The 225,843-nt window shown below is 43.0% G+C and carries 196 protein-coding genes (1 of these 196 running past the window's edge); 124 read left to right on the top strand and 72 right to left on the bottom strand.

The window, feature by feature from the left end:
- Positions 1–514: the end of an AI-2E family transporter gene (locus J4N23_RS07065; protein WP_207426318.1), read on the top strand. It extends 641 nt beyond the left edge of the window; the window shows 514 of its 1,155 coding nt (coding positions 642–1,155); its start codon lies off the left edge, out of view; the stop codon is at positions 512–514.
- Between the two features lie 71 nt (positions 515–585).
- Here J4N23_RS07065 and J4N23_RS07070 read toward each other — a convergent pair whose 3' ends face one another.
- Complete coding sequence (locus J4N23_RS07070; protein WP_207426319.1) at positions 586–969, bottom strand: RNA-binding protein; 384 nt, start codon at positions 967–969, stop codon at positions 586–588.
- Positions 970–1,118: 149 nt separating this feature from the next.
- Between J4N23_RS07070 and J4N23_RS07075 the strand changes: the two genes are divergently transcribed.
- The 3 genes from J4N23_RS07075 to J4N23_RS07085 all read left to right on the top strand — a co-directional run bounded on the left by J4N23_RS07075 (position 1,119) and on the right by J4N23_RS07085 (position 2,648).
- Positions 1,119–1,712: a chemotaxis protein CheB gene (locus J4N23_RS07075; protein ID WP_207426320.1), complete on the top strand. Its 594-nt coding sequence runs from the start codon at positions 1,119–1,121 to the stop codon at positions 1,710–1,712.
- Between the two features lie 96 nt (positions 1,713–1,808).
- Entirely contained in the window at positions 1,809–2,021 is a 213-nt protein-coding gene (locus tag J4N23_RS07080) for a hypothetical protein (RefSeq protein ID WP_207426321.1), read from the top strand.
- A gap of 21 nt (positions 2,022–2,042) precedes the next feature.
- Complete coding sequence (locus J4N23_RS07085) at positions 2,043–2,648, top strand: hypothetical protein (protein ID WP_207426322.1); 606 nt, start codon at positions 2,043–2,045, stop codon at positions 2,646–2,648.
- 1 nt (position 2,649) lies between these two features.
- On the opposite strand, the gene J4N23_RS07090 is transcribed toward J4N23_RS07085, so the two are convergent.
- The gene (locus tag J4N23_RS07090) at positions 2,650–3,288 is read right to left on the bottom strand and encodes a GDSL-type esterase/lipase family protein (protein WP_207426323.1); all 639 of its coding nucleotides are present in this window, start codon (positions 3,286–3,288) and stop codon (positions 2,650–2,652) included.
- A gap of 109 nt (positions 3,289–3,397) precedes the next feature.
- On the opposite strand from J4N23_RS07090, the gene J4N23_RS07095 reads away from it, so the two are divergent.
- Entirely contained in the window at positions 3,398–4,324 is a 927-nt protein-coding gene (locus tag J4N23_RS07095; RefSeq protein ID WP_207426324.1) for a hypothetical protein, read from the top strand.
- A gap of 2 nt (positions 4,325–4,326) precedes the next feature.
- Here J4N23_RS07095 and J4N23_RS07100 read toward each other — a convergent pair whose 3' ends face one another.
- The gene (locus J4N23_RS07100; RefSeq protein ID WP_207426325.1) at positions 4,327–4,551 is read right to left on the bottom strand and encodes a hypothetical protein; all 225 of its coding nucleotides are present in this window, start codon (positions 4,549–4,551) and stop codon (positions 4,327–4,329) included.
- Positions 4,552–4,758: 207 nt separating this feature from the next.
- On the opposite strand from J4N23_RS07100, the gene J4N23_RS07105 reads away from it, so the two are divergent.
- Positions 4,759–5,760 carry an SDR family oxidoreductase gene (locus J4N23_RS07105; protein WP_207426326.1) on the top strand — a complete coding sequence of 334 codons (1,002 nt, stop codon included), beginning with the start codon at positions 4,759–4,761 and terminating at the stop codon, positions 5,758–5,760.
- Between the two features lie 120 nt (positions 5,761–5,880).
- Complete coding sequence (locus J4N23_RS07110; RefSeq protein WP_207426327.1) at positions 5,881–6,477, top strand: LEA type 2 family protein; 597 nt, start codon at positions 5,881–5,883, stop codon at positions 6,475–6,477.
- 60 nt (positions 6,478–6,537) lie between these two features.
- On the opposite strand, the gene J4N23_RS07115 is transcribed toward J4N23_RS07110, so the two are convergent.
- Positions 6,538–6,732, bottom strand: coding sequence for a DUF5320 domain-containing protein (locus J4N23_RS07115; RefSeq protein WP_207426328.1), 195 nt, complete (start codon positions 6,730–6,732; stop codon positions 6,538–6,540).
- Positions 6,733–6,833: 101 nt separating this feature from the next.
- On the bottom strand, positions 6,834–8,063 hold the full coding sequence (locus J4N23_RS07120; RefSeq protein WP_207426329.1) for a sensor histidine kinase KdpD: 1,230 nt from the start codon (positions 8,061–8,063) through the stop codon (positions 6,834–6,836).
- A 315-nt stretch (positions 8,064–8,378) separates the two neighbouring features.
- On the opposite strand from J4N23_RS07120, the gene J4N23_RS07125 reads away from it, so the two are divergent.
- Positions 8,379–8,765, top strand: a complete 387-nt coding sequence (locus J4N23_RS07125) for a response regulator (RefSeq protein WP_207426330.1) — start codon at positions 8,379–8,381, stop codon at positions 8,763–8,765.
- Here the strand turns inward: J4N23_RS07125 and J4N23_RS07130 are convergent.
- The 3 genes from J4N23_RS07130 to J4N23_RS07140 all read right to left on the bottom strand — a co-directional run bounded on the left by J4N23_RS07130 (position 8,728) and on the right by J4N23_RS07140 (position 10,801).
- Positions 8,728–9,750 (bottom strand): alpha/beta fold hydrolase, encoded by a 1,023-nt coding sequence (locus J4N23_RS07130; RefSeq protein WP_207426331.1) that lies wholly within the window; start codon positions 9,748–9,750, stop codon positions 8,728–8,730. The two genes, J4N23_RS07125 and J4N23_RS07130, sit on opposite strands and share 38 nt — an antisense overlap.
- Before the next feature lie 103 nt (positions 9,751–9,853).
- Positions 9,854–10,594: a YgaP-like transmembrane domain gene (locus tag J4N23_RS07135; RefSeq protein WP_207426332.1), complete on the bottom strand. Its 741-nt coding sequence runs from the start codon at positions 10,592–10,594 to the stop codon at positions 9,854–9,856.
- Between the two features lie 27 nt (positions 10,595–10,621).
- Complete coding sequence (locus tag J4N23_RS07140) at positions 10,622–10,801, bottom strand: hypothetical protein (RefSeq protein WP_207426333.1); 180 nt, start codon at positions 10,799–10,801, stop codon at positions 10,622–10,624.
- A gap of 122 nt (positions 10,802–10,923) precedes the next feature.
- On the opposite strand from J4N23_RS07140, the gene J4N23_RS07145 reads away from it, so the two are divergent.
- Positions 10,924–11,175, top strand: coding sequence for a hypothetical protein (locus J4N23_RS07145; protein WP_207426334.1), 252 nt, complete (start codon positions 10,924–10,926; stop codon positions 11,173–11,175).
- A 58-nt stretch (positions 11,176–11,233) separates the two neighbouring features.
- Here J4N23_RS07145 and J4N23_RS07150 read toward each other — a convergent pair whose 3' ends face one another.
- Positions 11,234–11,494 (bottom strand): hypothetical protein, encoded by a 261-nt coding sequence (locus J4N23_RS07150; protein WP_207426335.1) that lies wholly within the window; start codon positions 11,492–11,494, stop codon positions 11,234–11,236.
- Positions 11,495–11,543: 49 nt separating this feature from the next.
- Between J4N23_RS07150 and J4N23_RS07155 the strand changes: the two genes are divergently transcribed.
- A complete protein-coding gene (locus J4N23_RS07155) occupies positions 11,544–11,813 on the top strand; it encodes a hypothetical protein (RefSeq protein ID WP_207426336.1) in 270 nt (89 codons plus the stop codon).
- Between the two features lie 31 nt (positions 11,814–11,844).
- Here J4N23_RS07155 and J4N23_RS07160 read toward each other — a convergent pair whose 3' ends face one another.
- Positions 11,845–12,480, bottom strand: a complete 636-nt coding sequence (locus J4N23_RS07160) for an HAD family hydrolase (RefSeq protein ID WP_207426337.1) — start codon at positions 12,478–12,480, stop codon at positions 11,845–11,847.
- A gap of 88 nt (positions 12,481–12,568) precedes the next feature.
- Here J4N23_RS07160 and J4N23_RS07165 point away from each other — a divergent pair, with 88 nt between their 5' ends.
- Positions 12,569–13,255, top strand: a complete 687-nt coding sequence (locus tag J4N23_RS07165; protein ID WP_207426338.1) for an NAD-dependent deacylase — start codon at positions 12,569–12,571, stop codon at positions 13,253–13,255.
- Positions 13,256–13,310: 55 nt separating this feature from the next.
- Here J4N23_RS07165 and J4N23_RS07170 read toward each other — a convergent pair whose 3' ends face one another.
- Positions 13,311–13,844 carry a DUF6580 family putative transport protein gene (locus J4N23_RS07170; protein WP_207426339.1) on the bottom strand — a complete coding sequence of 178 codons (534 nt, stop codon included), beginning with the start codon at positions 13,842–13,844 and terminating at the stop codon, positions 13,311–13,313.
- A 459-nt stretch (positions 13,845–14,303) separates the two neighbouring features.
- On the opposite strand from J4N23_RS07170, the gene J4N23_RS07175 reads away from it, so the two are divergent.
- The 8 genes from J4N23_RS07175 (at position 14,304) to J4N23_RS07210 (ending at position 20,129) form a co-directional block, all read left to right on the top strand.
- Positions 14,304–14,618 (top strand): RNA-binding protein, encoded by a 315-nt coding sequence (locus J4N23_RS07175; RefSeq protein ID WP_207426340.1) that lies wholly within the window; start codon positions 14,304–14,306, stop codon positions 14,616–14,618.
- A gap of 196 nt (positions 14,619–14,814) precedes the next feature.
- Positions 14,815–16,740 (top strand): threonine--tRNA ligase, encoded by a 1,926-nt coding sequence (gene thrS / locus J4N23_RS07180; RefSeq protein WP_207426341.1) that lies wholly within the window; start codon positions 14,815–14,817, stop codon positions 16,738–16,740.
- 13 nt (positions 16,741–16,753) lie between these two features.
- Complete coding sequence (gene infC, locus J4N23_RS07185; RefSeq protein ID WP_207426342.1) at positions 16,754–17,323, top strand: translation initiation factor IF-3; 570 nt, start codon at positions 16,754–16,756, stop codon at positions 17,321–17,323.
- A gap of 80 nt (positions 17,324–17,403) precedes the next feature.
- Complete coding sequence (rpmI, locus tag J4N23_RS07190) at positions 17,404–17,604, top strand: 50S ribosomal protein L35 (RefSeq protein WP_207426343.1); 201 nt, start codon at positions 17,404–17,406, stop codon at positions 17,602–17,604.
- A 96-nt stretch (positions 17,605–17,700) separates the two neighbouring features.
- The gene (gene rplT, locus J4N23_RS07195; RefSeq protein WP_207426344.1) at positions 17,701–18,045 is read left to right on the top strand and encodes a 50S ribosomal protein L20; all 345 of its coding nucleotides are present in this window, start codon (positions 17,701–17,703) and stop codon (positions 18,043–18,045) included.
- Between the two features lie 79 nt (positions 18,046–18,124).
- Positions 18,125–19,045 carry a DUF72 domain-containing protein gene (locus J4N23_RS07200; RefSeq protein WP_207426345.1) on the top strand — a complete coding sequence of 307 codons (921 nt, stop codon included), beginning with the start codon at positions 18,125–18,127 and terminating at the stop codon, positions 19,043–19,045.
- Positions 19,046–19,131: 86 nt separating this feature from the next.
- On the top strand, positions 19,132–19,767 hold the full coding sequence (locus J4N23_RS07205) for a peroxiredoxin (RefSeq protein ID WP_207426346.1): 636 nt from the start codon (positions 19,132–19,134) through the stop codon (positions 19,765–19,767).
- Positions 19,768–19,931: 164 nt separating this feature from the next.
- Entirely contained in the window at positions 19,932–20,129 is a 198-nt protein-coding gene (locus J4N23_RS07210) for a cold-shock protein (protein WP_207426347.1), read from the top strand.
- 53 nt (positions 20,130–20,182) lie between these two features.
- Here the strand turns inward: J4N23_RS07210 and J4N23_RS07215 are convergent, their stop codons facing one another.
- Genes J4N23_RS07215 through J4N23_RS07230 form a run of 4 tightly spaced genes read right to left on the bottom strand, consistent with a single transcriptional unit; the run spans position 20,183 to position 23,933 of the window.
- On the bottom strand, positions 20,183–21,364 hold the full coding sequence (locus J4N23_RS07215) for a hypothetical protein (RefSeq protein WP_207426348.1): 1,182 nt from the start codon (positions 21,362–21,364) through the stop codon (positions 20,183–20,185).
- A 10-nt stretch (positions 21,365–21,374) separates the two neighbouring features.
- A complete protein-coding gene (locus tag J4N23_RS07220; protein ID WP_207426349.1) occupies positions 21,375–22,637 on the bottom strand; it encodes an aspartate kinase in 1,263 nt (420 codons plus the stop codon).
- 46 nt (positions 22,638–22,683) lie between these two features.
- Positions 22,684–23,172, bottom strand: coding sequence for a GNAT family N-acetyltransferase (locus J4N23_RS07225; RefSeq protein ID WP_207426350.1), 489 nt, complete (start codon positions 23,170–23,172; stop codon positions 22,684–22,686).
- Positions 23,173–23,222: 50 nt separating this feature from the next.
- Positions 23,223–23,933: a YggS family pyridoxal phosphate-dependent enzyme gene (locus J4N23_RS07230; RefSeq protein ID WP_207426351.1), complete on the bottom strand. Its 711-nt coding sequence runs from the start codon at positions 23,931–23,933 to the stop codon at positions 23,223–23,225.
- Between the two features lie 40 nt (positions 23,934–23,973).
- On the opposite strand from J4N23_RS07230, the gene J4N23_RS07235 reads away from it, so the two are divergent.
- From J4N23_RS07235 to J4N23_RS07255, 5 genes are all read left to right on the top strand, one after another.
- Positions 23,974–24,522, top strand: a complete 549-nt coding sequence (locus J4N23_RS07235; RefSeq protein ID WP_207426352.1) for a DUF4296 domain-containing protein — start codon at positions 23,974–23,976, stop codon at positions 24,520–24,522.
- Positions 24,494–26,860, top strand: a complete 2,367-nt coding sequence (locus J4N23_RS07240; protein ID WP_207426353.1) for an endonuclease MutS2 — start codon at positions 24,494–24,496, stop codon at positions 26,858–26,860. The genes J4N23_RS07235 and J4N23_RS07240 overlap by 29 nt, the downstream gene beginning before the upstream one ends.
- A 198-nt stretch (positions 26,861–27,058) precedes the next feature.
- Positions 27,059–27,634, top strand: coding sequence for a hypothetical protein (locus tag J4N23_RS07245; protein WP_207426354.1), 576 nt, complete (start codon positions 27,059–27,061; stop codon positions 27,632–27,634).
- 76 nt (positions 27,635–27,710) lie between these two features.
- Entirely contained in the window at positions 27,711–29,609 is a 1,899-nt protein-coding gene (locus J4N23_RS07250) for an AAA domain-containing protein (RefSeq protein WP_207426355.1), read from the top strand.
- Positions 29,610–29,639: 30 nt separating this feature from the next.
- Positions 29,640–30,287, top strand: a complete 648-nt coding sequence (locus J4N23_RS07255) for a cyclodeaminase/cyclohydrolase family protein (protein ID WP_207426356.1) — start codon at positions 29,640–29,642, stop codon at positions 30,285–30,287.
- Positions 30,288–30,825: 538 nt separating this feature from the next.
- Here the strand turns inward: J4N23_RS07255 and J4N23_RS07260 are convergent.
- On the bottom strand, positions 30,826–31,368 hold the full coding sequence (locus J4N23_RS07260; protein ID WP_207426357.1) for a glucosaminidase domain-containing protein: 543 nt from the start codon (positions 31,366–31,368) through the stop codon (positions 30,826–30,828).
- Between the two features lie 251 nt (positions 31,369–31,619).
- Here J4N23_RS07260 and J4N23_RS07265 point away from each other — a divergent pair, with 251 nt between their 5' ends.
- Positions 31,620–32,018, top strand: a complete 399-nt coding sequence (locus tag J4N23_RS07265) for a hypothetical protein (RefSeq protein WP_207426358.1) — start codon at positions 31,620–31,622, stop codon at positions 32,016–32,018.
- Positions 32,019–32,208: 190 nt separating this feature from the next.
- Here J4N23_RS07265 and J4N23_RS07270 read toward each other — a convergent pair whose 3' ends face one another.
- Positions 32,209–33,741, bottom strand: coding sequence for a trypsin-like peptidase domain-containing protein (locus tag J4N23_RS07270; protein ID WP_242689144.1), 1,533 nt, complete (start codon positions 33,739–33,741; stop codon positions 32,209–32,211).
- A gap of 263 nt (positions 33,742–34,004) precedes the next feature.
- On the opposite strand from J4N23_RS07270, the gene J4N23_RS07275 reads away from it, so the two are divergent.
- Positions 34,005–34,373, top strand: coding sequence for a response regulator (locus J4N23_RS07275; RefSeq protein WP_207426359.1), 369 nt, complete (start codon positions 34,005–34,007; stop codon positions 34,371–34,373).
- A gap of 333 nt (positions 34,374–34,706) precedes the next feature.
- On the opposite strand, the gene J4N23_RS07280 is transcribed toward J4N23_RS07275, so the two are convergent.
- From J4N23_RS07280 to J4N23_RS07290, 3 genes are all read right to left on the bottom strand, one after another.
- Positions 34,707–36,059 (bottom strand): OmpA family protein, encoded by a 1,353-nt coding sequence (locus J4N23_RS07280; RefSeq protein ID WP_242689145.1) that lies wholly within the window; start codon positions 36,057–36,059, stop codon positions 34,707–34,709.
- Between the two features lie 294 nt (positions 36,060–36,353).
- Positions 36,354–36,773, bottom strand: a complete 420-nt coding sequence (locus J4N23_RS07285; protein WP_207426360.1) for a BLUF domain-containing protein — start codon at positions 36,771–36,773, stop codon at positions 36,354–36,356.
- 147 nt (positions 36,774–36,920) lie between these two features.
- A complete protein-coding gene (locus tag J4N23_RS07290) occupies positions 36,921–37,133 on the bottom strand; it encodes a hypothetical protein (protein ID WP_207426361.1) in 213 nt (70 codons plus the stop codon).
- Between the two features lie 440 nt (positions 37,134–37,573).
- On the opposite strand from J4N23_RS07290, the gene J4N23_RS07295 reads away from it, so the two are divergent.
- Entirely contained in the window at positions 37,574–38,761 is a 1,188-nt protein-coding gene (locus J4N23_RS07295) for a PLP-dependent aminotransferase family protein (RefSeq protein ID WP_207426362.1), read from the top strand.
- Here J4N23_RS07295 and J4N23_RS21225 read toward each other — a convergent pair.
- Positions 38,758–38,871 (bottom strand): hypothetical protein, encoded by a 114-nt coding sequence (locus tag J4N23_RS21225; RefSeq protein ID WP_370527242.1) that lies wholly within the window; start codon positions 38,869–38,871, stop codon positions 38,758–38,760. The two genes, J4N23_RS07295 and J4N23_RS21225, sit on opposite strands and share 4 nt — an antisense overlap.
- On the opposite strand from J4N23_RS21225, the gene J4N23_RS07300 reads away from it, so the two are divergent.
- The 3 genes from J4N23_RS07300 to J4N23_RS07310 all read left to right on the top strand — a co-directional run bounded on the left by J4N23_RS07300 (position 38,840) and on the right by J4N23_RS07310 (position 41,820).
- On the top strand, positions 38,840–40,174 hold the full coding sequence (locus J4N23_RS07300) for a cytochrome ubiquinol oxidase subunit I (RefSeq protein WP_207426363.1): 1,335 nt from the start codon (positions 38,840–38,842) through the stop codon (positions 40,172–40,174). The genes J4N23_RS21225 and J4N23_RS07300 overlap by 32 nt on opposite strands.
- Before the next feature lie 4 nt (positions 40,175–40,178).
- Positions 40,179–41,198: a cytochrome d ubiquinol oxidase subunit II gene (locus J4N23_RS07305; RefSeq protein ID WP_207426364.1), complete on the top strand. Its 1,020-nt coding sequence runs from the start codon at positions 40,179–40,181 to the stop codon at positions 41,196–41,198.
- Positions 41,199–41,409: 211 nt separating this feature from the next.
- The gene (locus J4N23_RS07310) at positions 41,410–41,820 is read left to right on the top strand and encodes a hypothetical protein (RefSeq protein WP_207426365.1); all 411 of its coding nucleotides are present in this window, start codon (positions 41,410–41,412) and stop codon (positions 41,818–41,820) included.
- A gap of 1 nt (position 41,821) precedes the next feature.
- Here the strand turns inward: J4N23_RS07310 and J4N23_RS07315 are convergent, their stop codons facing one another.
- Together J4N23_RS07315 and egtB are read right to left on the bottom strand one after the other, a co-directional pair.
- Positions 41,822–42,805, bottom strand: a complete 984-nt coding sequence (locus J4N23_RS07315) for an L-histidine N(alpha)-methyltransferase (protein WP_207426366.1) — start codon at positions 42,803–42,805, stop codon at positions 41,822–41,824.
- Between the two features lie 4 nt (positions 42,806–42,809).
- Complete coding sequence (egtB, locus tag J4N23_RS07320; protein WP_207426367.1) at positions 42,810–43,955, bottom strand: ergothioneine biosynthesis protein EgtB; 1,146 nt, start codon at positions 43,953–43,955, stop codon at positions 42,810–42,812.
- A gap of 141 nt (positions 43,956–44,096) precedes the next feature.
- Here egtB and J4N23_RS07325 point away from each other — a divergent pair, with 141 nt between their 5' ends.
- Both J4N23_RS07325 and J4N23_RS07330 read left to right on the top strand, forming a co-directional pair.
- Positions 44,097–45,236: a cystathionine gamma-synthase gene (locus J4N23_RS07325; protein ID WP_207426368.1), complete on the top strand. Its 1,140-nt coding sequence runs from the start codon at positions 44,097–44,099 to the stop codon at positions 45,234–45,236.
- An 8-nt stretch (positions 45,237–45,244) separates the two neighbouring features.
- Entirely contained in the window at positions 45,245–46,126 is an 882-nt protein-coding gene (locus J4N23_RS07330) for a TIGR02757 family protein (protein WP_207426369.1), read from the top strand.
- 39 nt (positions 46,127–46,165) lie between these two features.
- Here J4N23_RS07330 and mscL read toward each other — a convergent pair whose 3' ends face one another.
- On the bottom strand, positions 46,166–46,591 hold the full coding sequence (gene mscL, locus J4N23_RS07335; RefSeq protein ID WP_207426370.1) for a large-conductance mechanosensitive channel protein MscL: 426 nt from the start codon (positions 46,589–46,591) through the stop codon (positions 46,166–46,168).
- A 37-nt stretch (positions 46,592–46,628) separates the two neighbouring features.
- Positions 46,629–47,651, bottom strand: a complete 1,023-nt coding sequence (gene ruvB / locus J4N23_RS07340) for a Holliday junction branch migration DNA helicase RuvB (protein WP_207426441.1) — start codon at positions 47,649–47,651, stop codon at positions 46,629–46,631.
- 131 nt (positions 47,652–47,782) lie between these two features.
- Here ruvB and J4N23_RS07345 point away from each other — a divergent pair, with 131 nt between their 5' ends.
- The 7 genes from J4N23_RS07345 (at position 47,783) to J4N23_RS07375 (ending at position 54,083) form a co-directional block, all read left to right on the top strand.
- Positions 47,783–48,757, top strand: coding sequence for a cation diffusion facilitator family transporter (locus J4N23_RS07345; RefSeq protein WP_207426371.1), 975 nt, complete (start codon positions 47,783–47,785; stop codon positions 48,755–48,757).
- A gap of 87 nt (positions 48,758–48,844) precedes the next feature.
- On the top strand, positions 48,845–49,297 hold the full coding sequence (locus tag J4N23_RS07350) for an NUDIX domain-containing protein (protein WP_207426372.1): 453 nt from the start codon (positions 48,845–48,847) through the stop codon (positions 49,295–49,297).
- Positions 49,279–50,553: an adenosylmethionine--8-amino-7-oxononanoate transaminase gene (gene bioA / locus J4N23_RS07355; protein WP_207426373.1), complete on the top strand. Its 1,275-nt coding sequence runs from the start codon at positions 49,279–49,281 to the stop codon at positions 50,551–50,553. The genes J4N23_RS07350 and bioA overlap by 19 nt, the downstream gene beginning before the upstream one ends.
- 7 nt (positions 50,554–50,560) lie before the next feature.
- Positions 50,561–51,262, top strand: coding sequence for a lysoplasmalogenase family protein (locus J4N23_RS07360; RefSeq protein WP_207426374.1), 702 nt, complete (start codon positions 50,561–50,563; stop codon positions 51,260–51,262).
- Between the two features lie 6 nt (positions 51,263–51,268).
- On the top strand, positions 51,269–52,237 hold the full coding sequence (locus J4N23_RS07365; protein WP_207426375.1) for an EamA family transporter: 969 nt from the start codon (positions 51,269–51,271) through the stop codon (positions 52,235–52,237).
- 17 nt (positions 52,238–52,254) lie between these two features.
- The gene (locus J4N23_RS07370; RefSeq protein WP_207426376.1) at positions 52,255–53,412 is read left to right on the top strand and encodes an MFS transporter; all 1,158 of its coding nucleotides are present in this window, start codon (positions 52,255–52,257) and stop codon (positions 53,410–53,412) included.
- 95 nt (positions 53,413–53,507) lie between these two features.
- The gene (locus J4N23_RS07375) at positions 53,508–54,083 is read left to right on the top strand and encodes a hypothetical protein (protein ID WP_207426377.1); all 576 of its coding nucleotides are present in this window, start codon (positions 53,508–53,510) and stop codon (positions 54,081–54,083) included.
- Positions 54,084–54,255: 172 nt separating this feature from the next.
- Here J4N23_RS07375 and recR read toward each other — a convergent pair whose 3' ends face one another.
- On the bottom strand, positions 54,256–54,873 hold the full coding sequence (recR, locus tag J4N23_RS07380; protein WP_207426378.1) for a recombination mediator RecR: 618 nt from the start codon (positions 54,871–54,873) through the stop codon (positions 54,256–54,258).
- 75 nt (positions 54,874–54,948) lie between these two features.
- Here recR and J4N23_RS07385 point away from each other — a divergent pair, with 75 nt between their 5' ends.
- From J4N23_RS07385 to J4N23_RS07395, 3 genes are all read left to right on the top strand, one after another.
- Positions 54,949–56,427 carry a sodium:solute symporter gene (locus J4N23_RS07385; protein ID WP_207426379.1) on the top strand — a complete coding sequence of 493 codons (1,479 nt, stop codon included), beginning with the start codon at positions 54,949–54,951 and terminating at the stop codon, positions 56,425–56,427.
- 21 nt (positions 56,428–56,448) lie between these two features.
- Positions 56,449–57,153 (top strand): TIGR00730 family Rossman fold protein, encoded by a 705-nt coding sequence (locus J4N23_RS07390; RefSeq protein ID WP_207426380.1) that lies wholly within the window; start codon positions 56,449–56,451, stop codon positions 57,151–57,153.
- Between the two features lie 327 nt (positions 57,154–57,480).
- A complete protein-coding gene (locus J4N23_RS07395; protein WP_207426381.1) occupies positions 57,481–57,789 on the top strand; it encodes a hypothetical protein in 309 nt (102 codons plus the stop codon).
- Between the two features lie 155 nt (positions 57,790–57,944).
- Here the strand turns inward: J4N23_RS07395 and J4N23_RS07400 are convergent, their stop codons facing one another.
- A complete protein-coding gene (locus J4N23_RS07400; RefSeq protein WP_207426382.1) occupies positions 57,945–59,345 on the bottom strand; it encodes a sensor histidine kinase KdpD in 1,401 nt (466 codons plus the stop codon).
- Between the two features lie 165 nt (positions 59,346–59,510).
- Between J4N23_RS07400 and J4N23_RS07405 the strand changes: the two genes are divergently transcribed.
- Positions 59,511–60,458 carry a D-2-hydroxyacid dehydrogenase gene (locus tag J4N23_RS07405; RefSeq protein ID WP_207426383.1) on the top strand — a complete coding sequence of 316 codons (948 nt, stop codon included), beginning with the start codon at positions 59,511–59,513 and terminating at the stop codon, positions 60,456–60,458.
- Between the two features lie 86 nt (positions 60,459–60,544).
- Here J4N23_RS07405 and J4N23_RS07410 read toward each other — a convergent pair whose 3' ends face one another.
- Positions 60,545–61,696 carry a M28 family metallopeptidase gene (locus J4N23_RS07410; protein ID WP_207426384.1) on the bottom strand — a complete coding sequence of 384 codons (1,152 nt, stop codon included), beginning with the start codon at positions 61,694–61,696 and terminating at the stop codon, positions 60,545–60,547.
- Between the two features lie 93 nt (positions 61,697–61,789).
- Between J4N23_RS07410 and J4N23_RS07415 the strand changes: the two genes are divergently transcribed.
- Positions 61,790–62,590: a GNAT family N-acetyltransferase gene (locus tag J4N23_RS07415; protein WP_207426385.1), complete on the top strand. Its 801-nt coding sequence runs from the start codon at positions 61,790–61,792 to the stop codon at positions 62,588–62,590.
- On the opposite strand, the gene J4N23_RS07420 is transcribed toward J4N23_RS07415, so the two are convergent.
- The 10 genes from J4N23_RS07420 to J4N23_RS07465 all read right to left on the bottom strand — a co-directional run bounded on the left by J4N23_RS07420 (position 62,591) and on the right by J4N23_RS07465 (position 80,836).
- Complete coding sequence (locus J4N23_RS07420) at positions 62,591–63,565, bottom strand: polyprenyl synthetase family protein (RefSeq protein WP_207426386.1); 975 nt, start codon at positions 63,563–63,565, stop codon at positions 62,591–62,593.
- Between the two features lie 154 nt (positions 63,566–63,719).
- Positions 63,720–65,882, bottom strand: coding sequence for a ribonuclease R (gene rnr / locus J4N23_RS07425; protein ID WP_207426387.1), 2,163 nt, complete (start codon positions 65,880–65,882; stop codon positions 63,720–63,722).
- Between the two features lie 100 nt (positions 65,883–65,982).
- Complete coding sequence (locus J4N23_RS07430; protein ID WP_207426388.1) at positions 65,983–66,693, bottom strand: 3'-5' exonuclease; 711 nt, start codon at positions 66,691–66,693, stop codon at positions 65,983–65,985.
- Between the two features lie 17 nt (positions 66,694–66,710).
- Positions 66,711–69,116: a penicillin-binding protein 1C gene (gene pbpC / locus J4N23_RS07435; protein WP_207426389.1), complete on the bottom strand. Its 2,406-nt coding sequence runs from the start codon at positions 69,114–69,116 to the stop codon at positions 66,711–66,713.
- Positions 69,113–74,731 carry an alpha-2-macroglobulin gene (locus J4N23_RS07440; protein ID WP_207426390.1) on the bottom strand — a complete coding sequence of 1,873 codons (5,619 nt, stop codon included), beginning with the start codon at positions 74,729–74,731 and terminating at the stop codon, positions 69,113–69,115. Before J4N23_RS07440 ends, pbpC begins: the two co-directional genes overlap by 4 nt.
- A gap of 57 nt (positions 74,732–74,788) precedes the next feature.
- Positions 74,789–75,193: a hypothetical protein gene (locus J4N23_RS07445; protein ID WP_207426391.1), complete on the bottom strand. Its 405-nt coding sequence runs from the start codon at positions 75,191–75,193 to the stop codon at positions 74,789–74,791.
- 55 nt (positions 75,194–75,248) lie between these two features.
- Positions 75,249–77,597: a type I DNA topoisomerase gene (topA, locus tag J4N23_RS07450; protein WP_207426392.1), complete on the bottom strand. Its 2,349-nt coding sequence runs from the start codon at positions 77,595–77,597 to the stop codon at positions 75,249–75,251.
- A 226-nt stretch (positions 77,598–77,823) separates the two neighbouring features.
- Positions 77,824–78,912: a tRNA 2-thiouridine(34) synthase MnmA gene (mnmA, locus tag J4N23_RS07455; protein ID WP_207426393.1), complete on the bottom strand. Its 1,089-nt coding sequence runs from the start codon at positions 78,910–78,912 to the stop codon at positions 77,824–77,826.
- A gap of 170 nt (positions 78,913–79,082) precedes the next feature.
- Positions 79,083–80,450, bottom strand: a complete 1,368-nt coding sequence (locus J4N23_RS07460; RefSeq protein ID WP_207426394.1) for an NAD-dependent succinate-semialdehyde dehydrogenase — start codon at positions 80,448–80,450, stop codon at positions 79,083–79,085.
- Between the two features lie 11 nt (positions 80,451–80,461).
- Positions 80,462–80,836, bottom strand: a complete 375-nt coding sequence (locus J4N23_RS07465; RefSeq protein WP_207426395.1) for a hypothetical protein — start codon at positions 80,834–80,836, stop codon at positions 80,462–80,464.
- Between the two features lie 125 nt (positions 80,837–80,961).
- Here J4N23_RS07465 and J4N23_RS07470 point away from each other — a divergent pair, with 125 nt between their 5' ends.
- From J4N23_RS07470 to J4N23_RS07495, 6 genes are all read left to right on the top strand, one after another.
- Positions 80,962–82,257 (top strand): MFS transporter, encoded by a 1,296-nt coding sequence (locus J4N23_RS07470; RefSeq protein WP_207426396.1) that lies wholly within the window; start codon positions 80,962–80,964, stop codon positions 82,255–82,257.
- 50 nt (positions 82,258–82,307) lie between these two features.
- Complete coding sequence (locus tag J4N23_RS07475) at positions 82,308–83,036, top strand: (Fe-S)-binding protein (RefSeq protein WP_207426397.1); 729 nt, start codon at positions 82,308–82,310, stop codon at positions 83,034–83,036.
- Between the two features lie 143 nt (positions 83,037–83,179).
- Entirely contained in the window at positions 83,180–85,789 is a 2,610-nt protein-coding gene (gene mutS / locus J4N23_RS07480) for a DNA mismatch repair protein MutS (RefSeq protein WP_207426398.1), read from the top strand.
- Positions 85,790–85,809: 20 nt separating this feature from the next.
- The gene (locus J4N23_RS07485; protein ID WP_242689146.1) at positions 85,810–86,439 is read left to right on the top strand and encodes a C40 family peptidase; all 630 of its coding nucleotides are present in this window, start codon (positions 85,810–85,812) and stop codon (positions 86,437–86,439) included.
- Between the two features lie 51 nt (positions 86,440–86,490).
- Positions 86,491–86,976 carry a TlpA disulfide reductase family protein gene (locus tag J4N23_RS07490; RefSeq protein WP_207426399.1) on the top strand — a complete coding sequence of 162 codons (486 nt, stop codon included), beginning with the start codon at positions 86,491–86,493 and terminating at the stop codon, positions 86,974–86,976.
- Positions 86,977–86,983: 7 nt separating this feature from the next.
- Positions 86,984–87,595 (top strand): thioredoxin family protein, encoded by a 612-nt coding sequence (locus tag J4N23_RS07495; protein WP_207426400.1) that lies wholly within the window; start codon positions 86,984–86,986, stop codon positions 87,593–87,595.
- Positions 87,596–87,776: 181 nt separating this feature from the next.
- On the opposite strand, the gene J4N23_RS20950 is transcribed toward J4N23_RS07495, so the two are convergent.
- Genes J4N23_RS20950 through J4N23_RS07505 form a run of 3 tightly spaced genes read right to left on the bottom strand, consistent with a single transcriptional unit; the run spans position 87,777 to position 91,639 of the window.
- Positions 87,777–88,793: a hypothetical protein gene (locus tag J4N23_RS20950; RefSeq protein ID WP_242689147.1), complete on the bottom strand. Its 1,017-nt coding sequence runs from the start codon at positions 88,791–88,793 to the stop codon at positions 87,777–87,779.
- Positions 88,794–89,678, bottom strand: coding sequence for a DUF3857 domain-containing protein (locus tag J4N23_RS20955; RefSeq protein WP_242689148.1), 885 nt, complete (start codon positions 89,676–89,678; stop codon positions 88,794–88,796).
- Positions 89,675–91,639: a DUF3857 domain-containing protein gene (locus J4N23_RS07505; RefSeq protein WP_207426401.1), complete on the bottom strand. Its 1,965-nt coding sequence runs from the start codon at positions 91,637–91,639 to the stop codon at positions 89,675–89,677. Before J4N23_RS07505 ends, J4N23_RS20955 begins: the two co-directional genes overlap by 4 nt.
- A 104-nt stretch (positions 91,640–91,743) precedes the next feature.
- Between J4N23_RS07505 and J4N23_RS07510 the strand changes: the two genes are divergently transcribed.
- The gene (locus tag J4N23_RS07510; RefSeq protein WP_207426402.1) at positions 91,744–92,775 is read left to right on the top strand and encodes a 3'-5' exonuclease; all 1,032 of its coding nucleotides are present in this window, start codon (positions 91,744–91,746) and stop codon (positions 92,773–92,775) included.
- 1 nt (position 92,776) lies between these two features.
- Here the strand turns inward: J4N23_RS07510 and queG are convergent, their stop codons facing one another.
- Positions 92,777–93,739, bottom strand: coding sequence for a tRNA epoxyqueuosine(34) reductase QueG (gene queG, locus J4N23_RS07515; protein WP_207426403.1), 963 nt, complete (start codon positions 93,737–93,739; stop codon positions 92,777–92,779).
- Between the two features lie 159 nt (positions 93,740–93,898).
- Here queG and J4N23_RS07520 point away from each other — a divergent pair, with 159 nt between their 5' ends.
- Together J4N23_RS07520 and J4N23_RS07525 are read left to right on the top strand one after the other, a co-directional pair.
- Positions 93,899–94,579 (top strand): lipid-binding SYLF domain-containing protein, encoded by a 681-nt coding sequence (locus tag J4N23_RS07520; protein ID WP_207426404.1) that lies wholly within the window; start codon positions 93,899–93,901, stop codon positions 94,577–94,579.
- A 120-nt stretch (positions 94,580–94,699) separates the two neighbouring features.
- Entirely contained in the window at positions 94,700–95,491 is a 792-nt protein-coding gene (locus tag J4N23_RS07525) for a TIGR00266 family protein (RefSeq protein ID WP_207426405.1), read from the top strand.
- 282 nt (positions 95,492–95,773) lie between these two features.
- On the opposite strand, the gene J4N23_RS07530 is transcribed toward J4N23_RS07525, so the two are convergent.
- Genes J4N23_RS07530 through J4N23_RS07540 form a run of 3 tightly spaced genes read right to left on the bottom strand, consistent with a single transcriptional unit; the run spans position 95,774 to position 98,072 of the window.
- Positions 95,774–96,415, bottom strand: coding sequence for a uridine kinase (locus tag J4N23_RS07530; RefSeq protein ID WP_207426406.1), 642 nt, complete (start codon positions 96,413–96,415; stop codon positions 95,774–95,776).
- Positions 96,408–97,271, bottom strand: a complete 864-nt coding sequence (locus J4N23_RS07535; RefSeq protein ID WP_207426407.1) for a LysM peptidoglycan-binding domain-containing protein — start codon at positions 97,269–97,271, stop codon at positions 96,408–96,410. The genes J4N23_RS07530 and J4N23_RS07535 overlap by 8 nt, the downstream gene beginning before the upstream one ends.
- A 30-nt stretch (positions 97,272–97,301) precedes the next feature.
- Positions 97,302–98,072, bottom strand: coding sequence for a DUF4905 domain-containing protein (locus J4N23_RS07540; RefSeq protein ID WP_207426408.1), 771 nt, complete (start codon positions 98,070–98,072; stop codon positions 97,302–97,304).
- Positions 98,073–98,095: 23 nt separating this feature from the next.
- On the opposite strand from J4N23_RS07540, the gene J4N23_RS07545 reads away from it, so the two are divergent.
- From J4N23_RS07545 to J4N23_RS07555, 3 genes are all read left to right on the top strand, one after another.
- Positions 98,096–99,436 (top strand): nodulation protein NfeD, encoded by a 1,341-nt coding sequence (locus J4N23_RS07545; RefSeq protein WP_207426409.1) that lies wholly within the window; start codon positions 98,096–98,098, stop codon positions 99,434–99,436.
- Positions 99,437–99,478: 42 nt separating this feature from the next.
- On the top strand, positions 99,479–99,958 hold the full coding sequence (locus tag J4N23_RS07550) for a Dps family protein (RefSeq protein ID WP_207426410.1): 480 nt from the start codon (positions 99,479–99,481) through the stop codon (positions 99,956–99,958).
- A 143-nt stretch (positions 99,959–100,101) separates the two neighbouring features.
- Complete coding sequence (locus tag J4N23_RS07555; RefSeq protein WP_207426411.1) at positions 100,102–101,838, top strand: histidine kinase N-terminal 7TM domain-containing protein; 1,737 nt, start codon at positions 100,102–100,104, stop codon at positions 101,836–101,838.
- A gap of 3 nt (positions 101,839–101,841) precedes the next feature.
- Here the strand turns inward: J4N23_RS07555 and J4N23_RS07560 are convergent, their stop codons facing one another.
- The gene (locus J4N23_RS07560; protein WP_207426412.1) at positions 101,842–103,299 is read right to left on the bottom strand and encodes a tetratricopeptide repeat protein; all 1,458 of its coding nucleotides are present in this window, start codon (positions 103,297–103,299) and stop codon (positions 101,842–101,844) included.
- A 218-nt stretch (positions 103,300–103,517) separates the two neighbouring features.
- Here J4N23_RS07560 and J4N23_RS07565 point away from each other — a divergent pair, with 218 nt between their 5' ends.
- The 9 genes from J4N23_RS07565 to J4N23_RS07605 all read left to right on the top strand — a co-directional run bounded on the left by J4N23_RS07565 (position 103,518) and on the right by J4N23_RS07605 (position 106,458).
- The gene (locus J4N23_RS07565; RefSeq protein WP_207425006.1) at positions 103,518–103,664 is read left to right on the top strand and encodes a hypothetical protein; all 147 of its coding nucleotides are present in this window, start codon (positions 103,518–103,520) and stop codon (positions 103,662–103,664) included.
- 49 nt (positions 103,665–103,713) lie between these two features.
- Positions 103,714–103,860 carry a hypothetical protein gene (locus J4N23_RS07570; protein WP_207425006.1) on the top strand — a complete coding sequence of 49 codons (147 nt, stop codon included), beginning with the start codon at positions 103,714–103,716 and terminating at the stop codon, positions 103,858–103,860.
- 49 nt (positions 103,861–103,909) lie between these two features.
- Complete coding sequence (locus J4N23_RS07575) at positions 103,910–104,056, top strand: hypothetical protein (protein ID WP_207425006.1); 147 nt, start codon at positions 103,910–103,912, stop codon at positions 104,054–104,056.
- Between the two features lie 49 nt (positions 104,057–104,105).
- Positions 104,106–104,252 carry a hypothetical protein gene (locus tag J4N23_RS07580; protein ID WP_207425006.1) on the top strand — a complete coding sequence of 49 codons (147 nt, stop codon included), beginning with the start codon at positions 104,106–104,108 and terminating at the stop codon, positions 104,250–104,252.
- Between the two features lie 49 nt (positions 104,253–104,301).
- Positions 104,302–104,448, top strand: a complete 147-nt coding sequence (locus J4N23_RS07585) for a hypothetical protein (RefSeq protein WP_207425006.1) — start codon at positions 104,302–104,304, stop codon at positions 104,446–104,448.
- Positions 104,449–104,477: 29 nt separating this feature from the next.
- Positions 104,478–104,624 carry a hypothetical protein gene (locus J4N23_RS07590; protein WP_207426413.1) on the top strand — a complete coding sequence of 49 codons (147 nt, stop codon included), beginning with the start codon at positions 104,478–104,480 and terminating at the stop codon, positions 104,622–104,624.
- A 49-nt stretch (positions 104,625–104,673) separates the two neighbouring features.
- Positions 104,674–104,820, top strand: coding sequence for a hypothetical protein (locus J4N23_RS07595; protein ID WP_207425006.1), 147 nt, complete (start codon positions 104,674–104,676; stop codon positions 104,818–104,820).
- A gap of 47 nt (positions 104,821–104,867) precedes the next feature.
- Positions 104,868–105,014 (top strand): hypothetical protein, encoded by a 147-nt coding sequence (locus J4N23_RS07600; RefSeq protein WP_207425007.1) that lies wholly within the window; start codon positions 104,868–104,870, stop codon positions 105,012–105,014.
- A 73-nt stretch (positions 105,015–105,087) separates the two neighbouring features.
- On the top strand, positions 105,088–106,458 hold the full coding sequence (locus J4N23_RS07605) for a dipeptidase (protein WP_207425008.1): 1,371 nt from the start codon (positions 105,088–105,090) through the stop codon (positions 106,456–106,458).
- A gap of 38 nt (positions 106,459–106,496) precedes the next feature.
- On the opposite strand, the gene J4N23_RS07610 is transcribed toward J4N23_RS07605, so the two are convergent.
- Positions 106,497–107,033, bottom strand: a complete 537-nt coding sequence (locus J4N23_RS07610) for an SOS response-associated peptidase family protein (protein WP_207425009.1) — start codon at positions 107,031–107,033, stop codon at positions 106,497–106,499.
- 145 nt (positions 107,034–107,178) lie between these two features.
- On the opposite strand from J4N23_RS07610, the gene J4N23_RS07615 reads away from it, so the two are divergent.
- Entirely contained in the window at positions 107,179–107,418 is a 240-nt protein-coding gene (locus tag J4N23_RS07615; protein ID WP_207425010.1) for a hypothetical protein, read from the top strand.
- Positions 107,419–107,707: 289 nt separating this feature from the next.
- On the top strand, positions 107,708–108,598 hold the full coding sequence (locus J4N23_RS07620; RefSeq protein WP_207425011.1) for a polysaccharide deacetylase family protein: 891 nt from the start codon (positions 107,708–107,710) through the stop codon (positions 108,596–108,598).
- A gap of 45 nt (positions 108,599–108,643) precedes the next feature.
- Here the strand turns inward: J4N23_RS07620 and J4N23_RS07625 are convergent, their stop codons facing one another.
- A complete protein-coding gene (locus tag J4N23_RS07625) occupies positions 108,644–108,901 on the bottom strand; it encodes a hypothetical protein (RefSeq protein WP_207425012.1) in 258 nt (85 codons plus the stop codon).
- Between the two features lie 237 nt (positions 108,902–109,138).
- On the opposite strand from J4N23_RS07625, the gene mnmE reads away from it, so the two are divergent.
- The 3 genes from mnmE (at position 109,139) to J4N23_RS07640 (ending at position 112,497) form a co-directional block, all read left to right on the top strand.
- Positions 109,139–110,497, top strand: coding sequence for a tRNA uridine-5-carboxymethylaminomethyl(34) synthesis GTPase MnmE (mnmE, locus tag J4N23_RS07630; RefSeq protein ID WP_207425013.1), 1,359 nt, complete (start codon positions 109,139–109,141; stop codon positions 110,495–110,497).
- Positions 110,498–110,794: 297 nt separating this feature from the next.
- A complete protein-coding gene (locus tag J4N23_RS07635) occupies positions 110,795–111,385 on the top strand; it encodes a helix-turn-helix domain-containing protein (RefSeq protein WP_207424950.1) in 591 nt (196 codons plus the stop codon).
- On the top strand, positions 111,382–112,497 hold the full coding sequence (locus tag J4N23_RS07640) for a site-specific integrase (RefSeq protein WP_207424951.1): 1,116 nt from the start codon (positions 111,382–111,384) through the stop codon (positions 112,495–112,497). Before J4N23_RS07635 ends, J4N23_RS07640 begins: the two co-directional genes overlap by 4 nt.
- Positions 112,498–112,755: 258 nt before the next feature.
- Here the strand turns inward: J4N23_RS07640 and J4N23_RS07645 are convergent, their stop codons facing one another.
- The 3 genes from J4N23_RS07645 to J4N23_RS07655 all read right to left on the bottom strand — a co-directional run bounded on the left by J4N23_RS07645 (position 112,756) and on the right by J4N23_RS07655 (position 115,667).
- Entirely contained in the window at positions 112,756–113,874 is a 1,119-nt protein-coding gene (locus tag J4N23_RS07645) for a family 43 glycosylhydrolase (protein ID WP_207424952.1), read from the bottom strand.
- Positions 113,875–113,960: 86 nt separating this feature from the next.
- The gene (locus J4N23_RS07650; protein WP_207424953.1) at positions 113,961–115,115 is read right to left on the bottom strand and encodes a glycoside hydrolase family 105 protein; all 1,155 of its coding nucleotides are present in this window, start codon (positions 115,113–115,115) and stop codon (positions 113,961–113,963) included.
- A gap of 204 nt (positions 115,116–115,319) precedes the next feature.
- On the bottom strand, positions 115,320–115,667 hold the full coding sequence (locus J4N23_RS07655; RefSeq protein WP_207424954.1) for a hypothetical protein: 348 nt from the start codon (positions 115,665–115,667) through the stop codon (positions 115,320–115,322).
- 294 nt (positions 115,668–115,961) lie between these two features.
- On the opposite strand from J4N23_RS07655, the gene J4N23_RS07660 reads away from it, so the two are divergent.
- The 11 genes from J4N23_RS07660 (at position 115,962) to J4N23_RS07710 (ending at position 144,502) form a co-directional block, all read left to right on the top strand.
- A complete protein-coding gene (locus J4N23_RS07660) occupies positions 115,962–120,314 on the top strand; it encodes a hypothetical protein (RefSeq protein WP_207424955.1) in 4,353 nt (1,450 codons plus the stop codon).
- 477 nt (positions 120,315–120,791) lie between these two features.
- The gene (locus tag J4N23_RS07665) at positions 120,792–124,022 is read left to right on the top strand and encodes a TonB-dependent receptor (protein WP_207424956.1); all 3,231 of its coding nucleotides are present in this window, start codon (positions 120,792–120,794) and stop codon (positions 124,020–124,022) included.
- A gap of 20 nt (positions 124,023–124,042) precedes the next feature.
- Complete coding sequence (locus J4N23_RS07670; protein ID WP_207424957.1) at positions 124,043–125,890, top strand: RagB/SusD family nutrient uptake outer membrane protein; 1,848 nt, start codon at positions 124,043–124,045, stop codon at positions 125,888–125,890.
- Between the two features lie 317 nt (positions 125,891–126,207).
- Positions 126,208–128,355, top strand: coding sequence for a hypothetical protein (locus tag J4N23_RS07675; RefSeq protein WP_207424958.1), 2,148 nt, complete (start codon positions 126,208–126,210; stop codon positions 128,353–128,355).
- A gap of 425 nt (positions 128,356–128,780) precedes the next feature.
- Positions 128,781–130,802, top strand: coding sequence for a carbohydrate-binding protein (locus tag J4N23_RS07680; RefSeq protein ID WP_207424959.1), 2,022 nt, complete (start codon positions 128,781–128,783; stop codon positions 130,800–130,802).
- A gap of 168 nt (positions 130,803–130,970) precedes the next feature.
- A complete protein-coding gene (locus J4N23_RS07685; RefSeq protein WP_207424960.1) occupies positions 130,971–135,320 on the top strand; it encodes a two-component regulator propeller domain-containing protein in 4,350 nt (1,449 codons plus the stop codon).
- Positions 135,321–135,529: 209 nt separating this feature from the next.
- Positions 135,530–138,355, top strand: coding sequence for a glycoside hydrolase family 2 TIM barrel-domain containing protein (locus J4N23_RS07690; protein ID WP_207424961.1), 2,826 nt, complete (start codon positions 135,530–135,532; stop codon positions 138,353–138,355).
- Positions 138,356–138,542: 187 nt separating this feature from the next.
- Positions 138,543–141,011 (top strand): glycoside hydrolase N-terminal domain-containing protein, encoded by a 2,469-nt coding sequence (locus tag J4N23_RS07695; RefSeq protein ID WP_207424962.1) that lies wholly within the window; start codon positions 138,543–138,545, stop codon positions 141,009–141,011.
- Between the two features lie 314 nt (positions 141,012–141,325).
- Positions 141,326–142,597 carry an aminotransferase class I/II-fold pyridoxal phosphate-dependent enzyme gene (locus J4N23_RS07700; protein WP_207424963.1) on the top strand — a complete coding sequence of 424 codons (1,272 nt, stop codon included), beginning with the start codon at positions 141,326–141,328 and terminating at the stop codon, positions 142,595–142,597.
- Complete coding sequence (locus J4N23_RS07705; protein ID WP_207424964.1) at positions 142,587–143,234, top strand: TetR/AcrR family transcriptional regulator; 648 nt, start codon at positions 142,587–142,589, stop codon at positions 143,232–143,234. The genes J4N23_RS07700 and J4N23_RS07705 overlap by 11 nt, the downstream gene beginning before the upstream one ends.
- A 425-nt stretch (positions 143,235–143,659) precedes the next feature.
- Positions 143,660–144,502, top strand: a complete 843-nt coding sequence (locus tag J4N23_RS07710) for an RteC domain-containing protein (RefSeq protein WP_207424965.1) — start codon at positions 143,660–143,662, stop codon at positions 144,500–144,502.
- 531 nt (positions 144,503–145,033) lie between these two features.
- Here J4N23_RS07710 and J4N23_RS07715 read toward each other — a convergent pair.
- The gene (locus tag J4N23_RS07715; RefSeq protein ID WP_207424966.1) at positions 145,034–145,717 is read right to left on the bottom strand and encodes a hypothetical protein; all 684 of its coding nucleotides are present in this window, start codon (positions 145,715–145,717) and stop codon (positions 145,034–145,036) included.
- 230 nt (positions 145,718–145,947) lie between these two features.
- On the opposite strand from J4N23_RS07715, the gene J4N23_RS07720 reads away from it, so the two are divergent.
- Positions 145,948–147,210 carry an AAA family ATPase gene (locus J4N23_RS07720; protein WP_207424967.1) on the top strand — a complete coding sequence of 421 codons (1,263 nt, stop codon included), beginning with the start codon at positions 145,948–145,950 and terminating at the stop codon, positions 147,208–147,210.
- Between the two features lie 5 nt (positions 147,211–147,215).
- Complete coding sequence (locus J4N23_RS07725) at positions 147,216–147,971, top strand: HNH endonuclease (protein ID WP_207424968.1); 756 nt, start codon at positions 147,216–147,218, stop codon at positions 147,969–147,971.
- Here the strand turns inward: J4N23_RS07725 and J4N23_RS07730 are convergent.
- A complete protein-coding gene (locus tag J4N23_RS07730) occupies positions 147,968–149,329 on the bottom strand; it encodes a hypothetical protein (RefSeq protein WP_207424969.1) in 1,362 nt (453 codons plus the stop codon). The genes J4N23_RS07725 and J4N23_RS07730 overlap by 4 nt on opposite strands.
- 191 nt (positions 149,330–149,520) lie before the next feature.
- Positions 149,521–151,107 carry a hypothetical protein gene (locus J4N23_RS07735; protein WP_207424970.1) on the bottom strand — a complete coding sequence of 529 codons (1,587 nt, stop codon included), beginning with the start codon at positions 151,105–151,107 and terminating at the stop codon, positions 149,521–149,523.
- 329 nt (positions 151,108–151,436) lie between these two features.
- Here J4N23_RS07735 and J4N23_RS07740 point away from each other — a divergent pair, with 329 nt between their 5' ends.
- The 26 genes from J4N23_RS07740 to J4N23_RS07865 all read left to right on the top strand — a co-directional run bounded on the left by J4N23_RS07740 (position 151,437) and on the right by J4N23_RS07865 (position 173,738).
- Positions 151,437–151,907, top strand: a complete 471-nt coding sequence (locus tag J4N23_RS07740) for a JAB domain-containing protein (RefSeq protein ID WP_207424971.1) — start codon at positions 151,437–151,439, stop codon at positions 151,905–151,907.
- 126 nt (positions 151,908–152,033) lie between these two features.
- The gene (locus J4N23_RS07745; RefSeq protein WP_207424972.1) at positions 152,034–152,660 is read left to right on the top strand and encodes a hypothetical protein; all 627 of its coding nucleotides are present in this window, start codon (positions 152,034–152,036) and stop codon (positions 152,658–152,660) included.
- Positions 152,661–152,664: 4 nt separating this feature from the next.
- Positions 152,665–153,291, top strand: a complete 627-nt coding sequence (locus J4N23_RS07750; RefSeq protein WP_207424973.1) for an Abi-alpha family protein — start codon at positions 152,665–152,667, stop codon at positions 153,289–153,291.
- A gap of 417 nt (positions 153,292–153,708) precedes the next feature.
- Positions 153,709–154,665 (top strand): toprim domain-containing protein, encoded by a 957-nt coding sequence (locus J4N23_RS07755; protein ID WP_207424974.1) that lies wholly within the window; start codon positions 153,709–153,711, stop codon positions 154,663–154,665.
- Positions 154,666–155,234: 569 nt separating this feature from the next.
- Positions 155,235–155,618, top strand: coding sequence for a plasmid mobilization relaxosome protein MobC (mobC, locus tag J4N23_RS07760; protein WP_207424975.1), 384 nt, complete (start codon positions 155,235–155,237; stop codon positions 155,616–155,618).
- Positions 155,615–156,685 carry a relaxase/mobilization nuclease domain-containing protein gene (locus J4N23_RS07765; RefSeq protein ID WP_207424976.1) on the top strand — a complete coding sequence of 357 codons (1,071 nt, stop codon included), beginning with the start codon at positions 155,615–155,617 and terminating at the stop codon, positions 156,683–156,685. The genes mobC and J4N23_RS07765 overlap by 4 nt, the downstream gene beginning before the upstream one ends.
- 12 nt (positions 156,686–156,697) lie before the next feature.
- Complete coding sequence (locus tag J4N23_RS07770; RefSeq protein WP_207424977.1) at positions 156,698–157,327, top strand: ParA family protein; 630 nt, start codon at positions 156,698–156,700, stop codon at positions 157,325–157,327.
- Positions 157,320–157,634, top strand: coding sequence for a hypothetical protein (locus J4N23_RS07775; RefSeq protein WP_207424978.1), 315 nt, complete (start codon positions 157,320–157,322; stop codon positions 157,632–157,634). The genes J4N23_RS07770 and J4N23_RS07775 overlap by 8 nt, the downstream gene beginning before the upstream one ends.
- Positions 157,631–157,957, top strand: coding sequence for a hypothetical protein (locus J4N23_RS07780; protein ID WP_207424979.1), 327 nt, complete (start codon positions 157,631–157,633; stop codon positions 157,955–157,957). The genes J4N23_RS07775 and J4N23_RS07780 overlap by 4 nt, the downstream gene beginning before the upstream one ends.
- Before the next feature lie 38 nt (positions 157,958–157,995).
- Positions 157,996–158,304, top strand: coding sequence for a DUF4134 family protein (locus tag J4N23_RS07785; RefSeq protein WP_207424980.1), 309 nt, complete (start codon positions 157,996–157,998; stop codon positions 158,302–158,304).
- 282 nt (positions 158,305–158,586) lie between these two features.
- Positions 158,587–161,031 carry a TraG family conjugative transposon ATPase gene (locus tag J4N23_RS07790; protein ID WP_207424981.1) on the top strand — a complete coding sequence of 815 codons (2,445 nt, stop codon included), beginning with the start codon at positions 158,587–158,589 and terminating at the stop codon, positions 161,029–161,031.
- Between the two features lie 8 nt (positions 161,032–161,039).
- A complete protein-coding gene (locus tag J4N23_RS07795; protein WP_207424982.1) occupies positions 161,040–161,702 on the top strand; it encodes a hypothetical protein in 663 nt (220 codons plus the stop codon).
- Positions 161,699–162,331 carry a hypothetical protein gene (locus J4N23_RS07800; protein ID WP_207424983.1) on the top strand — a complete coding sequence of 211 codons (633 nt, stop codon included), beginning with the start codon at positions 161,699–161,701 and terminating at the stop codon, positions 162,329–162,331. Before J4N23_RS07795 ends, J4N23_RS07800 begins: the two co-directional genes overlap by 4 nt.
- A 14-nt stretch (positions 162,332–162,345) precedes the next feature.
- Complete coding sequence (locus tag J4N23_RS07805) at positions 162,346–163,008, top strand: hypothetical protein (protein ID WP_207424984.1); 663 nt, start codon at positions 162,346–162,348, stop codon at positions 163,006–163,008.
- Complete coding sequence (locus tag J4N23_RS07810; protein ID WP_207424985.1) at positions 163,005–163,781, top strand: hypothetical protein; 777 nt, start codon at positions 163,005–163,007, stop codon at positions 163,779–163,781. The genes J4N23_RS07805 and J4N23_RS07810 overlap by 4 nt, the downstream gene beginning before the upstream one ends.
- 2 nt (positions 163,782–163,783) lie before the next feature.
- Positions 163,784–164,875: a plasmid transfer protein gene (locus tag J4N23_RS07815; RefSeq protein WP_207424986.1), complete on the top strand. Its 1,092-nt coding sequence runs from the start codon at positions 163,784–163,786 to the stop codon at positions 164,873–164,875.
- Positions 164,876–164,883: 8 nt separating this feature from the next.
- Complete coding sequence (traK, locus tag J4N23_RS07820; RefSeq protein ID WP_207424987.1) at positions 164,884–165,504, top strand: conjugative transposon protein TraK; 621 nt, start codon at positions 164,884–164,886, stop codon at positions 165,502–165,504.
- A gap of 297 nt (positions 165,505–165,801) precedes the next feature.
- The gene (gene traM / locus J4N23_RS07825) at positions 165,802–166,962 is read left to right on the top strand and encodes a conjugative transposon protein TraM (RefSeq protein ID WP_207424988.1); all 1,161 of its coding nucleotides are present in this window, start codon (positions 165,802–165,804) and stop codon (positions 166,960–166,962) included.
- A 13-nt stretch (positions 166,963–166,975) separates the two neighbouring features.
- Complete coding sequence (locus J4N23_RS07830) at positions 166,976–167,794, top strand: DUF4138 domain-containing protein (protein ID WP_207424989.1); 819 nt, start codon at positions 166,976–166,978, stop codon at positions 167,792–167,794.
- A gap of 6 nt (positions 167,795–167,800) precedes the next feature.
- Complete coding sequence (locus J4N23_RS07835; RefSeq protein WP_207424990.1) at positions 167,801–169,771, top strand: type IV secretory system conjugative DNA transfer family protein; 1,971 nt, start codon at positions 167,801–167,803, stop codon at positions 169,769–169,771.
- An 88-nt stretch (positions 169,772–169,859) separates the two neighbouring features.
- On the top strand, positions 169,860–170,252 hold the full coding sequence (locus J4N23_RS07840) for a M23 family metallopeptidase (protein ID WP_207424991.1): 393 nt from the start codon (positions 169,860–169,862) through the stop codon (positions 170,250–170,252).
- A gap of 23 nt (positions 170,253–170,275) precedes the next feature.
- Positions 170,276–171,055 carry a DUF4099 domain-containing protein gene (locus J4N23_RS07845; protein ID WP_207424992.1) on the top strand — a complete coding sequence of 260 codons (780 nt, stop codon included), beginning with the start codon at positions 170,276–170,278 and terminating at the stop codon, positions 171,053–171,055.
- A 56-nt stretch (positions 171,056–171,111) separates the two neighbouring features.
- On the top strand, positions 171,112–171,690 hold the full coding sequence (locus J4N23_RS07850; RefSeq protein ID WP_207424993.1) for a hypothetical protein: 579 nt from the start codon (positions 171,112–171,114) through the stop codon (positions 171,688–171,690).
- On the top strand, positions 171,683–172,534 hold the full coding sequence (locus tag J4N23_RS07855; protein WP_207424994.1) for a hypothetical protein: 852 nt from the start codon (positions 171,683–171,685) through the stop codon (positions 172,532–172,534). Before J4N23_RS07850 ends, J4N23_RS07855 begins: the two co-directional genes overlap by 8 nt.
- Entirely contained in the window at positions 172,531–172,731 is a 201-nt protein-coding gene (locus J4N23_RS07860) for a hypothetical protein (RefSeq protein ID WP_207424995.1), read from the top strand. Before J4N23_RS07855 ends, J4N23_RS07860 begins: the two co-directional genes overlap by 4 nt.
- A 656-nt stretch (positions 172,732–173,387) precedes the next feature.
- Complete coding sequence (locus J4N23_RS07865) at positions 173,388–173,738, top strand: helix-turn-helix domain-containing protein (RefSeq protein WP_207424996.1); 351 nt, start codon at positions 173,388–173,390, stop codon at positions 173,736–173,738.
- A gap of 105 nt (positions 173,739–173,843) precedes the next feature.
- Here J4N23_RS07865 and J4N23_RS07870 read toward each other — a convergent pair whose 3' ends face one another.
- The 3 genes from J4N23_RS07870 to J4N23_RS07880 are packed head-to-tail and all read right to left on the bottom strand — an operon-like array spanning position 173,844 to position 175,594.
- The gene (locus tag J4N23_RS07870) at positions 173,844–174,368 is read right to left on the bottom strand and encodes a DNA-3-methyladenine glycosylase I (protein WP_242689027.1); all 525 of its coding nucleotides are present in this window, start codon (positions 174,366–174,368) and stop codon (positions 173,844–173,846) included.
- Positions 174,272–174,784 carry a hypothetical protein gene (locus J4N23_RS20960; protein WP_242689028.1) on the bottom strand — a complete coding sequence of 171 codons (513 nt, stop codon included), beginning with the start codon at positions 174,782–174,784 and terminating at the stop codon, positions 174,272–174,274. Before J4N23_RS20960 ends, J4N23_RS07870 begins: the two co-directional genes overlap by 97 nt.
- Before the next feature lie 18 nt (positions 174,785–174,802).
- A complete protein-coding gene (locus J4N23_RS07880) occupies positions 174,803–175,594 on the bottom strand; it encodes an SDR family oxidoreductase (protein WP_207424998.1) in 792 nt (263 codons plus the stop codon).
- Between the two features lie 126 nt (positions 175,595–175,720).
- Here J4N23_RS07880 and J4N23_RS07885 point away from each other — a divergent pair, with 126 nt between their 5' ends.
- The 7 genes from J4N23_RS07885 to J4N23_RS07915 all read left to right on the top strand — a co-directional run bounded on the left by J4N23_RS07885 (position 175,721) and on the right by J4N23_RS07915 (position 187,123).
- The gene (locus J4N23_RS07885) at positions 175,721–176,080 is read left to right on the top strand and encodes a helix-turn-helix domain-containing protein (protein ID WP_207424999.1); all 360 of its coding nucleotides are present in this window, start codon (positions 175,721–175,723) and stop codon (positions 176,078–176,080) included.
- Between the two features lie 368 nt (positions 176,081–176,448).
- Entirely contained in the window at positions 176,449–177,312 is an 864-nt protein-coding gene (locus tag J4N23_RS07890; protein ID WP_207425000.1) for a helix-turn-helix domain-containing protein, read from the top strand.
- Between the two features lie 91 nt (positions 177,313–177,403).
- On the top strand, positions 177,404–178,270 hold the full coding sequence (locus tag J4N23_RS07895; RefSeq protein WP_207425001.1) for a nuclear transport factor 2 family protein: 867 nt from the start codon (positions 177,404–177,406) through the stop codon (positions 178,268–178,270).
- 734 nt (positions 178,271–179,004) lie between these two features.
- The gene (locus J4N23_RS07900; RefSeq protein ID WP_207425002.1) at positions 179,005–182,283 is read left to right on the top strand and encodes a DEAD/DEAH box helicase; all 3,279 of its coding nucleotides are present in this window, start codon (positions 179,005–179,007) and stop codon (positions 182,281–182,283) included.
- Between the two features lie 31 nt (positions 182,284–182,314).
- Positions 182,315–183,307, top strand: coding sequence for a ComEC/Rec2 family competence protein (locus J4N23_RS07905; RefSeq protein WP_207425003.1), 993 nt, complete (start codon positions 182,315–182,317; stop codon positions 183,305–183,307).
- Entirely contained in the window at positions 183,291–185,684 is a 2,394-nt protein-coding gene (locus J4N23_RS07910) for a reverse transcriptase domain-containing protein (protein WP_207425004.1), read from the top strand. The genes J4N23_RS07905 and J4N23_RS07910 overlap by 17 nt, the downstream gene beginning before the upstream one ends.
- Positions 185,684–187,123 carry a DNA polymerase gene (locus J4N23_RS07915; protein ID WP_207425005.1) on the top strand — a complete coding sequence of 480 codons (1,440 nt, stop codon included), beginning with the start codon at positions 185,684–185,686 and terminating at the stop codon, positions 187,121–187,123. Before J4N23_RS07910 ends, J4N23_RS07915 begins: the two co-directional genes overlap by 1 nt.
- Before the next feature lie 342 nt (positions 187,124–187,465).
- Here J4N23_RS07915 and J4N23_RS07920 read toward each other — a convergent pair whose 3' ends face one another.
- Entirely contained in the window at positions 187,466–187,834 is a 369-nt protein-coding gene (locus tag J4N23_RS07920) for a hypothetical protein (RefSeq protein ID WP_207425014.1), read from the bottom strand.
- Between the two features lie 216 nt (positions 187,835–188,050).
- Between J4N23_RS07920 and J4N23_RS07925 the strand changes: the two genes are divergently transcribed.
- Positions 188,051–189,166: a hypothetical protein gene (locus J4N23_RS07925; protein ID WP_207425015.1), complete on the top strand. Its 1,116-nt coding sequence runs from the start codon at positions 188,051–188,053 to the stop codon at positions 189,164–189,166.
- A 103-nt stretch (positions 189,167–189,269) separates the two neighbouring features.
- On the opposite strand, the gene J4N23_RS07930 is transcribed toward J4N23_RS07925, so the two are convergent.
- The 5 genes from J4N23_RS07930 to J4N23_RS07950 all read right to left on the bottom strand — a co-directional run bounded on the left by J4N23_RS07930 (position 189,270) and on the right by J4N23_RS07950 (position 197,788).
- The gene (locus J4N23_RS07930; protein ID WP_207425016.1) at positions 189,270–191,072 is read right to left on the bottom strand and encodes a metallophosphoesterase; all 1,803 of its coding nucleotides are present in this window, start codon (positions 191,070–191,072) and stop codon (positions 189,270–189,272) included.
- Between the two features lie 5 nt (positions 191,073–191,077).
- Positions 191,078–192,631, bottom strand: coding sequence for a RagB/SusD family nutrient uptake outer membrane protein (locus J4N23_RS07935; protein WP_207425017.1), 1,554 nt, complete (start codon positions 192,629–192,631; stop codon positions 191,078–191,080).
- 13 nt (positions 192,632–192,644) lie between these two features.
- Positions 192,645–196,010, bottom strand: a complete 3,366-nt coding sequence (locus J4N23_RS07940) for a SusC/RagA family TonB-linked outer membrane protein (protein ID WP_242689029.1) — start codon at positions 196,008–196,010, stop codon at positions 192,645–192,647.
- 126 nt (positions 196,011–196,136) lie between these two features.
- Positions 196,137–197,120 (bottom strand): FecR family protein, encoded by a 984-nt coding sequence (locus tag J4N23_RS07945; RefSeq protein ID WP_207425018.1) that lies wholly within the window; start codon positions 197,118–197,120, stop codon positions 196,137–196,139.
- 98 nt (positions 197,121–197,218) lie between these two features.
- Complete coding sequence (locus J4N23_RS07950; RefSeq protein ID WP_207425019.1) at positions 197,219–197,788, bottom strand: RNA polymerase sigma factor; 570 nt, start codon at positions 197,786–197,788, stop codon at positions 197,219–197,221.
- A 600-nt stretch (positions 197,789–198,388) separates the two neighbouring features.
- On the opposite strand from J4N23_RS07950, the gene J4N23_RS07955 reads away from it, so the two are divergent.
- Genes J4N23_RS07955 through J4N23_RS07965 form a run of 3 tightly spaced genes read left to right on the top strand, consistent with a single transcriptional unit; the run spans position 198,389 to position 200,990 of the window.
- Entirely contained in the window at positions 198,389–199,789 is a 1,401-nt protein-coding gene (locus J4N23_RS07955; RefSeq protein ID WP_207425020.1) for an RtcB family protein, read from the top strand.
- A 2-nt stretch (positions 199,790–199,791) separates the two neighbouring features.
- Entirely contained in the window at positions 199,792–200,445 is a 654-nt protein-coding gene (gene prfH / locus J4N23_RS07960) for a peptide chain release factor H (RefSeq protein WP_207425021.1), read from the top strand.
- Between the two features lie 29 nt (positions 200,446–200,474).
- The gene (locus J4N23_RS07965; protein ID WP_207425022.1) at positions 200,475–200,990 is read left to right on the top strand and encodes a hypothetical protein; all 516 of its coding nucleotides are present in this window, start codon (positions 200,475–200,477) and stop codon (positions 200,988–200,990) included.
- Positions 200,991–201,105: 115 nt separating this feature from the next.
- On the opposite strand, the gene J4N23_RS07970 is transcribed toward J4N23_RS07965, so the two are convergent.
- Positions 201,106–201,789, bottom strand: a complete 684-nt coding sequence (locus J4N23_RS07970; protein WP_207425023.1) for a hypothetical protein — start codon at positions 201,787–201,789, stop codon at positions 201,106–201,108.
- Positions 201,786–210,209 (bottom strand): FG-GAP-like repeat-containing protein, encoded by an 8,424-nt coding sequence (locus tag J4N23_RS07975; protein ID WP_207425024.1) that lies wholly within the window; start codon positions 210,207–210,209, stop codon positions 201,786–201,788. The genes J4N23_RS07970 and J4N23_RS07975 overlap by 4 nt, the downstream gene beginning before the upstream one ends.
- Before the next feature lie 271 nt (positions 210,210–210,480).
- Here J4N23_RS07975 and J4N23_RS07980 point away from each other — a divergent pair, with 271 nt between their 5' ends.
- Complete coding sequence (locus tag J4N23_RS07980) at positions 210,481–211,221, top strand: hypothetical protein (protein WP_207425025.1); 741 nt, start codon at positions 210,481–210,483, stop codon at positions 211,219–211,221.
- Positions 211,222–211,376: 155 nt separating this feature from the next.
- Here J4N23_RS07980 and J4N23_RS07985 read toward each other — a convergent pair whose 3' ends face one another.
- Positions 211,377–212,174, bottom strand: a complete 798-nt coding sequence (locus tag J4N23_RS07985; protein WP_207425026.1) for a hypothetical protein — start codon at positions 212,172–212,174, stop codon at positions 211,377–211,379.
- A gap of 199 nt (positions 212,175–212,373) precedes the next feature.
- On the opposite strand from J4N23_RS07985, the gene J4N23_RS07990 reads away from it, so the two are divergent.
- A complete protein-coding gene (locus J4N23_RS07990) occupies positions 212,374–213,075 on the top strand; it encodes an SIMPL domain-containing protein (RefSeq protein ID WP_207425027.1) in 702 nt (233 codons plus the stop codon).
- Positions 213,076–213,230: 155 nt separating this feature from the next.
- Here the strand turns inward: J4N23_RS07990 and J4N23_RS07995 are convergent, their stop codons facing one another.
- Positions 213,231–214,454, bottom strand: a complete 1,224-nt coding sequence (locus J4N23_RS07995) for a PepSY domain-containing protein (RefSeq protein ID WP_207425028.1) — start codon at positions 214,452–214,454, stop codon at positions 213,231–213,233.
- A 1-nt stretch (position 214,455) separates the two neighbouring features.
- A complete protein-coding gene (locus J4N23_RS08000) occupies positions 214,456–216,879 on the bottom strand; it encodes a TonB-dependent receptor (RefSeq protein WP_207425029.1) in 2,424 nt (807 codons plus the stop codon).
- A 1,441-nt stretch (positions 216,880–218,320) separates the two neighbouring features.
- On the opposite strand from J4N23_RS08000, the gene J4N23_RS08005 reads away from it, so the two are divergent.
- Positions 218,321–218,659 (top strand): hypothetical protein, encoded by a 339-nt coding sequence (locus J4N23_RS08005; protein WP_207425030.1) that lies wholly within the window; start codon positions 218,321–218,323, stop codon positions 218,657–218,659.
- 337 nt (positions 218,660–218,996) lie between these two features.
- On the opposite strand, the gene J4N23_RS08010 is transcribed toward J4N23_RS08005, so the two are convergent.
- The 3 genes from J4N23_RS08010 to J4N23_RS08020 form a co-directional block, all read right to left on the bottom strand.
- Positions 218,997–221,207: a hypothetical protein gene (locus J4N23_RS08010; protein ID WP_207425031.1), complete on the bottom strand. Its 2,211-nt coding sequence runs from the start codon at positions 221,205–221,207 to the stop codon at positions 218,997–218,999.
- On the bottom strand, positions 221,207–223,075 hold the full coding sequence (locus J4N23_RS08015; RefSeq protein ID WP_207425032.1) for a transglutaminase domain-containing protein: 1,869 nt from the start codon (positions 223,073–223,075) through the stop codon (positions 221,207–221,209). The genes J4N23_RS08010 and J4N23_RS08015 overlap by 1 nt, the downstream gene beginning before the upstream one ends.
- Before the next feature lie 209 nt (positions 223,076–223,284).
- On the bottom strand, positions 223,285–223,806 hold the full coding sequence (locus tag J4N23_RS08020; protein ID WP_207425033.1) for a hypothetical protein: 522 nt from the start codon (positions 223,804–223,806) through the stop codon (positions 223,285–223,287).
- Between the two features lie 289 nt (positions 223,807–224,095).
- Here J4N23_RS08020 and J4N23_RS08025 point away from each other — a divergent pair, with 289 nt between their 5' ends.
- The gene (locus J4N23_RS08025; protein ID WP_207425034.1) at positions 224,096–225,025 is read left to right on the top strand and encodes a hypothetical protein; all 930 of its coding nucleotides are present in this window, start codon (positions 224,096–224,098) and stop codon (positions 225,023–225,025) included.
- Between the two features lie 169 nt (positions 225,026–225,194).
- On the opposite strand, the gene J4N23_RS08030 is transcribed toward J4N23_RS08025, so the two are convergent.
- On the bottom strand, positions 225,195–225,461 hold the full coding sequence (locus J4N23_RS08030; protein ID WP_207425035.1) for a hypothetical protein: 267 nt from the start codon (positions 225,459–225,461) through the stop codon (positions 225,195–225,197).
- Positions 225,462–225,843: the final 382 nt, after the last annotated feature.

Genomic DNA, 225,843 nt, shown 5'->3' on the forward strand with positions numbered 1-225,843 from the left:
ACTTGGAACAATTTTACTGATTATTGGTATTAAACACGCCCTCTTGATTGCCGTGATATTTGCCTTCCTTAATCTAATACCCTATATCGGTGCTCTTATTGGGAATTTGATTGGTGTGTTACTAACATTAACTTCAAGCGACCAGCTCTGGCCAATTTTTGCTGTTCTTGGAACCATCGCATTCGTGCAGTTTCTGGATAATAATATTTTGATGCCGAGGATTGTGGGGTCTAAAGTGAAAATAAATGCATTGGGAACAATTGTAGGAGTGTTCGTGGGAGGAAGCCTGGCCGGAATTTCAGGGATGTTTCTATCGCTGCCAATCATCGCAGTATTGAAAATTACTTTCGACCGGTCTAATGTATTGAGGCACTGGGGCGTGCTATTGGGAGATGAAATTCCAAAAGAAAACCCTATAACTCATCCTGAAGTGCGCTCTGATTCAGAAGAGGTCCGAAACAAGCTGGAAAAGGACAACGGCATCGAGCCCACTAAAAAGGGTAAGGACGTATAACGGACGTATTCTGCGGGCAATAAAAAAAGCCAGAGTTTTGCTCTGGCTTTTTTATTAGACTTTGTTTTGGACTACCAACGGTTGCCGTTTCTGAAATCTTCACGATCGCGGCTACCTCCGCTGTTGCGGCTGTAACCGCTTCCGCCTCCGCCTCTATTAAAATTTCCTCCCGATCTATCAGGTCTGCTAAAGGACCTGCCACGGTTATTATCTCTTTTCTCCTCTGCTTTCGACACGGCGATAGCTCGACCGTGCATCTCAGCCCCATTAAGTTCGGAGATGGCTTTCTGCGCCTGCTCGTCATCAGGCATCTCAACAAAACCAAATCCTCTTTTCTTTCCTGTTTCTTTGTCAAGGATAAGTTTAACGGACGCTACAGTACCAAATTCTTCAAAAGTTTCTCTTAGATCGGCTTCCTCAAGCTGATAAGGGAGGCTAGCAACAAAAATGTTCATTGGATGATTAAATAAGGGTGAGAATTATGTTTTAAGTTTAATTATCAGAGGGTATTGTTTAAATAGAATTACAATTTACATAAATTATTGTTTGAGAAAAGTTTTTTGAATTAAAAAATGCAGGGAATGGTTTTTGATCCTTCTGTTGCATGCATGATTCGGAATCTTTTTTTGTAGTGGGGATCGGCGCTTCCGCTGGTGGTTTAGATGCGCTCACCCGGTTTTTTAAACAACTTCCTCCTGTTAGCAATGCCGCATTCGTAGTAGTCCAGCACTTACTTCCCCAACATCCAAGCCTACTATCCAAGATACTTAGTGATAAGACTCAAATGGAAGTGATTCCTATACGGGGACCACTTAAAATTGAAAGAAACAAAGTGTATGTTTTAACTGAAGGTTTGATGCTTACAGTGGAAAATGGTGTGCTGCAGGTAAGGAGGCGGACAAACTCGGAAATAATAAATAGGGCGGTAGATATATTTTTTCACTCCCTTGCTGCTGATGTTAAAGAAAAAGCAATCGGAATAATTTTATCCGGGATGGGTTCAGACGGCTTGCAGGGGTCGAAAGCAATAGAGGAAGCGGGTGGGAAAATCATGGTTCAGGATCCAGACTCAACAAAGTTCAAGAGTATGCCGAGTGAGGTAATAAAGAGGGATAGTCCAAACTTGGTATTGCCTCCTGAAGAATTAGCGCATTCAATCCTTTGGTTTATCGAACAACAGTTTGTAACTAAAACATAGCTTTTGTAGTAGACAGTTTAAACTAATTACCATTTTCTAAATCAAATATTATTAAAAGTTGTAATTACGAGCACACACACACACACATTACTAGCTATGGAAACGATTTTGACAGCCCAGGAGGCAGAACATATATTTGAAAAACTAACTGAAAAAGCGAAAGCACAGATCAAAAACGATATCATACGTTTCGGTGAATATTTTATTGGGCGCAAGGACGATTCATACTTTCGGATTAATCCGATCAACGTGGTGATTTCAGACGGGAAGCCTAAGGTGGTGACGCCCGACTCAATCACTGAGATATAGTTTTACAAGGGTCAATCTGGTATGATCAGGAAGTGGTTTTTTGCAATACCTATTATTATTAGCTCTTGCGGTTTGAAGCAGCAGGCAGACGAGCTTCGGGCTCTCGAGCGCTGTACTTATCAAATCGTATCGACCGACAGCCTGTTCCTGGGAAGTATCAACGTGTCTCAATTGGCGAAGACAAACAGTTTTGAATGGACGTTGTTGCAGGAGCTTGGTCCAGCAGTTATCAATCAGCAACTGCCGCTCAAGGGTATCATCGCCCTGGAGGTGACCAATCCGGGCACAGAGAAAGCTGGCATTAATGAATTCGAATACCAGGTCTGGATAAAAGACCAGCAACTTGCTGCAGGGTTGGTAGATCAGACCGTGTCTGTAGGAGCAGGTGGTGGAAAGGATACTATTAGTATCAGAATTGACGAAAATATCTATCCCATCATTGCAAAACCTGAAAATCAACAGGCGCTCAGCAGCTTTGTAATATCGGATAGCTTAAAAACAGCAGTGATCACATTGAAAATAAAACCGGCTTTACTCGTAGGGAACGAGAAGATAAAGTATCCCGGATTCATGACGGTGGAGAAAGAGTTAACCAATAAGCAGCTAAAAGAGTCACTTCATCAATAACTCATTTTATCGACCGAAATATAACGGAAGCTAGTAAGGCATTTCCCTCACCGTTCGGATGCACCCCATCGTAGGTAAAGCTATTCCGGCCAAGGAATGGTGTGTGAAGATCAATCACCTTGACTTTCGTCTTCCTTGCGGCCTTTTCAATAGTAGGGATTATTTCATTTTTTACCACCCGTTCGCTAATTCCCCACTTATCTTCAAATACTGGAATCGGGTAGCAGGCATATATCTTTGGTTTTCCCGCAATACCTTTAAGTGATTTAAGGAAGGCAACGTAGTCATCACAGAATTCGGACCTGAACTTCCAATTTTGAGGTTTCGAGTCATTTGTTCCAAGTTTTACAATAATGATATCAGGCCTCCAGCTTAGCACTTCCTGGTATCTTGTCTCATTCCAGTAGGGCTGGTCGCCTTTCTTAAGAAGCGTACGGCCACTGAGGCCGAAGTTGCGCACCTCGTACTTATTCCCCAGGTAGTTTTGCAGGATTGCGGGATATTTCTCCTGCTCTGGAAGGCCCACTCCTTCAGTAATACTATTTCCAACACAGGCAACTTTTATCTTGTTCTTCTCTTTAAAGCTAGTAAGGAGAAGGCCCGACAAGCAAAATGATAGTAGTAGGTGTTTTATTTTCATTCAATTACTCAATCCTCAAATATATTAGTTAGCAGGGGATTTGCAGGAAGGGAGTGTGATTTGAAAAACATTCGTTTAAATGGTACTTCAATTTATACTTTCGCTTCTGATGTGTTTAACGTTTCTGAAATTGCCACTAGTTTCTGGCATCTGCCTCATCAGTATTCTTTTTTATGCCTGTGGAAGCAAAAAGGGGAGCGGGAACGAACGCCCCTCGCTGAAAGAAGTAGTAGGTATCAAGTATATTGAAGTCCGCCGGGAATTTGATACTGGCTTCAGCTTCAACGAGTTTGGCTTTCAGCAGGTACCGGAGTGGACAATGAAGTTCTTTTCTGAGGATTCAGTAATGATTTACAGTCCGAAAAGGAAGAGGTACCTGCACTACCTGGTCCATTTTGACCATGATTCTGTATACAACATTGCCAGGGAATGGGTGCGGATGAAGACTATTAGTAAGGATAGTTTAGTATTCCAATTGCTGGAAGTCGAAGGAAAGGAAATCTCAAGGGACCGATCAAATGTCTTGATGAAGTTTTATTCCGAAGAATATCTAGCAAGCCGGGGATTAGACACCGCTATCCTTCGTCGGCCAAATAAGAAAGATTCTGCCTTTGTCCGCTCACGGGCCTTGCGTGCTAGCAGAAACCCTGGTAATTTGGACAGCGCCTTTGCTGCCCGGAGCCCCGTTCATCTAGAAAGTTTAAGTCCTGATATTTCCGTTCAAAAATCTCATGGTGAGGGAGACGAGCTGAATCCCAGCGCTGCGGACGAGTACTTGTATCCCGAGTATAGAATAGAAATAAATGGAGCCTGGAAAAACTTTGACTATAAGTTTACGGTATTGGTAGACCAGAACGGAAAGCTGCACCTCGGCAACTTTCTGGTTTCGGACGAGTTTAGAGCCTCGCGCAAGCGCGTACTCGAAGGGATAATTAAGCTATACCTGGAGAAATATCTACGTATCACCCCGGGTAACACCTTGGGTGTGCCACACACGAGCGAAGTCCTATTTTACGTAAAAGGACGAACGAGTTAATGCTAGAAGTACCGGCGGGATAGACTTTGCGTTCCGTATAGTGTAAATTCTAAGGTATCGATCTCGACAATCGCCGACTCAACCGATTCCCTCATTGTACCTGATAAACTCTCAAGAAGTTCGCTATTACTGCGGACGAGATCTCTGAGTTTTTTCAAATCCATTAGATTATTCGCATTCATGATCAGTAGCGCGAGATCCTGAGCTGTACTTTTCCCTTTTCTCATGCAGAGTGATTAGCAAGAATCCTTCCAAGCCTTGTTTTTTCCTAAAATCGCGAAAATTAAAAACATTTAGGGTTGTTTAATTGTATCGCAAACCTCCTGGTTGTCCTTTATAGCAGAAAGTGTCGTGTTTTAACTACGCTAGTGGAAGGTGAGGTTGTGGAAGATACTTGGACTGAATTTTGCAACTATACGTTTATACTTCTAGCTATGAATAAAGAAACAAGGAATTTGATCGCCGATAAGGCACTATACGAAAAAACAGTAGTAATTACAGGTGCGTCGAGTGGAGCTGGCCGGGCAGCGGCTCTGTCCTTTGCAGAAGAAGGGGCGACTGTGGTGCTCGCAGCCCGACGTGTTGCCGCCTTAGAAGAGGTTGTTGAAGAATGCTTGAAACTCGGTGGAAAGGCCATCGCAATACCCACTGATGTCACAGATACGGAAGCAGTTAAACAGCTGGCTGCAGCTGCTCAGGCAGCAACTGGCTGTATTGATGTTTGGATTAACAACGCAGGCGTGTTGGCTGCCGGCGAGTTTGAACAGACTCCTGTAGAGGTCCATGATCGGGTAATAGAAACGAATTTAATGGGATACCTTCACGGTGCTCACGCGGCCTTGCCTTATTTTAAGGATCAGGGTTTTGGAGTGCTTATCAATAACATTTCGGTGGGTGCTTGGGTGCCAACTCCTTATGCAGTAGGGTACTCTGCAAGTAAGTATGGACTGTTAGGGTTGTCGGAGGCACTAAGAGGAGAGCTTACTAAATGGCCTGCTATTCATGTCTGTGATCTTTTTCCAGCTTTTCTCGATACCCCCGGTATACAGCATGCTGCAAATTATACTGGAAAAGAATTAATGCCGGCCCCTCCGGTGTTCAATCCTCAACGAGTAGCTGAAGCCATGGTAGCCCTGGCTAAAAAACCGCACCGCAGTAAAATTACCGACTTGGCTGCTCCGTTTTTCCGCCTGGGATACACGCTTTTTCCGAAGCTTACCATGAAGTTTGCTTCTAGTATGATGGAAACTTACTTCAACAGGGCGAGAAAAATTTCCTCTACTCCCGGCAATCTATTTATCCCCCTTAAGTTTGGTACTAGTGTTTCCGGAGGATGGAAGTCGCGATTGAAACATCGCTCTGCAAAAAGCGTTTCTCCCACCATTTTTATTGTAGGAGCTATTGCAGGCATATTGGCTTTTTCAAGATGGCGGTAATTAGATCATCACATTATAGAAGAAGAATGTGAGTAAACCTTCGTTTCAATTTCCTGTCATAATAGAACACACATTTAAATCCAAAGAAGGTATTGATCAATTAACCCTTAAAGTTCGATTATGAAAAAGTTTCTTTTGTTATGTATTCCTGCGTTGTTAATGCTGGGCTGTGGAGTAAATCGGCAGTTTAACCTGAAAGCCTTCGAAAAAAGCAGGTACGAAATTACTTCTGCCGACAGTATTTATCTCGCAAATGTGCGAGTATCAGAATTGGTAGGAAAGGAGGATTTTCAACTAATTAAAATGCCTAGAATTGCATTGGCTCTATTGAGAAAGGATGTTCCGCTCCGTGCCCGAGTAAACCTTGCCATTGAGAATCCAACCAGTTCGGCTGCTGCACTCAACGAGTTCGAATATAAAGTATTGTTAAAAAATCGGGAACTGGCTAACGGCTTCGTTAATCAGAAAATTTCCGTTGGTCCTAATAGCAGGACTGTAGTACCTATTCACATCAACTCCAACATTTATCATCTCCTTTCGGATGAGAAGGTGCAGGATGCCATTGCAGACTTTATAGCTGCAGATCCTGAAAAAAGGGAACGTAAAAGCAGTCTTACAATCAAAATAAGACCTACTCTTGGGATTGGTAATAAGAAAATTAAGTACCCTGGTTATATCACCATCGACAAGGAAATCAGCAGTAAAATTTTATTATAAGCGGAAGGTTAAATGGAAAGGCTGTTGAATAATTTACGTTACTTATTCAACAGCCTTTTTTTATTCTTTTGTGAGATCAGGAATTGCATCCAGAATAGTGGTAAGAAAATCAGGACGTGTTTCTAAAATTTCCAGCTGATTTTCCAGATTTTTAACTTCCTCCTCTAGTCGTACTATTTCGTCTTTTTTAGCCTTTATTTTTTGCTTGATAGAGGTTAAAATTAATTGAGATCTGTTTTTTGGTATCCGTGCCATTTATTAATTGTTGAAGAATGGAGGTTAAAACGTCTGCAAATATCTGCATTGGTATCGGTGCCTACAAATTGAATTGACGATTCCGAATAACTAAATGGGCACTATCCTCGAGGTGTTGGCAGACTAATAGTAAATGTAGTGCCTTTTTTCGCGGTGCTGTTAACCATTATCGCCCCATTTTGCAGTTCCGTAAATTCCTTGCAAAGTACTAACCCCAATCCTGCACCTTTTTCGTTTTTTGTGCCCTTAGATGATTTTACTTTTAATGAAAACAGAGATTCCTGCAGGTCAGGGGTAATTCCCACTCCCTGATCACTTACACTTATTTGAACCATGTCGTCGCTCAAGCTCGTCCGAATGGTAATTAGGCTATTAAGAAAACTAAATTTGATGGCATTGTTTATTAGATTTCGAAGAACGAGTTGTATCATATCTTTGTCTGCTAATGCAACGAGCTGCTCCTCAATCTCTAGTCCAATTTTAATTGCTTTGTCTTCAGCCAAAGGCCTTTGCACAACTAGTATTTCTGCCAGCACAGCGGCGATATCAACTGGCGCCAGCACTACCTTTAATCCATCCATCTGCGAGCGGGTCCAATAGAGCAGATTTGCAAGCATCGCGGAAGTATACCGCGTCTTGTTAAGCAGCTCCTTTTCGATCCACTGTTTCTCCTCCTGATTTAGGCTAATTTCCGCAGAAGCTTCTAAGTAGCCCTGAATAGAGCTCAGTGGGGCACTGAAATCATGTGCAAGAATCGAAAAGAGCTTGTTTTTGGTTTCATTCACTGCCTCCAATTCGGCTGTCTTTCTGATGCTGACGCTTCTTTCTTTCAAGTAGCTGTTTCTTATGTAACGAGTCACGAGGAAAATAAGCAAGACAATGACGGTGTAGGAAAATCCCAAGTCCCAGTACTTGTATTGCTCGCTCGGGTAAGTATTTTCAACAAGACCAGGATAGCTGTAATCAAGAATTAAAAGACCGCTCACTACGACAATATTCAATCCGATCCATATCCAATTTTGCGTGGTCGGGGCTATTGCAAGTATCAAGAAAATGGCTAACAAAGAAATAAGCAGGGTAGGACCCTCAATTCCGGAATTCAAGTAGTAATTAACCACCAGAAATACATTGCTCAGCAAAGCATACAGCATTATGCTATAGGAGGTTTTGTTTTTGAACCGAGAAATGTAGTAGAAGATGAAAACCAGCGTAACGACAGCCAGCATCAGGAAGGCCAGGTCGGGAACACCGATGAAAGCAGTGAAAATTGCACTAACCAAAAGAGAAGCAGCAGTGGTGATGCAAACCGTATTGAAGATTCGCGACTCCATGCTAGTCTCTGTAGCGCTTCCTGTTAGGCGATACCAAAATTGGCTTAATTGTTCGAACTCCCTTTTCAATAAATGCTGGTCTAAGACTGATTTTCCGTGGTTTTTGAAACAACTCCTGTTACGGAATTTGAAAAAAAGGGTTTGAATATTTTTTAAGCCGTGTTGGGGGGCTCTCCCGGTTGTTTTTCTTTTATAGGTAAAACTAGTTTGTTTGAATCATTGTTTACTGGGTACGAAGCAGTAATGATTTGGAATAAATTGTTAGATCATCATTAACTGAAAAAATAGAATTGAACTTTTAGAATTGTACTCCAGATGAAACGTGTATTAGTTTGCGATGATGATATAACAGTGTCTGAAATAGTTGCCTTAGTGCTGACTGACGCAGACTGGGAAGTATATACGCTACCTGATTGTAATAATATCATCGAAAAGGTGGAGGCTATCAATCCTTCGGTGATTTTTATGGACAATAAGATTCCTGATGAAGGGGGGATTGTTGCGACGCAAAAAATAAAACAGCATCCGGATTACAAGGAGATTCCTGTCATATATTTCACAGCCAACTCAGATATTGATCAGCTTGCAGAGGAGGCGGGAGCGGATTTGATTTTGCAGAAACCTTTCAATATTAAGCAGCTGGAGGATACGGTACAACAAGCCTTTACGGTCTATCAGGAGAAGCAGTCAGGTCAGGATTAGACAGAGGCTGCAGGAACGAGGCAAGTACCCGGTTTACGCCTGACGGATTTTCTATTAAACTTAAGTGGCCCTGATGCAACAATCGAAGCTCTGCATTTTTTATTTTCGATTGCATGATATAACTGGCAGCGGGTACTGTCAGTCGATCATTAAAAGCACTAATTATTAGTACCGGAACGTTCACGTCTTTTAGCTTTTCACTTAGGTCATACTTAAACATTTCTAGTAGCGACTGTGCCACCACTGCCGGGCTAACGCCCACTGAAAGTTCAGTCATATACTGCAGTTGTGCTGACGTCTGTTTTCCTGTAAAAAAGATATATCGAAAAAAAGCACTCGTAGTGCCATTCAAATAGTTTATAACACAAAGAATCCAAAAAGGGAGTTCCAGATTGCTGGCCAGTCGAAGGAATGGTCTGAGCACGGGAAATTGAATAGGCGAGAGTATAGTTGAAAAAGCGCAGGTTCGAACAGGATTGGTGAAGGTTGTATGATGAATGATCAAGCCTTTTGCATTGATAGCCGCTTTTGCGTCAGCGGCGTACTGAAGTGCCTGCATCCCGCCCATACTATGCCCATAGATATAAGGAGATTGCAGCTCAAGATAGTCTAAGATATATTTTAGATCTTCTCCCAGGGTTTTGATGGATAAATCCCGGGGGCGGGGAGAGCGACCATGTCCCGGAAGATCGATGTAAATAAGTCGAAAGTCTTTTTTAAAACGAGCACGTTGGTAGAACCACTGATAACGATTTGCATTCAATCCATGTATGAAAACAAGAGGCTGTGCGTTCTTTTGCCCTTCAGATTCAACATAAACTATGTTTCCTCCGGGACATTTAAGCCAGGTGAATTCTTCAGGCCTCCATTTTTTAGGCGCCTCAATTGGTCTCTCAGTAGATAAGAGTCGGGAAACCAGATATCGGCCGGCAAGCATAAGTGCTGCACCCGCCAGTAATTTTAAAGCGCCACGATTAGTATACATGGTAGAGGGCATCGCTGTAAGGGAGGTTATAAAAGAGGCAGCAAAGACAAGGTGTTTTTACCCCTGGCCTCACTGCCTTATTTTTATTTTGTGTGCCGATGAGTTATTCTCCGGCAGCTGTGCTCATATAGCGCTGGTATTCTTCTCCTTCAACATAATGTTTGAAATTCATAATGTCTTCTCTCACCATCTTCTCAAACCAGCCATTGAATAGTTGGGCGATACCATGACCGAGACTTCCAGCAGGAGGGAAGTAGTTAAGTTCAATATTCAGTTCGGTTCCTGCCCCGCTAATTGCATCTGTAAATTCTACTTTTCCTGCATTGTCAACCATAGATCCATCCACAGATTGCCAGCCGATATAGCGATTTTCTTCCTCACGGGTGATTTCTGCATTCCAGTTGATTTTGGCAACATTGCCCGGAATGTTAGCAGCCCAGTGAGATACTTTCTCATCAATTTCAGTAACAGAAGCAAGATGCTTCATGAATTTGGGAAGATTTTCCAGGTGTCTCCAAAATCGGTATACTTCTTCTCTGGGCTTATTCACAATGAATCGTTCAGTAATGCGGATTGCCTGAAGATCTGTAGTGTCCTTTCCAATCTTTTCGTAAATCGGGCAGTAACCTGTCGCACCTCGGTACAAAAGCATCCCACCCAGAGCAGCTTCACCTAAACCAATAAAAGGATGCTTAAACATGGTTGTTAAACCCTTGAATAAAATATATGTGCCTGCAGCTGCGGAAATTACCCGTTCCGTAGTGTTTACATTTTCATATCCCGGTGGTTCAATCGCTGTACCCTTTAACCGGTCGTTTACTGTATTTGTTAATTGATCAATCATATGTTTTTCGTTAGATAGATTGCTTTTTTAATTTCCTTCGACGATTATCTCGCTTTCAGGAAGACAAAACTTTTCAGTTAGTTCTTTAATGGTGCGTTTTACGCTTTCCAGCTTACTTGAATGGTTACGTGTAATAAGTTGATGTAGGATCTCGTCTGTATTTTTATCTCTGAATCTAAATGTTGTGTATATACTTTGCTCTGTCATGTTTCTTCTAACAAAAAAAAATTGAAAATGTTGGAAATTTTTCGGGCTATAGTGCAAGTAGTCAGAAATCAAGATTGGCATTTCGATTGTTGGACCAAAACCGTGAAAAACTTAGATGGAAAATGAAACAGTTATTTTTAATATCTCACGATACTCAAACTGCAGTGAAAGCGGGTAAGGCCGTGGCCGGCATCCCGTACATAGAACCTGAACAGGTTGAAGCGTTGAACGCGTTTCTGACATTAAATCATTTGAAAAATATTGTTCCTGTTTGGGATGATGATGATGACTTCGAGGAAATTTTAGACAGTTACACGTTCATCACTACCGAAGATGCAAGGAATAGTATTTACAGTCAGGACAAGTTAGGTTAAAAGATTAACGCTGCTTCCACAAGGTGGTGGAGCAGCGTTACTATAATTTTAGTTGATTCTAGTGCGACAGCCTGCTAATTGCCCTGCCTAGCATATGTGTAATTCCCGGAGTAAGTCCTCCCTCCAGTTGTTCCCATTCATCGTTTCCGGATAACCTCAACCTACTGATGAGCTTCTCTTCATGGTACACATAATATTCATTCGCGTCAGCACCGCTTTCCACTAATAGCTTTTTAGGTCCCTCTTCATTTATTGCAGCCTCAATGTAAAAGGGGCGTCCATTATTTGCCGGTACGTTTAGATCATTTTGTCCTTCCATTTACAGTAAACATTGCGAGATATAATTTGTTCAGCCAAAAAATATAGTTATGGAGCAAGAAAATCAAGGTAAAATAACGATCCAGCAGGGAGCTAAATATGGAGAAGCGATCTCCTGGGGGCCAGTGCTTGGAGAGAAAGAGTTCCTGTATTTCAGCGAAGCAGAGGAAGCCTTTCAAACCATTTCCTGGCAGAAAGCCGAAGAAGTTTGTAGTCAGAAACTCGATGAGTCGCAGGCAGTCCTGGTTAGGCCTTATAGAAAAACGGCTGATGAAGAATGGAACTCTTCCGAAGAAAAGATTCTTTTCATCGGAAGGTAACACCCGATTCTCATCTACCTATTTTTTTAGGTTAAAGTTTCAGATAATAATCCGTAAAGCTTTGGAAATCGTCGAATTTGAGATGATAACTTTGTGCGTTTCCAAAGCCAAAACTGAAGAAAACAAAAGGAACCCCCGCCAATTCGCTTTCTAGCCTGTCGCCTTCTGTGTCTCCGATATAAACTGGATTTGCCAAGTTATATTTCTCGACAAGTAGCCTGATGTTATGACTTTTGGGTTTACTATTAAATCCGTAGGCCATTTCATCCGTAATGTATTGTGAGATACCTGCCCATTTCATAAAAAGCGTAATCATTCCTTTGGGACAATTGCTTACGATGAAGAGTTTATATTTTTCAGATAATTTTATAATTCCCTCCTTCACACCGTCGTATAATGTGCCACCAATCGTCTCTACCTGCTGGGCTCGGTGCCTGTTTATAGTTTCGTAGATGCTGTACTGTTTTTCTCGCGAGTAATCCGGCAATATAGTATTTAGCACCTTCTGCGAATCCATTCCCATCATCGAACTAATTTCTTCGCGGCTTACGGTGCGTTCAACTTTTTCTTCCTGCAGCCCCGCATTCCAGGAACTGACGTAAATATCTAAGGCATCCCATAAGGTGCCATCCATATCAAAAATAAGACTGTCCGGTTTGTTATTCATGTCCTGCAAGTTTAGCTAAAATGATTTTTTTGAAAATGATAAACATCATGCAGACAAAATTATTTTTGTTTTTATAGCAATTCATAAGATGAAACAACACGTAGTAGTGCTTACTGGGGCGGGAATTTCTGCAGAAAGTGGACTGAAAACCTTCCGTGATTCGGACGGTCTATGGGAAGGATATGATGTTTACGAAGTAGCCACACCTGAAGCATGGCAGCGAAATCCTAACTTGGTACAGGAGTTTTATAACATGCGCCGAAAGGCGGTCCTGGAAGCTCAGCCGAATGCCGCACATTATGCGCTGGCAAAGCTCGAATCAAAGTTCGATGTTACTATCGTCACTCAGAATGTCGATAATCTGCACGAGCGGGCAGGCTCCAGCGCTGTTTTACATCTACACGGTGTAATCACAAAGTCTCAATCGAGTAAAGATCCAAGTTTAACTTATGACATCGAGGGATGGGAGCTAAAAATGGGGGAGCAATGCGAGCTGGGGTCACAGCTGCGCCCTCACGTAGTCTGGTTTGGAGAGCCTGTTCCGATGATTGAGAAGGCGGCTCAAATCTGCTCAACGGCAGACATATTCCTTTTAGTAGGTACTTCGTTGAATGTTTACCCCGCCGCTGGTCTTAAAGATTTTGTTCCCAATAACGCCCGGAAGATTGTTGTGGATCCCCAGGCTTCTTCTTTGTCTGTCCGAGATATGCGAATCATTTCTGAAAAGGCAGGTGTTGCAGTCCCTGCTATCGTAGAGGAACTCCTAACGTCGTAACAAAAAAGCCCCTGACGGTGTCGGGGGCTTTTTTGTAGTAGTTATATCTAAAAATTTATTTTTTTACCAAAGCTACCGTAGGATATCTTTTTTCCAAAAGATAAAACCCTCCAAAGAGCAGCACGCCATAAATAACATCGGCAATCAGCATGTTACGTAAAAATGGCAGACCCATAATGTATGATTGTATTATCCCTTGCATATTGTGCGGGTACCAGCTGTAGAAGAATGCGAAATTGGTAATCAGAAAAAATGCGAAAGCACCGGCAACCGAAGCAAGAGCGACATTGGTTACATTAACTCTGTTTCTTATGAATAAACCACAAGCTACCATTGCTACGAACCCTGCATAAACTACAACGTTAAAGCCTTGTCCTATAAAAACATCAGATAGAGCCATCGCGGCTAATGGTATAATAAAAGCCAGACGTTTGTCTGTGAACTGCGATCCTGCAAAAATTGCAAGAGCACCAACTGCCGTGAAATTCCAGATGTTTGGTAATAAAATAGGTAAGGCACGGGTAGCGGCGGCAACAATTATTAAGAGGCTCAAAACTAAAAACCGTGTAGATTGCAATTGTTTCATCATAACCACAAAATTAAAAAAATACTTCTTTAAAAAGACTCTATTTCATATTGATTTAAAATAGCCGGAGCAGGATATTTTAAAGCTATAGGCTCGCTAAAATTTGTGGACTTTTTGTGGGAATAGTTAAGTCACGTGTAAAATGACTAGTTCAACGCAAGGTCTTCCTACGAAAAATCAATAATCCATTTAATGTAATAATAACAGAAAAAACACGCGTTATAGGAAGAAAACGCTTACCTTGCGCGTAAGTCGCGTGATCTTGATCAGAGAGAAGTTGTGGGCGTTTTTTCGGAGTCACGATTGCTACTAATAAAACTAAAATTTCTGTTTTTTTAAGATTATAACGATATGATTTTAACAGGCAGGGAGAGTGGTTTTGGCTCGAACCTTGCAAGATTACGCAGAGGTTACTAACGTTCAATTAAATAGGGTAGCTCCTGAAAAGCTGAATAATAATAAATGAAAATTTTTATCAAAAATCTGCCATTACAGGTGGAAGAAAAAGAGTTAAGAGAAGTCTTCGGTGACTTCGGAGTAGTTAAGTCGCTCAGGATTATAAAAGATAAGGAGACAGGAGCCAGTCGTGGTTTTGGTTTCGTAGAAATGCCTGACGAGGCACAAGCTAAAGAAGCTATTAGAAATATGAATGGTGGCGACTACTACGGAAATAAGATTTTCGTCACTGAAGCCAGAGATGACGATAACGGTGGTGGTGGTGCTAACAGAGGTGGCTTTAAAGGCGGTGCGCCTCGTGGAAATACCAGAAGATTTTAAGTTAAGACACCCTTCATAGTTTAATAGTCTCAATTGAAGGCTATTAAACTATTTTACCTAGCCTGCAATAGTTTCAAATCCATATTTTTCTCAGCTAAACGCAAAATGTGATCCTATAAAATTGCTGGGAAATTATATTTTTGCCCTTCGCCTAAGCTGGGCGATTTTCAAAAAGAACTAAAAATCATAGTTGTAGATGATTAATATAACACTTCCTGATGGCTCTATCCGCCAATATGAGAAGGGAATAACAGCCTTTCAAATTGCACAATCTATTTCCGAAGGATTAGCAAGAAACGTTTTAGCAGCAGAAGTTAATGGTGAATGTTGGGATGCTTCTCGTCCCATAGAGAACGATTCAACGGTGAAGCTTCTGACCTGGAATGATCAAACTGGAAAGTCCACTTTTTGGCACTCTTCAGCACACTTAATGGCGGAGGCTTTGGAGGCCCTTTATCCGGGTACTAAATTTGGTATTGGCCCGGCCATAGAGACTGGTTTTTATTACGATGTTGATTTCGGTGATCGTGATTTTTCTTCCGATGATTTTAAGAAAATAGAAGACAAAATACTTGAGTTAGCCAAGACGAAGTCTGAATTTGTGCGGAAGCCGGTAAGTAAGGCTGATGCAGAACAGTACTTCATCGAAAAAGGTGATGAATACAAACTTGATTTGATTAAGGATCTTCCTGACGGGTCGATCACATTCTATACACAAGGTAGCTTCACAGATCTTTGCCGCGGACCGCACATACCAAATACCGGGTTTATAAAGGCAGTAAAGTTGATGAACGTGGCTGGCGCTTACTGGCGCGGGGACGAATCGCGTAAGCAGTTGACAAGAATCTACGGTGTCACCTTCCCTAAACAGAGCGAGCTTTCCGATTATCTGAAAATGATCGAAGAAGCCAAGAAACGTGACCACCGGAAATTAGGCAAAGAGCTGGAGTTATTCACTTTCTCTGAAAAAGTTGGAATGGGTTTGCCACTATGGCTGCCTAAAGGAACCGCACTTCGGGAGAAGTTAGTGAATTTCTTGCAACGGGCCCAGATGAAAGCCGGGTACGAGCAGGTAATTACTCCTCATATAGGCCACAAAAATCTTTACATTACTTCAGGACACTACGAGAAATATGGAGCAGATTCTTTTCAACCGATAAAGACGCCGCAGGAAGGGGAGGAGTTTTTCCTGAAACCAATGAACTGTCCGCACCATTGTGAAATTTATAAGTCCAAGCCACGGTCTTACAAGGATCTTCCTGTAAGGTTCGCTGAATTTGGGACAGTATATAGGTATGAGCAGAGCGGCGAACTTCATGGTTTGACACGTGTTCGTGGCTTCACTCAGGATGATGCCCATTTATTCTGCCGCCCAGATCAGGTGAAGGAAGAATTCAAGAAGGTTATCGACCTTGTATTATATGTATTCAATGCGCTGGGCTTTGAGGACTATACTGCTCAGGTTTCCCTTCGTGACCCTGAAAATAAGACAAAGTATATAGGTACGGACGAGAACTGGCAGCTTGCTGAATCTGCAATCATTGAAGCGGCTGAAGAAAAAGGTTTGAAAACGGTGGTTGAGCTAGGAGAAGCCGCTTTCTATGGTCCTAAACTTGATTTTATGGTGAAGGATGCTTTAGGAAGAAAATGGCAGCTCGGGACAATCCAGGTTGATTACAATCTTCCCGAACGTTTTGAGCTGGAGTATACAGGCAGCGACAACCAAAAACACCGGCCGGTGATGATCCACAGAGCACCTTTTGGTTCATTGGAAAGATTCGTAGCGGTACTTATTGAGCACTGTGCCGGCAACTTCCCATTATGGCTAACTCCGGAACAGTTCATTATACTTCCGATCTCTGAGAAGTATGAAGAATATGCAAAAAAAGTTTTAGAATCTCTTAATAATTCCGATATTCGCGGGCTGATCGACTTGCGAGATGAGAAAATCGGAAGAAAGATCAGAGACGCGGAAGTGAAGAAAATTCCGTACATGCTTATCATAGGAGAAAAGGAAATGGCTGATGGTACAGTTTCGGTACGAAGACACGGCCACGGCGATGTTGGAAGTATGAGGGCAGAAGAATTTAGAAATCAATTAATTACAGAAATAACCGTTTAAACAAAATTTAAATTTGGCATTAGGAAGACCAGGTTTTAACAGAGGGCCAAGACCTCCGTTTAAGAAAAAAGAGGCAGAGCATAATATCAACGAGTTCATCAAAGCTCCTCAGATCCGTCTTGTTGGAGATAACGTTGAGCAAGGTGTTTATTCTTTGAGCGAGGCCAGAGCTATTGCTGAAGAGCAAGAGCTGGACCTTGTAGAAATATCGCCGAACGCTAATCCTCCGGTTTGTAAAGTAATTGACTATAATAAGTTCATCTACGAGCAAAAGAAAAAGCTTAAGGAGATTAAAGCGAACGCTAAGCAGACGATTATCAAAGAAATTCGTTTCGGACCTAATACAAGCGAGCACGATTTTCAGTTTAAGCTGAAACATGCAGTCAGTTTCCTGGAAGCTGGAGAGAAGGTGAGAGCTTATGTCCACTTCAAAGGGCGGGCAATTGTTTACAAGGAGCAAGGTGAAATTCTTCTCCTGAAGTTTGCGCAAGCTTTGGAAGAATATGGAAAAGTAGAACAGCTTCCGAAATTAGAAGGTAAGCGGATGTTCTTGATCGTGGGTCCGAAAGCAACAAAAAAATAGATTTTTAGATGTGCATATATACTGATGTGTAAATGTGCAACCGAAATATATTAAACATCTTAAATTCAAATAAATAGGTTATGCCAAAAATGAAGACCAATTCCAGTGCTAAAAAGCGTTTTAAGCTTACTGGAACAGGTAAAATCAAAAGGAACAACGCATTCATGAGTCACATCTTAACAAAGATGTCGACTAAACGTAAGCGTAACTTAGGTCAAAGCGGTCTGGTATCGGATGCTGACATGAGCAACGTGAAACGCATGCTTTGCATTGGAAAGTAAGAATCTGTGACAGATTCAGTTAATTAATGTTTAACCCGGCTTCCGGTTGTAAGACTGCTGAAAAACGCAGCGCCGCCTGCCAAAAAAGAAAACAAAATGCCACGTTCGGTTAACGCAGTAGCGTCAAGAAGAAGAAGAAAAAAGATCTTAGGTTTAGCTAAAGGCTATTGGGGATCTCGCAGCAAGGTTTACACCATTGCTAAAAACACAGTTGAAAAAGGTTTACAGTACGCTTATCGCGACCGTAAAACCAAAAAGAGAGAGTTCCGTGCTTTATGGATTCAGCGTATTAACGCAGCTGCACGCCATAACGGTCTATCATACTCTCAATTGATGGGTAAATTAAATAAATCAGGTATCGAATTAAACCGTAAAGTTCTTGCAGATCTTGCGATGAATGAGCCAGAGGCTTTCAAAGCAGTGGTTGAAGCGGTTAAATAGTTATTCAACCTGTTATAAATAAAAAAAGGGAGCCAAAATTGGTTCCCTTTTTTGTTTATTTGCTTTAAAAATTGTTTATATGGACTTTGGGAAAATCGCTTTAGAACAGCTTACAGAAGTTGACTTTTGTCTGCAACCAGACACCGAGTTTACGTTAGACGTACTTCAAGGGCGGACAAAGGTTGCTAATCCAAAGATTTATATTGGTTGCGCGAAGTGGGGGCGAAAAGAGTGGGTAGGCATGATCTATCCTGAAAAGACAAAAGAGGCCAAATTTCTTGACGAATATGTGAAGCACTTCAATTCTATTGAGTTGAATGCTGTGTTTTATAACATGCCCAAGAAAGAACAGATAAGAACCTGGAAAGAGAAAGCAGCAGCAGTTCGCGATGACTTTAAATTCTGTCCCAAGTTCTCCAGAAATATTTCTCACATACGCAGACTAAAAAATGCGGAGGAGGATACGACCCGGTATTTAGAAAGCATTTATGAGTTTGGAACTTATCTAGGGCCGAGCTTCCTGCAACTAGCCGATAATTTCGGACCAAATAACTTTGAAACACTTAGGGCTTATCTGGAGCATCTGCCTAGTGACCTACAGATCTTTGTAGAAGTGCGTCACCCGGAGTGGTTTGGGAATGAGCATGTGAGGAGGGAGTTCTTTTCTATGCTGAAGACAGTGGGCCGAGGCGCAATCATTACTGACGCCAGCGGAAGAAGAGATTGCGTTCATATGCATTTATCAACTCCGGAGGCATTCATTCGATTTGTGGGGAACGGCTTACATCCTACTGATTATAAACGGATTGACGATTGGGCGGAGAGGATTTCTGGCTGGGTAAACAGTGGCTTAGAGTCTGTTTACTTCTTTCTTCATCAACATGATGAGAAGGACACTCCAATTTTAGGGGATTACACAGTGAAGAAGTTTAACGAGGTGTTAGGAATAAACCTTGCGGCTCCATCCTTCATCAAATCCCACAACCAACTTTTTACATAAGCCTTATAAAAGAGATTTCTATTTGAGTAAAAAACCTACTAACTTGGTAGAGTTAATAAATTACTTAACCTTTTAAATTTTACACTATGAGCTTAAGACTAGGCGATGTCGCCCCCAATTTCCAGGCGCAGACCTCACAGGGCGAGATTGATTTCTACGAGTACCTGGGGGATAGCTGGGCTGTTTTATTTTCGCACCCGGCAGATTATACACCGGTTTGTACTACGGAGCTGGGCAGAACTGCAGCATTGAATGACGAGTTTAAAAAGCGGAATGTTAAAGTTCTAGCGTTAAGTGTGGATCCCGTGGATAAGCATTCAGGTTGGATTCAGGATATCAATGAAACGCAAGGTGTAGTGGTAGACTTTCCACTAATTGCTGATGAAGACAAGAAAGTTTCGGAATTATATGGAATGATTCATCCGAATGCTTCCGAAACTGCTACTGTTCGCTCCTTATTTATCATATCACCTGATAAAAAGATTAAGTTGATTATTTCGTATCCTGCGTCAACCGGACGGAACTTCCAGGAGATCCTCCGGGTAATTGACTCTCTACAGTTAACAGCCAACTACAGTGTAGCAACACCTGCAGACTGGAAAGAGGGAGAGGATGTAGTTGTTACGCCGGCAATCAAGACGGAAGACATACCTTCCAAGTTCCCTAAAGGGCACAGAATTGTAAAACCTTATCTTCGTTTTACACCCCAACCGAATAAATAACAACGAAATCCTGAATAATATTTATTTCTTATTCAGGATTTTATTTTGTTATCTTTGGTTTAGTCGCCAGTTCTTAAATCTTACCTGAATTATAAATTCCATTTCTTTTTCAGTCAGCTTTTTTAAATGGTCGATGTAGTACTAATTTATTTATATTAATTTTTATGAAAACTGGAAAGGTTAAATGGTTTAACGCCGAAAAAGGTTATGGTTTTATCATTCAGGAAGATGGTAAAGAGATCTTCGTACATTTTAAAGACATACAAGGTGGCGTAAACGCGCTTCGTGACAATGATAGTGTTTCTTTCGAGGTAGCCGAAGGACGCAAAGGATTACAAGCGGTAAACGTGAAGAAAGCATAAGTGATCCACGATACTTACTAGGAAAGCTCTGCTGTGCAGGGCTTTTTTTGCGTTTATGAGTTAACCCTTTCTGCCTCAATAGCAAGAAGTTGATTTTCTGCACCGGTGCAAAAAATGAGATAAAGATCACCTCCGTCCTGAATTTTGTACTTCTTTTTAATCTCTTCCACCTGTAGGGGGAAATTCCGTGTAATCACGTTTGCCTTTCGAATACCTGAAGCTTTGAATGTTTTTAGTGTATTTACTGACCGGATCTTAAAAACTCTACCTACGAAGTTTTCAACTATTCTCTCCGAAGTATATAGATGGGTGTTTCTGTTTAGCTTGCCGAGGTGAAAGCAGGTTGCAATACTTTTGAAAGCTCCGGCTTTTAGAATCGCTACGTCGGGCTCGTATAGGAATGACAGAGGGTTGTAAAATCTTTCTATCCTGAGGCTTTTCTCTTGAGCTGGTTCGAAAGTATAAAAGAGGCTGTTTGATTCAGTCAAGGCAGCACAAACAATGTTCGGCTCTCCTTCGAAGCCCGCGTCTATCACCCAAAGTAGTTCTTTGCAGTCGTTTTTTACGCTTACTACATGTATTTCTTTTACGCTGCTAAGCTCCTGCAATCCGGAATGAATGTCAAATAGGGGAGAAGTTTTGATAATTACCCGTTTCGCCTTCCCTAGTAACAGCGGCAAGTTCGAAACCACATTAGGCTCTGTATCCTGAAGTAGGAACACTTTTTTAGATTCAACCCGTCGGGATGGGTCGACAAAAATGGTATCAAAATTAACATCGCTCTTGCTAAGGTACTCTAAGCCGTTTGTGTTTAAAAACTCAATATTGGTTTGGTTGAGCACGCTAGCATTATGGGAGGCAATGGTAGACAGTTCTGAGTTGAGCTCACAATGGACCACATCTTTTAATCTTTTTGAGAAGTAGTAGCTGTCTACACCGAGGCCGCCAGTCAGGTCGATTAATCGGTCTCCCAGGGCGAGGGTACTTTTGTATCGTGCAGTAAGTTCAGAAGAGGTCTGTTCGATGGAAATTTTAGGCGGATAGTAGATGCCTTTCCTTGCGAACCAGGTGGGAAGCTTCTTTTCACACTTCTTCCTGCTTTCCAGCTGTTGAGCAAGTTCCCTTGGACTGATGCCAGCGAAAGGGCTCTTTCCCAATAAGATCCGATTAACGTCATCATCTAGATGCACGTTGAGATAATTCTGAACTTCTTCCTGTAAGATTAAAGGATTCAAATGCAGTAAGTTAATCTTTAACTACTATCTGGGCCGTGTGGCGGCTTGTTTGCTCCAATAGTACTGTTTTTCTTGCCGTTAGCTCACCGATTACTGCTTGTTGGAAATGCCTCACAGTATAGAGTTTCAAGTCTTGATTGTATTTGATTCGGAACTGTCCGTCCAAAAGCACTTCGAGTTTCTTAAATCGTTTTTCATCCCAATCGAAGCAGGCCGAAAAACTTATTGCAGACAACTGCATCATGTTAATTTTTACTCGCGCTTTCGCAAAGATGCCATATATGTCACACAGATGATCCTCTGTGATAAATGCCAGATCTTTTGTCGAGATGGAAAGTAGTACCTGGTTGTTTTTGACGATAATTGCCGGCTGAGTGATTACTACTTCACTCTCCTTGATGCACGTGCCGGGAGCGTGCGGATCTAGAAAAGGTTTTACATAAAGGGGGATTTTTCCGTTCTGGAGGGGTTTAATGGTTTTAGGGTGAATTACAGTTGCACCGTAAAAAGTCATCTCCAATGCGTCCCGATAGGAGAGCTCCTCATACTTCACAGTATTTTCAAACAGTTTCGGATCAGCGTTTAGCACTCCAGGTACGTCTTTCCAGATTGTAACTGCGTCAGCTTTGAGGCAGGAAGCAAAAATGGCCGCAGTATAATCAGAACCTTCTCGTCCTAAGGTAGTCGTAAAGTTCTCAGAAGTCCCCCCGATGAAACCTTGAGTGATAACAATGTGACTTGAAAGCTGAGAGGCGAGTTGTGTTTCTATTGCCGTACAGGTTCTTTTCCAGTCTACCCTTCCTTCCCGATAGGTGTTGTCGGTATGAATGTAGCTTCTGGCGTCAATCCATTTAACGGGAACTCCCGAGTGAGCCAGGTAGTTACTTACGATCCTGGTAGAAAGGAGTTCGCCAATAGACACGATCTGGTCGTAGATAAAGTCGAAGTCATCTTGTGGCTCATCTTCCAGCATCCACTCAACCTCTACGAACGTATTCGCTATTTCATCAAAGACAGGATGTGAAGCGTCGCCAAACAGCTCAAGCATTACTCTTTCATGGTAGGCTTTGATTCCTTCAAGAACCGCTTGTACATCGTCCCGCTGCTCAGCATATGCTTTTGTTAGCTCTTCCAGGGCGTTAGTTGTTTTACCCATCGCTGAAACAACGATCAGTAATTGCTTGTCCTTGTAGAGTTGGATGATTTTTGCAAGATTTTTGATCCCCTCAGCATCTTTCACTGATGCCCCACCAAATTTGAATACTTCTGCCATCGGCTTATACTTGGAATTTTGAGTTTTGAATAGTACTTGAAACGACTTAAATTGTTTGGTCGGTGAGAAGATGAGTTAAGTTAGCTATTTGCTCCTTAGTCAGTGACGCGTTCAGCCACTCCGGATCAAAACTTGCGTTATATTTTTTGTAGAAATTAATAGCTGGTTCGTTCCAGTCTAACACCTGCCAGCTCATCCCATTGAAGTCCTTTTCCCTCGCTTCTTGCACAATTCTGTCAAACAGTCTCTTGCCAATGCCGCGGCCTCTGAATTGTTCTGTCACCAGGAAATCCTCCAGATAAAGTCGGCAGCCCTTCCATGTAGAATAGCGGATATAGTACAAGGCAAACCCTTGCACTATCCCATCAATTTCTGCTACGAAAGCTTTCCATACTGCTGATCTTCCAAATCCGGCTTCTTCGAATTCTTCCAGTGTTACAGTTACCTCGTTAGGCGCTTTTTCGTATTCGGCGAGCTCCTGAATCAACTCCAAAAGTCTCTTGCAATCTTTCTTTTCGGCGACACGAATGACCATGTTGACTGTTTTTGAATTAGTAATGATTGTTTAAAAAAAAGGAGTTGCCTTTAATTTTCTTCGGCAGGGTTATTTTGTATTCTCCAGTGCGGAATAACCCTTTTTCCAAAGATACTGCTTCCTACGCGGATCATAGTGCTGCCTTGTTCGATAGCAATTTTATAGTCGCCAGACATTCCCATCGAGATCTCCTTAAACGAGCTTTCATTCCTAAAAAAGCTCTGTTTCAATCCCTCGAAAAAAGTTCTCAGTTCGTAAAACTCTTCTTTTATCTGTTTTGGATTTTCTGTGTTTGAAGCAATACCCATCACGCCAACAATCCTCACGTTTTTCAGGGAATAAATATCTTCAGATCTCAACAAGTCAATTGCCTCATCAAAGCCTAAACCAAATTTAGTTTCTTCATCAGCAATGTATATTTGAAGCAGGCAGTCTATTACCCGGTCATTTTTTTTAGCCTGTTTGTCTATTTCTTTTAATAGTTTCAAACTATCGACGGAATGGATCAGACTAACAAAGGGAGCAATGTATTTAACCTTATTAGTTTGCAAGTGGCCTATCAAGTGCCACTGGATGTCTTTGGGCAATTGCTCATATTTCTCCACCAACTCCTGAACATGGTTTTCGCCGAAAACTTTCTGTCCCGCCTGATATGCTTCCAATATTTCTTCCTTTGTCTTCGTTTTAGATACGGCGATCAAGGTGACATTTAAACGGCTCAATTCCTTCTTTAATTCTGTCAAGTTGGCTGCTATGCTCATTATATGTATTTTTAACGCAAAATCACGGCTAAATTAAGAAATGAGGAGTTCACTGGCATTGTTTTTTCTATTCATTTTTTTTTCAGGATGTACCCGAGATAAGGTTCCTGCAGGAGTGCTTGCTGAAGGAAAGATGATTGAAGTGTTAACTGATGTTCATCTTGCAGATGGTTATACTTCGACCCTTGACAGCTACAACGACTCAACTAAAATTGTTCAGTTATACAAAGCTGTGTACAAAAAGCACGGAATCGATTCGATGCAGTTCAAAAAGAGCCTGGAGTACTATTCGAAGAGTCCCAAGAAGTTGCAGTTGATGTATAAGCAGATAGACGAGCAGCTTGTAAAGCTTCAGAAGAGCGAGGAGAAGCGCGAACAGCAGCGACTGAAGGATGAGCAGAGGAAGGAAAAACTCCGCCTTGAGCTATTGAAAAAGAAAGAGAAGCTGAAAAGAGACTCGTTGAAGAGGGATTCTTTGAAGAAAATAACACTAAAGAGAGATTCTTTAAAGCGGGATTCGGTAAAGAAGGCTGAGTTAAAGAAAGAAGAGAGAAAGAGGAATGATATACCCGCAAAACGCAATAGATAAATTAGGGTTTACAGAAATAAAATCGCTGATCAAGTCGCACTGTCTGAGTGAAATGGGAAGACAGATGGTGGACAGGATTCAGATGATGACAAGCTTTGAACAGATTAACAAGTTTCTTCGCCAAACGAGGGAGTTTAAGGAAATTCTGGAGAACGATGCGCCATTACCTATCAGACATCTGTTTGATATCAAGTCACTCGCGGAGAAGATCCGTGTAGAAGGTGCATTTTTAACCGAGGCCGAATTACATCAGGTGTTGTTATCTCTGCAGACCGTTTTTTCGGTGATAAACTATTTTAACGAGAGGGAAGGGCGATACCCTAACCTCGAAGCTTTATTTGAGCATCTGCCCATCGAAAAGAAAATCATCAAAAGCATTGAGAATGTAATTGATGAAAAAGGGAAAATTCGCTCCAATGCTTCCCCAGAGCTGCAATCTATTATCTACTCGATCTCCAAAGCGGAGTCGGAGGCACGGAAAAAGATTGATCAGATTTTTAAGAACGCACAAAATAACGGCTGGGCCGCCGACGGGAATTTAACTATTCGAGATGGGCGTCTTTGTATCCCGGTGCTGGCCGAGAATAAGCGTAAACTAAAGGGTTTTATTCACGATGAATCCGCCTCCGGCCAGACGGTTTACATAGAGCCTGAAGAGGTCTTTCAACTTAATAACCAGGTTCGCGACCTGGAATTTGATAAGCGAAGAGAGATTATAAGAATTTTAACTGAGGTGAGCAATCAATTAAGACCTTATGCTCCCTTGTTGCTGGCCTATCACGGCTTGTTAACCAAGCTCGACTTTGTAAGGGCAAAGGCGATGTTCGCTTTGGAAACAGAATCGGAAATGCCGGTTCTTGTGAGCACGCCAGAGGTGAACTTGATAAATGCTCGTCATCCATTGCTACTTATTAATTTCAAAAAGGAGGGACATACAGTTGTTCCACTGAATGTGAAAATTGATGAACAGCAAAGGGTTATAGTGGTATCTGGGCCGAACGCTGGTGGTAAGTCTGTGGCTATGAAAACGGTAGGCTTACTGCAAATTATGGTGCAGGCTGGTCTGCTGGTACCCGCGGCTGAAAGTTCTACAATAGGAATCTTTAAGCAGATCTTTGCAGACATCGGAGATGACCAGTCGATCGAGAGCGACTTAAGTACTTACAGCGCCCATCTATCGAAAATGAAATATTTTGTGGAGAATGCGGGCGGGAAAACGATGGTGCTGATAGATGAGTTTGGAACAGGAACAGATCCGCAATTTGGTGGTCCCATTGCTGAAGCTGTACTTGAGGCACTGAACCGAAAAAAAATTAGAGGCGTAATTACTACCCATTATTCTAATCTGAAGGTTTTTGCGAACTCCGCTGAAGGCTTGGAAAATGCTTCGATGATGTTTGACAATCTGGAGATGCGGCCCTTATATATCCTGGAAACAGGAAAGCCGGGAAGCTCTTATGCCTTTGAGATAGCCCAAAAAATAGGTTTACCTCCCCAGGTTTTGAATGCTGCAAAAAATAAGATCGGAGCGCAACAGAAACGTGTAGATACCCTTTTGGTTGATCTGGAGAGAGATAAAAAAGAATTGCTGGAAACCAAGATCGCTGTTGAAAAGCAGCAGCGAAAGGTGAATGCGCTACTGGAAGAGAATACGAAGCTGAAAGACTACCTGGAGGAAAACAAGCGCTCGATTCTGAAAGACGCTAAGAAGGAGGCTCAGAACATCATCCTCAATGCAAATAAGCTGGTTGAGAATACCATTTCGGAGATCAAGCAAAGCAAAGCAGACAAGGAAAAGACGCAGAAGTTGCGGCAAAATCTCCAAACTGAACTACAGAAGCACCAGGTGAAGGAAGCCCCTTCGAAGAAGCCGGAGACGGATACCTCGGAATTAGCAGCAGGCGATTGGGTGAAGTTGGTTGACTCGGAAACGGTTGGGCAGGTAATTGATGTGACGAAGGATAATGTAATTCTCGCTATGGGCGATTTACGTTCTGTCGTGAAGAGGAAGAGGGTACAGAAAATCTCTAATAAACAGGTGCCTAAAGAGATCAGAAGAAGCTACTCGTCCCAAATTACCGATTCGATAGCCAGTTTTAGTCCCGAGATAGACGTCCGCGGGAAGCGGGGTGAGGAGGCACTGTATGAGATTGAACGCTACCTTGACAAGGCAATCATGATGGGTTTTCCCAATCTTAAAATAATCCATGGTAAAGGCGATGGTATTTTGAGGAAGCTTATTCGGGACTATTTGAAGAAGTATTCGCAAGTAAGTCGAATGGAGGATGAGCATCCCGACCGGGGCGGCGACGGTATCACGTACGTCCATCTTGCATAAGCAAAAATAGCTGTCGGCATATTGTTAAGCCGCCAGCTATTCCTACCAGTGTTGCCTTTTCTTTAGCTTAGACTAACTTTTGGCATAACAAGCTCGTATAAGAGGACATTGTTGGGAATAACCAGGGTAAAAGTACCCGAACTCTGTTATCAAAAGGCAGGCTCCCGGCTTGCTATATTTAAAAATATCGACCGCTGTATGATTAGTGAAACTAGTTCCTTTAAAAGTGTAAATGTTTATTTGGCACTCGACCGGAATTCAGTGGAAGAGTATTTTAACCGGAACGATCCCTCGCCCATGTATCGGCGGCAGTTAAGTGTAAAGTTTGAAGATTATATCAAAAAGTGTGTGCTGGAAGCGAAGGAAGACGACCTGGTGATATTTAAGTTGTATAGCAGTAGCGATAAGGAACAACAGTATGCAGAGCCGCTCATGTATGCAATAAAAAGGCATTTTTCGGAGAGAAAAACGGAAGAAATCAGGGCCTTCACTAAATTCAAACGGCACAATGGTGGAATAATAGCCGTTAATCTGCTGGTGGTAGCCTTGTCTAATTTCCTGCTTCCATTGATCATTTCTGAAAAGGTAGCCTACGAAACAGGAGTAAAGCATCTACTCGAGGTTCTATGGTTCGTGATTTTTTACCATCCTTTAGGCGAATTGTTGTTTAATTGGAAGCCCCACGTGCAGAAGATTGAGTTGATGGAAAAGTTAACCAACGTGGAATACCTCATCGTCGAAAAAGAGAAAAAAAGGCAGATCATCTACGATTAAACGAATTTAAGCTTACTTTCTACCAACAAATTTCAGCTAAAACTTTCGTTTTTTAGCTACTCAGAAAGGAACATCATTGGAGGAATATTTCAAAGCGCAGCTGGATTTATTACGGCAGGAGCGCGAGGAAGACTGGAAGAATTATAACAGTGTGATCAAGACTTCCACTGTTTTTGAGCGCCGTGAAAACGGTCTCTGCTGGTATCCGCTTATCATTAAAGGTTCAGAACTTGGTAGGGGCGACTACTTGACGGTTGAATTTGAACGAACTTCGAAAGTAGACGACTTCCATCAGTTCAAAACTGGAAGTCCCGTTGCTCTCTTTTCTAATTCGGAAGCCAACGTCAAGAGACTCGAGGGGACAGTTAGTTACCTGAACGGTAATAGAATTAAAGTCAACTTTAGAACCGACGAACTACCCGATTGGAGTTCGAAGGGGAAGTTAGGATTGGACCTTCTGTTCGACAACGGCAGTTATCAGGAAATGGAGAAAGCCCTTAGGGCTGCAGAAAGTTTAGCTACGCATCACAAAGTGGGCTCTTTAGTTCGAATTTTGATTGGCGAAGACAGTCCCTCTTTTGATGCTATACCCTCCACTCTGCCTTCTTCCCCACTAAACGATTCTCAGATGGACGCTTTCCAGAAGGTGCTTTCGGCAAGGGATATTGCACTTGTTCATGGTCCCCCTGGTACTGGAAAAACGACTACTATTGTCCAGGCGATCAAAGCAATGGTGCAATTTCAGAACGAACGGGTTTTAGTAGTAGCACCAAGTAATGCTGCAGTAGATCTGTTATCTGAAAAGTTGTCGGATGTCGGCTTAAATGTTCTTAGAATCGGTAATCCACTACGTATTTCCGATAAGCTTACTGCTCTTAGTCTGGACGGCAGGATGGCCGTGCATCCTGCAATGAAAGAAGTGAAGAGCTTGAAACGGCAGGCGGCAGAGTATAAAAACATGGCCCACAAGTATAAACGCAATTTTGGAAGGGCTGAGCAGGAACAACGAAAGGCTCTTTTTAATGAAGCCAGGCAAATTCTGAAAGAGGTGGACCGAGTGGAGACGTTTGTTGTGGATGACCTCGTGAGTAAAGCGCAGGTGATAACTAGTACGCTGGTTGGTGCAAATCATTTTGCCGTTCGAGACTTAGAGTATAATACGGTGCTGATAGACGAGGCGGCCCAGGCCTTGGAGCCTGCTACCTGGATCCCGATTTTGAAGGCGAAAAAAGTGGTGCTGGCTGGAGACCACTGCCAGCTACCGCCTACAGTGAAATCAGAAGACGCAGCACGCAACGGATTGTCGATCACCTTATTTGAGAAATTGAGCAGTCTGCATCCCGCAGCGGTTTGTATGTTGGAGCAGCAGTATCGAATGCACTCTTCTATAATGGGTTATTCGTCGCAAGTGTTTTATGGTGGCCGACTTAAGGCCGACCCTTCTGTTGCCGACCATGTTTTATTTGCTGGCGACGATCCACTCGTCTTCCTTGATACAGCAGGATGTGGCTTTGAAGAACGACAGGAGGGTACGAGTACTACTAATCCAGAGGAAGCAGCCCTCCTCGTGAGACACCTGCAAGCACTGGTTTCCATGCAACACGAAGACGGACGTCCTCCTTCTATAGGTATTGTATCCCCCTATAAGCAGCAGGTGCTACTACTTAAGGAATTGATAGAGGATTGTTTTGCCGGGGAGCAGTATGGCGGCAAAATTTCTGTAAACAGTATTGATGGCTTTCAGGGGCAGGAACGCGATGTTATTTATATAAGCATGACGCGGAGTAATACTAGTTCGGCGATTGGCTTTTTGAGTGACTTTCGTCGGATGAATGTAGCAATGACACGGGCGCGAAAAAAACTGGTGGTAGTGGGGGACAGTGCTACTCTTGGTCGACATCCTTTTTATGCCGATTTTATCGGCTATGTCGAGAAATTTGGCGTTTATCAAAGCGCTTGGGAATTTGTCGGATGAGATAAAGGCATCGTCTTTGCAAGGTGACGATTGTTAATATCACTCGCATTGAAAGACACACCAGACATCTGGAGTTTAAGCCTAAAAGAGCTGACTGATATCACTACTAAAAACAGACCTGATATCACCGGTGGCAGCCTTGTTATTACTTCAGCCTGCTTGGCCGTAGCTTTAGTGCGGATGTCGTTGGAGGTTTCGAGAAAAACAACGTCAGAAACTGAGCCACGCAAACATCTTTCTGAAGAAATTGCAATTCTTCGGAAAATACAGAAAAGGCTTAGCAAAACGGCTGAGGAAGACCTTGCCGCGTTCAATGCCTATCGGTACCCGTCAATTTCGAAAAAAAACGGTAATAAACAGGAGATACAAAGACAAGCACTTGTAGATGCGATCAAAATTCCTCTGGCTTCGGTTCTGATCATTGTTGAGGTTTTACTCATTCTTCCCGGCTGTGTAACCTACTGCAAACCGCACATGCTCAGCGATCTTCGAGCTGCGTTTTTCATGCTTGGTGGGGCAGCACAAGGGATCCTAAGTTTGGTAGAAAGTAATGTCGGCCTGCTTCCTGAGGAGCAGCAGGCCGGCTATTCGGAGCAGGTGGCTACCCAAAGTAAGCGGCTCCTCGACGCCCTAACTGAAGCAGGGATTTATTTGAGGCCTTCGGGCTCTAATTTCTAAAGGGGCTTTCATGCAAATGATAGCAGCTGTCGGACTGGTTTTTACTACAAAATCCGAAGTTAAGGGCAGTATAGGCTATCTTAACTGCGATGGGAATAATGTAACTATTGTCAATTCTCTGGTAGAGTGGATTGCCCGGATATTCTTGTGTATAGATTTTAGTTCTGTCGGTGATCTTCTGACTCCTACTAAAAGAAGCGCTAGTTGCAATAATAGGTAGTAACAGCAGAAGATATTTTATTGCTGGTCTTCCCAGGTTTGCTTTAGCTGTAAACGGTGTTCTAAGTTTTAGTTTAGCTAGAAAACAGGCCTTCCTCGTCAAAATCTCCCAATACTCCTTTTTATACGATTGGAGGATGTCCCGGTTCCTACTATTAAAATCGTTTACAGATCAAAAAATGAAACCAGGAGGCAAAGAATGTAAATAATTATGCTAAGTCGTTTCAGGTCAATCATAACTTTTGCGTGTTTATATATATGACGTGAACACCCACCGAAGCGTTACAGCTAATTACAAAATTTACCTCCTGTAATTAAGCTAATACATCAGCGCAATTTTATCCTTGTCAAATGAGATAGCCCTGTCGATTCTAACCAGGTAGTCAGATGTTTCAGAATAGAATTTTTGAATATAGTCCCGGTAATCCTTATGCGTATCTTGAGGTAGCTTAGATATGGCATAACTCTGAAATAGGGCATAGTCGATCACAGAATCTTTCCAGTTTTTGTATTGAGCGTGATTTCTATTAACGCCAATTGCTGTAGTCGGTCTCTTTTTGGCCACTTTCATTCCAAAAAGGTTATGATTCTCCTTAAAAATGGGCGAAGTAAAATTTCCAGTCTCAAGTCGAGCCTGCGCAAGAACAGTTTCGGGATATTTTACCCCTAATTCATTCATAAATTGCAGTAGCGCCTTTTCTGAAAACTCTTCCTCGGTCGTACTAACTACTTCTGTAGCTGTAGCAGTTGGAACAGGAGAAAAGTAGCTGCCAATTCCATAGCTCACAGCAGCCAGAATAACATAATAAAAGTGTTTTTTCTTCGGGAGTTTTGCTTTCAGCATCTTAACATTCTTCATCATACCCTAATTATTAAGCTTCTATTTTTTACTAAAATGTTTTCGATCTATATGATCCGAAAAGGTTTGATTAGCCTTTTTGATACCCAATGTTCAAAAAGGTTTAGTTAGGAATTAATAACGGGACCAAAGTTTAATTATTTTATAAAAAATTATTCCGCCACGATCAGCAGGGATGTTAGGTTTCGGATAAAAAAAAATAGAGCGTGGTGTTTCAACAGAAAGTTAAGATACGTACGGGTAAGAAAAAGGTGATGAAAAACGTCTATTTCTTAATGCTGGTGCTCGGGTCTTTAGTAATCAATTCCTGCGAAAAAGAACTTGAATCAGGATCTGGAGTTACAGGCAAATGGGCACTGGCTGAAGTATGCCAGAACGATCACTGGGGAGCACCTTTCTATTGGGCCGAATCAATTACTAAAGATAGCATAGAGCTTACGTCATTCGGGGATTACTTGCGAAAATCCGGAACAGCAGGGTGGAAGGCGATGGGGAAATTTCGGATAGTAGCAAAGAATAAACTAGAAATAACTTCTGTTGAAGATCCGGATAACAAAATCACCTTGAGTTTTAAGGTGAAAGCCGACCAACTGATTCTCGAAACTGGTAGATATGAAGGCTTAATTGCAGAAAGTTTCGACAGGGTAAAATAAGGCTCATAAAAAAGGGAGTAACCTTTACATTACTCCCTTAAAAAATTACACAATCAAAAACAAAAAACCTCTATATAGAAGTGTGTGTATGTTTCTGATTGCGTTCACTTACGTAGTGAAAAACAAATAGTTAGAATTATTTAAAAAAATATTTAGCTCTCTACTGTAAGTAAAATTTATTTCTTTAAAGTTACGCTCCTAGGGGAAAATTGAAAACAAAACGCATCCCGTCGGGAGTAATTCCCTCAATTCTTGCTACCCCGTTTCTTGAATTAGCCAGGGCTTTATCCAGATCGTCTGTTGAATTTACTGCTACTCCATTCACCCGGGTTATAATAGTGTTTCTAGGAATGCCTGATCTTTCAAAGAAACCGCCCCTTTCAACCCCTGTTATCATTAGTCCTGCATTCAGCCTAAAATACTGTTTTACTGATGCAGGAAGCGGCCCAAAGCTGGCACCTAGTCTTTCATGAAGATTATCGGCCCTTGTTCCTGCCACTGTAGGAGAGGTAGCCTGAGGTCCTTTTAGCGTCGCGTTCGTGTTCACCGTGCGTCCGTTCCGGAGATATGAAAGCTCAATACGATCTCCTGGTCGGTGGCGCGCTACACGTTCCGAAAATTCCGCGGAAGATGTAACTTGATTGCCATTTATACTTTGTATCACATCTCCGGCTTTTAAACCGGCGGCAGCAGCAGCACTTCCGGGCTGAACTCCTGTAATATAGACTCCTCTAATTGCTCCGGGATTAATTCCTTGCTGACGCAGCAACTCGTCTTCTGCTGACGGCGCCGGAAAACTCACCCCAAGATAGCCTCTTCTCACCTCGCCATATGCTTTCAGATCGTTTACTACTTTCCGGGCTAAATTTATCGGGATAGCAAAACCATAACCAGCATAGCTGCCTGTCTGTGAAGCAATAGCTGCGTTGATACCAACAAGCTGTCCGGTTGCATTTACAAGGGCACCTCCACTGTTTCCAGGATTGATAGCAGCATCCGTTTGGATGAAAGACTCAATTGCTGTACTAGCCCCCTCTGCAGCCGCATTTCCGGGTGTAGCCTGGTCAAGAATGCCGATACTACGTCCTTTTGCACTGATGATTCCAGCAGTAACGGTTGAGTTTAGAGATAAAGGATAACCAACTGCGAGCACCCATTCACCAATTTGGACCTGGTCAGAATTTCCAAGCTCGACGATAGGGAGATTAGTACCTTCGATTTTCACTAGTGCAAGGTCCGTGCTGGGGTCACGGCCCACGAGCCTTCCTTTAAAGGATCTCCTGTCCGGTAAATCAACGGTAATTTCAGATGCGTTCTCAACTACGTGATTGTTAGTCACAATATAACCGTCGGAAGAAATGATTACCCCTGAGCCGGACGCTCTCGCAGGAGCGCTGTTACCTCCTCCACCAGGAATTCCGAAAAGTTCTTCGAGTGGACTACGTTGTGACGATGTCCCTGTATAGGTTGTTTTAATGTGTACCACCGCGGGAATTACCCGGGCGGATGCATCCACAAATTCAGGCGCAACCCCGGCTGACGCAACTTTTTCGGCATAGTTGGCGAAACTTACCTTATAGTCATCTTCGGGTAGTAGCTGCTGATTATTCTTCGCATCAAAATATCTGTACCCGCCCACGGCGAGAGCTGCAGAGAATAGAGCAGTCACTAACACCAACCCCGCCATTTTGGTAAAACTGTTGTTTCTGTTATTATTTTCCATAATCACTAGCTAAATGAGTTTATTAGATTGTGTTCTTAAAAAAGAAGACTTAGGTGCTCGAAAAGTTTTTATTAATATGATTTCCCTGTCGGAAGTTGGTGTTCAAAACAAATTATCCTGAAACCAGGAAGGCGTTTACACGTACAACCTCTGCCGTTGCCTCCTGGAAATACAAGTGAAGTTTTTTACTCCCGGTTTACATTTCAGGTTTGGGATACATTAATCCCTGCAGCAGCTGTGCGGTCTACTAAGAAACAACACTTATGAAAAAGATTTTGGTTTGTGATGATGATAAGGACATCCTGGAGATCATTGATTTTCTTTTATCGGAAAACGGATGGGAAGTGGTTACAACAACACACGTGGATAGGATTATTGAACAGGTTGAAGAAGCCAAACCCTGCGTCATCATTATGGATAACTGGATTCCTTCTACCGGGGGAATTATTGCCACCCAAACTATAAAGAGTCATCCGCAACATGGGAATATTCCAGTGATTTACTCGACTGCGAATAATGATATTGAAAGTTTGGCGGCGAGGGCAGGGGCGGATTTGTTTATCTCTAAACCTTTTAACCTGGATAATTTGGAGCAGATTGTCGACAACGCCTATCAGCTGAAGTATGGCTAGTTTCTTTTAAAGGAGTTTATTTTTTAGATTGGTTGAAAAATTAAGCGCAATGAAAGAGCTTGCTAAAGATATTTTGAGGATGGTGGAACGATTCACTCCTTTTGATATAACCTTAAGTATTGCAGTTATGATATTGTTAATGCTTGTAATGCTCGTATTTATTGTCGCCTTTATCGCCTTTTTGTTTAAGTCGAAGAACTCCTGAACATGCTCCAATGCAAAGCGTGCTGGTTTCCTTGCCGGGAGGATTGCCCCATGAAGTTTGTTAGAAACTATACAAAAAAGCCGCTCTGAAATTTTCAGAACGGCTTCATATTATTTGTTTAATCCTTTTTAGTAGAGGGCAAATTCTACTCTTCGATTTCTCTGACGTCCAGGATCTGTTTCGTTGCTTGCGATTGGCTGCAACTCTCCGTATCCCGTAGCTTCGATTCTTGAAGGATTCGCGCCTTTACTTACTAAATAAGCTTTTACTGCTTCAGCCCGGTCTTTCGATAATCCAAAGTTGTAGCGCTCTGATCCTACATTGTCTGTATGACCAGAAAGCTTCAAACTCCAATTGTTTTCTTTTAACAAGGTTGCCAGCTTATCAAGTGTTGGATAGGAACTAGAGCGAATGGTTGCTTTCGCAAAGTCGAACTCCAAATTGTTGTAAGCATCGTTTAATACTTTTTGTGCAAATTCAGGCAATGGACATCCGGCTCCATCAACTCTTACACCAGCTGGTGTAAGAGGACACTTATCGAATTTATTCGCTACACCATCATCGTCTTCATCCCCAAGTTCCCGATTGTATCTTGCGCGGTCTTCGCGTTGCATACTGTCCAGAATTGCAATTCTTCTGCGCAATTCTGAATCGTCATATTTTGAGCTCTGTGGATTGTAAGCGGCCAGTTGATATTTGTTGCGGTTACCAATTGCAAACTCAAGTCCCAAATGACTGTAGGAGAAGCTGTCGTAGGTCTTACCAATATCGTAGCCATCAAGACGGTCGGTTTTCATGAAGTTGATCTTGTAACCTAAATCAACGTTAATTCCTCGAGCTATCCCAAAACGAAGGCCAAGGCCCGTTGGTAAGAAATAAGAATCGAGAATCCGCTCCGTAGTGTTTCCTGAATTAACGTTTGTTGGATCATAAACCATTTTTCCAACCCCGGCTGTTACATAAGGGCGAAATAACCCAAATTCATCCCACATTTTGAAATTTGCAAAACTGTAGTCGACTGCCAGAGCGCCAGACCATTTGATGCGGGTGGAGTAGGAGGTACCGAACTGGATATCGTAGGGAGTCTCATTCCCCATTGCCGGAGATTGAGCTCGGAATCCACGTAGTTTTCCAAACATAAAATCTGCCCGGATTCCCAACGAGGGGATGATTTGTTTCCTGACATAGGCACTATAGCCGAAATCAAGGGTTGGGGTAGTGTAATCGTTGTTGTTGTTGGCCCATAATAGCGTGTGTTGCGACATGACTCCTGCATTAACGCCCACTGTCCAAGTACGGAAGTTGCGCGCTGAGAACCGTTGAGTAGTAGTGTCGGTAAGTGACGTTTGAGCAATAGATTGAGTTGAAAAGGCTAAAAGCGAAAAAATAATTGCTGGCTTAATGAGCCGCCGAGAGGTCTTTTTCTTGCCTTCAAGTAGTTTGAACATATGTGTTTTGTTCGCGGGTAAATGGTCTCTCATAGTGAATCTCCTTAGAAGCTTTGGGTAGAATTAAAATGTAAGTAATTAATAGCGTTTTTTTTGATACAACAACCACGTAATTATCTATTTGTTTTGGATAGGGGTGAAAACGCTTGTTAACTAACCCCGAAAGCGACTTGGGAGAGACGCAGAAGGGTGTTTCTTATACCAGCGAAGAAAAATAAACCTGACGGAAATAGAAAGCCTGTAGGGGAAGGGTTAGGTGCATGAATTCGAATCTGCGCTTGTACCCCATAGTAGGACGGAAGTTTGTCGTGTATAACCCTTTATAGATTATGTATTGTTTTTTATGAAGTCCTTCAGAATTTTCATAGTTGAATGGTCGGAGTTGAGGCACTCTTCTAGATACTCTTTCTGCTCTTCACTTTGAAAGTCATCGGCTGGTTTCCACTCGTCGGTGTTGATAACCTTGACAGCGAGCGGATGGTCCTCAAAGAAACGGGTCTTCAAGGGCTTGTCATATAACTTGATGAAATTGTGATGCGGCCTTTCCATTCCCTTTCTGTAGGCGGCAGTGATGAGATCCCTGTCACCCTCAAGCATCACGAGAATATTGCCCGCGGCAAAAATAAGAATGCCAGTGATTCCTTGCTCCCGAAATTGAGCACGGCTTAGGTCTACAGACTCCTGAAACTCCTCAAAGGGTACAATAGTAGTAGCTGAACTAACATATATGATTGCATGAAGATCCATAACGCGGTCAGTTGAGTTGCTACTTCTACGAACGATTGTTGCAAAAGATACAGTTAAGGAAAAATAACGGGGAAGCTCGGAAATCGAAAGCGGGAACCAGAAATGGCTTCCTATCACTGTAAAACTGGGAAAGGATTGCCAAACTTCCTAAGCCGCAACCCCTTTCTCACGCTGCAAAAAGTCGAGAAATGAATAGTATTCGGCATTGGCGAGTTGCCATAAGTTTTCAGCTTCTGTAAGTGGGGCTTGCCTGCAAAAATCTACCCCTTTTAATGCTTTTTCGATTTTTAACTCTAAGAAAAGGGATTCGATTTTTATTGTTTCTTCTCCCAGCGCCCGAAGGATGGCTATACTGTCCATAAAAGTAGATTTTAAACTATAAATATTTAATTATCAATTATTAAGCAAGGTTGATGCCAGACTCTCTTCATTACGTGATTACATTATATTTCGCGACTTAAAATTTTCCACTACCTCCTTGTTTTTAGATTTCAAATGCTATATTTGAAATTAATGAATAAAAAAGCAGCATATATTATTTCAGTCGCAGTCGCACCTTGGCAGATTGACGGGAAATAGTATATGGAAAAATACAGTAAAAGCCCGTCCAGTCTTGGTCGGGCTTTTTTTATTTAAAGCAATATGAAAACAATGTATCAATTCATTTACGCAGTGGCGATTGTGGCAGTGGTCGCAGGCATTACAGTCTTGACGGAATGATTTGATATTGCTATTCGAATGACAGTCACAAGCCCTCCGTCAAAAACGGGGGGCTTTTTTTTTAACCAAATCATAAAATCATGAAAATTGAACCTTTAAGTTATTACAGTAAGCGCTCTCAAAATGTACCGACTTCGTTTGTGCGTGAAATTTTAAAAGTAGCCTCAGACCCCGAAATTATTTCTTTCGCAGGCGGCCTTCCTAATCCCGCTTATTTTCCTTTAATCGAATTGCAGAAGTGTGTTCAACAAGTATTCGAGAAACAGGGTACGAAAACACTTCAATATGCAGCAACAGAAGGATTTTTACCGCTACGGGAATTTATTGCCGAACGATATAAAGGCCTGTATGGTTTAGAAGTTTCACCATCACAAATATTGCTGACCAACGGTTCGCAGCAAGGCCTGGACCTTGTCGGCAAGTTGTTTATTGATCCTGGAGACCGGGTATTAATGGAACGACCCACCTATCTGGGAGCTTTGCAGTGCTTTTCCATGTTTCAGCCGGTATTTGAGGAAATAACGCTCGAGGAAGAAGGTGTAGATCCCGTGGAATTGAGCAAAATACTTGTACAAACACAGCCAAAACTGTTTTATTGTATTCCTAACTTTCAAAATCCAACAGGCTTGCAGTACAGCCATAAAAGACGGCAGGAGATCGCAAAGGTGTTGTCTGCGACTTCTTCTATTCTAGTAGAGGACGACCCTTATGGCGCTATTAGTTTCAGCGAAGAACTTATCCCACCCATTTATAAATACCTCCCTCAGCAAACCATATTATTGGGTTCGTTCTCGAAAACCGTTTCACCCGGCTTAAGAGTCGGATGGATTCTTGCCTCCGAAGAAATTATCCGCCGGCTCGCAGTAATGAAGCAGGCCTCAGATCTTCATTCTGCCAACTTATCCCAGCATCTTCTTTTCCAATTTCTCAAAACCTACAACTTCGATAATCACGTAGCGAAGATCAGAGCGGCATACAAGGCTCAGAGAGATGTGATGATAGAAAGTATAGCAGCCTTTTTTCCGCCGGACGTTTCTTACACGAAGCCGAAGGGCGGCATGTTTACCTGGGTCTCATTACCGGAGAAAATACAAGCAAGGGCATTGCTGGAACGTGCCTTAAAAGAAAAAATCATTTTTGTTCCTGGAGATAGCTTTTACGTTACTCAGCCAGATCTCCAGACGCTTCGACTGAACTTTTCAAATGTAGATCGGGAGCGAACACGGCAGGCAATGAAGAAATTGGGAAAACTGATTCTAAATTACTAAAATATTTGCCTGTCGCTTTCCGGGTCCCGGCCAGAGCCTATCTTTGATGCAAGTTTTACGCACAAAGCAGCTCTGGCTATGGATAATCTCTTTGCAGCTCGTTCCCAAATGGCTCTTTCCCTCGGGTTTCATATTGTTTTCGCCTGTATTGGAATGGTGATGCCCTTTTTTATGGCGGTTGCGCATTTTTATTGGCTCCGGACAAAAAATATTTTATTCAAAAACATCACGAAGGCCTGGAGTAAGGGTGTAGCTATATTTTTTGCAACAGGTGCGGTGTCAGGTACAGTATTATCCTTTGAATTGGGGCTTCTCTGGCCCGAATTCATGAAACATGCCGGTCCCATTTTCGGGATGCCTTTCTCCCTCGAGGGCACTGCCTTCTTTATCGAGGCTATCGCTCTGGGATTTTTTCTATATGGATGGGGGCGTTTCAACCCCTGGTTTCATTGGGTAACAGGCGTGATTGTAGGAATAAGCGGGCTGGTGTCGGGAATTCTGGTGGTTGCCGCCAATGCCTGGATGAACAGTCCGGCCGGTTTTGATTATATTAACGGGGAATACACGAATATCGATCCGATTGCTGCAATGTTTAACGATGCCTGGTTTTCGCAGGCCTTACACATGTCTATTGCTGCTTTCGTAGCTACTGGCTTTGCAGTGGCTGGGGTGCATGCCCTAATGATGCTAAAAGGAAAAAATATAGAGTTCCATCGGAAGTCTTTCAAGATAGCGGCTATTTTCGGGACGGTTGCAGCGCTGATCCAACCTCTAAGCGGAGATATTTCAGCTAAAGATGTTGCCGAGCGTCAACCGGCCAAGTTAGCAGCCATGGAAGCGCATTTTAAAACAGAAAAAAGCGCTCCTTTAATATTGGGTGGGATTCCTGACGAAGAAAATCAAAAGGTCGACTACGCGATAAAGCTCTCTGGATTTCTGAGTTTTCTTGCTCATGGAGATTTCGACGCGGAAGTGACTGGGCTCGACCGTATTCCTAAAGAAGACCATCCTCCGGTCGCTGTTACCCATTACGCTTTTCAGATAATGGTTGGCCTAGGCATGGTAATGATGTTCATCGCGGTGCTGTATTTATTTTCCCTTTGGAAAAAGAAGAATTTGCTCGACCAGCGGTGGCTCCTCTGGTTGTTTGTAATTGCTACGCCTATGGGTTTTATTGCGGTAGAGGCAGGCTGGACTGTGACCGAAGTGGGAAGGCAGCCGTGGATCATTCACGGAGTCATGAGAACTGCAGATGCAGTGACGCCTATGCCTGGTATTGTCTATTCTTTCTATATTTTCACTGCCGTATATCTCTCATTGTCCCTGGTAGTGATCTTTATGCTATACCGACAGATCCGGATGGTAGATAAACTGTATGACATTCCGGAAGAACAACATCATTTAAAAAGGTAGAAAAATGCTTTACGTTGTAATTGTTTACCTGTGGGCGGCCATCTTATTATACCTGGTAATGGGTGGAGCTGACTTTGGCGCCGGGATTATAGAGTTCTTCACTTCGGAAAGGAATCGGAAACGAACTCGTAAGACCTTGTATCAGGCTATCGGGCCAATTTGGGAAGCTAATCACATGTGGCTTATCATTGCTATTGTAATCCTCTTTGTAGGTTTCCCGGCAATTTATTCCACTATGTCAGTTTATCTGCATATTCCGTTAACTATCATGCTTCTGGGTATTATTGCCCGCGGAACAGCTTTCACCTTCCGGCACTACGACGCGGTGGTGGACGAGATGCAGACGATCTATAATCGCATCTTCATCTGGTCCAGCTTTATTACACCTTTATTTCTGGGGATCATTGCAGCGAGCGCTGTTTCCGGGCATATCAATCCACAAGCAACAGATTTTCTTTCTGCTTACGTATTCAGTTGGCTTAGCTGGTTCTCAGTTTCCGTCGGTTTCTTCACGGTTGCCATCTGCGGTTTCTTAGCGGCAATCTATATCATTGGAGAGACTGAAAATGAACTGGATAAACTCCGTTTCAGACGAAAGGCGCTAATAATGAATATTGCTGCTGTTGTTTTGGGAGCTATTGTTTTTGTAGCCGCTTACTTTGAAGGTATTCCTCTGCTCAACTGGGTGTTTGGAAATGCTGTAGGGGTAATTGCAATCGCGGCGGCTACCATTTCGCTGGTTCTTCTTTGGTACCTTATTGATAAAGGACAAACGCGGCTTCCAAGGGTGTTAGCAGGATTTCAGGTGACCATGATTCTTCTTACCACAACCTATAGGCACTTCCCGAATATAGTTGTTCTGGAGAACGGACAGTATCTCTCATTACTCGAGCATCGGGGACATGACAAGACGATCGAAGCACTGGGCCTGGCATTGTTACTGGGAAGTATTCTGATTCTTCCCGCGCTGTTTTATCTTATCTATAGCTTTCAAAAAAAGGCTGCATCGGGAATTGAACACTAGGGATTCGGAATTTTTGATTTGGAAAACGTCTTTTTACCCCTGTACGCAATGCAGTCCTGCCAACCGCTCTTACTGCGCTCCCAGCCACTTCCTGTTACCCAGCATAAGTCAGGAGGCCGGTATCCGCTCCTGTCAGGTTTATTTTACAACTGCAGTATAAGTAAGACCATACCGACACCTCATTCAATATGATTATTTAAAAAAGAAGAACTTGAAAAAACTACTTTCACAGAAGCAAGCCGCCGTCGCGATGCTGGTTATCTTTTCCCTGGTACTCGTGTTTCACACGCTGGTAATTACTGAAGTCATTCCTTACACTATCGTTTGGGGAGGAAGATTAAACTCAAGAACGGAAATGATTCGCTTTGAGGTAGTATCCATTGCTATAAATCTCTTTATGTTCATGATTGTAGCAATTCATGCCCGACTGCTTCGAATTGCCATCAGTCGAAATATTACACGTTTCTTTCTTTGGGCAATGTTCGTACTCTTTATGCTGAACACAGTCGGAAACCTGCTTTCTGAAAACGAATTCGAAATGCTGGCTTTTACACCGCTTACCATTATTCTCTCGCTGCTTAGTTTGAGATTAGCATTAGATAGAAATGTAGAAGGAATTTAGTTTATTGGACCTGCCATATTACGTCGACAAATTGCTTCTTCGAGTCTTGTAATTCCGCAAGTGGCAGGAATCCGGCTACTTTCGCCAGCTGATTAATTTCCTCTAAAGAATACTTCTGCGAGATCTCCATAAAAATGCATTCGTTTTCTTCAAATCTGAACTCTTCACCTGCAACTGTTACTATTTGATCCGCTAAGCTTATCAGGTAGCTTTTGCAGGCCCCGGTTTCAGGATCATAGCTTTCGTAGTGGTCGAACAGTTCGATGTTGAAATCACCATCAAGTTCATGATTTATCCTTCTCAGCAAGTTGAGGTTGAAGTCTTTGGTGATGCCCTTCCAGTCGTTGTAGGCACGAAAAACAGTCCAGGGATTTTTCTTCAGGTCGAAGCCTACAAGTACCAGATCACCTGCAGATAAGAAGCTCCTTAGCTTCTTTAAAAAAAGTTCTGCCTCATAGGGAAACATATTGCCAATGTTAGCTCCTAGAAGAAGCACCAGCTTTTGGCCCCCGGAAACTTCGGCTGCTTCTGACAACGCTTCAAAGTAATCTCCTATGAATCCTTTCAGCTGGAGTCCCGGCAGTTTCTGCGGCAGCTCTTTTTCCAGGAGGGTGATCACATTTTCTGAAATATCTATTGGTACATAAGTGAAGGTTACAGACTCCTTTAGCAGGCACTTTAAAAGCTCAGCCGATTTCAAGGCGTCGCCAGCGCCGAGTTCAATTACGTTGATAGCGGTCGTTTTCTTTGTTAACCAAGCCACTATATCTGTGCAGCGGGTCCGGATAATCTCCAGTTCAGCGTCCGTGAGATAATATTCAGGAGTTCGCATAATCTCCTGAAAAATTCGGTCCCCATTTGCGTCATAAAAATATTTTGGCTGCAGAAATTTAGGTTTGCTACCTAGTCCTCTCAGCACATCATCTTTAAAACTGTTGAGCTGATTATCTAAGAGATGATTTTTTTCTTGTATCAATGTTTTCATCCGATTATTGAGCTAGTCTGATTCCGGAAAACTGCCATTGCAGATGAGGGGGGAAGAAATTGCGATAGCTAGCGCGGCTATGCCCAGTTGGCGTCGCTTCAGATGCGCCTCTTAGCACCATTTGATTTACCATAAACTTTCCATTGTATTCGCCTATGGCACCTTCCGCTGTTTTAAACTTCGGATATGGCAGGTAGGCACTTTCGGTCCATTCCCAGCGTTTTCCCCAATCGAACTTATTAGCAGCCGCCTCCCACTCAAATTCTGTGGGTAAACGTTTTCCCTTCCACAGCGCGAAGGCATGCGCCTCATAAAAGTTTACATGGCAAACTGGTTTTTCGGGGTTTAGTTTTTTCAGCCCCTGCAGCCCATACTCGTACCAGTCTCCATCTTGTTTATGCCAGTAGAGCGGAGATCTTTTAGATGATTTTGCCCAATCCCAGCCTTCAGAATGCCATAGCCTGAAGTTTTCATAGCCCCCTGCTTCTATAAATTCTAGGTACTCCTGATTACTAACTAGCCGGTTTGAAAGCATATACTCACCAAGAAACACGTGGTGCTTGCCCAATTCATTATCAAAACAAAATCCATCCCCGGAATGCCCAATCTGATACAGGCCCTCGGGCATGTCGATCCAGTCTTGCAGGCTTGCTTCGCTTTCCTCTTCAGGGATGTTTTGGTTGTAAGCGGGAAATAGGGGATTGTGGCCTAGTATATACTTTATATCGGTCATCAGGAGTTCCTGATGCTGCTGTTCGTGGTTTAGGCCTAAAAGGATCACTTCCATCAGCGGTGGACTAAAGTTTTCTCTTTGAAGAAAGAGCACCATGGCCTCATCTACGTAGTTCCTGTATTGGTAGACTTCTTCTACGGTTGGTCTGCTCAAATTTCCCCTGTCAGTCCGAATTACTCGCGCTCCCACGGTTTCGTAGTAGCTATTGAAAACGAAATTATAATCCGGGTTGAATTCTTTGTAATGGGGATGATGTGGCTTGAGGAGAAAGGTCTCGAAGAACCAGGTAGTGTGCCCAAGGTGCCATTTAGGTGGACTAACATCTACAACTGGCTGTACAACATAGTCTTCCGTTTTTAAGGGTCGACAAATTTCCTCAGACCGGCTTCTTATTTCCAGGTAGCGGTTTAAAAACATAATTTAATTAGGTATAAATACTTGAAAACTTAAAATGTTTTGGACTGTCAACAAAAGACATCAATACTGAGATACGAGAGAAACAGTGGCGCAGATGATAAGTGATCAGGATTTATAATTTTGTTGCTAAATAGAAGAGAGATGAAATTTGCTACGAAAGCTATTCATGCCGGTCAGGAACCGGACCCCACAACCGGAGCGGTAATGACACCAATCTACCAAACATCGACTTATTGGCAACGGTCTCCCGGCGAACATAAAGGTTTCGAGTATTCTCGGGGTACCAATCCCACAAGGAAGGCCTTGGAAGCTTGCCTGGCAGCGCTTGAAAACGCGCGATATGGACTAGCTTTCTCCAGCGGAATGGCAGCCACAGACGCCGTGATGAAATTACTTCGGGCAGGAGATGAGGTAATCACTGGAAATGATCTTTACGGTGGCTCTTTCCGGATGTTCAGCAAGGTATTCGCACACTATGGAATCAAGTTTCATTTTATCGATTTGTCGAAACCAGAAAATATTAGTCAGTACATTAACGAGAAAACGAGGCTGATCTGGATCGAAACCCCAACCAATCCGACGATGCAGATTGTGGACATTCGAGGCGTTGCTGCTATCGCGAAAGCAAAAAATATATTATTAACGGTAGACAACACTTTTGCGTCCCCTTACCTTCAAAATCCGATAGATCTTGGAGCAGACATCGTGATGCATTCAGCGACAAAATATCTGGGTGGACACTCGGACGTGGTGATGGGGGCTTTGATGTTGAACGATGAAGAATTGTATAAGCAGCTGTGGTTTATCTATAATGCTTGCGGAGCTACACCAGGCCCGATGGACAGTTTTTTAGTCCTCAGGGGTATCAAGACCTTGCATCTGCGGATGAAAGCACATTGTGAAAATGGCCGCGAGATAGCTGCCTTCCTCAAGGCTCATCCGAAGGTCGGCAAGGTTTACTGGCCAGGATTCGAGGATCACCCGAACTATGAAATAGCAAAGAAGCAGATGCGGGATTTTGGGGGCATGATATCTTTTACTTTAAAGGATGCTGATTTGCGGGGGACTTTTGAGTTAGCGTCGCGGTTTAACGTTTTTACCCTTGCTGAGTCGTTGGGAGGGGTAGAATCACTAATCAACCATCCTGTTACGATGACCCACGCTTCCATTCCGAAGGAAGCCCGAGAGGCAGTCGGGGTAGTAGATAACTTACTGCGGCTAAGCGTAGGGGTAGAAGATATTGAAGATTTACTGGCGGATTTGTCTCAGGCACTAGGCTAGATCGAGAAATGGTTGAGAACTTGAAGGCATTTCTGGATCACAAAGTAGAGCAGTACAATGCACCTGATTTTATTCCCAATGACCCGGTGGTTATCCCACATCAGTTTAAGCTGAAACAGGATATCGAGATCATGGGTTTTTTTGCTGCGGTGCTGGCCTGGGGGCAGCGGAAGACCATTATTAGTAAATGCAAAGAACTGGCTGAGCGGATGGATAATGCTCCCTTCGAATTTGTAAAAAATCACAGGGAGGAAGATCTGAAGGCACTGCTTGGATTTAAGCACCGGACCTTCAATGACACCGACCTGCTTTACTTTATTCACTTCTTCAAGCATCACTTCGATAAATTCGATTCGCTCGAAGATGCTTTTCTTCCTTCCCGGACTGGACCCGAGAGAACACAGATCTACAGAGAAGAGTTTATCGAAGATGTTCCTTTAATTGAGGAGGAAATAAGCCTTAGCTCTTCAGTTTGTTATACGTCAGCTCTTCAAGTAAAAGAGGAGCGAATTGAACAGGTGCTAAACCATTTTCGTGCCTACTTTTTTAGTCTTCCCGACTTCCCCAGGCGTACCATCAAACATGTTAGTTCACCTTCGCAGAAATCTACCTGTAAGCGCCTGAATATGTTTTTAAGATGGATGGTACGGAAGGATAACAAAGGTGTAGACTTCGGAATATGGAACAGGATTAGTCCAGCCCAACTCATATGCCCTTGCGATCTCCATGTGGAGAGAGTGGCGAGAAAGCTAAATTTGATTACGCGTAAACAGGTAGACTGGCAAACTGCTATCGAGCTTACCAGACATCTTCGAACCTTTGATCCTCTAGATCCCGTCAAGTACGACTTTGCCCTGTTCGGGCTGGGTATTGAGGAAAAGTTCTACTAGTGGTGCTGATCATCGTAGCCGGCATTCTTTCCAGCTGCACTACTGCTGACGATTCCTTAATGAGTCTCTAATTTCTGTCAGCAGTATCTGTTCCTTCGTAAGCACGTCAGGGGCAGGGTGGGCAGGCTGCTCTTGTTCTTTCTTTTTCAAGCGGTTCATTAGTTTAACAACGGTAAAAACTGCCAGAGCGACAATTAGAAAGTCGATCAGATTCTGGATAAAGTTTCCATAGTTGAGGGTTACCGCTTCTATCTTTCGCCCGTCCTCAATAGAGGGACCCTTCATGACCCACTTCAAGTCAGAAAAGTCGACGCCCCCGATGATCATACCAAGTGGAGGCATAAACACATCCTCAACTAAGGAGCTAACCACCCGGCCAAAAGCTGCGCCTATTATTAAACCGATAGCGATGTCTACAAGGTTCCCTTTTAAAGCGAACTCTTTAAATTCTTTTACGATTCCCATACTGCATAAAGTTGGAAGCCAGGGAATTTGTTTGCTGCTAGAATAGGGTTTGGGTGCCTCCCGGGCGTAGTTTTCCTAAATGCCGGTATGCAAGGTCTGTCACTTCTCTACCGCGGGAAGTGCGCATTAGAAATCCTTCCTGAATTAAAAAAGGCTCATACACTTCTTCAATTGTTCCCTCGTCTTCACCAACAGCTGTCGCGATGGTTTTCAGTCCAACCGGACCACCTTTGAACTTGTCAATGATGGCAGACAGGATTCGGTTATCCATCTCATCCAGCCCATGTTCGTCGACGTTCAATGCGTTTAAGGCGTATTGAGCAATAGCTGTATCGATACTTCCATTGCCTTTTATCTGGGCAAAATCGCGTGTGCGACGAAGTAGTGCATTTGCAATACGGGGAGTGCCGCGGCTTCGTCTGGCAATCTCATAAGCACCTTCGTCCGAAATCGGCGTTTTTAAGATGGATGCAGACCGTAGGACAATAGTAGTCAGTAATTTAGCGTCGTAATACTGAAGTCGGGCGTTAATTCCAAAACGGGCTCTCAAAGGAGCAGTTAACAGCCCGGATCGGGTAGTTGCACCAACCAGTGTAAAGGGACTTAGGGAGATTTGAACTGAACGGGCATTCGGTCCCGTCTCCAGCATAATATCAATTTTGAAATCTTCCATCGCTGAATAGAGGTACTCCTCCACCAGCGGACTCAGACGATGTATTTCATCAATAAAAAGAATATCTCCCTCTTCCAGGTTGGTGAGCAATCCGGCCAGATCACCCGGTTTATCCAATACTGGTCCCGAAGTGATTTTGATGTTAACGCCCATCTCATTGGCAATAATGTGAGATAAGGTAGTTTTTCCTAAACCTGGAGGGCCATGTAGCAATACATGGTCAAGCGCTTCGCCTCTCAGCTTGGCGGCTTGCACGAATATTCTTAAGTTTTCGAGAATCTTATGCTGCCCCGTAAAATCTTCAAAGGCCTGTGGGCGCAGTACCTTTTCTATCTCACGCTCCGAGGAGGATAACCTTTCAGCACTAGGGTCAAGATGTTCATTCAGCATGCAGCTAAAATAGGGAAAATTATCTATTCACTGATCACTGGCACTGTTGTAGAAATTGTGGCTAATATCTTTCCTAAACATAAATCTTTCAAATATGTACTTTAACTTTGCAAGCCTTTTTAAGCATTTTGAAAGAGCAAAAAAGAATTATTCTATTAGCCCTGTTCGTCAGCATTCTGCTAATGCTGGTCAAATTCGTGGCCTTTTTTATCACCTCATCCAACGCCATCTTAACAGACGCCGCGGAGAGTATTGTAAATGTACTGGCTAGTGCCTTTGCATTTTACAGTATTTATCTCTCTGCCCAGCCGCGAGATCTTAACCATCCCTACGGCCATGGAAAAGTGGAATTCTTCTCCATGTTCGTAGAAGGTATCCTCATTCTTATCGCCGGCATCCTGATTATTTTTAAGTCAGCTTATAACTTGTTTTATCCGGCTCCTGTAGACGATCTGTTCGATGGTACCCTTATCATTGCCGCTACAGGCATAATCAATTTCGGCCTTGGCTATTATCTCATCGACCAATCCAAAAGGTTAAATTCCGTTACGCTTTTCGCGGATGGAAAGCATCTGCAAACGGATGCCTACAGTAGTGCGGGTCTCGTCGCAGGCCTCCTAATCATCTACTTTACCAATAATTACTACCTGGATAGTATTCTTTCAGTAGTGATGGGAATCTATATTATCTACAATGGATATAAGTTGGTACGTCGATCCGTTGGTGGTTTAATGGATGAATCAGACCTGGAAAAGGTGAAGGAGATTGTAGCGATCTTGAATGAGAACCGCCGCCCGAGCTGGATTGATATTCATAACCTCAGAACTCAGAGCTACGGACATGAACTGCACATCGACTGCCATGTTACGCTGCCCTATTATTTTGAGTTAAACAAAGTGCACGACGAAATCTCAGAACTGGACACCCTGATAAATCAAAAAGGCGCAGTCCGAACCGAGTTTTTTATTCATACCGATCCTTGCTTGCCTCAGTGCTGCCACTATTGCCGCATGCCCAAGTGTCCGGTACGGAATGAAGTACAATTAAAGGATATTACCTGGACAGTCGAAAACGTTACACGGAATCACAAACACTATCAATAAATCGGTTAAAAGCTTGTTTCAAGACATTCGTCTTACAAACTTCAAATCCAAATTTTGCACTTTTGCCCCGTAACGACTGCAATTGCAATGTATTTATTCAATGTCAGAGTTTATGGTTTGCTGATCAATGAAAACGATCAGATCCTTATCAGCGACGAGGAGGAGTACGGATTCAGGTTTAGTAAATTCCCTGGCGGTGGATTGGAATATGGAGAAGGCCTGATAGAAGGCTTGAAAAGAGAGTTTGTAGAGGAGTGTGAGGTGGAAGTTGAGGTGCTGGAACATTTCTATACTACTGATTTCTTTTGTAAATCGGCTTTCAACGATAGCCAGATTATCAGTGTTTACTATCTCGTCAAACCCGTCAACGAGCTGAAGCTGAAATTTAAGGATGTGATTTTTGACTTCGACTCAGAAGGTGATATAAGGCAAGCTTTTCGATGGAGGAGGATCGACGAACTTGAAGTGGCAGATGTGACCTTTCCAACAGATCAGCGAGTTGTAGAATTATTGAAAGAGAAATGGCAGAAAAAAGCTTAACAGAGAGAGATAAAGCCATTATTTGGCATCCCTATACACAAATGCAAACGGCGCCTGATCCGATCGCGATAGTTCGGGGTGAGGGAGCCTACTTGATAGATGATAGCGGAAAAAAGTACATTGACGCAGTTTCTTCCTGGTGGGTCAATTTGCACGGACACTCACATCCTTACATTGCCGAGCGGGTTTCGACGCAGCTAAAGACGCTGGAACACGCCATCTTTGCCGGCTTTACCCATCCTCCTGCTGTGGAACTGGCTGAAGGTCTTCTTCAAATTTTACCCAAAGGCCAATCAAAGATTTTTTATTCAGATAACGGATCTACTGCAGTAGAGGTAGCGCTCAAAATGTGTTTCCAATATTGGAGCAACAGGGGGGAAGCGCGTAAAAAAGTGCTGGCTTTCAAGAACTCTTATCACGGAGACACCTTTGGGGCAATGGCAGTTAGTGCAAGAAGCGCCTTCACGGCTCCGTTTGAAAGCTTCCTTTTTGATGTGATCTACATTGATACGCCAGATGAGACTAATCTTGTCCGTTTGAAGGAGGAGATAGCTACTTCCGCTGAGGAGATTTCAGCCTTCATCTACGAGCCCCTTGTGCAGGGCTCTGGTGGGATGTTGATGTATGAGGCAAGCCACCTGGATGAGCTTTTAGCTTTCTGCAAAGAGAACAGAATCTTCGCCATCGCGGATGAGGTGATGACAGGCTTCGGCCGCACGGGAAGGCTGTTTGCTTCTGAATATATGAGCAATCAGCCGGATCTCGTTTGCTTATCGAAAGGTTTAACTGGCGGTACTATGGCGCTCGGGGTTACTTCCTGTACGGTTGAAATTTTCAAGGCGTTTCTCTCGGACGACAAGCTGAAGACGCTATTTCATGGTCATTCGTTTACTGCCAATCCGATAGCATGTGCAGCTGCATTAGCCAGCTTAGATCTCACTTTACGCCCCGAAACTATGCAGTCAATTCAGCGTATTGCTGACCGCCATCGCCACTTCGCTGAGAAGTTAAGGGGGAATAAAAAGTTGAGGTCTATTCGGCAAACGGGTACCATTATCGCTTTTGAGTGGGAAACCAATGCTGATACATCTTATTTCAATATGCTGAGAGATCAGCTTTACGCATATTTTCTTGCCGACGGTATTATTCTGCGGCCCCTGGGTAATATCCTTTACATCTTGCCACCGTACTGTATAAGCGACGAAGATTTAAGTTTTATCTATTCGAAAATCGAACAAGCACTGGAATTATTTTAGGAGGGCGATGATGCTGAAAAGACATCAGGTATTCAATATCTGCTACCTGTTTATTGGTATTGCGAATCTGTATGCCGTTTATACTGATCTCTTTTTTTTGCAGTTGGTGGCTATGCCATTGATTGGAAGCTCCCTGGTGATCTACTTTCTGATTAAAAGCAAGATTCGTGGTAGCTTTAATCTCAAAATTCTCCTGGGCTTACTGCTAGCTATGGGCGGAGACGTTCAGCTCTTATTCTCTAATGGACGGGGGTACTTGTTTATGTCCGCTCTTATCTCCACGCAGTTAGGCTACCTCCTCTACCTCGGGGCTTTTGTGGAAGATCTGCGATTTAAGTCGATGCAGCGTAACCAGTTTGGCGTAGCCTCCGCTTTTATTTTTATATCCTTGGCGGCCAGTTATTTTCTTTTTGCCAAAGAATATCTTGGAGAGTATGAGCAGGCCGCTCTGCTCCACTTATTTGTACTGGCGCTGTTACCAATACTTGCGTCCTTTCGTATTAAAAGAAATTCTTATAGCTTCGGCGCTCTGTTTACGGCATCGGCTTGTTTTGTTATTTCTGATTACGCGATTGGCTACAGTACGTTTATCAAGTATAACAGGGCACTGGTGCTGGTTTACCTCACCTTTTATCTGCTGGCTCAGTACTTGCTGGTGATGGGCTCGATCGATAGAGACGCACAGGAAAGCTCGAAACTTATTTATTGATTTAACATGACGAACACAAAGTCTGCCTCTCCGCTTATGGTTATTCTGGCGTTTGCCACGGTTTATATCGTCTGGGGATCGACCTATTTTTTTATTCAAAAAGCTATCCATGGATTTCCTCCATTTATGCTCGGTGCACTTAGGTTTTCCGCCTCTGGCTTCATAATGCTGGCTTGGTGCGCAATGGTGAAGGAGAAGATCTTCAACCGCTCGCAAGTAAAACCCGCCGTTATCAGCGGACTTATGTTGCTGTTTGTAGGGAATGGTGCTGTGATCTGGGTAGAACAATATCTTCCAAGTGCGCTGGTTGCTATTCTTGTTTCCTCTGCTCCCTTATGGTTTGTGTTGCTGGATAAGCCTAAGTGGAAGGAAAACTTAAACAGCCGTTCTACCATCTTCGGACTGCTGGTTGGTTTTGCAGGTGTCATCGTTCTTTTCTATGAGAATATCTTCGATGCCTTTTCAGCCACGGGTAATGCTCGGGAAATAGGAGGGATGGCCCTGCTTATTGTAGGTGCGGTTTCCTGGGCGGGAGGCTCCCTCTATTCAAAGTATAAGTCAACCGGCTCTGCTGGGGTGAATTCTGCCTGGCAGATGGTGTCGGCGGCTGTAGCGTTCTTTATTTGTAGCTTCTTGAGAAATGAGGCCGCTGGTTTTGAATGGGCAGCGGTGCCACTTGAGGCCTGGTGGTCTTTGATCTACCTGGTGGTCTTTGGGTCTATTGCCGGTTATAGCGCTTATGTTTGGCTGCTGGAAGTAAGGCCGGCGACACAGGTCAGCACCTATGCCTACGTCAACCCTGTGGTTGCAGTGTTGCTTGGCGTGTTCTTTGCCAACGAAAGTATTACTTTTCTCCAGGTGCTTGGGCTCATTATCATTTTACTTAGCGTGCTGATGATCAATCTCGCAAAGCATAGGAGAGAGATGATAAATCGAAAGACCGAAGCGAGCAGGGTTATCGAAGAGAATATTTAGCGGATTGATAAATTTTTATGTCTACCCAATCTATCTACACGTTACCATTTGCGCTACTCTGTTTAAGCTCCCTGTTGTTTTCAGCTAGCTTCAATATGCTCATCCCCGAGCTGCCGGCTTACATTAGCAGTCTGGGCGGAGCAGAACATAAGGGGCTTATTATTGCCCTGTTTACCATTACGGCTGGTATTTCCAGGCCTTTCAGTGGTAAACTGACCGATACCGTAGGGCGGGTTCCTATCATGGCAGTTGGATCAATCGTCTGCTTCGTATGCGGGTTTTTATATCCTGTTTTAAGCAGCGTTTCCGGCTTTCTTTTTCTGCGCTTGTTGCATGGATTCTCTACCGGGTTTAAACCTACCGCCACCTCTGCTTACATTGCTGATATCATACCTTCCAGCCGCTGGGGGGAAGCTATGGGTATCCATGGACTTTGTTTTAGCACCGGCATGGCGATCGGGCCAGCAATAGGAAGTGCGATTACTGCTAATTACTCCATCAATGCTCTTTTTTACAGCTCCTCGATCTTCGCATTACTTTCTATTTTGATTGTAATGAATATGAAAGAGACCGTGAAAAACAAACAGCGGTTCAGTGCATCGCTTCTAAAAATAGCGCCTTCAGAAGTGATCGAAACTCGTGTTCTTCCTTCAGCCTGGGTTACCTTGCTTTCCTATTTTAGCTATGGGGCAATGCTCACGGTTGTCCCGGACTGGGGCGAGCATCTGGGTATCACCAACAAAGGCCTTTTCTTTATGACCTTTACTATAGCCTCTGTAGCCATCCGTTTTGTTGCAGGAAAAGCTTCTGATAATTACGGCAGAGTAGGTGTGCTGAAAATTTCTCTGCTGATGCTTACAGTGGCACTTGTCCTGGTTGGAATGGCCGAAACTGTATTCGGATTCTTAGCTGCTTCGGTTGTTTATGGCCTGGCCACGGGACTTTTATCACCCGCCAACAATGCCTGGACGGCAGATCTAAGCCACCCGGACCATCGGGGCAAGGCCGTAGCTACTATGTACATTGCACTCGAAGCTGGCATCGGCTTAGGAGCATTTCTCGCGGGCTTATTTTTTCAAGACGAAATAAGCAGAGTTCCTGTGATATTTTATGCGTCGGCGGGCGTTGCCTTTCTGGCTTTCCTGTACTTGCTACTTAGAACAGAAAATAGCTAAAGCTGGTAAGTTGGGAAAGTTGTCACTTTAGCGGAAGCAATGTAGCGTTTCAATAGTGTTTTTTCGTACGGGTATTAAACTAGCCTAAAACGAATATGAGAGCCATCGCATTTTTTTCTGGCCTTTTACTGGCCTTATCTGGCTGCACTGAAAATACTGCGCTGCCGGAGGATGTAGATTCAGGTGCTAATCAAATACTGCTTCTTCAAATAGATTTCACAACCCAGGAGTTTGAAGGCGGCCTTGTTCAGAATGTAAGTGCACCTAATAATTCCTCAGACAGTATTCCTGTAAAGGTGGTGTATCAACCGCCCGGAGATTTCGGTAACCTGGCAATGTATTACAAGCCTTCGGATAAATTATTGTTCGACGGGGGCGTGTTTTGGATGGGGAAGGGAACCTTGAAATTTCCGAATAACCTGAACTCGGCTTCTGAATTTGCAGAGCAAGAAGCTACAGTACCTTTACCGGATCCTTCACGTTTCCAAATATTGCACTATGAACCCCAGCAACCGATCAATTATGAGTTGGTTTGGAGCAGCGTGAAGAAATTAAAAGTAACATCAGAATACCTTGCTGCCGGTAAAAAAGTAGGTCTGTTTCTGTACACTCCAAGTGTAGGTTTAGGTGATCCTAAAGACTGGGACTGGTATATCATGCTGTATAAATAGCTACACTTAGATCTAAAACCTACCGGCCAAAAATAGGCGAGCAAAGTGCTGGCGTTCTAGAATAAACCCGATTGTAACGGAAAGCCCGAAGCGGGCCGGGCTCAGAGCAGGGGCGGACTTGTAGTGGAAAGCGGGACCAGACGTGGATCAGCGGAATACAAGTCGCTTCCAATTATTTCAAAAGCGAATTCTCATAAGGCACACGTGTGGCAATAGAGCGCCCAAGTGTGATCTCATCGGCATATTCAATTTCTCCTCCGAATGCAATTCCACGGGCAATGGTTGAAATTTTCACCGGAAGGTCTTTTAATTTCTTGTACACATAGAAAATAGTTGTGTCTCCCTCCATAGTGGCGTTGAGAGCAAGAATCACTTCTGAAATTTCAGCGTTTTTTACGCGCTCTACCAGGGGCTCGATGTTCAAATCAGACGGGCCGATACCGTCCATTGGAGAAATTAGGCCTCCAAGAACGTGGTAGACGCCATTATACTGATTAGTGTTTTCGATCGCCATTACGTCACGGGTATCTTCCACCACACAAACCAGCTCCTTGTTTCGTTTGTTGTTAGCACAAATTTCGCACACGCTGGTATCTGAAATGTTTCTGCAAACCTGGCAAAAGCGGATGTCTCTTTTGAGCTTAGTTAAAGCTTCACTGAAGCGCTCCACGTCGTTGGCGGGCTGATTGAGCAGGTGCAGCACCAGCCGAAGAGCCGTTTTTTGTCCTACCCCGGGAAGCTTTGAAAATTCATTTACAGCATTTTCCAGTAAACGTGAGGAAAAGTTCATTTTGCAAAGGTATTAAATTAGGATTATACCATTTAAATATGTGTAATCCATATATTAGGACTCTAAAACGAATCTATGTCGCCAATAGTACTGCTGTCATTTATCATCGGATACTTTATTATGTTGATTGGGGTGGCGTTTATAACCTCAAGAAATTCAACCGATAATTCTTCCTTTTTTATAGCGAATCGCAACTCGAAGTGGTACCTGGTGGCTTTTGGTATGATTGGTACGGCCTTGTCTGGTGTTACCTTTATTTCTGTTCCAGGGGCGGTAGGCAACAGCAGCTTTGGCTATTTTCAGTTTGTTCTCGGTAACGCGGTCGGCTTTGTGCTGATTGCTACCGTGTTGCTGCCACTGTACTACCGCATGAACCTGGTTTCTATCTACACCTATCTGGAGAAGCGGCTTGGCTTTTGGAGCTACAAATCAGGAGCAATGATCTTCCTGATATCCCGAACGATCGGCTCGGCTTTTCGCCTGTATCTGGTAGCGATTGTTTTGCAGCGCTTTATCTTTGATGCCTGGGGTGTTCCTTTTGCGGTAACTATCCTGATCTGCCTTGCCCTGATTTGGCTGTACACGTATCGCGGAGGACTGAAGACTATTATCATTACTGATACACTTCAAACGGTTTTTCTGCTGTCTTCAGTAATTCTTTCTATTTATTTTATTTCAGATAGTCTTGGCTTCAGCATTGCTGAAACTTTTGAAGCGGTGAAAAACAGTTCTTATTCAAAAATCTTTTTCTGGGATGACTTTGCCGGCAGCAAAGCGCACTTTGTAAAGCAGTTTCTGGGCGGGATTTTTGTGACCATAGCGATGACAGGACTGGATCAGGACCTTATGCAAAAGAACCTTAGCTGTAAGAATATTGGAGAGGCGCAAAAAAACATGCTCACCTTTACGGGTATTTTTGTTGTAATCAATCTGTTTTTCCTAAGCGTTGGGGCCCTTCTGTATATGTATGCCGCGGAACACGGTATCAACGTTGCTTCCTTCAGAACACCGGATCATCTGTTCCCTGAAATTGCTTTAAATCACTTGAACATTGTTCCGGCAGTAATTTTCATGCTTGGATTAACCGCCGCCACCTTTGCAACCACAGACTCGGCATTAACCGCTTTAACTACCTCATTTTGTGTCGACTTTCTGAACTTCGATAAAGAGAAAGATCAGAACGCTGCCCACTTGGTGCGAACCAGACATCTGGTGCATATCGCTTTTTCCTTCTTGATGCTGCTGGTGATCTTAGGCTTTCGCCTGATCAATAACGATTCTGTTGTGAATGCGATTTTTAAGGCAGCGGGATATACCTACGGACCTTTGCTTGGCTTATTTGCTTTTGGTATGCTTACATCACGTGCGGTTGCAGACAAGCTTGTGCCTCTTTTTTGTGTGATCTCTCCAGCGCTGATCTTTCTTTTAGATAGCAACTCAGTGAATTGGTTCGGCTACGCTATTGGTTTCGAACTCATTATTTACAATGGCTTTATTACCTTTTTGCTCCTTTTGTTTACCAGTAAACACTCGCTTACCACAAACAAATATTAATTAATCTATTTATTAGTAGATATGACAAGTGATGAAAAAATAAGAAGTGCCTTTGATAATAAGGATTGGCACGAAATAAAAGTAACCGACTCCTGGCAGATATTTAAAATAATGGCCGAGTTTGTTGATGGCTTTGAAAAGCTAGCTAAAATTGGGCCGTGCGTGTCTATTTTCGGTTCTGCCCGTACACCTACAGACAATAAGTACTACAAATTAGCTGAAGATATTGCCCGTCTACTGACGGAGCGAGGATACGGCGTGATTTCTGGAGGTGGGCCCGGAATTATGGAGGCTGCCAATAAAGGCGCGTACGAGGCAGGAGGGAAGTCGGTGGGCTTAAACATTGAATTGCCTTTTGAGCAGTTTCACAATAAATATATTGACCGCGATAAGTTGCTGGAGTTCGACTATTTCTTTGTGAGGAAAGTGATGTTTATGAAGTACTCTCAGGGTTTTATTGTACTTCCCGGAGGTTTCGGAACGATGGACGAGATGTTCGAAGCAATCACCCTGATCCAGACAGGAAAGATTGCGCGGTTTCCAATTGTGCTGGTAGGATCCGAGTATTGGGGAGGCCTGCTGGACTGGGTGGAGAACCATATGTTGGACGCAAAGAACATCAGCCCGGAAGATTTGAATCTTTACCGTTTGGTTGACACTGCTGAGGAAGCAGCCGAACATATCTTCCGCTTCTATGACAAGTACGTTTTGAAGCCAAACTTCTAACGAAAGTAATATCACTCAGCCCGGCAACTGGCCTATCCGGCTGAGTGACTTCTCAATTCTATCGGCTTAAGAATACCAGAAACTGGGTATTGGTTCCTTCCTGCTTTTTCATCAGATTTGTATTCTGCTTTGCAGAAATGGAATTCTTACTGTTCGTCCTTTTGGTGATAGTTCAAGCGTCCGTTATTAAGATATCTCCCTTGACCATATCACCTGGAAGGGCCGTTCAGGCCCTTTTGTGCTTTCTGGCTTTTGCTGTATTGAAACTCCTCAATTTAAATTTCTATTACCGCCTTAACAAAGCAATTGCGTGTACGTTATTTACACATGATTTTAATTCAAATACTACTTCCGCTGTATAATGCAGAGAAAGAAGTTTTTTCAAACGAACTTTTTATAAGTGTACGAAATCAGCTGACGGAGAAATTTGGTGGCATAACAGTATACAGCAGATCTCCCGCAAGAGGCTTGTGGAAAGCCGAGGAAGATACTACGGTAAAAGACGACATCATCATTTACGAAGTGATGGCAGAAGACTTAGATCGGGTGTGGTGGGCCACTTACAAGAAGGAGTTAGAACTGGCATTTCAGCAAGATCTGATTCTGATAAGGTTCTGGGAACTTGGAGTGCTGTGACATGAAAAAAGGGAGCCAGAGCTCCCTTTCTAAACTAACCAACAACTTTACCTAAAACTATATATGAAAACTTTTAATCTAACTATTCTTACGGCCTGATAATCTTTTGGTTACGGTTAGTTATAACTGCAATATAAAAGTTACACAAGCCTTACTTATGCTACAAGTGGTAGCCTAAACCAGAAAGTGCTTCCTTTACCTACTTCGCTATCTGCACCAATTTCCCCATTATGACTTTTGATAATTTCTTTGCAGATGAAAAGTCCTAGTCCCAAGCCCTGAACAGAGTGTTTGGTCTCGTCTATCCGATAGAAGCGATCGAACAAGAGCGGAATTTTATCCTCACCGATTCCGTGGCCAAAATCCTTCACGCACACTTTAATATATCCTTCCTCAACTAATGAATAGATATGAATAGCGTCTGACTCCTGAGAGTATTTTGCAGCGTTGGACAGGAAATTCTCGAACACCTGATAAATCCTGTTGGGATCTGCTTCTACATAGCCGTCTGCCAGCTGCTCAATAACCAACTTTTGTTGCGAGACCTGATTTTTTTCCTCCACCACTTCCTTGATTAACTCATTAAGCTGGAACTGCTTCATGTTCAGCATCAGCTTACCGCTGTGAATCTTGGTAACGTCTAGTAGGTCTTTCACCAGATCGGTGAGCCGATTGACATGCTTATTTGCGTTTACCACAAAAGGATGTATTTGTTGTTGACCCGGAGAGTTTTTCGCAAGACGTTCCAAAATTTGAAGAGATGCCTTCATACTCGTTAAAGGAGTTTTAAGTTCGTGAGAAGCGATACTTAAAAACTCGTCTTTCGCTTGGTTTTGGGCAATTACCAGAGCCTTCGACTCCACCAACTGTTTGAAAGCTTTCCGGGCATACAATCCCGCGCTGATTAGAATCAACAAAATGAAGAAGATATTAATAAAAAGCAACCAATAGCTGATAATCCTTGATGCTTCGCCTAGTATCGTTGAGAAAGCCTGTTGATTGTTCGATAGACGCCTGTTGATTGTTGAGACGTTAATTTTCAATGCCGCCTGCACTCCGGGTTCTATCGCCCGATTTTTATAACCGTAAATGAAGGCTCCTATTTTGTCCAGCTCGCCTACGTCTACGTCCGCTGCAGTCCATTTAGCTATTGCCTTTTCAAAATAGGGCATATGCTGGAAGGTTCGAAACAGCCAAATCATGTTGTGTAAATCGTCGGGATGATTTCTGCCTTGCAGCAGTCCGCGTCGGATCTGTTCTTCATCGGCCCCCTGCTGCATACCTACTCTCGCTAAGCTATCCCCAATGGGAACGGCTAGGTAGTGCTTAAACTCTTCATAACTTTTGATATCCGATGTTTGAATATAGTCGATAAGATATCTGGTCGCGTCTTTTTGAGCTTTTGAATAATGAGATTCTTTATTCACATAGGCCCGGATAGAAGAAAGTATTTTTATCGAGTAGTAGTTTAGGCTGATGATTATCCCTGACGAGAACAGAATGATTCCAGCAATGATCAAGATAGATCTTCGTTGATTGTCATTGGAGTTGTTCATAGTAGGACGTTTGATTGGTTATTGGATCCAAATTAGATGTTATACGAGGGATGGTACTTAAGTGTTGCAACAACAGAACATTTTGTCACCGGGCGGCCTTTCTGCTCCAATAATACTCCCAATTACTCCCAGTATTTTTAGATTTGCGAGTATAAAGACTGGCATATGAAAATTGTAGCTACAGATGGATTTGCTCTGAATCCCGGCGATCTAAATTGGGAGTCAATTGCTCGCCTTGGCGATCTTACAATATTTGATCGGACAACAACGGATGAGATTGTAGAACGATGCGCCCAGGCTGATATCATACTCACTAATAAAGTGGCATTTTCGAGAGAAACGTTGGAGAAACTCCCGAACCTAAGGTGCATTTGCGTGCTTGCCACCGGCTACAATATTATTGATACCCATGCGGCAAGAGAAAGGGGTGTAGTTGTTTGCAATGTTCCTGACTACAGCTCTGCTTCTGTTGCACAGCATACATTTGCGTTCATACTTGAACTGGCTAATCAGATCGGTCTGCATTCTCAATCGGTTCGTAACGGCGACTGGGTGAACTGCAAGGACTTTAGCTACGCGTTAACTCCGCTAATAGAATTACAGGGAAAGTCTTTGGGATTGGTAGGATTCGGAAATATTGGAAGGAAAACGGCTCAGATAGGGAAGGCTTTTGGGATGAATGTGAAGTATTTTACACCAAGCGAAAAGGAAACCGACTTAGCAGATTACCTAAGTTTGGAAGAACTCTTTAGCAGCTGCGACTTTGTATCCTTGCACTTACCCCTAAAACCAGACAATCAACAATTCGTCAACCGGGAGTTGCTCGGCATGATGAAAAATACGGCTTTTTTAATTAATACTTCCCGTGGGCAGCTTATTCATGAGCAGGATCTGGCTGACGCCCTGAATGCCGGAACTATTGCCGGTGCCGCGCTTGACGTTCTCTCCGTTGAGCCGCCTCCTGCCAGCAATCCTTTGCTTAATGCAAAGAACTGCATATTAAGCCCACATAATGCCTGGATGAGCCGGGAAGCACGAGAGCGGATTATGAGTATTACCGAGGGAAATATCCGGGCGTTTATGGAGAATAAGCCAATAAACGTAGTCAATTAAAGGCAGGGAAGGGGCGAAAGAGCTGCCAGCTCCTGCCGATTCTCATCCACAAGCAGCTAAACATTATGCCTTTAGCGTTCCCAGTCTTATTTACTGTTCATCAATTTGTTGTTATAGTCGCGAATTAACCTGAACAGGTTATCATAGGAACTAAGTGGAAGCGTTTTGGCAACGTCGTAGACATCATGGTAGGCTTTAATGCCTCCCATGGTATAGATGAAGAAAGCCGGCACTTTTTTTTCTGAAAACCAATAGTGGTCACTGTTCGCTGCTTTGCCTCTTGGGTTCACCTGGTTTAGATAGTTGTGCTCGTCGTTTATTTTCCTAATCAGGTCAAACTCCTGTTTAAATTCTGTTGCGTTCACTACTGTAATGCCCTCATCTCCGGTGCCTGTCAAATCAAGGTTGATCAGGAATCGGATTCGGGACAAGTCTACAAGCGGATTGTCAGTGAAATATTTCGAACCCAGGAGACCTGCCTCTTCCGCGGAGAAAAGGATAAAACCGATAGAGTAAGCCGGGCGATGATTAGTATAATAGCGGGCCAGGTCAAGAAGAAGGGCCACGCCGCTAGCGTTATCGTTTGCTCCGGGAAAATAAACCTCTTGGCCCATGCCACCAAGGTGATCGTAGTGAGCGGTGATAAAGATGATGGAGTCAGGAAGTTGTGTGCCTTTTACAATTCCGGAGACATTTGCGGCTTTGAAGTTCGGAATGAAACGGTTGTCAATTTCGACTTTGATATTTTCAGGCGTAGACTTAATCGCCTTTTTATCGATGTGGATGGAGGTGAAGTCCGCAACTTCCCGTGCTACCGACCAGGTCAGCTTGTTTTCCAATGTAACCAGGATTCTATTAGCAGGATCTACATAATTAAGACTGTCCTTCTTTACTAATTTACCCTTCGCTTCTGTGCCTCGACTTGCGGGTCCAACTATAAAATCATATCCGGGCTTCAATTTTATACCGTTTATCTCCAACTTCATATCCTCAGGGAAGGTATTTACGGATAGCTCATACTCCTGAAAGAAACTCTTCCCATCGAGCGGCTTTACCCCGTAGGAAGCAAGCTCTTTAGCAAGGAAAAGGGCTGCCTTTTTCATCCCATTCTTCGTGTATCCACGACCCCAGAAGTAAGGGGATGTGAGCGTGTCGATGGTTTTAATGGCAAAGCTACGATCTTGTCCGTAGCCGGCAGTCGTAAGGAGCAGCAGGATTATGATGGTGAAAGGTTTCATGCGTGTGTCTTTTACTGAGCTTCTTCCAAAAATAGGACTTAGGATTGGAGTTATTAAATTATAAACATAGCTTTGGATAAACTAAACCTATCTATGCAAGTTGAAGAAATAACGACCGCCGATATAGGACTTCTTCCAGAGTTGCAACCAGATGGCTGGCCGGACATCACACCTCATTTCAGATTTTATGTCTCGCAGTCGTTCTGCAATCCCCTTAAGTTTTCCATATTCGGAAAAATTGTTGGAACCGGAGCTATTATTTTTCATCGGAACAGTGCTTGGTTGGGGCATATCCTGGTTCATAAAGATTACCGGAACCGCGGAATTGGAGCATTGATAACAGAAACATTGGTTGACAGAGTACGGCAAAGTGGCAGGGAGAAAATATCACTGATTGCCGCTCCTATGGGAGAGCCGATCTATCGAAAGTTGGGATTCGAGCGGGAGCTGGAGTATTATTTTTTTCGCAATGTTGATTTTATAGCGAGGTCAGTAGCCGAGCCCCGTATTCAAGAGTATTCTGCTGCCTACTTCGATCAACTACTTTCCCTTGATCGGGAGGCGACGGGGGAAGATCGCTCTGTACTGCTTCGAGAGTTTCTCGAAGAAGCGAAAGTGTTTGTAGATCACGGGGTGTTAAGGGGTTTTTATTTACCTGCTTTGTCCGAAGGATTGGTCGTAGCGAAAGATACAGAAGCAGGACTTAAGTTGATGGAATTGCGGCTGTGCAATGTACAAGTTGCTGTGATGCCCGACACCAATATCGCAGCTGCAGATTTCCTGCTGAAGAATGATTTTAAGTTGGTCCAGCAAGGATGGCGGATGCGTTTGGGAAAGCAGCTTTCCTACGACTCCCGACTAATTTTCAACCGAATTGGTGGCAACATGGGTTAGCTAATTCTCCCTAACCAACAGCTCCTCTGCAAACTTTCTTAAGGCCTGTTTTTTATCTGAACTTGCCGAAATCTTCTCCAATGCGGATAAAGCTTTTTCTGCAAAGCTGTTCATCTGCTCTTCCGCGAGCTGCCGTACTCCAAGCCGGTTATAAAGGTCTGTAACTGCTGCTACCTTAGCCTGAGGGTCAGGATTTTCGGCATTAATCCAGTAATGCAATTCTTCTTCTTCCAGGTTCTCAGCTAGTTCGAGGGCCTTGATCAGCAGAAAAGTCTTTTTGTTGGCGAGGATATCTCCGCCTACCTGCTTGCCGAACTTTTCGGGATCACCAAATACATCTAGAATATCATCCTGCAGTTGAAAAGCAAGGCCAAGGCTTTCGCCGAACTGGTAAAGATTGTCAGCATCTCCTTCTGAAGCATGTCCAATCAGAGCTCCTATTTTTAAACTTCCACCAAGTAGCACTGCAGTTTTCAAGCGTATCATGTGGAGGTATTCGGCGACACTTACATTATCTATGGCTTCAAAGTTCATGTCTATTTGCTGTCCTTCACAAACCCCCGTAGCTGTCTCATTAAATATCTGTAAAACCTTTCTCAGGATTGAATCCTCTACCTTCATGATCAGTTCGTAGGCCTTCACCAGCATTACGTCTCCGGATAAAATAGCAATACTGTCATTCCATTTTTCATGCACGGTAGCCTTTCCTCTGCGAAGAGGAGCTTTGTCCATAATATCGTCATGTAAGAGCGTGAAGTTGTGAAATACTTCTATACCCACTGCTGGTTCAATCGCTTTCAACACGCTACCTTCAAATAGATCACAGGCCATCAAAAGGAGAGCAGGGCGTAATCTTTTGCCTCCAAGCGACATTATGTACCTAATAGGTTCGTAAAGGTCAGACGGATGCTGCGGGTACTTCTTTTCTGCAATTTGTTTATTAATCAGATCCTGAAGTTGGGCGATTGAGTACATGGCTGATGTTTTTGTCCGAATTTGGGCGAAGGTAAAATTTTTTTTCGAGTTGGGATATTTACGATGCTTACGATGAAGAAAGCACTTATAACCATTTAACAGGCCGTAGCGGCTATACGAGCGACCTGTTAAACAAAAATATCAAAGGATTGTCTTAAAAATTCCACTCGTCTTTGGTGACAGCTTGCTCCTGCACCAGGGTGAAATCGATCTGACGCTTGCCAAGATCTACCTTCTTGACGCGAATTTTAACTTCATCGCCCAGCTGGTATTTTTTCTTCTTCCGTTGCCCTATGATACAATAGTTTTTTTCGTCCAGGACATAGAAATCGTCTGTGATATCCTTCAGTCTTACCATTCCCTCGCATTTGTTTTCGATGATCTCTACATACATTCCCCATTCGGTAACTCCGGATATAATGCCGTTGAATTCTTCTCCGAGGTTTTCCTCCAGGTATTCGGCCTGTTTATATTTTACAGAAGCCCGTTCTGCATCTGCCGCTTTTTTCTCCATTTGAGATGAGTGGAGGCAAAGCTTTTCGTAATGCTCTTCGTTTACCGATGGGCCCTCATGCAGGTAGTGTTCCAACAGACGGTGGGCCATCACATCCGGATACCGACGGATAGGAGAGGTAAAGTGAGTGTAAAAATCAAAGGCAAGCCCGTAATGGCTCGACTTTTTAGTAGTATAAATTGCTTTCGCCATGGATCGAATGGCTAGCTGCGTCAATACGTTTTGCTCTTTTTTGCCCTCCACGTCTTCCATCAAATGGTTGAGGGAGCGGGCTATTTCTTTATCAGACTTGGTGTTGATCTTATAACCGAACCGCGATGCAAAAGCTGCGAAGTTCACCAACGTGGTTTCATTCGGAGCGTCGTGAGAACGGTAGACGAAGGTCAGCTTCTTCTTTCCTTTTCCTTTCTTCGCAATAAATTCTGCCACTTTTCGGTTCGCCAGAAGCATGAAATCTTCGATCAGCTTGTGGGCATCTTTACGTTCCTTCACATATACCCCTAGCGGCTTACCATTCTCGTCCAGTTTGAATCGTACCTCCGTGGTTTCAAAACTGATTGCCCCATGCTTAAACTTTCTGTCGCGAAGCTTATAAGCCAGCTCATTAAGCAAAGTGATTTCCTGTGCGTACTCCTGAGATTTTCCCTCGATTACTTCCTGAGCTTCCTCGTAAGAAAAGCGACGGTCGGAATGTATAATTGTCTTTCCAAACCACTGATCAACAACGTTAGCGTCTTTATCCAGCTCGAAAACAGCTGCGAAACAAAGTTTATCTTCATGAGGACGAAGAGAACAAACACCGTTCGACAGCCTCTCGGGCAACATCGGGATAACCCTGTCTACCAAATAAACCGAGGTTCCTCTCTCCAAAGCTTCCTTGTCGAGCAGAGAATCTGGTCGCACATAGTGAGTTACATCCGCTATATGCACGCCTACTTCATAGTTTCCGTTATCCAGGTATTTGAAGGATATCGCATCGTCAAAATCTTTCGCGTCAACAGGGTCAATGGTAAAGGTAAGCGTGTCTCTGAAATCGCGTCTTTTTTCTATTTCTTGCTCTAGGATCTCCAAAGGAATGGCATTTGCTTCTTCCTCTACCTCCTTAGGGAATTCCAGTGGGAAACCAAACTCAGCCAGAATAGCATTCATTTCGGTGTTGTGCTCACCTTGAGCGCCCAGTACTTTTATAATTGCACCGACCGGATTTTTGGCATCCTCGGGCCAGTTTGTGATCCTGGCAATAGCTTTCTCACCGTGCTTCGCTCCGTTGAGGTCTTCAATGGGGATGAAAATGTCTTTGAGCATTTTTTTATCATCCGGAATGAAAAATGCAAAACGTTCTGATATCTTCACAATACCCGTGAACTCCATTTTTGCCCTTTCGGTGATTTCGACAATCTCGCCCTCTTTATTTTTTCCGCGGCTGGTTCCGTAAACATAAACCCTCACTTTGTCTCCGTTGAGTGCAGTTTTTAGTTTTTTAGGAGCGATATAGATGTCTTTTTCAAATTCATCATCGGGAATTACAAAGGCAGAGCCGTCGGTGGTCATAGCCACCGTGCCGGTGATAATAGTTTTAAGCTCTTTAAGTTGGAATTTTCCCTTTTCAACTTGCTTGAATAATCCGTGTTTACTTTCATCTTCCAGTATTTCACGAATTATTTCTCGGGATTCAGGGTCTTTCAGGTTCAACTTTGCTGCAATCTGCTTATAGTTCATCGGCTGGTTGCCGCCTTTTTCGAAAATGTCGCTGATCAGTTGATTGAAGACCAATAATATATGAGATGCTTTCTTTTTAGCCATAGTGTATTTAGTATTTTCCAAGCCCCTTTCCAGGGCTGCGGTTAGTAATAGTTGTTATCTTACGAATAACAGAAATATTTTTTAATTGCTTTATTAGTTGTTAAACAATAGTTATTTGTTCCTCTCCGAGCAGTCCCATACCCTTGAACCGGAGCAGGAGTTGTGCAGTGGTAACAACATCCTTCTGGCAGTAGGTGATAATTCTCTCCAGGTTCTTTTCCTCCCAGTAGACGCGATGCACATCCGAGCCATCAATGTCGTCTTTTGGAGTGGGGATATTAAAGATAGCAGCAAGCAGGTTAAGCGAAGTAAAATTTTTGTAGTCGCCGAATTTCCATAGATCCATCGTATCCAGATGGTTTACTTCCCAGGGTTTCTTGCCATGGATAAGTAATTGAGATGGAATGCAGAGCTGATTGATTAAAGTGCGGCGGCAGAGGTAGGGGAAATCGAATTCTTTCCCGTTGTGCGCGCAAAGTGTTAGTGAGGCGGGTTGTTTATCAAGCAGGGCAATAAAGTCGCCGAGCAGGGTGCATTCGTCGTGGCCAGCAAATGACTTTACCCGGAGCTGCAGCCGCCCTTCATGTTTTGTGAAGATACCGACGGAGATGCACACGATTTTTCCAAATTCGGCCCAAATTCCAGCCCGCTGGTAGTACTCCGCGGCTGATTGGTCTGCAGATCGCAGCTTCATTGTCTTCTGATCCCAAAGTTCCTGGAATAACTCTGGCACCTCCCCGAAAGAGGGGTACTGCGGTACAGTTTCAATATCAAGCACCAGAATGTTTTGAAGTTCTGTGTTTTCGAGCATGTGATAAGAAGAAAGTTTCAGATGTTTTCTTTATCCAAAATTGTGAAATACTGATGAATCCGGTTTCCAGCTTCATCAACAATCGTTACAAGATGTTTACCAGGTGCAGGACTTACGGCCAGCTGATGTATTTCCCTGGTTGTACCCAGAAATCTCCCATCCAGATGCCAGTAGATTAAGCCATTCGTTTTTCTGTGCGCCGCACTCAAAATTAGCTGCCCCCTATTCCCATCAATCTCGTAAGGTACATATATTATCGCATTATTTTTAGGATAGATAAACTCCATTGCCTCGGGTTGTTCTACCTGGCAGTCGGGCCGGAAGCTGGGCAGAGGCTTATAACTATAGTTTTTCGTTTTAAAGTAGTACTCCATAACGGGTGGCAATACGAACCAATGTTTATGGATCATTTTTGATGGCGATTCACAATCTGAGCTCACCTGAAACTTACCACTTGCATCGAGATGAATGAGTTTATGGAAGTTACAGGCCTGTGATTTCAGGCAGCTACGGGGAAGCAGTTGCGGCTCTCTGTGTTCGCATTGCTCTCCTGCTTTGAACCCACTTTCTTTGCAAACTTCGATCTCTACCATTTCGGCAAGGGGAGCCTTAAACCAGCCTGACCGCGAAGCAGGGAGCAAACGGTAAATATCGAAGAGGATAGGGGCTGCAGCATCGATACCTGTTAACCCGGGCCGGCCTTCCCCGTCGGTGTTTCCCGCCCAGACTGCTACTACATAGCCGGGAGTTATCCCAATTGCCCAGCCATCCCTGAATCCAAAACTTGTCCCCGTCTTCCAGGCAATCTGTTGAGAGGATGAGAATTGCTTCCACAAATAATCTTCTCCGGGTCGTATCACCTCATTCATCGCCTGGAACATCTGGAAGATAGATGCTGCACTTACTCGACCATGCGTTTCTGTTCGAGCCGGTTTCACTGCGTCAGACAATTGATAGGATGGAAGACGCCAATCATTATTGTTGTATCTGCTACCGTTAGCATCAAAGTGGTTAAGTGTTCTGGCCATACTGCCGTAGACTCCGGACAGCTCCCACAATGTGTTTTCTCCTCCCCCTAAGATTAGGGAAAGACCGTAAAAGTCGGCAGGCTTGTTCAGGGTACTAAAACCAAGGTTTCTAAGAAAGTCGTGGAAGCGCTCGTACCTGTACTGCTGCAACATCTTCACTGCTGGGACGTTCAACGAGCGGGCCAGAGCTTTGGAAGCTGGTACCGCGCCATCATAACCAAGATCATTGTTGTTGGGTTGGTAACCAGCAATCACGGTCGGAACATCGGGTAGGAGGCTCTCTGGGAGCAACATTCCCTCATTAATCATTGCCGCGTAGAGCAGCGGTTTTAAGGTACTACCGGGACTTCTTGGCGCCTGTATCACATCCACGTAGCTTTCTAGTTCGACTTGCTCCGGTTTATAGATATTGCCGTTATAGCTCAGTACTTGGCCGGTCTCTACTTCCAGTATCAACGCGGCGCAGTTATTAACGAGGTTTGCAGCAAGTCTCTCCTGGTGCTGATTCAAGATCCGCGCTACTGCGACCTGGAGGTTTTTGTTAACGCTTGTTCTGATCCGCGTGGATTGCAGTTTTCCTGCTTTAAAATCATTCCTTACAAGGCTGAGCAGGTGTGGGGCCAGTTGAGGTAAGGGGAGAGGTTTGTCTGGTACGGGTTCCTGCTTTGCTAGCGCTACTTCCACTGTGCTCAATTGACCATCTTTCTCCAAAATATCTAATAGGCGGTTCCTTTTTCGTATTAATTTATCACGATTTTTCCCCGGATGCACCAAAGAGGGAGCATTTGGAAGAACAGCTAAAGCAGCCATCTCTCCCCAGGATAATTTATGGGAGGGTCTGCCATAATATCTCCAGGAAGCAGCTTCTAAGCCCACTACATTCGTCCCAAAAGGAGCATTAGACGCGTAAAGTAACAATATCTCCTCCTTCGAGTAAGTCAGCTCTAACCGAAGTGCCTTGAGTGCTTCCAATAATTTATTCCAAAAAGTCCTTTGCTTTGGGGATGCAAGCCGTATTACCTGCATGCTCAAGGTGCTGCCTCCACTCACAGTTCTACCTTTGCTAACATTTAACCGCAGAGCCCGGCCCAAAGCGAGCACGTCGATACCCGGATGATGGTGAAATCGTTTGTCCTCGAAAGCAACAATGCAGGTTTTAAATTTTCCGGGTGCCACTTCATTTTGGGGGAACCGCCACTGCCCGTCTTCGGCTGTAGCCGCCGATAACAGTTCTCCATCCCGGCTTTCTATTACAAAACTGGTAGGAGAAGTAAACAAAGGGTTGGGAATGGAAAACCAAAAGAAAAGTATAGCAAGTAGCAGGCCCGTTATCATTATTTTCTTTTTTAATGACAACCTGGCCAGATATGCAGCTACTTTTTTCCAATTCTTCATTTTATGTTCGCAGTTATTGGTACCGCAGGATCTACTACTTCCACCCATTTCCCCGGTGAGGAAGCAGAAATATTCGCATTATACATGCCTTCGCAGGTGGAAGGTGGAAGATAATACTTGCCGATATAAGAAGCATTGAGCAGTACAAAATAAGTTACCTCTTTACCTGCAGGCAAGCTGAAATAGGTGTTTACCCGATCATCTCTGATGTCCCGGTAATCGGAAGGCGAGGATTGAAAAGCGCCCTCATTATTCATCAATCTGGTATTAATAATTTCCCATCCGGAAGGGAAAAGCTGGCTTAAAGCTAGGTTATGATAGTTGCCCCGCTTTCCGGGATTCGTGATATTTACTTGTGCGACAAAATCGGTTCCCTGTATTAGTTTAGCCGGATCTATCAGCTCTCCAGACATCGAAAAGTAGCCAACCCGCATGCCGAGAACATTTGGATTGTTTATGCTGCTAACCGCTTGTCCTACCCCAGGTTTCCCCTGAACGATCACTCTAACAAAAAGCCGGTTTTTTCCTTTATTTGAGATCTGGCTGCTGTTTTTCGCTAGTGGGTTTTGCAGTGCCTGCTGCCAAAGGCGGGCATTAATGTCTACTTTGCTTTGCTGATTGTTCAACCTGTATGTAAACTGGAGCTTTTTCCCCTGATTGTTCGTTCCACAATATTTAGCAACAGCTATTAATGCATAAGCAGTTTCCTGAGTACTGTACCAACTGTCTCTTGACAATCGTGCTGCAATACTTCTTAACAGATCGTCTGCTGGCTTGCGCATTCCCAGCAGCGTGACGGTTTCCAAAATCATTGCTTCATCCCGCAGTTCTGATCCGAAGGTTCCATAAGATTGTGTATAAGGCTTTACATCGAACGAGAGGCCCCTAATCAGCTGTCGGGCCGCCTCTTGATGTCCGCTTAGGCGATAGGCAGCTGCCAGGCGCCAGCGCGCCTGAACGGAGAGATACCTAAACTCCTTCAACCTGTTCATTGCGCCCAATTCCGGGGATTTTCCTAAAGCCAACAGGTAAAGCCTGTATGCCTGCAAAAGATCGCCTCCATAGAAGTTTAAGGTAGTTGGAGTCCAGGAAACGGCCTTCGATTTTTGGAACTTCATCCATTGCGAGAGGAAACCAGGAGCTGGAGCAAAACCGGCTGATTCTGCTTCAAGCATAAAATGTCCTACGTAGTTCGTGCTCCACTCGTCTGCCTCCGATACGCCCGGCCAATAGCCCATGCCCCCGTCGCTTAGCTGATAGCCCGCCAAACGTGCTATGGCTACTCTGATATTTCTTTCTACCTGCGCCTTTCTTCCTTCCGACAGATCAACGATTTTTGATAAGTATAGCTGAGGAAATGCGGAGGAGGTAATTTGCTCGACGCAGCCGTGCGGGTACTGGATAAGATAATTTAGCCTTTTTCCAAGGTTCAATGCGGGGATAGAAGATACTTCGACGGAAACTCTGTTCGTGCCTGGCGTGCCAAAGGTACTGAAAGGCAAACTTACAGTTCCTCCTGGCTCCAAGGTCTTCTCAATGACATGGGTTAATACAGGACTAGGATTACGTATATCCAGTTCGACGTCGTAAGCAGCGGTTTCTTTACCGCTTCTGGCAATCACCTTGACTTTTCCTATTCCCTCAAAGTTTTTCGTTAGGAGGTCCAGATAGACAAGTTGGTCGCCGGCTCTGGTAAAACTAAGCGTCCTTTTATTGCCGGCGCTGTAGTGAAAGGCCGCCGAATGCACCTCTAGGCTAACATTCTTAATGGCATTACTCATGGCAAAAACGGTCACGGGTAAACGTACCTGTTCGCCGGGGGCGAGCACTCTGGGTAAGGTGGCGAGTACCATTAGCGGCTTTTTAACCTTCACTGCTTTTTCTGCCTGGCCGTACGCCCCATTTTGTCCGGCTATCACCATCACCCTGACTGAACCTACATACTGCGGTAATTTGAAGGTATGCGTTTTTTTTCCGCCATTGCTGGTGAATGGGCCCAGGAACTTTACTACCGGTTTAAAGCGGTTGGCAGTCGGATTTTTTCCTTTGCCGGACTGCCGGTCGCCTCCAATGCTGAGAATTCGCTGGAGGTCACCTCCGTAAGCGCCAATTACATAATCAAACAGGTCCCAGGTTTTTACGCCCAGACCCTCACGGGCATAAAAGGTTTTGTGAGGATCAGGTGTGTTGAAATTTGTAATATCGAGCAGTCCTTCGTCCACAATTGCTATTGTATACGTCATCGGCTTACCAGCAGCTTCTGATACAGTAATGGATGTGCTGGTTTCGGGTTTAATTTCTGAAGGCATTGAAATTACTGGTTGGAGAACGGTAGAAGGATCTTCTACTTCCAGCGGTATGACACCATACATCCTGATGGGTAAGTCATTAACTGTTTGAGAATGAGGTTGCAGTAAGGTTACGTTGACAAACACATTAGGCGACATACTTTTGTCGATGGTAAACCTTACCTGCGTTTGTCCCTTTTTAGCCGCAAACCAGAAGGTTTTTAGCACCCTACTACCATTTTCTACACTCACCAGGCCGCGACCGGCGTTGCCCGTGGGGATAGTAAGTACAGCTTCTTCACCAACTTTGAATTTTTCCCGGTTAGCTGTGAAGGATAACATGGCCGCCTCGGTTGGATTTTCATTCTGCATTCTTTCCGACCAGTTAGGCCAGTCTACATATACGATCTTGCCAGTTGTATGACCAGTCTTTGGATCGCGCACTCTTAGCAAAAATCTTCCCCACTCAGGTTGATCAATGCGCATATTCCAGATTCCTTTTCCGTCCTTCAGTTCAATGGAGGAGGTGTATACCAATTTATTATACTCGTCCTGGCTAAAGTTGCTCACTGAAGTTTCGTCTTCATCCCACCACCACTGCCATTTCATTTTATAGAGTTCTACTTCAACCGACCGGTTACCTCTTTGGAGTGTGCCATTCGCATCTACTGCCACGATTTGTATGGGATGATTTATACCCGTAACCAGCATCTCGTTATAACCGGTCCCTTTAGGCGTCTGAATACCGACATATCCATCATAGACATTGTAAGGCATCGATACCTGGTTGATACTAAAGTTGCCACCGGGTTCAAATACCTTTACCATAAAATTGGCTGTCAGACGGCCGGGTGCTTGTCCCTCTACATTAATATTGGCGTCAAATTTAGCCTGCCCATTTTCATCCAGCTTGCCGTCAAATATGTTCTGAAGTTGCGAATTGAACGGTCGGATAGGGTCGTCAAATGTGTACTGTTCCAATTTTGGAAAAGTCGTCGGCTCAGAAGAGACATAAGCGTCAATCTTCGCGTTTAACTTTCTGGCTGCTCCTCCAAATAACCATTTTGCTTCTAATAGACCTTTCGCATTTTCATTCTTAGTAAGTTGATTTGGATTGGCAAAGGCGAGATTGATTTTTAGCCTGTTCGGCATAATTGTTTCAATCCGGATCCGTTTTTCAAACTCAGCGCCGCCAGCTTTAACTTTTGCTGTCCAATTGCCTGTTGGCGATGAAGCATCTGTGGCTGTCTTGAACTGGTAAAAACCGTTTACGTTTTCAGTTCGGCTGAGCTGTTTAAAAAGCTGCCCCTGAGGAGTATAAAGTTCAAAATCAACCGGATGACCCTTTGGAAGCTTGTTCTGTTTATCATCCAGGATAAAAGTAAGGAACAGGCAGTCGCCGGGCCGCCATACGCCGCGTTCTCCATAAATAAATCCTTTTAGGCCTCTCTGTACTTGTGCTCCCCCTACATTGAAACGGCTGAGCGGGAGGGAGCTGCCGTCATCGAGTTTCAGGTAGCCCCGTTCTTCACCCTTTTTGGCCACCAGGAGGTATGGCTTGCGTTTCAAAGAGATTTCGGCAATACCATTACTACCCGACAGAATTTTTCCAATAATTTGCTGCTGATAATCGAGCAATTCAAGCTCTACGCCGCCCATAGGTTCAGCGGAAAGAATATCAGTAACAGCTATTGTCAAATTATTGCTTGAGCCCTGCTTGGCTATCAAGCCGATATTTGAAGCCAGGACGTTCCTTGAAGCCCATCTTTCTTTGTTATAGTAGGAATTGCTGCATGGATTGTCACGTTCATCCCAGTTGTAACCATAAGGGTAATAGTTGTCGTATCGTTTCCAGAATTCGTCGTCTTCATCTATACTAAGTCCATCGTCGTAATCGGAATCCTCTTCCGAATCTTCGCCCGAGCCGTTTTCAAGCTGTCTTTCTTTGCAGGTGTAGATGGAGTAGGAGGGGCGAAAGCCGATGGTGATCCGGTAAACTGCTCCCGGCTCGGTGCGGATCAGTTTATCAATATCAAGCATGAACCGATTTTTCTTGTGCAGGTTCAGGCTCTTGTCGTCATCTAACTTTATGGTGACTTGCTTCACGGGTTTGGCTACCTGCCTTAGCTGATTTTGTCCGTCGATGCTATTTTCCTGCAGGTACTGCGGAATGTTGCTTCTGTAAATTTTAATGATTGTTACATCAACTGCGTTAAGGTTCACTGCTTCAAATGGCATCATCAGCCGTCCTGAATGTGGCAGTATAACACCCTTTCCGGGGATGCTGACAGCAGGATCAGTATTCTGGAAAAAGACGTTCCCTGAAAAAGACCTGCTTAACTTTTTGCCCTCGAAATTTTCAATTCCCTCGTTTACAAAAGCGGTATAGTTACCATCGAGCTTTTCATTAGGATAGAGTTTTACTTCGCTGCCGTTGATTGTATAAGCCGGCATTTCATGGTTGCTGATCCCCAGCAGGCCTGTTAATTCCTGCCCGATCCGAATGGGATCAGAAAAAAGTATCGACACATACTGTTCTTTGCCTTGGATAGCTCGAATAGCTAATACTTTAAATTCATTATAAGCAGGAACCTCCTGTTCTTCATTGCCGCCGCCATCCACGTCAATCGGCTCTCCGTTCCATTTTACCTCCAAGTTCTTCCCGGTTTTGTATCTGATGATGTTGGTGATGGTAAAAGTATGGGTACGGTTCTCTGTCTGATGCTCCCACCTGGTGATGCTATTGCCATCGTATTTTACGGATATCAGCTTTTCGATCTTATCAGCGTCCTCTTTGTCGGCCGTTGTGATAATTCCTGTAAAAGTCATTTTGTCCTTGCTGCTATTTGAAGAAGAACGGAGACCTAATGTTTCTACAGAATAATCGGGCTTAATAGTTTGGAAGTCGAATCGAAACTCGCCGAGCGTTTCAGGTAGTTTCATGAGGCGATTCAGCTTCAGAGAGACAGAATATAGTTGGTTCGGGGAGAGCGATGTATCCGGACGAAACTCGATAGTACGGGAGTCTAGCCAAAACGCTTTTCCTTTTACTGCCGGTGATATGTCAAAAAGAGCAGGATCAACCGCCTCATTCGCAGCACTCAGGGTAGGCACATCTACAGCCAGTCGAACCCGGATATTGCTTTCCCTGGAGACAATTCCCGAAGTGTAATTCTCGACATAACTTGCAAACAACTCATAGTTACCCGTTTCGTGTCTTTTTTGATTGGTTTTTCTGCCAACCACCGCAATCACGGCAAGTGAAACAAGGAGTATGAGCGCAACGTTTTTTCCGCTTGCAAAGAAAGCTCGGATTTCAGGAATCATGTGAATAGGTTTTTTCCTGAAATTTAGAAAGAATTTAAGAGAGAAAAAGAAAAATCTTTAACCGATCATCACGCCTGGTTTATTCACTACTGGTATTCGCATCAGGTTAGACTCTACAATGCTCTCGGGGAGGAAAATAAATTTTTTATCAAAAATCTGGTTGCCAATGTAGTAGCTTAACCAATATTCGTTTGTTAAACCGAAAACCTGTTCATCGATGGCCTCGATTTTTGCATAGTCCTGGCTTCCCACAGTTCCAATAGAATGTCTCAGAATAGAGGTTTTTACATCTTCGCCGTCTTTCTGGCCGTAACCTTTTGAAGATACAAGTACTGTCTCAATCGGCTCGTTTTTTAGATTAACCAAGTACACATTCCACACTTTGGCTTCAGGAGTTTCCCGTTCCAACACCACTGCAATTGCAATGTCTTCAACTATATTTTGTGGGAGGTCTTTCTTCATAGAGTACAAAATAGTCAACCGGAGCAGCGATGACCTCTGCTCCGGTTAAGATCTTTTATTTCTTTTTAGCAAATCGTTTGCCTGTTTTCTTAGGCTCTTTTTCTGCTGCTTCAGCTAAAGCCTTAACTTCCTCAAATGTAAGGTCTTTCGCTTCTTTACCTTTCGGGATTTTAATGTTTTGCTTCCCGTATTCGATATATGGCCCCCAACGACCGTTCAGTATTTTTACATCCGGATGTTCTTCAAAAGTTTTGATCAGCTTTTCAGCGTCTTTTTGCCGTTTCTCCTGAATAATCTGAATTGCCTGCTCTTCAGTAACACTGTGGGGATCTACTCCTTTCGGCAAGGAGTAGAAGGCGCTGTTATGTCGGATATAAGGACCAAAGCGACCAATTGCTACAGTCATATCCTTATCTTCAAATGAGCCCACTTTTTTGGGAAGTTTGAAAAGCTCGAGGGCTTCCTCTAAACTGATAGATTCGATCATCTGGCCGGAACGAAGACTAGCGTATCTTGGTTTTTCGTCGCCTTCATTCTCTGCATTTTCACCGATCTGCACAAAGGGACCGAAGCGGCCAATTCTTACAGAAACCTTTTTACCCGTTTCCGGATCAACACCTAGTTCTCTTTCTCCCCGGGCTTTTTCTGCGGTTTGAATGGTAGTCTCCACTTCCTGATGGAAAGGACTGTAGAACGACTTTAGCATCTCAGTCCATTCTTTCATGCCGTGAGCGATTTCATCGAATTGCTTTTCGACGTTGGCAGTGAAGTTGTAGTCCACGATGCCGTTAAAATGCTGCATCAGAAAATCGTTCACCACCGCACCAATATCTGTAGGGAAAAGTTTTGCCTTTTCTGCTCCGGTTATTTCTGTTTTAGTTTCTTTTTTAAGCTCGCCGCCTTTTAATGTAAATACGCAGAATGAGCGTTCTTTACCTTCGCGGTCTTCTTTAACTACGTAGCCACGGTTTTGCACGGTAGATATCGTCGGAGCGTAAGTGGAAGGGCGACCGATGCCTAACTCTTCCAGTTTTTTTACCAGACTTGCTTCCGTATACCGGGCAGGCGGGCGGGTAAAACGTTCGGTAGCTTTTATTTCCTGTACCAGTAAGTCTTGTCCTTTTGCCAGAGGAGGTAAGATAGGGTTATTGCTGTCTTCGTCCAGATTTGCGTCCTGGTCCTCATCCGTCGATTCCATGTATACTTTCAGGAATCCATCGAACTTCATCACTTCGCCATTGGCAACAAAGTTTTCTTTCCGGGTCGAGATACCAATTTTAGCTGTGGTTTTCTCAAACTGAGCTTCACTCATCTGAGAGGCAATAGCTCTCTTCCAAATCAACTCGTATAGACGTCGTTCCGACGGATCTCCCTCAATACTATGACGATCAAAATAGGTTGGCCGGATGGCTTCGTGTGCTTCTTGTGCACCTGCAGACTTGGTTTTGAACTTTCTTTCCTGGTGATACTTCTCGCCATAGGCCGTTCTTATTTCGGCAGAAGCCGCATTCAGGGCAGTTTCAGACAAGTTAACAGAGTCAGTACGCATGTACGTGATCAGTCCGTGTTCGTATAGCTTTTGTGCGATCGACATGGTTCTCGAAACCGAGTATCCAAGTTTTCTGCTTGCTTCCTGTTGTAGGGTAGAGGTAGTAAATGGGGGAGCGGGGCTCCTTTTGGTAGGACGGGTTTCTAAACTCGTTATCGTATAGATGGCCGTCTTACAATCCTCGAGAAACGCTGTTGCACCGGATTCTGTTTCAAAACGCTCAGGCAATTCCGCTCTGAACAGTTCTTTCGCCTTTCCAGTCGAAAAAATGGCGGTCACCTTATAGGCCGCTGTTGGTTTAAACTTGTTTACTTCACGTTCCCGTTCAACAATTAACCGTACTGCAACCGACTGTACCCGCCCCGCAGACAGAGAGGGTTTCACTTTTCGCCATAGAACCGGCGATAGCTCAAAACCTACCAGCCTGTCTAGCACCCGACGAGCCTGCTGTGCATTTACCAGGTTATAGTCAATCTTCCTTGGGTTCTCAATGGCCTTAAGGATAGCTGGCTTAGTGATCTCATGGAAAACTATTCGCTTTGTCTTATCTTCTTTAAGTCCGAGAGTCTCGTAGAGATGCCAGGAAATGGCTTCTCCCTCCCGGTCCTCGTCCGATGCCAGCCAAACCGTTTCGGCCTCTTTCGCTAACTTCTTCAACTCACTTACCACCGCTTTTTTATCAGCGGGAACCTCGTATTTCTGGTTGAAGTTGTTGTTAACGTCTATCGCATCATCCGTCTTAACCAAATCACGTATATGGCCATAGCTCGATTTCACAAGGAAGTCTTTTCCAAGATAACCTTCTATGGTTTTTGCTTTCGCAGGAGACTCAACTATCAGTAAATTTTTTGCCATTCAAAAAACCTCATTTTTTGCAAATAAAGGGATTAATAGAAGGAATGCAAAATGAATTCCGATTCTATTGCAGCACAACATCAGGATAAAAGGATGGTTTGATTTGTTACAAATCTTACTCCTAGGGTGCAGGGAGTAGACGCCCTGGCTTCAAAAAGAAGCTGAAATAAAGTTTTTAACAAGCAGAAATAAAGAGAATCAGCTGGGGCGTAGGGGAGGGATCCCGTTAAACCAGAAATCCGCCCCCTAAAAGATCGTTGCCTTCGTAAAACACAGCAGACTGTCCTGGAGCAATCCCCGATACCTGGTGGTGGAAGTCCACTTTCATCAGATCTCCTTCCTGAACAATACTCGAAAGGCTGCCCGCGTCTTTATATCTGATTTTAGTAACGGCCTCTAAAGGTTCGTTAATGCTCTCATATTTAATCAGATTTATGCCTCTAACTGAAGCAGAAGAGCGCTTAAGTTCATCCTGGGTGCCTAGCACTACGGTGTTGCTTTCGGGCATGATTTGGGTAACAAACATCGGTTGGCCGAGTGCTATGCCAAGTCCTTTCCGTTGCCCGATGGTGTAGAATGGATATCCCTGATGCTGACCGACTATCATTCCATCAGAAGTGATGAAGTTGCCTTTTCCGATCCTTTCATCAAGATCTTCTACCTGATGCCGCAGAAAGGAGCGGTAATCGTTGTCTGGTACGAAGCATATCTCGTAGCTTTCGCTTTTCTTGGCGAGTTCTTCCTGGCCCATATCTAAAGCCATCTGCCGTATTTCAGCCTTCGTAAAGCTGCCCAGTGGGAATTTTGTCCGGGCAAGGTTTTGCTGAGAGACACCCCAAAGTACGTACGACTGGTCTTTGTTTTCGTCCTTTCCCTTGGAGATCACATAGCGACCATTGTCCTGTAATCGAATATTCGCATAGTGACCGGTGGCGATAAATTCGCAATCCAGTTTATCTGCTCGTTTCAGTAAAGCCTCCCATTTGATGTGGGTGTTACAAAGAACGCAGGGATTGGGTGTCCGGCCCGCCAGGTATTCTTCCACGAAGTTATCGATTACGTAATCCCCAAATTCATTTCTGATGTCCAGGATATAATGAGGGAAGCCATAATTTACTGCGAGCGCACGGGCATCGTTGATAGAATCAAGGCTGCAGCAACCTGTTTCTTTTGATGAGCTGCCTGAAGATGCATAATCCCAGGTCTTCATCGTTAAGCCTATTACTTCGTATCCTTGTTCATGCAACATTACAGAAGCAACGGAGCTGTCCACTCCACCACTCATTGCAACTAAAATTCTTCCGTGCTTACTCATAATCGAGCTGCAAAGATAATATTTTCTGGAGGGATGTAGTGCCTTGGAACAGGTCAGATGCTTGTCAAATAAAAGCCTGACAGTCTGACGTATGTAGGATTAATTCAAGTTAATAGCGTCTGTAGCTCAGTTGATTATTGGAGGATATATTAATTTATTATTGAAATATCTTACCTAATATATACCGTTTTTATATTAACAAATTCCTTTATCCCATAGATCCCCAGTTCCCTGCCAAAGCCAGATTGATTGACGCCGCCGAAAGGAAGCCTAGGATCTGACTTCACGCCTGCATTCACAAAGCAGGCGCCTGCGTTTAGCCGATGAGCTGCTATTTCTTCAGCTCTTTTAAGGTCCTTACTAAACACTGCCGCCCCCAAGCCAAAGATCGTGTCGTTCGCGATTTCAATCGCATCATCTTCGTTATCGGCAGTAATCACCGCGGCTACCGGGCCAAAGGTTTCCTCATCATAAGCGGGCATTCCCTTTTTGACATCACTGAGCAGGGTAGGCGGGTAAAAGGCATGATTGCCTTCCGGTATAAATCCTCCCAGCAAACATTTGGCGCCGAGCTCGATACTTTTGATAACCTGTTGGTGCAGTTCATCCCGTAAGTCCTGTCGTGCTTGTGGTCCCACCTCTGTTCGCTCATCAAAGGGATCACCCATTACCTTTTCAGCGAGTTTTTCCTTAAATAGTTCGGTGAATTTTTGTGCTACCTCCTTCACAACGATGAAACGTTTCGCGGCAATACAACTTTGTCCACTATTGATCAATCGGCTTTCGGCGCATACAGAAGCTGCAAGATTAAGGTCAGCATCAGCAAGAATTATGTAGGGGTCACTGCCTCCCAGCTCCAGAACAGATTTTTTAACGAGGGAAGCAGCCTTCGAAGCGACTTTCATTCCAGCAGAGGTACTTCCAGTGAGTGTAACTGCTTTGATCAAAGGATTTTCTATTACTTTATCTACAGCCTTGCTTCCTATCAGAAGTGTCTGAAATACATTCTCCGGAAAGCCAGCCTCTCTGATTATTTCTTCTATCGCCACGGCGCAGCCGCCTACATTGGAGGAGTGTTTAAGTACCGCGCAGTTGCCAGCCATTAGTCCCGGCGCCAGGAAACGAAAGGCTTGCCAGAAAGGGAAGTTCCAGGGCATCACCGCGAGAATAACTCCTAATGGTTCAAAGGTGGCGTAGCTTTTCTGCGCTTCGGTTTCGATAGTTTCCATTGAAAGGAACTGCTCGGCGTGCGCCGCGTAGTACTCACAGCATACAGCACATTTCTCAATTTCTCCTTCTCCTGCTTTCAGTGGCTTCCCCATTTCCAGTGCCATCAACTCAGCCAGTTCCTGCTTCCTTTTTCGCAGAACCGATGCAGCTTGATTCATATAACTTGCTCTCTCCGCGAAGGACGACGTCTTCCAGGAAAGCCAGGCTTTGTGCGTTTCCTCAATTTTCTCCGAAACATCGGCTTCCGACAATTCCGGATAGCGCTTTATCAGCTCGCCGGTAGCGGGGTTAATTGACTCTATGGGCATAAAGTATAAAGCTAATTGGTCGTGTCCCGATCTAGTTTGTCGCCGATCTTGTCCGCTACATTTTCTATTTTATCGCCTACGTTGTTGAACCCTTTCTTTACTTTTTGATCAGCACTGTCCAACAATTGGGCAACTGAGTCCATCCGGGCGCGCGGTGAAGTCATGATAGCATATACCGTATCGGCACGAAATACAATAGTACGACCAGAATCGGTAAAGTTCCAAAGCTCGGTTTGATTAACAACATCCTTCTTTTTGGGTTCGCCCAGCATTTGCACCACCTCATCCTTGGTCATCCCTATTTCCACAGAAGCAAGGTCTTTAGAGGGCCGGCTACAGGCACTGGATAAAAGTAGCCCGAACATCAATATTGCAAAGTTTTTCATAGTATTTTTACTTAGTGTAAGTTGCAGCTTTAACAGATCGGAAATTTTTTTGTTCACAGGAAGGGAAGAACAATATCGAGCCGAAATTATGATAATCTTTTTTCGTTTTTTACCTTCGGTGAAGTATGCACGCAATCAAAAATGATAAAAGAACTATTCGCTCATGGGCGATGTTCGATTGGGCAAATTCTGCTTATAACCTGGTTATCACTTCTACTATTTTTCCAGCCTACTACACCATTATCACTACTACTACCGAAAACGGAGATAAGGTCAGCTTCTTTGGGTTCAGGTTTGTAAATACGGCTCTCTCCAACTATGCCCTTTCGGTGGCATACCTGATCATGGTAGTGCTTTTGCCTTTGCTCTCTTCCACTGCAGATTACAGGGGTAATAAAAAAGTATTTATGAAGACCTTCACCTATGTGGGCGGTATAGCTTGTATGGCCTTGTTCTTCTTTAAATTAGAGACGCTGGAATTGGGCGTCATCGCTTTTGCGATAGCAGCAATGGGCTACATTGGAGGGGTTATGTTCAGTAATTCCTACCTGCCGGAAATAGCAAGTGTAGACCATCAGGACCGGGTAAGTGCTCAGGGTTTTGCCTATGGCTATATAGGAAGCGTGCTTTTGCAGATTATTTGCTTTGTGTTTGTTTTGAAGCCGGAGTTGTTTGGTATTACAGACAGTTCTTTTCCTGCTCGCCTGTCATTTTTATTGGTTGGGTTGTGGTGGATAGGATTTGCGCAGATTCCTTTTAAGAACCTTCCGGCGGGAAGTCCCAACCACGACAGACTAAGGTCGAAAGCAATTCATAGCGGCTATCAGGAGCTGGCAACTGTGTGGCAGCAGTTGAAGCAGATAAAAGAGCTTAAACGCTTTTTGTACGCTTTCTTTTTTTATTCTATTGGAGTGCAAACAATTATGCTGGTCGCTGCGAGTTTTGGGGAGAAGGTACTTCACCTTGGTACGGCTAAATTAATCGCAACTATTCTAATTATTCAGCTGGTTGCCATACTGGGAGCTTATTTGATGTCGACATTAGCGAGATACATTGGTAACGTAAAAGTGCTGATGATTGTGGTAGTTATTTGGGTTGGAGTTTGCTTTGCCGCCTACGGGATTTCAAATGAATACCAGTTTTACACCATTGCCGCTGTAGTTGGTTTAATTATGGGTGGGATTCAGTCGCTTTCCCGATCCACTTATTCCAAATACTTGCCCGAAAATACGCCCGATACCGCTTCTTTTTTTAGTTTTTACGATGTAACAGAAAAGCTGGCTATTGTTATTGGCCTGGCAACCTTCGCCTTTGTGGAGGAACAGTCGAATATTCGCAACTCGGCTCTAGGCTTAAGTGTATTTTTTGTAATCGGCTTTTTTCTGTTGATCAACCTTCTGCGCACCAGGAAGGCGGAATAATTAAAATAAGTGTATCGGGTTATATCGCTTTGCTTTACCTTTGGGCCTCTATGAACGTTGAATTGTTTATCCCCTGCTTTATTGATCAGGTATATCCTGAAACAGCTTTTAACACTGTCAAAATCTTGGAAAAAGCGGGATGTAAGGTAAAGTACAATCCTTCACAAACCTGTTGCGGACAGCCGGCTTTCAATGCTGGCTATTGGGATGAAGCGAAGGAGGTGGGATATAAGTTCCTGGAAGACTTTTCTGAGAACAGCTACATCGTAGCACCCTCTGCCTCTTGTACCGGCATGGTTAAAAACTATTACAACGATTTGTTCACCAACACAGCAGTTCATAACAAGTGCCGGGCAATTCAAAATAACATTCACGAACTTTCTGATTTTTTAATCAATGTGTTGAAGAAAGACTATTTCGGAGCGGAATTGGAGGGACGGGCTGTCTATCATGATTCCTGCTCGGGTCTTCGCGAATGCAAAATAAAAGAGGAACCCCGTGCATTGCTGTCCAAAGTACATGGCCTCGAATTGGTGGAGATGAAAGACACCGACACCTGCTGCGGCTTCGGAGGAACCTTCGCGGTAAAGTTTAATAGCATTTCCAGCGCAATGGCTCAGCAAAAAGTAGATCATGCATTAGCCATGGATGCAGAGTACATTATTTCTACGGATGCTTCTTGTTTACTCCACTTGCAGGGCTATATCGATAAAAATAATATTTCCTTGAAAACAATGCATTTGGCAGACGTTTTGGCTCACGGCTGGGGTAATGTATAACTAGTGGATCAAGAGCAATTAGCTGTATAGCGGATCAAAACGCTTTTGGGCTCATCCCGATTTCCACAATTCCTCTTTTTTCCACACCGCCCCGTATTGCCATGTACTTGACTTAAATTAGCGGGTTTAAAAGGAGAAAAAGCTTGGCAAAGACCGCTACCAAAGAAACCCCTTTAATGCAGCAATACAATACCATCAAGGCGAAATATCCTGGTGCTTTATTGCTGTTCCGTGTGGGAGATTTTTACGAAACGTTTGGAGAAGATGCTGTAAAAGCATCCGGAATACTGGGGATTGTTTTAACAAAGAGGGCAAACGGTTCGGCTTCGCATATTGAGCTGGCAGGTTTCCCTCATCATTCTTTGGAAACCTATCTCCCCAAACTGGTAAGAGCCGGTCAACGCGTAGCTATCTGCGACCAGCTGGAAGATCCGAAAACGGTTAAAACGATTGTAAAACGAGGTGTTACCGAGCTGGTGACGCCCGGCGTTTCCTACAACGACAACATCGTTCAGCAAAAATCGAATAACTACCTGGCCTCCATTTTTTTCGAAAAGAATATTGTAGGAGTCGCTTTTCTGGATATTTCTACCGGAGAGTTTCTGGTGGCTCAAGGTAACAGCGACTATATCGATAAACTCCTGCAAAGCCTGAAGCCCAGTGAGGTGATCTTTCAAAAAAGCAAACACAGGGATTTCACTGAAACTTTCGGTGACCGATTTTATACATATGCACTCGACGAATGGCCTTACACTGGCGACTATGCAACAGAAACGCTGCTGAAGCATTTTGAGGTTAAGTCGCTGAAAGGGTTTGGTATTGAACGGTTAAACGTAGCTATTACGGCAGCGGGTGTTGCTCTTCACTATTTGAATGAAACCGAGCATCGGAATTTGCAGCATATCTCGTCCATTTCCCGGATTGAGGAAGAGCGCTACATGTGGCTCGACAGATTTACCATCCGCAATCTGGAATTGATCGGCTCTGCTAATGAAAATGCTACCACTTTAGTGGATGTCCTGGATCAGACTTGTTCGCCCATGGGGGCAAGGATGCTCAGGCGATGGATTGTGATGCCGCTGAAGGAAAAGAAGCCGATAGAAGACAGGTTAAATGTAGTTGAGTTTCTGGTTAATCAGGACGAGCTTCGGGAAAGTCTGTCTTCTGAGATTAAGCAAATTGGTGACCTTGAGAGGATGATTTCCAAGATCGGTTTGCAAAAGGCAAACCCGCGGGAAGTGTGTCAGCTAAAGCGGGCGCTCATCGCAATCGAGTCTATCAAAAAACAGTGCGAGCAGACGGAAAGTCTGGCCCTGCGGACTATTGCAGAGCAATTGAACCCTTGTTTGCTAATTCGGGAGCGGATCGAGAAAGAACTGCACCCCGAGCCACCAGCGTTGGTTATAAAGGGGGGGGTTATAGCAGATGGAATAGACGAGGAGCTGGATCGCCTTCGTAAAATAGCTTTTGGCGGCAAGGGTTATCTGGTTGAGATTCAAAAAAGGGAAGCAGAAGCAACGGGAATTCCCTCTCTGAAAGTTGCTTTTAATAATGTATTCGGGTACTATCTTGAAGTTACTAATTCCCATAAGGACAAGGTGCCTTCAGAATGGATCAGAAAACAGACCCTGGTAAATGCGGAGCGCTACATCACCCCGGAGCTAAAGGAGTATGAAGAACAGATTTTGGGTGCCGAGGAAAAAATACAGGCGCTGGAGACGCGCTTATACAACGAGCTGGTTTCGGCGCTCGCCGATTATATAAAACCGATTCAGCTAAACGCACAGCTGGTAGCCCAACTGGATGTGCTTCTCTGTTTTGCTACCATCGCCATTAAAAACTATTATGTAAAGCCGACGGTGGATACTAGTTCGGTGCTGGAGATCAAGGGCGGGCGCCATCCTGTAATTGAAAAAAATCTGCCTGTTGGCGAAGACTATATTACTAACGACGTTTTTCTCGACAGCGAAACGCAGCAGATTATTATTATCACTGGACCGAATATGGCAGGTAAGTCGGCTTTGCTCCGACAAACTGGCTTGATTGTGCTGATGGCGCAGATGGGCTGTTTTGTTCCAGCAAAGGAAGCCCGGATTGGCTTAGTAGATAAGATCTTTACACGGGTAGGTGCTTCTGATAACCTCTCATCCGGGGAGTCTACCTTTATGGTGGAAATGAATGAAACTGCCAGTATCCTGAACAACTTATCCGACAAGAGCCTGATCCTGCTGGATGAGATCGGTCGCGGTACGTCCACATATGATGGGATTTCCATCGCCTGGGCAATTGCGGAGTTTCTTCATAATCATCCATCCGCGAAAGCAAAAACCTTATTTGCTACCCACTACCACGAGCTGAACGAACTTTCAAATTCCTTCAACCGAATTAAGAACTACAATGTCTCGGTGAAGGAGGTGGGAAATAAGGTGATCTTCCTACGTAAACTTATTCCCGGTGGAAGTGAACATAGCTTTGGTATTCATGTAGCTAAAATGGCCGGCATGCCTCCTAAGCTTATTGGTCGGGCGAATGAAATCTTGAGACGGCTGGAGCAGGAACGAACTGGCGGAGAGCACATCAAAGACAGTATCAAAAAGGTACAGCAGCAGGCTTATCAGCTGCAGATGTTTTCTATTGACGATCCCGTGTTGGTTAAGATTCGTGACCTTCTCAATAATCTGGATGTAAATACCTTAACACCCGTAGAAGCTTTGATGAAGCTGGATGAGATTCAACGCCTTCTGAAAGCGTAACTAAAGTAGCTTTTCCACGTATGTTAAAAACTTCCGATTCTTTTGGATGGGAGTTTTTTACACTTTCGGATATGCTGTGGTTCAGAATTCGTTTTTATAGGGTATTTTTTCTTATTGCTTTCGGTACAGTCCTGCTTCAAGCCTGTTCGAGTAAAAAGACACTTACCGATTCGTCAAGAGCGAGAGGAAAAGAGATTAAAGGCTCTATGAAGGAGCGCTACGCTGCCTTACTGGAAGTTAGTGAGCGAGATATCCGAAATGAAAAACTTTATCGTTTCATCGACGAGTGGATGGGAGTACCACATAAGAGTGGGGGTATGGATCGCCGCGGTGCTGATTGTTCCGGCTTTACAACTATCCTGCAAAGAGAAATTTTTGACCGCAACGTTCCCCGCACTGCCCGGCAAATGGCAGAAAATGTAAAGCGTAAATATGAGGAGGACTTAGAGGAGGGCGACCTTGTCTTCTTCGACCTTAATGGACAGAAGTTCAGCCATGTAGGAGTTTATCTTCAGAATGGTCGCTTTGTTCATGTCTCTACTAGTAAAGGAGTGGTGGTAAGCCGATTGAAAGACCCCTGGTACTATAAATACTTTTCGAGAGCAGGCAGCGTAAGGCAGGGCCTTGTCCATTCGGACCTTAGCCGGTAAATTTTACGTTACCGGTTTATCTTGCTGAATAACTTTAGTAATTTGGTTGGTATGAAATCAGCCTTGCTTGTTAGCCTTTTCACCATGGCCATTAGCTTAAACACGGCCGGCGCTCAAACGCCCCGATTAATGACGATGAGCGAACTCAATAAGCGGATGGAAACCGGGAAAGACACTACCTATGTTCTTAATTTCTGGGCCACCTGGTGCGCGCCTTGCATCAAGGAAATGCCGCATTTCGAAAAGCTGCAGACTACTTACGCCGCTAATCCTGTTAAAGTGATTTTCCTGAGCCTCGACTTCAAATCAAAATTGGAGAGCAACGTGAAGCCGCTGGTAAAAAGGCTGGGTTTAAAGAACGAAGTGTACTTAGTCGACAAAAAAAGTGAGCAGGAGTTTATCGATCAGATAAATAAAGACTGGGAGGGTGCTATTCCTGCAACGGTCTTCGTGAATAAAAGCAAAGGCCTTTGGCAGTTCTATCAAAAAGAGTTCAGCTACGAGGAATTAGAGAAAACTTATCAATCACTCAAATAACAACGGTATGAAAAAATTACTTACCCTTTGCCTGCTAGCCTTCGGTTTGGCAGCAACAGCACAGACAACTGGCTATAAAGTTGGCGATGTGGCTTCGGATTTCAAGTTGAAGAACATCAATGGCAAAACCGTTTCTTTTGCCGATTACCCCAAAGCAAAGGGTTTTATTGTTGTGTTTACGTGCAACACTTGTCCTTATGCGGTAGCTTATGAAGATCGGATAATTGCCTTGAATGCAAAGTATGCGGCAAAGGGATACCCGGTAATTGCTATCAACCCGAATGATCCCGGTACCCAACCAGGGGACTCTTATGAAAAGATGCAGCAGCGGGCAAAAGACAAAGGTTTTTCGTTTCCATACCTAATGGATCCAGACCACGTGATCACCAAACAATTCGGAGCCAGTCGTACTCCTCACGTTTTTGTACTGCAGAAAACGTCGACAGGAAATGTAGTTCAATACATCGGAGCGATAGACGACGACACGGAAGGAACCAAAGCCGACAAAGTTAAATATGTGGAGGCAGCAGTTGAGGCAGTAGCGACCGGAAAAAAACCGTCAGTAACAAATTCTAAGGCAATCGGTTGTACCATCAAGTGGAAAAAACAGGGAGCCTAAAAAGAATTCACTTTCGTAAATTGCCCGGAATAAAAATTCCGGGTTTTTTTATGTCTGAAATATGTCTGATTATTGTTTCTGGACGAAGTATAAACGTTTTGCCAGTACTGAGATTCTCCTTTACCTCATCATGATAGTCGGCATCCTTCTCGGGATCCTGATTTTTTCCTAGTGACTCGTTTTAGATTTTTGAGAGGATAAGTTTAGCATTGTCAGCGTCGGCAATAGCCTGATAAAAGTCTACCAGATCCTGGTAATCTTCAGCCTTGAAATATCCCTCATTGAGCTGCATCACCCGTTTATAAGTAATGATTTTTCCGGTAACCGAGAGGTCCGTTGTGTATTTCCCGAAGGGCTTCTCAATGGTCGTCTTCTCTGGCTGCACGTTAAACAAGTATCCTTCCGGTAGTTCGAAATTGAAAACGTCCTCATCGTAATAGCCTCGGTTGATGTAAACCGGATTGTTCCGGTTTCTAATTTCCCTGATCGGCCTGATTTTATTTATCGGGTTGAGGTAGAGATGCATTTTTCCGTCTACGATAGCACAGTAGTTGTATGAGTTGAAGTCCAGTACCTCTTTTGTAGCGGGCTTCTCCTTCTTTTCCATCTCAAACTGCAAGGATTTTACGTCGAGGTTAGGGAGTGGATACAGCTCAGGCAGCTTCTTCACTTGCTCCGAATACGCTTCGTTCAGCAGCGAGTGGTGGTTGTCAAACTGGGCGCCCTCAAAGATGGTTGTCATCTTTCCACTAAGTGATCCATTCTCTGCTATCTTAAATTCTGCCTTCCGTACCTGCCTGCTTTCTGAGGTGGGATATTTAGTAGTGCGCATGATTTTTCCTCCCTCTGGCGTACAGGCTACTACTAATCGGTCGTCAGTAAAGTCTCCCAGGAACCCAAAGGGAGAGAACTTGCTCGTACATTCCAGCCATGTCGTGTCGTTTTCAAAAGGAAGGCAGAGGATTACGTGATTCCCTTGGTTCATGTCGGCAAAATCAGGGTGGAAGTCGACTTTGAAATTCCCCGCCTGCACAACGGAATAGTAAGACTCAATCCCAACAATGCTAAGCAAGGCCTTTGTATAGTTGGTTAAGCCTTTGCAATCGCCGTAACCCAGGCGATCCACTTCGGATGCGGGATAAGGTTGAAAACCTCCAATTCCGATCTGGACACTGATGTACCGGGTTTTCTGTTGCACTTATTCATAGATCTTCCTGGCTTTTTCTTTTGGGTCTTTAATATCCTTAACCAAATCAAGAATCACAGACTTGGTGGTTTCCGGTAATTCATCCCGTCCTTTTAGCAGGTTTTCATACATCCACTTTCCGTACTCTGTCCAATTCGTAAAACTACCCTTGGTACCTCTGTAGGCAAATTTTTCCGGTGCCAAACTAACAGAGGTGAAAACTTTCCGGGGGTGTGGACTGTAGGGCTCCTCTCGCAATGCGGGTAAATTCTTTGCCGCCCACTTGTACGTTTTGCCTGCTGACGTAGAAGTCTCCTCAACTCTCCCAGGGTAGTTAAACTCTTTATACCGGAGGTTAAACCAGGAAGGACAGATGAAGGTCATGGAAGAATGCTCTGTAGCAACTCCATGGGCGGTACTTGCCTGCCAAGTAGGGAAGGAGAGGCTCTGCTTGTTTCGATATTCCACCTCATATTCTATAGTGAAGGGGTAAGCAGATATTACCGGAATGAAGTATTTCATACGATTATCTTCATAGAGCGAAAAATCATTTACCGCGCTTCTATCCTGCATATTCTTTTCGCTAAACTTTCCGATAGGCAAACCTATCTCATTATAGATAGCGCCTTTTACCGATTTGATACTACTCGTTTTATCGTATTCGAAAACCACATTTGCATGCTCCTTCGCAGATTCATTTAATATCGTAATCGCAAACTTTCTCTTGTAAATTACTTCATCCAGGTCTTTTACCTCAATGACAGTTTCTGCGTTCCTCACCACGGCACCTGCCCTTGACAGCAGGGGTTTCGGAATTGCAGCAACAGGGTATGTCAACTGTGCACTGGCGGATAGAACATTTAAAAAGCAGGCAGTGAATAGAATCAAATATCTCATATCTTCTTTTTCAGGATAATATCTGTCTGCTGCAGCTGAATAATTTTGTTGTATAGTTCCTTCAGGTAAGGATACTCGCTAGCAGAATAGGTGGGCTTGTTAAGCTGCATATTATATGAAAGTACGATAACGTTTCCCTCCTGACTGACGTTGGCAAGCACGCGTCCCCCACTGTTCGGCAAACTTAGGGCTGTTTGTTGCGGTTTGCTAACCACCTCAAACTTTTCCGGAAACCTCACTTGCATATTTACTCTGACTTCCTCCGGTGCGCCAAAATCTATAGGGTAGGTCCTTTCTGCCAGCTTGAAGGGGTTCTCAGCTATCCTATTCATAAAAAATGGATTTAGATAACTGTGGTCTTTTTCGGTGGCATTTATCTCGATTTCATAGCTTTCGCCCAAGATATTTTCGAGACTATCCAGATTCCTCACCTCTGATTTCAGAATCTTTATCTTTGGTAGTTTTTCATCCAGGCTCTCTACAAATTCATCGACAGAGTTGAAGCTCTTGATCTCCTTCCTTTTCCCGTAAGCGGCATATCCCGCTGAAAAGACGTTCATTCTGCCTTTCATCTTTCCGGATTCATCCATCTCCAAGTCCAAAGTGATTGTTCGGGTCTCTTTTTGTGATGCTTTCAGGTCGATCCAGTAGCTGGGTTTATTGAAACTCATTACGCGACCTTTATCATTGATGCAGCGAAGCGGAAGCAGACCAAAAGGTAGGAGGGGATCCGTACCGTCAAGCAAATAAAAGTTTTCGCCTATGTTCACCTTGCAAATCACATAGTCGAACTCGGTGAGTACCGGAAAAAGGTTGTTTACTATACCATTACTGCGGGTAGACAAGATCACCGGTTCTGCATTTAGACCACCAGCATTCATCGCAGCAACCATAGAAAGATTGATATCTCCGGCATTTCCTGTGCGATTCTCGAAAGCCTTTTTTAATCCGGTATGAGAGTATTTGCCAGAATAATTATCCCACTTATACCAGCCTCTGATAAAGTTATAAATAGCTTTTGCTTTTTCCAGTTCAGAACTTAGTCCAGCGGTTAGGGGCGCGACTTTTGACTCAAAGAAGTCCTTCTTTTTTAATTGAATTCCGAAGGCATCTTCCTTTTTCAGATCCAGGTCTACATCTTTCCACTCTTTCGTCACCGCATGCTTTCCGCCATAATAATCCGTATAATCGGATAGCTCGAAATGCATAGCGGATCTAAAATTGCTGGCAGCTGTCATGTACTCTTCTTCATAAAACGCAGGCACATTTTCCATGGCCCAGGTCATAACAGAACAATCTGCTTTGAAACCTCCACCTGGATTGAAACACTCTTTCTCTAAAACAGCGGTATTCTTAGATAGCTTTTCTGCTCCGCGCAATGCAATGTTGTAGTTGTAGATGGCAGGAATCTTGGCGAAGTATTCGGTATAAATTTTAGGAATCTCGCTTTGGAAGTCCCAATTACGAAAATTGTGTCTGAAAGGAGATTCAATAACATAGGAGTATTCGATGATGCAGCCGTCTTTCAAACTCGGCATGGCGAACTTTACCAAATCGTGATACTTGCCCGCTTTTGATTCTTTAAAGATCTGTGATGATTCCAGGTTTGCAGAGCGAAGCAAGTTGTTTTCGTCGGGATAGAAAGTCACCCCTTTAATATCCCTGATCGTCTCAAAAGTGTTGGCATCATTTTTCCGCAGGGGAATTTCAATTGTTCCATGTTTGAAGCCTTTACTATTAAATATCTTAATGCGAACGTGGTATTCAAACACAACATTTACATCCGAGTTGCTGATGTAAGCGGTTCCAAATTCCCGTAAAACAACAGCATTGGCACTGGTGTCTTTACTATACTTCGTTAACTCGTATTCAGTGCTTGTAGGTTTACCGAAAGGAAAGTTTTGGGCGGAGGCAAATGAAGCGAGAAATGCTACTGCCGCAGTTAAAATTAGCTGTTTCATGTGACTGGTTGGGTTTTTAAAGATAGCGAGATTGGCAATACTATCAATAACTTTATGATTTTTTAATTCGATTCTGAAAGCTTTTTCCGACCTTTGAGAGACATATGAAGCTGAATTTAAAACGTCCTCTCGCTTTTTTTGATCTTGAAGCAACGGGAACCAATATAGGAGTTGATCGAATTGTTGAAATCGCGGTCCTTAAAGTCCTTCCGGACGGAACTCAGGAGATGAAGGTCTCCCGCATTAATCCCGAAATGCCTATTCCATACGAGACTTCCATGATACATGGAATTTTTGATGAGGATGTAAAAGAAGCCCCCACTTTCAGACAAATAGCACAGGAGTATGCCGATTTCCTCACGGATTGTGATCTTGCTGGCTACAACTCGAATAAGTTCGATATTCCGATGTTGATGGAAGAATTTATACGGGCAGAAGTGGAGTTTGATCTGGAGAGCCGTCGCTTTGTTGATGTGCAAAATATCTTCCATCAAATGGAGCAGCGTACCCTGAAAGCAGCTTATAGATTCTACTGTGGCAAGGACATCGAGAATGCCCATTCTGCTGAGGCGGATATTCGGGCAACCTACGAAGTGCTGTTGGCACAGTTGGAAAAGTATAAGGACGTAGAGTGGGAAGATAAAAAGGGCAATAAGTCAGTTCCGGTCCAAAATGATGTCGATGCCCTTCATACCTTTACGAACCTGAGTCGCCCCGTTGATTTTGCCGGAAGAATAGTATTTAACGAAAACGGCGTCGAGGTGTTCAATTTCGGTAAACATAAAGGCAAATGTGTGGAGGAAGTATTCCATGCAGAGCCCAGCTATTATTCATGGATGCAACAGGGGGATTTTCCTTTGTATACCAAGCGCTGTCTGGAGAAGATCTGGGTGCGTTGGAACGGGAAGAAGGTACTGGTTAAAAATCAGACGGAGCAACGTATCACGGTGGAAAATCCGGAAGGAGCCAATAAGCCGCAGCAAGTTCAGGGACAGCAGAGACCTTATCAGCAACGAAAAGATTTCAAGTCAAATAACAACAGAAACTACAATCAGCATCCGAAAAAGGATGATAAGCCGGCGGAGCCGATTACGGGTGATATGCTGGAGCAGCTGAAGCTGAAGTTCGGTAAATAAGCTATTTAGAGTGGTTAGTCTCCATGGGCTGGAAAGGTTTAAGAAATTCGATATTCCTTTTCAGCCCATTGTATTTTGTACGCTTCACTGCTGATCCTTTAAATAGCTTTTGAAATACCTCTTCGGTAATTTCTTCCCAATTTGTTTTATTCATCTTCAACAGCTCCGGATGGGGCATAAACGCCGCTTCGTTATGCAGCGTCGAGAAGCGGTTCCAGGGACAGACATCCTGGCAAACATCACAACCGAACATCCAATTGCCCATTTGCTCCTTGAAGCCGGAAGGCAACTCGTCTTTAAGCTCAATGGTTAAATAGGAGATGCAACGGCTGCCATCTACCTGATAAGGGCCCACGATAGCCTGCGTGGGACAAGCATCAATGCAGCGGGTGCAGGTGCCGCAGTGGTCCTTGGTTCCTGGGGTATCGTATTCAAGGTCCAAATCGACAATTAGCTCGGCGAGGAAAAAGAAAGAGCCACTATTTTTGTTAATCAGGTTGGTGTTCTTTCCCATCCAGCCCAATCCCGATTTCTTTGCCCATGCTTTATCTAACACCGGGGCAGAATCCACGAATGCACGCCCGTGCACTTCTCCAATTAGTTCGTTAATTACTTCGAGTAATCGTTTAAGCTTCTCTTTGATTACTGTATGATAATCAATACCATAAGCATACTTTGAAATTTTGGGAGCGTCCGGATCTTCCTGTCTGGCATCTGTATAGTAATTCAGGGAAAGAGAGATGACCGACCTGGCGCCCTCTACCAGTTTACGTGGATCCAGGCGCTTATCGAAATGATTCTCCATGTAGCTCATTTGCCCATGGTAGCCTTGTTTCAGCCAGGCTTCCAGCCGCGGGGCTTCCTCCTCCAAAAACTCGGCCTTGGATATGCCGCAATGCATGAAGCCCAATTTCCGGGCCTCCTCCTTAATAAGCGCACTATATCTCGACCTGCTGGGGAACATCTTACAAAGATATCGAAGAAAGCGGTTTTTTATTGTCTAATCTTTCCTGGTATCTCATGACTGAATAGTGGCTTCATACGGGTCCTCCATTGAAATCTCAGTTTATGAAAACCCTGGCCAACTTAAAGAGTTAAAAAAGTACATCAAATACCTAGTATTATGAAAACGTTAAGAGTAACAAGTTGGATGGTGCTGCTATTAGTTGCAGTAGGGTTTACGAAGGTTAGCTTTGCTCAGCAGGAGCAAAAGGAAAAAATCGAAAAATCGACCGAAGTGCTGAGAGACTTTAGTAAAATGAAAGAGTCTATCCCAGCTCGCTTGCTGAATGAGGCTCAGGGAATTATCATTATCCCTAACATGATCAAAGCAGGTTTGGGTGTTGGAGGACAACGCGGTAAAGGGGTAGCGATGGTGAAGACAGCGGATGGCACCTGGAGTGATCCGGCTTTTGTAACCATTACCGGCGGAAGCATCGGATTTCAGGCTGGTATTACCTCTACAGATCTGGTGTTGCTTTTTAAAGACCGGGCGACGCTAACGAACATAGGAAATACAGCCGTTACGCTCGGAGGAGCAGTCTCAGTAGCAGCAGGTCCGGTTGGACGCACAGCCACAGCCGGTACCAATGCAAATTTTGATGCGCAGGTATACTCTTATTCCAGAAGTAAGGGATTATTTGCAGGAATTAGCCTTAACGGTAACTCCATCAGCTTTGATGAAGATGCAAATCGGGCATTCTACAGTTCTGACGTTACAGCTAGTTCTGTGCTGGCGGGTAGCGGTAAGGCATCGTCTCCTGGTGTAAAAGAACTAAAGGAAACACTCCGAGGCATGAAGTAAGCAGGCTTATTGAGTCTGGAGAGGCAGTTCCTTAGGGGCTGCCTTTTTTTATTAGCTTTCATATCTTGTAACAAAATCTGTAATTTGACATCTCAATTCAACAATTACAATTACACAACAATGATAAGAAATCATGAAATAGATTACCGCGTCCATGGAGAGGAGATGCAATATGTGGAAGTAGAACTGGATCCACAGGAAACAGCCATTGCTGAAGCAGGAGCCTTTATGATGATGGACGATGGGATTCAAATGCAAACCATTTTTGGCGATGGAAGCCAGCAGCAAAGCGGCATCCTTGGAAAGCTGTTCAGCGCTGGTAAGCGATTGCTAACGGGCGAAAGTCTTTTTATGACGGCGTACACGAATATCGGACAGGGAAAAAGACGGGTTAGCTTTGCCTCGCCCTATCCCGGAAAGATCATCCCGATGGACTTACAGCAGTTAGGCGGTAAGATCATCTGCCAGAAGGACTCTTTTTTGTGTGCTGCGAAAGGGGTAAGTGTGAGTTTGGAGTTTCAGCGAAAACTTGGAGCCGGGCTATTTGGTGGCGAAGGCTTCATCATGCAAAAGCTGGAAGGTGATGGGATGGCGTTTGTGCATGCAGGGGGACATGTAACGGAGCGGGAGCTGCATCCGGGGGAGGTTTTAAAAGTGGATACTGGTTGTATCGTTGGCTTTACTCAGCATGTGAACTATGACATCCAGTTTGTGGGCGGAATAAAGAATACGCTATTTGGAGGTGAAGGTGTATTTTTTGCAACCTTGAGAGGTCCTGGAAAAGTTTGGATTCAAACGCTGCCCATAAGCAGACTCGCTGGCAGAATTTTAGCTTACGGTACGGTAAACAGAAAAGAAGAGGGTAGTATTCTTGGAGGACTTGGAAATCTTCTGGACGGTGACGGACGATAGAACGTCTAGTCTTTCCTTCCGGGACATTTTTTACACCTTTTTCCTTTTTTGTACTTCTTACAGCACTTTTTAAAATCGCAACACGCGAAATAGGCTCCCAGGCCTTTCATAAATTCAGGATCAGTAGGTAAAAGCCTGCTGTCCTGATTTGTATCTACTACACAGTCATCCATCTGCCAGCAAAGATATTATTTAGACTTATTCCAAACAAGTGATTTTGAAGTTTTCTTTTTGTACAATTAGATTCCATTCCGAGCCGTGATTTGGGTAGTAGCAAGTCTATCAGGAACCGGCCTTCAATATTCTGGAGCGCAGGTCATCCGATAGTTCACTACTTACCCGAATAATGTCATCTGCTACATTCGTGTTGTTGGTGATGACCCGGTCGGCGGTGTTCTTATAGGGTAGTAGATAAGCTTTGTATGCTGGAAGAACATGATTAATCCACTGGTACATAATCATATCTCTATCGTATCCTCTCTCGGCGGTATCCCGTTTAATTCTTCTGTTCAGTGTGATCTCTTCGTCGGCGTCTAAGAACACTCGAAAATCAAAAAGGCTGGCCAGTTCTTCGAAATGAAAAATAAAGAGGCCTTCCACAACGATGATAGGGGCAGAGCGGATAGTAAGCAAGCGGGCATGTTCTTCATTTACATTGAAGGTATATTCCTTTCTCTGAAAGCTGCCTCCTGCTATCAAGGTTTGTAAGTCCTGCAATAGTTTGTCGTCGTCGATACACTCTGGTAGATCGAAGTTAATCCAGCCGTTCTCATCAATGGGCTGCTGCGCTTTAGGCTTATAGTAATCATCCTGTGATACCAGACAGATCTCTTCCGCCGCGAAATGATTTAAAAAGCAATTGAGAAAAAAGGTTTTGCCAGAACCGCTACCACCGGCAATGCCGATTACAAAAGGTCTATTCATCTTCTGCTTCTGCGGGCGCCCCGTAATCAATACTAACCTGAAACCTCTTATCTAGCGCACCCAGCAAATCAGCCGTCGCTTTGGTCACTACAATAACAACATCTTTAGTAGTCTCATTTTCTGTAAACTTTCCAACTACTTTTGCATAGGTAGTCCGATCTGTCATCGGGTTGGTTATTTTAACGATTGTACCAATGGGGGCGGTGCGATGCAGTGCCATCATTTTAGTTCCGTCCAGGTTCTCGTCCGCAATCCATACTGCCACTCCGCGCTCATTCCTTTGCGTCAGACCTAAACGGTTGGCAGGAATCTTCGGCTTTGCACGTTCTTCCGCGTCAGGGTCCGGTGCGGAAGCTTCTGCAACAGGTTCAGTAGTGGTTCTTGCTGGCTCAGGCTCCGGCAAGGCTGTTCTTCCCTGCTGTACCTTAATCATCTGGCCCACACTTAAACTATTGCTGGTTAAGTTATTGATACTCTTAATGTTCTCGACGGTGGTGTTGAAGCGTTTGGCTATCGCGTAAAGTGTTTCTTTCGGTCCAACTTTGTAGGTGATAAAACCATCGCTTGCTGGTTTCGCCCCGGTTGTTGCCGGTTTTGATGGAGCCGCAAAGGGTCGTTGTGTCGGCACTTTTACCAGGCTTCCAATTTGCAACGTCTTATTTCCGTTCAGTTCAATAATCTCCCTGGGGGGAACATTGTATGTCCTTCCAATCGAGTAATACGACTCTTTTGGAGCAACTTTATGAACGATGATCAGTTTTCCGTTATTATTTTCCACTCCCACAGAATCTCTGACGGCAGCGGCTTGTGTGCTTAATGAAAAAAGAAGGCAAATAACAGCCAATAAAGAACGCATTTCTTTTGTCTCCGTTGTTTTAGGGTGCAATTATACTAAATACGCAACAATTTCTTGCTTCTCACCACGTATGCAGAACAAGTGGTTCTGCAGGATAAAAAACGCCTCCGGGTTTAGTTTTTGTATATCTCCTGTTAAATTTTCTTCAAGTATTATTGTATTTGCTTCTGCAATGACCAGTTTTTGCTGAAAGCCGCCCCGGGTTCTTATATGATAGGAATAGCAATGTTTTTGATTGAAAAAGACATAGAAGAGCGGTCCTGCTATTTCTCCCTTTAGGGTTACCGGCGCAAGTTTGGGGTCATCATACACCTGCGGTACTGTTATATTTCTGGCAGAATGTATGGAATCCACTGCGCCGTATTTAAGGAGCGCTCCGGTCTGTGTCGATAACAGTTCTAAAGTTCTTGGCTGGACGTTTGGATTATAGACGAGCACCCCCTCAGCGGCTGTACCATATAGGCTACGGTTAAAATGCTGCCATTCAACTTTCCCCTCTTTATTCAGCGCGATGATTCCCTTATGTTCGGGGCTTTGATCGGTAACATAGCTATGTAAGAAAATCATCGACTGGTGAACGGTGTCCAGACTCCAGTTCCATCCCGATTCCACTTCTATTTCTTTAAAAAGTACCTTCTCAGCTGCTAAATCAAAAGCAGACCAGGCAGCTCGGTGTTCGGCTATGTCCCGCGTTTCGAGAGCCAGTACTGAATTCACCTCGTCTACCTCTATTTTCCAGATTATTCCGGCGAACTTTTCTGCCAGCTTCGGTTTTAACGTATATTTATCTTGCGAAAGCATTTTTCAAATTAAACGAAATTACAATGCAACACCTAAAGGTATTAGTCATATTATTAGCCCTTTGTTTTCAACTACCACTAGCTGCACAACAAAACGCGAAAGTGTATGCTTTTGATATGAAGGAAGAAATCGGACCTTCCGCGTGGCGGCTTACCCAAAAAGCTTTTGCAAAAGCAAAGGAACAGAGTTCCAGTGTAGTTTTGATTAGAATGAATACTTACGGGGGAATGGTTGATTTCGCCGATTCTATCCGAAGCAAGATTTTAAATTCGGATATGAAAACGATCGTATTCGTCGACCATAATGCCGCCTCTGCCGGCGCGTTGATAGCAATCGCTTCCGACAAGATTTACATGACGAAAGGCTCAAGTATTGGTGCAGCGAGTGTCGTGAATCCGCAGGGAGAGATCATGCCTGAAAAATATCAGTCGTTTATGCGTGGCTTAATGCGGTCAACGGCCCAAGCCAAAAACCGCAACCCTCAGATCGCAGAAGCCTTTGTAGATCCTGATATTGAAATTCCGGGAATTGTAGCGAAAGGGAAGGTACTGACACTCACCAGCGATGAGGCGGTAAAAGTAGGCTATTGCGCTGGCATCACTTCCAACGTAGCGGAAGTGTTGAAAGCGGAAGGCCTTTCCAAGGCGGCCCTGGTTGAACATGAGATAACCACTCTGGATAAAATCCTTGGCTTCCTGATCAGTCCTGCCGTAAGCGGGATACTGATTTTGCTGATTATAGGCGGGATTTATTTCGAAATGCAGACGCCCGGGATCGGGTTTGCATTGTTGGTATCTATTGTAGCTGCATTGCTTTATTTTGCACCGCTGTACCTCGAAGGCCTGGCGGACCATTGGGAGATAGGCTTGTTCATTGTCGGCATTGTGTTGATTTTACTCGAGGTTTTTGTAATACCCGGCTTTGGCGTAGCCGGAATTCTTGGGATCATCAGTATTGTTGCCGGATTAGCCCTTAGCCTGGTAATGAACAATTGGTTCGATTTTACGGTAACAGGCTCAGAACAGCTAAGCAGCGCGGTGATACTTGTACTGGGCTCGATGATCTTATCCATCGTATTGTCGGTGCTCTTGGGTAAATCGATTATGCGGAGCCCTGCTTTTCAGCGATTGGTATTACAGGACGAACAGCGCTCCCAATTCGGTTATGTGAGCGGCAAAAAAACGGTGGAGCTGATTAACAAGGTAGGAGTTGCAGTGACCGACATGCGCCCCTCAGGTAAAGTGGAAGTGGATGGTAAGTGGTATGACGGGGTGGCTTTGGACGGATACATCCTGAAGGGAACTAATATACAGGTGGAGCGGCAAGAGAATTACAATGTTTTTGTAAGGAAAAAAATCGTTTAAAAACCGGAAAGCATCAAATCTGTTTTCAACTAAAAAATAACTATGAAAGCAGAAGAAATCGGACTCGAAGAAGTAAAAGTAAAACCGATAGTCGATCAGCTGAATGAATTGCTGGCGAACTACCATATTCATTATCAAAAGCTAAGAGGATGCCATTGGAACGTTAAAGGTAAAAGCTTCTTTACCCTGCACGCGAAGTTTGAAGAACTATACACCAATGCAATTGCGAGCATCGATGAACTCGCTGAGCGAATCCTAACGCTGGGAAAAGCACCTTTGAGTACTTATCAGGATTATCTTCAGACTTCTACCATTCACGAGATCCGGACAGAAGGAGTGGAGGACGTAGAGCTTGTAAAGGCGATACTGGACGATTTTTCTGCACTAATAGAGATCGAAAGGGAGATCATGGAGACAACGGCTGAATCCGGCGATGATGGCACAAATGACATGATCAATAAGTTTATGCAGTTTAAAGAGAAAAACACCTGGATGCTCAGAGCATATTGCGGCCAAAGTTAATCTAAGTGGCTGTTTTAGAGACACGTTTTTACGACTATCTGAAACAGCCACTCATTTTTCTTGCTCCCAGCTCGTCGAAGCCCTGAAAATACATAACCCTCCGACTTTTTCTTACGTATACTGCAAGCGCTCTTCTTGCGGTAATGAATTTAGACCTCAACGTTTTTTCCTCGATATTACTATTCTCGGGCTCATTTAACCTGTTCGTCGCGCTGCTATTATTTCAGCGCCTCGAGAAGCGCTTAAAGCCTTTTTCCTATATCATGATTGCTATATCCATATGGGCACTAGGTTACGGGGTTCAGCTGTCCAGTCACACCTACAATCAAATACTATTTAGCACTTACCTCGAATATGTCGGGATAGCCAGTACTCCCGCTCTTTGGCAAATTGCTATTATCCGGTTCATCGGAAAGGAGAAGTGGCTGGCAGGTAACCGGCTAGCGCTAATCTTTCTGATACCAGTGACAACCATGGTCCTGTTGCTTACCAACGAGCACCACTATTTGTATTATTCTACATTGGAGCTCGTGCAGTACAGAGGGATGGCTTTTCTGGAAATCACCAAAGGCCCCTGGTATATGGTGAACACTGCTTATTTCTATACTATGTTACTCTGGGGACTTTACCTGCTTGTTGCTCAGTTTAAAATTGATGATAAAATTTATAAAAAACAGCGGAACGTAATTGTGCTCGGTGCCCTCGGTCCCTGGCTTTTCAACGTTACCTATCAGGTTGGCTACAAACCTTTTTTGTATCTCGACCTAACTCCTTACGCGTTCATTCTAACTTCGATTATTGTTAGTCTGGGCTTTTTCAGATACAAGCTATTTGAATTCGCTCCGATTGCGAAGGAAAAAGTGTTTGACGTAATTCAGGAAGGAGTTTTGGTGCTGGACCGACTGGATCGTGTAGCCAGTATGAACCCCGAGATGCGACATATTTTGAAGCACGTATCTATGGATATCATCGGCCAAGATGCGAAGGCGGTCTTTCCCGGAAATCAAGAGTTTCAAGGACTAGTTTCGTCACAGAAGAATCGGGGGCTGGAGTTGGAATTATGGGATGAGGAAAAGCTGCGTACCTTTTCGGTTTCTAGTACTTCCATGTTTGAGGATCAGCTGTATACTGGGAAGATTATCATTTTCAGGGACGTGACGGAATTCTATGCCCGGGAGAAGATGCGTTTGCTGATGCAGAAAAAGGACGACTTTCTCAGTATTGCCAGCCATGAACTCAAAACCCCGTTGACAACCATGAAAGGATATTTGAAGATCGCGGAGGGAATTGCTGATAAATTGGAGGATCCTTCCTGTCGCGACTTCATTCGGAAGGCGGGAAAGCAAACGGACAAACTTGCCGGCCTGATCAACGATCTGTTGGATGTTTCAAAAATTGAATCGGGCAAGATGCAGTACCACCTGGAGGATTTCCCTATTTCAGAAGTAATAGAGGACTGCATTGATTTTGCCAATAATACCAGCTCCAATCATATCGTCGTGCTCGAGGGAAATTCTGACCTTCAGGTTAGGGCGGATAGAAACCGCTTGGAGCAGGTCATTTGTAACCTCTTGTCAAACGCCATCAAGTATTCACCCGAATCACCGGTAGTATCTATTAATGTTTCGCAACACGGATCTTTTTGTCATGTCTCAGTGAAAGATTTAGGTATAGGCATACCAAGACAGAAGCATGAACAGCTATTTCAAAAATTTTACCGGGCAGAGAATGTAGAACAGCGTTTTGCCGGGCTCGGAATTGGTTTGTTTATTGCAAACGAGATCGTGCTGCGCCATGGAGGAAAGATGACGATTGATAGCGAAGAAGGGAAGGGTGCCACTTTTTCATTCCTCGTTCCACTTGCTACAGAGGCGCACTAAAAGCTAATCTTCCAGTTTCTTTTGAGGCTCATAGTAAGCTCCTTTGTATTGGGGATTATGCAGCATATGATTGAGGTTCATGATTTTGTAATCGATATTTTCGATACACCGGTTCAATTCACGGATCAACTCTTTGTCATCGATCAGGTTTTCCTGCTCCAGCAGCATCAATCCTTTCATGGTAGCAACAGGGCTTCGGATCTCGTGGGAGAGATGAGAGGAGTATTCGGATAGTTTTATGTTTTTTAACTGTAGATCCTGCGTGCGTTCCTCAATAATACTCTCCAGGTTTTGATTTACCTTATTGAGGCTTTCTTTTTGAAGTGAGATTTCCTCGTTCAGACGTTTCAGCTGCTGATTGGTTTTTGCTTTCTTTTTGACATTGATCATTAGCAAGATGATGATGACGACAGAAAGGGCCAGTACGGCCAGGGAGTACCAGTAAAGCAACTGTCGTTTTTCCTGACGTTCGAGCTGGAGTTCTTGTTCTTTTTGTTTTTGTACCTGCCTTTGTTGCACCTGGAGAAGGTTGATTTTTTCTGCTTCCAGCTTAACATTATTTGAACTGTCTTTTTGATATAGTTCTCGAAGATGAACGATCGCCTTTGAATAATTTTTTCGTTTATTTTCGAGATAGTACAGCTCCTTAAGGAAGTGGAGTTTCAGCTGTTCATTCTTAACCAATTCAGCATAGGTTAGTCCTTCCTCTATCGCAACCTCCGCTTGCTTAAAGTTGCTCTGGTCGACATAAAGATCGGCCAGTGCCAGATTGATCTTACCGACCAACTTGTTTAAGTCGTTTTCTTTAGCTCTCTTATTAGCCTCCACGAGGTATAGCTTTGCCTTTTCCAACTGATGAAGTTCATGATAGACTACACCAAGGTTCTGAAGGGCTTGGGTTATACCAATAGGGTCGTTTATTTTTCTAAATAGGTGCAGGCTCTTATCAAGGAATGCTTTAGCTTTGGTATAGTGACTGTTTTGTACATGTATTAAACCGATGTTTAAATAGCAGCCTGCCTCTAAGTCGTGTATCTTTAGTTTTTGTGCTAACTTGAAGGCCCGGGTATAGTATGTCAAGCTGAGATGAAAATCGACCGTTCTATACAAATTCCCAATATTATTCAGAACCTTAGCCTCCCCTATGAAATTTTTTTCGGATTGAAAATATTTAAGCGCAATAAGGTACCTGGCAATAGCAGTGTCGGTTCTTTCGAGGTAGGAGTTGCCTATTCCGATGATTCGGTTGGCCTCTGCGATTCCATTTTTGAAGCGAATTTTTTGTGCGATTTTAAGAGCCCTTTTACCTTCTGCAATGGACTGTTCCGGACTGGTAAATCGCATTTCATAGGCAAGTTTGTTTAGCCCGATGACTTGCAAACTATCATGTGTCAATTTGTGTTGAGAGTAAGAAAAAAGATTAACTAATAAAAAAACGAGTATCAAAGGTGTAGTTTTCATTCGCTGTTTGGAAACCGCACTAAAGTTACAAATATAGTTTGTACTTAATTTCTCATTAAATTGTTGCCCTAAACTGTTATAACAGTATTTCCAAAGAATCGTGAAAGTACTATTTGCCCTTGCCGTAGTTATAGGCGGAATAGGTGACAAGACCTATGGCTGGGATTAATTATTAAAGAACACAAACAGATTACACCAAACACCAAAAGACTAAGAACATGAAAAAAACACTATTTGCCCTTGCCCTCGTAGTTATTGGATTCTCTTCCTGCAAGAAAGAAGAAGAAGTAAAACCAGCTGAAAGCCAGCCAGAATCAACCGTAATGACAGGCGGAATAGGTGACAAGACCTATGGCTGGGATTAAGTATTAGGAAGCATAAACAGATTACACCAAACACAAAAAGACTAAGAACATGAAAAAAACACTATTTGCCCTTGCCCTCGTAGTTATTGGATTCTCTTCCTGCAAGAAAGAAGAAGAAGTAAAACCAGCTGAAAGCCAGCCAGAATCAACCGTAATGACAGGCGGAATAGGTGACAAGACCTATGGCTGGGATTAAGTATTAGGAAGCATAAACAGATTACACCAAACACAAAAAGACTAAGAACATGAAAAAAACACTATTTGCCCTGGCCCTCGTAGTTATTGGATTCTCTTCCTGCAAGAAAGAAGAAGAAGTGAAACCAGCTGAAAGTCAGCCAGAATCAACCGTAATGACAGGCGGAATAGGTGACAAGACCTATGGCTGGGATTAATTATTAAACAACACAAACAGATTACACCAAACACAAAAAGACTAAGAACATGAAAAAAACACTATTTGCCCTTGCCCTCGTAGTTATTGGATTCTCTTCCTGTAAGAAAGAAGAAGAAGTAAAACCAGCTGAAAGTCAGCCAGAATCAACCGTAATGACAGGCGGAATAGGTGACAAGACCTATGGCTGGGATTAATTATTAGGAAGCATAAACAGATTACACCAAACACAAAAAGACTAAGAACATGAAAAAAACACTATTTGCCCTGGCCCTCGTAGTTATCGGATTCTCTTCCTGCAAGAAAGAAGAAGAAGTAAAACCAGCTGAAAGCCAGCCAGAATCAACCGTAATGACAGGCGGAATAGGTGACAAGACCTATGGCTGGGATTAATTATTAAAGAACACAAACAGACTAAGAATATGAAAAAAACACTATTTGCCCTTGCCCTCGTAGTTGTTGGATTCTCATCCTGCAAGAAAGAAGAAGAAGTAAAACCAGCTGAAAGCCAGCCAGAATCAACCGTAATGACAGGCGGAATAGGTGACAAGACCTATGGCTGGGATTAAGTATTAGGAAGCATAAACAGATTACACCAAACACAAAAAGACTAAGAACATGAAAAAAACACTATTTGCCCTTGCCCTCGTAGTTATCGGATTCTCTTCCTGCAAGAAAGAAGAAGAAGTAAAACCAGCTGAAAGCCAGCCAGAATCAACCGTAATGACAGGCGGAATAGGAGACAAGACTTATGGCTGGGATTAATTATTAGAAACACAACAGATTACGCTAAACATAAACAGACTAAAAACATGAAAAAAACACTATTTGCCCTTGCCCTCGTAGTTATTGGATTCTCTTCCTGCAAGAAAGAAGAAGAGGTAAAACCAGCTGAAGGTCAGCCAGAATCAACCGTAATGACCGGCGGAATAGGTGACAAGACATATGGCTGGGATTAAACAGTCTCAAATTTTTTCCTTACCTAAATCAAACTGCTATGCATGCAGTTATATTTGCTGAAAATAGTCTCGTATGCAAGAAATCAAAAAATACGTAGAGGAAAATAAACAGCGGTTTTTGGATGAGTTATTCGAGCTGCTGCGTTTTCCGTCGATCAGTGCAGATCCAAAATACAAAGAGGATGTATTAAAAACGGCCGAGTATGTAGCTGCAAAGCTACAGGCAGCGGGGGCAGAACAGGTAGAAGTGTGCTCCACGGCCGGTTACCCAATTGTATATGGAGAAAAGATAATTGATCCAACCAAACCGACGGTACTGGTGTACGGGCATTATGATGTACAACCAGCGGATCCTTTGGAGCTTTGGGAAACTCCTCCCTTTGAGCCGACGATAAGAGAGGGGAAGATATTCGCCCGGGGAGCCTGCGACGACAAAGGTCAATTTTACATGCATGTGAAAGCATTTGAAATCATGATGCAAACCAACTCGCTTCCGTGCAATATCAAATTTATGATTGAAGGAGAAGAGGAAGTCGGGTCGAGCAATCTGGATAAGTTTGTGGCGGCAAATAAAGAACGATTAAAGGCGGATGTGGTCCTTATTTCTGATACTGCCATGATCAGTCTGGAAAATCCTTCCCTGGAGACCGGTTTGCGTGGCTTGTCGTACCTGGAGGTAGAGGTTACAGGCCCTAATCGGGACTTGCACTCGGGCGTTTACGGCGGTGTAGTGGCTAATCCGGCAACTATCCTTTGCCAGATGATTGCCTCTTTACACGACCAGAATAATCATATCACCATTCCTGGTTTCTATGACGACGTGGAAAGTCTGACGGAGGAAGAGCGGGAGATGTTAAACGCAGCTCCTTATAACGAAGAGGTATATAAAAAGGACTTAGGCGTGGAGGATGTATGGGGCGAACTTGGTTACACAACCATCGAACGAACCGGCATACGGCCAACATTAGAGGTAAATGGTATCTGGGGGGGGTACATTGGAGAGGGGGCAAAAACGGTTCTTCCGTCCAAGGCTTACGCCAAGATCTCAATGCGATTGGTTCCCAATCAGAGCTCAGAAAAAATCACACAATTATTTAAACAACACTTCGAAAATATTGCACCGAAATCGGTGAAGGTGAAAGTAAGTCCGCATCATGGGGGAGAGCCTGTAGTTACTCCTACAGACAGTGTTGCATTCCGGGCTGCAGAAAAAGCAATAGAGGAATCATTTGGTAAGAAGCCGATTCCTACACGGGGTGGTGGAAGTATTCCTATTGTAGCGCTGTTTGAAAGGGAACTTCAAATTAAAACAGTATTGATGGGCTTCGGACTGGATAGCGATAACCTGCATTCGCCCAATGAGAAATACGATATCGCCAACTACTTCAAGGGGATAGAGACCATTCCTTTGTTCCATAAATACTTTGCCGAACTGAGCAAGTAATAGACAAAGAAGCCGCCATATAAAGGCGGCTTCTTCGTTTAAACGCGATTCAGTATTTCTTTCTTCTGCAAGTCATCAGTAGGGTGAAGCCAAGCCTGCACTTCTTCTTCCTTTAAAAACAGTGGCACTCTCTCAAGCTCGGAAGGCGCTTCGTGAGGAGCTGCCTCCGTCAGAAAGGTACAGCTGTATAGGGTGGTGGCCATTAAAGGGTCCTCGGTAGCATCCCAAACAGCCGCGATGTAAGCAGGTGAACCACCATAAGGATTATACGACGTCCGACTTCCTTCCTGGTCCAGCTTATCATACGAGTTACAAATAATCACACAGTATTTTTTTCCTTCGATCTTCTGGAGCAGTTCCTCACGATCGAAATGTTCTGAAAGTCCATCCTCCGAATTTTTATTTAAAGGAAAATACTGCAGGCGCCCGGGGCAGTCATCCGTGATAACAGGGACAGAGTAGCTGTAAGTGGCCTCAGGTTCGGCCATTTCCAGTTGTCCGTCGTACTCTAAACCCAGTTTTTGCATAATGACACCCGTTGCCGGGATGTTCAGTTTTTCTTCAATAGAATTCATAGTTTCTTTAACATATCACACTCTTTTTTGTTATTAACAAGAGCGCAAGCAAATTGCTCGGAAGAGAAATTTCATTTCAATTAATTGGCATAAGAATTGGTAAACTTTCTATAATTAATTAAACATCTATCTAACAAGAAACATTATGGCAACTAATTTCAATCCTGAACACTCAGAAGGTCCTGTAGCGAGAGCAATTGAAGAGCAAACTGCAAAACTTCCTTCAGACCTGTTCCTGTGGACTGCCGGCGCTGCGATTGCAACGTCATTAGTACTGCAGGTAATAGGTAAAAAGCCTAAAAGTCTATTTGTTGGCCAATGGGTTGCACCATTCCTGCTTTTAGGTCTTTACAATAAATTAGTTAAGTTGGAAGGACACGACTAACAGTAAGAGAGCCGGTATTTTTTATCGGCTCTTTTCATTTTTACACAATGTCAAGCCTGTGATGGTAGTTTATGCAGCAGCTATTACTTTAGCCGCATAATCTCGGCTACATAGATACTACAATCCACTCAGCGCCAACTATCCCTTGCTTTCATCTTTCAATCCTGACTTGCAGTATTACTTTCGCCCAGTCGAAGGAGGAGACCGAAGAAAAGGGAAGTCACAATTCTCGTATTTAGCCGGCTAAATCATATTCTTTTCCACTACTTTTGCAGCTTTGGAAATACTTATGATTTATAACAAGGCACTTACTTTTACGCTTTTAGCCTCTTTATTTTTGGCCACTGCCTGCCAGCAAAGCAAAACAGTTAGTTCGGAGAACAACAACGAGAACGCGGCAGTCGCGGACAGTATCGGCGCTGCTTCTGCACCCGTTCAGCAAGCAAGGACCCAACAGGAACGAAAGCCGGCAGACGCAGCCACCATTCTTGCCAGAAAGCAGGTACCTATCTTGTGTTACCACCAGGTGAGGGATTGGAGAGCCACCGATTCTAAGACAGCTAAAGATTACATTACCCCGGTAAGTACCTTCAAGCAACATATTAAAATGCTTGCAGACAGTGGTTATCAGACGGTTCTTCCTGATCAGGTTTACAATTACCTGTTGTATGGAGATCCACTTCCAGCAAAGCCCGTGATGATAACATTTGATGATACGGATCTGGATCAGTTTACCGTTGCTGCTCCTGAGTTGAAGAAGTACGGTTTCAAAGCCGTCTATTTCATCATGACCGTTTCCATTGGCCGCATGGGAAAATATAAGTACATGAATAGTGAGCAAATTAAACAACTATCGGACGAAGGAAATGTGATCGGTAGCCATACATATGATCATAAAAACGTGAAGAAATATGTAGCGGAAGACTGGGTGCAACAAATAGAAAAACCAACAAAGCGACTGGAAGAAATTACAGGCAAGAAGATCGAGTACTTTGCTTATCCCTTTGGCTTGTGGAACGAGCAAGCGATACCAGAACTTAAAAAAAGAGGCTTTAAAGCCGCGTTTATCCTCTCGACTAAAAGAGATGAGAACGATCCCTTATATACCATTAGAAGAATCATTGCCAGCGGTTACTGGAGTGCTAAATCACTTCATAACAGTATGGTTAATAGTTTTTAGTAGGACGAAGGCTGAAGAAATTCAGCCTTTTATATTGATTTACTTTTAGATATCCTCGTTCAGCTGCTCGTTCAACAGTGCTTTGATTTCATCAATATCCCGCGGGAAACCTTCAGGACTTCCCGGAGCCACCAGGTCTGCACTGTCTGTCTCCAGGATCCGTTCCAGATCCTCACGATCAGCGGCCAGAATAATCGTCTCGCCACCAGCATTAAAAGAGTCAGAGATACTTGCATCGATCTCCAACAGGTTGATGATTTTTGTCAGGCTTTCTTCATATTTAGGGGACAATTCAATGTGCATAAGCGGACGTTTCTTTTGAGGATTAACAATTCGAAGCCGAAAACGTTCGTACAAAACTGTCTCAAATTATCCTGGTCAGAATTGGCTCGCGGGTTTCTGCTTCCCGTCGTCACCACTGATTGGGCTAGCAACAGCCAGATTCTTTTATCATATGAGTAGATGAGGCGATCAGATGAAACAAGCGCAGGAAAGCAACCGCTCTTAGCAAAATATTTGCGAACTTTGCCCGCACTCAGTATGACAAACTCCGACACTATCGTAGCGCTCGCAACGCCTTCGGGACTAGGCGCAATAGGCGTGATCCGGCTTTCCGGGCCGGACGCAATTGCCATCGCCAATAGCGTTTTCAAAGGCAAAAACCTTTCTCAACAGGCATCCCATACCATTCATTTTGGAACAATCCGCGACGGAGAAGCAATCCTCGACGAGGTACTGGTTTCGCTCTTTATTGCTCCCCACTCTTATACCAGGGAGAACGTGGTAGAAATCTCCACCCATGGGTCGCCCTATATCATCGAAAGTATGATCAAGCTGATGATCAGGAAAGGAGCAAGGGCAGCCCAGCCGGGAGAATTTACGCTGCGGGCGTTTCTCAATGGCGGGATGGATTTGTCGCAGGCAGAAGCTGTTGCCGACCTCATTGCATCCAACTCTCAGGCTTCTCACCAGGTAGCACTCCAGCAAATGCGAGGCGGCTTTTCAAACGAACTGAAGGTGCTTCGCGAGCAGCTGATCAATTTTGCTTCTCTTATTGAGTTGGAACTCGATTTTTCGGAGGAGGATGTAGAGTTTGCCAACCGCGATCAGTTGAAGCAACTCATCCTGCAGATCACCCGAGTGTTAACGCGGTTAATTCGCTCCTTCGAACAGGGCAACGTAATGAAGAACGGAGTACCGGTAGTAATTGCCGGAAAACCGAACGTCGGGAAATCAACACTACTAAATGCGCTGCTGAATGAGGACCGCGCAATAGTCTCTGACATTGCCGGAACGACCCGGGATACTATCGAAGATGAGATGACGATTGGCGGTATCTTGTTCCGCTTTATAGATACGGCTGGAATCCGCGAAACGGAGGATTTTATAGAAGCGAAGGGCGTGGAGCGCACGCTCGAAAAAATGAAACAGGCAAAGCTGATCATTTACCTGGTGGATCCGTTGCAGAAGCTGGAAGAGATCAGGGAACAGATAAGCGAAGTGGAGCAACTCCAGATTCCCCTCGTAGCAGTAGTGAATAAAAGCGATCTGCTGAGTCCGCAGGAACAGTATGAGTTCGCCCAGTTGAATCCCAACTTCATCTCGGCCAAAAATAAGGAAGGAATAGACGAACTTAAGGACGAAATCCTGCGCAAAGTAAACCTGCACAACATCAGCACCGACGATGTGCTGGTAACCAATATCCGACACGTCGAAGCACTCCAGCGAACACTGGATTCCCTCGAACGCGTCCTTCATGGCATCGACAATCCGGTAACATCCGATTTTCTCGCTATGGACATCAAACAGGCTCTACATTACCTGGGTGAGATTACGGGCACAGTCACAACAGACGACCTGCTCGATAATATCTTTTCCAAGTTCTGTATCGGCAAATAGATAGTATAAACAAGTACCAGTAGAAACGAAAAAATGCAAGAAAGCCGCTTAACACTGTGTTAAGCGGCTTTTTTTATGTTGTTTATTCGTAAATATTTAGTGTTGTTTGGATTGATTTTGTACCCTATTTGTACCTCATTCTAGTTTTGAATGAGAGCAAATTCAATGGGAGAAATTAGTTCCCTTAGCGACACTTAACGACCACTAACGACGACTAACAACCTCTAAAAGGGCACTTAACAACAGCTGATTACTGCAATGTAGTTTTTATAAGTTAAACGATAAATAAGTGCAAAAATGAGCTCAAACATTCAAGTAAAAAGGATTTGTCAGCACTGTGGAGTGGAATTCCTTGCTAAAACTACTGTTACGCAGTATTGCTCTGACCGCTGTGGAAAGAGGGCGTATAAACAAAGGATAAGGGATTCAAAAATTCAGAAGAGTGATCAGGAAACAGAAGAAAAAAAGCTCGTCCCCCTTTTAGAATTGAAAGACAAAGATGTCCTTACGGTTAAGCAAGTTGCAACATTATTGAAATGCTCAAGACGAGCAGTGTCAAAGATGATTGACTCTGGAAGATTGGCAGCAATGAAGTTCAGCGAAAGAAATACTAGGGTTAGACGCTCTGATGTAGAGGATCTCTTTCAATGTCAAATGCCAGAGGTTGTTTTCAGGGTTGATCCCCCTCAAATCAAATTTAAAGTTGAAGATTGCTACACGATTGCGGAAGCTGAAAACCTATTGGGTATGTCTTCGGCTGCAGTATATCATTATATCAAAAGAAACAAGATCCCAAAGTTTCAAGAAGGTCGGTATGTGTACGTGCCGAAAAAGATGATCGATTCATTAGCAATTAAAAAATCTCCTCTTTCAACCTCAAAGTCATGAAGGTAACTTTAAGAAAACGCGCGATTTCTAACGGACGTAAAGCCTTATATTTAGATTATTATCCTGCCTTTGTTCATCCTCATACTGGAAAGTTATCCAGGAGGGAACATTTAAAAATATACATTTATGATAAACCCAAGGATGCTCTTGAAAAGAAGCATAATAAAGAAACCTTAGCTTTAGCTGAAAATTTACGAGCAAAAAGACAGCTGGAAATTCAGAATAAGCAATTTGATTTTATTTCAGACAGCAAGAGAAATGAAAGTTTCCTGGAATATTTTAGAATGAAAGCTGAAAAGAGACGAGGCCCGAATTACTATAACTGGGATATGTCGGTTCGGTATCTTGAAGCTTTTGCAGGAAGTGGCGTTCGCTTCTTGGATTTGAATGAAGTATTTTGTGAAGAATACAAAGATTATATCTTGTCATCGCCTGCGATAGGCAACAGAAACAAGAAAATATCCTTCAATACCGCTGCAAGCTACTACGCAAAATTTCGGAACGTAATTAAGTCAGCATTTAAAGCCAGGCTATTAGTCACAAATCTTTACGAGTTAGTTTCTGGTATCGCAGAGAAGGATACACATAGGGAGTTTCTTACAATTTCAGAATTTCAGAAACTAGCTTCAACAGAATGTCAAGATCAGTCAGTGAAAGCGGCAGCACTATTTTCAGGATTGACTGGTTTGAGATTTTCTGATATTTATGCATTAAGATGGTCACAAGTGCGGGGCTCGCAAGGAGATTACCATTTGCAGTTTAGTCAGATAAAAACTTCTGGAGCTCAAAATCTTCCTATATCAGACCAGGCATACAGTTTATTAGGGGAACGCCTTGGCCCCGATCAAAAGGTATTTCAAAAGTTAAGCTATCATAAGATGAGAACTGTTTTGCAAAGATGGCTGGACGCAGCTCAAATCTCAAAGAAGATTACCTTTCATTGCTTACGTCATACATACGCAACCTTACAACTAGCATCTGGAACAGATATTTATACTGTTTCCAAGATGTTGGGACATAAGAATGTGAAGACTACGCAGATATATACTAAGGTAATTGATGATAAGAAGAAGGAAGCTGCAAATAGGATTAAACTGGATTTGACGAATTGAAAGATGCTGTTGTTGCAGCATTATCTCGAACATCATGCTCTAATTTTTAGCTAAATAGCTTAAAACTGCCAGCTCAAATTTGTTTTAACTGTAAGCTCCTCCATTCACTAGTATCGCTCTGGCTTTTTAAGAAAGCGTCAGCAATCAGTATTTTGAGGAGCTTATTTACATGCTTTAAAAGCTTATTGCAAACCGGTATTCAATACATATTTCTAAACAACAGTGAAGAGAGTAAGGAAGGCAACGTTGTTAACCCTTTTATTTCAATTTTTTTGCGCCTTTTTTCAATACAAAATCAGGTTGTTTGGAAGCTACCTTTATTAAGCCCTGCTTATCAAATTCTACTTTTACAATCCCCGGTTTTTCTCTCCAGGGCGCCTGGTTATCATTTCCAAAGAAACAGCTATACCAGTTTCCCGACTTATCTTTGAAATAGTTAGTACCGCCGCCGCAAGGAACTGCCTCATGCCTGTTCTGATAAGGACCATAGATATTATCGGATACCGCCGCCATACTGCTATATCTTCCCTGGTAGGAATCCGCTGCGGTTAAGTAATATTTCCCGTCCTTTTTAAATAGGAAAGCGCCTTCATGTCCTATATCCTGACAATCGCGACGAAGTGAACAATTAGATGCATGGTTTTTAGGGTTCAGGTCTGGATTAATCAGCACGGGCTTTTTCGGCTCTTCTGCCAAGCCACTCATATCATCCTTCATGCGTGCAATCCAACCGCCGCCCCAAACAAGGTAAACTACACCGTCTGTATCTTCAAACAAAGTAGCGTCTATATCACCTAGTAATCTGGCATCATTTGCAAGTGCGTTAACATAAGGGCCTTCAGGCTTGCCAGACACGCTTTTGAGTATTCCCCTATCGCCGGGGGGCATGCTTAAAGTGATATAGTAGTTTCCTTTAATGTATCTTAATTCCGGTGCCCACAACGCTCTTACTCTTTTTTTGTGGAAACGCCATTCCTTCTGCCAAGTCGCATCTTTATCAAACGACCAAACTAAGCCCATATAGTCCCACCTTTTTAGATCCTTCGATTTCCATAACTCAACGCCATCGTTGTGATCCCATATGTCATCCCCGGTAGAGCCTGTGAGGTAATAATTTCCGTCTCCCCCTAAAATAACAACCGCATCCCTGATCTGTGCTTCAATTATCGGCTTTATATTTGGAACAAGACCGGCTTTCACAGCAGAGCCAGTTACTTTTTCATTGACTTTTAGAAAATTCTTTCCTGGAGGATTTTCTTTCAGCCCGGGTCCACTAATGCCTAGATTCGTAGTTCGGGCGGATGTTACCTGTGTTTGTGCTTGCGCCTTCAGCCAAAGGCCTAAAATTGCAGTTAAAATGATTCCTGTTTTTTTCATATATTATCTAAGTGTGAATTGAAAAGACGTGAGAGTAAGGTTAATCCTGTTAAAGCTTGAAGTTGTGTAGTTTGTAGCCACTTTTGTCATCTGTTGAGGTACAAACATCCCATGATAAATGGACCTGTTGCCTTTGCGTCATTGTCTTTAACTCGTTCATTAACATAGTAATTTACACTGCCATCGCGATAGGGGCTGCCTCCAAGGCCCGCTACAGCGCAGCATTTGGTTAAGGTTAATGTACCGTCTGCATTTTTCCTGATTAAGTTTTTCATGATGCCACTATAAGCTCTTTCAGAAATTTCCAGGTACTTTTTATCCAGATAACCCATTTTTACCGCTTTTGCATAGCTGTACATAAACATTGCTGATACAGAAGCTTCGTGATAATTTCCCTTATAATTAGGCTTGTCCAATACTTGAAACCATAATCCATTTGCATCCTGATATTTGGGAAGCGTATCTGCTAGCTCTTTTATGATTTGTATCAGATCTCTACGCTGTGGATGATTTTTGGGAACAAAATCAAGAACATCAGTTAATGCCATGAACCACCAGCCAATACTTCGTCCCCAAAAGTTTGGAGAATGCCCCGTTGTTTTATCCGCCCACATTTGTTTTCGACTTTCGTCATAAGCATGATAATACAAGCCCGTTTTAAAATCGTAGGTTCTCTTAGCTGTTACCAAAAATTGATTTACTACATCATCAATTAAGTCTGGCTGATCGAACGTAACAGCATATTCTGCTAGAAATGGATCTGCCATATAAATACCGTCCAGCCATATTTGATGAGGATAAGCAAGTTTATGCCAAAACACCCCTTCAAGCGTCCTGGGATGTCTTTTCAATTGGCTCACTAGCAAATCCATTGCTAGCTTATACTTTTTTTTGCCTGTCTCCTTATATAACTCGAATAAGATTTTGCCTGGATTAATATAGTCTAGATTGTAGGTTTCGATTTTATACTGATGAATTTGTCCTTGGTCGTTTATCAGGGAGTCAGCCCATTGCTCAACGTACTTAAAGTATTTCGGATCTTTAGTAGCCTTCCACACTTTCAAAATTGCCAAACATCCAAGGCCTTGAGCATAACCAAAGTATAATCTTTTTCCATGGTCCAACTGCCAGGCTTGCGGAAAACGCTTTATTTCTGAATCAGCAAATAGAGTCCCCGTTTTCTGGGAAAAAACTTCCTTCAAGCTGAAAAGACAAATGAATATTAGAAAAACTTTTTTCATTAAAACGACATCAATCACTGTTGCAGATTTTTTTCAAACCTACGCTGTTACGCTTTTTTAATGTTTAGAAAATTGGTGAAACCGTTTCAAAATTTGACAAGGGTGCGGTAACGTATTTAATATTCAAGTTGCAGAAACTGTCTGGCGCTGCGTATTAATTAACCCTTATAGGCATTGGGTTCTACAGGGGAGATAAGTTATCACTTACGGCATCCAAGTATTGGTTTGATTATCATCGCTGATTGCAAAAAGCAATTCTTTGGAGCACAGTTTAATATTAAGACTAATAATGTTAGAGGCGGCTGGAGAATTGCAGTAGAGAGATAGTTTGCAATCAGTAGTGTCTAACCTAGTTTCATTGACGTTTTGCGTTCCGCACATTTCGTTTACAAAGCGCGATAAGAAGAATTCCACTTCTTCTACCTGTCTTGCCGTTTCAAAAATTTCTACAGGTATTTTCTTACAATATAATCGGTAAACAGTTATTAAAATCGCTTTCGCGTCAGTATTTGAAAGATTTTCACCAGAATTTAAAAGTCCGCCGATCAGCAAATCTCCAACTTTACACTCAATCTAATCAACATCCCTTGTTGAAAATATAATAATTGGTTAAGTGAGCCAGCCCCATGCTGGTTCATATTTTTGGCTTGGGACAGAACTAACAGTAAAACTTACGAAAGGAGTGTATGGGCAAATTTTAGAACATATAGCACGCGATGCTGACTGCATGCGACTGCTTTTAGAGTGAAACTCTGCTTTAATAAACGAGCTAGATGACCGAACGCGAATCGGTAGTATAGTTGGCAAAAGTAGATTAACAAGCAAAACCAAAAACTTAAATATAAAATGAAAAAACACCTACTATTTTTAATTATCATGTGCTTTTCAGGACTTCTCCTAAATGCACAGCAACTTGCTTTTCCCGGAGCTGAAGGCTTCGGTCGTTTTGCGACCGGAGGGCGAAATGGCTCGGTTTATCACGTAACAAATCTTAATGATTCAGGCCCCGGATCTTTGCGTGATGCTGTAAGTAAGTCTAATAGAATTGTCGTTTTTGACGTTTCCGGAGTTATTAAGATAGCAAGTCGTATTTCCGTTGCTTCTAACCTCACAATAGCAGGACAAACAGCTCCTGGAGAAGGGATTACGGTCTATGGTAACGGAATGTCCTTTTCTGGAGCTTCTAATACAATCTGCCGGTATATACGTATACGAATGGGGGTAAACGGCGAATCAGGGAAAGACGCAGTTTCGATTGCAGGAGGGACGGATATGATCTTCGATCATGTGTCCGTATCTTGGGGAAGGGACGAAAATTTTTCAATAAGTGGTGACGGTAGTCCTTTGGGAAGAATTACCATACAAAATTCTATTATTTCGCAGGGCTTACAAACTCATTCGGCTGGTGGATTGATTCAGACAAATGGAGGAGTAACGCTGTTTCGAAATCTCTACATCGACAATAAAACACGTAATCCTAAAGTAAAAGGGCTTAACCAGTTTGTTAATAATATAGTATATAACTGGGGTAACGGCGGCGGATATATACTTGGTGATTCTCAGGGCTCTTCCTGGGCAACAATCGTAAACAATTATTTTATTGAAGGTCCAGGCTACAATTACGATGGGGGAAAGGTAACTCCTACAGCACCTTACACTCGTGCCAATGAATATTTTCAGCTTTATGCAGCGGGCAACTTCCTTGATAATAATAATAACGGCACACTTGACGGAACTGAAAGTGTAAAGGCAGATTATGGACCTGCCACATGGATAACTGATGCTTCTTCGGGATGGACTTCTATTCCAGAGCTTCATCCTGTTATCCTGTCGCAAACCTCGGCAGAGGATGCTTATAATTACATTGTTCAACATGCTGGAGCATCTCTGCCTGTCCGAGATCCTGTTGATTCTATCTTGATGCGTGAATTAACGTCTCTAGGAACACAAGGGAAAATGATCAACAATGAGACCTCGCTTGGGCTACCCAAAAACGTAGGGAATATCTTTAATGCCCCAAAAGCTTCGGACGCTGATAATGACGGTATGCCAGATAGTTGGGAAAATGCCAATGGTACAAACGCAAATGCGGACGATGCAATGATTATTGGACCTGATGGATATGCCAATATTGAGCGCTATATAAATAGTATTAATTCTTCAATAACTTTCCTAAAATATCCGGTTAACCTCAGTATCTCGCTTTCTAACCCAACTACCGCAGTATTAAAGTGGACAAATGTAGAAACTAATGCTAAGCAAATTATCCTGGAAAAGTCTACTGACAGAGTTAATTATACTGCTGTGTCTACGTTTGCTGCCGATGCAACCACTGCTACATTAACAGTTACGGCCGACGCTCCGTGTTACTTCAGATTAAAAACCGCGGATGATACGCGCCAGTCATCATATTCAGAAACGGTGAAGATCTACGATGACGTGACAAAAGCCGGAGGAGGTACACTCAAGGGAACAAAAATCTTTACTCCACAAGAGGGAAAATATTACCGTATAATTAATTACGGGAGTGTCGCCTTCAATTCTGGTGCGAATTTTTCGGGCGTCGCAAAATATCTAAACGTTACCCAGGATAATTTAATTGGGTCTACAGCAACGTTTGTATGGGATAATCCTACCCTGTTATGGGAAATTACCGACGATGGCAGAGGTAAAGGTACTTATATTATCAAGAATGTTGGAACAGGGAAGTATTTTGGAAACGTCTCCAACAATAATACCACAGCAGTAGTCAACGAACCCAACGGTGGTTACAGCGTAATTTTTGGACTAAATCAATATCCAGCTCAAGCTGGTGTTGCTGATTCGGTCTCCTTTTTCAGAATACATAACGGAAGTAATCAATTGCGTCCACGCTCGTTTGGCGCTCAATGGTTCTGGTCCGGTGGCAGCACGAATCGGGCAGATATGCTTTATACTTTTGTACCGGTAAGTAAGGAGGCTGTTTCACTTTATCTCGGAGGCTTAAGAAACCTGATTGCTCAAGCTACTAGTCTGGCAAACGAGGCTCAACCAGGGTCAGATGTTTTACAATATCCTCCAGATGCTATTGCTGTTTTAAATCAGGAAATTGCAGCAGCACAGGCTTTTGTTGATGCTGTCGACTATTCTTCAACCCTACAGCCGGAGGTGGATAATGCCGTACTGGCCCTGCAAAGTGCAGTCAACAATTTCATTGCTGCGCAAATTCGTACATTTGCCAATCATAATCCCCAAAAACTTTATAACATTTTTAGTTACGGTACAAATTCCGGATCTGGTACAACTAGCGCATCTGCTTCAACCGCAAGACGTTATCTGGTTGCTATTCCTAATTATAACAGTACAAAGGATTCTCTGGTCTACATCATCGGTAAAAGTGATAATGATATCAAGGCAGGAGCTGTTGATGTACTTCAAAAACAGAAAAATGCGCAATGGATTATAGCTGAATCGGAAGCTAATCCAGGATTTTTTATTGTAAAAAACAAAGCGCGGGGGACATATTTAGCAATTGATAATTATTTGTCAGCTTCCCCGGTCGAAATCTATCCGTATTACCAGAAAGAAGATAACGGAAAACATGCATATTCTTTACAAGTATCGGATTTGAATACGAAGTGTTTTAATGTTGGAAATGTTGATGCGACAGGAAAGGGCGGTCCGCTTGCGTTTAGCACTCCCGCTGACAGGACCCGGTTGAGGTGGATATTCGATGAGACTGATGTTGCAGATGATGTTGCTCCTGACGTAATCACAAAGAATATCAGTATAGCTTTAAATGAAAACGGAACGGCTACTATTAATCCCTCTCAAATTGACGGAGGGTCGAGCGATAATGTAGGAATAGTTTCAATGACTCTGGACAAAACAACTTTCGATTGTTCTAATATTGGCGCTAACACTGTACTTCTTACAGTAGCAGACGCCGAGAATAATGTGTCGTCTAAAACCGCAATTGTAACTGTTCGCGACAGCATTGCACCGGTGCAAGTACAACTTCCGGATGTTACAGGCGAATGCTCTGCCGCCGTAACCGATATTCCAACAACTACCGACGGATGTGCCGGAACTATCACGGGAACAACCATCGATTCTCTTACTTACAGCACTCAAGGAACACATGTTATAACATGGAGATTTGATGATGGAAATGGAAATGTTACTACAGCTACTCAAAATGTAATAGTGAAAGATACGACCCCTCCTGTAGCACTAGCCAAAGATATCAACGTAACATTGGTAAATGGTTCAGCTACAATCGCGGCTTCAGCTATCGATAATGGAAGTAACGATGCGTGTGGTCTAAAATCATTAACAATTGATAGAATGCATTTCGATTGCTCAAACACTGGTAACAATACAGTTGTGCTTACGGTTACTGATGTGAACGGAAACGTTTCTTCAACACCGGCTACTGTAAATGTCATTGGCGTTACTCCGGTAGTTAAAATCGGTGTTTCCAGAACAGATGAAACATTTACTGGTCTTGACAACAAAACTATCGCTTTAGGTTATGGCGCACAAAGTTTAATACTTACTGCGTCAGACACCACTTCTGCAAATGGCTCTACAAGGTATAACTGGTCACCTGCAACAGGATTAAGTGATACAAACAGCCCTAATCCGGTGTTTACTCCAACTGCTGCTGGCAGCTATACATTTAATGTACTTGCTACTAACGAATTCGGATGCACTTCAAGCGCCGCTGTTACCATTACAGTTATCGACGTACGCAGTGGAAATAAAGGTAATAAAGTGTTGGTTTGCCACAAAACAGGCAGCAAGTCTAATCCATGGACACAAGTCAGCATAGGCTACAACGCAGTTGCAGAACACTTGAGCAAAGGTAGTTATTTAGGTGCTTGTACATCTCCAGCAGCGGCAAAAGTTGCTGCCATTGAAACCTCTGAACTTAGTCTTAATACTCTTAATGTAAGTAGCATTAACACCTTATCTGCGTATCCGAATCCATTTAAAACACAGACAAGGGTTGTATTTAGGTTACTTTCGGATCATCCAAACGTCTCACTGGACCTATACGGTCTGAAAGGAAAGGTGAAAAACATCTACTCGGGCCCTGTAAAAGCACATCAAGAGTACTCATTTAATTATGATACCGCTATTGCTCCTGGAGTTTATTTTTTCTTGCTAAGCGGTTCTAAACTGGCCTTAAGTTTTAAAGTTATCGTATCGCAATAAGTTGGGCTTATAAAAAATCGCTTAATGTTTGAAACAAGGGAACTGCCTTCATTAAGAATGACATTGACTTTATGTTACAGCATAAGGAGGGGGCTTTAGGAATAGCTCTTGAATTTCTTTCCTACAAGCGTTAGATGAAAAGCAAACTGTTCTGGTGCCTGGATTAGTCTTTTAAAATAGTGTTACAAATACTTTTCAAAAGGAATTCTGTCAAATATTGAAAGTCTTTCATCAAATTTTTAAACTTAAAAATCTCGCGACGGCGTAGGTTTGAGATATGGAAAGCGCAATTATTTTGTCTTGCGCAGTTCTCTAATTATCATTCTGGAAATCATTTTAATTACTGGCTGGGCCAGGTTGGTGTAGGGCGAGAAATCCATGACTCCACCCGTAAGGGAGAGTCGTGGATATTCTTTACCGCTGAATTATCGCAACTTTTTATAGACCATTAATACGTTTTTTATTAACAAACTAATTATGAACGAAGAATTAAAAAAGCTCTCATTAAGAATGTCCTCGCTTTTGATATTGCTCTGTTTGTGCTGGCAAACAACAGTAGCGCAAAGCCAAAAGCGGGTTTCAGGAACGGTAGCTGCTGCCAACGGCGAGCCAATTATCGGTGCTGCAGTTAAAGTAGTTGGCGAACAATCAGGTGCGACAACAGATGTAAATGGAAAGTTTTCCTTAGACGTCAAGCCTAGCGCCGTGTTAGAAGTTAGTTATTTGGGTTTCGAAACCCAAAGGGTCAATGTGGGCGAACACACTTCGATAAATATTATCTTAAAAGAAAATACCAAGACCTTGGATGAGGTTGTTGTTATTGGCTATGGGGTAGCGAGAAAGAAAGACCTGACCGGCTCGACAGTCTCTATAAAAGGGTCGGAAATTGCAAATATCCCGGTGACAAGTGCGGCACAGGCAATAACCGGTAAACTTGCAGGTGTTAATGTGGTAACACAAAGTGGCGCACCGGGAGCTCCTGTTAATATAACAATACGTGGTGGTACCTCAATCACTCAAAGTACTACGCCATTGTATATTGTTGATGGTTTTCAGATGGATAATGCCCTGAAGAATATCGACATTAACGATATCGAGTCTATAGATGTAATGAAGGATGCATCAGCTACAGCTATATATGGTGCACGTGGCTCAAACGGAGTAGTAATTATAACTACTAAATCTGCTAAAACGGGTAAAAGTCAGGTTTCTTACAACGGTTATGCAAGTTTTGAACGACTTAGCGAAAAGATAGACGTTATGAGTCCGGAAGAATACGTAAGGCACCAATACGAATTCCTGATGTTGCGTGGAACTCCAATGGATCAATTTACCAAGAATTTCGGTGGAGGTAATTCACAAGACCCCGCATTCTATACCGGAGCGTCTCAATACATCCATGACACCTATTCTCAAACTCAGGGGATAGACTGGCAGGATATTGTTTTTGGAGGTTCGTCGCTGCTTCAGAATCATAATGTAAGTGTTTCGGGAGGAACCAACAAGACAGGCTTTATTTTAAGCTATAACAATGTTGGGCAGCAGGGTATTCTTGATAAGCACGGTTATGGTAAGAATAACGTAAGGGCAAAAATAAACCATACTGTAAATGATCGGATTCGTGTAGACTTCAACTCAAACTACAACAATACAAAGTTAGAGGGAGGTGGATCTTTAGGTGGCCGTTTAAGGATGACGCTTATGGCGCCTGTTACGGGAGGAACACGCTTTACCAATGATCAAATGATCAATACGGATGATTTCTATAATAGCATATTGACTGATGTAGGAACCTATAACGTTTATAATCCAATACTTTTAAACAATGCTACTTCTTCTAAACAACTCACCAGACAATATATGGGAAATGCGGGAGTAGATATTAATATCTTAAAAAACCTGACTTTCCGAACAGCAGGAAGCTATTTTTGGCAGCAAGAAAGATCGGAATCTTGGGAAGATGAAACAACTCAGGGAGCAATAGCGAATCACGGTGGCCGTCCTTTTGGATCCAGAAATAATAGCGAAGAATATTCCTGGCAGATCACCAATACCCTTAATTGGAAACAGACTTTTGGAAAGCATAACATAAATGCACTTCTTGGGCAAGAGGCCTACAACTCTCAATCCATGTACTTGAACAATAGTTATGATAATTTCAATCAGGTAAATTTCGGTTTAAATAATCTCGACGGAACGCTGGTGTATGACAAGTCATCAGGTTTATCGAATTACCGGATTACCTCAGTGTTTGGCCGTGCACTATATAATTATAATGAAAGGTACTTGCTAACGGCTTCTCTAAGGGGTGATGGAGTGTCTAAATTTGCTAAAGGAAAGCAATGGGGGCTTTTGCCTTCTGCTTCAGCAGCATGGCGAATCACAGAAGAAAGCTTCATGAAAAACAATACCTTTTTCGATCAGCTAAAACTGAGGGTTGGTTACGGCGTCACTGGGAATTGTGATATCGATGACTATATGTATACTACTGCTTACGGATCGAATGTCTATGCTGTTAACAACACAAATCCAGTAGGGCTGGCGCCAGGTAGCAGACTAGGCAATCGGGAGCTAGTTTGGGAAAAGACGAAATCTGCAAACCTTGGACTGGACATTTCCATACTTAAAGGCAGAGTAAGCCTAACCGCGGAACGCTACAGAAATGTATCTGATAACCTATTGTTAGAAGTTGCTATTCCAAAAAGTACAGGCTATTCTACCCAGTATCAAAATATCGCATCTATTCGCAATCAAGGTTTTGAGTTCGTTCTTAATACAAGAAATATTGTTCATAAAGCTTTCACCTGGACAACAGACTATAATATGTCGTTTAACCGGTCCAAAGTGTTGAAGCTATACGGCACGGATACAAAGAGAATGCCTCCGGGTACTTTTCTTGTAGAGGAAGGAAGTCCACTGGGCCAGTTTTTTGGATATAAATATGATGGCGTTTACACAACGGACGACTTTGTGCAAAATGCAAATGGCTCTTATACATTAAAAGACGCGGTTGCAAGAGCTAAAGCTCCGGGAGGTACAATAAAACCGGGAGATTTGAAGTACGTGCCTACTGCAGGAGAAGTTGATGCGAACGGTAACCCTGTCTGGACTGCTAACGACCGCACAGTTATCGGCAGCGCATTACCAAAATTCACCGGTGGTATGGTTAATACCTTTGCCTATAAAGGATTTGATTTAAGTGTATTTGTGAATTTTAGTTATGGAAACCAGGTTATGAATGCCAACAAACAAAGCTTTATGGGTCCCAATATGGCTTTTACAAGTTCATTCTATCCAATGGCAAACCGTTTTGTTCTGATAGATCCAGCAACTGGCAGAGAAACCACGGACTTGCAACGTCTGGCAGCCTTAAATCCTAATCAATACGCAAAAGATGCAGTTTGGAGCTTGCAATCAAGAAATCAGAACGCCTTAACCGAAACTTCGGATTACTATCTTGAAGATGGCTCATTCCTTCGCATTAATACCGTTACCCTTGGCTATTCCCTTCCTTCAATGGTGTTAAAGAGAGTAGGATTAAAAACAACAAGGATGTATTTCACCCTTAACAATCCCTATGTCTTTACCAACTATTCAGGATACGATCCGGAAGTATCAAACTCAAGCAAAGGGTTTGAGCAAGGTGTCGACAGCTCTGCTTACCCTCGTTCCAAGAGCTTCGTATTCGGTTTGAACTTGACATTTTAAACGTATAAAAAGAGCAAAAGATGAAAAATCTATTATACAAAGGACTTTTGATTTTGTCCATCATCGCTGTTTCCTCCTGTAAGAAAGATTGGCTTTCTATTCCTTCGCCAACAAAATTGGATGACGAAACCGTGTTCAAAAATTTAAATGCTGTGGATATGGCTGTTTTAGGTATATATCCCAGTACTTTCCACCAGGAATTATATTACAATTTAACCGCTAATTCAGATGAGGTAATAACAACTGAAAACAACAATAGCAAGACAAGGCTGGCAACCTACAACTATACGCCTTCGGAGAGTCCCAGTGGGCTATATACGACGGCATATAGAGCAATCGAGATGGCGAACCTGGTACTGAAAAAGCTACCTCCTTATACTCCGAAAGATGCCAAAGAGGAAAAAAAGAAAAATATGCTATTAGGAGAGTGCTATGCCATCAGAGCGATGTCCTACCTAAATATAGTTCGTCATTTTGGAGATGTTCCTTATACTAATATTCCTACGGAGGATGCTAAATCCTATTCCTCAGGGAGGGTTTCCAGAGATTCCATCTACGATAGATCTATTCAAGATTTACAAAAAGCTGTAGAGTTATTGCCATGGCAAAGTGAGGGGATGATTCAGACTCCTGAACGCTTCTCAAAAAATGCCGCCTATGGTATTTTAGCAAGAACAGCTTTATATGCTGCAGGGTATTCCTTACGTTGGGATTTAAATACTTATTCTCCTTCATCATTGCAGTTAGCGCAAAGACCCGATCAAAACCGGATACAGGAGCTTTATAAAATAGCCTCGGATGCTTGTGAGGAGGTTATCAAAAGGGGCGAAAACCGTCTTCTTCCAAAGTTTGAGACTGTTTTTAGAGATCTCGTAAACGGTAGATACAATGCGGAGTCGATGCTTGAGCACGGCCAATTTGGTAATGACTTTAATAGCAGCGCTATCGGCTACACAAACGGGATAGCTATTTTAAGAGGGAACGTAAACTTTGGAAGATCATTCCCGCTGCAAGGCGCAATGCCAACGCTTTGGTTTGACTATGATGCACAAGATACAAGACGAGGCGTGACAATTGCCAACTTCGGATTAACCAGCACTAATGAACGCTGGCTAAATCCTTATTCTATGATGGGAATTGGTAAGTTTCGTGTGGTTTGGAAAGCAGACAAAGGGGTAGCTGATAACAAACGTAATATCAACTGGATATTTCTACGTTATTCCGATGTTCTGCTTATGTATGCAGAAGCTCAAAATGAACTAAATAATGGCCCGACAACTGCAGCGATCAATGCCTTTAAAGAGGTAAGAAAGCGGGCATTCAATGGCGATGAAACTAAGATTGGAGTCATTCCGACTAGCTACCAGGAATTTAAAAACGCTATTATAGAAGAGCGTAAATTGGAATTAGCATTTGAAGGTTGGAGAAAGACTGACTTGGTACGATGGGGCATTTTTTATGAAAAGCTTACGGAAACCCAGGCGAAGTTACAACAGCTTGCGAGAAGAGAAGCCGGCTCTAAATATGCGAATGTTCCTCGGTACGCTGCGTATAAGGTGGGTACAGTTAGTTTTGAAGACCCAGTTGTAGAAATTGTACCTAATTATACCTACATGACCCAGCCTAGTTCAACTGAAAGAACGAGATTAACAACAGAAGGTTATAAGTTAGTCAATTTAGATGGTGATGCTGTAAATACTGGTGCAACCAGGTTCAACTTTTTCGACACAAGCAACGGGCAGCTTTCTGCTTGGGTAACTAGTGTGTTCAGTGGACTACGTAAAAATCAGTCCGAATTACACCCTTTAGGTATCAGTAAAATTAATGAAAATCCAGGATTAACAGGTCAGGAACTACCGGGTTACTAGAAACTATATCCGCAGGAAAAAAATTGAAAGCTTTTCTCTTAAAAGTGCAGCCGGACGATCTCTTCGTTCTGGCTGCCTTAATATTCTGGTAACTTCTCTAATTTTTTCAAGATCTTACTTTAATAGCTTGCGTGCAGGGAAACACGTACATGTTTTGATTGATAGCCTTATCCGAAGGATGCGACAAATACCTTCATCAAGTCGCCTCCTTCTAACATTTATAGATGTCTCTCGGAATGCAATATAGAAAACCAGCAAACAATAGTTTCTAACCCGGTAGTAGAAGCTATAACCCAACTTAAATAATACATGTTTATATGAACGTAGGTAAAATCATCATCAGTAGTGCGCTGTATTTAATAGCAGTCCTGGCACAGACAAACGCCCAACCTATAAACCGGCAGGACGTTGTGCAAAGGCATACGATTCTGAATACAAGGATAGATTCTCTGGAATCATTATCAGTAGGAAATGGAAAATTTGCATTTACAGTAGATGCTACAGGACTACAGACTTTTCCCGAACGTTACGCAAAAGGTGTTAGTTTGGGTACTCAGTCCGAATGGGGATGGAACCGGTTGAAAGATACTGTTGGATATAAATTTGAAGAAACGTTCAAAGAGTTTACGTTCAATGGAAAGAAAGGTAGCTATAGCATGCAGTCCTCCGAGCCTTTAAGAAAACGAAGGGCGGCCGATTGGTTTCGCAAAAGTGTACATCGCATCCAACTGGGTAATCTCGGCTTCGACATTCATAAAAAAAATGGCCGTTTGATTACTCCCTCTGATGTGAAGAACATCCATCAGACATTAAATATGTGGACCGGCGAAATTACAAGTCGTTTTACGGTTGAAAATGTACCCGTGGAGGTTGTTACCGTTGCTCATCAGGAGCTGGATCTTGTAGCGGTTAAAGTTAAAACGCCGTTGTTGCAGGCGGGAAGATTGAAAATCAGAGTACGTTATCCTTATCCTACTATAGGGTTTTTGGATGAGGGCGTAAATTACAATAGTAACGAAAAACATTTTTCATCTGTCGATGCCCAAAGTGAAACCGGTGCAGTGTTAATACATAAACTGGAAGGAATTACTTATTTCAATGAGTTGAAATGGAATGGGAAAGCATCTGTTGCTCAGACCTCGACTCCGCACTATTTTCAGATAACTCCCGATAAGGGAAGTGATTCTTTTGAGCTTAACTGCCTGTTTTCGCAACAAACTCCAGGAAATTCAGATTTGCCAGATTTCGAAGAATGCAGGAATAATAGTAGCAACCTTCTTAAATCCTTCTGGATGAGCGGAGCGGCAATAGACTTCGCTGGAAGCACTGATCCACGTGCTAAAGAACTGGAAAGGAGAGTAGTAACTTCACAGTATTTAACAAAGATTCAGTGTGCAGGCTCGTTTCCTCCACAGGAAACTGGTTTAACCTTTAATAGCTGGTTTGGAAAGCCCCATTTGGAAATGCATTGGTGGCATGCTGTTCACTTTGCTTTATGGGGAAGACCGGAATATCTGCAAAAGAGTCTCGATTGGTATTTTGAAGCTGAAGATGGAGCGAAGAAAATCGCAGCCAGACAAGGTTTTAAAGGTGTTCGGTGGCAAAAGATGACTGACCACGAAGGGCTGGAAAGCCCCTCGTCTGTAGGTGCATTTATATTGTGGCAGCAACCTCATCCTATTTATATGGCTGAATTGCTTTACCGCGATAATCTTAGTAAAGATGTGCTGGAGAAATACAAAGACATCGTTTTTCAAACGGCAGAGTTTATGGCTTCTTTCCCTGCTTATGATAGTGTTAAACATCGCTATAACTTAGGCAAAGGGTTAATTCCGGCCCAGGAAGTTTTCAGAGCAGTAGATACTTATAACCCAACTTACGAGTTGGCTTACTGGGATTGGGCTCTTCGGGTGGCCCAAAAATGGCGTGAGCGGTTGGGAATGCCTCGAAATGCAGAGTGGGACAATGTAATTACGAAGCTGGCACCACTGCCCGTATCTAAGGGAGTGTATCTGTCAACAGAGAATAATCTAGACTCGTTCACTAACCAGGAATGGCTACGTGATCACCCATCTGTTTTGGGTGCTTTAGGCATGGTACCTGCATCTCCTAAATTAGACAAGGCTATCATGCAAAGGACCTTTGATACTGTTTGGAAGGTTTGGCAATGGGATGATACTTGGGGATGGGATTTTCCGATGGCTGCTATGACAGCTGCACGACTTGGAAATCCTGAAAAGGCCATTGACGCCCTGTTTATGAACATTAAAACCAATACCTATTTGAAAAACGGACACAATTATCAGGACGGTCGCTTAAGAATTTATCTACCTGGTAACGGAGGTGTCTTAACTACTGTTGCTATGCTTGCTGCCGGCTGGGATGGTACCGTCGGGCCAAATCCAGGTTTCCCTAAGAATGGTAAATGGAAGGTGAAGTCAGAAGGATTTAAGAGGATGCCATAGCCTGCAAGATTCTGATGTACAGGCACATACAACATAACAACTTATAACTACATAAAAGTCCAGGCAGATAGTATTGCTATCGCCTCAATTATAAATTGTTTCCAAGCTAGTGCAAAGCAAGTATTCTATATGGAACGACTATACCTGAATGGTTCAGCTAAATTAAGCGTACTGTCATAAGTAAGCTGGGTAGATACTATCGGATCACCGATTTTAGTATTGGAAACAATAGTTCTGTCTTACTTACTAAAGCTATATAAGCCTATCAAGGTTGTTTTGTCCATAATTCAGTTGGCCCAATGCGAGATGAGAAATACCTCTTCATACATCCAAAATAACAATTATTTAAAGTTTTTCGTCAAATTTCAAAAGTGCTGGCGACCACTAACCAATAGGTTTGTAACACCAATTATAAATCTAGAAATATGAGGAAAACTAGGATTAATCAATTTTTAGTTGCATTTAGAAGTTTAGGAATGCAAAGTCGTCATTTCGCCCTTGGAGGTGCAATACTATTAAGTACACAGGTACTCGGCCAACAGTTAGCCTTTCCATCAGCGGAAGGTTTTGGCCGTTTTGCTACTGGTGGACGAGGCGGTACAGTGTATAAGGTTACTAACCTGAATGACTCCGGGCCTGGCTCATTTCGCGATGCTGTGAGTCAGCCTAATCGAACCGTTGTTTTTACAGTAGGAGGTATAATAAGAATCAGTACCCGTATTGTTGTCCAGAAGAACGTAACGATTGCGGGTCAGACAGCACCGGGTGATGGCATCATGATCTATGGCAATGGTCTTTCCTTTACAAATGCAGATAATAGTATCGTAAGGTACATTCGTATCAGAATGGGTATTAATGGAAGTGATGGTAAAGATGCAATTGCTATTGCGAATGGTAAAAATATGATTTTCGACCATGTATCAGTATCCTGGGGAAGGGATGGGACATTAGATGTTAGTGCTGCTACAGGAGACGAAGTTGGTGATATGACGTTTCAAAACTGTATCATCGCACAGGGGCTTCAAGGGCACTCAACCGGAGGCTTGTTACAGTCGGATGCTGGTATAAGTATTCTTAGAAGTTTATATATTGATAATAACTCCAGAAACCCAAAGGTGAAGGGTATAAACCAGTTTGTAAATAACGTCATTTATAACTGGGTAGCTTCAGCGTATATATTGGGCGATTCGGACGGTCCTTCAGCAGCTAATGTTACCAACAATTATTTTATCAACGGCCCCGAGACCTCTACTTCTGCGTTTAGTCGTGGAAATACCAATTTCAGTATTTATGCTGCAAATAATTACCAGGATTCTAATAAAGATGGGGTATTAAATGGTAGCGTTATACCTCAATCGGGCTACGGAACTGTAACCTGGAAAACTACTCCTTTTGATTATCCCGTTGTTACGGAACTAACGCCACAAGCAGCGTTGAATTATGTTATTGCAAATGCAGGGTGCAATAAAAAAAGAGATAAAACAGATGCAAGACTAATTACAGAGCTTCAGTCGTATGGAACAATAGGCCAGACTATCAGTGATGAGAATAACGCTCCGATGAATGGGGTGGGTACTTTAAATAGTGGGTCTGCTCCATATGATTCTGACAATGATGGAATGCCGGATTCATGGGAATCTGCAAATGGCACGAACATAAATGTTGCAGATAATAACGGAGACCTTGATGCTGATGGATATACGAATCTTGAGGAATATCTTAATTCTTTGACTGGCGGAGATTCTGCAACAGGCACAAGCATTACTATTCAGGAGAATTCAACCGGCTTTTGTAGTGTTCAGGGAACTATTGACTCTAATCATTCTGGATTTACAGGCAGCGGTTTTGCAAATACTAACAATGTAGCAAATAGAGGTATAGTATGGCGAATCAACGTGCCGCAAGCAGGGCTTTATACGTTAACCTGGCGCCAGGCAAATGGCGCGGGAGATAATAGAGTAGCAAGACTGCTAGTTAATGGATCTGAAGTCCTTGAAAATATAAGTTTCCCCACTACTGGTAGTTGGACAACATGGAAAGATGTTTCGGTTACTCGTCTGTTAGGAGCAGGGCAAAACACGGTCAGATTGGAAAGTACTACCGCAAGTGGACTTTCTAATATTGATTATCTTAAAGTGACAGGAAATAACCCTGGTGTTTTAAGTTGCTCCGGAGCTACTGTTATGGACGTAAAAGTTAACGAGCTATCACTAATAGAACAAAAGAATAGTAGTTCAATAATTTATCCAAATCCATCTACAGATAAATTCACAATTAGATCAGCCGACAGATTTAGCTACTTTGTTTTTGATCAGTTAGGTAAAGAGCTGGAAAGAGGAGAGGCTAAAGAACAAGTTTCTACGGGAAGTAATCTTGCTTCAGGCATTTACTTTATTAAAATAGTAAAGGCTTCGGGAGTAGAGACTCTGAAGTGTATCAAGCAATAGGAAATAAAATAATAAAAGGAAAATCTAATAATTCGGGTGTACCTGAACTGTACATCCCATAAAATTTAATATCTAGTGTAACGATTGAATAATCGTTGCTCCAAGTCATCAAAAAGGAATCTATATTTACTATAGTCATTCATAATGTGATAGGGGGAGGATTAATATTTGAAAGAGCTTTGTTTTCTACTGGCATTTCTTTTTGGGAACCAGTTTGCAGTTTTAGCGACACTTCCAGAACCGAAGTTTACCCATTATTCTACTGAAGACGGTTTGTCTCACAATGGAGTTTTGTGTATTAAACAGGATAGAGAAGGCTTTATATGGTTGGGTACATGGGACGGCATTAATCGGTTTGACGGTCACACTTTTACGACATACAAGTCTAGACCAGGTGATAAGTCAGACCTTAGAAATAATAAAGTTAGGGATATTGTAGAAGACCAGCTTGGATACCTGTGGGTGATGACTTACGACCGTAAAGTTTATCGCTTTGATAAAAAAACAGAGGAGTTCACTGCCCTTTCTAAATCAGTTTCAGGAGAAAATTTAGAGCATTTATATTTCAAAAAAATCATCCCCCTTGTTAATGGTGATACCTGGCTTCTTACTGAAAACAGGGAAGTTCTTTGCGTCTCACCTGGCGCTAATAATAGCTTGCGAGTTGTCAATTTTAGTTCAGGCAGATATCTATTTGCCGGCAGGGCCGTAAATTTCATCTATGAAGATAAGGATCATAAAATTTGGTTTGGAACGAAAAAAGGTCTTGTTTGCCTGATAAAAAGGGGAAGCAAGTATTCATCCTATTTCTCTTCACCCAAGGTTTATGCAAGCAATTTAAGTGTTACTTCCGTTTCTGGAAACAGCGCCGGTGAAATATATTTTGGTAGTACCAGTGGTGTTTTAATCAGATATCACGAAAAAGGAAAAACTTTTTCGAACTTCAAAATTCAAGGAACTGAAATATCTGATGTGCGGGCATCAAATACAGGAAAAACCTACGTTACTACCAAATCCGCCGGCCTGTTTCTATTCGAAAGAGGCGCAGTTTTCCGTCGTTTAGGTGATGGGAGCCAGAAGAAGCTTCAATCGATTTTTGAAGACTCCAACGGCAATTTGTGGATAGAGACGCCCAACGCCGGTGTTTATAGGTATTCGCCTACTGATGGAAAGTTCAAATATTTTACTTCGAAGGGCCAGAATCCTTACGGCGATAAAGGCTACAATATTTTTGAGGATGTAAATCATGTGGTATGGGTAAGATTAAAGAATGCAGATTTTGGATATTTTAACCGTGCAGAAGATAGACTAGACTTCTTCTACAATGAGCCTGGTGCTTCAAATAAGCTTTTTTCGAACAGTGTAGTTTCTGCGCTTTCAGATAGCAAAGGGGTTCTTTGGTTTAGCTCCCGAAATGGAGGTCTCAATAAGGTTGTCTTCCCTTCGAATAACTTTAAGCATCATCTGCTGATTAAGGATCCAAATGCAAAGTCTGATAACGAAGTACGAGCTCTATTCCAAGATCAGGATGGTAAAACGTGGATTACCTCTAAAACTGGAAAGTTGCGGGTATATAAAAATGGTAAAGAAATCAAAGGGCTCTTAAGTGCTCCTTATCCAGAATTAGGAAGAATATATTGTATCACAGAAGGAAAAGACGGAACCATTTGGATTGGGACAAAAGGTCAGGGCCTTTTGAAGTTAGATCCTCTGAATAAAGAAAGAACTCAGTACAAGTTAACTCGCTTCGTCCGAGAGTTGAATAATCCTTATGGTATAAGCGGTGACCAGATATACTCAATACTGGTCGACGATAAGGGCAGGGTATGGGTCGGAACATTTGGTAAAGGGTTAAATCTGCTGGTTTTTGAAAACGGAAGATATAAGTTCAGAAATACTAATAATACCTTCAAAAAATATCCGAATAAAGCTTTTAATGTTATCAGGCATATAATTCAAGGGCCAGATAAACGGATCTGGCTAGCTACGACAGATGGCTTATTGCGTTTTGATCCAAACCAAGACCTGGACAACGTTTCATTTATAAAAACTACAAAGATACCAGGAGACAGGTCGAGCCTTGGTAGTAATGATGCGTTATATATCTATCAGGCCCGCGATAAGAATATCTGGATCGGTACTTTTGGAGGAGGAGTAAGTAAATTGATTTCTTCTCCTTCAGATCTAAAGCAACCTCTGCGGTTTAAGACATTTACCAGAGAACAGGGGCTACCTAACGACATAATTCTTAGCATAGTTGAAGACGACATTGGCGGACTATGGATCGCTACTGAAAATGGATTATCCAGGCTAGATCACAGGAGGGGCATATTTAGAAATTATGATAATTATGATGGCTTGCCCAAAACCCGTTTTTCAGAGTCAGCCGTTTTTAGATCTAACACAGGAGAGATATATTTCGGATGTCTTAACGGTTATATTTCTTTTCGCCCGGACAAGCTGGTTAATCAGAAATTCAAGTCTTTACTAGCACTTACCAATTTTCAGCTATACAACACAGACATTAATACAAGAAATTCAAATCCGGGTATAAAATATGCCATTAATTATGCCAAGGAGATTATACTTAGGTTCGACCAGAACTTTATAGCTTTCGAATATGCTCTTTTAGATTTCAGGTTGTCAAAAAATATCTCATACTCTTACATACTCGAAGGCTACGATAAGACGTGGCATCACGTAAAGAATCAACGAAAAGCTGCCTATACCCAAATACCTCCAGGGAAATATACGTTTAAAGTAAAAGTTACTGACAGTTATTACTTCAGTAATCTTCCCGAAAAGGAAATATCAGTCCATATACTAAAGCCTTGGTGGTTAAGTAATTGGGCGATTCTTGGCTATTGTTTAGCCGCGTTGGTAATTATTGAAATAATCAGAAGAGTTGCTTTAACGCTTATCAGGTTAAAAAACAAGGTAGTTGTAGAAAAAAAAATGACAGAGCTGAAATTACAGCTTTTTACAAATGTTTCTCACGAACTCAGGACGCCTCTTACACTCATTGTAAACCCATTAAATAGAATTGGAGAAACCGAAAACCTAAGTTCAAAAGGCCGCGAGTATTTAGAGATAGCAGATAAAAATACTAAAAGAATGCTTCGCTTCATTAACCAGCTTCTCGACTTAAGAAAGATCCAAAGTCAACAATTTAAATTAAGTGTTCAAAGCATTGAGCTTGTTAGCTTTCTCAATCAGATAGCCTCTTATTTCAATGACATTTGCTCTGAAAAGAATATCCAATTAAAAGTGGTTTGCTCGTCCAATGAATGTATTGTGTGGGGTGATGAAGAAAAGATTGAGATTGTGTTTTTTAATATCATATCAAATGCTATCAAATTTACTCCCGTAGGAAAGCATGTTTATGTCGAAGTAGACGCCCATGGCGAAAAGTATGTAACTGTCAGTGTTATTGATGAAGGAGTAGGAGTGAGTGAGGATAAGCTGCAAGATATTTTCAAACTTTATTACGAAGGGGATAATAGGCAGGATAAGGCATTTAAAGGTACCGGTATTGGTTTGGCATTAAGTAAGGATATAATTACACTTCATAAGGGAAGGATATCTGCCAGCAATAATAAAGAAGAAGGAATTACAGTGGCGGTAGAACTGCTTAAAGGAAATTCACATTATAACCCCTATGATATCGTGTCAGAAAGAACTGTAATCAATCAGGTAGTTGAAAGCAAACCCATTAAAGTTCAGAATATTGAGCCACCCGGAAATACAGATGGTCTTCCAAAAATATTGATTGTTGAGGATAATACAGAGTTAAGAAAGCTTCTTGCTGATCAGTTTAGTTCACGCTACCAGGTTCTTGAAGCAGAAAATGGAAGGCAAGGATGCAAGAAGGCTGTAGAATTTCAACCTGATGTCATCCTCAGCGACGTTATGATGCCCGAGATGGACGGAATTCAAATGCTTAATCAATTGAAAAGTGAAATGGAAACAAGCCACATTCCAATTATCCTACTAACGGCAAAGTCTTCGATTGAAGATCAGATAAACGGTCTTTCTTTTGGGGCAGACTATTATGTCACAAAGCCATTTCACACTGATTATATCGAGCACTTGATAAAGAATTTGGTAACACAGCGTCAAAGGATTCTTAGCAATATTCTTGAGAAAACAAAAGTTGTAAAATTAGAACCCAGTGAAATATTTATAACACCCCGAGATGAAAAGTTCTTGAAAGATGTGATACAGATCGTAGAGACTAAAATGTCGGATATCCACTTTAAAATTGATTCTGTTGCGGAAGGTATAGGAATGGGACGAACAACCTTCTTCAAAAAAATCAAAAGCCTTACGAATATGTCGCCCGTTGAACTGGTAAGAGACATACGGCTTAAAAGGGCAAAACAACTTTTGGACACAGGTGAAATGGGAGTTACCGAAGTTGGTTATATGGTCGGGTTCAATAGTTCCAGTTATTTCAGCACGTGCTTCAGAGAAAAATATAATGTTGCTCCATCTGAATATTTAAAATCTAAACAGTAATTACAGCTGATTGCAAATTGATTTTTGCCTAAAAAACAGGCGACGTGGGAGTGCTATGCCATTTTTTTAGCCTTAACATTCCATCTGGTTTTAGGATATGGGACAAGAAGGATGCGCGTAGAGATTATAAAACGAAGAATAAATGCTCTGTGGTTGATGTGCCAGCCAGTCAGCTACTAATTCAATATAGAAAATAGACACCTTTAATTATGAAAGTTAAGAAATGGATTTATGCTATCGGACTTTTAGTTCTTACTTCTGCGGTAGCAGTAGCACAATCCGGGACAACTAAAGAGGTTCAATACCTTTCGGGAACAGATGTTAAGAATACTAAAACCTGGGATTTCTGGGTTACAGGAGGGCGTAAAAGTGGTTTCTGGACTTCCATCCCCGTGCCCTCTCACTGGGAACAGCATGGCTTTGGTGGTTACAATTACGGCCGTGACTATGTGACATACGGCAAGAACTTTAGATTTAATGATGAAAAAGGATTATACAAGTACCAGTTCGATGTGCCCGTATCTTGGCAGGGAAAAGATGTGTATATCGTTTTCGAAGGCTCGATGACGGATACAGAAGTAAAGATCAATGGGAAATCTGCTGGCCCAATTCACCAGGGAGCCTTCTATCGCTTCAAATATAACATCAGCGATAAGCTGAAATATGGCCAAAGAAACTTGTTAGAGGTCACCGTTAGCAAAATGTCGGCAGATAAATCCGTTAACAATGCCGAACGGTTGGCAGATTACTGGATTTTTGGAGGCATCTATCGCCCCGTACTACTTGAAGCCCTACCGAAAGAACATATAGACTGGGTGTCAATTGACGCGAAGGCTAATGGGGCATTCAACCTAAATGTGTATCTTAAAAATGCTGGATCAGGCAGAGAAGTATTAGCGGAGATCGTTGATAAAGCTGGCAGAGTTGTGGGAACTGGCTCGGTGAAAACAACAGGAAAAGACTCGGTTGTTAACCTCAAAACTACTGTGAAGCAACCCGCACTCTGGGCGGCAGAAACTCCGAACCTTTATAAGGTTAACATTTATCTTAAAAACAATGGGAATCTAGTTTATAAAACTTCGGAAAAATTTGGCTTCCGGACTATTGAAGTTCGGAAGCAGGACGGTATCTATATAAACGGAACCAAAATTAAAATAAAAGGAGTAAACCGCCACGTGTTCTGGCCAGAGTACGGACGTGCAACCTATCCAGAAGCAGATCTGATAGATGTAAAGCTGATCAAGGAAATGAACATGAATGCAGTTCGTTGCTCGCATTACCCGCCCGACGCCAATTTTCTGCGAGTTTGTGATTCTCTTGGTTTATACGTAATCGACGAACTGGCGGGCTGGCAAAAAGCATACAGCACAAAGGTTGGAGAAACGAGAGTAAAGGAAATGGTAACGCGTGATGCCAATCATCCCTCTATTTTATTCTGGAGCAATGGCAATGAGGGTGGGCATAATAAGGATCTGGATGATGACTTTGCCAAATATGATCTTTCTGCCAGAATAGTCATCCATGCCCATCACCGTCCGGGAAATGCTATCAACGGCATCGATTGCAATCACTATGAAGATTATTACAGTGCAGAAAAAATAGTTGCTGATACAAACCTGTATATGCCAACTGAATTTCTTCACGCAATGCATGACGGCGGAGGTGCAGCTGGCCTTGCTGATATGTGGGATCTCCACTGGAATTCAAAAAAGGGAGTAGGTGGTTTCATTTGGGATTTTGCAGATGAAGGCATTATGCGAACAGATCTGAATAATATGATCGATGTTAATGGGACAAATGCCGCCGATGGAGTTGTTGGTCCTCATCGCGAGAAGGAAGGAAGTTTCCACGCTATCCGCGAGATTTATTCACCAGTCAGAATAAGCCTGAAAGCATTGCCCGAAAATTTCAAAGGTGAAATTCCGGTAGAAAACCGTTTCAATTTCACCAACCTGAAAGAATGCAGTTTTGAGTGGGAGTTGCTTAAATTCAATAAAAAGCAAGACGACGACGTCGGTTATACTTTAATAAATAAGGGAGTTATCTCAGCTCCCGATGTTGCTCCTGTAGCGAAAGGAGTTCTAAAAGTAAACCTACCTGCCAGATGGAAAAGCAGTGATGCCCTTGCTATTCGAGCATACGATCCATATAAAAATGAGGTTTACCGCTGGGTTTGGAAGGTAAAGTCTAATACCCAACTATTGGAAGAAGTTTTAAATGCTGAAAGAGCAGACGGCAGTGCTGTCGCAACCGAAACGGATAGTTCGATTACTTTGAAAGCCAATGGGATATCCATCAGCTTAAGTAAAAGGACGGGTAAGCTGATTAATGTCAAGAACGAGAAAAATCCTCAATTATCCTTCGATAACGGTCCTGTGCTGGCGAGCGGAAATAGCACTTTTACGGGAATTAAGTCGATTAAAGAAGGGAACGATATTATTGTAGAAGCTTCTTATACAGGGGACATGACATCTGTCAGGTGGAAAATGCAGCCTTCGGGATGGTTAGAGATGTCTTATCAATACTCCTTAAACGGCAAGTATCCTTTTGGTGGTATTAGTTTCGATTACCCTGAAGGGTTAGTTACTGGAGTGAAATGGTTGGGAAAAGGGCCATATCGTGTCTGGAAAAACCGGTTGCAGGGAGTAACATTCGACGTGTTTGAAAAAAGGTATAACAATACCCAGACTGGTACCTCACCCTGGATCTTTCCCGAATTCAAAGGCTACTATTCTGAAGTCGTATGGATGGAACTAAGTACAATGGAAGGGAAATTTACTATCGCAAGCCCTGATAATGATCTTTTTGTTCGCCTGTTTGATTTTTACGCGATTAAAGGACAGAAACCTCATCCGCAACTTCCAACAGGTAATATTTCCTTCCTGGATGGGATTCCACCAGTAGGTTCAAAAATGGGAATCAACTATGAAAATGTCAAAGGATTAGGACCAAGCAGCGATCTCAATGAATTTAACGGGCCTATAAAACGAACGCTCTATTTCTATTTCGGGATTCCAAAACCTGTAGAAGATTAGCAGTTTATGACGCGAGGGAAGATGCCTCAATGGATTGAGGTCTTATTGCATTTGTATTGCTGAACGAAGCCTATATGCGATTGTTCGGATAGTATCTAATCGAAGGAATTCGCACTGCTTATTCAATAGTTAACCACCTATCCCAAAACAAACAATGAACATACACACTCACACAATAGATAAAAAAATGGCAAGCTTAAGAATTGGACACTTCTTTTTGTTATTAATCCTCACTGGGCAGGTATTTGCCCAGCCCTCGAAATTATTAACGTTATGGTACAACAAGCCTGCTGAAAATTGGAACGAAGCTCTTCCTATTGGGAATGGAGCACTAGCTGCAATGATATTTGGCGATGTAACTAATGAGCGAATTCAGTTAAATGAAGAAACAATCTGGGCCGGAGAGCCGGGAAACAATGTGCCAGAAAACGTTTATGAACCAATCCAGCAAATAAGGAAATTACTATTCGAAGGGAAGTATAAGGAGGCGCAGGATTTGTCTAACGCGACCTTTCCTCGCCAGGCACCTGCCAACCTTAACCATGGAATGCAATATCAAACCGCAGGCAACCTATATATCCGATCTAGTTATGCTGGTCCGGTCACGAAATACCGTCGTGACCTGGACATTAGCAAAGCAGTAGCCAGCGTAACCTATCAAACAGGAGGTGTCAACTATAAACGTGAATTCATTGCTTCGTTAACCGACCGGGTTATTGCGGTAAGACTCACAGCAGATAAATCGGGAAGTATTTCGTTCGGGTTAGGGATGGATAGCCCCTTCAAAGAATATCAGGTTCAAACTCAAAATGGTAAACTGTTACTTGCAGGTTTAACCTCATCGGTTGAGAATAAGAAAGGCAAAGTTCGCTATCAGGTGCAAATTCGACCTGTTGTGGAGGGAGGTAAAATATCAATCTCCGATACCAGCATACACGTTTCTAATGCAAATTCTGCAACCTTAATTATTTCTATCGGTACTAACTATCGCAGCTATAATGATATAAGCGGGAATGAAGTAGAAAAGGCCGCGATTTACCTGCGTCAGGCGGCGAAAAAGAGCTACGAGAGGCTTAAGTCAGAACATATTTCTGCTTATAAAAAATACTTCGACCGTGTAAGCCTGAATCTTGGTGTGACCGATGCTGTTAATAAACCAACTGATATCAGAATTAAGGAATTTGCTAAAGGGAATGATCCCGCCCTGACTTCTCTTTACTTTCAGTTTGGACGCTATCTATTAATATCCAGCTCGCTTCCAGGAACACACCCGGCAAACCTGCAGGGAAAATGGAACGACAAATTAAGTCCACCATGGGATAGTAAGTATACTGTGAATATAAACACCGAGATGAATTACTGGCCGGCAGAAGTCACAGCCTTGCCAGAATTGCACGAACCCTTGTTTAAAATGCTTAAAGATCTAAGTGTTACAGGTCAGGAAAGCGCCGCTGGCATGTACCATGCACGGGGCTGGAACCTGCATCATAATACAGATCTATGGCGAATAACCGGAGTTGTAGATGGTGGCTTTTATGGCATGTGGCCAATGGGTGGGGCATGGCTTACTCAACACATCTGGCAACATTATTTATTTACAGGCGACAAGAAGTTCTTGGAAGAGTACTATCCCGTATTAAAGGGAGCCGCACTATTTTACGTGGATATATTACAGGAAGATCCCGCGAACAAATGGCTGGTTGTATCTCCGTCTATGTCACCGGAGAACAAATATGAACCTGGAATAGGCATAACTGCCGGCGCCACAATGGATAATCAACTTGTGTTTGATGTCTTCTCTAACGTGATCCGCTCAGCATCAATCCTAAAAAAGGATAATCTATTTGCCGATACACTTTCTGCTCTTATCAAACGCCTGCCTCCCATGCAGATTGGACAGTATGGCCAACTACAGGAATGGTTGCAAGATTGGGATAAACCGACAGACAATCACAGACATGTTTCCCATCTATACGGACTGTTTCCAAGCGCTCAAATATCTCCATCTCGAAATCCCGAACTATTTGAGGCTGCAAAAAATAGTCTAACTTATCGGGGAGACAAATCAACCGGGTGGTCAATGGGTTGGAAAGTTAATTTGTGGGCAAGATTGCTGGATGGAAATCGTGCGTATAAATTAATAGAAGACCAGTTGAATCCAGCTTCAATAGAAAAATCAGGACAGAGTGGGGGAACGTATCCTAATCTCTTTGATGCACATCCTCCTTTCCAGATTGATGGAAATTTTGGTTGCACATCAGGCATCGCAGAAATGCTTTTACAGTCGCACGATGGCGCAATTCATCTTTTACCGGCGATCCCCGATAATTGGCCAAAAGGGAGCATAAAAGGACTTATCGCCCGAGGGGGATTTATGATCGATATGGATTGGAAAGATGGAAAGGTTACTTATCTCAGGATAAAATCCAATTTAGGCGGAAATTGCAGGCTTAAAGTTCACAACGATCTTACTGCTAAAGTAGCCATTTTGCGTCCGGCAAAAGGGGAGAACCCAAACCCGTTTTATCATGTGTCACCTGTTAAACGACCAATTCTGTCAGAGAAAGCGAATTTGAAGGGTATCTCGGTAAATAAAGGAATAGTGTACGATGTAAATACAAAAGCTGGTAGTACCTACGAGTTTTTTAATAGATAGTAACCAAGGTAAATACACTCCGGAACAGATATTATTGGATGCCAAAAATTGTAGATATATGGATAATTTTCGGAAATACTGATAAATCTAATGTAAACACGAAAAAGGTTTATCACACCTTCAGTTACGAGATCGTTCTAGCAGATGCCGCGGCACTAATAAATCTTTTGGATTTAACCGAACTTGAAAAAATCAATTCCTCTTAAAGTTTATCTGGGTGATGGTAGTATTGCTTCTTTTCTTTTTTGCTGTTAAGCTACCACCACCAAGTTACCCTGAATATAATTTGGCTCTTAATTAAATAAAGTTCCGCAATGAAAATTGATTTTGACAAAGCCAGCTTTAGGGATTTTGAGAACATTCCCGGCCTTGGCGTGAATGAGCGTTCTGCTCTGTTTTTAAATTATATTAACAGGCTGAAGGAGCGCGGCCTGTTACATTATCGTTACTTAATATCTAGTCCTTGCTCTCCGGTAGTAGAGCTGGAGCTTCCTGGAAAACCTCCTCGCCCATATGTTAGCCTTGTGTCTAACGACTACCTAGGTTTTACACAGCATCCGAAAGTAAAAAAGGCGGCAATAGCGGGAATCGAGGATTTAGGAACAGGCTCTGGAGCATCGCCAGCCATAGGCGGTAACTTTGCCTTACATGAAGCGTTAGAAAAAAAGATAGCCAGCTTTTTCCGACGAGAAAACGCAATTCTTTACACCACCGGTTATACAGCTAATTCTGCGACACTTCAGTGCTTACTGAAGAAAGAAGACATTGCCATCATTGATGCAGGAGTTCATACCAGTGTAATTGAGGGTTGTCTGCTGACCAACGTAAAAACGTTTCCTCATAACAACCTGGAAGCATTGGAAAGAATCCTTCGTTTGACAAAGGATCAATACCGGACAAAGATGGTTGTAATTGACGGCGTTTATTCTCAGGATGGTGATTTAGCTCCGTTAAAGGAAATTGTTAAACTGGTTAAAGACTATGATGCCCTTTTAATGATGGACGACGCACATGGCACGGGCGTAATAGGTGCGACTGGAAGGGGAGTAATTGAACTGAAAAATCTTTGGGAAGAGGTCGATATTATTTCCGGCACTTTCAGTAAAACTTTCGGGCAAATCGGTGGCTATGTCGTGGGTTCTAAAGAATTAGTTAATTTCTTGAAGTATCAGAGTCGCCAGCATCTTTTCTCAGTAACAGCTACTCCGGCTTCAGCAGGCATTTTAAAAGCGATCGACCTAATTGATGAAGAACCTATTTGGCAACGCATGCTCTGGGAAAATGTAGAATATCTACGATCTGGTCTTTTAGGTTTGGGTTTAGATTTAGGAACCTCAGCCTCGGCCATTTTACCAGTTAAACTAGGAGATAGGGTACTGGCAGGAAAGGTGGCAGGTTTGCTGCTGGATGCAGGAGTATATGCCAATCCTATTATGTATCCGGCAGTTGCTCTTAATGATGCACGTATACGTATGAGTGTTATGGCAACACATTCTCGAGAACAACTTGACCAGGTGTTGAACGCATATGAGTACGCCATAGCTAAACTTAATCTAAAAGCAGTTGAAGTGACTAATGAAGACTAGAAGGAAACGGGACGAGATACTACGAATTGTTATGGAAGCAGTGGAAAGTATCTTGCATGAAAAAGGCTTCTCCGGATTAAGTATAAACCAGATTTCTCTGCGTGCTGGTGTAGCTAAGTCTACAATCTACGACCATTATCAAAGCAGGAATGGTTTGCTCTTGGCTTACATAACGAAAAAGGATTTTTGGTTGCCCACATTTGAGAAACTCAAAGAGGAGAAAAAGCCGGAGGGAAATCAGTTGAAAGAATTCTATATCCGAATGCTCCAGCAGCAACTTGAACACGTTTTTTCGAAAAAGGAGATGCAGCAGTTTGTGCTCTGGCAAATCTCGGAGGAAAATAAACTCATCAAAAGCATTTGTCAAAAGAGGGAAGATGAAGGAGAGAGGTATCTGGAATGGATGAAATCCGCTTTTGAAAATAGTCATGTTAATTTTCGAGCTCTAAATGCTCTCCTGATAGGAGGTATCTACTATTTAGCTTTACATTCCTCCATAAATGCGAGTACTGTTTGTGGGATTTCTCTTAATAAGAAAGAGGACTTTCAGGAAGTCATTAGAATGATTGAAATAATATTAGATAGTATGTGGCCAAAAGAAGGAGAAAAATTAACCGCAATTTCCAATGCTATTTGATTTCAATTGATCAATTAGTAAACATACGTATATTTGAAAACTAATTTAAAAATGAACAAAGTATAGAAGAAAAGACAGATATAAACATATTGACCTCATAAGCGTCACCTTGATTCTCTAAATTGACAAAACTGGTAATTTTAAAATAGAACGAGAAACAATGCGACGCCTGCCAAAGCGCGGGCGTGCAGAGTTATGGTTCTATTTGGGTATACCAGTGCCCGTCGATTTCATAGCCCTAGCTGTAAGTCCTGCGCCTCTATTTAAGCAGGTCAATTCTAAATCTCTACGGAATCCGTCCGAACCTCTAAAAGAGAATTTGCAAACTGAAAATTAGTCTTATCGAATTTAACAAGTGAAGTCTTTGGCTTTGGATACCTATGTCCAGGCGAATTGCTTTGCTTATAAATATTCCTTCACTATCTATGATAACAGAACAATCAGAACATCGCTATAATACCTTAAAAGAAGAACTTGATTTAATTGCGGAAATGGGCATTTCATCCGTGAAACGTTTAAATACATCCCTTACTGCGATTCGATCCGCCCTTAGCGATATAAAAACATTTCTCGCTTCAACGACTTTTGCTGATACGCAGGACGAAATACACTTTTTTAAGCTTATCAAGCCCCGAATAGTTGCCGAACAGATCTACGTTTTAGAATCCTTTACCGCCGAAGCAGAAAAGCCTCGTTGTGATAAAACAAGAATTAATGCTTACTACAAACAAGAGCTACGCATTGTAGACCGTTTCTTTATTCGTCATAAATTCCTTTACCAATATTACCGAGAGGGCTTGACGGAAATGGATAAACTGTTATTTCTTCGTTCTTCGCCAGATCCTGAATTTCTTTACAGAGATGCTATAGACCGCGACCGGGATTTTTCGAGTCCGGCGGATAGTCTCTTCGCTCGTTTTATGGCTTATGAACGTTTGCAGGACTTTCTACTATCTCAACTAGAAAGTTATTCAGATAAGTCTGAAAAGGAGACTAAGTCTTCGGAGCAAGGGCTGGTATGGACAGGAGATTCCATTAATCTTGTTGAAATTGCGTATGGTATCTGGCTTGCCGGTCAGCTAAACCACGGAAATGCAAACATCTCTCAAATTTTCCGCTTCTTGGAACCTACATTTCAAGTAAAATTAGGCAAAGCCCACCGGAGATGGCTGGACATTTCTGAAAGGAAGCGGGATAGTTATACAAAATTCCTGGACCGTATGACGGAGTTGATTAAGCAGCGAGTTGATAAGGAGTTGGAGCTGTAAAAATTAAAATTCAAGTGTTTGATGGAGCAATCAAACACTTCTTTTCAAATGTTATCTAGCTTATATCTTTCTAATTTTTACCGAAAGAAAACTTATGATCAGTTTTTAAAAAAAAGTTTCGATATACTCAGTATATCTTTCAGGTGGAAAGTCAATAGAAATAAAGAATTGAACTAAATTAATCTTAGACTTAATTTATTGTAAATAATCTTAAAGTTTGTCTTTCCACGGTATTTCAAAAGTTCGAAAAAATGTCCTCAATGTAAATCTCAAATGGCTTTATATTATTTTCTAACAAGGGAATAGGTATTCTTTATATCATTAAACTCTGATGTATCTGAACATTTGAGCTTTGTAATTTGGGTGGAAAACTGCAAGTTAATTATATATGGTTACAGTTCTCGGAAGGCCATTATCGACTGTAGGAAGAGATAAAAGGTTTACCCAATTCATTAATAAAGTGCATTTGACTTTTCCTCATTGTCATCCCAAACTTACTTCTAGATTTTTAGGCTATATTCCAGTCCGTACTTAACCGTTGTTTTGAATCGCGCCAATAAGGTTTTGTAATACTATAGTAGTATTTCCAATCTCCTCATCAGACTCATCGAAGTATCCTCTAAATGTGGCATAACATCCAGTACGTTGTATTCTAACTAAGATAGCGTTGAGTTCCTCAGCCTCAATATTCAGCTTTTTCTTAATTTCACTCTTGAAATCCTCCCAATAGCTTGAGGTAAGTTGCAAAGGGTTAAGATCCGTTTGACTAAGAGAAGCATGTTTCTCAAATTCTAATTTAACGGAAAGAATAATAAATTCTCTTTCGGTTAGTTCGTTCAAAATCTGTTCATATTCCTCAAATTCATCTATTTTAATTTCGTCCCTATATAACGATTTCAATATGGCTGCAAATGCTTTAATTTCAACGTCACTTCTGTTTTGATTAACATAGTTAACAGTGGCAAAAAATGCATGTAAATTGTCACTATTTTCTATAATCTCAGGGCTTAGTTTAACCTCCTCGTTGTTTAGTTCGTCGAAAAATGTTCTTAACTTTTTCGTTTTCATTGAGTTAACATATCCACTGAGCACTGTGTCTGCAACTGCGCCAATTGGAAAACCATTTAGAGTAGCAAGTTGAACAAGGGCCTTTAGCAATGGTTGTGATTCGTAACGCTCATGGAGTTTTATGATAGATGTTTCAAGTTCTTCCATTATCAAATTTAGTTCTTTTGAAGACTAACACAAAGTAGTAACTGGTTAGATGTTAGACATGGTAAAAAGTATAGGAAACTTATCAATAACATATTATTATACAATCCCAGCTGGTTCAATCGGTAACAAAAGTTATTGCGACCAATTTTTAAGCCTGTGCTTTCTAAGAGAAGCATTAAAATCGTTTACTATTCCCTTTTCTTTTATCTTTATATTCGTGCAATACAAATATGAGAATAGATAAGATCGGCATACAGAACTTTCGAAATATAGGTGGGATGACTGAATACCGTTTAAATCCCAGCTTCACAGCTATAATTGGGATCAATGGTAAAGGGAAATCATCCATACTTAATGCTCTTAAAATTGCTTCTGGTGCTTACCTTCTTGGTATTCCGGACGCTCCTAAACGCCACATCTATGAGAATGAAATTAGAAGAACAGATCATGGAAGTCATCTTATAAAAAACACTCCAGTAGTTATTCGGGCAGAAGGTGAAATCTATGGACAGCGTTTGAGTAAACCCTGGTGCCGGCAAATACCTGAAGGCAGATATAAGACGACTGCTAACGAAGTAGATATCGGCGAGATTAAAACAATAGCCCAGAACCGTTACACTTCGTATCTTCATGGTAGCCAAGTTGATAACCCTGTGATAGCTTTTTTTGGAACGGAAAGGTTAAATGGATCGGGAAGGAATACCCTTGGTCCATACAATGGTAGGGAGGTTTTCAAATATGGATATTACAACTGGCATGAAATGCAGGCTGGCACTTATAATTACATTAGCTGGTTGCAGAGCCATCGGTTTATGGTCAAGGAGAAACGCGAAAGTGCAGATCTTTACAAGGCATTTTTGCAAGCTATTAAGCGTGCTATACCTTTCATAGAAGACTTAGACTTTGATGGTCAGGAATTAAGACTAAAAGTAAGGATGATTCACGAAGAAGAAGCAGGGCCATATTTGCCCCTAAGTCTGCAAAGTGATGGTGTGAAAACGATGACAGCAATGGTAGCCGAACTAGCATATCGATGCATTATGCTAAATGCTCATCTGAAATCTAATGCAATATGCAACAGCCAGGGAATTGTAATGGTCGATGAATTGGATTTGCACTTGCATCCCAACTGGCAGCGACATGTTGTCGCTGATCTCAAAAGTGCTTTTCCCAAAATTCAATTTGTAGTTACTACGCATTCTCCTTTTATAGTACAGTCATTGCGGAATGACGAACTTATTAACCTGGACGCCATTGGTGACATTAGTCCAAAGGATTTGACGCTTGATGAGGTCTCCACACATGTGATGCGAGTTGAAAGCGAATATTCTGTAGAAAATGAAGATAAATACAACAGTTCTAGAGATGTTCTAAAGAAATTAAAGGATCCGAAAGTAAGCGTTCGCGAAATTGATGAAGAAATAAAAGAGATATCAGATCCGGCGTTAAGAGCTTTTCTGGAATTGAATAAGATGGCGAAGGGTAATAAATAAATAATATGCGACCGATAGAGAAGGGGAAGTGCCCGCAAATAGCAGGCACAGATAAAGTTGTTACAGAATATGGACAATGGAGATCTGACCTGTGTGATCGTATTGGTGAATATTGTGTTTATTGTAACATGCCAATAAATCATGCTCTTCAGGTTGAGCATGTAGTACCAAAGGTTCCTGTTTCCGGAGCTCCCGCCGGGGCTAAGTTAGCTTGGGATAATATGGTACTGGCATGCGGACCATGCAACCGAGCCAAATCAAATAAGACAAGTAATATTTCCCTTCATTATCTTCCAGAAAGTCATAATACACATCTTCCTTTTGCTGCGATTGCACATTCTACAATCCCTAAGGCGTGTATCATTGCTCCTGCAATTGGCTTAAAAAGAAATCAGCTGACAAAAGCAAAAAGAACGATAAAATTGTTGAATTTACATGTTGTGGATGAACGAGATAAGATTGTCGATTTGCGGTGGAAAAAGCGTGCTGAGGCACAGCTATTAGTGAATAGTTTGTATGATATGTTGCAATCTACCAAAGTTCTTGCTGGATTTGATGAAGATAAGTTTGCTAAAAATATTGCTTTGGTAGCGAAAGGATGCGGTTTTTTTAGTCTTTGGTATACAGCTTTTGAGAATGAACCAAAAGTAATGGAGAAACTTACTGATAATACCATAATCCCCGGAACAGCATTAAGTTGTTTTGACAAAACAAATGGTTTTAAACCGCTTCCGAGAAACACAGGGACTGATCCAATTTAACTATAGAGAAGACTGTTAGATGAATTCAGGTCGCTATTAGGAAGAGAGGTTAATTTGTAAACTTCATTCTCATTCTTTTCATCCTCGATTAATTTTACAAAAGCATCTTCCACATCATCCAAAAACTTCGCTACCTTCAAATGCCCGTCATATCCATTATCCAATTCCTGCAACTTCTCAAAGGGAATATAAACAGATAAATAAAAACCAAGAGAAAGCGTTAAATACTTTCTTTGAGATTGCTTGAAATTAGACTCCCATTTTGCCTGTCCTCGCCAATCCTTGTTCAAATGTTCATCCATAAATTTCTCAAATTCAAGCCATTCCTCTCGCTTGTGCCAACCTGAAATATCTTTAAAATTTTCTAAAGTATGCGTTTCTTTCCCTGGGTGCAGCTCAGAATCAGAAGCAGTTACACCACCTATAAATCTATTAAAATGACACAGCTTATATTCTCGGACAACGGAAAGCGAAAATTTCTCGTCAGCCACTTCGAGTTCTGTCTTATACTTCCAATGCATTTTGTTAGAATATACATGCCAGCCTTGAGTTTTAGTATTCCCAGGCCAAATTTGAATTACAAGATCAGTTTTTGAAAAGTAAGGGATAATTTCGGTTGCCCAAGGCTTATTCAACCTCATTGCGGTACGATCATACGTCCTAAGCAAATTCTCCCCATTTCTAGTAGAACCCATTGCATAGAATAGCCTCTCGTAAATCCCTTTGCTTTCCGCTGTAAGAAATTTCAACGGCGTAGTTGGAATCCAAGAAGAGTATTTATCGTGCAGTAAATCAATAAAGTCATCTAGGAAAATTGAACTCCTACTGGTCATTGAATTAAAATTCTTCGTCTGAAATAATAATGCAGCGAGCTCCGCCCAGCTAATTCCTCTGTAAATTGGCTGAATAGCATTCTCGATGAAAATACAGGTTTGCTGATGCAACTGCTTTCGACAGTCTTCGGGAGTCCTTTTTATTTCGAAAATGATTAGAATATCGTTAATTTGGATAGTTAAGTCAGTAATGTTCTTTTTAGCTAATTTTGGAGCTAATTGAAAGGACTTATCAAAAGGAAGCGCAACTTCAGTAAGAGCAATCGCATACAATTTTCGACATTGCTCTACCAAACCTTCAGTGTTTTGCTGGATATCCACTTTAAAACTTCGTTCGTTGGGACCCGTATTAACAATAAAATCCAAATCTTCCCTTTCAAGATACTTCTCCAGAAACCGATACATCAATAAATTATCGTGAGTCAGGCAAAGTGCTAATGCTCTTGTCAGGTTGTTCTCTAAAATCGTGTTGTCTTCACTTTGATGATAATGGCGGAAAAGTTTCAGGTGTTTATCTAAACTCATAAAGAAAATTTAGGCTAAGATAATTGTTCGTTCAAGTTTTCCTTTTTTGAGTCTCTTAATCATGTTGGATTTTATCACAAAGTAACTTCTGCCGTTTTATCCCAAGAGATTTTCTATTTTAACACACTGTATTCGATGATGTTAGCATTTTCCCAAGATGGGAAGACATTCTGTTCGGCCATATGTAGTAATTACTTACTGGCTGTGAAAAAATCGAGGGACATTGGCATATTAATAGCTGAATAAATTCCTTTGGTTTCATTATATCCAATTGGATTCTGTTCAATCAGGAACTGCAGACTTTGCTTAAGTTCTGGAATAAATAAGTCTTCGATCATTGTAATAAATTTACCGGATGTCTCATATGCCTTTTTTACTGCGGCGAAGTCCGGCTGATGAAATGTTTTAATTATTGAATCAATCGCTGGCCTATTTTTTTCTAAAGGATGTAATGGATAATCTCTGTCATAGTATATTTCTCCAATCCTGTTATGGATAGCATCTTCTTCATAATGCACATACTTGTTCCTCAAAGTCATTAACTCCTTAGTCTCCCTGTAGATATTACTGCCCATATCTATGTCTTCTGTCAATATTAGTGAGTAAAATCTTAGATTTTTAACTCGTTGGGCGAATTCTAGTTTTAAAAATCGAGATAATACATCGGGATATAGTTTTAATTCCGGTGTACTGCCAATTCGGATTACTAAGTTTAAATAAGACTCTACCTTAAATGCAGCATGAAGAACCATGGATTTCGCAAGTGTATGGTAGCGAACACTATTAGCGGAAAATGCTTCCAACGCTGATGAATACTTACTCATATCGGCTTGCTCACTTACGTGGGTAGCTGGCGCCTCTGGAACCGTCAAATCAATTTCCTCAATTTCTTTCCAAAGCGTCTCCACGCAACGACTATAGCTTTGATAATGGTTGATATAAATCGTATGCTTTTCAAATGTTTTTATCTTCGCTTCAATCTCTTTTATATTACGCTCGATATTGTCTTTGAAAAATAGTTCAACGTCAAACTCCCCGTCAAAGTAATATTGGACTTCAATAATAAACGGTGTTCTCCAGATGTGAATAAAGCCTTTTTTACATTCTAGTACAAAATCCCACCATATCGTATTATCCAATGGTTTTTTAACTTTCAAAAGATCAAAGAAACCGTTCGGCTGCTGGGAAACTTTCAGTGTCAGTAATGCATAAAGTTTGACAACATCCAAGTTCAAGGGTGATATCCCAATCACTTTAAACTTTTTGACGTTAGCAATATTACTTCGATACTTTGTTGGATGATCTCGCCAATTATTGATGTCTTGATAATTTTCGTCGTTAGAGATAAAATGAGGACAACTCTTATTAGTAATTTCTGATCCATGAAAGACTAGGTTCCTAAGCCCCATGCGCACTTCGTACAAATCCAAACCATGGTTCCTTTGCTCCTTGATCTTTTTGTCGTAGTAATAAACAGCAAGGAAAAATTTATCCACAATAAGTGCCATCCACGTATAGACTTGCATCGAAGATGTGTTTTGAAAATCCTCAATGAAGCTGATTTCTGGAAGACTAAAATCATGAGGGATGATGTTATTAGCTTCTATAATATTAGCAATACGTTCATTTACTGGATTAGCACTAATCTGGAAAACTGTGCCAGGAACAACCTCAAATTGATGAAGATTTTCTCTGCCTAATTCTTTTTTCTCATTGTAAGTCCAAGAGGTTGGAATCATTATACTAAATATACTTTCAGGATCTTTAAATAATTTCATAGCATGAGTGGTACTTGTGTTCTTTATCCTAATGCTTTTTACCGGGACAGAAATATACAATTTTTGCGAAGATCACGTCCGCTTAGCCTGTAAAATATAAGGCATTTTAAGACCCTAATTTCACGTAGACCCAAGGGTTTCTCTCATTAATTCTACACTAATTTAGCTTCCAGTACTCACACGGTTACGCTACGCCAAGGTAGTATTCAAAAAATGGGTATCCCTTCGGGAGCCTCCGCATTTTTCGAATCTCCACCTTGACCTTAGTGAGACCTGAAAGCTCAGCGATGCACATAATTAATTCATTTCAAACTTTAAAGAATCCAATTATGAAAAAGCATCAAGTAACAAACGAATTATTCCAGGTAGCAGAAGTAAGAATATCCTACTGCCCACGGATAAAAGCTAAAGATAGACTACAAGTCAATAGCTCTAACGAGTGCATGAACATCTTTAGAAAAGCTTGGGATCAAGACTTAATTGAATACCAGGAAGAGTTTAAAGCTATGTTTCTAAATCGTGGAAACAGAGTAATCGGAATTTATTCAGTATCAAAAGGAGGTACAGCAGGAACTGTTGCTGACCCAAAACTTATCTTTGCAGCGGCTTTAAAAGCTAGCGCCAGCTCTATAATCTTATGCCATAATCACCCGTCAGGAAATCTTAAGCCGTCTCAAGCGGATATCAATCTCACGAGGAAATTAAAGGATGGAGCTAACCTATTAGAAATATCAGTTCTTGACCATATAATCTTGACCATGTTTGATTATTTTTCATTTGCTGATGAAGGGCTACTATAAGCCCTATTTTTGATCGATTTTTTGAAATTTCTGAGATTTTAGAACTTGGGTATAGTAAAATAAGACACATGCTGAGATGTGTAAATTCTTTACATTTAAGGGTAATTTAAATAATAATTTTTGACGATGCAGCCGATATTTTCAAGAAATGAAGATTATAATAAAATAGCTTTTCTTAACTGGCGAATTGAGCAATACAGCGATATTTTAAATATGGTAAATATTGCTGATGGCTTTATGAAATCAGCTATCGAGCTTTCAAATTTCGCATTAACAAATAACAGAGAAAAAGTCGCTGATATTCTTATTTTTCCTATTTTAACTAATGCAAATCACAGTATCGAGTTGTATTTAAAGGCGATAATGTGGATGTTAAACAAAAAGATGGGAGAGGAATTAAAGATAGAGGGAAAGCATAACATTCGTCAAATTTACGCAACAGTCCGGTCAAAAATCAAGTCTTATGGTGGAGGTCTTTCTTTAAAGGATTTTACTGAAAGCACACTTGGACTATCCCTATATATTGAGGAACTATTTGAAAAGACAAATGCAACCCCAAAAGAAGATAAAATGGACTTTTCAAGGTATCCTTTCAGTGAAAAATACGTAAATCATTTTTATGTTGATGAGATCGGAAATGTAGAAGTTGATCTGGAAAATTTTATTAGTCGTTTCACTGAGATACATCAAAGCTTGGACCGAATTTCTGAATACCTTTATTATATAGAATTAAATCAAGAACAAGATTTTTAAACGAATGGAGATTAAAGTTAAAGCACTTGATACGTTAGCTGAAGGGGCTAAGTATTTTCTTCAAAAAGTCATCACGCCTCCTATTGAAAAACTGGGATTATTATTAACTGATAACGTCAAGCTATGGCGATTCAAAAATCAAGTAAAAATATTGGCAGCAGCGGAGCAACACTTGAAAAAACATGGAGTTCGAACAAGAAAAGTTGCATTAAAAATCCTCACGCCAATGCTTGAGGAGTCGTCAATTGAAGAAGATGAATCTTTGCAGGACAAATGGGCGGCGTTAATTGCAAACACTGTATCAGAAGATAGTAAAATAAATACAACGCTTTTTACTCATATCCTTAGTCAGCTTACAAGGTTAGAAGCAGAGGTGTTTGAGCTTATATTTGACGAATGCTGCACTTACAAAAATTCTGATGGAGGCATAATTATCGAACAGAATACCTCTAATTTTAGAGCATTACAAATTAAGAGTTTTGCCCCTGCTATAAACAATTGTGATATAATTATCGATAATTTACTTCGCTTAAGACTTATTCAGGAAGTTAAAACGTACAGTTTAACCATAAACACTATTACTGTATCAGCTCTTGGAAGGGATTTTTTGTTGGCTTGTCGTTATGACTAGTTTGATTATTCAATGCTGGCAAGTCATGAGCTAGCTTCATAATAATTCAAAACCTACCAGTATCACCTCGACTGTAATAGACGGAAGTCTAAATAATCTTTCAAAATTATTTAAGGTATCACCCCTCAATCCACCCCCAATTCCCATTTTCTTACCATCAACTTTGTCCCATCAGCCGGGGCAAGCCCGGAGTTCTTTGACTTCGAGGGATGAAGCATTTTCGGTGAGGAGCCGGAAATTACAGTGCAGTCAGCGCAGCAGGAGTACCTACAAGTAGGTGTTCTTCCCGCAGTTGATGAACCATAGGCAGCCAGTTTTGGCGGGTATGTAGATACCTACGTGGGTAATCCCGGTTGGGAGAGGGGGCGCAAGCCCCTTTTCTGTTTTTATAGGGCAGCGTCCCGCTACATCGATCCTATGAAAAATATTAGTGCAGCTGAAATCAGGGACGAGGTCTCCCTGGTCGATCTATTAACACGTCTTGGCTACGAGCCGAAGCGACATTACGGAAAGGAACTTTTGTATATCTCAATGCTCCGTGAGTGCGATACTTCTCCTTCCTTCTGTGTAAATGGAGAGTTAAATGTCTGGTTCGATCACGGCACAGGTAAGGGAGGGAACATTATTGATTTCGGTCTCGCTTACTGGCCCCGTTTAACCTTTCCTGAAGTTCTGCAAAAGATCGCTGAAGTATGTGCGGCGGATATGATTGCCACCGAACCACTTCGTCCGAAACTGGAGAAACCCAGACTAGCTGTAAAATTGCCTAATTATAAGATTGAACATATTGGCGAGCTTCCGTTCGATGGTCCAATTGCGTCTTACCTAAAGGCGCGGGGAATCTTTGAGGAAGGCAAAGGGTGTTTGCGCGAGATCTTTTATTATGTAGAAGATGAGAAAAAGTTCCGCAAGCATTTCCAGGCTGCTGGTTGGCAAAATGAGAACGGGGGATGGGAAGTTAGGACCAAGCATTTCAAGGGTTGTCTGGGCCGAAAGGGATTAACCGTTATTGAAAGAGATAAAAATAAACTTTCTGTATTTGAAGGGTTTATGGATTACTTGAGTTGGAAGAAAGACAGCCCGGAAGAGAAGGACAGTACGATTATTTTAAACGGAGTCGGGTTTCTCGACGCTGCCATAAAACGGGCTAGAACTTACAAACTTATCAACTTATACTTCGATCTTGACAAAGCAGGAAGAGCCGCAAACAAGGCTTTTACGGAAGCTCATCCAAATGCCGTTGATCGATCTTCGGCTTACATTGGCTACCATGACTATAATGAGAAACACATCGCCGAGGAAAAACAGAAGCAGCAGCTTTTGCAGGAACCTCCAGGTTTTTTCGAGAGGATCAAAGTTCCTTTTCGTCGTTAGCTGGTATATCCTGATATCGAAGCATCTGGTTATCCCGCTGTGAACTTATCTATATCGAAATATATCTAAGAACTTACTTATCCAGATTGATAACTTCTACCTGTCCAGATAGTGAGATAAGTTCTATCCAGATATATAATCATCAGGATATACGGATTAACCGATATCGGGATTTATAAATAGATGCTATCTGAATATTGAACTATCTGGATAATGGGATCATTTTAAATCCGGATGTTTAGAAATACATCAGCATATATATATTCAAATCAATGGATATACAGCTTTTTAGATATTAATTTATTTAGATCAGAAGATATCGGAATATAAGTTTCCGGGAAGATCTCATCAATATGCTCTGAAATACTCTTAAGCTTTAATTCTTCTTTTGCAAAGGAAGGTTCGAGGTTTGTAGAAAGGCTTGAATCGACAGCTTTACTAATAGCTTCGTTTTTGTTTTTGTAACTGCAAGTTGTGCTTTTGTGGCCACAAAAACTTGCCCTTTAGCAGGGGGGACAAAAGTTGCAACTCCTTTTGTCTTGAAGAGCTGAATTTTCAAATCAATGATCATGGCAGAAAAGAAACAATTGCGAGACAGGGTTATAAAAGTCCGGTTGAATGAGCAAGAGTTTCAGGCCTTGCTTGCATTGGAGAAAGAGCTTGGGATTAACAGGACCGATCTCATTCGAAAGAGATTGTTTCACAACACCAATGCTGTCTTTATAAACGCGAAGGAACTACTACGACTTCTTCACTTGCTTGGAGGTGAGATCGGAAGAGTAGGAAACAATATAAATCAGTTAGCAAAGCATGCCAATGTAATGAGTAAAATGGGCGTCTTATCAGATGAAATAATAAAGGATTTCGAGGAGCTTTTTGGCAATTATATCAAACTGCAAGGCGAGTTAGATCGGTTACTGCGTCAACTGCTTCGTGTATTAAACACGCGATGATTGTTAAAATTCTTGGAAGCTCTGCTGATTTCAGCGGTGTAAAATACAACACCCGAAAGATTGAAAGAGACAAAGGTGAGCTGATTAAAGCAGTAAATTTTGGTCCATTAGAGGGAATGGCTAACCTGCGTCCACAAGACTACATTAACTATTTCCGTTCCATTGCTTCTCTTAATACACGGGTCAGGTCTCCCCAGTTTCACGCCGTTATATCCTGTAAAGGCAGGACGAACTCAAGGGAAGAACTTGCCGAAATTGCAGATAAATGGCTAAAGGGAATGGGCTATGGAGAGAACCCTTATATGCTTATTTTTCATAAAGACACCGCCAATAATCATATTCATATGGTTTCAACCCGTGTTGGTCTCGATGGAAAGAAAGTCTCAGACTCGCATGAAAGACTGAAAGCCTATAGAGTGCTCGGTGAAATCAATGGTACCGATCTGAAAACGAAAGTGGAAAAAGATATAGCAGAGTCGCTTAGTTATCACTTTTCTACGCTTGCCCAGTGGAAGCTGATTTTGGAAGGCAAAGGGTATTCAATACAGGCGGAAAAAGATCATTTCAAGGTTTTCAGGTCAGCAGGAGAAGAGGGTCAGGTAAAGCTTTCTCAGGTGAATCAGCGGATTGCAGAACGAGAAAAGGATACGGGAAGAATAATGCAAATCCGGGCACTTATTCATAAGTATCAGGATCGTTTTGATAATCCAAACGCGTTAGCGGAATTTATATCTACCCGATTTTTTCTCGAAACGATTTTTCATGGCACTCCAGCTTATGGATATACCATCATTGATCATAAGGGGAAACAGGTATTCAAAGGAAGCGAGATTGTGTCTCTTGCTGAATTTACTGATTCTCCCTCTGCAGCAAAAAATGTCTCAAACCCGGAACAATTACCAACTGATACCTGGCCAATTGAGGCAGAATCCCCTCTGCTTGAAAATAGGAATGGAGAGATTACCAGAATCCCATTGTACTCTGGATTAAATATCTCGATCGACCAGGACGATGAAGCTTTGAATGCAAAAAGAAGAAGGGGCAAGCTAGGAAGGAATAGACTTTAGATAATATTTAACATGATCATTTTACTTGGAAACCAGAAGGGCGGGGCAGGTAAAAGTACGCTATGCTTGCTTTTAGCCAATTACCTCACGCAAAGAAGGCAAAGACATGTAATTGTCGTAGATATGGATTATCAGCAATCTTTAATGTCGAAAGCGGAAAAAGCAAAGATCCTGTCCGGAGACCCTCCTTATGAAGTACTTCCAGCTTCTTTAAGCCAGTTCGCCTCAATTAAACCGGTATTAGAAAAATCAGGTGACAGAGTTGTTTTAATTGACCTTCCCGGGCTAATTAACGATAATGGACTTATACCCGTCTTCAATTCTACCAGGCTGGTACTATCTCCATTTTCTTACGATGCCTTTTCAGTTGATTCTACTGTCCTCTTTGCTATGGTATTCAGGAAGATAAACCCGAAAGCGCAACTCCTTTTTATCCCCAACAGGATAAAGAATACAGTGAAATATGAAACCCGTACTGAAGTCGATAGAGTACTTTCCAAATTTGGACACGTTTGTCCTGGTATATCTGATAGAATAGATTTCCAACGCATCAGTACAGTAAATACTCCGGAGATTCTTTATCCTGTCGTTAACCCCATCCTTGACTTGATCTACGAATCTTATATCCTCAAATATGAATGAAATAAAAAGCCTTGCAGACGAGCTACGGGAGAGTATGCGCGGAAACGGGAAGGGCAAAAAAAAGACGACCGCCGGGCTCAACCCCGATCTGGAAAGGCTGCTCGGTCAAATCCAGGAACATCCATTAGAGGGGAATGAGAAGGTGCTGGTACGGCTGAATGACAAAAGCCTCTTCATGATGCGGCAGTTGAAAACCTTGCGAGGAATCGATTTGAACCGTTTCATCTCGTTTTGCCTTGACCGCTACTTCAGCGACAATCCCGAATTAGGCACATACATCAAAGAATCTTTAAATAAAAAACTATGAACTGGAACGAATTTTTAATTGGTGTTACCGGCACTTATCTCCTGTATTATTCCGCCAACTTTGGATGGGATATCATCCGACAGCAACGACCGGGAAGGGGGGATCTTGACGAGGATTTGCTTTTTATTGCAGACACGTCCGAACCTATATTAGTTGAACTAAGCCCCCCGGTTCCGAACAGTCCTGACCTTTCACTTGATATCACCGATACAGAAGTCCTGCCAAATTTGGAAGTGCAATCACCTGCAGGAGTTGACCTGCAAGAACTTTACTCACTATTACATGCAGGAATGATCGAGGAAACGCGATCAATTCCTTACTAGTCAATAATCAACCCTTCATTTACCAAACACTTTTTATTATGAAAAACTGCTTCTCAAAACGGGCGCTTTTGCCTGTACTGGCTATTTTATTATCTGCCAACACCTTTGCACAGGGAGGAAGTACCGGCATTAATGCTGCTTCTTCTGAACTGTCATCCTACGTTGATCCTCTCTCTGATCTGATATTAATCATAGGTGGAGTTGTGGGTCTTGTGGGTGGTGTAATCGTCTTTGTTAAATGGAACTCCGGTGATCAGAACATTAACAAGGAGATCATGTCATGGGGTGGAAGCTGCCTGTTTCTGGCACTGGTCTCCCAAATCATTAAAGCATTTTTTGGAGTATGATCCATCACTATCCTTTATATAAGGGGCTTAGTCAGCCCCTTGTATATCGGGGATTAAAAGGAAAGTTCATTTATTGGGCTATAGCTTCTCTTGCTATAGCCCTTGTTTTTGGGTGTCTGGTTGCTTCAATGGTAAATGTATATCTGGGCTGCTTTCTAATCCTCACATTATTTGCTCTCGGGCTTACCTTAACATTCCTTCAACAGAAAAGAGGTCTTCATCCTAAAAACAAAGAATATGGAGTATACGTACGGGAAGTCCGTTTAAAAATTACTTATCACTATGAATAAAGTATTTAAACTGCCTTATGTTGGCATTGATGACTACCAGGATTGGAATATACTTTATACCGAAAGAGGCGATTTCTCTCTACTGCTTAAAATAGAGAATCCAGTCCTCTGTCTCTCTGCAGATGCACAGGCTTATCAGGCATTTCATCAAGTGTTGATGGGGGTGATAAAAATTTTGGGGGAAGGTTATATCCTCCAGAAGCAGGATCTTTTTATCCGGCGTGAATTTCAATCAAAGGTACACAAAGACTATTTGCAGCAGCATTATAGCCAGCATTTTCAGGGACGAAAATATTTCGATCTCCATACTTACCTCATCATTACCCGTGCCGTTAAAAGAAACGCTTTCTATACCTGGAATCAGGAGGTTCTGGATACTACGGTCAGGATTGGAGAAAAAGCCTTTGATATGTTGCACCGTTCTGGCTGGAAGCCTAGGCGAATGGATAAAAAGGAAATTGATGATTACCTCCGAGGAATTGTCGCGATGGATCCTTCAGCAGATGTTCCTGGTTTTGATAATATTCGGGCGAGTTCTAACGGGTTGAAGTCCTCAAATAGGGAGTTGCAAACAATCGTACTTGCTGATAGTGAAACCCTTGATCTGCCAATTCAGGTTTCTCCTTTTTCTTTCAAGAAGAACAATAAAGCATTAGTAGATTTTCCTGCTGATAATTTTTCTTTTCTGTCGGAGGTTCCCTCGGCAGCCTGGATTTTATATAATCAAGTACTGGAGCTTCCACAGCAGCAGAGTTTACTTCGCAAACTGGAACTTAAAAAGAAACGGCATTCCAGTGTTCCAGATCCTGCTAATAAGCTCTGCGTAGAGGATATTTCCAGGCTAATGGATGAAGTAGCTCGGGAGAATCGTTTGTTGGTGAACGCTCATTTTTCGATCCTGGTTTGCGCAACTTCCGAAGACATTGCTAAAGCAGCGAATTTTATCGGTTCCGAGTTGTTTAATGCTGGTATAATCTCTTCTTCAGGAGCATACAATCAACTCGAACTTTTTCGTGCTTCGCTGCCAGGGAACGCAGCTGCATTGAAGTCTTATGATTCCTTTCTTACTACTGCTGAAGCGGCTGCCTGTCTGTTCTATAAGGAGGCCCTGATGAAAGATGAACATTCAGATTTTCTTCTTCACTTTACAGACCGTCAAGGTATCCCTATTGGTATCGATCCTGCCGATTTACCCATGCAACAGAACCGTATCAATAACCGGAATAAGTTTGTATTAGGCCCCTCTGGTTCTGGAAAGAGCTTCTTTATGAATGCAATGGTAGAGCAATACAGTAGCTATAATATGGATGTAGTGATTGTAGACACAGGCGATTCATATTCGGGCTTGAATGCTTATTTCAATGGGAAATATATTACCTGGAAAGAAGACAAACCTATCACGATGAATCCCTTTCTGATCGATCGGGGTGAGTATAATATTGAAAAGAAAGACTTTCTATGTACGCTCATCGGCTTGCTTTGGAAAGGAGCAGAAGGAGTATTAACCACTGTAGAAAGAGATGTAATTGCTTCAGTGGTCAGCGGTTACTATGCTTCCTGGTTTCTTGGTGGCGGCAGTATTCCGGAATTAGGTTTTAATAGCTTCTACGACTATTGCCTTAAGCGAATACCAGTTATTAAAAAGGAAGAGCGGATCCCTTTCGACCTTGATGAATTTAGATATGTTCTAAAAAAGTTTTACAAGGACGGCGAATTTGGGCAGATCCTGAATGAAGCAGCCGACAGCTCCCTGTTTTCTGCGCCCTTTATAGTTTTTGAAATTGACGCGATCAAAGAGAACCGTGTTCTTTTTCCTATTGTAACCCTGATTATTATGGATGTTTTCATTCAGAAAATGCGACATCGCAGGGAAAGGCGCAAGGTCTTGATCTGTGAGGAAGCCTGGAAGGCAATTGCCAGCCCACTTATGTCAACCTACCTGCTTTACTTATACAAGACCGTTCGCAAGTTTTGGGGAGAGGCGATAGTTGTAACACAAGAACTCGGTGATATTCTCGGTAATCCTGTCGTCAAGGAAAGTATTCTAGCGAACTCTGATACCGTTTGTCTGCTGGATCAATCAAAATTTCGGGATAACTATGATGAAATAGCACGCCTTCTGGCCATTAGCGAAACAGAGAAGAAGAAGATCTTCACAATTAACCAGCTTGATAATAGGGAAGGACGGTCGAGGTTTAAAGAGGTCTACATCCGGCGAGGAAGCTCTGGTGAGGTTTACGGTGTTGAGGTTAGCCTGCATCAGTACCTGGTCTATACAACAGAAAAGCCCGAGAAAACAGCAGTGGAGCATTACGTAAATCGCTTTAGGGATTACCGCAAAGGTCTGGATGCTTTTGTAAGCGATCTTACTCAATCTGGTTTAAGTCTCTCCGCTTTCGTTAAACAATTGCTTCAAGATAAACAGAATAACTACTAAATCTACCTATGCTTAAACATCTATTAGTTTTCCTCGGGTTACTGCTATCAATCCGGGGAAGTACACAGATCTATGTAGATCCTGCAGTCGCAGGAGCAACGGCCGCTCACTCAGCTATTATAAATAGCCAGCTGGAGAAGACCAACGAACGCCTTACTCTTATCCAAAAGGCTCAGTTGGCGGTCACAGGGCAGCTTGTAATCGTTAATGAACTTCAATCCAATATTTATAAAGGCTTGTCTGAAGTGGCAGCAGTTATGCGAAATCTTCTCGCGGTAAAAGATATTGCCGAGGCTAGTGCAGATATTATCAGCAATGCTGAAAAGGCACTTGCTCTTGGTCGGGAAGATCCTCTTTTACTACTGTTCGCGGAGGAAGGGGCACGGGAATTTAAACGCAGGGGAACAGCTCTGGCGGCGGAAGTGGGATCTTTCGCCCTAACAGGTGGAAAAAACAATTTGATGGACTCCGGCGAACGCTCTCGTGTGCTTAACAAAATATCCAGAGAGCTAATGATATTAAGGGGCGTAGCTTATGGGATGCAAAGAACCATGTACTGGGCAAAACGCAGGGGGATTTGGAATTCTATCAATCCCTATGCTCGTTACATTAATATGGATAAGAATCTCGCTGATAATATTTTAAGGAACTCTAAATTATTGAAAAGATGAAGTACTTCATTATTCCCGTACTTGTTTTAATAACCATGAGCAAGGCAAATGCTCAACTGAATGTTCAATTACTGCATCAGTTGGTTGCCGAAAACAAGTCAGAGTTCAGTAGGCAGCAGACTGCCAGAAACAGACAGGGGCTCGTTTCAGCACAGGAGGAAGTTAACCGCTCAAAAATGGAGAAGCTCAAGGGTAAATACCGGGAGATTAAGGAACGCTTTCATATCGCCACACTACTTGTTTCTACTGCTGGAATTGCCCCGGATGCCTGGCCTGTTGTACAGGATATTTATAATTCTCAGGACGCTATCCTGCAGAAGGCAAGAGACAATCCTGTCTTGTTGCCGCTGGCTCTTGTTGTAGAAGAAGAGATGCTCGGAGAGGCTATGTTGCTGTTGAATTTCCTGTATGGACTGTGTCTGACAGTCGGAGACCTTAACCAGATGAGACCCTCTGACCGGAATATTCTTTTTAATCACGCCCTTTCCAGGTTGAAGAGAATTGCAGCAGACAGCAAGGGACTAGAAATGGCCTTATCCAAACAAGGTTTCCGGCGAAGTTCCAGTCTTCCTGATTTGATCACTCAGGATCGGCGTCTTGCAGGAGATATTGTCGAAAGGATAAAGTAATTAAGGGATAGACTATGAAGAAAAGACTCATTCTGTTTTTAACCCTGCTTATTCCGGAATTGCTGTGGGCCCAAGCAACCGTATATGATGCGGAACATTTCAAACGAGTAATACTCAATAGTTCCTTCCGTGAACTGGCAGAGGTCAAACATCAATCATCGCTCAAAAAGGTTCAGGAGGATATAAGTGATATCCAGCTCAATCTCAATGCAGTCATTTTGGTGCAAAACCTTATACATAAGTCGCTGACTCAAGTTGATGCAGCTTTGAAGAGCGGAATGTCAGTTATCCAGATAGGAGAGGTCACTTCGGAAATAATCACTGAAAGCAGAGAAGTATTGGAACTTGCCCAAGGAAATCCGACCCTGCTGCTTTTTGCTGAAGAAAGCGCTCGCTACCTGAAGGATCGCGGGCTAAAACTCGCAACTGAAACCGGGAGCTTTATTCTAAAGGAAGGCAGTGATGTATATATGGATTTTGAAAAACGTGACGCACTCCTAAGGAAAGTCATCCTCGAACTAAAGGTGATTCGTTCACTACTTTATAGCATTTCAAGAAGTATGTACTGGGCCAAAGTTAACGGGGTGTTCCGGAGTCTCAATCCCTACCGAAATTTTATCAATCGAGATAAAGTATTAATTAAACAGATCATTATAAAAACAAGACTACTAAAATGAAAAGAAGAAAAACATGGCTGACGTTATGCAGCTTTCTTTTACTTAGCATAGCCACTTTTAGCCAAACTCCTATTCGGGATATTCATATTACCCACCAGCAGGAGCGCATGGTATATTACCAGTGGGACCGCTCAAAATTTAGTCCTAAAAAGGGTTTTCTAGGACTAAATCCGAATTACTGGCTGACCTGGGGACTGCATCCAGATTATCCTAAATCAGACAAACGGCCTTTAGGTCCTTCGGGTCCTCAAACGCTTCGCCTTGGTTTGGTACTGGCTCTAGAAAACTCGTCGAACAAGTATCTTACCGAGTCAGATACCCTGGCTAATGTCGCTGTTTCCGAAGCGCTTAATTATTCACCTTTTGCTGCCGCGGCAGATCCTCTTTGGTTACTGTATTACCAGAAAGAATTCAGGGTGCTTGAGGAAAAGGCAGATCCATTACAGGGGTTAGCTGAAAAGGAGAAGACATACCTGATCAGCTCTGGCTTACTTAAATGGTACATGGATGAACGAGAAGCTATCAGGGAACGGCTAAAGATCGCAAGAAATACAATCCTGGATAGAGGCTCCAGAACACTAGCCTGTCAGAGAATTCTTATGGATATGGAGGTACTTGAAGCAACATGGAGCTCTAAACGACAGCGGGTAACTTATTACTTAAGGCTGAAAGAGAAACGTGACACCTTAAGAAAAAAGGCAATTCCAGTTAGGAAGGAAGGACGTTCTGATAAAGATATTGCCGAGTCCATTTTACTAAACTCTAAACTATAGCGATGGGAAATCTATTAGCCGTATCAACAGTGCCGGATTCTTTCAAAGACACTTATCATTTCTTACAAGGAAGTGGTGTTTATGAGGATGGTATGATGCATTTCCTACATCTGTTGCGTGAAACGGTGTGGACTCACTTCGATACATTTATTGCAGATGCGCAAGCCCTTTCCTGTATTTTCATGCTCCTTTTCTTTGGAATGAAAAGCTGGGAAATGATTGCCGGCGACAGCAAACTCGAAGTGATGCCACTCTTGCGCCCCTTTGCGCTTTCAATGGTGATCCTCTGGTGGGGAAATTTTATAAAACTTGCTGCTTTTCCAACCGACCTGATCGCTACTAAAACCGAAGAGCTTTTTGAGGGAGGACAGCTTGAAGTGGACAACCTTCGCCTGGAGCGAGCGCAATTGGTTGCTGAACTGGGCAATCAGCTTATGAAGGTTCAGGCTGAAACAGAGACGGCAAAAAAAGAGGCAGATACCTGGTACGAAAACGCCTGGGAATCTGTCAAATCTTCTGTTAAGGAAGGATTCTCCGAGGTTTGGAATCCTATTGTTGAACTGCGAAACAGGATGCAGGTAAGTTTTCAGTTACTGATCACCTCACTTGTGGAAACACTTGCACTATGGTTCCTTAGAATTTGCGTTTATATCGTTTTCCTCTTCCAGGTAGTCTTTTCGACGATCTTGGTCATTCTCGGACCTTTCGCCGTAGCGATTAGCATACTCCCGGCATTCCGTGAATCCTTTAAAACATGGATTGCACGCTTTATTTCCGTCAACCTTTACACCGGCATAGCTTATCTGGTCCTTTACGTTTCCTCGCTACTTCAGCAATTTGCTATGGAAATGGAGATATCCAGGTACAAAGAACTGCTGCAAGGTGATGAGGCGATGGAGAAGATAGCTGTCTTTGCTACCAATGGCATGCTAAGCTTTGGGATTGTGGTCGTATCTTTTATAATCAGTGGATTATGCATGCTGACAGTTCCCAGTATCTCAACATGGGTGGTCTCTACATCTGGTGTTAGTTCAGCTGCATCAACCGTGGGAAGACGACTTTCATCCATTACAACCATTGTAAACGGTCTTTAAGCGAACTTATGATCATACGAAATATTGAAGCAAAGATCCGGCTGGCTGCTTGGCTGTCGGCCGGTAGTTTTATTTGCGCTGTTTTGGTTGCAGCCATAGCATGTTTCTTTGCGTGGAAACAGGTAACACTCGCCCGCAAAAGTATTTATGTTCTGGACGGTGCCAATATCCCTGTAATGGCTGCTCAAACAGATGTAGAAGTGAACCGACCTGCCGAATACAAAGCACATGTTCAACGCTTTCATACCTTATTTTTTTCTTTAAGTCCAGACGATAAATACATTGAATACCAAATGAAACAAGCAATGTATATGGTGGATGAGAGCGGTGCACTTCAGTACAATAATCTTAGAGAGAAAGGATACTTCAATTCGATTCTTTCTTCCAGCGCGGTACTGACCATTCGTACAGATTCGATCATTCTTGATCCTGCCAGAAAGTACTTCAGGTATTATGGGAAGCAAAAAATTGATCGAAGAAGTTCCTCCCTGATTCGCTCTCTGGTTACAGAAGGTTACCTCAAGGATCTCGAGATGCGATCGGAGAACAATCCGCACGCGGTGTTAATCACGCGTTGGAAAACTCTTGAAAATAAGGATATCGAAAGCCATGAGAAAAATGACCTTTAATCGAAGGATCGGTCTAATATCTCTACTATCTACTACCTTCCTCATTTCTCTGATACTTACAATTGTCAGATATCCATCCAGAAAAAAAGCTATTCCCATTGCCCTTCCAGCCTTGTCTTCATCAAATTCATCCGGGCTAAGTCAGAACCTGGCAGATCTAAGCACCCTCCTAATGCTGCAAGCGCGAATGGAAAGGCTCCTATCCAAAGATACGGTATCAGCAATGGACAGTTTGGAGGTGAGAGCAATATTTGCGGAATTGGACCGAATTAAAAAAAACATCAAAAAATAACGCTTATGAAAATTGATTTCAGGCAGCCGCGTTATGTGCTGCCCTTAATTTTTTTACCCTTTCTAATACTCTTCTTTCATGTATATCATAGAAATTTTGCAGAAAAGAAGAGGCAGGCTGATAAAAAGGAAGGCCTGCAGGAAAACCTGGCAGAAGTGTCTCCTGAAGTGCGAAATATGAGCCTAGCTGACAAACTGGATGCTTACAGGGAGGACTATCGTACAGCAGACGGCTATACAGCAATAGGTGAACTTGGGACAAAGGAACAGCAGGATGCGAGTATGCCGGATTTATATAATAATCGGGAAAAACAGCTGCTGGATTCTTTGGAGCAGGTTTCAAAAAATAGATCGCCCAGAACGCAATATCCCGGGTCAACCAATTTTGGTAACAGAGATGAAGCCTACAATATCAGGGCAACGTTACAGGAAATAAAAAGGCAGCGTTCAACAGCGAGAAAAAACGAAAGTGATGAACCGGATCCGATGCAGCTTTTTAGAAGGCAGATGGAATTTGCCGACAGCATGGCCCGTGCTTCGGACCCTGAATATCAAAAGGAGATTCGGAGAAGAAAAGCACGGGAAACGGCGGAACGGGCTGCATTATCTGAAAAGACCGTTCGCGTGGAGAAGCTTAAGAATAGCAATTCCGGAATAAATTCGACTCACAATGCCGAGCCAGTTTCCTTTGTTTCAGCAATAATAGACCAGGACCACTCCGCATATCGCGGATCAAGAGTAAGGCTTAAACTTCTGGAAGATATTAAGGCGGGAAATGTTTTAATACCGGCAGGGAGTGCACTATATGCCCAGGTTAGCAGTTTCGGCACAGAGCGTATAGGTCTTAAAGTAAGTTCCTTGCTGTCCGGCAATACTATCCTGCCAGTTCATTTGGAAGTTTATGATCTTGACGGATTACAAGGTTTGTACGTCCCGGGTTCACTGTTCAGCGACCTCTCAACGCAGTTCAATACTTCTTCAGGATCTGCCTTGACCGAGCTTGTTGCTGAAGGCGAAAGCGAAAGCAAATTAGCTATGAGTCTTTTTCAAAAGATTTTCCAATCGGGGTCTGCCGCCATCAGCCGTGCCGCAAAGAAAAACAAGGCACGCTTCACCAATAGTACCAAGGTTTATCTAATAGACCCTAAAGAATTGAAAAACAATTAAAATAAAGATCACTATGAAAAATCTATTCACAAATATCATTCTCATTTTTTCGTGCCTTACCGCTTTAGCTCAGGACATCGCTTTAGACACAGATCTTCCCGGAATTGCGGTCAATCCAGACGTTACGCTCCATATTATTTCACCTGATAATATTCGGTTCGCTGAAATATCCTCGCCCGCTATTAAGGTTGCTCTACCGGAGAAAAACATCATTCAGGTGAAAGTTTTACCGGATTCCGTAGTTAAATACGCAACGTTTGACAGGTCAGCGATTCTGACTATTGTCGGCGAGCATTTCATAACACAATACAGGCTTTATCCTTCTAATGGACATGTAGTTACCCGAATCTATATTTCAGCTTCCGAGATGAAAGCTCTTGACACAAATACTTCTTCGCTTTCGGGAAGCGAGATGAGAAATATAGCTTTTTCCCTGACAAAGCGAAAGCCAATTGCTTTAAAAAGCGCTACTTCAAACGGGTTAAAGGGGCAGGTGAATCAGGTTGTGGCTACGGGTGATTATCTCTTTTTAGATTTAAGCTGGCAAAACCGAACGGGATTGAAATACGATACGGAATCGCTCCGCTTTTTTCTGGAAGATAAGAAGACCAGAAAAGCAAGTAACCAACAATCACTTCCCGTTGTTCCCTTATTTTCGCTGTATAAAGACCGGTCATTCAGGCAGCGATTCAGAAACATTTATGTGATTCCTAAAATGACCTTCGCGGCAAGCAAAGTGTTGCGGATTGAGCTATCCGAAAGGCAAATTTCCGGAAGGAATTTAAACATGAAACTAAATAATCGTGATCTTCTTGAAGCTGATACCTGGTAAACCATTATGCAAGAAACAAAGGAACAGCAAGGTCTGCATCGTCTTCTGCAGGTTTGTGTCTACTTTTCATTGCTCCTGGAAGTCCTTGTATTTGTTTTTCCGGGTTCTGAACATCATGAACTATCTGGCTTCGTAGAAAGACTGCTTGAAGGAGTTGGCCGGTTAATTATATATCAGCATATCCTCTACTCGAAGTTCTTTACTTTGTTGCTGATATTACTTGCCTCAATAGGAACATTAAGCAAGAAAAAGCGGAAACTAAATCCGCTTACACATATCGTGCTGCCTTTAGGCGTAGGCTTGTTGCTGTTCTTTGGTTCAGCCTTGCTTGTAGAATGGAAAAATATAGCAGGGAACAGGATGTACCTTCTTCTGTATGCCATTACTAGTTTTAGCGGGACTCTTCTAATCCACCTGGCGTTAGATAATATATCCAAGATTATTAGTTCGAAACTGGGTCAAGACCTTTGGAATATCGAGGGCGAATCTTTTCAGCAGACGGAGTTGCTCCGACGATCAGATTACTCGGTTAACATACCAATGCTATTTTACTATCAGGGAAGAGTACGAAAGGGTTGGATAAATGTAGAAAGTCCCTTTCGGGGAACTCTGCTTATTGGTACACCGGGTTCAGGAAAGTCTTTTGGAGTAGTAGGGCCATTTATCCGGCAGCTGATTAATAAAGACTTTACCATGTGTCTTTACGACTTCAAGTTTCCGGATCTGGCACAGATAGCTTGGTATCAGTTTAATAGGGCTAAAGCAAAGGGAAAGTGCAGAAATTACAACTTTCATGTGCTTAACCTGAGCGAAGTAGAGCGTAGTCGGCGAATTAACCCCTGGAGAAAAGAATATATTACAAGTCTTGCAGATGCTTCTGAAACGGCAGAGGCATTGGTAGAAGCATTAAAGAAGGGAGATCGAAGTGGAGGGAGTGATCAGTTCTTTACGCAATCAGCAGTAAATTTTCTGGCTTGTTGTATTTATTTATTTAGCAGGGCAGAGGGTGGTAGATACTCGTCTTTGCCCCACGTCCTTGCCTTTCTCAATATGAGCTACGAAGAAGTTTTCGATTCGCTCTTTTCCGAACAGGAGCTACACTCGTTGCTTTCCCCTTTTTTAAGTGCCTATAAGGCTAAAGCTTTCGATCAATTGGAGGGGCAGGTAGGAACCCTTAAGGTATTCATAAGCAGGATGGCGACTAAAGAGAGTTTTTGGGTATTCTCTGGTGACGACTTCGATCTTAAAATATCATGTATGGAAGAACCTTCTGTCTTGGTACTTGCAAACGACCCAGCCACACAGAACATTAATTCTGCCTCTTATTCCATTGTGCTTAATCGCCTCACTCGTCTGATCAACACTAAGGGAAACAAGCCTTGTGCTCTGATCATAGATGAAGTGCCAACTCTCTTTCTGCACAAAGTTGAAAACTTAATAGCGACGGCAAGGAGTAATAAGGTTGCTGTCCTTCTTGGTCTGCAGGAACTTCCGCAATTTATGCAGCAATATGGAAAGGAAACCTCATCCACAATTACTGCCGTCATTGGCAATGTATTATCGGGATCAGTACGTAACAAAGAGACTCTGGATTGGCTTGAGCGGCTCTTTGGTAAGGTGAAGCAGGGTTCTGAAAGCTTAAGCATTGATCGGAATAGAACAAGTATATCCTTATCAGAGAAGCTCGAACCACTTATACCAGCTGGAAAAATAGCATCACTACGTTCCGGAGAATTGGTAGGACTCCTGGCAGGAGAGCATTCAGATGATTTTACAGGCCAGTACGAGAGCGCTGCTGTGCATTGTAAGGTCAATTTAAATATAAAAGAGATAGAGGATGAGCAATTACGCAGACATGAGATGCCTCTCTTTTACGATTTTAAAGGGAAGAAGGATGAGATCCTTAAAAGCAATTTCTTACGAATCCATCGGGAAGTTCGCGAGTTGGTTGGGCGGATCAGGAGTCCAAGTAGTTAAAGTCGGCTTTAGAAAATGCTTGTTTGTGTTACTGGCCACAAAGGTTGCCTATTTGGCCGGTCCTGTTTATGGACAAAATTATTATTCAATGCCTCTATCCAATCTTAGAATCACCTCAACCTTCGGTAAACGCATTCATCCTATAACCAGAGATGTTCAGCAGCATTTCGGGCTCGATCTGGTGGCTGATTATGAACCTGTCTATGCTGTTCTGTCTGGTCAGGTTGAAAGGGTGGGGTATCATAAGGACCTGGGAAATTTTTTGGAATTAAAACAGGGATCTTTTCTGTTCCAATATGCTCATCTATCATTATCGCTGGTTGCACCAGGAGATGAAGTGTCTGCAGGAGAGATCCTGGCTATTAGCGGAAGTAGCGGCAAGGTTACCGGCCCTCATCTGCACTTTGCAGTGCGTTTCAAAAAGAGCTGGATTAATCCTCTTTATTTCCTTCGAGATCTCAGCCTGTCGGCTAATGAATAAGCTTAACACTAAATTTTTACTATATGAAGAATGAATCCAATCAGGAAGAGCTTCCTCAAAAAGCTCTCGAGTCAATCGGCGTGTGGAAGGACGGTAAAGCCTTGCTTTCCAAAGAAGACTTAGATGCTCTGCTTGCAGGCAGAAGAACTTCGTTTATTCGGCTGGAGAACCTTCACACAGATGGTTTTCAGATTCCTCAGCTTGATGTTAAATTATCGCTAAGCCTCAATGCTGAAGGGAAGCCGGATCTTGTCTTTCATCCGATCTATAAAGAAGCTAAACCACATCCTCTTTTGACGGATGGCGAAGCCATGGATTTAATTGAGGGACAAAAGGACAGTTTACTTAAAACCTACAAGCCTGAAGGTAAGGAAGCATTACAGGTTGTTCTGCAGTACGATAAGGATACCCGGGAGTTTATAACTTATAATCCTTCGAAAGTGCAGGTACCTGAAGAAATTAATGGGCAGAAGCTCACGGAGAAACAAAAGGAGTCATACAAGAGAGGTGAGCTTATTACATTAGAAGACCAGACGAATTTGCGTATTGCAGCATCCGATAGCAAAGGCGTACTATCTGATAAAGCAGCCTTGATATTGTCTTTTCTTACCGACGGAGGAATTACTTATCTGGTAATAAAAGGATTGAAGGACCTCGACGGAAGGTTGCCTGCAACTGGTTTTTCTGAAGGTTATAAGAAAGCTTTAGAGGACATGGAAAGGCGGGATCCTTCTGACGACAAGGAAATTCGTAAAAATTCTCCAGAGATAAGTAGAGGCTATAGCCGGACAGGGTCCCGTTAAGCTTTTTTGCATTGTTCTCCACCGATGTTCTCTCATTCCTTAGCAATTCAATTGCTGTGGATACAAACGGTACGCTGGAGTTTCTGTATGAGTGGGATGGGCAAGCTGTTGCCAGAGAAGTTTATAAACTGTCTGTTCATGCAGTTCCTCAAACTTCCGGAATATGGTTGTTTACAGCTGGTTTTACTTTCGCAATTAATGAGCTTTACATCTTTTCTTCGGCAATAGAAGCACTTAGTTTCCTGCAGTGCCATAACTACCTTATTGCTGATAATAAACCACTCGCTTTTGCCAGTACTGGCCTAACTCCAAATTCTTCTCAAATCAGTCATTTACACCGGCTTTTCCCACTAGCCAGGCTAAAGCTGATTTTTGGGAGAGACTTGCCAGGAAGGGTAGCGGACTGCAGGGTCGCTTTGTGGTGGAAGGATCAGGAAGCCTACTTTAGTTATTGCCGCAATAACGTGTATATCCAGTTTCAGCAAGCAAATTACCTAATCCCGGAAGCCCGCTTCTCCCTTAACAGTTTCGAAAAAAAAGCTGGATTACGGTTTGGCCACAGAACGCTTAAACCTCCGGACAAATACGAAAGCTACCATCAATTATTAACTAACAACAACTTATCCTATGAATGAAAATAATCTTGATTATCTAAAGAATAGCCTCAAATATCTGGGCTTTGGAGAAAAGCTTCACGATGTTTTGGAAAAAGCAATACGTCAGGAACTGCCGGCCTTTAAGCTTCAACTTGGCGTTGCTTATAATCCTCCAAATCTTCCAAGGAATGAGCTGCCGGCAAAGGATCATATGAGTTACGAACTCAATTTCTCAAAAAGCAAGGAATCTGACATGTACTTTCTTAATTCCTACCAGGCTAAGCTCTATTCCTCAGGAGTTCCGGAAAAGGATCATAATTTCAACATCTCTTCAGGTACTTGGATTACTGCAAAGGAGGCATACAATTTATTATCGGGAAGATCATTGCTAAAGGAAATGTCAGGGAGGGAACAGGATTCGGAGAAGGTTAGTGCCTGGATGAAACTTGATCTTGATGTAAAAGATGCACGCGGAAATTATCCTGCTCGTACCTTTTATCCGCAGTATGGCTATGATCTGGAGAAGGCACTAAATAAATATCCGATCATTGACTTGCAGCAGAACGTGTTGAAAGAGCAGATAATGTCCGGGCTGAAGAAAGGAAATCTTACGGCTGCGAATTTAAAGTTGGATGGTAAGACTGTGGCAGTTTATCTCAGCGCAAATCCGGAAATGAAGGGCATTGATATTTATGATAAAAAATTGATTCCTATTAAGGATTACCCTATTTGGCCTGACAGGCAGCCAAATGAGCGTGACCATTCGGGTGGTAAAAATTCAATTTCAGTTCAGCAGGAAGCAGAACAGGGAAAGCAGGCTAAACCATCAAAACAGCAACAGGAGCAAGGAGAGGTTAAGGAACGATCACGTGGCAGATCATGAAACGAATCTTTCAAAAAATAGATCAGTTGCGAGCGAGCGGAAAAGCAACGCTAAATGTAAGGCAGGATTCTCCTTATTCCAAATTTAACGGAATTACCTATTCTGTTGTAGAGATCGGTAAGGCAGAACATAAATGTCGGGTGAGTTTGAAGATCGAAGGGCAGATAATTCATTTTACTCTCTGCGATATACTTTAATTTATTTCGCTCTGTAGTCTGTTTTTCAGTCCTGTCGTTTTAGACAGGGCTGAGTCTTTTGTCAAAGCACCCATTATTCATAAAAGAGTAGTAAGCTATAGGTATTTAACGCCTAGTAAAACGCGAAATTTTGCTAATTAGAAAGACCCCAGCCAGCATTACAGGCAAAGCAAATATTGCTGCATGCCCCGTCATTACACTATTAAACAGAGCTCCTGTTAACGCAAAAGTCACGAACACTAAAAAAAGTAGACGTATCATACTTAAATGTTTTATTAAAAATACTAAAAATTATAGTAACGCAAAGTCTATTTGATTTTAATGTGAAAAAGACCGGAGATAAGTTCAGATATATACTTGTGTTTGCGAGAAATAATAGAATCTACTTGATAATCTTTAACTTATTTATGATATTGGCACTCACAAAATTGTGATAAGGTTTAGGTTAACCCGCGGTCTCATACTGCGGGTTCTTTTTTATCATCGGTAATCATACAGATTTACCACTGTTTCCGTCAAGCTAATAGTAATATTCTGAAAATTTGTAATCCGCTCCAGTATCAAAATGTTCGTACATCTTATGTGCTGAACTTTCAAATTTGATGAACTAGCGCTTTCAATAACCTAATGTGATCCGCTGTCAATTAATGAAACTCATGGAGAACCTAACATTCGAACAATTGCCTGAAGCAATTAGGGTATTGATTGAGAAAGTAAATAATATCGAAGCTCTTTTAACAGACTTGCGCCAAAAGGAAAGCGATGAAGATAAAATCTACACTGTAGCTGAAGCTGCCGCTTTTCTAAACCTTTCTATTCACACTATATATAGTAAAGTATCTCGGCAGGAAATTCCAGTTAATAAACAAGGTAAAAAACTGTACTTCTATAAATCAGAATTGATTCAGTGGATTAGAGCCGGAAAAGTAAAAACCACTGCTGAATTGGAATTGGAAGCAAATGGATTTTTAGAAAAACGAAAAGCGTTAAGATCGTCTAGATATTAGTTGTAGGTCTTTCAACATGGAAGGGCAGGGATTTTAAGTAGTTATTTTGCCCGGAAACAGCTTTAATGGTAAGAACGTTATGTCCGTTACAATTGAGTATTTCATTTACAGTCTTGCCCACATTGGGTTCTGCTTCAAAACTTTTTTGTGTATAATACAACCCTCAGAGTGTGCCCCGGGCAGATAGCCAATACTCATTAAAAACTCGTTCACAATTTCTCCACCTGTAAAGCGAAGTGTTATCCCGAACAGTTTAATCCATTCCTCTTTAGATTTCGGGTGGTGGTACTCTAGCCAATTTGCGAACGAGCCATACTCTTTTTGCAGAACAAGTATTGTCTTTGCGTTTTCTATTGCTGCATTTACTTTCAGTTTGTTGCGTATAATTCCAGCATCAGTCAAAAGCCGTTCCCTGTCCGTTTCTGTGTAAGCAGCGATTTTTTTAATGTTGAAGTTACTGTAGGCATTTCTGAACGAGTGCTCCTTTTTCAAAATCGTTTCCCAACTCAATCCTGCCTGATTGATCTCTAAAATTAACCTGCCAAACAATTCATTGTCATCGTAGATCGGGAAACCATAGTGGTTGTCGTGATAGTTTTTATGCAAAGTCCTTCTTTCTTCGGATTGCATATTTTCAATAGCGGTACAATAGGACATTCTCTATCTAATTCTGGTCGTAAGGTCTTAAAGATAAAAGAAATGGCTAAATCAGCCATTCCCATTAAGCCAGAAATTTTGAGCTTCTGTATCAAGCCTTCAATGATTTCTAAATGATAATTTAACACAATGGGGCTTCCCTCAAAACTTCCTGAAACTTTTGCTTTTAAAATGCTCTCAGTTTCTTTTTCTTCGAAGCTTATTGGTTCCATTGTCGCCCTGTATCGGTTATTGGCATTGTCAATCCAATGTTCTATCTCTTTTCGCCCTATATGCGTCTTGCCTTCATCAAAAACTACCGCACTTTCGGAAAAACAATTTGCGTAAGCAACGCTTTCAAAGTCGTTTTGTGCTTTTACTAAATCTGCTATTACTTTCGGTAAGTTCATTCTTTTATTCCTGAAATATTAAATGGTGGGTACAGTTCCACCGTCAATTATAAAATTTGTTCCTGTTAAGTAGCTGGCTCTTGGTGAAACCAGAAAGCCAACCAATTCTGCTACTTCTTCCGGTTCGGCTGGCCTGCCGTAAGGTATTCCACCCAATGCATCCATAACACTTTGCTGAGCCTCTTCTATAGTACTGTTTGCATTTCTTGCAATCTCGCCCAACCAGGCTTTTGATGCTGTTGTATTTATCCATCCCGGCGAAACAGTGAGCACGCGCACACCTTTCGGCGTAACTTCGTTCGATAAGCTTTTACTGTAATTAATTAATCCTGCTTTTGCAGTAGCATACGGCAAGGTAGAATCGTACAAAGGCAATTTGCCCTGGATGGAAGCAATGTGAATAATCACACCACTCTTGTTATCGATCATTTGCGGTAAAAAGCCTCTGTCAAGTCGAACCGGAGCCAGCAAATTTGCTTGCAGGGTTGACTCCCAATCGCCATCAGTTAAAGCAGCAAAGCCACCAGCAGGTGTTACAGAAGAACCCAAGTTATTTACAAGAATATCCAGTCTCCCATAAGAGGACAGAACTTCACTGATTACTTTTTGTGTTCCTTCTGCTGTACTTAGATCGGAAGGGATAAAGTGCAGACTGCCGGTTTCTTTTTCGGGTGCGTTTCTTGCTGTAATAATAACTGTTGCTCCGGCTTGTAAAAGTCTTTCTGCAATTGCTCTTCCAGCTCCTTTTGTACCTCCTGTTACCAATGCTATCTTGCCTGATAACTCATTGTTGAAATCAAATTGTTCCATTTTGAGAATTATTATAGGCCAAAATTGAGCTATAAAAGCAGGCTCCACAAGTAGGGCATTACGATTCATATAGGGATAAATTATTCCCCTATTGCACAGCTTGGAACATACGTTTAATTTAGCAGGATGTATGAAAGGAAGATACTTCCAAACTTAAATTGTGGGCTTGATCTGATAGGTGAAGTGCTTTACGGCAAATGGAAAATCCGCCTGTTATGGTTTATCAATGAAGGCAATAAACGCCCGAGTGAATTGCAACGCAAAATACCCGATGCCTCTCGCAGGGTTTTAAATATTCAATTGAAAGAATTGGAAGAACATGATCTGATTAAGAAAAAGATCTATCCGGTGGTACCGCCAAAAGTAGAATACAGACTCACTGAATTCGGTAAGACCTTAATTCCAGTCATTGCCGCCATGGGGCAGTGGGCCGATGAACATGAAGTTCATTTACGTGATGTGATTTTGAAGCAGAACCTAGTGTAACTCATTGAATATATCTCTCAAGAATTACCTAATAGTGCTTGAATATTCTTGTTTTCATCGAGGCACAGTTTAAAAGATAACTTCTAGATAAGAATGTGTCATTCTCATTATATCTAAAAAATTCGTTTTATTACATAATCGGTGGTAGGGAAGGCTAGCCAGAAAACGTACTTAGATAGTTCAAGAAGTTGGTCTCAAAAAGGAAAAATACTATTTTTTCTGGACCTACTTCTTGAACCCTCATTTTGATTGCTCTTTTATGAAAATAGGAAGAAATGAGCCAAGCCCAGAAAGTTATGACTTTTTGGCCCTTTAAGTATTCTTGAAAATCACAATTATTTTCAACTTTAAATAATATTAAGCAGAACATGTCAGAGGAAATAGTTAAGTATGAATTTAAACATGGCCTACCCATCGAGTTTGAAATAGTAGATATTACTGAACTATATAGAGATAAGCGGGAGATGATTATTCGACCTCACCGAACTGGTTTCTATCATATTATATGGATTCAAAAGGGAGGTACTACCCATATAATCGACTTTCAATCTGTAACCGCCCCTGCAAATACTATTCTTTTCTTAAATAAGGATATAGTGCAGATGTTTAACCCTGAACCTTTCCAGGGACAAGCAATCTTATTTACCGAGGCTTTTTTTTCAAAATCAGATACAGACATAAAGTTTTTAAAGGAGAATGTTTTATTTAATGATCTGTTCTCCATTTCAAAGTTAGAACTTGATAGTGCTGGGGTGTCTTTTGAAGTGTTATTAACCCTTATGCAGGAGGAAGCTTTGAAAGCCGAAGATGCCTATCAATCCGGAATTCTAAAAAATTTCCTTCATAGCTTTTTGCTACTGGCTGAGCGGGAAAGAAGAAAGAATGGCTTTTTGGAAGTAAAGAAAGGAGCTGACAAAGATTATATTATTCTTTTCCGGGATCTTTTGGAGGGAAATTTCAAACATCAAAAGCAAGTAAACTTCTATGCCTCAAAGCTGAGCGTAACCGAAAAGCGGCTAAATCAGGCAACTTCAAAAATTTTGGGGAAGACCGTTAAACAGGTGATTGATGAGAGAGTGATGTTGGAAGCAAAGCGATTGCTGGCTCATACAACCGATAGCATAAAGGAAGTAGGCTTTACCCTTGGCTTTGAAGAGCCTACAAACTTCATAAAATATTTTAAAAAGCACAATTCCAGTACGCCCTTTGAATTCAGGGAGAACTTCTTATAGTAACTGTCGCAAAAGTATCATTCAAACGGCTGTTTCTACCTTTTCCAGGGCTTCAAGTCTTCCAATCTTTGTAGCAGAAAAAAACAAGGATATGAAATATTTCAAGCAGACTTTATTAACAATAACAGCAGCAATAACATTCAGTTCTTGCTCATCACAGGAAAGAGAAATAATAAAAAAAGAAACAGTCATGAATAAGAAACAACAAGTAGTAGCTTTATTAAAAGCTATTGAAACCGGAGCGGCAGAGCCAGTAGGTGTAATTGATGCAGCTAAATACAAACAACACAACTTAGCAATAGCAGATGGCTTAGCGGGCTTTGGTGCTGCTCTTGCTCAACTACCTAAAGGTTCCGCAAGGGTCAATACCGTAAGGGTATTTGAAGAGGGGAATTTTGTGTTCGCCCACACAGACTATAACTTCTTTGGCCCGAAAATAGGCTTTGACATCTTCCGCTTTGAGGATGGTAAAATTGTAGAGCACTGGGACAATTTACAAGAAAAACCAGTGAACGCAAATCCGAGTGGGCGCACAATGACAGATGGGCCCCAAGAAGCATCTGAACTGGAAAAGACTGAAGCAAATAAAATATTAGTCAGAGCTTTCGTAGATGATATTCTGGTTAATGGAAAAATGGAAAAACTAGCGGGATACTTCAATGGTGATAACTACATTCAGCATAACCCACAAATTGCTGATCAATTGTCAGGCCTAGGACAGGCACTCGGAGAATGGGCTAAACAGGGAATTACGATGAAATATGATACCATTCATAAAGTATTAGGAGAAGGTAACTTTGTGCTGGTAGTAAGTGAAGGTCATTTAGCTGGTAAGCTAACTTCGTTCTACGATTTATTCAGAGTAGAAAAGGGAAAGATCGCGGAACACTGGGATGTGATAGAGCCAATCGCTCCACAAAGTGAATGGAAAAATCAGAACGGCAAATTTGGTTTTTAATTGAACATAATGAAAAACAGTAGAGCCCTTTCAGGGGCTTTACTGTTTTTACTAGCAGGGGAAATATGAAACCTTATAAAGTCTATGATCGAAGAGAATAAAATAAATGCAGTTGCTTTCTAGGACTTGATGTTTAACCAAAATAAGCACTAGCATTAACTCTTGAACTGGGTTATCATCTAATTAAATCAAATTTTTATGGCCTAATTAAACCCTACTTTCTGACTCCCTTTTCCAGAGGAAATAACGAAGGTTCATAAAGTTATCACTTTTTGAACTAATGGACTATACTCACATCCGGAAGAGCCAGATGAGAAGTATTAAAAAGCATATTGAAGAAATTCTATTTAAGATCCGAAAGGCAGAATCTGGGAAGGGATAAAAGCTTAATGGTCCATTTGATCCGTGATAGTTAGCTTGTATAACTAGGTGAATAAAATAAAAAGGGAAGCCTTAAGCTTCCTATCCGTTTCTAGTAACTGATTTTAGAACAATGCTGTGGAGATCAGATGAAGGGATATACTGAAATTTTATTTAGCTTAATTGATAATTAGTAGAGTTGACATCATGTGTAGTAAAAAAAAAATTTCCACAAGCATGAAACAGCCTATCTTTTAAGTTATATTTGAACTACCTGACCATAATTACTTACACCTCCCGTTATTTCAATTAGTTCAGGCCGATGAGTTTCACGATTGCTGCATGATTTTTCATGTGGGCTTATTAATGCTTGAATGATTAGTTTATTTCCTGAAGAAAAGTTCGTTGTTAAGTTTGAATGTTCAAAAGTTATTCCTGTGCATGGTAATAAGATCGAGTATCATGTTGGCACAGAAAAAGGCATACTGAGAAAGTATACGGCTAGTGATTATAGTGGATTTGAATTTTTTTCAGATAATGGTTCCAAGTATTTCATTTCAACAGTAAAATCAAGCATTCCTAATGGATACGATGCTGCCTTCTTTGTTGATACAACTAAATATGATAAACTAACTTACTCTGTTTTAGCTAAATGCTCAAAGAAAGCTGTATATATCAACATCCCCAAGAGTAGCGAAGTAGAGACTTCATGGGAGAACGCCTTCAAGTATAAAAAAGAGACTAGGAGTAAAGATAAATCATCGATATTACAAAAGGGGCTTAGACCCCCACAGTTAGGAGCGTTGCATGCAATTCAAGCGCATTGGAGTATTTCTTCTAAGCCTGCTGTAGTCGTTATGCCAACAGGAACAGGCAAGACTGAGACAATGTTATGTTTAACTGTTGCTGAGAAGCTTACTGGTCTACTAGTAATCGTACCAACGGCATCATTGCGCACACAAATTTTTGATAAATTTAAAACTCTTGGAATATTAAAACAACCAGATACAGAGATCATTTCCTTTGAAGCTAAGGCTCCTTTGGTAGGACATTTAAACACAAAAATTAAATCTGACGAAGATGCTGATCAAATTTTTAAGTCAAATGTTATAGTTTCAACCCCGCAGATTATTACAGGAATTCTTAAAGGACCTTCAAAGATTAAGAGCAAATTTTTACAATGGCTTAAGGTGCTTACTATGGATGAAGCGCATCATAGTCAAGCACAGGAGTGGAATAAAATCAAGCAAAATGTAGAAATTTTAGAGCTCCCTGTTCTTCTCTTTACTGCAACTCCATTTAGAAACGATAAAAAAAGGCTTCAAGGTGAAATAATTTACAATTATCCATTATCACTTGCTCAAAGGGATGGGTACTACAAGAATATAAATTTTCATCACATTTTAGATTTTAATCCTGAAACAGCTGATAAAGCAATTGCGCAGAAAGCAATTGATATTTTGATTAAGGATCGAAAAGTGTATGATCATATACTCATGGCACGTGTTGATCTTAAAGAGCGAGCTCAGATCGTGTTTGATGATATATATAGTAAGTATACAGAGTTCAATCCGATATTAATAGATAGTGATACGCCCGATAAAAAGGCGTTATTGGAAGATATTAAAAAGGGACTTCACAAGATAATTGTGTGTGTTGACATGCTTGGAGAAGGATTTGACTTGCCTCAACTTAAAATTTGTGCATTACATGATCTTCATAAGAACATAACAACGTCCTTTCAATTTTTCGGCAGGTTTACTCGTGACTCAAGCTTAAGGCTGGGTGAAGCATCGATAGTTGCAAATATTGCTGACCCAAACTTGAAGGGTACATTAAACAAGTTGTATCAGAAGGATTCAGACTGGAATACTATTATAAAAAGCTCAAACGAAGAGATAATTGAGTCGATAGTTAAGGAAGAGAATTTTTTTAAAAACTTCTCTCAAGCGGAAATTCCTAATAAAATCCCGTTAAGAAATATAATGCCGGCAATGAGTACGGTTGTATTTCAACTTCATGACTCTAAAATCGAATGGAACCCCAACAAGTACAAAAAGTTGTTTGATAAAGATAAGTATGAAGCAGTCTCAGTAGAACATGAAGAAGAAAAGCTGTTAATAATCATCGTTAAACAGATTGAATCTGTAAAATGGGGAAAAATTGATGATTTATTAAATTGTGCGTACCATTTGTACATCGTATACCTAAACGAAGAACAGAAGTTGTTGTATATCAACAGTTCTAATAATGGAAGTATTCATCGAGAATTAGGCGAACTAGTTGTTGGTGAGAATATATCGTTATTTAATGAGTCTAAAATTTACCGATGTCTGGGAAATATTTTTCAAATAGAACTTTTTAATCTTGGGCTGAAATCGGTACTTGATGGTCCGATTAGTTTTACAATGTACGCCGGAAATGGTATTGTAAATGGATTGGATGAATTAGATAATAAAACTAAATCAAGTTCCAATCTTTTTGGGGTTGGATATGAGGATGGCGAGAAAATAAGTATTGGTTGTTCATCAAAAGGGCGTGTTTGGACTAAGCTTGTAAAAAGTATACCTGATTTTTGCACGTGGTGTGATTTGCTTGGATTAAAGCTTCTCGATGAATCTATAAATACAGATGATATATTCAGCTTCATTCAAAAGCCAGAAGTAATTACAACCTTGCCTATTGACCTTGTCCCTGTCTCAATATCTTGGAATGAGGAACTTTATGCGTATCCGAACTTAGCACTCTACCGAAATATACCAATTGTAGACTATGGTATTTCTCTTGTATCATTTGATGCAAGTATTTTAAACTTCTCAATTCAAATTGATGAGTTAAGAATTGAGTACAGATTGCATTTGATTGATGAAGGCAGAGGCTTTAAATATGAGCTTAAATCTACTATCCCACTATATATAACTCAAGGAGGCGATTTGAAATTATTGGAGGAGGTGTTTTATGAATATCCGCCAATCATTCGATTCCATGATAACTCAAAAATGCACAATAATATACTGCTCAGATTTAAGGGTGATTACGATATTTTTGACGTCAATAATATTATTCCTTACGATTGGAAAGGTGTTAATATTCAGCAAGAGTCTCAGAAGGAAGAAAAACGTCTAAATTCCATTCAATATTTTATTTTATTGCAGTTGAAATCAGATGAAGATTGTAAGATTGTATTTGATGATGACAGCGCTAACGAGGCAAGTGATATAGTTGCAATAAAGTATTGGGCTGATGCTGACTATAAAATTGATGTCAGTTTATATCATTGCAAATTTTCAAGCAAACCGCAAAGTGGAGCAAGGTTAAAAGATATTTATGAAGTAAATGGACAGGCTCAAAGAAGCTTTCATTGGCGACATCAGAGTATCGAGCTTCTTAATCACATGATCCGTCGAGAAAATTTGAGAATTAATCAGGGCAGAAATTCTAGGTTCGAGAAGGGTACGAAAGATGACATTAAACTCTTATTAAGTATGTTATCTACCGGTTATTGCAGGATCAACTTTAATATTTATGTAGTACAACCTGGATTAAGTAGAGAACTATTGATTAATGAACCCGAGCATCTAAAACTTTTGGGAGCGACCGATTTACTGTTAAAGAAGACGGGAAACAATTTTTACATCATTACTGATAAATAGCTCGATCGACAGTAATCAATCAAGTAAAATCATGAAGATAAAATTTTTAAAAGCAGGGACTGGAGACTCCATATTAATTCAGCATAATAACAAAAATATATTAATTGATGGTGGTAATGAACCCAAATTTTTACTATCGCAAGTTTCTCAGATTCGGCAACTTGAAGAAAAGTTAGACTTGCTTATTATTACGCATCATGATGATGATCATATAAGAGGAATTCTTGAACTCTTAAATCTTATTATAGATGAAGATTATGGCAAAGACTTTATCAAAGAAGTCGTTTTTAATTCTCCAAGAAAGATCATGGGAAAAATAAGTAGGGACGATTCAAATAATTTATCCTATAAACAAGCTTTCGAGGTAGAAAATCTTCTAACACGAATAGGTCGTAATTGGAAGACTTCTATTGAGTTTGGTATATGTAGAGAATTTGAGGATCTCAAGCTTACTTTTTTTGGACCTACCACGGAAATCTTAGAGAAATATTCAACTCAGAAAGGTGCATATCTAACTGGAGATTATCGTTGTGATTGGAATTCGCCAATGGCGACTTTGGAAGAGTTTATAGACGATGCAAGCTTGGATACGTCTCTCCCAAATAAAACAAGTGTCGTTGTTCTGATCGAACATGAAAATTCGCGGGTTTTGTTAACTGCAGACTCTACACCTGATCGATTGGAAGACGTTGTAAATACTTTAATTGATCCTAATACTGGAAAAGCTTTTTTTTCTGCTGTAAAATTACCTCATCATGGAAGTTACAGAAGTTTATCAAAAGGAATTCTTGAGAAAATCGATTGTAACAAGTTTATCATAAGCACCAACAGTCAGAAACATTTTCTTCCAAATAAAAGAGCCATTCTGAAGATATTAAAATTCTTGAGAAAAGATACCAAGCCTGTGGAATTACTTTTCAATTATGAGGAGGCTCTAAATGCGTTAAAAATTTCAGATTTAGAGAAAAAGAAATATAAAATCGAATTAATAAAAAACAACGAACCTTATGGAGTCGCTCTCTGAAAAACTGAAAAGTTGCGGCATAAAAATTAAAACTAACATTAGTGGTGTCAACGGTTACGGCTCCGGCGTATTGTATTCTACTCCTAACCGTATTTCTTACAATTATGTTCTTACCGCAAAACATTTATTTCAGGAAGATTCAAATACACCCTATGACAGTCATAAGGTAGGGAAAATCGAACTTGAATACCTGCATGATCATAAATTTCACAGGTTAGATCTTATTAAAAAGTCAGAGGTAAAGGATAGGCTAATTGTGTTTGAGGAAGATTTTGCGGTAATAAAAGTAAGCAAAAACCACAAGTTGTCTTTTAGACAAATTTTTGTGGCGGACGAGCTACAGGTTGAAGATGAAAAATTCTTTTTTTGGGCTGTTTTTTCTGCTAACGAAGGTGAGTTAAGCAAATTTAACTTGGAGAGAAATGATATAACAGCAAAACGTTTCTCTTTACATGCTAATCTTAAAGCAAGTGCCCTACCAGGAATGTCGGGCGCCGGTGTTTTCCTAAATACTAAAAGCGTGCTTTATGGGATAATTTCTAGGTATCCCAATGAAGATTTTCAAAATGAAACCATTGATTGTACCAGAATCAAATTTGCAGATATTAATTTGCAATTAAAATCCTTAGGACTAGTTGAATTAAGTACAGAAAATTCTAGTTTTAAAAGGGAGGTTGGTAGCAATGTTGTAGATATAAATCAAGCTATAATAAATGATGCGTGTTTGAATTTAGAGCTAGCTAGGAGGCGGCTTTCAACGGATATATCAGATGACTGGTTTTACGACCCATTAAAATATATTGATTTACTTAATCAAGATTATCTTTTTGCTCAATTGGAGCCATACTTATCCGGTGTAACGTACGAAGCTTCAGTAGCTGAAAGATTTTACGTACCGAAAAAGCAATTTACATTAAGGCAAAGTTTAAATGTACCATTTATTGATAGAATAATGTATATGGCAGCGGTTGGGGTAATTGCAGAAAAGCTTGATTCAGCTATGATTAACTCAGTCTATTCAGCCCGATATAACAGATTTTCCAAAAACAACTTGATCCTAAATGGAGTAGAGCAATGGAAGAAATTGCAATATCAGTTAGAAGAGACAGTACTACAAAGAAATGTAGATGGAAAATATGATTTTAACTGCGTTATTGAAGTTGATCTGTTGAATTTTTATGACAATATAAGCAAGAAGCTTCTTCATGAAAAAGTTTTACGAGTATGCGAGACTCAAAACGAAAAGAATGCAGCTCTCCTTCTAACCAAAATGTTAAGAAGGTTCAGTAATCAAGATGTCGGACTTCCTCAAAATAGTGATGCATCGTCATTGCTGGCCTCATTTTATCTTAATCAAGTAGATGTATTTATGCAAAGCCATGGCATAGTGTACTACAGATTCATGGACGACATCAGAATTTTTTGCAAAAATAAATTTGAAGCCAGGCGAATACTACAAACTTTCGAATTTGAGTTGAGAAGATGCTATCTGTCTGTTAATTCACAAAAAACAAAAATTATAACGCTTATCGAGGAAAATGAAAAAGGTTGCTCTTCTGACGAGAAATTTAGAAAAGACTTTTTTGTAGAATTTAACTTCGATTTGGCCAAGATTAGCAGATATAGACAATCAGAGAATCAACAGTACCTTAATGAAGCTTTTCATGGAAGTATTAAATTGATAAAGGATAATATAAAGGTTAAAGTAGAGCGTTTCGATGATGCTCAAAAAAGATTAAACTTTGCATTTAATACATTTCGCTTTTTGGCGATAAAAAAGTTCTCTCTTGAAAACGCTGCTTCCGATTTTCTTCCAACCATTTTGAAGGCGACCAAAGCCTTGATTAATAGACCCTGGACCACTACAGAAGTTTGCAAAGTCTTAAATTATATCTCTTCTGATGTTATTGAAACACATTTTATTGATTCTCTAAAAAGAATCGTATTGAAAGTAAGATATAACACTTATGCCTTTCAAACTTATCAAATATGGTTACTCCTTGCTAAACATAAATGTAACCATGCAGATCTCAAAGCCCATGCTATAAGACAGATTGAAAGGAATGACGACACCAATCGCTCCGTAATCGGCGCAATGATTATCTATTTATGTTCGGTAAATCCGGCCTATAGAAGAGTAGTTCTAAGAAAACTGGGCGAAGGTTTCACTCATGGGTATTTTCAAAATAGGATTGCGCTTATTGCTTTGAGACACTTTACTTCAGATCTTTTACCATTTGACAAAATAGAAAGTACCTTAAATAAAGCTCATGCTTTTAGCCATAGGTGGAAAGAAAAGGATCTTGTTTTTGTACAGGGGGCAGAGGAATCGGAAGAGACGGAAGAAAGTGAGGCTGAACAATTATATTCTCTATAATGAAAAGATTTGCGATAATTCTACTTAATAACCAATGGCATGGATTAAATATCGACGACCATTCTGAATCAATTTTGCATCTTCCAGTTTCTCAAGATGTTACCTTAGTTTCGTCCCAAACTGCAGATGTCATTAGATCTATAAAATCGATGCAAGGCATCAAAACTCTGCCTGATATAATTGATCTTGAATCATTTGATAAGCAAATGTCTCAAGAAGGAAAAGAGTTTCGAGCCGATAAAAAATGGAAACTTCTCTCGTTTCTAAAGCACTATAGGGTTGTTGGTCAGGATTTTAAATTAAGCTCTGCTACAATTAAAGAATGCTTGGAAGCTATTGCAAAAGTGTTTCTTCAATTGTACGAAAAGGATACGGAAGAAAAAAATAGGTTCGAGGAGATTGAGAAAAAAATAAATAAAGTTATATACAGAAGGCAGCTTGAAGGGATAAAAATTAACGCACATATAATTTTAGAATTATGCAAGAGTTTAGAGAGGGAAATCTATAGGGCAAAAAACAACTTGCAATTAAAGTATAATATCTATAATCCAGATAGTATTGATCAACAACGGCATTATATAGAAAAATGTGGTTATAATCTCATAAAATCTACAACGTTTACTTTTAAGGCAAGAAGAGGAGATGATGAAGTTTGTAAAATGTTTTACGAAATTTTTCGAAATCAGCAAGATCTTGATAGTTTGCTAATGATGCTATCGCATTGGGGAGGAGAGAATAGAACGAACCCAACTTATCATGGCTTCGGTACAATTACATCTCGGATAACATTAAGAGAACCTGGTCTTCAAAATCTTAGAAAGGCCAATCGGGTGGTTATTGAAGCAGATGAAGGCTATAATTTACTTTATATTGATTATTGTCAATTTGAAGCTGGTATTCTTGCATCAATAAGCAAGGACAATAATTTGATAAACCTTTATAAAAAAGACATTTATAGGGATCTTGCAAGGGAGGTAATTGGTGACGAGACTAAACGAGGAGACGCCAAAATCATTTTCTACAGATATATCTATGGTGACAATTCATTAAGTGAACATGCGAAGGCTTATTTTCACAGATTCAAGAAGCTTGAAGTTTTTCGAGATAAGGTATATAATTCGATTCACAGCAGCAGTCGAATCGGAACAACCAAAGGAAACTACAGATATCGAAAGAACGATGAATATACTTGGGCATTAAGTCACTTAATCCAAGGTACAGCATCATTGATTTATAAGCAGGCTGTATTACGTGTTGCGGAAGATGTTCAGGGCGCTGATTTATTAATTCCCATGCATGATGGCACCCTTTACCAAGTAGCTACTGGTTCCTATATCAATGTTAAGGAACAGATTGAACAGATTTACAAGGATGAATTTAAGAAGATTTGCCCAGAAATAGATGTTTTAGTAAAGTGTGATGAACGTTTTCATGTATAGCAAATCTTAAATGCTTCTCCCGTACTTCTTTTAATGTACGACCATTTGATCGTTTTAATCAGATACTAAGAAACTACACGCTTCATTTTTGTATGCAGTAGCAAAATATTTTCAGGTTGGACAAGATTTTGCATTGTCAGATAGATAAAACTAAATACTAGAATCTAAATGTTATTTGAAATAATTACCTTTGTAACACGCTGAAAATAACAGTATTAATGGATTCTGTTTTTCTGTTTCATATTTGTATCTCTTGATATACATCTAGCTGACTATCAATAGTGTTTTACTTTCTGTATCGGCAAATAAAGGACAGGAACAGATCACTCTCTCCGCCGGTTCTTATTTCAGTTTAGATCCCTGCGATATAAGCTGAGGGGAGCGGGTACTTTTTTTGTACTGGAACGCCGAATAGAGATTAAGATTGCTTTTAAGCAGCTCTTCATTCGAAATCTTCCTTTTGCTGACCTCATAACTTTTTACAGAACAGGTTAAAACAAGCGGTTCTTTCGACATCCCCCGTACACGGTACCTTAAGCAATAGCCCGTGTCTTCAAGCGAGGCGATGACGTTATTCTTAGTGCTGGTTATAAAAACGAGGGTATCACTGCGACCATTCATATAGGTGACGGCAACTTTATACTCTCTCTTTTTAAAACTCATTGTAATAGCGGCCAATGCCAGCAGGGCGTAGGGAAGAAGCGTTTTCATAGATTTCAGAAGTAGATAAAGGGAGAACAGATTGATAAATAAAATGTTTCTATAGTTAAAAACTTTTTTGGAAGGTATTTTCTCAGTTCTTGTTTTTTTAGTTTTTACTTTAGTCAATTGATTTAAACTGCTCCTGGCTATATCCAGGGGAAAAAGGAATGGTTTATTCGATTCTAGTTTTCCATCCCTCAACAACTAATTATATCTTGGATTTATATGAAAAAACAGTTCAGCCATTGCAAGTACCTCCTAAGCTATGCTATACTGCTTGTTAGCTTTTTTCCTGCTTTTTCGCAGAAGAGCCAGGACATGCGCGGAAGTATGTTGTCGCCAAGAAAATCTAAACAAACGCTCCAGCTAATTTCAGCCGAGAAAGGCCCGGTGATTAAAGCCGATCATCCCGACGTTCTCGCTACCCATAACCGTTCTGGCTTTGAAACCGGACAGGTAGTGAAGCTGAAGGGAGTGTACCATATGTTCGTAAACGAAATGTTTGAGCGGCCCCATCGCGACCTTCGAATTTCGCATTGGACAAGCCCCGACGCCCGGAACTGGAAACGGCAGTCGACAGTAGTCAACAGCGTACCTGGTCGTACCCATACAAATCCGCGTGCCGAAGTCTGGGTGACAGGTGTGGTGTTTAATGAGGAGGAGAATGCCTGGAATATCTTCTATGTCGCTTACCGGGGAGGAGACGAAAGTAAGGGTGAAATCCCGGGAAGTGATTATCAGGGACGGATTTGGCGGGCTAAATCAACAATAGCCGGAATTGACGGAATCGCTGGTCCCTATGCAGATATGGGAATCGTACTGGAGCCAGATGCAAATTCCCAGGCCTGGGAAGGGCAACAGGCAGTAGCCTGCTTTAACCCCTATAAAGTTGGCAACACGTGGTACTCACCCTACGACGGGCACAATTACATCCCCATGACAGGCTGGCCCACAGGACTTGCCTTCGCGAGTAGTCTGTCCGGTCCATGGACCCGTATGCCGGAAGGCTTTAATCCGCTTCCACTAGCTGAAGTGTTTACCGAAAATGAAGTAGTCAGCCGTTTGAAGGATGGTCGTTACCTGATGATCTATGATTCGATGGGGGACCACGAAATCGGCTATAGTTTATCCGAAGATGGAATTCATTGGACGAAGGAAACCAGAGTAAAGATTCAGAATCAGCGTAATTTATGGGCGGAGCCCGGCGATCACTACACTCGCACTCCGCTTTGTGCGATTGAGGAAGACGATGGTACCTTCACGGTAGTGTATACCGCGATGATGAAAGTGGATGGAAGAAACTTTTACGCCGTTGGTAAATGCGTGCTTGGCTGGAAATAACTAAATCGAAGAAGAACTTTTACTGGCAGATGAGAAGGAGTGGAGCAGATTTGGAAAAAACTAATGAAGGCTGTCTCACGACAGCCTTTATTAGTCCAACTTATCATTCGCTTTTGAAGAAAGCGCTTCTGATAGGATAAGGAAGGTTGAGGATCGCTGCTTTTGTGGAGCCTGCTTTCAGTTGTTTCCCGGAGGCAGAATAAACAGTGCCACTCGCCGGACGGTATACCGCAGGCTCTATACGGCCATTGCCAAAGTAATCTCCCGGCACTGGGATGTCTCCCGGTTTGCCTAGCTTGACCGCTGTTTTGGCATTATAAAAAAGCCATTCCCCTGAAGAGGGGCGGTAGACAGCGATCTCGCTTTTTCCGTCTCCGTTGTAATCTCCCGGCACAGGGATGTCTCCGTCTTGCCCGAAAGGAACATTACCCAGATCCGCGATGTACCATACGTGGTTCGAATAGCGGAAGACTGCCAGTTCTGCTTTTCCGTCTCCATCATAATCAGCGGGAACAGGCAAAGATTCCTTCCAGCCATGCTTCCTGGGTTCCTGGCCTTTAATGTACCAGGTAGCATTTGAAGGACGCCATACGGCAAGATCCGCAACACCATCGCCGGTATAATCTGCCGGAAGCGGAACGTCTCCTGCTTCTCCTAAAGGCTGGTCGGCGAGGCCCTTAATCCGAAACACTTGTTCAGCAGGGGAGTAGACTGCCAGTTCTGCTCTGCCACTTCCCAGGTAGTCGGCGGGAACAGGAATGTCACCTTCTTTCCCAAAGTTTACTTTATCACCACCGATGTGCCAGGTACCCGCCTGATAGAACGCTATCTCCGATTTGCCATCATTATTAAAATCGTAGATCCTCGAAGCGGAAGATTCGCGCAACCAGGGCTTCACGAACTCACTGTCGCCGTCCCGTTCGTAGGTGCCCAAGTCCGGGGAGAGTGTCTGGACACTAATCAGATCTTTTTCAGGAGAAAACTTCATCAGTCGCATCAAACCGTTGCCACCCCTCGGCCGGCTCTGATAGTCGGCAAGGAAAGTTTTGACCGTTTTGCCTGCATAGGTGTCCTGCCGGTAGCCTTCACCGTTATCCCCGACATGTCCGCAAAGCATCATAAACAAGTTCGGTTTCGTTTTAAGGCGGTCATACAGCCTCTTACCCTGCTTGCCGAACTGTGCTTCTCCTCCCAGATTCGTTCCGGGAACTTTATTAAAACCAATAATGTAATGACTCACGACGATTGCCTTCCTGTCGGAGTACTTATCCAGCAAGCCTGCGGCCCAGTTGTTCATATTTTCCTGGTCCTCGTCAAACGCATCATACTCAATATAGATGACGATGAAGTCTGAACCTCCTGCCGAGAAGAGGTCGTAGTGACTGTCGTTGTCATTTTTATAGTTTCCGCCATACCAGGGCCGGTTCTTGAAATGCTCCACACCAAAATACTTATTGAAGTAATAGGTGTTACCGGTTACAGCGAACTGGCTCGGCGACTGGTCGTGGTTTCCTACGGCCAGACCGTAAGGAATCCCGTAGGGCAGGCCGGGCTGTGGTTTTTCCAGGCGGTACAGTGCTTTCACCGCGTTATCCCATTGCTCCGGCTTGCTATCTCCGTCGTCTACAATGTCTCCCACGTGAATCACATAGACGATGTTTTCTTTCTCCCGGTTCTTAACAATCCAGTCAGTTTGGGCAGTAAAAAGTGCATTGGAGCCGCCCTGGCTTTCTTTGGTATTGTACTGAGTGTCCGGAATCACTGCTATAGAGAATTCCTTTTTTTCCTTAGCTGTGTCAGCTACCTTTTTTGGCGGCGTAGTTTGTCCGTAGACTGCTACCACTGCAAGAAGACTAAGGCAGCTTAAAGGGAATTTAAGCTGCTGGTTCAGTTTGTTCAAAATCATTTTCACTAGTTGTATCCTTTGTTTTGAGTTAATGCAGGGTTTACCTCACGCTCCGACTGTGGAATAGGGAACAAGAGCCTTTCGGCTGTCACATTGTAGGTGTCAGCGCCGAGGTAAGGGAACTTGCTCTTCATTTGCTCGCCATAGGTTGTCATTACCTCTATGGCCTTACCGGTCCTTACCAGGTCATGCCACCGGTGATTTTCAAATGCCAGCTCCACCCTGCGTTCGCGAGCAATAATGTCACGCAATTCAGCAGGGTCAGTAGTGGTGATAGGAGACACACCGGCACCAAATGCCCGGTCACGCACCTGATTGAGGTAGGGCAGTGCCTGAGGCGACAATCCCTGTTCATTGAGGGCCTCGGCCAACATTAGGAGTGCATCCGCATACCTGTAGATGGGCCAGTTGTCGTTGGTATTGTTGGCGATGCTATGCGGGTTCAGGTACTTCTTGATATAAGGAACACCAATTTTTCCCGCGGCCGGGCTATAGTTTTCAATGCTTTTGTTTGCAGAGATAGAAAAGATATTGCTGGCATTGTAGGTGCCCTCTGCAATACCGATAGAAGCGGCCTTCCGCTTGTCGCCTTCTTCATAAGCATTAATCAAATCTTCTGTAGGCGTGTTCCAGCCCCCTGTGCCGCTGTTGTTAGTGGCAACGCCGGTAATGATGGAAGTATTGAGACTTCTCGGAAGAAATGAATAGATAAAGGTGCTCTGCTGATCGCCCTGGGCACCAGCCATATACTGAACTTCAAAGATCGACTCCCTGCTGTTTTTGTTCGCCGTCGAGAAAACAGCGGCATAGTCGGGTAGGAGCTGGTAGCCCATCCCCGGAAGGGTTCTAAGCAGCTTCTCCGCTTCATCATAGTCCTTCAGGGTCATGTAGACCTCTGCAAGGAGCATTGTGGCTGCCCCCTTCGTAGCCTGTCCCGTTTGAGGAAACTTGGGTACATCGAGTTTCAGGATTGCATCGTTAGCATCTTCAATGATCTGGCTATACACTTTTTCAACATGGCTCCTTGTTAGGAAGGCATCTTCAGCTGTGCTAACTTCCTTCAGGTACAACGGTACTTCCCCAAAGTAGCGGACGAGCTTGAAGTAATTGAAAGCCCGAAGGAATTTTGCTTGTCCTTCAATTTCGTTTTTAGCCTTCTCTTCCAGCGTCGCCGTCGCTAGTCTTCCAAGCACAATATTCGCTCTCGAAATACCTTTGTAGCAGTGGAAGTAGACTGCATTGCTGTAGGCATTGTTGGGATCGTCGGTAAAATCGGCAATAGTTTCCCTGAAAAGGTAAGCGGTGCCCCGGTTGATCTCATAAAATTCGTAATGCGTATTGTCAGAGCGCATTTCCCCAGTAAAAAAGTCGTTGACCAGCAGGTCGCGCAGGGGAGTATAGGCTGCTGTAACGGCTTGTCTGAACTGTTCCTCCGTGCGAAAGAAGCTTTCGCTGGATTGCTGATCTTCCGGCGCGAGGTCAATAAAGGATTCTTTACAGGAACTTCCCGCCAGGGCTAGCATCAGCAGAAGTCCGTATGTTGATTTCGATAGTTTCATTTGTCTGTGTCGTTTATCTGAATGTTGTGTTGATACCTAAAGAAAAAGTACGGGGAACAGGGTACGCATTCTCGTCGATCCCCAGACCCTTTGACGGGTCCATTCCTCCCACATTTACTTCCGGATTCATGCCCGAATAGTTGCTGATAGTGAAAGCCTGTTGCACGGAGGCATAAATGCGAAGGTTGCTCAGCGTCTTACTATTCTTTAGAGGCACGGTATAGCCCAGGGAGATATTTTTGGCAGTCAGGTAGGAGACATCCTCGATCCACTGGGTGTTTACACTGCGACCGAGACCGGTAGTGCCCGACATGGTGCGCGGATAAACACCCGAACCAGGATTCTCCGGCGACCTCCACCGGTCCTTCGTAGCAGCCAGCATCATGCGGGCACCGTCGAGGTTAGCCAGGTAGGCCCATTTTCCTGGGTTCATAATTTTTCCTCCAACAGATCCCGCCATGGCGATATTTAAGTCGAAATTTTTGTATCGGAAGTCGTTGAAGAAACCGAAGTTGAAATCTGGGGTGGGGTTTCCAATGAAGGTACGGTCGTCGTTGGTGATAAAGCCATCTCCGTTCACGTCCTTCATTTTGACGGTACCTACTGCCGATTTCAGACCGGAGATCTGCAACTTCGGAGAATTGGCCAGATCCTGCTCGTCTTTATACAAACCCTCGAAAACGAAGCCGTAGAATTCGCCTAGCGAGCGACCTTCCTGGTGGCGGTAATAGTCGGAGGAAGTAGTGTTGTTCCGGCGAAGGAAGCCAGGATTTACGAGTGATTTAATCCGGTTGCGGTCGAAAGACATGTTGAAACTGCTGTTCCACTTGAGCTTTCCGGTGAGGTTTACCGTATTCAGACTAAGCTCATGTCCCCATAGCTCAAGCACTCCAACGTTAGATTTAATGGTGGTAAATCCGGAAGCGCGGGGAATCGGCATGTCCATGATCAACCCGTCTGATATCTTATCATAATAATCGTAGGTAAATGATACGCGATTATCCAGAATGCTTAAGTCTGCTCCGATATTAAACTGTTTGTTCCGCTCCCAGGCAAGATCCACGTTGCCCAGGTTACTGATGGAAATGCCAGGAGTTAGTTGATTTCCAAATACATAATTATAGCTACCTGTATTAGGAATAAAGGTATAATTTCCAATGCTGTTATTACCTGTGATACCGTAGCTGGCGCGAAGTTTCAGGAGGTCCAGCTTGGTAAACCTATCCATGAACGGCTCTTCACTCAATACCCAGCCCGCGGCTACGGAAGGGAAGTAGCCATATTTCCGGTTACTGCCAAATCGGGAAGAACCGTCGCGGCGAACGGCGCCTGATAGAAGATACTTTCTTTTGAAATTATAGTTCAGTCGGGCGATCTGTGAGATAAGGGAATAATGGGTGGTATTGCTGCTACCCTCACTGATCGCTGTCGCTGCCGAGATCCATTCCACATCATCATTTGGAAAATTGGTACCCGTTACGGAGTTACTTTCCTGATCGAACTTTTGGGCAGAATAGCCAACCAGCGCCTCCACATGGTGGTAATCAAAAAAGGTTTTATTGTAATGCAGATTAGCCTCTGCTGTCCAGGAGTAATTGTCAACTGCACTGCTTAATCCACTGGCGATACCATTTGCCACAATGGTGGAAGGCACAAAGCGGTTCCGGGTTTCTGCCCCCTTGTCAACCGCGAAATTGGTTTTCAGGCTCAAGCCTTTCAGAAACTCGTAGTTGAGGTAGGCATTTCCCAGGATCCGGGTCGTCTTGTAGTCGTCCTTCGTCTGTAAAAATTGGGCGTAAGGATTCAGATTTGTCACCATGCCCGGCGAGTTAACGTAAAGCGGCATGGTACCATCAGGGTTTACTGGGGAAATCAATGGACTAGCTTCTACGACTTTCTCCATCAGACCATTCAGGCCATCGGTGCTCAGTCGGTTATTATGATCTATCCGGTAACTTGGCGCGATATTAAATCCAAGCTTTATCCGGTCGTTATTCAAACGAAGATCCTGGTTGAGACGAAGCGAAAAGAGCTGGGTTCCGGTGTTTAACACGACTCCCTGGTGATTCAAATAGCCTGCAATGATGGTAGAGCTGGAACGCTCTCTCGCCGAGGATACGATCAGGTCATACTTTTGAATAGGATTCGTTTCGGTGAGGGTGTTGAACCAGTTGGTTCCTTCGCCGTAGCGTTCCGGATTCTGATACACGGGATCCAGCGTCCCTTTGTAGTTTTCGTATTTTACTCTGTCTTCATAATACTCGTTTTGAAATTCGGCGAACTCGCGTGCCGTCATCATTTTCGGTATTCTGCCTTCCGGGATTTTTTGGATCCCATAAAAACTGTTGAACTCTACTTTCGATTCCCCCGCTTTCGCGTGCCTGGTAGTGATCAATATGACACCGTTTGCTGCCCTTGATCCGTAGAGCGCGGTTGATGAGGCATCCTTCAGGACGGTGAAAGATTCAATTTCTGCCGGATTGATATTGTTGATACTTCCGGTCACCGGTATTCCGTCAATTACTACCAGTGGCTGGTTGTCCGCAAAAAGTGAGGCAGCTCCCCGTATCCGGAATTCGATGCCTCTTCCGGGCTGGCCACTGTATTGGTTGATCTGGACCCCTGCAATTCGTCCCTGTAGTTGTTGGGCAAACTGACCTACCGGCTGGTCCTGAAGGTCCTCGGCATCTACCTGGGCTATAGCTCCTGTGATTTCAGCTCTGCGCTGCTGCCCGTAGCTGACCACCACTTCTTTCAATTGCGCCATCGCTTTAAGGCTGACATTCAACTCCTGATCGCTGCCTTCAGCAACGGTAACAGGGTATTCACGACTCTGGTAGCCGATATAGCTTACTACTAGCGTATAGTTTCCCGGCTCGAGTGAGAGCACATAGGTACCTTGCATATTGGTCATGGTACCTTTGTTGGTCCCTTTTACACGGACACTGGCACCAGGTAGGCTCTCGCCGGATTCGTCCGTTACGGAGCCCCTTATGCTGCCGGGCTGTGCCTTGCGTCGCACATAGATATTTTCGCCCGACTGACGGTAGCTTATCGGCATCTCGCGGGAAAGCAGGTCCAAGATTTGTTTTAACGACTGCTCATTTCTGGGCAGGGTGAAGGGGAGTGGTCGCTCTCCACCCAAATCCCGGGAGTTGTACATGATCATAAAGCCGGATTTCTGCTGTAGCTCCTGCAACAGTTCGTCCAACGTTCCCGGGCGGTTTTCCAAACGCAGCCTGACCTGGTTCAACTGCTGCGCCCGGGTTTTATTAGCCATTAATGAACCACTCAATACTGCTATGACTGTGAAGACTAAAAGCGAGAATTTCATGATGGGTATGGTATGGTAAAAGAGTTTTTTTAAGTGTTTTTTCATACATTTAACTGTTTTTAATTATTGAAAGAGATTAAAGACCTGCTGCCCGGAGCTGGGCCAATAGCTCGGGCAGCTTTGTTTAAAAGCGTTATCTTACATATACTGTCCTCCTTTGGCTGATCCTGGTTAATGACTTATAAAAACTTTCCTGTTATCGATGCGGTAGTGGAAGGAGTTGATGTCCCGGAGCGATTCCAGCACTTCGCGCAAAGGCTTATCCCGGTAGGCTGCGGTGAACAATTGTTTTCCCGAACGCGTTCCCTGAAATATTACCTCAACGTCGTACCAGTTTTCAATTTTTGATTTGATTTCCGTCCAGGTCGCGTCCTTAAATACGAGGAGGTTATCCTTCCAGGCAGTATAATTGCTTACATCTGCCGTGTTTTTGCTAAAGCCACCGTCTTTGCGACGGTAGTTAAGGCGATATCCCCTGGTAACGGTGTCAATCACTCGGCGGTTCCCCTGACTTTCGGAAACGAGCACCCTGCCGGTACTTACACAAAGCACGAAATCTTCCTCTCTGCTGCCGGCGGAAATATTGAAGGAAGTACCTAATACCCGCGTATCGATACCAGCTGAATGGACTACGAAAGGCCGCTGCTTATCGTGCTTTACTTCAAAGAATGCTTCGCCCTTGTCCAGGTATACCTCCCTGATTTTGTCAAACGTTTTACTGTAGCGAATGCTGCTACGCCCGTTCAGCCAGATGGTACTGCTGTCCGGCAGCGTTATTTTAGCTTTTTGTCCCGCAGGTACGTGCAGCTCCGTAAAGACCGGCACCTCGCGGGTTTTCCCGTGCTTTTTACCCGTTTTTAAATATTCGTAGGAACCATAGAATAAGAGGGCGAAGCCAAGAAGGGCAGCTGCCTTGAATAAGAATGGCAGGACTTTGATCAACCTGCCGGAACTCTTCACCGGCTCAGGATCTATCCTCTTTTCAATACTGCGATAGATGTCAGTGCGGATATGCTCCCTTTGCTGATCAGAAAGCACAGGTGGAACTTTAGCGCCTGTTCTTCGGAACCATCCCTCGATAAACTCGAGTTCTTCCTGACTTGCCGTTCCGGAAAGGTATTTATCGAAGAGCCGGAGCAGTTGTTTATCATTCATGCTTATTGTTGTATATAAGCATGAGGAAAGTTATGAAGGAAAGTACCGGTCCGACCTGGTTATGAAAATATTAAGAAATTGTTTCTTTAATGGGCGACCTACTGCATGAGGAACAGCAGGCCCAGCATAGCTTCGCTCGCCGCCGTCCTAAGACGTTTTTTTGCAAGTCCGAGCTGGTTCTTCACGGTTTGGCTGGAAAGGTTTAGCTGAGCGGCGATTTCCTGAATACTTAGCTCCTGCTCTTTATTAAGCCTGTATATTTCCCTTTGACGGTCGGGTAGGTTTTCTATTTCCCGGTCGAGAATACTGACGAGTTCTTTGTAAGCAGCATGATCGTCGGGAAGTACGAAGGAAGGGAGAACGTATTCGTGGTAGTGTGTGATTTTTTCCTGCAACCTTAAGGCATGGCTGATTTTCCGGATGGTTTCATGCTTCACCATCGTCAGGAGGTAGGCTCGGATATTTTCTACGCTTTCCAGCTGTTCTTTTTTCAACCACGCCGTTACAAATATTTCCTGCACTACATCTTTTGCCTCGTCGGTATCTTTTAATCGACTGATAGCAAACTGGTAAAGAAACTCCCAATTCCGGTTGTAGAACTCACTGAACGCTTCCTTATCGCCACTGATGATCCCTGCAATTAAATCCCTTGTATCTAAGCTCTCCATTCGTTGATCGAATTGCAGCAAAGGTAGCAGGGGAGTGTTAGCTCAATGTTAAGGACAGGGAAATACGGCGTTTTTGCTGACGCAGACGGACTCTTTGCTGCCTGTGTGTCGCTGGGAGAACTGTAGCATGTCCTTTATTTTATTGACCACCAATGTCTCTCTTGTCGGCTTAGAAAAAACATTTCTTCGGAAAAGAAAATCTTTCTATCTTTGCCTCAATTCCTGTACGTCTTAATACCTGGAGTTATGAATCACACTATTCACATATAGCCCTTTCGCCTTCAGCTTTTAGCTGAATCCATCATTTATTGTATTTCGATCAAATGTTGCTTGAGTTGTAATGCCAGGCATTGCGGAAAGGTATATTCCCGTCCTTGGGGAATGAATCAACTTTACTATTTCAAAATATTTACTTATTGATTGATCGCTGAAATGCTCAGTGATCAGGGATTGAACTAAGGGTGAGCTGAATTCGCCGGCGTCTGAAGTCCCAGGTGACGCTGCTGTTTCTGCTATAGATAACGCTCGTGCTGCTGGACCTCACGCTTTATTCCTACTGCTTTTCCTCGTTTCGATCCAGTTACACAAAAAAACAAAGACATGGGCAACCATTTAAAAACAAAATACTTAACCCAATTGGGTTATACCAATAATCAGTTGAGGAGCCTGGTAGTGAACATTTTTACCAGGCATTTTAAGCACAGCGGTGTGGAGGAGCAATGGGACTTGCTGGCTCGGATAAAGGAAGAGCCCGAGGCCTTTATCGCCGATCCACTGACGAGTAAAATTGCGATGGCCTTTACAGCTAAGCCGCAGGCGAAGAAGCTGGCCTATGATCTTCTGGAAGAGCATGCGCCTCTGAAAGTCTACGGCGGCAAGGAAATCGAGGAACAGGCTTTGAAACAAATGAAGCTGGCCACTTCCTTGCCCGTCAGCGTGCAGGCTGCGCTTCTGCCCGATGCACATAGCGGCTACGGTTTACCTATAGGCGGGGTACTTGCTACTGAAAACGTCGTCATACCTTACGGCGTGGGCATGGACATCGGCTGTCGTATGGCCCTTTCCATCCTGGATGCTGGCGAACTGTATCTGAAGCGATACGACTATAAGTTAAAGCAGGCACTTCGCGACTTTACCCACTTTGGGATGGAGGGGGGACTAGCTTTCCGGCAAGAACACGAAGTGCTGGACAGCCCGCTGTTCAAAACCAGTTCACTGCTCAAGCCTTTGCATGCTAAAGCAGTAAGGCAGCTGGGAAGTTCCGGCAGCGGCAATCACTTTGTGGAGTTCGGGGAGATCTCTTTGCACGGGGAAAATAGTCTGGGGCTTGAACCGAAGAAATACCTTGCCCTGCTTTCCCATTCAGGAAGCCGTGGCTTAGGTGCGGCTATTACGATGCACTTCACAAAAATCGCCATGGACACCTGTAAACTTCCAAGGCAGGCGCAGCAGCTAGCCTGGCTCGATCTGCAGACCGAGGCAGGACAAGCCTACTGGCAACACATGAATTTTGCGGGAGAGTACGCCCAAGCTTGCCACGACCGTATCCACGCCAACCTGCTTCGATCGCTGGGGCTGGAAACACTGGCTCGTGTAGAGAACCACCACAACTTCGCCTGGAAAGATACGCTGCCTGATGGACGGGAGGTAATCATCCATAGGAAGGGGGCCACCCCCGCCCATGCCGGAGAACTGGGTATTATTCCCGGGAGTATGTGTACACCTGCTTATCTGGTGCGGGGCTCGGGCCGGCACAGCTCTCTGTTTTCTGCTTCACATGGAGCAGGAAGAGCAATGAGCAGGCAAAAGGCAAAGAATAGCATGACTCCCTCGGCCTTGAAGAAGATGTTGCTGAAAGCGGGAGTAGAGCTGATCGGGGGAAGCGTGGAGGAAAACCCGTCAGCCTACAAGGATATTGACAACGTAATGCGCGCTCAAAGGGACCTCGTAACCATCGAGGGTAGCTTTCAACCCCGCCTAGTACGGATGAACAAGGAGTAGATATGGAAGAAAAGATTATTCAAATTACTGCAGGACGCGGTCCCCTGGAATGCGCGCGGGTAGTGTATAAAGTGCAGGAAATTTTCCGGAAAGAAGCAGAAGGCAGGGGAATGAAAACCGAAGTAATGGAAGCGGTAAAAGCCGAAAAAGCAGGGACACTACTTTCCACTACCCTCCGCTTAAAAGGGGAGTTGCTTGGTGCCTTTCTTTCGGGCTGGAGAGGAAGTATTCTTTGGATCGGAAAGAGCCCTTACCGGACCGGCCATAAGCGAAAAAACTGGTTCGTAGGGTTGGAAGTATTCGACCAATTGCCTCCCGCATGCAATGAAAAAGCGACAGGGGCAGAACGAGACGTTTCATTCCTGCAGGAATCAGAACTGCGCTTTGAAACCTTTCGCGCTTCGGGACCGGGCGGGCAGAACGTCAATAAGGTGGAAACAGCGGTTCGTGCTACCCATCTGCCTAGCGGACTGCAGGTACAGGTGATGGACAGCCGTTCTCAACTTGAAAATAAAAAGATAGCTATCCGCCGCCTGGAAGAAAAGCTGTATCAACTGCAGGAGCGGGCATTCAGTCAACAGCGACAGGAGCAATGGCACGAACACCATTCACTGGAGCGGGGAAACCCGGTAAGGATAATCCGGGGAACCCTTTGAGTTTTATTGATTACCAGACATTAATTATTATGGACATTTATTGTACTACAGATGAGCGGTACATTCAGGCAATAGAAGAGCTGCGATATGGAGAAGCAGCAAAGTCGCTGCGATTATTCAACGAGCTGCTGCTGGCCGATCCTGGCTATGCACGCGCTTATTTTCAGGTCGGCATTCTGAACTACTATTATACTCAGGATTATCAGGCAGCCGGATACTATTTCGGCAAATGCATAGAGCTGGAACCAGGTTTTCCTGAAGCCTACCAGGAGTTTCTTAAACTCCTGGTCTTTTTAAATATGAAGAAGAAAGCCGGAGAGCTGGCATCTCAGGCGCTCAAGGTACCGGGCATGGAGAGGTCTTTCATCTACCAGCAGCTGGGCTTGCTGGAAGAGAAAAATCAGGACGACCGAAAGGCCCTGGACCTTTATAGGAAAGCATATGCTTGTGTACTGGAGAAGGAGGAAGCTGATAATTTGAAAGAAGCGATAGGACGAGTGAAGGAGAAACTGCAAAGGGGGGAGAAATTTGTGTATAGCTGCTGAGAGACAGGTACGCTCTATGATCTCATAAAAACTCGCTTTCGTCGAGACCATAATAACGCTCCTTGCTCAGCAGTAACAAGGAGCGTTTATGCTTAACCCGTTGATAGGTATCAGCTTATTTCACACTAAATTGATAAACTACCGTTTCTGAACTGTTCCCTTTAGCATCTTTGGTAATCACCTTCCAGTAATAGGTTGTCCCACTTCTCACCGTAACATCGGTTATACTGGTTTCCTTTGTATCCGTTTTTAGCAGGGAAAGGTTGCCTTCGGTACCGAAATAAACGTCGTAAGTGCTGATATCCCAGTCGACGTCATTCCCGCTCCAGTTCAGGTTCACCTTTTGTGTCCCTTGAGGAAAACTTTCAGCCATTGCAGGTGCATTTATTGTTGCGGGGTAGGGCGCGTAAGAGCTGGAAGCCGGTCCCGAATTATAAAATTTCCAGCCTTCACTCTTCGCTGTTTCTGCTGTCTTTGATGACTTCGAAATCACGTACCAGGAATAGGGAGTGTTCCTGGAGAGCGGGACAGACAGACTTGTAGCAGAAGTGGTTTTAACTACGGCCGAATCTTTTAGCAGGTGCTTGATGTGGAGCTCGTAAGATTGCGCATTCCCGGCCGGATTCCATTTGAATTCGATAATACTTTGGCTGTTGGAAATGACACTGCCCGAAGTACACACCTGGTTCTGAAGCGGAAAAACCAAACTTGCTTTCTCCGGGGGAAGCACTGGTGTATCTTTTTTTCCTGAGCACCCCGCCAGGGAGACAATTAGCACTGATAGAATTAGCTTCCTCATTTCTTGATGACTTTTAATAATGACTCGTGTTTACCGTTCTTCACTGACAGGATATACATTGCCGGTTGCAGGTGCTGAAGATTTAATTGCAGCTGGCCCTCGGGTAGCTGAGCTATCTTTTCGTATACCACTGTTCCGCTTGTAGAAAGCACCCTTACCATCACGATATCTTCCCCGGGATTGGGAATACTTAAATTCAATAGATCGTCAAATGGGTTAGGGTAAACCCTGGCTGAAGGCAATAGATTAATTACCCGCTCAAAAACACCCTGACAGTCTTTTCCTGTCCTCACTTTTATGCGGTTAGTCCCGTTTACGAGGGGAAGCTCGATCGTACCTTGTTTAGTGGTATAAGTTGTTCCGTTAAAATCAACAACGTAGTTCTCACCGCCCGCCATTTGTAACCTCAGCTTATTTGTTTCTTCGTTGAAATTCGTATAAACCGCCAAGTCCTCAGGTTCGGTGATGCTTACCGAATAACACTGCTGATAACCGGGCTGGTCTGGTACGGTGATACAAACTGAGTACTTCCCGGCGCCAAGGTTGTTAATGTCCTTGCTAATACTAAAGGTGTAATCGGCGTTGATACCGCCCCCGGTTATGCGTGCATTATAGCTCATTGGATTTTTTGCGGTTATCTTAACCGAGCCATCATTGCTACTGCGACAGGTCTCGTTGGTATTCCTTATGTTGAAATTATCGGGGGGAAGGGCGAATATCACTTTGACTTCGACTGGCTCAGCACTGATAGAAAAAGAGCCGGCACTCAGCATAACCGAGTAAGATCCAGCCGACCTGGCTTCATAGCTTGTACCGTTGGCACCAAGGATTGGAACACCGTTTCTCGACCACTGCAAGGTGTAAGGAACCGGTATGTTCAGGGAAGACGAGAAATTCAGATTTACTTTTCCGCCCGTGATAAAAGTGGTGTTGCCTGCAGCACTAATAAAAGGCTTGGGGATGAAAGTAAACCCTTCTTTAGAGGTGCTTCCACCCGCTGTGGTAACCGAAACAGCACCGCTGGCAGCGGAACCCACCACCGCCGAAACAGAAGTGGGAGAGTTGAGGGTAAAGGAGGCCGCAGGGGTGCCGCCGATACTTACCGCGCTAACACCCGCCAGGTTTTCTCCTGTTATGGTAATGGTGCTGCCTAATCCCCCTACAGCAGGACTGAAGGAGGTAATAACAGGTGCCTTAATGAAGCTAAAACCACTTTTGGTAGCAGAGCCGCCGGCAGTTGTCACCTTTACTTGGCCGTCAGCACCTCCATCAACAATCGCAATGATGGTGTTGGGCGATTCTACGCTGAACCAGGTTGCTTCAACCCCTCCAAAGCTAACAGAAGTGGTACCTGTAAAATTCTGTCCGCTGATCGTTACCCGCGTACCTTTTGCAGCGGCAGAAGGGGTAAAGCCAGTCAGCGTGGGCGCTGGCTTATTTAAAAATGTAAAGCCGGGCAGCGATACGTCCCAGCCCTGGGCGCTAACGGTCACGCTTCCGCTGCTTCCCTTGCCAACCACTCCAATAAGGGTTGTTGGAGATACAAATATCACAGAGGTAGCATCATAATTACCGAACATGACAACGGAGTTCTCTGAAAAATTAGTACCCGTTATAGTCACCCGTTCACCTTCACCTGCTTCGGTAGGAGCAAAGGAGCTGATAGTATGCTTAACCAAATAGGTAAAATCAGCATTGCTTGTTGCTACACCTCCGGGAGATGTTACCGATATGCGGCCCGTGGCTCCTTCTCCAACTACCGCTTTGATAGTAGTGGCGGATACGACCGTAAATGAACTCGCTGGACTTCCCCCGAAACTTACCGCTGTAACATCAGATAAATTAGTTCCTGTAATAGTCACCACGGAACCAAGACTACCTCTCGATAGATCAAATGAAGTAATAAGCGGAGCAGCAGTAAAATTAAAGCCTGCTTTGCTGGCCGTTCCGCCTGCTGTTTTCACTGAAACAGGTCCCGCGCCTCCAGCACCTACAACCGCAGTGATGGTAGTAGGGGAGACGACAGTGAAAGAAGCAGCGGACACATCCCCGAAGCTTACGGCTGTTGCTCCTGAAAAGTTTGTACCACTGATCGTAACGGTAGTCCCTTCCTTGCCTGAGAGGGGATTGAATGAATTAATAACAGGCCCGGCAATGTAAGTGAAGCCTGCGATAGTGCCTTCACCTCCGGGCGTCTCTACAGACACACTCCCCGTAGATCCTGCACCTACTACGGCAGTAATACTTGTCGCCGAATTCACGGTAAAGGATGCTGCGGCCGTGCCTCCGAACTTAACAGCAGTCGCCCCGCTTAAATTAGTGCCGCTTATTGTTATGGTGGTTCCGCTACCTCCAACTGGCGGCGAAAATGTGAATACAGCAGGCTTTGGGATAAAAGTAAAGCCGGTCACGGAATCACTGCCTTCCGGCGATGTGACGGAAACAGTTCCGGAACTTCCGGTTCCAAGTGTGGCAGTAATATGGGTAGGGGATTTGACGATAAAGGTCGCCGCAGTTCCGCCAAATTTAACCTCGGTGACTCTGCCTAAATTTACACCGCTGATCATAACCGTATCGCCAGCAGCAGCTGTAGCCGGACTAAAAAGCCTAATGTCTGGTACTTGATATTTGTTAGGTAGGATCGATATGCTGTTATCTGTATAGTTGGCTACTACCAGGTCGGGGCGACCGTCATTATTTACATCGCCTGCAGACACCCAGTCGGCTCCAAGGCCAGTAGCATAATCTACCTTCCAGTCAAAAGAAAGGGCAGTATTTGTACTGGTATTCTTTAGTACAGAGACGGTTGTTCCGTAGCCGGCTTCAAAATTTACTATAGCTAAATCTGGCTTTCCTTCACCGTCCAGATCAGTGATCGCGATACCGTTGGGACCGCTGCCTGTATAGTAATCTACTTTCCCGGCAAAGGCGATGGAGCCATTAGTGCTGATGTTCTTTAATACAGATACCGTGTTGGATGCGGTGTTTAGTACCGCGATATCTAATTTACCATCTGCGTCAAGATCAGCTACAGCAGTTTGCAGGGGATCCGACCCCGTAGTAAACTGGATGCCGGCAGCAAAAGAAATGGTACCCACATTGCTGGTGTTTCTGTGCACGGAGACCGTATTCGAGAACCTGTTAGTGACTGCGAAATCTGGCTTCCCATCCATGTTAAAGTCGCCAATGGCAATTCCATAGGGACGATCGCCAGTCAGAAAATCAACTTTAGCTGCGAAAGATACCGTCCCCTCCGTGCTTATGTTTCTGAAAACAGAGGCGGTGTTGGAGGATTGGTTTACCAATACCAGATCCGTCTTTCCGTCGCCGTCAAAGTCTGTTGCCGCCACGCCATAGGAACCTCTTAAACCATCAGCGTAATCTACTTTGGTTGCAAAGGAAATAGCCCCCGGTGTACTCGTGTTCTTATAAACCGAAACAGCACTGTTACTACCCGAATTGTAATTCGTGGTAATTAAATCCAACTTGCCGTCGCGGGTAACATCTGCAATAGCGATACACACCGGTTCATTATTCGCCGGCAGGTCTAATTTCTCAGCGAGTGCCGCGTTCCCATTCGTCCCTGTATTCCTAAATACAGATATAGTGTTTGAGAATACGTTGGCCGATACCATGTCTGCTTTACCATCCCCATCGAAATCTGCCAGAGATACAGCTCGTGGCCCCCTGCCCGTCGCGATATCTGTTTTCTTCTCGAACGAAGCCTGTGTGAAGGTGCTGGCAGCACCGGGGAAAAGAACGTGGAAAGGCTTAGCTGAAAATGCTGTCAGTTCATTGGTCGTAACACTAATCGGTTCATAGGTGGCTCCCAGAGGAACGGTTACCGTAAGGGTCTTCACCGTCGCAGCAGTAACCTTAGCTTTTACCGCCCCAAAAAAAACAATATTCTCAGCCGCTATCGGACTAAAGTTTGCTCCCTGTATAGTTACAGTAGTGCCTGCCGCACCAGACGCCGGCGCAAAGGTTTGGATGAAGGGCCGTGCTTTAGGGGCATTTAGGATGACTGATACCGAGCTTGAAAAGCTATTGCTGTTCGCAGCAAGGATATCGGTCCTGTTATCATTATCAAGGTCGGCAAGGGCAACACTTGAGGGTTGCTGGCCTGTGGGTAGGTCCAGCGTTTCCGCCAATGAAATAGAACTCGTGCTGGTGTTTCTCAGTACCGATATACTGTTCGAGCTAAAATTCGCAACAGCTACGTCTACCAGTCCGTCACCATCCAGGTCATTTAGAGCGAGCCCCCTCGGATTTTTTCCGGTGGGGTAATCTGCTTTAGCATCAAAAGAAATTGAACCGATGGTACTCGTGTTTTTAATTACTGAAACAGTATGGGTAAGGTCGTTCGCAGCAATCAGGTCGGGCTTGTTGTCATTGTTTAGATCGCCGGCAGCCAGAGAAAGGAGGTAGGCGGATGCGTTAACATACGTTGATCCGGCGAAAGAAATAGAGCCTATGCTGCTCTCATTTCTACGAATATCAATGGTAGTGCTTGTCATGCTGCCTACCGCTACATCTGGTTTACCGTCTCCGTCGAAATCTGCTATAGCCAAACTTACCGGACTGCTTCCTGCGGCAAAATCTACTTTGTCAGCAAAACTGACAGTACCATTGGTACTCGTGTTTCTGAAAATGGAGAACGACTTCTCGCCTCCGTTTGTGACCACTATATCCGGTTTACCATCCTGGTCGATATCGGTAACTGCAACGGCTGAAGGATTAATTCCAGTGGTCAGATCGATTTTTGGTTGGAAGGAGATGGTGCCAGCGGTGTTGTTTATTAAAACAGATACACTGTTACCATTCTGATTTGCCGTCACTACATCCAATTTTCCATCTCCATTGAAGTCTCCCAAAGCTGCAGCAGAGGGCGATTCGCCGGTGGTGAAATTTAGTTTAGGATCGAAGGAAATCTGTTCCCTGCTACCGGTATTTTTAAGCACAGCAATCGTAGTAGCATGCGGCGATAAACTTACGCTTGTTGCGATTATTTCAGATTTTCCATCACCGTCCAAATCTCCCACCGCCACGCTATTTACTCCACCGGTTGGGAAATCGCTCTTTGGAGAAAACGTTTTGGACTCCATCTGGATGGGATTCACCTGTTTTACCATAAAGGGCTTCTGGGAATAGGCAGTCAGATTATTGACGGTTACGGTGATGGGCGCAAAGGTCGCGCTGAGGGGAACTGCTACTGTTAATGAGGTGCTGCTGGCAGCCTGTACCTGTGCTTTTACTGCACCAAAGTAAACGATATTATTTCCGGGCGTTGGACTAAAGTTCGTACCTGTGATAGTCACCGAAGTTCCGTTGACACCGGAGCTTGGGCTAAAGGAGGTGATCTTTGGGACACTGGCAGCATTCGCTTCCGGCTGGTTCGTGAGGTTACGAAGTATACTCACAGAATTTGCCGAAGTGCTGCTGTTGGCAGCGGCAAGATCCGGAACACCATCACCGTCGAAGTCATTAATGAGAATTCCCGCGGGCTCGGCGCCGGTAGCGAAATTTACGGCCGACGAAAAGTTGATTAAACCGCTGGTGCTGGTGTTTTTGTACACTGAAGCGTTATTGTTGTTTTTGTCTGAAATGACAACCTCAGGCATCCTGTCTCCGTCCAGATCAGCTACAGCAAGGCCAGTTGAGGTGCCGGAGAAAGGAAGAGTTGTGCCGGTTGAAAAGGACAGTGAGTTCCCTGTGTTGGTATTTCTAAATGCACTGACAGCTGCACCGGTAGTTACAATATCGACTTTTCCGTCGCCGTCGATGTCATTCAGCTTCAAAGACGAAACTGTGCTGGCTGCTGTAAGGCGGAGCTGTGGCCCAAAGCCGATGTAGTCGGGAGTGCTGCCGCCTCCATAGATCAGGACACTAGCAACAGTAGCGTGACCAATAACCAGGTCTTGGGTTTTATCATTATTCATATCGCCGATTGCGATGCACGTCACGGGCGCATCAGCTGTAAATACTTGTGGTAACGAGAATTGAGTTGTGTCATTGATAGAAACATTTCTGTAAATTGAAACGCGGTTCTCAAGTACATGGCCAACTACAACATCAGGCTTACCATCAAGATCCAGGTCCCCGGCAGTAATCGTAGAAGGGGCGTTTACCTGAAAGGCGAAGGGGGATGTAAATGAGATAGATCCAGCTTGACTGGTATTAAGACTCACAAAAAAACTATTGCTGCCTTTACTTACCCAAAGCAGGTCCGGTTTTCCATCTCTATTCATATCAGGCGCAGATACGGCTGCCGGATTACTACCGGCAGTAATACTTCCCTGAGAGAGATAGGCGGAACTTCCCGATGAGCTCGTGTTCCTTAAAATGCCGAGTGTACCTGCACTTGACAAACCGCCACTGTTCACAGTTACAATATCTACTTTTTGATCTCCATCAAAATCGGCCGCAACCATGTCAGTAGGAGCGATGCCTGCTGTAAAATCTATCTTGCTACGAAAAGAGTTTATATCAATCTGCGTTGTTCCGGGAAAAGACGGATAGAACGTTCTTGCCGATGTGCCGGTCAAATTCTTTGCAGTCACAGAAATAGGTTGGTTGGCAGCTGCTAATGGCACTTTGACCAGCAATGATGAGGTTGTCGCGGTCATAACTTCTCCTTTCACCGGTCCGAAGTAAACGAAATTCTGCTCAGCCTCCTGATTAAAGTTGGCACCGTTTACAGTGATGGTACTCCCTGCTGAGGCACTTGCAGGAGAGATGGTACTGATTATCGGCACATTGGCTTCATACCGAAACTTATTCAGGGAAGCGATACCGTGAGGGAGTGTTACAGAAACGCTTCCGGTGTTTCCTTTTCCTATGATTGCAGAAATACTTGTTGAAGAATTGACAGTAAAAGAAGCGGCTGGTCGGCCTCCGAAGTACACTGAATTTGCATTTAGGAGGTTTTTTCCTGTTATGGTCACTGTTTCGCCTTCAAGACCGTTTGATGGCAAAAAAGCAGTTATTTCCGAGGCGTTGCCATGCCCATTTAGTATAAATAGTTCTCTTCTATAACGGCTACTTACTGCAAGGTCTGGCTTTTTATCATCATTTAGATCTGTGAGAGCTAGTCCTGAAGGACCAGGTAGCTGATAGTCGACATGTTCGCCGAAATTAATCGTTCCCGGACTGCTCGCATTCTTTAATATGCTCACGTTCGATCCATTGGAATTAGCGACAAGAAGATCAGCTTTCCCGTCGTCATTCAGGTCTGCTGAAATGATATCTGCTGCTGAGAAAGTAGCTGGATAGTCGGTCTTTTCAGTGAGGGGAAAGGAGATATTTCCGGTAGTGCTGGTGTTTTTATAGACCGAGATATGTCGGGAAGCCGTATTGGTAACAGCGATGTCCGGGAGCCCGTCCCCATCGTAGTCGGCGGAAGTGATTTGTTTCAAATTTCCGCCTTCTCCGGCAATATCTACCCTTCCTGCAAGGGAAACCTGCCCCGGCTTGCTTAAGTTTTTAAAGACCGAAAAGGAACTTCCATCTGCATCCGTGTTCGCTGCAATGAGATCGGCAATCCCATCTCCATCAACGTCCGTCATTATAAGTGCAGTGGGAGAGTAAGGGGCCTGATAGACGCTTTTTGAGAAGGTGATACCCGTGCTGCCGCCTTCATTTCTCAAAACCGTAATTGTTCTATTCCACAGGTCGGCGGTAATTATATCTGGTTTCCCGTCGTAATCAACGTCCCTGATTAAGGCATCAAAGGCAGCAAAAAGACCAGCTATTTCCGATCGTTGAAAGCTGATCTTACCCGGTGTTCCGGTGTTTTTTAAGATGCTTATTCGCCCAGTGTTCTTGTCCATTACTACCACATCAGCCTTGCCGTCTCCATCAAGGTCTCCAGCTGCTAAATTATCAGCACCATAACCAAGGTGGTATGTAAGTTCTTCTGCAAAAGAGGTCTGTGTAGAGTTTGAAGTTGTGTTTCTGTAAAGAGAAATATAATAGGAGTCCCGGTTTATCACCAGGATATCCAATTTGCCATCGTTGTCCAAGTCGGCCAACTCCACACTTTCGGCCCCCACCCCAGTGTCGTAGCTTATCTTGGATAGAAAGGTTCCCGGCCCAATAACTGATCCGGTATATCGGGGAAGAAAAGGTTTGACTGAGTAAGCGGTGAGGCCGTTGCTGGTAACCGAAACGGATCCATAAGTGGCGCCGGCAGGGACTTGCACCTTTATCTCGGTTGCAGTAGCGGAAATAACGGAGGCTTTCTTCTTACCGAAGAAAACAATGTTATCCGGTGCGCTTGATGCAAAGCCCGTGCCGTCAATCGTAACTTCAGTACCTGCAGCACCTGAGTAAGGATCCAGTGAGGTAATGACAGGTGTTGTTTGCGCAAAAGACGAGACAATGGGTAAAATAGCTGCGATAAGGAGTAAAAATCTTCTCATTCAATTGTGATAAAAAATGTTTAAGTACAAGCGTGGATCACATCATCTATTCAACTCATCGCTATGTGGATCCCTGGGGAGAGCGCTTTGCGTTCAAATTTAGTCATTACTCTGGAAAAGAAAAGGATAAACACCTTTTTAAGAGCAAAACATAGAGGAAAGTGGTTTCGATCTCTCATCCCTTTCCTGAAATCTTTTCATCCATAGCTAACTTTCATCTAGTTCTTCTGCATATATTTATACCATTAATTCAATTGTAAACCTGAAACAAATGCAAACTTTAACCTTAAAACACATCTTAGCGCTGCTATTGATCGCTTCTGCAACACTTTCTTGTCAAAAAGGAGATGACGCTCCCGGGAAACCTGGCACTGCTGCTCAGGGGGAAGTATCTTACTTTGCTAAAGCTTTAGGGACAGGCACCAAAGCTACCGCAATAAAGTCAGCACAGGTTTTAACCGATTCAATGGTAGCTGTTAACTGGTCTTCCGCCAGCATTTGGGTAGAAAAGATTTCGTTTGTGGGAATGAGTAATAAGATGCTTGACACCACGATCATTGTTGGGAAGAATATGAATATTTTTGACAGTGATGCATTAGCAGGCGTATTTAAGCTACCTTCCGGATCTTACACTAACGTCAAGGTGAAGCTACTTTTACGGAAATCTCCAAAATCCGAATTGGCCTTTTACCTGAAGGGAACGTTTGAGAACAGCCGTGCGGGACGGGACACGGTGGTAGTGGCCAGCTCACTTCCTTTTGAAGCAAATATCGCTGTGAACGACTTCAATATTCAACCGCAGGACAATTACAAAGTGGTGTTTAATTTTAACCTTGACCGGGTATTGGCCGGAATTAAAACCCGCGCCTTAGAACATGCAGTGAGCTACAACGGCTCCAGCGATCGAAAAACTTATTATATCTGGAAAGGTGGATCGGACGATGTACCTTTTTACCAGCAGGTCAGCCAAAACTGGCAAACGGTAGCCAGTGTAGTGGTGTTGAAACAATAGAAAAGGTGGCTAAAGTTACAACCGTGGCTGATTGAAGGGCAGACATACCGTTTCATACCGTTAGATATCAGTCCTCGCCGCGCTTACCTTAGGAGGAGGGTGCGGAGCAAGGGTGCCCTCTGGCCCGAATCCGGTAATCTTAGTTGTAATAGTACCTAAGGTAAAAAAGCCCCTAAGCGAAAGATCTTAACCAGCTTTTTCATTCCTTTTTTAGATAAGGGTGCTCCTGTTTCCAGGAAGGCTTTGACGCTTTCAAACGGTTCCCCTAAGTCTAGTGCCAACAGGTCGGTCGTATATCTACGCTCCTCCATATGAAGCCCCACCACGTCCAGCAAGGTCACCTCCATAAACCGAAATTGGTCATCTTCATAGTCCCTGATCAGCGGTAGCAATGACAATAGCTCTTCATATTCTTTGGTGCCGGGTTCTGAGTTAAATATCATTAACGCCCGGAAATACAGCCGTTTATATTCCTTGTCATTCCCAATAGCTTTACGTTCTTCCTTTTCAGTTCTTTGCGACGCTTTCGCCGCTTCGGCCTGGGGGATGGGATAGTCTTCATCGCGAAGCTTGTTTGGGACTTCCTTTCGTTCGATGATCGTTTTAGTCCGCCCTCTTCCGGTCATGATCGTGATTGATTCTGCTATCAGGTCCTCCTGGATTTCTGGCATCGTAACATCGCCCGGAATACTCTTATGCTCCTTGCCTGCGTAGTGCACGTATCCCCATCTAAGACCTCGATTATAGACATAGTTAAGCTGAAACTTCCCGAAGGGACTACAGCTAGCAAAGCTGGGTCGAAAGACCGGCGAATAGAGACCATGATCAAGCCGATCTTGTTTAAGCCATGCAGACAGCGCTCTTTCGTCTTCGGGATAGGCCTTAATAAATTCTGCTAATTTGTACTTTCCGATAAGGTCCATGGTTAAAGATACAAAAAACGCGTTGTTCATCAGTTCCTTCCTGAACAGCGACTACTTTTTTACTTGAATTCGGCCTGACTTATGACAATCTCCCTCTTTATTAAAGGATTTAGATTCATCCTTTGCTGAGATGGTAAGAAAATACCCTCGGTGCTATTCCTGCAGACCTGCCTTTTTGTATTGTTACTATATTTCCCTATTTTTCTCCTCAAATCTTACAATTGCAATTATGAAATACGCCTTATCATTTATTTGTCTCCTGTTATCCGCTTGTAACTTCAGGCCTCATCAGAAAGCAGAAACGATTCGTGTGACAGGAGAAGGAAAGATCAGGGCGAAACCCGATTTGGTGATTTTGACCCTTCAGGTTTCCTTCACGCAACCCCGGATGGCCGATGCTGTTCGAATGACCCAGCAGACAGTAGATTCCGTGTTGAACATCCTTGGCCGGTACAGTTCAAACGAAAACGATATAAAAACAAGCAGTATATCTGCTAATAAGCATTACGAATATAATGGCAGAGCGAACGTATTTGCCGGGTACCAGGCAGAACAGTCCATCGACTTCGTGTTGCACGATATCCGGAAATTTACTGAACTGACGGGAAATCTGCTGGCAACAAAGATCAGTAGTATTTCGCAGATCCAGTTTGACCATTCAAAGGCCGACAGTCTCTTTAGAGAAGCCGACCTGCTGGCATACGACGATGCCCTTCAGTCGGCGAAGAAACTTAGCAGCAGGGCAAATGTAGAACTCGGGAAACTGGTTTACATCAGCAACGCGGGCAGCGCCGCTACCGACCATTCAGGCTATTCCTCAAATGACGAGATCCAAACCTTCGCCAAGGGATATGGTGGAAATGGCTTTAAAATCTCGCCAGAGGTAATGGAATTTAGACGGACAATTATTTCTGAATACGAAATCGATTAAGAAAAGGGATCATTTCTTCCTTCTGCACTGTTAAATTTAAAGAGAACTTGTTTCCGGCTGTTTCAGAAATTGCCCGAGTTGTTGCGGTCTTGATTCATCAACGGCTTTATATCTCTTTTCTCCAATCGAGATGAAAGCGGTATCACTTATAACCTTCATTCCCTTATGACAACTCCGTTCCCTCCTTGACGCCGTTTTCTCGGTAATCTGGCCGCTTTTCTGGCTTTCTTTCGTCGTCCCCACCAGATGATAAAGCCGGTAACCGGTAAACTTGCCGCAATAAGGCTGGCGATAAAGGCGATGATCTTCCCGGTCAGCCCCCAAACAGCACCCACATGAATATCGTAGTTCATCTTTATGATTTTCTCCCCGTTATTCTTGTCGGAGAAATTCTCCCTGCCCAGCAGCTTGCCGCTGTATTGGTCGAGCTTCAGCACATCTGCGTCGTAATAGGTTTCCGTCCCGTAATAGCCAGTGGCAGAAATCGCCCCCGATGCATCTTTTGCGGGTGAAAGCGCGATCCTCTTGGCATCCGGAAAACGGGAAAGCGCTTGCAGATAGGCTGCCTGAAGCGGATCTTTTACAGGAACAGCGGTAGAATCAGAGCTGTAGACCTTCTTGACAGGTGGAGTGACCGACTGTGAGGCGACTACATAGACCGCCGTCTGGAACCATTTCATTGCCCAGTTCATGCCGGTGAGGGCCAGAATCAACAGGATCAACATAGCGTAGAAGCCTGGGACATTGTGCAAATCATAATTTAGACGCTTAAAACTAGCCCTCCAGTTGATGCTAAAACTTTTGCGCAAATTATGGCGGTTCCAGTTCCTGGGCCACCACAGGATCAGGCCGGTGATGAGGAGTACCACAAAGATCAGGGTAGCATAACCAACAATGGGCTGTCCGTACTTGGTATTGAGCAGCAAACTCCAGTGCAGGTATTTAACGATGATGAAGAAATCCTGCTTGTAGTCCTTCAGCCCTGTAAGCTCCCCGGTGTATGGATTAAGGAAGGCCGATTTGTAGGCTTTCACTGTATCGAAGAACCAAAGCGCTTCTTTGTCGCCTGGTTCAAACACCATAAACTCCCAGGCATGCTGCTGATCTCTATAAGTAGTTATGGAATAGACCTTCTGCTGGAGCGCTTTTTCCGCCCGTTCCTTCAGTTCACCGATCGGCAGGAGGGAGCTGCCGGCGGCTGGCGGCTCAATATATAGCGTCTCCCGGTCTGCTACCTGCGAAATCTCTTTATGAAATACGTAGAGGCAGCCAGTTACCGCGACTATAAACACCACCAGCCCGGACGCTAGTCCGAGCCATAGGTGTAAAAATGAGGAGATCTTCTTCTTTTTTGGGTTCGAAGGGCTTGTCGCTGCCATTTTACAGTTTGAAAGCAATACCCGCCAGCACACTTCTTGGAAGCTGCGGCTCTACCGTTGTCCAACCTTTATAATAAGTTTCATTGCTGATATTATCCACTTTCAGGCTGATTCTATATAAGCGGGCATTATAAAAGGCCGTGGCATTCAGAACGGTATAAGCCGGGATAGAAAATACCCCCGTAGCAGCTGAGTTGGTGATCAAATTTTCACTTGCATAATTTCCACCGAAACCAAAGCCCAATCCTTTTAATGCTCGTTGCTGTATGGAATAGCTGATCCAAGCGTTCACCAGGTGCGCCGGGCCCGCAGTGACCGGCCGACGGCCTTGTACTCCAGCGGCGGCTTTCGTCATTTTGCTGTCGTTATAGCTATAGCCTGCTACGATGTTCAGCCCCTTTAAGGGATTGCTCACGACGTCAGTTTCAAATCCTTTGCTCGTCTGTGTTCCATCCTGAATCGTTACGTTGTAAGGAGTTCCGTTTACTGTGATAGTTTCGGCACGTGTCATATTCGATACAGTAATGTCGTAATAGCTCGCAGTAAGACTTAGTTTATTTCGGAAGATATCAAGTTTTACCCCACCTTCCAGCTGGTTTGCATGTTGCGGTTTGAAGGTTCCTGAATAGTCAGGAAGCGGCTGAGTGACAGGCGCTACGTTTTTAAAGCCATTCATGTAATTTCCGAATAGCGCAACCTTGTCTTTAACTACCTGATAAACCAATCCCAATTTGGGAGACCAGGCGGTTTGCAGGTACTTTCCGGTGGTTGAACCATTGCTTTGGTTAAAAGTGCCCCGGTTATCGAAGCGGTCCACGCGAACACTTAACATCGCCATCAGTTCTGGTGTGATATTTAATACGTTAGAGACGTACGCACCGTAGACGTTATTTAGCAAGGTGTTCTTTGTGAAAGCCGCAGTACTTGCTGCTAATTTCGCTTCCACTGCGGCTTCGTTTAGTTTTCCATAGTTGGCGTCGTCTGCTTGAACAGAATTTACCTGATCAAATAAGATATAGGGTGAATTGTTATTGCGCGTTTCCAGTCTCAATGCGTCGAATCCGGCCACCAGCCTGTTTCTTAGTCCGGCAATCTGGAAGTCGCCCGTGAAGTTCTGCTGGAAGTTTCCGGAAGTGCTGATAGAGTTCTGGTCGGCCACATACCGATTCAGCAGATCATCGGTAGCACCGATGAACATGACATACTGGTAAAGGCCGTTTGACTGGCGGTTGCTTCTGGAGAAGCTGGTTTGCGAGGTCCAGGAGTCAGACAGTTTGTAGGTGATCTGACCGAAGATATTACTGGTAGGAGTTTGAAAAGTAACGTCATTACTGGTGTAGGAGCGCTCGAAATTAAAGTTCAATTCTGCGGGTGTCCTGGCGATCAGCTGGCGACTTCTGTTTAGAAATACCATCAAGGGATTAGTGCCCTCATAATTGTAAAATTGCGCATCCAGGTTCAAACGTAGGCGATCGCTTACCTTGTATTCAAGGGCCGGTGCTACAAAAAAGGACCGCGAAAAGCCTGCATCCTGAAAGCTGTTGCGGTAATTGTAGGCCGTGTTAAGGCGCCCCGTCAGTTTACCGTCCTTGCTCACCGGCCCATAAATATCGCCACTAAGTCTGTTTAGGTCAAAGCTACCTGTTGTATAGCTTAGCTCGCCACCAAGCGTATCAAGTGGTCTTTTGGTCACGATGTTGATCAAACCGCCGAAATTAGTCAGGGCACCGCCGAAAAGTGTACCGGATGGACCTTTGATTACCTCGATCTTTTCAATGTTCGCTGGATCCAGATCTCCGTTAGTCAGGCCTGCAATCCCGTTTACCATTGAAGCTTGGGTGGCAAACCCGCGGAGATTATAGTAGGCTGCTCCATCGCCTGCACGGCCGGTAGAAGACCAAAGCTTGTCGATTCCAGAGGAATTTTTCAAAGCATCATTGAAATTAATCGTCATCTGCAATTGCATCAACTCTTTGTTGATCGTGGTGTATACTTGCGGATTCTCCAGGTTCTCCAGGGGTAATCTCGCTACCGATTCACTTTTTCTGGTATGAAGCGTATTTACTTTCTGGGAAGAGATAGTGACCTCTTGCAATCGTGCAGCATCAGCGCTAAGTACAAAGTCCGCGACAATTGTCTCACCAGCACCCAGTTCTACAGTTTTTTCCTGGGCAAGCGAACCTACCGCAGTCACCCGTACCATATAGGCGCCGGGGCGTAGCTCATTGAATGAATACTCTCCTGCAGTATTCGTCGCCGTGCCGCGTCCTTTTCCTTTCAGCATTACGGATATTTTCTCAGCTGGCTTTCCATCGGGTGTGCTTATGCTGCCCCGGATAGTACCGGTAGATTGGGCAAAAAGGCTGCTAAAATTCAAAAGGACAACGCTAAGTAGAAGTGTTAAAAAAGGTATCTTTTGTTTCATCTTATTTGGATTGATTCTAAGTAAGGGCAAAAGAAGCACCTTTTTTTCTTTTTCACAAATAAATTAGATTAAATCTAAATAGTAACTATTAATTAATTTAGTATCGCCCTGATGACTAAGAGTGCTGGTTGTTAATTGCAACTCAAATTCACTACCGCTGATCCCGGGCCGGACTTCCCTTAGGGTTGGAAAAAGTTCCTGAATCAGCAGGGTTTGAGCCAGGGAAGAGGGCATTGGCTGGTTGGCTGAAGTGAAAGCCCGTGCGTCTTGGTCCCAAACAGGCGCAGCCCTCGAACGCTAATGCAGGAACTGTGCGGTTGACTTGTGCGACAAAGGCACCTTGAGATCCTTTTATCTTTTTGTCTTGCACAAAAAGAAACCATGCCGAGCGAAGCGAGACCATGAACTCCAATAACAATCAAATCAACCCTTGTTCGGATTGCAAATGCTGTGATAGGGCTTTTTAATTTTATTCAAAAGCTCCGGAATTTTTCTCCGCTCATGGCCGCGGAAAGGCCTAGTCCTTTTGTCTTGACACAAAAGGAAACAATGCCGAGCAAAGCGAGACCATGAACACCATTAAATAACAAATAATTTGTGAATAACGTCAAGCCTTCCCGAATGTTCCTTGGCCGCACATAGCAACCGCACAAATTTGCTCATCAGCTCGGGGCCTTGGCTGCTTGTCCCCTGAAACGCGCAAACCTTCGCTTCAGACAACCAGCCAAGGCCCCATCCCCAAGCACAAGCCAGCTGATGCGCAAATTTTTCCCGAAACTTACGGGAAGGCGGGCCCATTGATCAACGTAGCTGCAAGTTTTCGACAAAGCTAACCGTACTACCCTCGATAAAAAGGTACTGCAGTTGAAGCAACAATCATATTTAGTACTAACGTTTATCCGGAGGGCCGGACTTCCCTCAGTGCCGGAAAAAGCTCTGGCAGCAGTAGGCCTGTGTAATGGGAAAGGGCATTGGCTGGTTGCGAAGCGAGGGATATGGGTATGAGGGCAAAGCAGCCCAGCCCTTGAGCGCTGCTGGCAGAACTGTGCGGTTGCCTTGTGCGGTAAAGGCACCTTGGGAAGTCCTTGAGTTTTTCAGTGTTTTAATTGATTTTTAATGGCCTGAAAGAAATCGCTTCGCTAAGTTTTGGTTACTTTTCTTTCAAGAGAAAAGTGACGAGAAACACAGGCACCCTGGGAAGTCCTTGAGTTTTTCAGGTGTTAATTTGATTTTTAAAGGCATGAAAGAGATCGCTTAGCTAAGTTTTGATTACTTTTCTTTCAAGAGAACCGACCGAAGGGAGTTCATGAGTGCCGATGAAAACCAATAATCAGACGAATAAAAGTGACAAGAAAGGCCTGAGAGAGAATGCTTCGCTAAGTCTTGCTTCTTTTCTTTTTGTCTTGACACAAAAAGAAACAAAAAACTCAAGCCTTCCCGAATGTTCCTTGGCCGCACATACCAACCGCACAAATTTGCTCATCAGCTCGGGGCTGCGTCTGCTTGTCCCCTGAAACGCGCAAACCTTCGCTTCAGACAACCAGCCAATGCCCCATCCTCCCGCACAAAGTCAGCTGATGCGCAAATTTTTCCCGGAACTTACGGGACGGCCGTCCCATCGATCAACAACAAAGCTGACCGTACTACCCTCGATAAAAAGGTACTGCAATTGAAGCAACAATCATATTTAGTACGAACGTTTATCCGGAGGGCACGGACTTCCCTCAGTGCAGGAACTGTGAGGGACCTTGAGCGAAAAGGCACCTTGGGAAGTCCTTGAGTTTTTTAGTGTCTAATTTGATTTTTAAAGGCCTGAAAGAGATTGCTTCGCTAAGTTTTGGTTACTTTTCTTTCAAGAGAAAAGTGACAAGAAAAGCCGGAAAGTGATCGCTTCGCTAAGTTTTGGTACTTTTCTTTCAAGAAAACCAACCGAAGGGAGCTCATGAGTGCAATGAAGACCAACAATCAGACGAATAAAAGTGATAAGAACCAAAGGCACCTTGGAAATTCTTCGAGTATTTCAGGCACAAAGCATCAGCGCTATCGTATTATCGCCACCACAATTCACAAAAAAGCCAGGCGCCCAATCAGAACACCTGGCTTTTCTTAAACAAAAACTAATTTACCTTCTCCAGTAACACCTTCTTCAAGCCCAGCGCACTGCCTTCCTCAATTAGTTCAGCAAGAAGAGGCCAATCTGCAGCCTTTTCGAAATAATTGGTGTAAGAACGACTGATGGTGATACGAAGCGTTTCCCCTTCCACAGCTGCCCTGGAACTGAATGCTCCGGTTTTATTCTTTTTCTCTGCATTTAAGTCTTCCAATCCTTTAACCCTGTAACCCTTAGGTACGGCCAGATTGATGGCATACTGAAATGTCCTTGGTCCTGACATATACACATCCACTGTGCGGGTCCGGCTTTCATCATCCAATTTAAGAAAAGAGCCAGCCAATTTTCCAGCCTCAACGATGTAGTTGTTGCCTGCTTTCTTGACAAAATTGTCCAGCACGAATGTGGCCGTATACTCAAACTCAGGAGCTGACGCTTTCAAGCCCGAGTTGAGGATCTTGTAGTTGCTGAGTTGTTGTGGCTCCTGGTCGAAGTGTTCTTTGATCTCTGAAGAAAAATTGTTCTTCTCGTCAAGCCTTGCCTTTTCAAAAGCCGCCTGATAGTCATCTACCATTTTCTTAGTGATATAGTTCTTTGACAAACGTGTTTGAAGCGGCTTGCCTTTTACGAGTGCCGTCAGTTCCCGGTCGATATCCTCCATCAGCAACAGGTGAGCCTGAACATCGCTCCGAAGGAAGCCGCGCTGTTTGCTCGTTCGGGTAATTTTTACCTTCTGCGGCGCTTCGTTAAGCAGGCTTACATGAAGTACTTCCGATAAAGTATTCTCGTCACTGCTGCCTGCCGGGAGCACTGTTTCGCTTTTTGTAAAGTTCGTTTCAAACTTGTTTTTTCTGTCAGGTTTCAGCACAATAGCTTTTTCGCCCAGAAACATGTGAGGAATTTCATTATACAATCCTGTAACGCTGTTAAAAAACAGATAGATGGGTTTCGCTCCCTTCACCCGGATAAAGGTTTCCAGGGGAGTATCTCGCTTTTTAGCATCTAACGCCGGCGAGAATCTGGAAGCTGCAAGCAGAACGTCGTGATCAATTTTCAAATCAATGAGGTTCTGACTGAACACCGCGGCATTGTACAAGCTCTTGGCTGTCCTGGAATTGCGTGCGTTCGACATATCCATCTCTTCTCCATCATAAAAGCAAAAGAGGGAATGTTTCCAGGTGTCGTATAGCTTGCAGATCACGCTGTCCAAAGGCACTGCCTTCAATTGTTTAGCACCTCCGAAGTAGTCTTTTACTTTAGTGCTGATCTCCGGATCTGCCACCCCTGTCCTTGCATCATACATGTTTTTCAGCGTCTCTATATGGGCGTCAACTACAGGCAGAGTCGACTCCTCTCGGGTTGAGCCTTTTCCTACAAACGTCCCTGACACCGAGATGTAGGGGAACTGACGGTAGGGGGACGACCAGATCAGGCCCTTATGCTTGGGAAGGTTACTGAGTTGAGCTGTCAGAATATGGTCTTTATCACTGTTCGTGGTGATCTTTAGTTCAGGAGCCCCATTGCCACTCATCTGCCTGACCACAATGTTGGGTCCGTAGCGGAAGTGGATCTTATAGTTTAGCACCGGGTACTCATCTTTCAGGAAAAATACATAATTGTTATCGTCGTAGTTGTCAGCATATCCTTCGGTAATCTCCGAGGTAGCAATGTAGTAATCGATGATATCACCGACGCTGAGGTTGGACACCGCAATTTTTCCGGCCTCGTCTTTTTTATCCTTCAGCAGCACCTGTTCATCAATATCTACCTCAATGGTTTTACCATCGGATTTCAGAATTTTGATACCAATAAATGTCTCTGCCGTATTTCTCAGCTTTGACACGCCGAAGTGACTGGTATTGTCCAGCCTTTTCTGATATTCGATGGTCGAAAATTCCTCCAGGGAAGATTTGTCGTTCAGTTTTACTCGTTCACGGAAAATCGTTGTTTTATCGGTACGGGCCACATTGCCGGTTCCGCCGGATGCACCCCATTTAAACCTGCTGCCCTTGGTCCGCTGCAGGTCAAAGTAACGGGCCAGCACCACAGCACTTTCAGAATTCATACCTGCAGGCGCCTCCTTCAGTTCAAAGCCAGGTGCCGGAGTCGCCCATACCTGCTTCTTTATCTCTTCCGCCTTTTGCTGGTAGCTCAGTTTCTGCCCGAAGGCCAGGCATTGGACCAGCAGCAGGGGGGTAATAAGTAAGGTTTTTTTCATTATGATTTTGGTTTTAGAATAACTGTTTCGTTGTACGCTGTATTTAACTTCTTAATGTCCGCGTTCCACTGCGCAAACTGAGCACGTTGAATACGGGGATTTTGAAAGCGCAACGTTTTTTTATAAAATACTTTGTCGCCTTCTTGTCGGTAGGAGATTTTGAATTCATAGTTGGCATTACGAATGGAAAGATCTTGGGGAAGGCTTCCCACAGTATAATCCGAAGGTATTTTTAGCTCCGTTTCTCGTTCGATATTGAACTTGTAAGGAAGCCAGTAGTCGTGTCTCCGGCTAGCTTCATCGATCTGGAAGTTGCCAAACTCCTTCCGCAGATCCATCTCTACATAATATTCTTTATCGAAAGAGCTGATCCCGCTCTTCTGTACCACGTTGTACCGGATGCTCAGCTCCTCATCATAATTGTTCAGATCAGAGGTGGTCACATTCTTCACCGTGTTTTCTTCGCCGCTGCTCAAATACTTCATTAAACTATTTTCGTAGTCACTTTTTTTCAAAGCATTAATGCGGCTAAGCATATACTCTTTCTCTTCTCCTTTATAGCTGTGCTGAGCAGTCCCCTGCAAGGCAGCAGCCTGCAGATTTAGCAGCCTTTTTTCATAATCCAGGTTCTGGGAAACGCTGGTAGCAGGGATTTTAGACAAAATGTATTTTTCACCATCTTCTATCAGCACCTGCCGGCCCTGGATGCGTTCGGCATACTCGTTAAAAGGCAGGTAAGTTTCTGTCGCGTCCAGAAAATACTGCTTCCCTTTATAGTTGACTGCACAGATCATGTGGTTATCTACGGCTAACGAAGGAGTACTGTAATCATAAGCAATGTGATTGGTTCCAATCCAGCACAGGCGGGCATCAAACCCCAGGGCGACCAGAAGATTTTTAGTAAGATTAGCCATGCCTTTGCAGTCGCCGTACTTTTTCCTGAGTACTTCATCGGCTTTGTCGGGTCTGAAGCCGGCAATACCATCTTCAAAAGCGATGTAACGGACGTTATCCTGCACCCAATAGAAGATCTTCTTGATTTTCTGCAGGTCATCGCTCAGTCCCTGCGTTAGTTCAAGTGCCTTGGCCTTCACGGCCTCCCTGTTTTCACCGTTTACTGCAACAGCCTTGTACCAGGCATACTGGTCGGCAAGGGTATTGAAATAGGTGATCGAAGTGCCATTATAGCTGGCTGATTTTGGTAAAAAAAGCAGGTGAGGGTAGAGGTAGGTGGGACCAGGGCTTTCCGGTTCTGCCTTTTGAGGAGCCAGATTACTGACCTGGTAGGTGAATACGTCGGCATCGTCACGCTTATCATAGCGGACGGTTTTGAAGATGTTGGGGCCGAAATTCAACTCTTTGATGTCGAGCTTCATCCACCTCGGTACAGATACACGGATCTCACGCGATTGTATCCGGTAGGGCTCCGTGAAATACAGGTTGCAGAAATACCTGGGGTCTTCTGTTGTTTTTACAATCGTGGAAGTAGCCTTATTCCCCTTTTCTTTAAGAACAATTGGGAAATGACAAACCCGGGCATCTGAATAGAAAATCCCGTCAATCGAATGGTGGCTATATTGCGGGCTGAAGCCCAGAGGCTTATACCCATTCACCGTGCAGCTTACCTGATCGATTTCGGTGTCGTTATCATAGAACTCCGCCACCTGGATATTGGCATTATAACCCTCGGCCAGATAGTTCAGTACCTCCTTTTGTCGCACTTTCACCTGCGACGTCTTTCCGTTCCACTCGAACTTGATCTCGGTCACGGCACTGGTGATTAGAACACTTGAATCGGGCTCGACAGCAAAAGATTTGATAACAGCAACAAAGGCTATCATCAATGACAGAAACAGATTCTTTAACATAAGAATATAAATTTGATAGAGCGCTTGTAACCGGTTAGTCCGGATGCGGGGTTCTCAGGTCGTTGGGAGCTGATTCCAACCTCGCAGCTTCGGGAGAGCGTTTGAAGCCGGAGTTGTGATAATACTTAATGAGCGGGATTTCTCAGCTTTCTTTAAAATGAATGAACGCTATTGCTTTTGTTACCATTCTCAGGAGGGAAGCCCGGAACCTACTTTCTTCCGCCGCCGAACATCCAGCCCAGCTTAAGGGAAGCATAATCGCCGTTGAAGCCGTAAGTCTTCAGTAACTTATTGTATTCGAGTCCCAGTCGGAAGTGTCCCGTTTCAAATCCGGTCCGCGCAAGAATGGCAGGGCTGTCTTTGTGGGTCAAGCGTTCTCCTGATTCATCTACGGCTGCCGCGTCCAGCACACCTACACCAATGCCAAACAGGGGACGTAGTCCATTCGTGTTCAGATAGTAGTCGCCGGTAGCCATGTAGGAGCCCGCCAGGTCGTCAAATTCAATTCTGCTTCCGGCAGCATAAATCCGTTCTCCGCTTTCCAGCCGAAGACCGAAGGTGAGTTTATCGTTGATAGCATACTTAGGTTCCATCGCTAACACGACACCTACGTCGCCTCCCTTACCGGTGGCCATGGTCGGCCCCACTGCAAGCTCTACTTTAAAGGCTTTAAAAGATTGTGCGCACACACTAGCCTTCGCACCCAGTGCTAAGGCCGCAACTAACATCATACGTTTCAATTGTGACAAGTTTTGCTCAAATATAGAAAAGAAGCTTTGTTTTTGCATAAAGCTTCTTTCGTCGGAGAGAAAAAAAGTACCTTCAAACGAAAGCATGCCCTTGAGATTTTTCTGCCCTAAAAACAAGAAACGAGGACTTATCTGGGTCAGCTCCCAAGCTACCGCGGGGGAGGCTGAAGTCCTATTGAACTTGGTTGTTTGTGTACGTTCTTTCTCCTTTTGTTCATTAAAATTCTTTGTCCTATCATTGTATTCGATTTTTTAAAAAAGCCGATACCTTATGCCAAGAATTTTCACTACTACAATTGCCTTGATTATATCGCTGCACGCTTCTTCACAGATAAATATGAAAGATTCGACGATGCAGGTCATCGCTTACTGGAATAAGCAGGAAAAGCAGACTTATCATATCGTAGATGAAAAATTCAAGGTGACAGATAGCGATACTACTTCGAGGGAAACTACGGAGTACGATGTCGAGATCACCGTAAGCGACTCCACAGCTAATTCTTTTACGGTTCAGTGGCTTTATAAAAACGTGAGGGTGAAAACAGATAATAAATTTATTCAGAAGGTGGCCGGCCTCTCAGAGCAGCTTCCCATTGTGTTTAAAACGGATGAAATGGGTGTCTTTCAGGAGGTGCTAAACTGGAAGGAAGTCAGTGACTACATAAAAAAAGCAACAGCTCTACTGCGGGAGGAGTTTAAAGGCACGCCCAAATTGAAGGAAATTACCGGGCAGGTAGAACAAAGATTTAGCACTAAGGCCGGCATCGAAGCATCAGCGATAAAAGATATTATTCAGTTCCACAATTTTTACGGCGGAAAATACACCTTACACGAAGAGGCGACCGGAAAAACCAAAATGGCGAATCTGTATGGCGGGGAGCCTTTCGATGCAGAAGTCTCTGTTATTTTGGAGGAGATGGATGAAAAGGAAGATACCGGAATCATAAAATCCTGGCAAACTATCGATTCTAAACAGGTGACCGAAGCAACGTATGAATATCTAAAAAAGATGGCTTCTAGCTTGGGTAGCCCTGCCCCTAAACGTGAAGATCTTCCTGACATGACAATTGAAGACTACCTCGGATCCAGTTTTCATGCCTCCTCAGGCTGGCTTCTTTACAGTGTTCTTGAGCGAACTACAAAAGGTGACAATATCACGCAGATCGACAAGAGGACAATTGAGCTGGTTACGGAGGAGTAATGGAGGTGCAGCGTAGTCAGAACCGCGGGGAGCTATGAAAGACGCCGTCTGGAGCTCTCTATCTCTGCAGTAGAACTGCACTTTTCTTCGTCATCCTGAAATTTACGCTGAACTTATTTCAACCCTATTTCAGTATCTCTAGAACCCCTTTTTACACTTAACCAGGTGCTCACGACTTACCCAAATACTCTCTTAACGTACTTTCAATTTTTCCACAGCCCACCAGGAAGGGCTTATCCTCAATGCTGATATTAAAACCCTGCCCTTCCACCATATAGGCTCCGGATACCTTACCGAGAGGAGTAGAAATAGCAAAGCTGCCAGCTGAGGAGCTGCCATTAAAAGTTCCGCCCGCCTGCGCAATAGCAGTCTGAGCCTTGGCAACAAGGGATTCCGCCGAGCCTTGAAAGGGGATTGTAAAGTTACATTTAGCCATAAGGATTGTTTTTTTGTTTACAACGTGAGGAGCTTGAAATAGTTTAGGTCACTATTGTCTTCCTAAATTCATCTGATTGATACCTACTAATGTTATTACTACGTTTGATCCGGAGGGCTGTGTGAGAAAGGCACCTTCGGTTGCCCTCATAGCCGGGCAGGCCTAGTCCTTTTGTCTTGACACAAAAGGACCCAAAAGTCAAGCCTTCCCGAATGTTCCTTTGCCGCACATGCCAACCGCACAAATTTGCTCATCAGCTCGGGGCTGCGTCTGCTTGTCCCCTGAAACGCGCAAACCTTCGCTTCAGACAACCAGCCAATGCCCCATCCTCCCGCACAAAGTCAGCTGATGCGCAAATTTTTCCCGGAACTTACGGGACGGC

Origin of the sequence: Pedobacter sp. SYSU D00535, from assembly GCF_017355855.1 — a bacterium.
In the GTDB taxonomy this organism is placed as follows: Bacteria; Bacteroidota; Bacteroidia; order Sphingobacteriales; family Sphingobacteriaceae; genus Desertivirga.

Coding starts and splice junctions, on each gene's coding strand:
- J4N23_RS07385 (WP_207426379.1), top strand. CDS start 54,949: ATGTCGCCAATAGTACTGCTGTCATTTATCATCGGATACTTTATTATG.
- J4N23_RS08010 (WP_207425031.1), bottom strand. CDS start 221,207: ATGAAAAAAACCTTACTTATTACCCCCCTGCTGCTGGTCCAATGCCTG.
- J4N23_RS07240 (WP_207426353.1), top strand. CDS start 24,494: ATGATATACCCGCAAAACGCAATAGATAAATTAGGGTTTACAGAAATA.
- J4N23_RS07575 (WP_207425006.1), top strand. CDS start 103,910: ATGAAAAAAACACTATTTGCCCTGGCCCTCGTAGTTATTGGATTCTCT.
- J4N23_RS07665 (WP_207424956.1), top strand. CDS start 120,792: ATGAACGAAGAATTAAAAAAGCTCTCATTAAGAATGTCCTCGCTTTTG.
- J4N23_RS07730 (WP_207424969.1), bottom strand. CDS start 149,329: ATGAGTTTAGATAAACACCTGAAACTTTTCCGCCATTATCATCAAAGT.
- J4N23_RS07505 (WP_207426401.1), bottom strand. CDS start 91,639: ATGAAACAGCTAATTTTAACTGCGGCAGTAGCATTTCTCGCTTCATTT.
- J4N23_RS07290 (WP_207426361.1), bottom strand. CDS start 37,133: ATGGACAGTATAGCCATCCTTCGGGCGCTGGGAGAAGAAACAATAAAA.
- J4N23_RS07200 (WP_207426345.1), top strand. CDS start 18,125: ATGGACTTTGGGAAAATCGCTTTAGAACAGCTTACAGAAGTTGACTTT.
- J4N23_RS07080 (WP_207426321.1), top strand. CDS start 1,809: ATGGAAACGATTTTGACAGCCCAGGAGGCAGAACATATATTTGAAAAA.
- J4N23_RS07780 (WP_207424979.1), top strand. CDS start 157,631: ATGAACTGGAACGAATTTTTAATTGGTGTTACCGGCACTTATCTCCTG.
- J4N23_RS07300 (WP_207426363.1), top strand. CDS start 38,840: ATGGATAATCTCTTTGCAGCTCGTTCCCAAATGGCTCTTTCCCTCGGG.
- J4N23_RS07305 (WP_207426364.1), top strand. CDS start 40,179: ATGCTTTACGTTGTAATTGTTTACCTGTGGGCGGCCATCTTATTATAC.
- J4N23_RS07945 (WP_207425018.1), bottom strand. CDS start 197,120: ATGAATGATAAACAACTGCTCCGGCTCTTCGATAAATACCTTTCCGGA.
- J4N23_RS08000 (WP_207425029.1), bottom strand. CDS start 216,879: ATGAAACAAAAGATACCTTTTTTAACACTTCTACTTAGCGTTGTCCTT.
- J4N23_RS07565 (WP_207425006.1), top strand. CDS start 103,518: ATGAAAAAAACACTATTTGCCCTTGCCCTCGTAGTTATTGGATTCTCT.
- J4N23_RS07755 (WP_207424974.1), top strand. CDS start 153,709: ATGAAAAATATTAGTGCAGCTGAAATCAGGGACGAGGTCTCCCTGGTC.
- J4N23_RS07165 (WP_207426338.1), top strand. CDS start 12,569: ATGAAACAACACGTAGTAGTGCTTACTGGGGCGGGAATTTCTGCAGAA.
- J4N23_RS07950 (WP_207425019.1), bottom strand. CDS start 197,788: ATGGAGAGCTTAGATACAAGGGATTTAATTGCAGGGATCATCAGTGGC.
- J4N23_RS07225 (WP_207426350.1), bottom strand. CDS start 23,172: ATGGTCATTCGTGTCGCCGAAAAGAAAGATTGCAAGAGACTTTTGGAG.
- J4N23_RS07550 (WP_207426410.1), top strand. CDS start 99,479: ATGAAAGCAGAAGAAATCGGACTCGAAGAAGTAAAAGTAAAACCGATA.
- J4N23_RS07555 (WP_207426411.1), top strand. CDS start 100,102: ATGAATTTAGACCTCAACGTTTTTTCCTCGATATTACTATTCTCGGGC.
- J4N23_RS07710 (WP_207424965.1), top strand. CDS start 143,660: ATGATAACAGAACAATCAGAACATCGCTATAATACCTTAAAAGAAGAA.
- J4N23_RS07805 (WP_207424984.1), top strand. CDS start 162,346: ATGAAGAAAAGACTCATTCTGTTTTTAACCCTGCTTATTCCGGAATTG.
- J4N23_RS07160 (WP_207426337.1), bottom strand. CDS start 12,480: ATGAATAACAAACCGGACAGTCTTATTTTTGATATGGATGGCACCTTA.
- J4N23_RS07530 (WP_207426406.1), bottom strand. CDS start 96,415: ATGAATAGACCTTTTGTAATCGGCATTGCCGGTGGTAGCGGTTCTGGC.
- J4N23_RS07115 (WP_207426328.1), bottom strand. CDS start 6,732: ATGGCACGGATACCAAAAAACAGATCTCAATTAATTTTAACCTCTATC.
- J4N23_RS07640 (WP_207424951.1), top strand. CDS start 111,382: ATGAAGGTAACTTTAAGAAAACGCGCGATTTCTAACGGACGTAAAGCC.
- J4N23_RS07475 (WP_207426397.1), top strand. CDS start 82,308: ATGAACGTTGAATTGTTTATCCCCTGCTTTATTGATCAGGTATATCCT.
- J4N23_RS07360 (WP_207426374.1), top strand. CDS start 50,561: ATGATGCTGAAAAGACATCAGGTATTCAATATCTGCTACCTGTTTATT.
- J4N23_RS07280 (WP_242689145.1), bottom strand. CDS start 36,059: ATGAGAGACCATTTACCCGCGAACAAAACACATATGTTCAAACTACTT.
- J4N23_RS07415 (WP_207426385.1), top strand. CDS start 61,790: ATGCAAGTTGAAGAAATAACGACCGCCGATATAGGACTTCTTCCAGAG.
- traK (WP_207424987.1), top strand. CDS start 164,884: ATGATCATACGAAATATTGAAGCAAAGATCCGGCTGGCTGCTTGGCTG.
- J4N23_RS07075 (WP_207426320.1), top strand. CDS start 1,119: ATGCATGATTCGGAATCTTTTTTTGTAGTGGGGATCGGCGCTTCCGCT.
- J4N23_RS07395 (WP_207426381.1), top strand. CDS start 57,481: ATGATTTTAATTCAAATACTACTTCCGCTGTATAATGCAGAGAAAGAA.
- J4N23_RS07135 (WP_207426332.1), bottom strand. CDS start 10,594: ATGATTGATCAATTAACAAATACAGTAAACGACCGGTTAAAGGGTACA.
- J4N23_RS07130 (WP_207426331.1), bottom strand. CDS start 9,750: ATGTATACTAATCGTGGCGCTTTAAAATTACTGGCGGGTGCAGCACTT.
- prfH (WP_207425021.1), top strand. CDS start 199,792: ATGGAAGAAAAGATTATTCAAATTACTGCAGGACGCGGTCCCCTGGAA.
- J4N23_RS07645 (WP_207424952.1), bottom strand. CDS start 113,874: ATGAAAAAAACAGGAATCATTTTAACTGCAATTTTAGGCCTTTGGCTG.
- J4N23_RS07910 (WP_207425004.1), top strand. CDS start 183,291: ATGGAGTCGCTCTCTGAAAAACTGAAAAGTTGCGGCATAAAAATTAAA.
- J4N23_RS07600 (WP_207425007.1), top strand. CDS start 104,868: ATGAAAAAAACACTATTTGCCCTTGCCCTCGTAGTTATTGGATTCTCT.
- J4N23_RS07990 (WP_207425027.1), top strand. CDS start 212,374: ATGAAATACGCCTTATCATTTATTTGTCTCCTGTTATCCGCTTGTAAC.
- J4N23_RS07615 (WP_207425010.1), top strand. CDS start 107,179: ATGGCAACTAATTTCAATCCTGAACACTCAGAAGGTCCTGTAGCGAGA.
- J4N23_RS07445 (WP_207426391.1), bottom strand. CDS start 75,193: ATGAAGAAAGACCTCCCACAAAATATAGTTGAAGACATTGCAATTGCA.
- J4N23_RS07245 (WP_207426354.1), top strand. CDS start 27,059: ATGATTAGTGAAACTAGTTCCTTTAAAAGTGTAAATGTTTATTTGGCA.
- J4N23_RS07270 (WP_242689144.1), bottom strand. CDS start 33,741: ATGGAAAATAATAACAGAAACAACAGTTTTACCAAAATGGCGGGGTTG.
- J4N23_RS07375 (WP_207426377.1), top strand. CDS start 53,508: ATGAGAGCCATCGCATTTTTTTCTGGCCTTTTACTGGCCTTATCTGGC.
- J4N23_RS07140 (WP_207426333.1), bottom strand. CDS start 10,801: ATGACAGAGCAAAGTATATACACAACATTTAGATTCAGAGATAAAAAT.
- J4N23_RS07330 (WP_207426369.1), top strand. CDS start 45,245: ATGGTTGAGAACTTGAAGGCATTTCTGGATCACAAAGTAGAGCAGTAC.
- J4N23_RS07980 (WP_207425025.1), top strand. CDS start 210,481: ATGCAAACTTTAACCTTAAAACACATCTTAGCGCTGCTATTGATCGCT.
- J4N23_RS07400 (WP_207426382.1), bottom strand. CDS start 59,345: ATGAACAACTCCAATGACAATCAACGAAGATCTATCTTGATCATTGCT.
- J4N23_RS07150 (WP_207426335.1), bottom strand. CDS start 11,494: ATGGAAGGACAAAATGATCTAAACGTACCGGCAAATAATGGACGCCCC.
- mobC (WP_207424975.1), top strand. CDS start 155,235: ATGGCAGAAAAGAAACAATTGCGAGACAGGGTTATAAAAGTCCGGTTG.
- J4N23_RS07070 (WP_207426319.1), bottom strand. CDS start 969: ATGAACATTTTTGTTGCTAGCCTCCCTTATCAGCTTGAGGAAGCCGAT.
- J4N23_RS07650 (WP_207424953.1), bottom strand. CDS start 115,115: ATGAAAAAAGTTTTTCTAATATTCATTTGTCTTTTCAGCTTGAAGGAA.
- J4N23_RS07895 (WP_207425001.1), top strand. CDS start 177,404: ATGAAATATTTCAAGCAGACTTTATTAACAATAACAGCAGCAATAACA.
- J4N23_RS07955 (WP_207425020.1), top strand. CDS start 198,389: ATGGGCAACCATTTAAAAACAAAATACTTAACCCAATTGGGTTATACC.
- J4N23_RS07890 (WP_207425000.1), top strand. CDS start 176,449: ATGTCAGAGGAAATAGTTAAGTATGAATTTAAACATGGCCTACCCATC.
- J4N23_RS07925 (WP_207425015.1), top strand. CDS start 188,051: ATGAAAAAACAGTTCAGCCATTGCAAGTACCTCCTAAGCTATGCTATA.
- J4N23_RS07840 (WP_207424991.1), top strand. CDS start 169,860: ATGCCTCTATCCAATCTTAGAATCACCTCAACCTTCGGTAAACGCATT.
- J4N23_RS07700 (WP_207424963.1), top strand. CDS start 141,326: ATGAAAATTGATTTTGACAAAGCCAGCTTTAGGGATTTTGAGAACATT.
- recR (WP_207426378.1), bottom strand. CDS start 54,873: ATGAACTTTTCCTCACGTTTACTGGAAAATGCTGTAAATGAATTTTCA.
- J4N23_RS07595 (WP_207425006.1), top strand. CDS start 104,674: ATGAAAAAAACACTATTTGCCCTTGCCCTCGTAGTTATCGGATTCTCT.
- J4N23_RS07715 (WP_207424966.1), bottom strand. CDS start 145,717: ATGGAAGAACTTGAAACATCTATCATAAAACTCCATGAGCGTTACGAA.
- J4N23_RS07275 (WP_207426359.1), top strand. CDS start 34,005: ATGAAAAAGATTTTGGTTTGTGATGATGATAAGGACATCCTGGAGATC.
- J4N23_RS07370 (WP_207426376.1), top strand. CDS start 52,255: ATGTCTACCCAATCTATCTACACGTTACCATTTGCGCTACTCTGTTTA.
- J4N23_RS07410 (WP_207426384.1), bottom strand. CDS start 61,696: ATGAAACCTTTCACCATCATAATCCTGCTGCTCCTTACGACTGCCGGC.
- J4N23_RS07085 (WP_207426322.1), top strand. CDS start 2,043: ATGATCAGGAAGTGGTTTTTTGCAATACCTATTATTATTAGCTCTTGC.
- J4N23_RS07935 (WP_207425017.1), bottom strand. CDS start 192,631: ATGAAACTATCGAAATCAACATACGGACTTCTGCTGATGCTAGCCCTG.
- J4N23_RS08005 (WP_207425030.1), top strand. CDS start 218,321: ATGTTCCTTGGCCGCACATACCAACCGCACAAATTTGCTCATCAGCTC.
- J4N23_RS07525 (WP_207426405.1), top strand. CDS start 94,700: ATGATAAGAAATCATGAAATAGATTACCGCGTCCATGGAGAGGAGATG.
- J4N23_RS07230 (WP_207426351.1), bottom strand. CDS start 23,933: ATGAGCATAGCAGCCAACTTGACAGAATTAAAGAAGGAATTGAGCCGT.
- J4N23_RS07325 (WP_207426368.1), top strand. CDS start 44,097: ATGAAATTTGCTACGAAAGCTATTCATGCCGGTCAGGAACCGGACCCC.
- J4N23_RS07660 (WP_207424955.1), top strand. CDS start 115,962: ATGAAAAAACACCTACTATTTTTAATTATCATGTGCTTTTCAGGACTT.
- J4N23_RS07680 (WP_207424959.1), top strand. CDS start 128,781: ATGAGGAAAACTAGGATTAATCAATTTTTAGTTGCATTTAGAAGTTTA.
- J4N23_RS07920 (WP_207425014.1), bottom strand. CDS start 187,834: ATGAAAACGCTTCTTCCCTACGCCCTGCTGGCATTGGCCGCTATTACA.
- J4N23_RS07460 (WP_207426394.1), bottom strand. CDS start 80,450: ATGCCCATAGAGTCAATTAACCCCGCTACCGGCGAGCTGATAAAGCGC.
- J4N23_RS07495 (WP_207426400.1), top strand. CDS start 86,984: ATGAAAAAATTACTTACCCTTTGCCTGCTAGCCTTCGGTTTGGCAGCA.
- J4N23_RS07205 (WP_207426346.1), top strand. CDS start 19,132: ATGAGCTTAAGACTAGGCGATGTCGCCCCCAATTTCCAGGCGCAGACC.
- J4N23_RS07315 (WP_207426366.1), bottom strand. CDS start 42,805: ATGAAAACATTGATACAAGAAAAAAATCATCTCTTAGATAATCAGCTC.
- J4N23_RS07810 (WP_207424985.1), top strand. CDS start 163,005: ATGAAAAGAAGAAAAACATGGCTGACGTTATGCAGCTTTCTTTTACTT.
- J4N23_RS07285 (WP_207426360.1), bottom strand. CDS start 36,773: ATGGATCTTCATGCAATCATATATGTTAGTTCAGCTACTACTATTGTA.
- J4N23_RS07100 (WP_207426325.1), bottom strand. CDS start 4,551: ATGAGAAAAGGGAAAAGTACAGCTCAGGATCTCGCGCTACTGATCATG.
- J4N23_RS07095 (WP_207426324.1), top strand. CDS start 3,398: ATGTGTTTAACGTTTCTGAAATTGCCACTAGTTTCTGGCATCTGCCTC.
- J4N23_RS07580 (WP_207425006.1), top strand. CDS start 104,106: ATGAAAAAAACACTATTTGCCCTTGCCCTCGTAGTTATTGGATTCTCT.
- bioA (WP_207426373.1), top strand. CDS start 49,279: ATGGCAGAAAAAAGCTTAACAGAGAGAGATAAAGCCATTATTTGGCAT.
- J4N23_RS08020 (WP_207425033.1), bottom strand. CDS start 223,806: ATGATGTTAGTTGCGGCCTTAGCACTGGGTGCGAAGGCTAGTGTGTGC.
- J4N23_RS07220 (WP_207426349.1), bottom strand. CDS start 22,637: ATGGCAGAAGTATTCAAATTTGGTGGGGCATCAGTGAAAGATGCTGAG.
- J4N23_RS07970 (WP_207425023.1), bottom strand. CDS start 201,789: ATGAGGAAGCTAATTCTATCAGTGCTAATTGTCTCCCTGGCGGGGTGC.
- J4N23_RS07720 (WP_207424967.1), top strand. CDS start 145,948: ATGAGAATAGATAAGATCGGCATACAGAACTTTCGAAATATAGGTGGG.
- J4N23_RS07090 (WP_207426323.1), bottom strand. CDS start 3,288: ATGAAAATAAAACACCTACTACTATCATTTTGCTTGTCGGGCCTTCTC.
- J4N23_RS07995 (WP_207425028.1), bottom strand. CDS start 214,454: ATGGCAGCGACAAGCCCTTCGAACCCAAAAAAGAAGAAGATCTCCTCA.
- J4N23_RS07855 (WP_207424994.1), top strand. CDS start 171,683: ATGAATGAAAATAATCTTGATTATCTAAAGAATAGCCTCAAATATCTG.
- J4N23_RS07905 (WP_207425003.1), top strand. CDS start 182,315: ATGAAGATAAAATTTTTAAAAGCAGGGACTGGAGACTCCATATTAATT.
- rnr (WP_207426387.1), bottom strand. CDS start 65,882: ATGGCTAAAAAGAAAGCATCTCATATATTATTGGTCTTCAATCAACTG.
- J4N23_RS07930 (WP_207425016.1), bottom strand. CDS start 191,072: ATGATTTTGAACAAACTGAACCAGCAGCTTAAATTCCCTTTAAGCTGC.
- mscL (WP_207426370.1), bottom strand. CDS start 46,591: ATGGGAATCGTAAAAGAATTTAAAGAGTTCGCTTTAAAAGGGAACCTT.
- J4N23_RS07965 (WP_207425022.1), top strand. CDS start 200,475: ATGGACATTTATTGTACTACAGATGAGCGGTACATTCAGGCAATAGAA.
- J4N23_RS07420 (WP_207426386.1), bottom strand. CDS start 63,565: ATGTACTCAATCGCCCAACTTCAGGATCTGATTAATAAACAAATTGCA.
- J4N23_RS07125 (WP_207426330.1), top strand. CDS start 8,379: ATGAAACGTGTATTAGTTTGCGATGATGATATAACAGTGTCTGAAATA.
- J4N23_RS07775 (WP_207424978.1), top strand. CDS start 157,320: ATGAATGAAATAAAAAGCCTTGCAGACGAGCTACGGGAGAGTATGCGC.
- J4N23_RS07865 (WP_207424996.1), top strand. CDS start 173,388: ATGGAGAACCTAACATTCGAACAATTGCCTGAAGCAATTAGGGTATTG.
- J4N23_RS07740 (WP_207424971.1), top strand. CDS start 151,437: ATGAAAAAGCATCAAGTAACAAACGAATTATTCCAGGTAGCAGAAGTA.
- J4N23_RS07110 (WP_207426327.1), top strand. CDS start 5,881: ATGAAAAAGTTTCTTTTGTTATGTATTCCTGCGTTGTTAATGCTGGGC.
- J4N23_RS07625 (WP_207425012.1), bottom strand. CDS start 108,901: ATGCACATTGAATTGTCCCCTAAATATGAAGAAAGCCTGACAAAAATC.
- J4N23_RS07870 (WP_242689027.1), bottom strand. CDS start 174,368: ATGCAATCCGAAGAAAGAAGGACTTTGCATAAAAACTATCACGACAAC.
- J4N23_RS08025 (WP_207425034.1), top strand. CDS start 224,096: ATGCCAAGAATTTTCACTACTACAATTGCCTTGATTATATCGCTGCAC.
- J4N23_RS07860 (WP_207424995.1), top strand. CDS start 172,531: ATGAAACGAATCTTTCAAAAAATAGATCAGTTGCGAGCGAGCGGAAAA.
- J4N23_RS07210 (WP_207426347.1), top strand. CDS start 19,932: ATGAAAACTGGAAAGGTTAAATGGTTTAACGCCGAAAAAGGTTATGGT.
- J4N23_RS07670 (WP_207424957.1), top strand. CDS start 124,043: ATGAAAAATCTATTATACAAAGGACTTTTGATTTTGTCCATCATCGCT.
- mnmA (WP_207426393.1), bottom strand. CDS start 78,912: ATGAGTAAGCACGGAAGAATTTTAGTTGCAATGAGTGGTGGAGTGGAC.
- rplT (WP_207426344.1), top strand. CDS start 17,701: ATGCCACGTTCGGTTAACGCAGTAGCGTCAAGAAGAAGAAGAAAAAAG.
- J4N23_RS07390 (WP_207426380.1), top strand. CDS start 56,449: ATGACAAGTGATGAAAAAATAAGAAGTGCCTTTGATAATAAGGATTGG.
- J4N23_RS07585 (WP_207425006.1), top strand. CDS start 104,302: ATGAAAAAAACACTATTTGCCCTGGCCCTCGTAGTTATCGGATTCTCT.
- J4N23_RS07105 (WP_207426326.1), top strand. CDS start 4,759: ATGAATAAAGAAACAAGGAATTTGATCGCCGATAAGGCACTATACGAA.
- J4N23_RS07485 (WP_242689146.1), top strand. CDS start 85,810: ATGTTAAAAACTTCCGATTCTTTTGGATGGGAGTTTTTTACACTTTCG.
- J4N23_RS07540 (WP_207426408.1), bottom strand. CDS start 98,072: ATGCTTTCGCAAGATAAATATACGTTAAAACCGAAGCTGGCAGAAAAG.
- J4N23_RS07750 (WP_207424973.1), top strand. CDS start 152,665: ATGGAGATTAAAGTTAAAGCACTTGATACGTTAGCTGAAGGGGCTAAG.
- J4N23_RS07725 (WP_207424968.1), top strand. CDS start 147,216: ATGCGACCGATAGAGAAGGGGAAGTGCCCGCAAATAGCAGGCACAGAT.
- J4N23_RS07465 (WP_207426395.1), bottom strand. CDS start 80,836: ATGAAAAACTTTGCAATATTGATGTTCGGGCTACTTTTATCCAGTGCC.
- J4N23_RS07175 (WP_207426340.1), top strand. CDS start 14,304: ATGAAAATTTTTATCAAAAATCTGCCATTACAGGTGGAAGAAAAAGAG.
- J4N23_RS08030 (WP_207425035.1), bottom strand. CDS start 225,461: ATGGCTAAATGTAACTTTACAATCCCCTTTCAAGGCTCGGCGGAATCC.
- J4N23_RS07745 (WP_207424972.1), top strand. CDS start 152,034: ATGCAGCCGATATTTTCAAGAAATGAAGATTATAATAAAATAGCTTTT.
- egtB (WP_207426367.1), bottom strand. CDS start 43,955: ATGTTTTTAAACCGCTACCTGGAAATAAGAAGCCGGTCTGAGGAAATT.
- J4N23_RS07470 (WP_207426396.1), top strand. CDS start 80,962: ATGCACGCAATCAAAAATGATAAAAGAACTATTCGCTCATGGGCGATG.
- J4N23_RS07675 (WP_207424958.1), top strand. CDS start 126,208: ATGAACGTAGGTAAAATCATCATCAGTAGTGCGCTGTATTTAATAGCA.
- J4N23_RS07830 (WP_207424989.1), top strand. CDS start 166,976: ATGAAAAATCTATTCACAAATATCATTCTCATTTTTTCGTGCCTTACC.
- J4N23_RS07705 (WP_207424964.1), top strand. CDS start 142,587: ATGAAGACTAGAAGGAAACGGGACGAGATACTACGAATTGTTATGGAA.
- J4N23_RS07770 (WP_207424977.1), top strand. CDS start 156,698: ATGATCATTTTACTTGGAAACCAGAAGGGCGGGGCAGGTAAAAGTACG.
- J4N23_RS07610 (WP_207425009.1), bottom strand. CDS start 107,033: ATGAATTCTATTGAAGAAAAACTGAACATCCCGGCAACGGGTGTCATT.
- topA (WP_207426392.1), bottom strand. CDS start 77,597: ATGGCAAAAAATTTACTGATAGTTGAGTCTCCTGCGAAAGCAAAAACC.
- J4N23_RS08015 (WP_207425032.1), bottom strand. CDS start 223,075: ATGTTAAAGAATCTGTTTCTGTCATTGATGATAGCCTTTGTTGCTGTT.
- J4N23_RS07545 (WP_207426409.1), top strand. CDS start 98,096: ATGCAACACCTAAAGGTATTAGTCATATTATTAGCCCTTTGTTTTCAA.
- J4N23_RS07695 (WP_207424962.1), top strand. CDS start 138,543: ATGGCAAGCTTAAGAATTGGACACTTCTTTTTGTTATTAATCCTCACT.
- J4N23_RS07145 (WP_207426334.1), top strand. CDS start 10,924: ATGAAACAGTTATTTTTAATATCTCACGATACTCAAACTGCAGTGAAA.
- queG (WP_207426403.1), bottom strand. CDS start 93,739: ATGTTCCCCAGCAGGTCGAGATATAGTGCGCTTATTAAGGAGGAGGCC.
- J4N23_RS07800 (WP_207424983.1), top strand. CDS start 161,699: ATGAAGTACTTCATTATTCCCGTACTTGTTTTAATAACCATGAGCAAG.
- J4N23_RS07520 (WP_207426404.1), top strand. CDS start 93,899: ATGAAAACGTTAAGAGTAACAAGTTGGATGGTGCTGCTATTAGTTGCA.
- J4N23_RS07880 (WP_207424998.1), bottom strand. CDS start 175,594: ATGGAACAATTTGATTTCAACAATGAGTTATCAGGCAAGATAGCATTG.
- J4N23_RS20955 (WP_242689148.1), bottom strand. CDS start 89,678: ATGAGATATTTGATTCTATTCACTGCCTGCTTTTTAAATGTTCTATCC.
- J4N23_RS07735 (WP_207424970.1), bottom strand. CDS start 151,107: ATGAAATTATTTAAAGATCCTGAAAGTATATTTAGTATAATGATTCCA.
- J4N23_RS07510 (WP_207426402.1), top strand. CDS start 91,744: ATGAAGCTGAATTTAAAACGTCCTCTCGCTTTTTTTGATCTTGAAGCA.
- rpmI (WP_207426343.1), top strand. CDS start 17,404: ATGCCAAAAATGAAGACCAATTCCAGTGCTAAAAAGCGTTTTAAGCTT.
- J4N23_RS07235 (WP_207426352.1), top strand. CDS start 23,974: ATGAGGAGTTCACTGGCATTGTTTTTTCTATTCATTTTTTTTTCAGGA.
- J4N23_RS07295 (WP_207426362.1), top strand. CDS start 37,574: ATGAAAATTGAACCTTTAAGTTATTACAGTAAGCGCTCTCAAAATGTA.
- J4N23_RS07170 (WP_207426339.1), bottom strand. CDS start 13,844: ATGATGAAACAATTGCAATCTACACGGTTTTTAGTTTTGAGCCTCTTA.
- J4N23_RS07790 (WP_207424981.1), top strand. CDS start 158,587: ATGAATAAAGTATTTAAACTGCCTTATGTTGGCATTGATGACTACCAG.
- J4N23_RS07605 (WP_207425008.1), top strand. CDS start 105,088: ATGCAAGAAATCAAAAAATACGTAGAGGAAAATAAACAGCGGTTTTTG.
- J4N23_RS07490 (WP_207426399.1), top strand. CDS start 86,491: ATGAAATCAGCCTTGCTTGTTAGCCTTTTCACCATGGCCATTAGCTTA.
- J4N23_RS07260 (WP_207426357.1), bottom strand. CDS start 31,368: ATGATGAAGAATGTTAAGATGCTGAAAGCAAAACTCCCGAAGAAAAAA.
- J4N23_RS07365 (WP_207426375.1), top strand. CDS start 51,269: ATGACGAACACAAAGTCTGCCTCTCCGCTTATGGTTATTCTGGCGTTT.
- J4N23_RS07815 (WP_207424986.1), top strand. CDS start 163,784: ATGGGAAATCTATTAGCCGTATCAACAGTGCCGGATTCTTTCAAAGAC.
- J4N23_RS07940 (WP_242689029.1), bottom strand. CDS start 196,010: ATGAAAAAACACTTAAAAAAACTCTTTTACCATACCATACCCATCATG.
- J4N23_RS07620 (WP_207425011.1), top strand. CDS start 107,708: ATGATTTATAACAAGGCACTTACTTTTACGCTTTTAGCCTCTTTATTT.
- traM (WP_207424988.1), top strand. CDS start 165,802: ATGAAAATTGATTTCAGGCAGCCGCGTTATGTGCTGCCCTTAATTTTT.
- J4N23_RS07835 (WP_207424990.1), top strand. CDS start 167,801: ATGCAAGAAACAAAGGAACAGCAAGGTCTGCATCGTCTTCTGCAGGTT.
- J4N23_RS07795 (WP_207424982.1), top strand. CDS start 161,040: ATGCTTAAACATCTATTAGTTTTCCTCGGGTTACTGCTATCAATCCGG.
- J4N23_RS07440 (WP_207426390.1), bottom strand. CDS start 74,731: ATGATTCCTGAAATCCGAGCTTTCTTTGCAAGCGGAAAAAACGTTGCG.
- thrS (WP_207426341.1), top strand. CDS start 14,815: ATGATTAATATAACACTTCCTGATGGCTCTATCCGCCAATATGAGAAG.
- J4N23_RS07570 (WP_207425006.1), top strand. CDS start 103,714: ATGAAAAAAACACTATTTGCCCTTGCCCTCGTAGTTATTGGATTCTCT.
- J4N23_RS07765 (WP_207424976.1), top strand. CDS start 155,615: ATGATTGTTAAAATTCTTGGAAGCTCTGCTGATTTCAGCGGTGTAAAA.
- J4N23_RS07430 (WP_207426388.1), bottom strand. CDS start 66,693: ATGCTCGAAAACACAGAACTTCAAAACATTCTGGTGCTTGATATTGAA.
- J4N23_RS07785 (WP_207424980.1), top strand. CDS start 157,996: ATGAAAAACTGCTTCTCAAAACGGGCGCTTTTGCCTGTACTGGCTATT.
- mnmE (WP_207425013.1), top strand. CDS start 109,139: ATGACAAACTCCGACACTATCGTAGCGCTCGCAACGCCTTCGGGACTA.
- J4N23_RS07900 (WP_207425002.1), top strand. CDS start 179,005: ATGATTAGTTTATTTCCTGAAGAAAAGTTCGTTGTTAAGTTTGAATGT.
- J4N23_RS07405 (WP_207426383.1), top strand. CDS start 59,511: ATGAAAATTGTAGCTACAGATGGATTTGCTCTGAATCCCGGCGATCTA.
- J4N23_RS07155 (WP_207426336.1), top strand. CDS start 11,544: ATGGAGCAAGAAAATCAAGGTAAAATAACGATCCAGCAGGGAGCTAAA.
- J4N23_RS07635 (WP_207424950.1), top strand. CDS start 110,795: ATGAGCTCAAACATTCAAGTAAAAAGGATTTGTCAGCACTGTGGAGTG.
- J4N23_RS07590 (WP_207426413.1), top strand. CDS start 104,478: ATGAAAAAAACACTATTTGCCCTTGCCCTCGTAGTTGTTGGATTCTCA.
- J4N23_RS20960 (WP_242689028.1), bottom strand. CDS start 174,784: ATGAACTTACCGAAAGTAATAGCAGATTTAGTAAAAGCACAAAACGAC.
- J4N23_RS07915 (WP_207425005.1), top strand. CDS start 185,684: ATGAAAAGATTTGCGATAATTCTACTTAATAACCAATGGCATGGATTA.
- pbpC (WP_207426389.1), bottom strand. CDS start 69,116: ATGAAGAATTGGAAAAAAGTAGCTGCATATCTGGCCAGGTTGTCATTA.
- J4N23_RS07120 (WP_207426329.1), bottom strand. CDS start 8,063: ATGGAGTCGCGAATCTTCAATACGGTTTGCATCACCACTGCTGCTTCT.
- J4N23_RS07350 (WP_207426372.1), top strand. CDS start 48,845: ATGTATTTATTCAATGTCAGAGTTTATGGTTTGCTGATCAATGAAAAC.
- J4N23_RS07975 (WP_207425024.1), bottom strand. CDS start 210,209: ATGAGAAGATTTTTACTCCTTATCGCAGCTATTTTACCCATTGTCTCG.
- J4N23_RS07690 (WP_207424961.1), top strand. CDS start 135,530: ATGAAAGTTAAGAAATGGATTTATGCTATCGGACTTTTAGTTCTTACT.
- J4N23_RS07985 (WP_207425026.1), bottom strand. CDS start 212,174: ATGAACAACGCGTTTTTTGTATCTTTAACCATGGACCTTATCGGAAAG.
- J4N23_RS07535 (WP_207426407.1), bottom strand. CDS start 97,271: ATGCGTTCTTTATTGGCTGTTATTTGCCTTCTTTTTTCATTAAGCACA.
- J4N23_RS07560 (WP_207426412.1), bottom strand. CDS start 103,299: ATGAAAACTACACCTTTGATACTCGTTTTTTTATTAGTTAATCTTTTT.
- J4N23_RS07885 (WP_207424999.1), top strand. CDS start 175,721: ATGTATGAAAGGAAGATACTTCCAAACTTAAATTGTGGGCTTGATCTG.
- J4N23_RS07265 (WP_207426358.1), top strand. CDS start 31,620: ATGAAAAACGTCTATTTCTTAATGCTGGTGCTCGGGTCTTTAGTAATC.
- J4N23_RS07845 (WP_207424992.1), top strand. CDS start 170,276: ATGAAGAATGAATCCAATCAGGAAGAGCTTCCTCAAAAAGCTCTCGAG.